This is a genomic window from Sphingobacterium sp. N143 (genome assembly GCF_030325625.1).
Lineage (GTDB): Bacteria > Bacteroidota > Bacteroidia > Sphingobacteriales > Sphingobacteriaceae > Sphingobacterium.
The window spans coordinates 1-230,686 of sequence record NZ_JACAIS010000003.1; the positions used below are offsets into that span (position 1 = coordinate 1).

A 230,686-nucleotide genomic window follows, 5' to 3' on the forward strand; every position below is an offset into this window, starting at 1 on the left:
AAATTAATAAATTTATAACGCAAAATACTCCTTAAGGAATTTGACCTATGTGTCTAATTTAGTTTGAAGACATACAAGCAGAGTTGATATTAATTCGTTGTTGCATTGTTTTGTTTGTTATTAAATGAACAGTTCTTGTTTGTGTGGAAAGTATCAACAGAAAGGCCAAAAAATATATACCGCTAAAAATCAAATCATTACAAAATAAAACGATTGTAAACATACACGATATAAAGTGATATTACCTTGATGATCACTATATTTAATGACACAACATCATCGGCTATGAAATAGAAATCCCTCCATCTACTGGTAGAATAATTCCCGTGGTCCATTTTGACTCCAAAATAGCGACCGCAACCGAAACAATATCGTCAACATTTCCACGGCGTTGTAATGGAATTTGTTTTTTTTCGCTTTCCTGAATGGTTAAAACAGTCTCATCATCATAACCAGCCGCTTTCAATATTCCGGTATTGGTAGGCCCTGGAGCAATGGCATTTACTTTGATACCAAGTGGCGCCAACTCAAGTGACCAGATTTTCGTTAACATATTCAGGCCTGCTTTTGCGGATCCATATGCGCTTAAATCAGCATATACTTTAATTCCATGACTACTAGTGATATTGAGAATATGTCCATTGGTCGCTGCTAAGAACTTTAAACATTTAGAAGCAAGCAAAGTGGGACCGATCAAATGGGCTTGGTACATAGCTTCCAATGAGGATTTTGAAATGTCCTTTAAACTTGTCAATTCCACGTGTCCTGCACTGTTGACCAGAATATCCAATAAACCATTCCAATCGTTTTCTATAAAGTTGACGAGATCCGCCAAATGATTTTCATTCGCACTGTCATATACTATAGTGCGGATACCAGGCATCGCTGCTTTTGCCGAATTTAGCTTATCTTTGCTTCTGCCGGTAATCAGGACATCCCATCCTTTTTCATAAAAGTGTTTGGCTATACCATAACCGATACCGGATGAACCTCCAGCAATTAGAATTTTATTATTCATATATTATATATTTATAAACGGTCAAAAATAAAACACAAAAACTTGAATAACAATAACTTACCACAAGGTTAGTAACTGAAAATATGGTTTGAATTATTGATTGAGAGCTTGTTAAAAAAAAATAAAATAAAAAAATGAGTTATAGCAGACGATCTACCATCAACTGTGAGAATAATCCTAATGTTGATTGTACCATCGAGGCGTCTTTGTCGATCCTTGGAGGTAAATGGAAACTAAAAATCTATAAAGCTTTGAGGGCTGGCCATCCCTTACGATTTAAAGAGATCAAAGATCGATTGGATCCTATATCGGACAAGACATTGACCGCACAACTTCGTGAAATGGAAGAAGATAAGCTTATCACTAGGGAAGTATTTCCTGTTGTACCTCCAAAGGTGGAGTACCAACTAACGGACTTGGGTAAATCGTTGGAAGAGATTTTTCTCGCCCTTGAAAAATGGGGTAAAATTTATATCAATCAACGATAACTTATTTTTCGCATCGTTTATTTCATTGATTAAGATATCCCCGGTCTACAATATCTTTTTCTCTGATGTCATAACAGAACGCCTAATTAAATATTAGTCATTTTGTTGTTAAGCCAGTTGGTATATTGGAAACTCTACCAGTTTCCAATATACCAACTGGCCATCATCTCCTTAATAACCAATTGGTGTCTTATGCCCCAGTAATTCACATGGTTGTATTTGATTGTCATCTATCGACCACACCCTCATGGGCCTTTGCGGAACCTGCAAAGGAAATTTACCCACCCTGAGGCTCGAAACAAAAAAATACTATTTTACTTTTTGCAGTTTGCAAAGTAAGGCGTCACGCACATTTACATAAAGTGAAAAAGACTGTTCCTTCTCATCTATTTTTCCAATCCTCGTTCCTGTAAAAAAATCTATAATCTCAAAATTCCCGCTGTCTAATCCAATTGTTTTTCGTTCAAATACCGCTTCAAATGGCTTCTCCTCATCAAAATTAAAAGCTGAAACAAGTAGGTCTTTATCTTTCAGGTAAAAACTAAGCTGTTGATCCATACACTCTCCAACTGATAATTTTAATGGCATAAAAGCTTTCGGAGCTGCAAAAAAATTTGTAACAGCTGAACTATTGAGATATTTCTTTGCTCTTTCAGAGGACAATTGGTCGCGATAATCTGAACCATCTCCTAGAATACTTCCCATCGTAATAAGCGAGATCAACCGTGTCTTTACCTCATTCTCATTTAAATCAGGGTGTTTTTGAAACTTACGCATAACTAGGTTGTCCATGTTTGTATAGGGCCATAATGTTCCTTGTACCCATCCCATATGGGAAGCCGTTATCATCGATGCAGCGGTACTTCCATAATGTGCAAAACCTGGCTGACCATCACGAAGGTGGGAATGGACATCCGTCGAAACAAATCGCGTATGTGCATATTGATGTGGAAACATTGGCGAAATAGCCATACTAATAAAAACATCATTTCCCATGATAGAATCAGCCAGATGCTTAAAGAGTTTCATACCGTAATTATAAGCCTGCATCCCACTCCTTACTTTGGGGTCATACCATTTTACAGCCTCTAAAGATCCCGCTGTCAAGAAATCAATCTTAATAAATTTGGCCCCAATAGCATGTGCTTTTTCTATTTGGTTGATCATCGACATCCTAGTTGCTGGATGTGTAGGATCCATAGGATACGCTCCCCATTCACCATCTTTAAATGGAATTGGGTGATTTTTGTCATCACGTAGAATAACCTCTCTCAGAGGAACCTTCGTACCAGGCAATAAGGCGTTCTCAATATTATTACTCCAGGTCCAAAGTGAAAATGGGCTACAGTAAAATCCTATTTCCTGTCCTGCACTCCGAGCATAATCCCCTATCTTTTTTAATACCTCAGTCGAATAAATTCCTTGATCATAAGAATCTATACTGATAACCGGCCTTCCTTCTTTATTCCATTGATCCATACCTTTTATAAAATCAATGGTCTGGTAAACACCTTTGGGCATCATTACGCCTTCATGTCCAAGTACTCCCTCTACACTAAAGCTATTCCAGTACATTGGTGCATTACCCTTCCATTGCAAACTGCCATTCATCTGTACCTCAGCTTTTCCAAAATTGATGTTAGATACACGAAAATCATTAGACGATTCAATAAAAATTAAAGGAGACCGTAACTCTTTAGCCAACATTGTGCCATGAGGCATAACATCATGCGTGCCGTCATTACCACCAAAATTTGCTGGCAATGAGGGATTATCTGGCCTAGCAGCTCCTCCAAATACAATAAAATTATCGAGTTCGCCTTTATTTTTCGCGGTTAAATAACGTATGCCCGTCTTCCAAAAATCATGTTCAAGACTTCCGACAACAAGACCTCTATAGGTATTTGCATCATAAATCATCGTGAGTTCATGGCTGACCCCATCCAGCACTTGTCCATCACCTGGCCAGATCTGAGGGAGTAATTTTCCCCAGTTATCGTTGTCAAAGGGTAGATCCACTAGCATGGGCTTGGCCCAAGAAAATATTGACTTGCCGCCAGAAGAACTCATTGTACACAACGGACTAATATTACGCGTTTCCAATATTTGCCCTTTTTTGCTTACTTCCAGGCCAACCTGTAGATGTTGTTTACCTTGATATACTTCAAATATTTGCCTTAGGGACAATCCATCGCCATCACTATGTGTGAAAATTAAACGTCTGCCACTACCCCAACTATTGCTGATCATTTGCTGGGAGATTTTATGTACGGCTAATGATGAGCTGGTTCTTAATCCTGAAGATAGGAGATCAACATACGCAATGGTGTTTTTTAAATTAACACCATTTTCATAGACATAATCGACCGTTCCGGTTTTCAAATTAAAAAGCAACTTTCCATTTGGGATCATCCACGATATTACATCGCTTTTAACGTCTACCGGCATCCTACAATACGCATTTACTGCACAAAGACAGAGTAGCATTAATACTATAATATTCTTTTTCATCTTTAGCTTTTTTTCCATCGGTTAAATGGATAGTTCTCTATTTTTATAAATTTATCAATCATATAATTTTTTCAATGATATTGCTATCATCCGGAAGAATTAATTACTCTTTCCTAAATGGGGTAATTTCGAGAATATGAACATAATTAGTTCCGCCCCAAGTTTCTAGAACCCTAAATCGGAGATACCTGAAGGGCTGGATTTCATTTGGAAATGTATAGTCATCTCCTTGCTCTGCAACTTTCCGATCTTCATCACTTACAGAGCCTACAGGAAGACCAGAAGGTTTTATAGTCATGAAGCCTGCAAGTTTTGTCCAGGATCCCCAGCTTCCATCACTTGACGGATTGTTGCTTCCCCATACTTCAAAGCGTTTGGGATTCCCGTAGTTATATAAACCTGAAAGGCGCTGCCAAACTTTCAAACGGGACAACTCATGCTCTTCGCCCATATCCAAAGTGAAAGAAAGTGGCAAATCCCTGCCCGGCGTGTGATATCCCGGTTCATCAAAGTTGTTGTCCCAAAGATTGGTAATTACCCATCCCCAATCAGGTCCGGCATCATTAGGAAGATTAAATTCGTGAAATTTCGTTTTATCAATAGCAATCGAACGCCGTATCTGCGGGTAAACTTCACTTGCCAATACAAAAATAGTGTCGATGCCATGGTCTTCGGCAAGATAACCGGACTTATAACTGACACTAGATCCAAACTTAAAATCTGGAAGCTCTATAGTATTTTGTTTTTGTGAAAGGCGAACCGTTTTCTCCCTCCCAGCATGATCAATGTAACTTATCTCTGTCACCACATTCAATGTATCAGGCGCATTAAAATGCAACTGGACCTTATTGTCTTCACTTATGCTATAAGGATTTTGTCTATTTGGGGATCTATTTAACAATAAGGACTGAAAATTTGTCCCATATACCCTTACATTCTGTATCTGCTGACCAATAGACGCATTTCCATCACGGTCATATGCGCGGATGGAAAAACTATACACATACTCTGTCAAATCAGGTATAACAACCTGAATGCTGTCTATCGGATTATGGGTATTGGCCTCTACCTGTACAGATTTATTGCCATTCTCCCAATTTACGATATAATAGGCAATGTTAGGGTCAGGACTTGGATTCCAAACCAATTTAGTCCTGAAGTGCCCTGCATAGTAACGCAGATTACGAGCTTGGCCTGGGTATATGATTTCTTTATTGTCCAAATAATTTTTATAATCATCGGCGTATTTATCACAGGACATTTGAACCAAAATGGTCACCAACATCACAAACGACAACAGTAATCTTTTCATGATTTAATTTTTAAGATTATTGATTAATGCCATAGAATGAAATTTCCATCGCATTTGTATAGCCCAATCCTCCCCAAGTCTGGTTGACAAGAAATCGTATATATTTGACGGGAGGTGCTGTACTAGGCATTCTAAAATTTATCCCAGCCGCGGCAAAAGCATTATCACTTGCATTTGCTTGGCTACCTGGTAATCCTGAAGGAGGGTCAGGATACATAAAATTCCCCATATTGACCCAATCACCTGCGATATCACCTGGAGATGAAATTCGTGGTAAATTCACATCTTTTGGCTGATCAACATTGGATCCCCATATTGTTATTGATTTGGGGTTTTGAAATGAATACATACCTGGCAATCTATTCCATAAGACAAAACGGCTGATTTTTGCAGAGGGGCCAATGCCGAAAGTTCCTACTGTCACGGGAGCGTCTTGGGTATGCCATCCAGGTTCGTTCAAACTTCCATCAAAAAAATACCGTAATTCCCACCCCGGCCAAAGTGGCGCATCAGAGGGTAAGCGATAAACAAAAAATTTACTCTTGTCCAACAAGGTTTCGAAAAGTGGTGTCAGTTTACTGTAACGAATCTCTGATTTATTACCAAATCGATCGGTAGTATATACACCAAATTCCTGTGGAACAGCTTCAAATCCGCGTAGTGAGACATCAACAATCCCGCCATTAATGTATTCAGGATCCTTTTCCTCAAACTTATTTTTACTCGGATCAAATGCCAGCAAATGCACTGATATTGGAGACTTATCCGGATTTGCTCCATAAAAGTTAGCACCTCCAAAATCTGCTGTTATATCGAGTCCCTCGTTTACCAAAATGTAATTGGGTGTTTTCGGCTTTACCTTTACGACAACCGGATCGGACATTATATTTGCTCGACTTACAGTATGGAGAGTGACATCATATTCACCCGCTTTGGCAAAACCTTCCACCAAAATTGTATCGGTATAAAAGCTAGTTTTTGATTCGCGCTCATATCCTTCACGAATGGGATACTTGGCCGATACATAAAGTATATTGGGCGATTGGGGGAGTTTGTAAATTATGCGTGCAGCACCATTGAGATTTTCTACACGTACATCTGTCACAATGCCGGGTTTGGTCTGATCTTCAGAGATCACCTCAACGGGTGATACACTTTTCTTACATGACCATATAGTAAGGAATGTTAGAATAATGAACATGCTGTATGCTATTATCCCGCTTCTTTTCAATATTTTATTTTTCATCTATTTAAATATTTTTTAAGTGCTCTGTCTCATCAATGTCAATGAGTCTCATTCACTCGGTTATCTTTTTCCTTTATGATCAAATTGATCATATCGTCTCCCCTATGATAGGATTGTGATTACCAATAAGGATTTTGTGTTAGATTCTCATTGACAATAACAGCCGTATTATTGATCGGCCATAAATAATCACGCAACCCAAAGACTGGGGTGATCACATTTACCGGCCTATAATAATTCACGGGGTTTTCTTCGTTAATATTCCAGCCTTGCAGTGGTCTGCTCAATACAGACTGTAATTCTTTCCATCTCCTTAGATCCCAACCACTCTGACCTTCAAATGCAAGTTCTATTCTCCTCTCCTGATGTATGATCTGACGCATGCCATCTTTGGATTGCACTTTGGTTGGGAGACGTGAAAAATTGGCCCAGGCCTGCCGAACAGGAGCTAAACCAGCACGCTCACGCACTTTATCAATGTAGGCATATACTTCCTCAGAAGGTGCTGCTCCTACCTCATTTAGCGATTCGGCATATAACAAATAAAGTCCCGCAAGGCGCATCATCGGCACTTTAAAATCTGCTGGAGTAAAAGTTTCGTCCATGACTGTCATATAATGCACCAGCTTTTTGGGCCAATATCCAGTGATATTACGAGCGTTTAGACTTTTGGGGCCCGCTATACCGGTAATACCTCGGGCCTGAACATAATATGCATTTTCTTCATCAGAAATCCCATTTCCAAACCATATTCCTCCGTCAAACCCAATAGAAGAATAAAAGCGCCTTTCCCGGTTAAAATGTGCACTCACCGTCTCATACCCCAAACGGATTACGTGCCGATTTTTGTCGTCTCCCGCTTTTAACGCAAGACGATTGGAATAATCCCAAGTTCGGTCCTCATTTATCGGAACCCCATTCTCTGTGTAGAAAATTTCTGTTGTTGAGATTGGCACCGCCCAATTGGATGGATAGCTATTAGACATGCCCACCGAGCGACCTGTCAATTTAGGCATCGTATATGCTTGGTAAGAAAAACCAAAATTTAATCCCCAGATCAATTCCGGACTTTCTTCCCAGCGCTGGGTAATTATATTCTGGAGGACTAAAATCTTTTTCAATTCATCAGACACATTACGAATATTGGAAGTCGGCAGATCCACAGACAGATGCAGTCCGACTTTTTCACATTCGGCAATAGCTTCACGGCACGCAACGACAGCTTTTTCCCATTTTTTACCCTCGTAAGATTGCGGAAATAGGAATCTTCCATCTTTATCTTTGAAATTTCTATAATCGGGATTACCGTTAAATAATGGGCTTGCAGCGGTTGCCAACATTTCAGCCTTGATCGACATGGCCATAAATTTTGTGATCCGGCCAAACTCCTGTACCTTATTTTCAATGGTAACCGGTAAATCAGGGATCGCCTCATCCATCAAAGAAATGACGTAGTCAAATGACTCGTCCAATGTTGCACGTTTTCTTTTAGTTTGTGCTATATCTACATCGACCGGATTATTCTCTTTGATCAAGACAACTGGACCATGTGTCCTCATGAGGTAATAATGATAGTATGCCTTTAAGAATTTAGTTTCAGCTATCCAGCGCTTTTTCTCGTCTTCCCTTAAGTCAATCGGCTTATCAATGTTTTCCAACATAATATTGCAACGTCGAATTGCTTTGTACATGTTATCCCATTCACCAAGCACCGGGTTACCGCTTGTCTGAATGCCTCGAATGAGGTTAAAGCCAGCCGAATTAAAATATTGTGTTTCAAGAATCGGGTAAACGATCTCTGCTGAAGTTGTAAAACCTGGATTATAGATAACATCCGAAAATTTCTGCATGGTTGAATAACAGCCGAAAAGATAATTTTCGGCTTCATTTCGATTGCGAAAAGCATAGTCCAAGGTACCCACATTGTCTGGTACGATATCTAAATACTTAGAACATGATGTCAACATTGAGGACATCGAAAGTGCCACAATTAAAACAGATAGATGTACTTTTTTCATAATATCTGAGATGATTTAAAAGTTAATATTAATCCCCATGTTGAAGACGCGCTGTAACGGATATGCAAAACCATTTCCACCTTGTTCTGGATCCCAAAGTTTAAATGAACTGAATGTATACAGGTTGAGCCCGCTGATATAAACTCTAAAGCTTTCCATTTTTAATTTCTGTGCGGCTTTAGAAGGCAGCGTGTAACCAATTTCTACTGATTTTAATCGAAGAAAACTAGCATCGCGCAACCACCAGCTACTAGTCTGTAAATTGTTGGCAATGGAAGTTACATTAGTACCGAGCCTTGGATACTGTGCATACAGATTCTGATTTTCCTCTGACCAGTGACTATCTGCAAACTCTTGCAATATTTGAGTGTTACCATAAATATACTTTTGTGGGCTCTGTACAAATGGACTTGTACGCCAAGGATCTATAAAAAGTGAGACACGGGTCTGCCCTTGAAAAAATGCTGAGAAATCAAAGCCCTTATATCCGGTGGAAAAACCAAATCCATACACGACTTCGGGAGTTGTTGGGTACCCCATGAATACCATATCCAAGTTATCAACAACACCATCACCGTTCATATCACGATACTTAATATCACCGCCCTGCGGCAAGATACCCTGGATTGTACTCCCCCATTCATCCTGTATTTTCATAGACTGGAGCGGAGAGCTCGCTGCCTCCTGATCATCAACAAAAAGACGTTCAGCGATATATCCGTATTGCCTACTTATGGGTTGCCCAATAAATTGACGCCATTTTTCGGCGTAATTGGGTTCCTCAAGATAACTGTATTTGTTTCTGGCAAAAGTAAAATTCCCACGAAACGAGGCCCATAGCCCATTACTAAAACTTTTGGAATAATCGGCCGAAAGGTCTATACCCTTGGAATCTACCTTTCCCAAATTTGTACTCACTGTAGACTCAAGCCCCTCGGTTGATGGAATATAACGATCCCTCAAAATATCATACCTGTGGTTTTTATAGACTTCTGCAATAATATTCAGACCTTTGAGTAAGTTAGCTTCAACTGCCAGGTTTGTCTGACGAGAAGTCTCCCAGGTAATGTTGTTATTTTGGTAACTACGGATAAATACACCTTTGCGTTCATATTGATTGGCGAATCCAAATTGGGCCCAATTAGGTCCATTTGCAAGCTCAACATCTGATAAGTAAAAGAAACGTTGATTTCCAATTGCATCATTTCCGACCAAGCCATGGCTCGCCCGAATTTTCAACTTATTGAACAGACCATCTTTATTCCAGAAATCTTCGTTTGACACAACCCAAGAAGCACCAATTGTCGGAAAGAAACCAAATCGATGCTCTTTAGAAAAGCGTTCAGATCCATTGTACCCGAAATTAAACTCTGTGAAATATCGGTTTTTATAGGAATAGGTCAAGCGACCCGCCAGCCCTATATTTCTAAACGGCAGTGAATACGGTAAAGTATACTGATCTGTTTTTGGATCCTTAGAACTTGAATAAACCGTTTCTTGCATAGTGCCTATCAAGCTTGAACTTATTCCATGTGCCCCGAAAGTACGGCTGTAATCCAAAGCTGTTTGCAGATACATAAATGTATTTGCATTGGGCTCTCCTCTGTTATAATTTAAATACTCTGTAGCAACATTATTACCCGTGGGCCTTGGGTTCAACCATAACAGACTATAAGTATTGCTTTGGTCATCGTATGTATTGATATTGTAATAGAATGGATTATATGCCAATTGAGAGTCAAAATAAGAATATCTATTTGTATTAAATAATCCCCTAAATTTCAACCCTTGGGTCAAAAATTGAAGATTTTGATTCAATTCGAATTGCGCTGAAAGTCTAGATTCGGAAGATCTTTTTTGACCGCGTAGTAGATGCGCGTATGGGTTGTTGTACAGAATACTATTGTCATTTGTACCGCCTGCAGTACCATTGTTTCCAAATAAAATATGTTTGGTGTTAATATTGGCTTCGTCTGGTTCGTAGAATGCAGGAAATAACACAGGGCTTGTATGCATTGCCACATTATACAAGTCTGAAGCAAAAGATCCATCAGCAGTAATTGGTCCTTTGTATTCACTAAAATTGCCAGAAAGACGGACAATCAATTCTGTCGTTTTCGTGAGGTTTACATTGACGTTAGATCGAAGCTGATAATTTTTAAAATTAACATTGTTCTTGTTATTGTTTCTTACGTCAGTCTTAAGTACACCATAATCCTGATTGTAACTACCAGCTATAAAATATCGGGCGACGTTTCCACCGCCGCTCACACTGATATTGTTGCGATGCGTCATTGCGTTTTTCTTAAATAGCATATCCAGCCAATCCACAGCCGGATAAACAAAGGGATTACTTCCCTCAGCACCGCTCATCGTTGCTGCTGTATTACTGATCTTAGTCGGAGTAAAAGGTAAGGGCAATGAAGGATCCCTGGTAAGCGATGCTTCGTTGTAAAGACGCATATAATTCAGAGGATCACTCAATTGTATAGTCCGTGCAGATTGCGATAAAGAGAGCTCCGAGCGGAAATTAATCTTCGCGCGACCTTCCTTTCCTTCTTTTGTACTGACTAAAATAACTCCGTTTGCTCCTCTTGCCCCATAAAGTGCAGTTGCACTTGCATCTTTGAGAATGACAAAACTGGCTATATCGTCTACATTAAGGCGTGCCAAATCATTTGTTGATAATTCAACGTTATCAATTAGAATCAAGGGTTCCGTACGGTATCCGAACGTCGTAACACCTCGAATAAAAAATTGCGAATTATCTTGTCCGGGTTGCCCGGAACGTTGGAAACCAATGACTCCGGCAATCTGGCCAGCAAGCGCATTGGTAAGGTTACTTGCTGGGATCTTGAGCTTCCCCGGTTCTACCGACGTTACCGATCCCACAACTGCTTCTTTTCGCTGTTTCTGACTAAAGGCCGTAACAACGACTTCATCAACCTCTCTGGCACTAGCTACCAGCATAACATTCACGGGGTTACGGTCCTTCACTTCCACAGTAACACTTGTGTAGCCAACAAAAGAAAATGTTAACGTTGATCCTACGTTTACCTCCAGAACAAAATTACCATTTTGATCCGTTCGGGTCTGTCTCCCGCCAGTTCCTTTGATACTGACACTGACACCTTCTATCTGTCTTCCTAACGTATCAGAGACGGATCCTGTCAGCGTAAATTTGTTTGTTTGCGCAAACAGATGCTGAGATTGCATCTGAAGAAACATAAGAAGACAAGTGCAACTCAAATAATAATAAATTGACTTCATAGTTTGTTAATTGGTTATTTCATTGGTACTAATTTCTTCCCATTAAGCTGCCTATGGCTGTTCACAATGCTTAGTAGAAAAGCTTAAAATTGGTTATTGTCATATTATCCCACATAGGAGATCAACACGATTCTGTAAAGTCAAAATTATCCAATTATACCTGTGCCTAGAATGAACGATCTGACGGTATTGATGGATTATTTTATCGCTTAGGCACATTTCATACATCTTTCTCGAAAAAATGCACAAAAAAAGGTCGAATAACTCGACCTTTTTTCATTTCCACGACAGTTTTTAATTATTGGTATCCGGGATTTTGATCTGATTCATTGATCTGATCGTTCTGTTTTATTTCTGATTCCGGAATTGGGTAACGATTGTGGAACTCCTTTATAGAACCGCTCTCCTTCGCCCAAGGATTGCGTTGCGAAACGTACTTCACTAGGTTTCCAGTTCGGATCAAATCCATCCTCCGCCATCCTTCAAACCCTAGTTCGCGCATCCGCTCATCCATGATCGACTCGCGCAATTGTTCCTTACCTAACCCCGTCCAGCTATATCCTTCGGGAATATTACCTTTAAATGCACGCTTCCTAACCGTATTGTTAATAAGCTGCACCGCTTCTTCTGTACGACCGAGTTCATTTAAGCATTCGGCCTTGCAAAGAAGAATGTCAGCCAGCCGGAGATAGTAAATCAACCCACCGGAGTACCAAAAATTCTGCTTTCCTTGCGTGCGTATATCTTCAAATTTTTTGGTATGCGGCTCCAGTTCATCCTGCTGTCCTGTCCAGGTAATTTTAGGTACTCTTCCATCAGGAAGTGTAAAATCATACCTTATACTACCCAGTTTACGCGTATCACCTGGCTCCCAAATTCCGCCCTTTGACTTATCATTATAATAATATGCCGTAGGCATAATAAGATCATATCCCCCGAAGTAACAATTACCATCTAAATCGGCTACAGCCCTCGACCCAGCGTGATGTTGCGCCATATTGTTATCCGGTGAAATATTGATAAATTGAAAAGCATAGATAGATTCACTATTATTTTGATTAGTCGTCGTGTTAAACAGATCTGAATAGTTTTCTATCAGCTGATATTTCGGAATAACTTGATCAAAGCAATCCATGGCCTTTTCAAAGTCACGGAGTCCGGTTGCAACCGGAGCGGATAAGTAAACTTTACCCAAAAGCGCCAAAGCAGCTCCTTTGGTGGGTATCTTTTTATCTGTTTGACTTTCAGCGAGATTTTTACTTGCAAATTCAAGGTCTTCAATAATAAGTTCAAACACATCTTTTTCAGGCTGGCGGGCCTCCCGCATTTGATTAAGGTCAATAATGGGGATAGGTCCCCATAGCATCACAAGTTCGAAGTTCAGCGTTGCTCTGATAAAGCGAGCTTGTGCCTGTAAGGATGGTGTTTTGGCGTAAAAGACAGCTTTTGCCGCAGCTGTTATTACTGGCCATCGTTTATTCCACTGTTCAGCCAAGGACGTATTTGCAGCATTTAAACCGGAGCTATAGGTATCCAATGATCCTTGGACACTACTTTCCCGCATTTGCTGACTTCCCTGTTTGGCTTCATCCGTCCCTAAATTGAACATAAATCCGCCCCGATCTTGTTTGGTATTACGCCACTGTGTATATAACCCAGAAAGCAGCAGTTTAATGTTTTCTTCGTCTCCATAAACCTGTTCCTCTGTCAGTGCTGTTTTGGGTGTTTCATTTAGCGAACAACCATTGAGTAACAAAGCCATCAAGGCTAATGATACTGATTTTATTATGTTATTATTCATCGAATTTCTTTATATAGTTATAATTACAATCCAACATTTAAACCAATGACAAATGTTCTTGCAGTTGGATACCAGTCACCATTTTCAGGGTCATATCCTTTATATTTGGTTATATTAAATAGATTATTTCCGGAAATATTCAATCTAAGGCTATTTAAGCCTACCGAGTTTAATAAGGCTTTCGGAAAATCATATGCTAAAGAAAGTGTAGCCAAACGCAAGAAAGAAGCGTTCTGTACTCCCCAAGATGTTTCACCACTACCAAATCGCAATGAATTGTCATAATTTGCTCTTGGAATAGTTGTACTTGGATTAGCTGCTGTCCAACGGTGTAACATATCCTTATGTGCAGCTCCATAACCTGTACCCGACATAAGCCCCTCGTAAAATCCGCTTAAGGCTTTGGCGCCATAACTATAAACAAAAACCGCATTCAAAGCAAAATTCTTGTATGCCCAATTAGACGAAAACCCACCATAGAATTTAGGATCTTTTTTGCCCACAATCACCCGATCATTTTGGTCGATAATTCCATTGCCTGCCAAACCTGCCCCTTGCTGATCTTTTGGTAAAATATCGCCAGGTTGCAACTTTTTACCCGGTAGATCTAAACTGTTGATATAAGGCATATCGGATTCCTGAATAATACGGTCAAACTCCAACATATAGATCGTATTTAAAGACTGTCCTAAGAAGAAGTTTCCTTCCCTTTGGATATCCGTGCCTGAAAATCCACCAAAATTATAAACGGCATCTACGTCACCAAACAATTTTGTGATCTTATTTTTATCAAAAGAAATATTTGCGCCTAAATTCCATCTGAAGTCCTTTTGGTTGAGTATTTTGGCATCTACTGTAAACTCCATCCCCTTATTTGTCATCTCACCAATATTAACTATGGCTGAATTATAGCCTGTTAATGTTGACAAAGACCTTCGCATCAATAAGTTAGAATTAACAATATTGAAGTATTCTGCGGTCAGATTAATCCTCTTGTCAAAAAATGAGGCATCAATGCCTACATTAAGCTGTTTTTGTTTTTCCCAGGTTAAATCTGTCGTACCCCGTTGACCGTTTGAATTAAAGATGACATTGCCAGATGTGTATGAAGGATAATATAAACTATAGAAAGCGTAGTCTGGAATGCGCTGATTTCCGACCTGTCCATACCCAAGACGTAGCTTAAGAAGATTGAAAGTAGCATTATCTTTTAAAAATGACTCCTGTGAAATATCCCAGGCTAGCGCTACCGATGGGAATAGCCCCCATTGCTTCCCTTTGGAAAATTTTGAAGAACCGTCATACCGGCCCGTGATCGTTGCGTAATACTTATTATCATAATTATAATTGAAGCGTGTTACATAGGACATAATCTTGGAAGTAATAAAATCGGATCCTAAGGAGAAATTTAACTTGTCATATGCTGCACCAAGATTATAGTATCCGAAATCATCTATTGGAAAATCACGGGCAGTCACGTTTGTATAATCACTGGAATTTTGGCTAAAATTGGTCGCAACCATTCCGTCAATATGGTGTACACCCAAATTCTTGCTGTAGGATATTGAATTATCCCATTGGAAATTATTGTTATGATTAAAATTGTGACTCGCTTTACCCCTGTAGGAATCTCTCTTAGCTTGCTGAATATCACTGGGGATATACTCATAATATTTACTCTGTAGTAAATCCATTGAAAAAGTTGACCGTATATTAAGTCCTGGAATGGGTGAAATATTCACATAGTTTGCTGATAGTAGCTTATTTCTGAGACGATCTTTATCTATTCGCATGGTGTTCAATGGATTTTCGAGATTTACGTCCCAATTATTACCCCAGGCCAAAATCAGCGAATCTTGGCTGATGGGTAAAAGTGGATTGGCATTTTGTGCAACCTGAAACACCTTTCCATCGACGTAATCATCCTTGGTGGCCGTAAAAGAAGTGTTGGTTCCGACTTTTAACCAGGGTTTTATCGTCCTTTCAACATTGAGACGGCCGGAATACCTTCTATAATTTGATGTTTTAACAAGACCTTGCTTATTATTGTAGCCAAAACTCAAATAAAAAGATCCCTTGTCGTTACCTCCGGAAAAAGCAAGCGAATGGTTGTTTTCAATGGCGGTACGTGTCACAGCATCAAGCCAATTGTAGGATCTTCCCTGACTGTAACTTTCTTTCTCGTAATCGGCAAACCATATTTTACCCGGGCCGAAAAGTTCTTGATCAATAAAATCCTTTCTACTTGAACCTGGATTATTTTTGTAGAATTTTCCGCCTACAGATTCGGCATTCTCAAGTGCATCAATTCGTAATTCATAGATATCCTTGGCTCCCAAAGTGAGATCTGTATTAGAAAAATTTTGAAAGCCAAACCAAGTATCGTAACTGATCTGTCCTTCTCCTTTGTTGCCTTTTTTCGTTGTTATGACAACAACGCCTTGTGCACCGCGCGAACCATAAAGTGCTGTGGAAGACGCATCCTTCAAGACATTCACAGAGGTCACATCATTTAAATTAAGCATATTAAAATCAGACTCCATAATAATCCCATCCACGACATAAATCGGATTTCCTCCATACTGCATTGAATTATTTCCCCTGATCTTTATACTGGCATCTCCGCCGGGTTGTGGATTATTCTGAATAAAGACCCCGGCAGCTTTTCCCTGTAAAGCTTCATTGACACTAGTTACTGGTCTTTCATTCAGCGCAGATTCCCCTAAACTTGCTACTGCGCCAGTAAGATCTTTTTGTTTCATAGAGGTTCCTACTACAACAACCTCTTCCAGCCCAATATTTGTAGACGCCAGCTTTATGTCAAGCAAGGATCTATTGGCTACAGAAACCTTCATTTCTTTGTACCCAACACTACTGAATAGTAAGGTTGCCTGTGCAGGTACGTCTATTGTAAAATTTCCATATCTGTCCGAGGAAGCTGCTAGTTCTCCTCCAACATGTCTTATGCTTACGTTTGGAATGGGGTTATCAAGACTGTCCTTGACAGTCCCCTTCACATTAATCACAGCCGCTTGCTGTCCGAGGACCTGCATGGTAAATGAAAAATATAACAGAATAGTTAATAATGTGCCAAGGAGACCCCAACTTGGTTTAATTTTGGTTTTAGTCATTTCATTTGGTTTTATAAATTCCTTAGTTATTCAGGTTGAAAGTTAGATTGTTTTTGAAAGCTGGAAATAGACTATATTATTGTTAAAATGGAATTATTGATTAGAAATTGAACAAGCTCATTCATTTTTTGTAGTAGGGACCTATTGTCTGCCATGATATCAAAATTATGGGTTCATCTACCAGCAAGAATTTTAGAAGAAAATTTTCAAAAACAAAAAAAAACCTTTATTTTCAAAAGCTATTTCAGATTGTTTTTATGGTTTAAGGGTCACCTATTAAACTTCGAAGAATTAGTAACCGAAAAGTACTCCATTATCCATCCAAAAATGATTTTTCTATAAATTAAAAGGCTTTGTAATCCAAAATATTGATATATGGAAAGTGTTGAAAAATTAGAAGGTTTTGAAGGTCAGGTTAGGATTGTAATACCTCCGCTGATCATTAAAGAAAATGTTAAATACCAGCAATTTAACTCGTTCTACCTAACGGATATAGGCTATTATCCCAAAGCTAAAAACCACTATTGTGACCGCCCAAACGGTTGCCCAGAACACATACTCTTACATTGCGTCGATGGACGCGGAGTCGTAAAAATTGATCAGAAAGAATATCTGTTAGAAGCAAATGAATTTATCTTGATCCCAGCAAATACACCCCATTTTTATCATGCAAACTTTAATATGCCCTGGACGATATATTGGATGCACTTCTATGGAAGCCATACCTCATTAATTATTGAAGAAATCTATAAAAAAGTTCAAAATGAACACAACAAATTGACTTTTGAGGGTGAATTGGTGAATATATTTAATCGCTATTGTAGATTGTTGCAAAAAGGATATAGTAAGGAAATTCTCAAATATATTTCTATGAGCCTTCCAAATTTCTTCAGTGGATACCTTTTTCCTGATTTATTCAAAAACATTGACAATACTGATACGGATGTTGTTGATAAATCAATTTTGTTTTTACAGGATAATATAGGCAATAGACTTGGTCTAAAAGAAATTGCGGACAATAGCAATCTATCTGTTTCTCATTTCAGTAAACTATTTAGAAATAGAACAGGATATTCGCCAATTGAGTACTTGAACCATCTAAAGATTCAAAAGGCGTGCTATCAGTTGCAGTTCTCCGAAAAAAGAGTTTCAATCATTTCATTCGAACTTGGATTTGAAGATCAATATTATTTTTCCAGGCTTTTTAAGGAGCATATGGGTGTTTCCCCCGTTCACTATCGAGATAGTTTAAAAACAGATAATAAAAAAATCCATTAACTAACTGCAATTATACATCTTAATATAAAATCAAGGCAATAACTTTAAAAGCTATTACGACTTAATGCTAATTCAAAAATGAGCAGTATGGTTTTTAAATTGTTAGTACCTTTTTTTAGAAGGTTACAGTTTTCAAATTGGGTTACCTCACGGTTCTATGATTTACATAAGGGTCCGAATTTCTTCCGTATTGCAAATTCTACCAGCAAGAAATGGGGTGAGGCAATTTTAGTCAAAAATTTCCCCATGCCAGCTGCTGTATATTAGACCAATACCAAATTATTAACTATTAATGATCATAATAAATCGTACTATGTCCAATCACAGAATCTTATGTTTTGGAGAATTGCTAATACGTCTTCAATCAGTATCTGAAGGCTTTTTTGAACAAAATAATCTAAAAATCTACCCAGGAGGATCTGAAGCCAACGTGGCTGCTGCTTTAGGGCAGCTCAAAATCCCTACCCGCTATATAACTGCTATGCCTAGAAATCCTATGACGCTAGAAATACAGCAAATTCTAATTGATTACGGGGTAGATACTTCCAAAATACTTTTTCAGGGAGATCGACTTGGAAGCTACATGCTTCTTTCAGCTAATGGTCTAAGCAATGGTGAAGTGATCTATGACCGTAAGTATTCATCTTTTAGTCAGATTCAAGTAGGTAGCATCGACTGGGACTCCGTATTTGATCATATCACCTGGTTCCATTTCACGGCCTTAACACCAGCATTAAACACTGCATTGGCCGAAGTCTGTCTTGAAGCCCTTAAAATTGCCAGCAAAAAAGGAATTATAATATCTATTGACCTTAACTATCGTAATAAACTGTGGCAATATGGAATGGACCCCATTGAAGTCATGCCAGAACTATTAAAATATGTAGACGTAATAATGGGTAATATTTGGGCTGCAAATAAGATGCTGGGTACATCCATAGAAGCACACTTTGACGACAAAACCACCAAAGAAGAATACTTTGCGCACGCACAAAAAGTTTCAAAAGAAATCTTTTACAATTATCCCCAATGTAAACATATTGCAAACACTTTCCGTTTTATGGAAAATGTGAACCACAACCTCTTTTATGCGACCTATCATACGCCCCTAGACAATTTTGTCTCCACAACTTACGAAACAAGATCACTCATTGACCGAATAGGTAGCGGAGATGCATTTATGGCCGGATTAATTGCAGCGATTGCTAGTGACCTAGAAGAACAGCAAATAATCGATTTTGCCACTAAAATTGGTTTCGATAAATTGTTCGTAAAAGGGGATTTCATTAAATTCTAAAAATCACAATATGCAACAAATACTAGATAAAATAACAGAAAGTCCAATTATTCCTGTTTTCTATGACAGGGATCCAGTGCGATGCCTTGATATTTTACAACAATGCTACGAGGGTGGTGTCCGGGTTTTTGAATTTGTAAACCGTGGTCCTAGGGCTTTGGAAAATTTCACTAAACTAAAATCCAATATAAAAGCGGATATGATTTTGGGAATGGGGACAATAAAATCTCCAGAAGAAGCGCGCATATTTTTGGATGGAGGTGCCGATTTTATAGTCAGTCCTATTATTGATCCCCATATTGCTGCTGTGAGCACAGAAAAAGGAAAACTATGGATCCCTGGGTGCATGACACCGACTGAAATAAACTTTGCTGCAGGATGTGGCGTTCCACTGATAAAACTTTTTCCCGGAGATGTATTAGGCCATGATTTCCTAAAAGCGGTAAAGCCCCTATTTCCAGATGTCCAGTTTATGGTCACCGGAGGTGTAAAGCTAGAACGATCAAATCTCAACAGTTGGTTCAAAAATGGCGCTTTCGCAGTTGGCGTAGGTTCTAGCTTATTTAATGTAGATAAAACACATCCTGACCTAACAATTGCAAGTCAATTACGCGATTCGTTTTCATTACTTCGCAAACAAGAATAAAAACGAGAGACTTAAAAGTCTCTCTTCACTTGTCTAATAATTGAGCGTGTGGATCAGATAGAAAGCTGATGAATAATGGTTTTGCTTGCCTCCTGGATAATTCCAACATCAACCGAAAATGAAATATAATCAACGCCCAGATCAAGCCATCTCTTGGCATCTTGGACCCTATCTGTGAAGACACCAGATTTAATATTTTTTGATTTACATTTTTCAATTACATATCGCATTTTTTCCAGTACAAGTGGATGATTGATCTGGCCACTCACACCAAGTGCCTGTGATAGATCATAAGGTCCTAGAAAAATCACATCAATGCCTTCAACGGAAATGATATCCTCAAAATTGGCTATGGCCTCTTGTCCTTCAAGCTGTAAAATCAAAAATTGCCTGTTTGCTTCCTGAAAATAATCAAATCGATCTTTATTCGAAAATTCTGCCGCACGCACAAATCGGCATACCCCGCGCATCCCTAAAGGTGAAAATTTAGCGTGCGATACAGCAGCACGCGCTTCCTCCGCAGTTGTTATCTGTGGCACCTGCACGCCTTTAGCACCGATATCCAATGCTTTACCTATATCAGTCGCATTGTTGTCTGCAACCCTGATTACCGGAAAGGTTCCCGAAACCTCAGCGGCACGGATAAGATTTTGTGCATTCAGTACCGTATTGGGGCCATGTTCCATATCGATGATAATAAAGTCGAAACCGGCATAGCCCATGGCCTCGATCATAGAAGGATCTGATGTCTTGGAGAAAGGCCCCAGTACCGATTCTCCTTTTTTAATTTTTTCTAAAAAACGCATAGTTTTATTTTTTACCATTCTGCAATTGAATTATCTCTGTACCTCCAGACAGGGTTATGCCAGTTATGACCAACCTTTTCCATTGTTTGCACATAATCTTCGTTGACCTCTATCCCTAGACCACTGCCCATCGGAATAGAAACCATTCCATCTTGATAATTAAAAATCTCCGGATTTTTAATATAGTCAAGTAAATCATTAGATTCATTATAATGAATCCCCAGACTCTGTTCCTGTATGGCGGCATTATAGCTCACTGCATCAATCTGGAGACAGGCCGCCAAAGCAATTGGTCCCAAGGGACAATGCGGAGCCAAGGCAACATCGTATGCTTCGGCCATTGCAGCAATCTTTCTACATTCTGTAATTCCACCTGCATGCGATAGATCCGGTTGAATAATATCCACAACACCAGATTCCAGTACCTTCTTAAAATCCCATCTCGAAAATAGACGCTCTCCCAGCGCAATGGGGATAGCCGTATTTTTTGCAAGCTCAACAATACCTTCAAAGTTTTCAGAGAGTAAAGGTTCTTCGATAAACAATGGATTAAATTCCTCTAACTTTTTCATCAGAATTTTAGCCATTGGCTTATGTACACGCCCATGAAAATCAATACCCACATTAATCGTATTACCAAAATATTCGCGGATAATCGACATACGCTCCAATAGATGATCAATTTCAACAAAGGAGTCTAAGTATTGCAGTTTGCCCGTACCGTTAATTTTCACCGTATGAAAGCCCCGATCAACGACTTTTTTGATCTCTTCAATAATAACCTGCGGTTCATCCCCGCCCACCCAAGAGTAGACATCCATTTTATCCCGGCATTTGCCACCTATGAGTTCGTGTACTGGTGCATTAAAATATTTTCCCTTTAGATCCCAGAGAGCCTGATCGATTCCGGAAATTGCACCCATCAAAATAGGGCCACCCCGGTAAAATCCTCCCCTATACATCGAGTTCCAGTGATCTTCAATAAAGCGTGGATCCTTATCCAGAAGCTGCTCCATCAATTCTTTAACGGCGGCTATAACAGTATCTGCCTTGCCCTCGATAATTGGTTCTCCCCAACCGACAATCCCCTGATCCGTCTCTATCTTTAAAAATAGCCATCTTGGTGGCACCTTATACAATCTGAATCCTGTGATTTTCATACTTAAAATTTATCCGAGTGATATAGTCTCGCGGTCAACCCTCCATCGATCAAAAAGTCACTCCCCGTAATATTCTTACTGCTATCTGTCACCAGAAAGAATACGAGTTCGGCAATATCTTCTGGTGTAGATATCTTACCTAAAGCATGCAGATCAAATATTTCCTTTTCGGTCGCTGTTGGATTTTCCTTTTCAGATAACCATCGTTGATAATGATCTGTATCCGTAAACCCTGGACAGACCGCATTCACCCGAATCCCGAATTTGCCCAGACTAATTGCCATACTTCTCGTCATGGCATTAACCCCTCCCTTAGCAGCTGCGTACAGTTCTGTATCGGGGAGCGTACGGTAGGCATGATTAGAAGAAATATTGACGATGCTTCCTCCGTCGAAATTTTTGATCATAGCGGCAGCAACATATTTACTACATAAAAAAACCCCTTTTAAATCTGTATCAATAACTTTATTCCAATCAGAGAGCGTCGCTTCCAAAATAGACTTGAAAATTGTAATACCCGCATTGTTGACCAAGACATCAATTTTGCCGGTAATACGAAGCACCTGTTCCACCATATTTTTGACACTTTCCTCATTACTGACATCAGTCTGTATATAACGGGCCCAGTATCCGATTTCTTTTAAATTATTTTCAAGGCTCCCCCCCTCATCATCATATTTTGTTGCCAAAATAACCTTCGCCCCTCTTTTTGCCATCAATTCGGCTATTCCTTTGCCGATACCATTTCCAGCACCGGTCACGACAACAACTTTATTATTGATATCTTGCATTCTATATTATAGTTTAGATAGAAAAATTTTAAACCTTATTATTTTTTGTTTCGGGAACTACTGTTATTAAGAAGAAAAAGTAAAACGCACATAATCCTGCAAAAGTCAAAAATGACTGAAAGGCGCTAAATTGGTCTATCATAATTGGGAAAATATAAGTAATTCCAAAACAGGCAGCCCAAAGAAATGCAGAGGCTATGGCCATTCCTTGCTCACGTATTTCCATTGGAAATATTTCCGAAATGATTACCCAGGTCACAGGAGCCAATGTAGCGGCATAAGTACCAATAAATAATAACACCATTACACTGGCCAGCGATTGGGGAATATAAGTTCCCTGAAAGGACAAACCTATAAACACAAGTAAAATTGACATCAGCCCAGCTCCAACAACCATCAGTTTTTTACGTCCTAATCTGTCAACCAGCCGAATCGCCAATAGTGTAAAAACAAGGTTTACTGATCCTATAAAGATCTGTATGATAAGTTGATTATTGACATTCATTCCAACTTTATCAAATATGATCGGCGCATAAAACAATACAGCATTCGCACCCGAAATCTGTTGGAATATGGCAACAACAACCGCAATGACCAACAACAAGAGATACGTCTTTTTTGAAAACATTAACAACACAGATTTTTTTATGTCCCTTGTTTGCTCAGGTTCCCGCAATGATTGTATCGCCTGAATTTCCTCATCAACATTACCATTTTCCATTATTTTTGTCAGTTCTTTCCTGCCTCTCCCCAGTTTACCTCTATATATCAACCATTTAGGGCTTTCTGGAAGAAAAAATGCACCGATAATAAAAAGTCCTGCGGGTAAACATCCGCTCATAAACATCAGACGCCAGTTGAGTTCGAGATGTGATAAAAAATAATTAGAATTGTAGGCCATCAATATACCGATTACAATGGCCATCTGGTTTAAAGTGACCATCTTTCCCCGAATTGGCTGAGGACTTATTTCTGCTATATATAAAGGTGACAGTATTGAAGCTCCCCCAACACTGATGCCAGCAACGATACGCCAAAGAATCAACTCCCCAACAGTATTTGCCATACCCATCAAAATCGAGGAAACAATAAAAACAATGGAAACTAACACAAGAGAATTCTTTCGACCTATGTGTTCGGTAATTTTTCCAAAACCGATCGAACCGACTGCACAACCTACATATAGGCAACTGGCCACCCAACCCAACTCCGCCGGCGAAAGGTTAAAAAAAGGTGTGATAAACGGAATCGTGCCAGAAAAGATGGCAATATCAAATCCAAAGAGTAGACCGCCCAACGATGCGATCAAACTATAAATAAAAATACTCTTGTATTTAGCTTCTATCATAATATTGGTTTTTCAATGCTGCTAAGTTAGCTTGTAACGCCATTTTATTAAATGTACTATACAAGCGTATTAATGGATTTTATTATTCTATTGGAAGTTTTCCTCAGCGGACTTACAGGATAATAATAATATAATCCATTTAAATGAAAATTAATTCTATCACAAGCTACTTCCTTTCTAGTAAATTTGTACAGTAATGACCAATAGCAAAATGCTACATTAATAAACCAGTAGTCATCAGAAATCAAATTATCAATTGAAGCTATAAAAAAAGCATTTACACATGAAAAGTTTTTTGATAAAAAACAAACGAAATATGCGTGTTGAGATATTGGACTGGGGGTGTAGAATTGTATCCATCCGCGTTCCTGACAGTAATGGAAAACTCATTGACACTGTATTAAAATATAATAACATAACTGATTATAAAAAGGATAAACATTATTTGGGCAGTACTGTCGGGCGATATGCTAATAGAATTGAAAACGGAAAGTTCAATTTGCACGATTCTGGGATCCAACTATCACAAAATGAATCAGGGAAGAATCATCTTCATGGTGGATTCATAGGTTTCGACAAAAAGTATTGGAACTTAACAAGCCACACAGAAAATAGTATTGAAATGCAGATACTCAGTCCTGCAGGTGATGAGGGATATCCAGGAAATCTTACTGTGGGTGTTCGCTATGAAGTTTCTGAGGATAATATATTGACCATAGATTATCATGCTAAGGCTGACGAAGCGACCCTTGTCAATATCACAAACCATAGTTACTTCAACCTCTCTGACAATAGAGATTCCATCGATAGCCATGAGGTACAAGTGAACGCTGAATACTATACACCTTTAAGTGATGGACATCTTCCTGTCCCTCCCTACAGGAAAAAAGTTAAAAATACGATTTACGACCTCACAGAGCTTCAACCTATAGATACACTGAAAGAAGAAATAGGAAATATAAACTATTGTATGGATCCCACCGATGAAATAAAGCAGGTAGCAATCATAAAAGATATTGAAAGCGGCCGTAGAATGACGATCTCCTCCGACTATCCGGGTATACAGGTTTATTTTGGGAACTACCTGTCCGGGGAATTTAAACCCTTTCAGGGAATGTGCTGTGAACCCCATTATTTCCCAAACTCTCCAAATATAAACACATATCCCTCAGCACTTTTACTACCTGGAGATCATTATGAACACTGCATAAAATATAGTTTTGAAAATTTCTAATTCAAATGGCATGAAAAAATACACGCTCTTATTAGTTGTAGTCCTATTTGCAGAAATAGTCAAGGGACAACAAACGCAACTTATGTTAAAAACAATGAAAGACATCATACTGGAAACAAAAGATTTGTCGTTGGCATTCACAGTTGAAGAAAACAGAGACCTCAATATGGTCTATCTAGGAAAAAAATTGCAGGATCATAATGAATATAGGCAATTGAATGGTCAGTACAAACAAGCTCATGATTATACCAACATGTACCAATCGGCCTACACCGCATCAGGCACAAGAAATCTTCTTGAACCTGCCATTAGTGTCGAGCATGCAGACGGGAACCAATCATTGGATCTAAAATTTGTGGATCAACAGTTAAAAACTATCGACAATAACCGAAAAGAACTTATCATTCAGCTCAAAGATGAGCTATATCCTTTCTATGTTGAACTTCATTATCTAACTAACTTTCAGGAGAATGTCATTGAACAGTGGGCAGTGATAAAACACAATGAGAAAAAAAATGTAAAGCTCATCAAATATGCTTCCGCCAATATTAATCTTAAAGGAGAAGACTACTATCTAAGAAGTTATCACGGTGACTGGATCGCTGAAATGCAACGTGAAGACGAAAAGCTTACCCACGGGATAAAGACTCTTGACAGTAAACTAGGCACAAGGACTAATCTATTTAGATCATCCTATTTTGCCTTAGGCCTCAATAACGCAATAACTGAAAATCAAGGAACTGTGCTTTTGGGCGGACTGGAGTGGAGTGGCAACTTTCGCGTGGACTTTGAAAAGGATCCACAGGATAATTTAAGGATACTGGCCGGCGTAAACAATTATGCATCCCATTATTCACTTGCCGCAGGCTCAAACTTTGTCACTCCTAAATTCAGTTTTACGGTATCTACAAATGGACTGGGGGAAGGAAGTAGAAATCTGCACGACTGGGCCAGGAAACAAAGGTTAATTGATGGCTATGGAGAAAGATATACCTTGCTGAATAACTGGGAAAGTACTTATTTTAATTTTGACGAGCAAAAAATATCCCATTTACTGGACAACACTAAAAAACTTGGTGTTGATCTTTTCTTATTAGATGATGGCTGGTTTGGTAATAAATACCCGAGAAATGCAGATACCTCAGCGCTTGGCGATTGGGAAGAAAATAAATCAAAGCTACCTAATGGACTGCTATCGATCGTTAAGGAAGCCAATGAAAAAGATGTCAAATTCGGTATTTGGGTGGAACCCGAAATGATTAGCCCAAAAAGTGAGCTGTATGAGAAAAAACCACAATGGGTAGTAAAACAGCCAAAAAGGGATGAATACTATTTTAGAAATCAGCTCGTGTTAGATCTATCCAATCCCGAAGTACAAGATTTTGTTTTCAATATCTTGGATAACCTTTTTCAAAAAAATCCAGGATTAGCCTACATAAAATGGGATTGCAACGCGGTGATCTATAATGCGTATTCATACTTCCAGAAAGATCAAAATAACTTTTATGTAGATTACACCAAAGGACTGTACCGTGTTTTGGATCGCTTCCGCGAAAAATATCCAACAGTCCCAATGATGCTTTGCTCAGGCGGAGGCGGCCGTATTGACTACGGATCCTTACAGTATTTTACAGAGTATTGGCCCAGTGATAACACGGATCCTTTTGACCGGATTTTTATGCAATATGAGAACTCTTTGTTCTTTCCCTCTATCGCAAGCGTAAATCATGTGACAACTTTCGGGAAACAAGATTTAAAATTCAAGATAGATGTTGCCATGATGGGAAAAATGGGATTCGATTTAAACTTGGAGGAGCTGTCTGCAGACGAACTGAGCTTTGCACAACAGGCCGTAAAAACTTATGATCAATATAAGCACATTATTTGGCATGGAGATCTATTTCGGCTTGCGGATCCAAGAAAAGACAATCATGCCAGCCTCGCTTATATCAGCAAAGACAAATCGCAAGCGCTGATGTTAAACTATCTTGTCCAATACAGCCAGATTTCCAGTACATCAGCTCCAATACGGTGGTTGGGCCTAGATCCAAATAAAAAGTATAAAATACAGGAAATCAACTTACATGGAACAAACAGTTGGATACCATCAGAACTTACCCTCTCAGGTGACTTCTTGATGAAAGTAGGCTTGAACCCCATACTGAACAACAATAGAAAAAGTGTAATACTGGCATTAAAAGCCATCAATTAAAAACGAATAAAAAAATCAAGTATGAAAGTGGAAAATATAATAGAATTACGCACCGTGCATAATGGTTCACTGACGTTGGGTGAGGGACCTATCTGGGACGAAAGAATCCAAACTTTATACTTCGTTGATATTCTTCAGAAAACACTATACCGCTGGAACTATGCTTCCAAAGAAACAAGGTTAAAAATATTTGAAGAATATATTAGCTGCATAGCTTTATCAGAAAATGATGGGTTGATCCTAATAGCACTTGAAAGTGGAGTTTTTAGTTATGAGCTAGACACGGAGTCACTTTCATTTATATGTAAGCCTGAATCGCAAAATAACTTTAGATATAATGATGGCCGTGTAGATTGGAACGGAAGCTGGCTACTTGGGAGCATGAACAATCTCAATAATGGTCCGGCTGCCCCCCTACTTCCCGATGCGACTCTCTATCAGGTCGAGGGAACAACCGTAACTTCTCTATTAAAAGGCGTAACTATTTCAAATGGAATCGCATTTCGCAAACCTTATATCTACTTTATCGATTCCAAAGTAAACTGCATCCGTAAGTTCGTTTATGAAAAGGGGCAATTTACATTGATCAAGGAGGTTTTTAAACTTGAAGACAAAACAACTTTGGACGGTATGTGCATCTCATCGGACAACAAGCTTTTTATTGCCAATTGGGCCGGATCTAAAATAATCGTCTTTGACCTTATAAAAGAACGTGTCATAAATATAATACCTTTACCTTGCCTCAACCCCACATCCTGTACTTTTGGCGGTCCTGAAATGAATGAGCTGTTTATCACTACCTCATCCATAAATGAGAACAATACAGCTATAGCGGGAGTTTATGTCATCACGCTAAATGAACATGGTCTTCCAGAAAATAAAATTAAACTAAAGAACCTAAAAAATGAAAATTAAAAAACGATTAAGTTATATCTTTTTTGCATTCATATCCCTCCCATTGGCTGCGATATGTCAAAAAGGGGATCCGAACTTGAGATTATGGTATAACCAGCCCGCTTCTCAGTGGGAAGAGTACCTACCCATGGGAAACGGTAAAATGGGCATGATGCCAAATGGAGGGATCCATAAAGAGAATATCACCTTGAACGATATCACTTTATGGTCTGGCTCGCCGCAGGATGCTAATAACTATCAGGCAAACGAACATTTGCAAGAAATTCGTTCATTGTTGCTTGCTGGCAAAAATGAAATCGCACAGGAGCTGATCAATAATCATTTTATATGTATGGGTCCAGGGTCCGGAGGAGGCCAATGGGGTTGCTTTCAGACGATGGGTGATTTAAATATCGACTATACCCTCAATAAAAATGTCAAACCCCTAAATTACAAACGTGAACTTGATATCCAGACAGCAAAGGCTTCGACATCATTTGTAATTGATGGGACAAAATACACCCGGGAATATTTTACAAGTTTCAATACCGATGCCGGGTATATACGCTTAAGTGCAGATAAAGCAAAAAGTATATCCGTCGAAATTAGCCTAAACCGACAGGAAAAAGCCTCATATCAGATACAGGGCAGCCAATTGACGATGTTTGGTCAGCTGGACAACGGTACAGACGGAAAGGGCATGAAATTTATTACGCGGGTATCGACCACAGTCAAAGGAGGCACTGTCTCTTACCTAAATGACCGAATCATAATTAAATCTGCGGACGAGGCCATAATTCAAGTGGTTACGGATACTGATTATAAACAAAATGACCATTTGACCAACAGCGAGCGCGTATTAAAAAAAGCGATATCGGCCAACTGGGATCAGGAATTAACTCTGCATAGGAAAAAATATGCAGCATTGTTTGACCGTTTAGCTTTATCATTTGGAGCCTTTAAGCAGCTACAAACCCCGACTAATGAAAGACTAAAAAACTACCAAAACAATCCGTCAGCAGACCCCGAACTGGCTGCATTATTTTTTCAATATGGACGATATCTCAGTATAAGCAGTACCAGATTAGGGTTGCTTCCTCCAAATTTACAGGGGCTTTGGGCCAACCAGATACGTACACCTTGGAATGGTGATTATCATCTTGATGTAAATGTACAAATGAACCACTGGCATCTTGGGCCAACCAATTTGAGTGAACTTGAGCTGCCTTTGGCTGATCTGGTAGCAGGCTTGACTAAAAACGGTGCGAAAACAGCCAAAGCATACTATAATGCTCCGGGATGGGTAGCACATGTTATAACCAATATCTGGGGCTATACCGAACCCGGTGAGGCAGCCTCCTGGGGAATTGCCAATGCAGGATCTGGGTGGCTTTGTAACAACCTATGGAATCATTTTGCATACACACAAGATCTTAATTATCTAAAAAGTATCTATCCTGTTTTACGTGGTGCAGCACAATTTTACAATGCAGCACTCATGTCCCATCCAACAAAAGGTTGGTTGGTGACCGGTCCATCGGTTTCGCCTGAAAATGCTTTTTATCTTCCAAATGGAACACATGCAAATGTTTGTATGGGACCTACCATAGATAACCAAATTACAAATGAGCTATTTAAAAATCTAATTACAGCGAATGAGCTTCTGGGATTGGAAGATTCATTCTGCGATACTTTACAACAAAAAATACTACTGCTCGCTCCAATTGCCCAAGTCAGTAAAGATGGCCGGATAATGGAATGGCTCGAAGATTATAAAGAAACAGATCCACAGCACAGACATATTTCCCATCTATATGGCTTATATCCAGCCAATCAAATTACAATTGACGGAACACCGGAACTTGCCGCTGCCGCAAAGAAAACCCTTGAAGTACGTGGTGACGATGGTCCAAGTTGGGCAATTGCGTACAAAATGATCTTTTGGGCAAAACTGAAAGACAGCGAAAGGGCTTATAAATTGTTCCGGCAATTGGTTATTCCTCGAACAGATACCCATATCAATTATGGTGCAGGTGGAGGTTCTTACACAAATCTATTAACAGCAGGGCCACCATTTCAGATCGATGGTAATTTTGGTGGCACCGCAGCAATAGCCGAAATGCTAATTCAAAATAATAAAGATTTTATAGAACTACTACCATCCCTACCCAAAGACTGGTCACATAAAGGCTACATCAGGGGTTTAAAAGCAAAGGGAGATTTAACAATAGACATGCAATGGCAAGACGGGCAAATCACAATGGCGAAAGTCTATAGCAAACAGAAAAAAACAATAAATGTAGTGTATAACGGAAAATTTCATAAACTAAACACCATTTTGTTAAAATGAAGGCTTCATCTCATGAAGATACCTTGAGCATTACCCTTATCGCTCGCGACCGGAGTAAGAAAAAAGTCCACTTCAAAATAACAGTCTCAATAAAGAGGAAATGGCCGTTTGAATAGTATTCAAACGGCCATAAAATCCTATATTATATTATGCTTTATTATCCTTTATAAACTTACATTGTACATCTCAAGTTCCTCCGGGCTTTGATCTCGTGATTTACCTATATTCCAATTGAGATAAGATTAGCGAGAGTAGGTAAACTTAAATCTATTTGTTAAAAGTTGCTCTTGAATAATTGATTATTTTTGTAGTTTTGTTGGACTACTTTACCCTGATCAAATATAGTCTATAACAACCACGATGCAATTTAACTTCAATTTTGATAGCAGCCCTTTCAAAACACTTATCTCGTTTCATAAGATTATACAATCTTTTGAGGAAACTGCGACGTCTGAAGTTGATTTTCAGGCGACCTACGCTAAATCTTTACTGGAAGAACTAAAAAAATATCCAGCCCTCACGGACGGGATTGAAAAAACGGCAGATTTACCACTATATGAACCTATAATCAGGATTCTTTTAGCAGATTTGTTTCCAAGGTCGCTAACGAAAAACGAGATCAAGGCAATTACCATACCCTTTTATTTATATACCTTCAACCATACTGAGCGTTTGCAAAACATCCTCAATGATGCCGGTGATCATTATGAATTCAGATTTAGGAATATCTCCGCAGACACCTACTACATTTTGAATTGTTGTATGATTATCAGCCAATATTATGGTATTAATTTGGATGCGATGAATGGGCCGATATTTTTGGATATTCCTGACAAAAATAATATTATGCATCATTATCGTGTGTTGTTTAATGCCGATTTTATGGATATTATTCCCACAGACGAGGCATCGCCTCTATCGATAGAAGATATTACACAGCTCATTGATAATTTTTCAGATATAGCCTTGTGGAAGTCGAAGTTTCCAGCCCAAAGCTGGATATTGAAAGGTTTTTCGATCATGACCCTATTTGATGCAACGACTGAAAATGCCATATCTAACTTTAAAAGCACCTTGTTGCGCGAAAGTTCGAACGTACAATTTGAAGAAATTCAGAACATTTTTAGATCTATTTATAAAATTGATAACCTTCGGATTGGAGTTACCTCCTTTGAAAAGGTACGGGAAGAATATAATCTAAAAATCGTCGAAAAACAGATGTATAGTCATTTCCTACATGATTCTACGATCGCTGAATGTGAAAAAATGCTGTGTAACGAGACACTCGAAAGCATACTGAGCCGCGACGAGTTTCTTGTAGTTCCGGACATCGACGCGTTAGCCGTGGAAAGTCCAAAGAAAGCATTTTTTATTAACAAACTTAAACAGCAAAATGTAAAGAGCTTTATCTTAGCACCCCTCAAACAGGATGACAGGGTGCTCGGGATATTGGAACTGACCTCATCTAAGGTTCGTGAATTGAATTCTGTCAATGCAGAAAAGCTCCATTTAATCTTACCTTTTATCAAAGACAAAGTATCTAAAGCATTTTCCGAAACCGAAAACAAGATTGAAGCGATCATCCAAAAAGAATATACTTCCATTCATCCAAGTGTCAAATGGCGGTTTCAGGAGGAGGCTGTCCATTTTCTAAATGACAAAGTATTTGGAAAAGATTATACCCTTCAAGAAATTGTCTTTGAAAATGTCTATCCGCTCTATGGTCAGATTGATGTCCAAGGGTCCTCAGAATCAAGAAATCTAGCTATAAAACAAGACCTCATCAATCAGACAACAGATTTGATTGGTTTATTCAGTAAGATAAACCAGACGCATAAATTACCGCTCTTTGAACAAAAAGTCTTTGACCTGGAAAGAAACCTAGCTACGTTGGACCAAAGCCTATCTACAGATACCGAGCAGACTATTCTTGACCATATTAATCTGGATGTACATCCTATTCTTGATAATTTTATAAAAAATCATAAGAATAGCATCATTGCTCCAGCTATCAAAGCCTATTTTGATCGCATAAACGATGCAATAGGTGGCTTTTATGAAGCGCGCCAAGATTACGACAATTCAATCACATTGATCAATAAAAGGCTTGTTGCTATCCTCGACGAAAAACAGACAGAAGCACAGGAATATTTCCCTCATTATTACGAACGTTATAAGACTGATGGAATTGAGCATAACATGTATATCGGAGCGTCTATTGCCCCAGACAAAAATTTTGAACTCTATTACCTCAAAAACCTGCGGCTATGGCAAATGCAGGTGATGTGTGAAATGGAGAAAAAGTTTAGAGATCTCCAGCCTAACTTGCCGAATCAATTGGAGGTCACCTCTCTAATTCTTGTTTTTGGCAATCCGATTTCTATCCGCTTCAAGATGGATGAAAAACAGTTTGATATCGACGGATCCTACAATGTACGTTATGAAATTGCAAAAAAACGAATTGACAAAGCAAAAATAAAAGGTACAAGTGAGCGCATTACCCAAAAAGGCAAGTTAGCAGTAGTCTATCTACATCTCCATGAAGAAATGGAATACCTTGGTTATATCAGTCTACTTCAACATAAAGGATTATTGAATGATGATATTGAAAAGTTTGATGTAGAGGATTTACAAGGGCTCGTTGGTCTCAAAGCCCTTCGGGTTGGATTTAAGGTGTAGCCAAGATTTCGGGCTACTCGCCCCTATCCCTTTTCAGATCAGGAGGCTATGGCAAGCTCCAGTCTATTCTACAATTCTCCTGTAGCCGAATATTCAATCGCTGGAAGCGGCGGTCAAGAAACTGGATCGGGCAATAGAAATCATCCACTTGCGTCAGATAATGTAGCAAGGCTCTTTCCGCAATGAACAGATAAATAAAGAGGGGCTAATGCAGTGGTGCAATTTTGAAAATTGAAGGTGCCCTTTATGTGGGGCACCTTCAGTGATATTATAGTTTCTGTTCTGTCAATCAAGATTATAAACTGTATGTAGCAACTGATTGTAGTCCCTTGGATAAAGCGTTATCTTGTAGACCTGGTATTGCGGAGCCTTCAACTCTAAAAGTAGTGATATCATTTATACCAATGAATCCCAATATATTACGAAGGTATTTTTCCGTAAAATCAAATTCTTTCATTGGACCTTCTGAATAAACTCCACCACTTGAAATAGCGAGAAATACTTTTTTATTCTTTACCAATCCCTCCACACCATTTTCAGTATAACGGAATGTAATTCCAGCTCGGACAACATGGTCAATCCAAGCTTTGAGCGATGAAGGTATGCTAAAATTGTACATAGGAACATCAATAACCACTATATCAGCTGACATGAGCTCTTTAATGGCATTATCAGAATGATACAATGCTTCACGAAGTGCTGGATTATCAGAGGGCGTAATAAATGAAGAAAAATGAACTTCGTTGAGATGGGGTAATTCATTTTTAGCCAGATTCATAACCGTCATATCCAGTTCAGGATAACTTAATCTTATTTTTTCAACAATCGCATTTCCCAATTGAAAGCTGATGGAGTCCTTACCCCTAAAACTTGTGACTAATCTTAAAATTTTCATTTGTTTTGTGCTTCAAAGTTTGCAATAAATACTATACATTTGTTATCTGTTACAAAAAGGATAGTACTTACAAAAAGAATAGTATATGGCAATACATACAGTAGAAAGTTGTGCAAAAGCCAAATTGGCTATCCGGGATACCTTGGATGTAGTAGGCGGCAAATGGAAGCTTGTCCTGATCTCTTTATTGCGAAGTGGCAAAAAAGGATTTAATGAGCTATCTAGGGAAGCTGGTATTTCACCGCGTATCCTCTCCAAAGAATTGCAAGAACTAGAAATAAATGGGCTGGTGTCCAGGCAGGTCCGCAATACCAAACCCATTACGGTACAATACGAGTTAACGGAATATAGCAATAGCTTAAGTGAGGTATTGATGGCGATGGAAAAATGGGGCCATCAACACAGATTGAAGATTGTATCCAGAAGTTAAACGTTACTATTCTGCCTTATCAATCAATTTTGATCCGTTTCATAATATCCTCAAATTCTATTCCATCTAAAAAAGCTACTACCTTGATTATTTTACCACCTTTCATATGCATATACCAGGAATAGGAAGAACGATAAGGTCTGCCATCCAATGCTACAGCCTCGCCATCCCATAATACAATCACCATATCTTTATCGGCAAAAATATTTCGAATGGTAGGTTTAATTTTGACTTTCAATTTTTTGTTGAGAGGTATAATCACTTGATCTAAAAATTCCTGTTTGGATGTATATGTTTTTGAGTAAGGTGTTGATCCGGCTATTTCCCACTTCATATCATCTGTCAGCAGATCAAAGAAATTTCCTATCCCATTATGCCAATGCTGAAATGCTTTGGCAATAATTTCCTTATTCTGAATTTCTTCATAGCTGTAATACTGTGCATTCACAGCCGTTGAAAATATGATCATCGTTAATAATGTTGTTAATTGTTTCATGACAAATTCGTTTTAGGTATTTTACTGATCAAAAGCAGACCTGACGCTTCCAGGTCTGCTTTTTTGATGGGCTAAATCTTATTTTCCCAGGCTTTCAATTGGTGATCTTTCAACATATCTTCGATTATTTTCGGAACGACATTTCTGAATTTACCTTCGTCTGCCGGAACAATCTCAATCATACGATCAATCATCTCGGTAGCATCTAGTTTTCCTTCAGGAGTAGCGAAGAAATCATCAAATCCTTTGCGTAGATCAGCTCTCTTTGTAAAGTTCACCTCATCATCCAACCAACGGAACGGGTTGTCGGCCATGGTTTCATTGTAGCCTGTATAATAAGCTCCGGGATTAATTGTCTGTATCCTGATTCCATAAGTTTTGAGTTCTTGCTGCATGGCCTCAGCAAAAGCTTCCAATGCATGTTTGGTGGATACATAAGTTCCCCAATTTTCTGGCGTAAACAATCCCCCCATTGAAGAGGTAAACACGACTTTACCTTTTTTTCCTGCTTTTACCCACTTCTGTACAACACCCTGTGTAAGTACCAATGGCAAGAAGACATTCACCTCATAGTTTTTTCGGACCAAATCCACAGGAATCTCCCACACCGGACCTGCCTATACCATTCCAGCATTGTTCCAAAGAATATCAAAGTCCCATTTTAAGGCTTGCTTGATGTCGTACTGATCTGTAAGATCCAGGCGTTCAACCCTGATTTTATCGGAAAGTCCCAAAGCAGCGACTTCTTCGCGAAGTGGAGTCACCTGTGATGATACATGTACGGTTGCAATAATATTGTGTCCGTTTTTAGCCATGCCCAGCGCTGCTCCTTTACCAAATCCTGAACCTGCTCCTGTAATTAAAATTGTTTTTGTTTCCATTTTGTTGATTTTTTATAAATGATTAATGATTTATTTAATTTTTATTTTTGATCAAAAATTCCAGCACCTGCAGTAGCAATCTCAAGGTCCTCCGGAACAGCCCCACCTGAGACTCCGATATAACCGATAATCTCATTGTTTTTAAAAATAGGAAGCCCTCCTGCAAACCCTACTAAACCATCATTAGTGGCTGTCATCCCATAAGCCCTAGCTTCCGGCTTGAGATATTCACCAACATTTGCGCTGCTCGTCCTAAAGAGGCAAGCTGTTTTTGCCTTCTTGATCGCAATGTCCATGGATCCCAGAAATGCATCATCCATTCTTTCAAATACTTTGAGATGGCCAGCTGTATCAAGTACTGCGATATTGGCGTTTACTTGCAGTTGTATTGCTTTGGCTATAGCCTGCTGTACAACTTGTTTTGATTCATTAAGATTGATTTCCATAATATTCGATGTTTATAATACTTTTATTTTCTTTTGATATCACAAAATTGCAACAGATCTAGAGGGATTCTTATAGGAAAAAAAAGCAGATTTTTATGAAAATCAAACCTTTTTGAATTTTTAACGGTTTTTCTATCTTTATACATGGAAAACATAATATCCTAATCATGAAAACCAGTTTGGATCTAAAGGAAATAAATCTATTAAGGGACTTCCCAGAGCTAACTCCAATCTATCGAGAAGCATTGGATACAAAACAGATTAAGATCTTCAACCGTGAAATTGAAGATTGCAGAAGTTACCTTTCCGCAAACCGAAGAGATTTCTATAAAATTTTGATGATTACTGCTGGTGACGGTATTTTTACTTTAGGACTGAATAGATACTTTATCAATAAGCCAACATTATTCTTCATTCATCCCAACGATATTATTTCCTGGCAGAAAACAACCGGAGAATCTGCAGGCTATTATCTGTTGTTTAAAAAGGATTTTATCAATGATCATCCAATATTAAAGTCTACGATAGAACGTCTTCCCCTTTTTAGCGACAAGACGAAGAGTGTGATTTCTGTTGAGGCTCAAGGACTGGAGAGCTTTGTGAGACTTTGGGAAAACATGTACAATGAACAGGGAAATGAACTGGGGTACGAAGCCATTCAGGCATATATTCAGCTATTGATGATCGACAGTGCCCGGATAGCACAATTTCCAGTGCCCGAAAGTACAAACGAGGACTATGGTCATATCCATCGTTTTTTTGGACTTCTGGAAGAAGAAATTTCGGGCATTAATTATGAAAATCCCATAAAACTGAGGACGGCACAAGAGTTTGCTGATACCATGAATCTCCATCCTAATTATTTAAATAGAATCCTGAAAAAAAGAACGGGACAAAATGTAAGCAAACATATTAAAGGACGGCTGCTGGATGAATGCAAAGCACTTCTTCTTCAGACCAGCTGGACCTTGGAACAGATCAGTTACGCTGTGGGTTTTTCAGATCAGCCAAACTTTAACTTCTTCTTTAAAAAACATACCGGACTTACTCCTAATTCATTTAGACGGAATGCCTGGCAATAGTCTATCCGTAATCTAAAAAGTTGTCCTTTATTGTGCTAGGCTCTTAAACTTTTAAGCCTAAAACATCGTTGAATATAAAAAAGGCCAGAGGTAGACTCCCCGGCAATACTGCGGCCTAGTTGCTCCAGTCTTTTAAATCAGCTACATGGGTTCAAGGCTGATCTGCCATCATGTTTTTCTTTAAATAGATAGATCAAAAGAATGGCGATCCGAAAGGCTTTCTGATTAAAACCAAGGCTATATAAGCTGTACTGTATGGCGTAGATACCGGAAAGTTGGTCTAGCTTGCGTATTATAAATAAAAAAGCTTCCCTCTTTTAAAAGGGAAGCCAGGCGCTAGAAACTCATCCTCACTTTAACTTGAGGGGAACGATGACAATTTTGCTATAACCTTCTTTTTCAAAGAGAACACCTAGGGTATTTTTATCCAAAAGCACCATATCGGAATACGCCGTATAATCTCCTTTTACACCTTCTGGTGCTTTTGCAACGACCTGACTGAAATACCATGTTTTACCTTGATCTTTACTTAAGCGAACGGTTAGGTTGTCTCTTCTATCTGTTGAGGCTGCATTGCAAACGGCTAAGACATATTTTCCTTTCTTTTGCCAGGAAAGCACAGAACCCTGATTGACCGGATCGGGTAGATTTTTATCATAATAGGATGTGTCCCAAGTGACACCACCATCATTGGAATAAGACACAATCCTCGATTTTACATTGCCTTGCTGATTGCGGGAATTCATGTACAGTCCAGTCCCGGATATTTGCGCGGCCATGGTCTCATTGGATCCTTCAAATTTTATGCTCGCACCGATCTTAAATGTCTTTCCGTGGTCGTCCGAATAATACGAATGCGCAAAATAGTCCTTGCCATTTTCCTTTGGATTGCCTTCGGAATGATTTGCCGGAATATATATTCGCCCCTTGTATTTACCGGAATCAAATTGTAATGCATGCCCTGGTGTATTTGCATAGGCTCGCCAGTCTTCCTTAAAGGTGTATTGTGCATTGACCGACGGTTGATTGGGCCGATGGGTCTCAAGCGTAATATTCTGTGGCTGAGACCAGGTTTTGCCGCCATCGGATGAACTTATTGACCAGCATTCTCGCAGGCCATTCCCTTTGCGGACTTCGCCCTCATGATTATTGCCTGTATTATAAAAAAGTAACAGGCGTCCCTTTGGATATGCCGGATCCAATAGATCAACTACTGGGGCCGGATTTCCGACCTGTAGATTATCATTATCAACGGCGACTTGCAGTGGTCCCCATGTCTTTCCATTGTCCTGACTAATTTTATAAACAATATCCACATTACCAAAATCGCCAGCATGGTCTACCCTACCTTCTGCAAAAGCGATCAATTGTCCGGTTTTGTCCTTTACAATGGCGGGTATGCGGTAGCTTTTGTAACCATCTTCGCCGGAAACAAATACATTCACTTCCTGGGCGTGGCTAATACCGGCCAATAGGGCTAATACCATAGTTGTACATAACTTCTTCATATCTATCTCAGTTTTATTTTTGTGCTTATTAAAAAATTGACCTGCATTTATTGCTCCTTTTCAACGGGAAGACAAGTAAACATCCATTTCAATGGATTTTGCCAGTCTTTCCCTTTTAATTTTCCCACAGGCAGTTTTACGACAATGGTATTCCAGCCCTTGTGCAATTGAACCATGGTAGGGCTTCTATAGCTATAGCCCTCATCAATCAATGGGATTTCCAGATTTCCTTTTTGCCCTGCATGCTGCCAATCTGGAGGAAGCACTTCTTGGGCATTGACCCAAAGTCTGCTCATTCGATCGTCCCAGGTTCCCAAATGTGGTGAATCACTGGCATATGAACGGGAAAGATCATTAAAGCCAATCCAAAAACTTTGGTTCCCTCCTTTTTCACTCCATACTTTGCTCACGGCATAGATGGTGCTGTTTTCGAGCGGCCGGTCAATCGCTCCTTTGACAACATCAGACCACCAATGGCGTAGCACGATGGTGCCTCCATAAAACTCTCCGATTTTTTTTAAAGCGGAAAAATTTCCATTCGCCTCATTGTTTAAGGTCATATCAAGATCGCCTTTATTTTCCAGAGGCCCGTATAATGTCCATTTTTGCTTACTTTGCTGGTGATAAGGAAAAATAAGATCTTTAAAATACAATCGCTTATGTTGAAGCAAACGCCCTTCAAATTCAGCAAATTCAGCTAATCCCTTTGCATCGGCCTTGATATTACTGCGCCATTCAAAATCTCCCCCTCCGAGCCAACTGCGTTCTGCAAATGTCAATAAAGCTGGGTAAACCGCATTCTGCTGAAATACATCACGTTCATGCTGTACTGCACGGTCCGGCCATGAACAGAGTGTCGCTCCCAATAGCTTTTCATGGCCCTTTGTCTGTCCCCCCAACTGCCGATAAAATAGTGTCGTGACTGTTTCCAAAGGATCCATATGATTGATATACAAGTGTTTTGAATCAATTACTTCAAAAGAGGAATCTTCCGTAATAGCCTGTGGTCCACCCATCCAGAGTTGGCGAATGGTCTGTGGCTGCAGATTACCGCCGGGCTCCCAGCCAATGGTCTTCATGCCTAAATCTTCTGTCCACTTTGTCATAAGCGGTAAAAATTGCTGATTGTGAATTTTCACCTCATCTCCGCCAATATGCAAATAGGGCAAACCTGGGAAAGTGTCCGCAAATTCCTTCACGAGTTCCTGGATGATCGCCACGCCACTATCGCTCTGCATATCGGTTTTAAAATATCGACGAAATGCTGCTGAGTGCCCGGGCATATCAATTTCGGGTACAAGCTGAATATGCCTATCGCGGCAATAGTGGATCAGCTCCTGCATATCTTCGACAGTATAATATTTTCCCGGCCAGCGCTCCATGTTGGAAGGATCGGTCAGGCCGGGATATGTCTTGCTGGCGAGCCGCCAAGCAATATCCTCCGTGAAATGAAAATGAAAAACATTCAGTTTATACTGTGCCATGATATCGATCTGCTCTTTAAGTACATCCATGGACTGAAAATTTCGTCCCACATCCACCAGGTAGCCACGCCAGCGATAAGAAGGATAATCGGTAATGGAGCAATATGGCAGCCGACCATCCTGGCCTCCTAGTTGCCGCAAAGTTTGTAAGGCGTAGAAAATACCGGTACTCGTGCGCGCGTCAATCCGTACGCCCTGCTTATCCACGACTATACGGTAAGCCGCTGAAGATGCCGATGGTAGATCTGATTGCTCATCGCAAACAATAGCGATATCACTGTTTTTTAGACTGTCATGTTCTATCTTAACTACGTTCCAATCTTTTAATAGGACGCTCAGCGTCTGTCTATCAAAATTGGACAGCTCTCCTTTGATCTGTATACGGACAAGGGGCTGAATATGATAACTCCCTGTTTCCCAAGCTACAGAACGGGGCATAGGAAGCAATGGTCTAATTGAATCTGACAGACAGCGTAAAGGACTGATTAGCATAATAACAATCAGCGTGAATAATAAGATGGGTGTAGCAGCTTCTAGTCGTCTCATAACCTTCTACCTAACGGAGTTAAATTCTTTTAATATTTGCATACAATACCACTCTTGGCGAGGGAGATGGAATGGACCTTTAAATAGATTTCCTTTTGCCGTTTGTGCAATCTTCCCGTCGCGATGAAGATAACCATACCATTCACCATTCAGTTTATCATGAAAATGATCATAGGCATATTGATTGATCTGCTGATGCCAACTTTTATATTTCTCCTTACCTGTCATCACATAAGCGAGCAATGTTGCTATAATCGTTTCATTCTGCGGCCACCAAAACTTCATATCTTGCCAATATTCTTGTACTGGTTTCCCATAAACGTCTCTAAAATATAGAATCCCGCCATATTCTTTATCCCAACCACGTTCCCACATATAATCGAGCATACGACAGCCAAGATCAATCAGTTGCGGATCGTTATCCCTATATTTTGCTTCATGCAGGATAAACCAAGCTCCTTCGATAGCATGCCCAGGATTGAGTGTACGGCCATCGATATGGTCAATGATCTCGCCCTTAGGACCAACTTGCTCCATCACACAGCGGATGTCATCTTTTACAAAATCGCGTTCAATCTGCGCAATAAAATCGCTGATAACGAAATCACAGCGCGGATCACCAATGGTGTCACGGATTTGCTGTGCTGTATTGATCATAATCATGGGAACACCGATGCCCTTCATTGGCCTGGTCTGTTCATATTTTGGGTCCACCAGTCTTTCTCCCTGTGCATAGGCCAGACAAACGCCAAACAGCTCGCGCGCTTCTGCGGCTATATCGGCATCATCTGTCGCCTTAGCATAGGCTGCAAAGGCAATTGCCGCAAATGTTTCCGAAAAGAAATAACGGCGCATACGAATTGGATTTCCAAGACGGTCTACATGAAAATACATTTTGCCATTTGCAGCAAAACAATGTTTCTTCAAAAATTCATAGCCTATCCGGGCTCCTTCCAGCCATTCTTCTTTTTGTTCAACCGTATTGTAAAGTGTAGCCAGCAGCCAGCATGCCCTTCCCTGGATCCATACCGCTTTATCTGTATCAATCAGGGCTCCATCATGATCACGCATGAAGAGGTAGCCGCCATGTTCTTGGTCAATCGATCGTGGAAACCAAAATGGTACAGTATCTTTTAAAAGCTGGTCTCTATAAAAGACTTCTAATTCGTTCAAGTAATCTGCATCTATGCTATTTATCTGTTTCATCTTTCTAATTTTTGCATCAATTCATTTCTATTTAGTTGATCGCCAAATCGAAGGTGGACACGGGTGTTCCAATTTCATTTTGAAGATTTGCCCTGCTGAAGGGTTCATATCCATACAGGATGCTGGTGACTTTGAAATCCGGCTTATTGATTTGGACAGTATTACCCGACAGGATATTTGCGCTTACATCGAAAATCCTGCCCTTAGGGTCCACCAGCTGAAAGCCTCTCACAGCTACATTCCCCGGGGTTTTTAATTTTGTACAGTGATCAAATGTCAATAACAGCTTATCACCTTGAAACGTATACCTGACCGGATCAGGATGGTCTGCATTCAATTCAGCTCCATACAAATGTTTACGCACTAAATTTGCCAAACGCCGTCCTACAACCATCTTCTCACGGGGGTGTACATCCAGAGAATCTCCTACATCGAGCGATACGGCCATATATGTACCTGCAATGCTTTTCTCTAATAAGCGCTGTGAGTTTCTAAAATCTCCCCATGAAGGCCGGTCTATACTGGAGAGCTGAACGAAGAAAAAAGGCAAATCTTGATGGAAACTCTTCCGCCAGGAAGAAACCAACGTTGTAAAAAGATGTTCGTGAAGTTCGATGTTATGGGCATTGCTCTCACCCTGATACCATAGGATACCTTTCAATCCGGTGCGCAACCATTTGCTGACACCTGCTTCAAAATTGTAGGCTGGCTGATAGGGATGGCGTTGATTTTTCACTTTCGAAATGGCCAGATTTTGACTGGCGCGCTCCCGGCAGAATTCCTGCAGGAAATCTGATTTTTGCCAATTATGAATATAAGAGGCCAGCAAATCATCGCTTTCTAATGATTTTCGGTCTATCCATGACTCTGTATTGGAGCCGCCAACTGAAAGGTCAATAATGCCAATGGGAATATGCTCTTCTTTGGCGATCTGTGCAGCAAATGAATAGGCTACTGCTGAGAATTGTGCTGCTTCATCCCCGCTAGCTTGCCTCCAGACGCCGCTGAAATACGCCAGATCGTTCACTTTTTTTAAGGTCACCGTATCCCATGCAACAGCATTGGTCTCCACGAGATTGTGACATTTAAAAAGGCGCAGATTAGGAAGGATACCTGCATTTTTGATCAATGAATCACTTTTTAGGGCTCCACGAAGTTGAAAAGCCATATTCGATTGCCCAGCAGCAAGGTATACATCCCCAAAAAGAATATTTTTCAACATGATCTTCTGCCTGCCCGAACTCACTAGGATGTCATAAGGTCCTCCGGCCTCCATTTTGGGCAACTTTATTTCCCAGGAGCCATCTAGATTGACATTGCTCTTATAGTGCTTCTTATTAAAGACAAGGCTGATCTCAGCGGTCGCAGTACCCTTGCCATGGATACTATTTTCCCAATTGCGCTGGAGCACCATATCTGAACCGATTGTTTCGGCCACTTGCAAATCTTGGGTGACAGGTACCAAAGCATTGGCGACCTGTTCAGCAATCAATGCTGCTCCCTGCCTATCGGGATGTAAATAGTCGTCAAAAAGATCAATCCGGTATTGCAGTGGGCTATTCAGATCGATCAGTCTAACTTGGTTGTTTTCTGCTATCTTGGGTATGAGCAGCTGAATTTGATCATACCAATCACGTGTCCCCGACAAGAAGCGCGGATGACCACTGAAAATAGGAGTCAACCGACAGATGTAAATCTGTACATTGGGATTGACGGATCGTATGGAATCTATCAAAGTCGCATAATCTGATGCAAAGAAATGCTTATAATTTGGCCAGTTCCGCGGATCGGTATCATTGAGCCCCAGATGTATAATGGCTATATCTGGTCTAAAATCCAGCGCCTTCCTGTATTCTTCAGTTTGATAATAGGGGTTATGACCCTTACGTAAGAGTGTAGCCCCTGAATGTCCAAAATTCCGTACTTCAAACCGCTGGCCCAGCAAGGCTTGAAGCTGGCCCGGATAAGAATCCTGGACAGGACTGGCGAGGCCATAACCAAAGGTGACGGAGTTACCGATACAGGCTACTTTTGTTCGGGATTGCCCAAAGGCAATCGAGATGGAAACCATCAAACATACAAGTAGACCTGCTTTTTTGGAGCTATAGTTACCCATCGTTCGGATTAAGGATTTTATTTTCATGATCTGTTTATTCAGAATATATAACCAATTACTTATCAGCTGTTTTTGGTTTGAGAAACAGGAGTTGCGAGAGTAACGCTAACAGTACCGCAGCCCCCAATAATGCAAAGCCTAATCCAAAATGGCCTTCATCCTTAAATTTGCCTAGCCACTGTGTGATAACAGCCCCAGCAAACACGCCTACCATATTCATAAATCCATATGCGGTGGCCCGCAATTTTTTGGGAACAACCTGACAGAGAATAGGCATATTGTTCGCATCGAAGATGCCAAAGCCAATACCAAAACAGACCGCTGCTCCCACAACTGAAGGTAAAGTCTGGCCTAATCCTAAAAACAATAAAGCCGGTATGGTCAGTCCAAGGCCAATTGCACTGATATAGATGCGGCCACGGATATGTTTTTGTACCCACTTGTCGCTGAGTATTCCTCCGGCAATAACCCCGATAAAGGAGGAAATCGCGATGGTGATCGTAGACAAGGGGCCTGCTTGGGCCATTGGAATATGCAGACTATCCGCAAATAGTGTTGGCAACCAATTTTTGATGGCCCAGCCGGGTAAACTCGGAGCCGCAAAATAAAACAACAGAATCCAGAACGCCACATTGGAAAATAGCAGCAATAGACTTTTGGGAAGAGACAATTGACCATCCGAACTGCGCTCTTCAATTGATGGCTCGTGTTTTTTCTCCACAAGCAAGACCGCAAGGAGGACTGCATAACATATGCCGATAATTCCAAACCAATGAAATGCAGTATGCCATCCTTTTGAAGCAGCCAACGTGGCACCAAAACCACCCAGGGCCTGACCTGTATAGAGCCCGGTCATATGTAGGCCAATGGCCAAGGATCGATTTTTTCCAGTATGATAATCGGCGATCAAGGAAAGGGCCGTCGGAATATATAGTGCTTCACTAAATCCCATAATTGCCCGCAAAACCAATAGTACTGAATAATCCTGCGCCATCCCCATGCCATAAGTTACGGCCGACCACACAAAAAGACTGCCTACGATCAGCCACTTTCGGTTGCTACGATCGGCAACGATACCTGCTATGGGGCTCATAATACCATAGATGTAAAGAAAAACGGCCATCAATACACCAAAAGTCTCAGCACTTTGCAATTGTGGAATATCGACCTGCATGGCTTCGCGCATGGTTGACAGCATCTGCCGGTCCATATAATTGAGGAGTGCTACTCCCCAAAGGAGGGCTACAACGAGCCAGGGGTAAAAAGGTTTATATCGTAAAGAAGAGATCATTTCAAGCTTTATCGGGTTTATATTGAGTTTTTTATGTCTTACTTTTTAAATCCTATTGCTCATTAAATGTAGCCACCAAGATCTGTGGGCTGCGAACGCCAGCCTTAATTTCGCCACTGGGCAGAATGATCAGATCATCCCAGACTACCGCGGTCGTGGTCACTGGTCCGTCCGAGGGTAGATCGTCCATCTGTTTCCATTCGCTCGATTTCAAATCATAACGCCATACTGCTCTGCCGAAACCGGGATGATTGATCTGCAGTTGATTTTTAGCATCAATGAGTTTCTGTCGCTGAGATGGATGTGATTCCTTTTTAGCATCAAAGATCAGCGCTTCCACCTGATGGAAGGTATTACCCTGGTCTGCACTCAACAACCATATTCCTTTGTCGGGCAATACACAAGCTGTTCCTGCCGCGGCGGGAAAGGGAATGTCCGCCCGTTTGGACCAGGTGCTACCGCCATCGCTTGAGCGCCATAATTCATGATACAACGTTGAGGGGCTATCCGGATAAGCTTTTCTTCCACCAAGTAGATAAAGATCGTGATTATCAGCCAACAATTGTACATGTGAAACTGCATAAGGTAATTTTCCCACAGAGGTCCATCCTTTTTCAAGATGCGCCAGATCCAATTGTAGCACTTGGTCGGATACAGTATCCTGCCCCTCACCACCGGCAACGAAAAGTTTATTGCCATGAACTACCGCCCCCATATTGGCCAGCGGAAATGGTAGGTCAGGAAAGTCTGACACCGCAATTTTCTTGGTATGGGCTTCATATTTAAACAGTCTACAGGCAGCAGTTTTTCCATCAGGAGTCTCTCCTCCGATAACCAGCAGACCATTGGGTAGGCTCAGGCTGGCAGCGTATGCAACTGCCTCAGCAAGGCTATCCTGGGCTGTCAAGCTCAGCCCCGCCCCTTCTTTTCTGTAAATAAAGACCTCTTTTTGGATCTTTTTCGCCCCACCTTCCCAAGGTGGTAAATCCGGAAAATTTGCCCCACCAGCAATCAGGAGACAATCGCCAGCAATACCAGCAATAGGCCCCGCGAGGCCAATATGTGCCTTTCCATGCTGCATGGATGGCAAGGTAATGGTCTTATGCCATGCCAATCGACCAACCTGTGCATTAACAGCACCTGTAAACAGTATTCCCACGATAATTCCCATCCAATGTTGTTTTGTCATATCTATTTATTCTTGAACCTCCTACAGTCACCCCTGTAATCTCCATCTCGCCATAAGCATACAGGATGCCCATAGCGCGATGGAAATCGATATTACTGTGCACAAAACGTCTGAAAACTCAGTTTGTTCACATCTTTCTGAAAGAGCTCAAATTGCTCCGCCGACATGTTTTTCACAGGTAGCCTAAACTCTCCACAATCAAGATCAATTAATTTCATATAAGCTTTCCCCACCGAAATACCACCATACTTCCCAAGCAATGTGATCATGTCGATAGATTGCTGCTGCAATGCATTCGCTTTTTCAAGATCTCCCCTTTCATAAGCATCTATGAGCGCAAGATACAAAGGTGCGGCGTAGTTATAGGTACTTCCAACAGCTCCTTTGGTACCTAAAACCAAGGCTGACAGCATATTCTCATCCCTTCCCCATAACATATCATACTTGTGATCGGCGTAATTCATACAGCTTAGAAAATCCATAAAGTCTTCGTGTGTGTATTTGATTCCCTTAAAATTGGGTATTATGCCATCCACCTTCTTCAACAAGTCGATCATCTGGAAATTTCCACCGGTCAATACAGGAATATGGTAATAATAGAAAGCCGTATTCGGAGCTGCACTTGCAATTTCGACACAGCACTTTGCCAGCTGATCCACGTTGGCAGGTTTAAAATATGATGGTGAGGTAAATGAAACGGCATCTACCCCGACTTGCTCAGCCTGCCTAGCCAGTTGTTGACATTCTTTGATGTTCGTTCCCCCTAAAAGCATCATGAGTGTAAATGCAGCATCCCCCTTTGTCAATGTGGCCCAGGCTGTCATCACTGCAACTTTTTCATCAAAAGTCAATGATACCCCTTCTCCTGTTGAGCCGCAGATAAAAGCACCAGTCACCCGATTGCGTTTTAACATGGCATAGTACTGCGGAATCAGCTCAAGATTCAATTCTCCGTTTTCATCAAAGGGTGTAAAAGGCGCCGCAATTAATCCTGAGATTTTTTGATTTAGCATGATAGTATATTTAATATGATTTTATTTTTCAAGAATAACTAAAACGAAGCATAACCCTTTGTTTGCACCAGCAGACGGTTATTTGTCAACGCATCTCTATTAATCGGCCATAAAAGACGAAATGATTCGGCTACTGGCAATGAAGTATATTTATAAACAAAGTTATCTCCCATTCTTCTCAAATCGTACCAATATTTGCCCTCGCCAATAAATTCCAATTTGCGTTCTTTCAAAATGGCCTCCATAGGATCGGCGTCCATGGTCTGATTTGGAAAGCCTAGCGTACCTTCGTTGTAATTACTGCCATATGCCCTCGCTCTAACCAAATTTATTTCTTCTTTGGGATCTTCACCGAGTATCACTTTAGCTTCAGCTAACAGCAAAAGTAAATCTGCATAGCGATAGATCGGAAAATCATTCGTAAATGCCCGGGATCCTGCATTTTGTTCTCCCTGATATTTTTTCAGGAAACAACCAGCCATGCTGAACTTTCCGGTAGCATCTTTTGAGTATGCCGCTTGAATGGATATATTTTTACGTTGATCCAAATCGCTATAGTCCCGATACGAACGGATGCGTGTCGGTGCACGTAGTATTCCGCCATAATTTTCGGCTGTTACGCTGAATTTTCTGTTGGAAAGCGAATCATAATAATTGGCGATAAGCCCCGATTGTGGAACAAAATCGGATATAAAACCTAAGGTAGCTTCATTTAACTGATGGCGGGTGACAAAAATCATTTCACTATTACCGCGATTGGTTGAAGAAAATAGACTGGAAAAATCTGGTTGCAGTGACAGTGTGAGATTTGACTTGATTTCCGATAAAGCATTTTTGGCTGTTAAAGCAGCATCTTTCCCCCCGCCTCTATGTGCATTCCAAAGATTCACCTCTGCTTTGAGCATTAATGTTGCTGCTTTTGACCAGTACGATTTGGTATTTTTTACAGAATAATCCGATCCGAAGGAAGTCAACGAGTTTTCAAGATCCGCAACAACGAGTGCCAGTACATCCGAAGCTGGTGAAGCTGCTTTGGCAAGGCTGGTAATATCAATGTTTCCAACAGGTTCTGTCTGCAGCACAGCATCCCCCCAGGAGCGATACAACTGAAAATAATAAAATGCCCGCATTCCGTAGGCAATCCCCAAATAATAACCTTTATTTTGAGCAGTCACGACATCAGTCGTATTCAGTTTACTGATTAACAAATTTATCTGATTAATATTCTCGTAAAACGAACCAAAGTTGCTCACCCCAGGGTTATCAAGATCCAAATTATGATTCCACATTCTTTCCAGCCCCTGGGGAGCTTCGCCTGTAAAAGATGATGTCGTTCCGGGGTCGTTTCCAAAGACCTCGCCCTGGTATTCACCCAAAAGGACAAATGCGCGTTCATGGCTCCTAAATCTGGCGTGTAAACCACTCACAAAAGAGTCAAACTGATCTGCTGTCTTCCAATAATTCCCGTCACTAATGGTACTTACAGGATTTAGCTCCAGATTTTTATTGCAAGAACTTAAAAGGCCCAGGCCCAATAGCGTTGCCAAGCTCAGCGTTTTTATATTGATTTTCATCATTTTCAAAGTTTAAGATTAAAAGGATAGTTGAACACCCAGGACATATGATCTTGGTGTAGGATAAGTCCCTAAATATATGCCTGTAACCAAATTATTCCCAGCTACCGGTGGCTCAGGTGATGGTCCCGAGAATTTTGTGATGTAAAACAGGTTAGATCCGGTAAAATAAATACGTGCATGTGAAAATACCCGCGATTTTTCCAGTAATGACTTGGGCATATCATACGAAAGGGTCAGCTCACGGAGGGCCAAATAATCCCCTTTTTCATAAAATCTCGAATTGTTGCTATTCAATACCGCATTGGCATTATTGCCACGTGTATAATTCTGTTTGGATCCGCCGACCTGATCAGCGAAATATACCTTTGGAATGTCCGTTACAGTATTGGAAGGTGACCAAGCCTGCTTTTGCAACTCAATATAATTGAACGTACCTTGATAATTACCTAAGGTCCTTGCGACAAGGTCATTATAAATAGTATGACCAAGCGCAAATTCCCAATTTGAAAAAAGACTCAGATTCTTATAACTTAAATTAGTCGTAAAACCACCCGTCCATTTCGGGTTAATATTGCCCATATAAACTTGGTCGCGTGAATCAATAATATCATTGCCATCCACATCCAGCCAGTTGACGTCTCCAGGTGTAATTCTTCCATTTTTTCCAGCAGGAAGGTTCGGCCCGGTAATTCCAGCGATATTATCTGTCCGATTTCCAGCAATTGCCATTACCTCAGCATCATCTTTAAATATCGACATCTGTCTGTAGGCGTAGATATCACCCAGGGCTTGCCCCTCTTGATACCCACCTACCCATCTTACCTGACCTGAAGCTGGATCAAATATCTGTAACCCGCCTTGACGGTTGTTCTCATTACCATTATTCGGTAATTCCAGTATCTTGTTTTTAACAAATGCGGCATTGGCCCCAATATTCAAATTAATCCCATCTGGATTTCTAAGTACACGGGCCTGAAGACCAAACTCCAATCCCTTGTTTTGCAAGGTACCTAAATTGGTATTTATGGATGAAAAACCTATATAACTAGGCAGCGTTAGATCTGTTAAAAGATTTTTAGTTTTTCTATCATAATAATCGAATAGTAAGGTCACGCGGTCTTGCCATAATCCCAGGTCCAAACCTATACCTGTAGTTTTACTCGTTTCCCAAACCAAATTTCCATTGACGGGCTGTGTATTTAGATAACCAGCTATCCCATTGTAATTGGTTTGCAAGGAATACGTCCCCTGGACTTCATATCGCCCCAGCCCGTTTATATTTCCATTTTCTCCATAGCTGAGTCTAGGCTTCAAGGTTGAAATATACTGTGCCAATTTGGTGTCTTTAAAAAATGCTTCTTGATGCACATTCCAACCAGCGGAAAGGCCTGGAAAAAAGCCCCACCGATGGCCATCTGCTAAACTCGACACACCATCCAGACGGTATACGGCATTTAACAAATATTTCCCATCATAATCATAAGCCAAGCGTCCCATGGAAGAAATAATTCTATATTCAGATTTGGAGGAGGTATTATCACCCGCTACGAAAACAGTCGATGCATTGACGGTCGGTATATCGTCTGTAGGCGCATTTTTCCCATACACTTGCATATAATCAGTTTTCGTGTTAAAATACTCTGCCCCCAACATGGCATTCAGGTTATGCTTCTCGCCGAATGTCTTGGTATAATTTAAAATACCGTTGAACTGTGTCTGAAAATCGCGATTGATATTGCGATAGGCATCCCTAGAAGTACTACCTATAGTCTCTGGATTGGAAAATACATTGGCATATGTTTGGGTAGATTTTTGAAAGAACTCGTTTAACACTTCTTTCATATAGGCATTTCCTGAAACTTTGAGATATAGACCAGGAATGATATCCCATTTTAGGGAACCATTTAGGACAATGCGATTCGTTTCATTGTTTCTTTCCATACGGCTCAACCAATACAATGGATTGCCGTCATTGATGCCATTACCAGGGTTAGGTCTTGTTTTGGCTTCATCAACCCAGGGATTAAATGTAGGCCAAATAGCCAAATTCCGATATAATGCACTTACTTCAGATCCACCAACCCCATATTGAGAAGCCGTTGACAGATTCACGGATGTAGTAACCTCCAGATTAGGTTTCAACTTATATGACCCATTGAGGTCGGCCGTATATCTTTTATACTTAGAGCCAACGATAATACCATTTTCATCATATGCATCAAATGCTGCGAAATATTTTCCACGATCGTTACCGCCGGATACATTCACATAGTGATCCTTTGTATAGGTATTCCGAAATAAGATATCCTCAATCTCGCCTGAATGGTCTTTATAGATTATTTGGCCACCATAGGGATCTTCGACCAGTTGCCAGCCTTTAGCTAATAATGGATCCAGGTCAGATGTGTAACGACGGATATCGAACGATGATAAATTGGCATTGTCAGTCAATAATCCCAATCCCCTGGCACCATTTGCTGTCTCAATCGTTTTACCCGCATTTAAATACCCCAAGCGTGTATAATAAATGTAGTCCCCGGCGTTCATGTAACGATATCCATCCCGACGCTGGTTAAAGCCTCCTGTGAATTTATAGGATATATTTGACACTCCCGACTTACCGGTTTTCGTTGTGATCAAAACGACACCATTATTTGCACGGGCTCCATATATGGCCGTTGCAGAAGCATCTTTTAGCAGTTCTATGGATTCAATATTATCCGAACTCACGTCATTCATATCGCGAATGACACCGTCTATTACCACCAATGGGGGGCTGGAACTTTTAATTGATGCCCCACCGCGCAATTTTAACATAGGTGCTGCACCGGGTGTACCCGATTTGTTCACCACCTGCAGTCCAGGTACAGTTCCCTGTAAGGCTGTAGCAACATTAGAACGGGGTGTATTTTGTAGAACAGTTTTATCCACCTTGGAGATGGAGCCAGTTACACTTCTCCTATTTTGCGTTCCATACCCCACTACCACAACCTCATCCATTTGCTCAACCCTGGACTCAAGTCTGATATCCAATTGATTTAATTGCCCAACTTTTACTTCATACGGCCTATATCCTGTAGACGTGATAATTAAAATAGTATTGGGATTGGTACTGATCGAGAACGTTCCATCAGCACTTGCCTGCAAAGATTGGTTGGATCCTTTGACCTTTACCGTGGCATTACTAAGTAATTCGCCAGTCTTTGCATCGCTAATTTTTCCTCGCACTGCATGGTCTTGTGCTTGAGCCAACAGCATATTGCCGGTCAATAAAGACAAGGTGAGAAGAGTTCGTAATTTTAGGTTTGAATACATATTGGTTTGTATTAAGTATTACATAATGACAAATATATAAAATATAGAATGTAAAAAACAAATATAAATTACATTATGTATAACATATTGTTGATTTTAATTAATTATCTTTGTCTTAACGCGCCTAATGCGCTATATGTAATATATATGGAATCGAAATCTTCGCTCATAGAACATCTGAATACAATTGATACCTCTTCATTAGTAGATCGTGCAGAAAAAGAAATCATCAACCTCTTTGTCAATCAAGGTTTAAAAGTTGGGGATGCATTACCTAAGGAAATTGAATTAGCTGAAACGCTTGGCGTTAGCCGTACAGTTGTTCGGGAGGCCATGCTAAGATTGCGTATGATAGGATTGATTGAATCAAAAAAACATCGCGGAGCTGTTCTTACAAGTCCTGATCTTATCAAACCGCTGCGCAAATCACTTTATCCAACCATCATGGAAAACAAGACTTTACAAGATCTATTTGAAATGCGTATGATTTTGGAAGTGGGTATGGCTGATATTCTATTCGAACATATACAGGAAAAAGATATTGAAGAATTGGAAGCGATCGTTGCAAAGGAACCATTGGATGCAGATAATACAATTTTTGACATTGAAACTGAAATTTCCTTTCACGGTAAACTTTATGAAATAACCGGCAACACGATCCTCAAAGACTTCCAGCATATGCTCTTACCTGTTTTTCAGTATGTTCATAGCAGTGGTCTATTGACCAGTTCTAGCGCATCAAAAAGTTTCATATCACACCGTGGATTAGTGGATATATTAAAGGTGGGGAATGCGGAAGTTTTTAGGAATGCTATGCGGAAGCATCTTGATAATCATTATCAAAGGCTCTTTTCGTATAAGAAATCGGCTGATGTAAGTCGGCAGTAAAAGCGTAAAATCAGCTCCCTTCCCCCCAAAAAAAACAACGATCAATTTTAAACAGAATGTACAATGAAACTAAAAACTCTCTTATTCGTATTGCTTGCACTGCCGCTATTTAAACCTGCTTCTGCACAGAAAAAACCTAACATTGTCATTATTATTTCGGATGATCATGCCTATCAGACCATTGGAGCCTATGGTTCACCATATGGCAAGACCCCACAGATTGATCGCATTGCTGCTCAAGGAGCCATATTTAAAAATGCTTTTGTCAACAATTCCATATGTGGTCCAGCGCGAGCCACTTTGTTGACCGGCAAGTACAGTCATAAAAATGGATTTAAGGATAATGAAACTTCTGCATTTGACTATAGCCAGGACCTTTTTGTCAAGCAGTTGCAAAATGTGGGCTACAATACCGCCTGGGTGGGTAAGATTCATTTGGGTGACAAATTACAGGGCTTCAATTACTACGATATTCTGGTTGGACAGGGAACCTATTTCAATCCGGATTTTATTAGCAAGCAGGGACGTAAACGTACCGAAGGTTACGTATCTGATATCGTCACCGAGAAAGCGATAAATTGGCTCGATACAGTCGATGCCAATAAACCTTTTTGCTTAGTCATCGGCCACAAGGCTACTCACCGGACATGGATGCCCGATCCAAAAGACTTTGGCACTTATGATACTGTCAATTTTACGTTACCCAAAACCTTCTACGACAATTACCAAAGTAGAGAAGCGGCAACCTTGCAAGAAATGTCAATTGATAAAGATATGCAGATGGGCTATGACCTTAAGATGTTCAAATCATTAGAAGATATGATGGCGGATGGCAATTTCAAACGGATGAACCAAGCTCAAAAAGATAGCTATATTGCCTATTACCGCCCAATTTACGAACAATTAAAACAAGGTAAATTGACAGGTAAACAGCTAGCCGAATGGAAATTCAAACGGTATATGATCGATTATCTTAATACGGCTCAATCAATGGACCGAAACATCGGTAAGGTATTAGATTATCTGGATCATAAATCCCTCAGCGAAAATACAATCGTTATTTATCTATCGGATCAAGGTTTTTATATGGGCGAACACGGCTGGTTTGACAAGCGCTGGATGTATGAGGAATCCTTTCGCACACCTATGGTCATGCGTTACCCAGCCTTATTACAGGCACATTCAACCATTGATGCTAAAATCGTTAATGCCGATATTGCACCTACCTTGCTTGAGCTTGCCTCAGTCAAGAAACCTAAAGATATGCAAGGAGAATCTTTTGTTCATGTACTGAAAAATAATAAAGAAGAACATCGCAAAGATTTATTTTATCATTACTTTGAAAATGGAGAACATGCCGTGAGTCCACATTTTGGGGTCCGAGATGACCGTTATAAATTGATCCGTTATTATAAACGCGTGGAAAATTGGGAACTTTTTGATCTTGAAAAAGATCCAAATGAGCTTCATAATGTATACAAGGATCCCTCTTACCGGAGCGTGGTCAACATGATGAAAAAGAAACTTGTCAATCAAATGCGCAAATTTGATGACAAAGAGGCAGAGGCTATTTATAAAGTCAATATAGACCATTAACAAACTGCGGGTATCCGATTTAATGGATACCCGCAGTCGTTTATAAGCAAACCACCACTCTTTTAACGGGGATAAGATGTCTCACAACTGCTTCAACAATTAGGGGTTAGCCCCCTGATTAGCAACCAAAGGCCAATTAGGATTTTGATAGATCATCGAACCACTCGGATTTCCATCCGTCGACGTTATGCTCAAATGACTTATAGCGATCGGTGACAAATAATGGGCACTTGTCCAGCTATAGCCATTTAAAACAAGATTATTAGCCGAAAGATTAATCCGATAGGGTCTTAAATATTGACTTTCCTGTGGTGAAGACACATTTGCGGTTTTCCCTGCAGTGCCTGGAACGATTAGAGTAGTATTTCCTCCTTGCTTATACCAGTCTTGCATAGGCCCCCAAAGCTTCATTCCCTCGATAATGTATGGATTACTTGTCAATTGATCCAGTGCTCGCCAACGCTTGAGATCATTAAATCTAAAACCCTCCGCAATCAGCTCCAAACGGCGCTCCCTTCTGATATTATAAAGGATTTTGTCGGAAAGTAATCGTCCTGCTGAATATGCAGCGAAGTCTCCTTTAGCTTCCTTTTGCATGTCCGTCGCATTCACAGTTATCATAAAATCGGTATTTACACCTGCTCTTTCTCGGATTTTTGTCCAGTAGCTAGTGGCTTTTGCGTCTATCATTCCCTTTGCAAGATAACTCGCTTCAATATAGTTTAGATAGGCTTCTACGGCACGAAATACAATCGAGCCTGTGGTACCCGTTTGCCCCTCAGCTTGGGAAAAAAGATAACTCATTCCTTTTTTTAAAGCGTAACCGGTCACATACCGTGTTTCTGCCAAGCCGATAATATCAGGTCGCGGCTCTGTCTGCACGCTACCTGTTGTTGAAGTCTGGTTGGTATAACTCAATTCTCCAGGGGCTTTCATAAATAGCTGTAGGCGATTATCCCGATTTTTTTTGACGAGGCTAATTGAATCATCACCTGCATACCCAGAGTTTGAAGCATAAATAGGCAACCCATTTTTCATTGTAAAATTTTCCACAAGACCTCTTGAATAACCAGAATTGCCACCATTACGATTCATGTAATGATTTACAGCATGTGTAATCCCTAAGGGTAGTGAGTAGCTCCGCCATAAAAGTACTTCGTTGTAACCATTTAGATTTTCGTCCCCAAACATTTTGAAATAGGGATTAGAAGATGAATTATAACCGTCGTCCTTTGTGTTTCCAACAAGCTCCACAGCATCAGCCACTTGAACTGCTGCCATCATCGATTGTTCTAAAAAATAACTGATCTCACTATCGATATTGATCGAAAAATTTGGATGTGATTTTGCACCCGGCCAGCCAGCTCCTCCAGGAACAAACGCTGTTCCTTTATGATATTTTAACCAAGAGCCTTCAAATAGCCCTACTCGCGATTTGAAAAGTAATGCGGCCTTTTTTGAAATACGATTTTTCCCGTCTGGGGCAACATCATTCAATAGCGTAATCGCGGAATCTAAATCTGAAAGGATAAATCTAACTACCATATTCCTAGGTTGACGAATTGAAGCAGCCCTCAGCTCTTCCATATGATCTTTCAGTGTATGTTTAACAATTGGAAAATCACCTAGTGACTGTACTTTATTGAAATATTCATACGCTCGCAAAAAATAGGCTTCACCCACGTAATGGTTTATATTTGCCGAATTTCCAGTTAATTTGCCATCCTTCCATTTGGGAAGTACTTGTTCGAGAAAATAGTTTAACTGCCTAATCTGAGTAAAATCCCACTCTCCCCCCGAACTTGGCACTCGCCATTCTCCGGGAACCCAACGTGTGGAATACCCCGAAGTCACCTGATTATCGGTACCGTTATCATTAGCAAAGATACCCAGTCCCCAACCAGCGTGTGATGGAAAGTTATACCGACCAACGGTATAGGCTGCTAAGTCTGCTTCAGTGTTTAAATATTCTTTTGGTGTCACATTAGACAAAGGCTCTCTGTCCAAATACTTATTGCAGGAATTCAGCGTTAGAATAAGTGTTAGCGACAACCCCCAAATGATTGTCGAAAAATAGTATGTCGTTTTCATCTCTATCTGTTTAAAAATTTATATTTAGTCCAAAAGAATACGTCGTTGAAAATGGATATGTTTTACCATCATTCCAGCCCCCAAGTCCAACAGTCTCCGGGTCAAAAACCTTAGCCATTTTGGTAAAAGTCAACAAATTCTCTCCTGATGCATAAACACGAATTTTTGAAAATCCTATTTTGTTCAATAGTTGGGGAGAAAACGTATAGCCCAGCTGAGCATTCTTTAAACGCAAATAAGCAGCGTTTTGTAAATATCTAGTTTGTGTTTGTTGGTTTTTCGAGGTATTAAAATAAGGTCTTGGTAAATACGAATCTTTATTAATACCCAAAACACCATTTTGTACCATAATAGAATTCTCATCACGATAGAAATCCATATTTTCTACAAATCCAGAAGATTGCCACATGCCACCATTCGCTCCCCAAAAATATGGGCCATTGGGCATGTAATCACGTTTTCCTACACCCTGCAAGAATATTCCCAGATCGAACCCTTTGTAATTAAGGCTTAAGTCAAAACTATAGCGATAACGTGGAGCCGAATTTCCTATGATTGTCAGATCCCCAGGATTTGCCAGCGTATTAGCTCCATTATTGACCTGGCCGTCTCCATTGAGATCAGCATACATAATATCACCAGCTTGCCAGTTTGTTCCAAAAGATTGTTTAGCGTTAGTAAGGTGGGCTGCCATTTCTTCTGCGCTCTGTGCTATTCCTAAAGTTTGGTACCCCCAGATTTCCCCATTCTTCCGCCCATCATACCAAGTACTCAACGTACCTGTTGGATTGGGATATTTGGTAACTGTCTGGCGATCATCGGAAAGCACCCCTCTCACGCTATAATTTAATTTACCGATATGATCTTTCCAATTTAGTTCAATTTCAAAGCCTTTGGAATTCATCTCGGCGTTGTTTAAGCGGGGTACAGCTGTGCCCAAAATGACAGGTAGCTCTGGTGCTGGCCCTATCATATCAAAGGTATTTCGACGATAGACTTCAAGAGATAAACCTAAGCGATTCGAAAGTGCTTGTACATCCAGGCCTATGTTCCAGCTGGATACGCGTTCCCAGGTCAATGTCGACGCAATAAGCCCGGGAGCACCAGCTGTATTGGATTTTTGTCCATTCAAAAGCCATATGCCACTGGCAATACTTACTGGCATTGTCGCATAAAAAGGATACCAATTGTCCGTATATTGATTTCCCAACTCGCCATAGGAACCACGCAATTTAAACATGGATACATGCTCCTTAATAGGCCAAAAGGATTCATTTGCTAGGTTCCATCCTACGGAAACGGACGGAAACAGATTCCATCGCAAATCTCTTGGAAAACGTGAAGAACCATCGTACCGACCATTAGCTTCAAAAAGATACTTATCTTTGTAACTATAGTTAAAACGTCCAAAAAATCCGGCGGTGGCCCAATGTTGATAACCACCCGATGCTCTCGGATTGGTGGTGGCGGTATTCAATGTCGGCACGTTATCTGTGATTAAATCACTCATGCTGCCATTAAGGTCCCTATATTTGTTCAGTTCTGAATTGAAACCACCTAAAATTTTAAAATGGTGATCATCGTTGATATCAATGGAATAATCCGAAAACAAATTGGTACTGAAATATTCATCTTTCCGATTGTACTCCGACACATTGGTATATCCTGCCGCATTGTATCCTACTGCAACGGGAAAAGGGTTTCCTTTGGCGTCATTTGAATAAGCTCTCAAGATTTCAGCATGATCATTTTGACTTGTAATGCGATAATTTACATTCCCGGTTATATTCCAGTTTTTGATTGGTTGATAATGCAATTGTAACTGTTGATAGAGAAAATCTTTCTGAAATTTTGAACGACCTCCTTGCTGCAGCTGCAAAATTTCACTAGGTTCGGCATAATTTCCATTAGGATCATATAACGGTATAGTGGGCCATCTTCGAGCTATATTATGATAATATAGATCATTCATATGACTTGCTTTTCCATAATCTTCCCGCACAAAACGTGTATTGGACATGAGATCCAATTTATCATTGATCTTGGCATTTATCTTAGTAGAGAAAGAATAGCGTTGGAAATTGTCCTTAGCAAATCGATTCAAACCCTTTTGATCCATATAATTTGCAGAACTATAAAAATTAAGTTTATCAGTACCACCATTCAAACTAAGTGTATGTTCATGGGAAGTTGTAAAATCTCGATAAAACTCTTTAAACCAATTGGTATTTCCATTGGAACCTGTGTAATATTGAAACCTATTATTCGCATCAGCTGTTGTTGTCGCCTCTATTTCTCCTTTTTGATAAGCTTCAATTCGGTCCAAAACTTCTTGTGAAAATTTTGCTCCCTCGCCATCGTTTGCTGCAACCTCATTGAAATAGTAAGCAAATGTTTTGGAATCTAACATCGTGGGTAGCCCTCGTGGCTTGCCTAATCTTATATTATTGCTATAATTTGCAGTTATCTTGCCTGATTTTCCAGACTTTGTCGTAATGAGAATAACACCAAAAGGTGCCCTCGACCCGTAAATAGCCGACGCAGCAGCATCTTTAAGTACCGTAATATTTTCAATATCCTGAGGATTCAAAGCATTCATATTACCTTCCATTCCATCAATCAAAACCAAAACTGATGAACTTGACCCCACACCTATCGTTCCAGCACCGCGAATATTGACACTTAGATTTTGATTTAGCTCGCCCCCCAATCCAGTAGTCTGTAAATTTAGCCCAGGGATCATTCCCTGTAAAGCTTGTCCAACATTCTGTACAGGCCTTGATTCCAACTCTTTGCCATCAATAGAAGAAACTGCACCAGTCAAATTTGCTTTCTTTTGTGTTCCATATCCCACAACTACGACTTCTTCCAAGGCCCTATCCTGCACTGACATCGTCAACAGTATTGGAGTGCGACTCGCATTTTGACTCACAGTAGCATATCCCACATAGGAAAAATCTAAAACGGATCTTTCATTCGCTACTTTTAAATTGAATGTGCCATCTTCTGCTGTCAATACAGAATTAGAGGTGCCTCTTTCTGTTACAGTCACACCTGCCATGGGTTCACCCAAGGCATTTAAGACTGTCCCTTTAACCGCTATTTTATCTAATTTTTGACCTGAAATAATTTTTGATGTATTTCGCTCCCTGGGTTTAACAATAATCGTCTTCCCTTCAATCACAAAATCTAGATCCTGTCCTGTCAAAGCTTTCTTCAACACCAATCGCAAGTCTAATTTCGAGCCCGAATAAGTGACCAATTTTTTGCTTTGTAGAATATCCGAATCATAGATGATCTGATATCCTGTTTGTCGGCGGATCTCTTTTAAGACTTCAGCTAGCGGTGCATTTTTTAAATTCAGATTTAGCTCTTGAGCCTTTACTAAAGAAAAATTTTGGAGGGCCATTAAAGCGAAAATAGTACCAATTCTTGATGATCGCTTGAGAAAAGTGAAGGCAGATTCATTTCCAACTAGCCAAAATTTGTTTTTTTTTAGGTGAAATTTTTTATTCATATTTTTAGGTTTATTGTAAATGGGGACTTTCCCCAATTCTACAATAAAGAGTCTTCCAAACTCAGTTACCCTAAAAACTATTTTGAAAAACTATTTTATGGCCTTCCAAATTGATATCCATATTGCCTGATTTTTTTATAAGATCTAAAATTTCAGAAAAAGGACGATCTCTTTTAAGAAATAATGTAAAATTCCGTTTTGGAACTTTATTGGCATCAAAATGAATGGGATAAATATTAGCAAGATCTGAAAGAATATAGCTTAAGCTTTTGTTTTCGTAATATAAGTTACCATCTTTCCAAGAGGTATAGTCTTCAGTTATAGCAATTGTTTTACTGATAGCCCCCTGCTCATTTAGCACGGCCCGCTCTCCAGGAGAAAGTGACGCATTTTTTCCAGATTTAGTACTTCTTAAAGCGATTCTTCCCTCTGTTAAAACAGCTTCTTCTACCTTTCCTCTCGACAAAACATTGAACTTAGTACCTAAAACGGAAATACGCTGACCTTCGGTCAGGACAACAAGTTTTTGCTTCTTTCCATACTGTTCCTTATGAGAAGCTTCAAAAAAAGCTTCTCCTTTTAGCTTCACGACCCTATTTTCTAAAAAATTTCCTTTATAACTCAATTCAGAGTTGGAATTGAGAAATACTGTTGTCCCATCTTTTAACAAAACCTTATAAAAGCCGCCAACACCAACACGCAAAACAACATCATCAAACTGAGAAACTGATGATTCTGTCTGTTCAATAATCAACATATTGTTTTTTTTGCTGACTTTGAAAGGTTTGTCTCCACTATTCCTCCATGCTGTAAGCGGAACAGGCTTTGATCCTGAAATTGTAATATCGCCAGCTGTAATATCGGCATAAATATGTTCCGCTTGTTTAGGCGAAAAATCATTAGAACGCAAATAAAAAATGATTAAACTAACGGAAATAGATAAAACAAAAAATAGGATGCTTCCATTCAACAAACGTTTTTTACGCTCCTTCGCACTAATAGTTGCTTGAATACGATCAAAAGTTTGTTTTTTTATATCTTCTCTATCGTTTAGGGACATATGCGTATAATACGGGTGAATTTAAAGGTTTTAATTGTTTGTAATACAAAATAACGAAAAGGTTAATATAATTATAAGGCTTTTCGTAATTTATTCAAGACTTTTGATATATGATATTCAACAGATTTAATACTTAGATTCATTTTTTTTGCGATTTGTTTGTAGGATAAATCATCTTCGCGGCTCATAATAAAAATTGCTCTCGTTTTGTTCGGAAGCCTTGCTATTAACTTATCAAGCTGATCGGAAAGCTCTTTATATAGAAGTTCATCATGATCATTAGATATATCTAACATCAGCTGTTCCTCCACTTCATTTAATCTACGCAGTTTTCCCAACAACTTAAAACATCTGTTTTTCGTACAAATGAACAAATAATCTTTAAGCGATGAATGAATGTCTAATCGATTATGCCGCGCCCATAATTCGGTAAAAACATCATGAATAACATCCTGAGCAAGATACTCCTCTTTCATTATTCGAAGCGCAAAATTATACAATCCATCCCAGTAAAAATTATAAACTAGGGAAAATGCTTGCATATCTCCTTCTTTTAGACATAGTAATATTTTGTGTTCTATTTGACTTTCCACTTGATTCGATTCCATATTGGTATTTAAATGTTCTAGGTTAGCAGAATGTTTTTAAGATTAATTGGTTAGATTAAGAATATGCTAACAGTATTATGTATTACATAAAGTACAATATTAAGACTTTTTTATAAATGTATGTCATGATATATAAATTTTTTAAATAAAAAAATCATCCCAATTTTGCTTTGACTAGAAATTATATTGCTCTTTTTATTACCTTGGTATATTGATATTTTTATTTCATTGAAGGATACCATGATAAAAACAAGAATGATATAAACATTTCAAAGATAATAGTATTCAAAAACCTATAAATTGATCACATTTGAACGATGACATAGTCATATTGCAAAAGTTATTACAGGGTAATCAAATTGCCCTGAGGGAACTGTATGACAAATATGCGCAAATGGTGTATCAGCTGGCTTTCCATATTTTAAAGGATGAGCAGATCGCTGAAGAGATTGTACAAGACACTTTCCTTCAATTGTGGGGTTCGAGAGAAAAAATAGATGCAGCGAGCAATATTCGGACATTTATTTATGTGATCAGTCGGAATAAATGTTTCAATAGGCTAAAACAACTTAAAAGATACCATAGCCTCTTCGAACCGCTACTTATCGAAGAATCTTATGACCACATTTCTGAACAAGACCCTTTGGCCGAAAAAGAGGTGACCGAAGCATTGGAACAATTGGTTCAAAAGCTACCAACGAAACAACAGCTTGTATTCCGCATGAGCCGGTTCGAAGGCTTGTCACATCAGGAAATAGCACAACAATTGTCCATTTCCACAAATACCGTAAAAAATCATCTCGTATCTTCCTTAAAGTTTATTAGGGAAGAGCTTAAACGGAACCCTGAGGACTCATCTTTCATCTATCCAGTATTATTTTTTGCTTTTTTTTTCATCGACTAGTCCTTTGCCCGGCTCAATATTGTTCTTACTATAAAGACCGATATCATGATGACCAATTCTGAGTTTGAAAACTTAGTTAAAAACTATCTCGAAAATAAGCTTAGCTCTGAACAAGAACAAAGGTTAGTTGACCTTCTGACCAATAATCCGAGTGCTGATTTTTTGGATAAATTTGACCAGTATTACCTTAAGCATGCTCAGGAAGTTCCTTTAGATCAAGACAAAAAGGACAAGATCTGGTCCAATATCCATACACATCTGGGGCAAGGAAGCCCTTCGGAAAAATATACCAAGAGCATAAATCTCTGGCATTCCTTCCTTCCTTATGCAGCTATTTTCATTGGTATTGTTTCTCTTGCGATGCTTCTCTTTACATTTACTCAAAAACATGCAGAACTCCACAACCATACCAACACAACGGTCAGTCAAATCTTTTTGAAAAAACATAGTGGCTTCATCTTCGCCGGCAACAATCCTAATGGCAATAACATTCCGTTGGAACACTCACAGTTTCAAACCTATGGGATTGCAAAAGATTCAGCTGGTACTCTTATCTTTCGGCAAGATAAACAGCAGGTTTTAGCACGTAACACGAAGTTGACTATTCAAACTCAAAAGGGACAAACACAAGCTCTTATTCTACCTGATGGTTCAAAAGTCTGGATCAATAGCAGTTCGCAGATTACCTTTCCAATCAACTTTAATACAAAAGAGCGTCAGGTACACTTAATCGGTGAAGGATATTTTGAAGTCGCTCATCGTAATCATCAGCCTTTCTCAGTACAAGGTTTACATTATAAGACTGAAGTATTGGGAACACATTTTAATGTCCAAAGTTATCCAAACAGCATAGAAAGGGTTTCTTTACTGGAAGGAAAAGTAAAGGTCAGCAGTCCAAAAAAAGCGATCCACTTGTCGCCAGGACAGCAAGCCTATGGTGAAACCGAAACACTTAAAAAGACCGATATAGATACGACAGATATCCTGGCCTGGCAACAGGGATATTTTAAATTCGAAAACGTTGATATTTATCAGTTGACCGAACAAATCCGAACTTGGTATGATGTTAAATTTGTTAAGATCACCGCACAAAGCAAAGATAGATTTTCTGGAACTTATCGACGGACAAATGACCTCAGTGATCTACTCAAAAATTTAGAAGAGGTATCCAATTTGAGATTCAATATAAAAGAAGGAGGCATCTATGTAACTAACCAATAAATAAACCTTAAATAAAAAACGGAAGTGCTCCAACACTTCCGCAGGTAGATAACGACCAACAAAACGAAAATTATTAATCAATTTATCCAGTTCAAATGTATAAAACTTCTTATTCATTTCGATATCCTATGACCAGGATTATCGTAAAAACAATGATTTTTATGAAACTGATTATCCTGTTTCTACTAGTAGCCACATTTCATGTCAGTGCAAATAGTTATGGGCAAAACATTTCACTACATGTCAAAGGAGAAAGCTTTAAATCTATTTTAGCGAAAATTAGGAAACAAAGTGGCAAAGACTTTCTCTATAACTCTCAACACATTGATGAAGGCAAAAAGATGACTCTTAATATCAGCAATAAGCCTTTAGCGGAAGCATTACGAATATTGTTAGCTGACCAAAAGTTGGTTTATAGCGTTCGAAATAATGCGATTTTAATTATTCCCAATCCTTCCGCAACAACGACGCAGGTAGAAAACAACATTTTTCAGGAGGATCTTCGGGGCAAATTAAAAGACCATACTGGAAAACCTATTGCAGGAGCCACTATTATGCTTGTTGGTACAGGGCAATCGGTGGCAACAGACGAAAATGGTGATTTTCAATTTGCCAAAACACCTCCAAATGGTGAGCTCCGCATTAACTTTATTGGATTTAAAGAAAAGATCATCTCTTTTCATCGGTCTCAACAGCTTGAAATCACTTTACAGCCTCAAATCAATGAAATGGAAGAAGTGGTCGTTGTTGGTTATGGTGTTCAAAAAAAATCAGATCTTACTGGTTCAATTTCTGCAGTTCAAGCAAAGGATTTCACTCAGGGGGCCAATATCAATGCTCTCCAGCTGATCAATGGTAAAGCGCCAGGTGTAACCATCAGTCAAACAAATTCAGCGCCAGGGGCCGGAACCAAAATACAGGTCAGAGGTGCAGGTTCCATCAATAGCAGCAATGATGCCTTGATTGTGGTAGATGGACTACCTGGAGTTGACCCAAGTAGCTTAAGTCCAGATGACATTGAGTCAATAGATATCTTAAAAGATGCCTCTGCAGCTGCTATCTATGGTACGCGCGCGGCAAGCGGTGTGGTGCTTATCACAACAAAAAAAGGAAAATCTGGTATAGCCGTAGCTAAATACGACAGTTATATCGGATTTCAAAATGTCGCGAAAAAATTGGATGTCCTCAACGGAAAGCAATACATGCAAGTTCTAAATGCCATCCGAAAAGATGGAAATAAAGATGCCATATTTACCGAAGAACAAATCAACAACATGGAAGAAGGTACGAATTGGCAAGATGAAATTTTTAGAAAAAATGCGGTTGTCCAAAATCATCAACTTAGCTTTTCGGGCGGTGGTGAAAAAAGTAATTTCTATACCGCACTAAATTATTTCAACCAAGATGGTTTAGTGAAAAACTCAGGCTACTCGAAGATAAATTTCAGAACAAATCTTGAATTTCGACCGAAGGATTATATAAAATTCAATATAAACGGTAATTATACTCGGGGTAATCAGCACGCAATTTATACATCCAATGGTGTCAATGAAGCTGCTGGTCCACTCAATAGTGCACTGCAGTTTGACCCCACACTCCCGGCTCATCTAAACGAAAATGGACGTTACTACCTCAATAATTTTATTGCATTGGATAACCCTCTAGCGTTAATCAATGGCAAAGAAAATAGAAATATCTCCAATACATTCTACGGATTGATTACGGCAGAAATTAAACCTTTTAAAGATTTTACGGCCACACTACGTCTCGGTGGCAGCACGGCCAACACAATGCATTCAAGCTATACTGATCGATCCACCATTAATGGTCTCGCCAATGGCGGATTGGGTTCAAAAAATGCTTCAAGTGGCCACCAATGGTTGGGTGAGTTTTTACTCAACTACACTAAGAAAATGGGGAAACATCAATTGGCATTTCTATTAGGGACAACTTTGGAAGAATTTCAAAGTGAAGGCGTAGGAGCCAGTTCAATGAAATTTTTGTCTGACGTCACTTCATACAATCTCTTACAGAGTGGAGACGGTGACAAAGGCGACAACGTGAGCTCAAGTAAAAGCCGGAATAGACTGAATGGTGTATTAGGACGTATCAATTATAATTTTAACGATCGTTATTATATTACCGCCTCGCTGCGTTCAGATGGTACCTCACGCTTTTCGGAGGAAAACAAATTTGCATTTTTTCCGTCCGGAGCTTTCGCCTGGAAATTAACGGATGAGGATTTTCTTTCTCACTTAAAAGAAAATGGGACAACGCTTAAACTGAGATTCGGATACGGACGATTAGGAAATCAAGGGATAGACAATTACCAAACAATCAACACCTTGGTAGCGTCAGGAAATGCGGTCTTTGGTGACAAGATTTATCAGGGTGTCGTGCCTGCAAGATTACCAAATAGAAACTTGCGTTGGGAATCGACAGAAGAAATAAATCTAGGATTAGATTTTGAACTTTTGCGTGGGCGAATTACAGGATCTATCGACGCTTATAAGCGTAACACCAAAGATCAGCTATTCAGCAAACCAATTTCATCTGTGGTTGGCTTTAGTAATTATATGGTCAATTTTGGAAATGTCGAAAACCGAGGTATAGATTTTCAGTTAAACAGCAAAAACATTATTCGCGATGAATGGCAATGGAATAGTTTATTTAATTTGGCCTTATTAAAAAATGAAGTCAAGGAATTACCTGACTTTATTCCCCAACTTATTACAGGATCTATTGCAAGTTTTATCTCCAACTATCAGCTTGTAGAACGTGGTCAACCGATGTTATCTTTCTATGGCTATGAAACGGAAGGAATTTTTCAGAACGATATGGAAATAAAAAATTCAGCCCAAGCCGGTGCAAAGCCCGGTCATATTCGCTTTAAGGATCAGAATCAGGACGGTAAAATAGACTTAAATGATAGGACAATTTTGGGAAAACCTTTTCCTTCTGTCAACCTGAGTCTTTCCAATACTTTCAGATATAAAAATGTTTCATTGGATTTCCTGCTTCAATATGTAGGTGGAATTAGCATGCTAGACGCTAATATTACTGAAACGCTCTATCCTACCAATGAGTATCGCAACAGGTTATCTGAATACTACCTGAACAGGTGGACACCTGAAAACCCAACCAATCAATACCCTAGTGGCGTGAACCCGACAGCCTATGGAGGTGATTATATTATCAATTCAATGACTGTAAGAGATGCATCGTTTTTAAGACTCAAAAACATTAATTTAAACTATGAGGTATTGAAAAATGGAAGATCAGTCAATCGTATAAATATTTTTCTGGCACTAGAGAACTTGGCAACCTGGACCAAATACAAGGGCTATGATCCCGATGCAAGTGCGACGGAGAAAAATGCAGTGTCCAAAGTAAGCTATAATAGCTATCCTTTAGCACGTACCATTCGATTGGGATTAAATCTTACACTCTAAATTTGACTAACATGACAACATTAAAACTCAAATATCTCATTATAATATTGCTTTCACTCGCTACGATGAGTTGTAATTCATTTTTGAAAGAAGAAGTCTATACAGAATACGATCCCAACAAATTTTTGGCCGATGAGACTGGTATCGACGCACTACTCACAGGAGCCTATGCGCAATCCCGCATCATCGCTTATGACCATCGCAATTATACCTATATGATGAATGAATTCAACACTGATATTGCCTTCGAGACTGGCGGTGGACTCGAAAAAGATGCCGCTCCATTTATCCAGTTCAATTGGTCTGTCAATAATAGTTTTTTGAATTCATTCTGGGAGAAAATGTATAAAGCGATAGCCAGTGCCAATTCGGTTATTATACTATCCAATCAGCTCAATGACTTAGATCCAACTAAACTCAACAAAATACAAGCTGAGGCCAGATTTATCCGCTCATCTTCATATTATTTCCTGTATAATTTATTCGGTCCTACACCTTTGATTGATATCCCCGTCGGGGCTAGCCCACAAGAAATCGAAGAAATTGGGAAAAATGCAAAAAGAGCTGATCGAGATGCCTTTGTCAGCTATATCATCAATGATCTTGAATTTGCCAAACAATATTTACCGATAACAGAAGGCATTATAGGTAGAGCTACAAAAGGTGCTGCTCTGGGTTATCTAATGAAAATTTATCTAAAAGAAAAGAACTGGCAAAAACTCGCTACAGTCACACAGGAAATTATAGATCTTCATCAATATGAACTATATAATAATTATCCGCGCCTCTTTGCCATTGAAGGCGAAAGCAACAAGGAATACATCTTTCGGGCTCCTTGTATTGCACAAGCAGGCTACCAAAATAACTACATGGCCCACGCTTTCCCCCCAAACTACCCTATCCTCAGCAATTGGGTCAATTTTGGCGCACAATTCCGTACCTACAGTGCGTTTTACAAAACCTTTGAGCCAAACGATAAAAGACGTGAACTTCTGATCCGAAGCTATACTGACATAGCTGGCAAGAATGTGGAATTGCTTGAAGATAACAATGGTAAAACTTTAAACGATGTACGAAGTTTCAAATATTGGCCAGACCCAAATGGTGTAGGCGAAAATATGGGTAACGACATCGTCTATATACGCTATGCTGATGTTCTTTTAAGTCGCGCTGAAGCACTTAACGAGCTAAATGGTCCCAATCAGGAAAGTATTAGCCTCATTAATCAGGTTCGTCAACGTGCCAATGCCAGTTTACTTAAATTAACAGATTATGATAGCAAATTACAGTTACGGGATTTTCTACTGGCAGAACGTGGGCGGGAGTTTTTTTCCGAAGGACTGCGTCGGGAAGATTTGATTCGACATGGTAAATTTATCCAATCAGCCAAAGAGCGAGGTTATGCGGCCAAAGAATACCAAGTCGTTTACCCTATCCCACTCCAACAAATTGATGCAAATCCAAATTTAGAACAAAATGATGGTTACTAAACGATACTACTATTTATTGCCATTTATCATTATGCTTGGACTCTACTGTTCATGCATACAGGCTCAAGTTGTCGCGCTTCCAAATAAACAGCAATTGGCATGGCAAAAAGCCGAACTTGGTATCATCTTTCATTATGATCTGCATGTCTTTGACCGGAAAGCATACCAACAACAATCCAATCGCATTGTTCCGGTTCCTGATATACACATCTTCCAGCCGCAACAACTGGATGTCGAACAATGGGTGCTGAGCGCAAAACACGCTGGGGCTAAATTTGCTCTCATTACCGCTACTCATGAGACTGGGTTTGCCCTCTATCCTTCAAAAGTTAACCCTTATAACACGAGCGTCTTGGGGTGGAACAACGGAAAAGAAGATCTTGTTGGTGATTTTATAAAAGCCTGTACCAAACATGGAATCAAGCCGGGAATTTACATAGGAATTCGCTGGAACGCTTACCTTGGCATTCACGATTTTAAAGCCGTCGGTACAGGACAGCAACAAATAGAACGACAAAAGTACTATAATAAGATGGTCGAAGGGATGGTACAAGAGCTATGCACATGGTATGGTCCATTGTTTGAGATCTGGTTTGATGGTGGAGCAAGTAGCCCTGAAAAAGGTGCCCCGAATGTGCTACCAATTGTAAAAAAATATCAACCCAATTGCCTTTTCTATCATAACGATGAACTTGCGGAAGCACGTTGGGGTGGTTCCGAATCTGGAACTGTCCATTATCCATGCTGGTCTAATTTTCCATTCCCTTATACCGGCGCGGGAGAGAGCTGTCCAAAGGTAATTTCTGCAAACGACTTCCTGTTATTAAAAACAGGCGATCCAGACGGGACCTACTTTATGCCAGCAATGGCCGACGCCCCACTACGTGGAGCAAATGGTCGCCACGAATGGTTTTGGGAGCCAAATGATGAAAATTCGGTATATTCTCTTCATCACCTTGTGGAGATGTATCAAAAATCTGTCGGCAGAAATGCAACATTGATCTTAGGGGTTACTCCCGATACCTTGGGACTTGTACCACAAATAGATCAGCAGCGATTAGAAGAGTTTGGGGATGAAATCAAACGTCAATATGGTACCCCACTAAGTGATCTAAATCCAAAAGAAGAGCTTATCCAATTTAAAAATGCAGTGCCTGTCACCCAATTAATCGTTGAAGAAAACCTTGAACAAGGACAACGCGTGCGTGCTTTTCATATTACAGGGAAAACGAAACAGGGCTGGCAAACACTATTTACCGGTTCGTCCATTGGTAACAAATGCATCATTCAATTGAAAGCTCCTACCACCTGTACACAAATTAAACTCACAATAGACAAAGCCATTGGCCAACCTATTATTCATACTTTTCGAGCTTATGATACTTTCTAAGAAAACCAGTAAATCTGTCCTTTTTGCAATTTTATTTGCAAATATGGGTCTACAGCAAGCACAGGCCCAAAACAAAACACAACCTGTCCCGACCACAGACCGCCCCAATATCATCGTGTTTTTTGTGGATGACCTTGGCTGGCAGGATATGTCTGAACCATTTTACAAGGTCAAGACCCCAATCAACGAAAAGTTTCATACCCCCTACTTGGAAACATTGGCCAAAGATGCCGTTAAGTTTACCAATGCGTATGCAACACCGGTGTGCACACCTTCCCGTGTGAGCTTTCTGACCGGATTAAATGCTGCACATCACCGTGTTACCAATTGGACACATCCCAAGGCTAACACGCCAACTGACAACAAAGATGAGCTGTTGAATCCGCCAGATTGGAATATCAACGGATTAAGTCCAGTGCCCAATGTGCCACATACGATATATGCGACTACATTTCCAAGTATTCTTAAAGACAATGGATACTACACCATTCATGTTGGTAAGGCACACTGGGGATCTACCGGAACACCGGGCGCCAGTCCTTTAAATTTGGGGTTTATGGTAAATATTGCAGGACACTCCGCAGGCCATCCGCAAAGCTATTACGGCGAAAATAATTACGGTAACCTTCCTGGCAAAGCGAGTTATCAGGCAGTCCCTGATCTGATGGAATATCACAGCACATCCACATTTCTGACCGAAGCCTTAACCCGGGAAGCACTCAAGGCACTTGAGGAGCCTATCCGCCGCAAGGAACCTTTTTTTCTTAATTTTTCCAATTATGCGGTGCATGTTCCGATCCAACCCGATCCACGTTTTGTCCAGAAATACCTCGACCGTGGCTTAGATTCCACCGAAGCAGCCTACGCTTCGCTGGTCGAAGGTTATGATAAAAGCATGGGAGATATCGTACAATTTCTCAAAGACAAAAACTTGTATGATAATACCGTCATTATTTTCTTAAGTGACAATGGCGGACTTAGCCTCAGCCCCATGCGTACGGGGCCAAACCATACGCAGAACCTACCATTAAAAGCTGGCAAAGGGTCGGTTTACGAAGGTGGTATCCGGGTTCCGCTCTTAATCAAGCGGACCAAGCAGCATCCTGTCCGTACAGAAACAACCCCTGTGATGGTTGAAGATCTTTTCCCAACGATACTCAGCTTGGCCAGGATAGACAACTATCAGCTCGCACAAGAAAAACCTGATGGGAAAAATCTATTGCCACTCATGGAAGGAAATAAATCCAGCGATTGGAGCAGCCGGCCATTGGTGTGGAATATTCCCAACAAGTGGACGGTACCCGACGGGCCTGGGATCAATTTCTTCTCAGCCGTAAGACAGGGAGAATACAAGTTACTTTATGACATGAAAAATGGAAAACTAGAGCTTTATAACTTACAAGAAGATATAGGCGAACTCAACAATATTGCGTCAAAAAGAAAAGGAAAAACCAAAGAGCTCAGCAAATTACTCTCGGATCAGCTCCGCATTTGGAAAGCACAGTTGCCTACTTACAAAACCACAGGCAAGCAAATCCCTTATCCGGATCAAATAGATTAAAACGTATACAAGTACCGATCATAATTTCGATTTTAAACAGTTGAACGTTTTACAGAGGAAGGAAGCTATTTTTTTCGCTTCCTTCTTTGTTTACTTTTAAATATCATACTAGCGCTTCAATCCTTAAATTTCAAATGGCTTCTTTCTATAATATCTTGTTATCATAATTCGCACAGATTAAGCGTGGACATCTGTTTAGATTAATATCATTATGCCATGTCTTCTCCAAAGCATTATTATGGCGTTACAGTCGACAATTTGAGCCGGCTTAAGTTTGTTATAAACTGTCTATCAGGTACCAACTCAGAATAACCCCTATAATAAATATCAGTACTGCGGTAATAGTAATCCCAAAAGAGCCTTGAGCAAAATTTTCATCTTCGATCTGCTTATTTACCTTACGAAATTTAAAGAAGGCCAATACAACTGTCAATGCACCAATGATCACAATAAATACACCTACGACACCTGAATACCCTTGATGCGAATGTGCAATTACTCCTGTTCTCAAAACTGACTCAATCTGACGAATAAAAAGTGAAAACTTAACAACTACAAATCCAAAGCCCATGATGCCCAAACTTGTTCGGATCCATGCCAAGAACGTTCTTTCGTTAGCGAGGTGGTCACTTACTTTCTTTTGCACAATATTATTTGACATATCAAAATAATTTATGTTCAGTAGCTAAGTTAAGGGAATTAAAAAAATTTGACTAATAAAATTTTGTAGTTCAGTTGTAAACTAAAAAACTGTCCGCCGGCAGACGCGGGATGCCGACAGGCTTGTTATTAAAACGATATGCGGCTTTTTGAAAGATCAATCATGAATAAAATCGTTATAAAACCTTCTAATCAATGATATGTTGTTTAAATTTTCCTATACGGGTTATAGATTCTCCAGCCATCTCTTGAACAGTATCCTCAATCATCTGGCACATACTGTTTAATGCCAGATCGTTTGCTTCCGTACCAAATGGTTCTTCAATCTCATCTGCTATTGCTTCAAAAGCAACAAAGGTATATGCGATGAACACCACAATAAAAGGCATAAACCACTCCAAACTATCAACTAGGCCAAAAGGCAACATGGAACAATAGATGTACACTGTACGATGAAGCAGGACCCTATAACTATAGGGTATCGGGGTCGAGACAATTCGTTCGCATCCTCCCAAGATATCTGAAAGCTTATCCAGGTTCTCATCAATGCGTGCCTGCAGAATTGGATCTATAGATTGATTCTCTCTTCCTCTTTCCACCCATTCACCCATTAATTTTATGATAATGGCTGGTTTATATTTTGCTTCTAGTACCTGAGAAAGGCTTTCCTCTGCCAGTCTCATTTTTATATCTGTGGTCGCATCCGTACCTCTGAGCTGGTGCTTTAATGCATAAATAAAGGCCGTTAACAGTCCGATAAATTCAGTGGCCCGCTCTTTATTCTTTACCCTTTCCAAGGTCATAACCTGACGTGTCAATGACCGTCCCGTATTCAATAAAGCTCCCCATAATTTTCTGCCTTCCCAAAATCTATCATAACTTGCATTATTACGAAATCCTAGAAAAAGTGCCAATACAAAGCCGAATAAGGTCAATGGTGCTGGGTTTAGCGGTATTTTAAAGGTTAATATGATACCATGAAAATAAACTACTCCCAAAGAGAATATGAAAAGGAGTAAAAGGCGGGGCAACAGCGCAGGCAATACAGACCCATGCCATACAAAAAGCATTCTGAACCAATTTTCTTTTTTTCTGACTATCATAAAAAGCTATTTAACCTATTGTGAAAACTATTTTTTTTGTATTTCCGACAATGAATTAGCTAGCACAAATGTAAGCATTTCATGCTACTTGTTAAGCTTATAAAGGATGATCAATGGACTGATATTTTATTCAAACAGATCTTCCTTGTTAAGACTGTTGATTGTATTTTTTCTTGTCCGCAGAAAAAAGATGAAATGAATAATCAAGAAGATTCCCCAAATAAGGGTGGTTACATGAACTACTTCTATTTTTTCATAAGGTGATTTAAATCCGAGAATAAACCATAATTCTGAAATAGTATTATGAATTAAATACGTCGTGAAATGAAACCTGAACCCTACATCGTAGATAGGTAAATATTCACTATCTTTTTTACCAAAATAGAATCCGTTGATGAACATTGCAACACCATATAAGACGGAGGATACAATGATGATCATTGGTGCTTTATTTTCTATTCCATAGCTCAAAAAATACCTGAATATTAATGCTAATACACTTGCTGCAAGAGCAAATTTTAAAAGAAAAGATGTGATTGTTTTCATAATTTATGGGTTTAAAAATTTTTTAATTTCTTCTGAATAGAATAAGCGGATGTTTCTAGTTACGAACTGGTTAAAAAGTTCATTACCCAAATCTGTTAGATAATAATATTTTCTTTCAGGCCCTTTAATTCCCTTACGTAATTCGTGTTTTAAGACATCGATATGTTCGTATTTTCTCAAAGCACGGTATAGGCTCTGTTCTTCACAGGTTATTGTCCCATTGGATTGTGTCTCCACAAATTCTTTAATCTCGTCAACATACTTTTTGCTTTCCCGAAGCGAAAGGAAAATCCATAATGTAAGCTGCCCCTTTTTGTAGGTGTCTTCCCAAGAAGATAAAAGCTCTTTTAATTTTTCTTCATTACTCATATTAACTCACTTGTATTATACAACTTGAATAGTATAAATATAATGATATTTTTTTGATTTCAAAATGGTTTGTGTTCCAAAAACAAATCTGGCTAAAAAAGAAATGCGGTATCTGATCAATCATGTGTCACTTCATAAAGCATTTACTGTTATAGGTCTTAGACCAAGACTCGCCGTGGAAATATGAAAACCGGATATTAAATTTTATATTAGTTCTAGAATAATCTTAGTTAAACTTTAATCCATGGAAGAAACTTTTACACACGTCAGGACGATGATCAGCATCATCCTAGGATTCAGTGTCGCCCAATTGCTAAAAAACGGAGTCAAGCTGATTGACCATAACAAAATCTTGACCCCTTACCCACTCCATCTCCTTTGGGTAGTATATTCTTTTCTACTCATTATCCATTTCTGGTGGTGGGAAGCCAGGTTGAAGGACGTGGTTAGCTGGAACTTTTTGGAATACCTGTTCCTCATCTTATATACTGCCATGTACTATGCACTGAGCGTCCTCATATTTCCCGATTCGATCAGTGAATATAAAGGGTTCAAAGACTATTTCTTTTCGCGGAAAAAATGGTTCTTCTCTTTCCTGATCGTTATCTTCATCACAGATTTTGCCGATACCTTATTAAAAGGAAGGGACTACTTCACTACCCTCCACTGGGAATATCCCCTACGCAATGCTGCGCATATCCTACTGTGTATTGCCGGCATCAGATATAGCAATATCCGATTCCAGTACCTTTTGGCAATCTTGTTCATTCTGTATGAATTTATCTATATCTGGCGCCACTATTTTGTATAAGGAGTGGTTGGCGATGTTGAAGGTATTTTAAGCCAAACATCGCCACGTATAATTGAAAGTATGGGCGGGATAGATCAGGCAATAAAACTGACAAAGGAAGTCTTTTCTTCCCTGACTGTTCGCTTTTGCTGAATGACATTAAAGAATCGTCTCACTCTTTATAGAGTAAGACGATCAACTAAAAAAATAAACAAAAAACGGAATATGATTAATTATGGCTTCTCCTCAATAAATTAAAGTACTTCAGCTTGCCACCGAGCATCGATAATTAAATGTTCCTGTTGCTAATTGACTTTTTTTACACTGAAATCTTTTAGAACAACATGTTCATTTGTTCGTATAACGAGTTGCGTAAAGGCCTTTTTGATGAAGAACAAAGCGCTCATAACTGTCATGCCGTTATCTGCAAACAATTCAATTGAATTCCGGTCCAGTAAAAAACGTAAGTCTGATCCTACGGCTTTGACGGTACGGGGAGCTACGGGATTAGTGATAAACTTATCACTGAAATTAGTTTCCCCTGCCTTTGAACGATCTATAAAATATTCATTTTTCTTTTTATCGAAACCGAATATTAAACGATCTCCATCTTCATTAGATAACTCCACTTTAAAATCTACCAAATTGTCGAGCGTAAAGGATGCATCAACCGTATTTCCCAGTTGGGCAAAAGCTTTACTTAGATCTGTTGTTTTATTTACTGGAATGTTCTTAGATTTCAATACTGACTTGCTGGTCTTGTCCAGTTCGGCAACCGGGGTCGATGTCAACATCCAGCCTGTCTCATTTTTGACTAAACCGAGTTCGCGCACAATGGTATTCCCACTACGCCAAGTTTCTGAAGGAACCTGGTTAGCATATTCCCAATTGCTCATCCAGCCAATCAATAGATTGCGTTCGCCTGTATTTGAAAAAGTGACTCCGGCATAATTGTCGGGGCCATAGTCCATCCAACGGATGTCTTTTTGGTCAGTGGTAAATGTATGTCCATCAAATGAACCTACAAAATACTGTGTTGCTGAACCTGTATTTGGTCCACCGGGATTAATGCTCACCAACAATACCCACTTCTCTCCCTCCTTGGTATTGAATCGTATCAGATCCGGACATTCCCATACACCTCCATGTGCGCCAATGCCCTTCCCGAATTCACTGAGTTTACCCCAAGCTTTCAGATCCTTTGAACCGTAAAATGTAATGCTCTGCTTAGTTGCCAAGGCCATGATCCACTGCCCTGTTTCTTTATGCCATGATACCTTTGGGTCCCTAAAATCCCAAACTCCGGGATTGGCGATTACAGGGTTGCCTTTGTATTTGATCCATGTCTTGCCTTTGTCCAAACTGTATGCAATGCTCTGTGTCTGATGTAACCCAGTCTTCTTTTTCTCGATTTCATGACTGTGATTGGTGTAAATTGCTACCAGTGCATCTTTCCCAAACCCCGCAGTATTACCCTTGTCAACAACGGCACTGCCTGAAAAAATAGTACCCAAACTATCTGGAAAAAGGGCTATCGGCAGCTCCTTCCAATGAATTAAATCGGTACTAATCGCATGGCCCCAGTGCATAGGTCCCCAAACAGGTTGATCTGGGTTATGCTGAAAAAACAGATGATATTCGCCATCAAGATATACCAGACCATTCGGATCGTTCATCCAACCGCTCTTGGGTGAGAAATGGTATGCGGGGCGATAATTCTCCAAATTGTTATTCTGCTGTTTTAGGACCTTTTTTCCTTTTTGTCCGTAAGTAAATAACGGCACAACCAATAAAATAAGTGCTAATCTTTTTATCATAATAATCGATTTAAATTTGTGTCATATTTCTTTATTGAGATTTTTCAATGTCCATTCCACTGATTTTCACAATTTCCCTATCGGACAATATAGTCCATATCCTACATTAATAGCCTGGATTTTGCTTGTACAAATATTTGCTCAGTCTAATCTGTTCTTCAGGAATTGGCAGATATTCATTTTTATCTGCAGTAAAATGAGCTACCGAATAATAAGGACGACGGGATTTTTCTGTACCATAATAAGTGTTCATAGCCTGATCTGCAATCCCCCAGCGTACCAGGTCAAAGAATCGGCCATTTTCCATAGCCAACTCTAGACGGCGCTCCCATCGTAAGGCTTTACGTGCATTTTCCTCACTCCAATAAATATTTTCACCATTTTTATAGATATCAATAAAGGTCTTATCTGTTGCATATCGAGTAAAAGTGATACTATTTTTTGCCCGGGTCCGAACCCGATTGATCAGCGGCAAAGCTTCCTGCGATCTATGCAGTTCAATCAGTGCTTCGGCGCGCATCAGCAACACATCTGCAAAGCGAAGAACAATACGGTTTTTCGTATTGGCATAAAACGGCACCATGGGTACAAAGCAGTCACAATCCGGATCCACATTCTCTTTTAACGAAGCATATACGGAATAGTCTGCAGGATTACGGTTCCAGCTTTCATCATATATTCGTTTTGCACTATACTTATAAGGCAGTCCCGGAATTGCTACGGTATGAAAAAGCCTGGGATCATACTTCTCCGAAGTATTAAACTTATTCAACGTATTATAGTTTTCCAATGGCACTCCTTTTCCAGTCGTTCGGAAAGCATTTACCAAGCTTTGGCTAGGCTTATTAAAATCACAACAGCCTAATCCCATTGGTACTGAAAGTACATCCGAAAAGTTCACACGTCCGAATTTTGTCCCATCATCTTTTGAAAACTGTATTGAAAAAAGTGCTTCTGTGCCATTCTCATATTGCCCAGGAAGAAAGTTAAATGCAAAGTCTGCTTCCAAAGCATGGCTTGACGAAAGCACAATATCCGTGTTTTGCAATACTTTTTCAAGGTCCTGCGCATTGATTCCCGTTACAAGATTTTTCTCCTCGCTATCTTGACGATAAGCTTTATAAAGATATGTTTTTCCCAAATAAGCGGCTGCAGCAATCTTGTTGGCGCGACCAATTTCAGGTTGTGCCGCTGGTAGATGGTCTACAGCATATTGGAAGTCATCCGCAATTTTTTGCCATAATGCATCGTTGCTCATACCCCGATTTGAAATAGTTTCATACCCATCAACAGGTACATTCTCATCAATATAGGGTACATATTTAAAAAGGATTTTTAGCATAAAGTAAAAATGCCCACGAAGAAAGCGTGCTTCAGCCAATTTTCCTTCTTTACCAGCAAAATCATCCATTCCCTGAATTGTTTTAATGGTCGTATTGGCACGTGAGATTGAAATATAAAGCTGGGACCAGAGTTTATTTATCTCCGGAATATTGGTCGTAATGTTATTTGAAACCTCCAAAAAATGAAAACTTTGGATGTCCTGTGGTCCGGACCCACCCTTATAGGCATCATCTGACCGCACTGTTCCGTAAGGCCACAGGCTAAATGGCACATCATAATGGTCATTACCCAAAGCCGCATATGTCGCCGTCAACAATTTCTCGGGCTCTTTTACTTGGTCGGAACTTAAAGCGCCCTGTGGTGTTTGATCCAAAAACTTGCTACATCCCGACAGAACTCCGGAGATCAATATTATTATCGCTATTTTGTTTAGTACTCTTTTCATTGGAATATTTTTTGAATATGCTTAAAACCCTATGTTTACACCAGCAGTCCATGTTGTTGGGATCGGATACCCCCAACCAACATTTTCAGGATCCACACCCGTAAAATTCGATGACTTGACAGTAAATAGGTTCTGTCCAGTGACATAAATACGAAGACGGCTCATACCTAACCGGGAAGCTGTTGCTGTAGGTAAAGTATAACCAAGTGACAGGTTTCGTAATTTCATATACGAACCATTCTCAATAAAGTAATTTGAAAGCCTTCCTTCGTCATTGTTGCTCGTTGTCTGCAATGCTGGGATCGTCGAAGTAGGATTCTGCGGTGTCCATGCATTGAGTAAGCGCAGACCTTTATTGGAATTTACATCATCCACGCTCCAGAAATCCGTTTGTTTTTTCAACCAGTTTTCTACGTCAATACCCTGTATACCCTGAAAATAGGCAGAGAGATCGAAGCCCCTGTATTTCAAGGCAATATTCAAGCTATATGAGAAGTCTGGATGCGGACTCCCTATCCAGGTACGGTCCATATCAGTTATCTGATTATCAGTATCATAAACATTTACATACCGTAAACGTCCAATTCCCTTACCCGTTTGGTTGACATGGGCATCCACCTCCGTCTGGTTCTGAAAAATACCGTCTGTAACGTATCCATAAAATGATCCAAGCGGGCGGCCGACAATATTATCTCCCTGACGACCACCATACGAGTTCTCCACAGCTTCAGGAAGATGGGTAACTTTGTTTTTATAAGCTGAAAATACCGCTGTCAGATCATATTCCAGGCCGAACGAAGTTTTTCGGCGATAACCGGCAGAAAGGTCCATACCTTTATTCTCCATAGAGGCACCATTTGCCCAACGATATCCGCCTTCACCAACGACAGCTATATATGCTGGATTAATCAACATATCTTTCGTTGCTTTGACATACCAATCTATGGAACCATAAAGACTTTGGTTAAATAATGAGAAGTCCAAGCCGATGTTGGTTTGCGTTGTAGTTTCCCATTTCAGATCATTATTTTCCGTTTGGGTTTTCCGATATCCAGAGGGCAATGTTCCGCTACCGGCTCCAGAAAGATCATAGGCCGTCCCATCGACAATATTCCATGTCGGATCGCCAACACCATATTCAGGAACAAACAGTGCATAGGTAGCAAGGTCACCTATCCCCTGATTTCCGGTCTGTCCCCAACCAACGCGAAGTTTCAGGTCCGAAATATAGTCTTTTGTACTCGCCATAAAGCTTTCTGAAGAAATCCGCCATCCCGCAGTTAAGGCTGGAAATGTAGCAAAACGGTTGTTTTTACCAAATCGGGATGAACCATCGTGTCTCATGGTAAATGATGCCAGGTAACGGTCATCGTAGGAATAATTTGCTTTTCCGAAATATGAAAGCAACGAAAATCCGGTTGCGGTACCACCAACAGATGCTACACCCGTACTCACTCCAGGCCACATATATTCAGGGGTTTCAATGACAAACGCATTATTTCCGGCTGTATAGGCATTGAATTTGATGTCGTTCTGACGGTTCATCTCAATGCCACCAAGAATATCAAAAGTATGCTTATCGATAACCTTGCGATATGTGGCCACATTGGACCAGGTCCACTTCATGCCATGTGATTGCTCCATGTTTACCCCGCTTCTATTGCTGTTCATAAATCCTGTACGATAAGATAATTCCATATTTCGTTTATAGAAATTACTGTAATCGATACCAAAGGTTGAACGGATATGAAGATCCTTTATGAGCTGTAGGTCAGCGTAAGCATTTCCAAATAATCGCCAGTAATTATATTTATTATTTCGGTTATCGTAAAGCAGCCGCATTGGATTATGGCGGTCATTCATTCCCAGTGAGGGTCCTCCCCACCCAATGCCGTCAACGGTATGGACAGGTATGATTGGTAAAGCTTTTAATGAAAGGTCCAGCACATCTCCAGGCACTTGAACTTCTCCGGTATTATTTACCGTAAAGTTTTCTCCAACAACCAATTTACCATCAAATAATTTGTAGTCGGCATTCATACGGGCTGAAATACGCTGAAAGTTGCTGTGTTCAAGTGTTCCATTATTGCGCAGGTACCCCATGGAGAAAAATGAACTTGATTTTTCAGTAGCTGAACTTAAGGTCGCATTGTAGGATTGAAGAAGGCCTGGTTTGGAAATCTCATTGAACCAATCGGTATCAGCAGAATACATCGTATGCCCCTTATCCAGATACTCGGAAATAATGATATTATTAAGTTGTGGAACCCCATCCGCATTATTGCTCCAATCAAATTGGTAGCCGATATTATTACCATTCGGATCTCCACCACTGTTGAGAGTCGCCTGCCATAAGGCTTGACCATATTGCTGCGCATTGAGCACTTTCATGCGATTATTAAAATGACTGCTGGTCAGGTAAGCATCCAATGTAAGCTTTGTTGATCCTATTTTTCCCTTTTTTGTTGTGATCACAATAACGCCATTGGCAGCACGTGATCCATAGATGCTTGCTGAAGAAGCATCTTTCAGTACTTGAATACTCTCAATATCATTCGGGTTGAGCTCATGCATACCACCCTGTGTGGGCATCCCATCTATGACATAAAGAGGATCCTGATTACTACTCAGTGAACTGATTCCGCGCATTCGTACAGTCGCAGAACCACTGGGGCTACCGTCAGCAGTTACCGTCATGCCCGATACACGACCTTGAAGGGCTTTCATCGGGTTATTTTCAGGCACTTTCATCATTTCGCTCACATTGACCACGCTAACGGCTCCGGTCAAATCCTTCTTCCGCTCAGTCTGATAGCCGGTCACGACGACCTCTTCGAGGCCCTGCTCAGTATTTATCAGCCGGATGTCCAGAAATTTTCTACCGCCGATAACTACGGTCTGCGTCTCATACCCTACGTAAGTAATTTCCAAGGTAGGGTTACTGCTCGTTGTTTGTAGCATGAATTCGCCTTTATCGTTGGTCTTGGTCGCCTGATTGGTACCTTTGATCAATAAGGATGCACCTACGATGGGCATAGATGTCCCACTATCCAAGATCCTCCCAGTCACCTCGACTTGCTGCGCAAAACTGGCAACAGAAAAGAGTACCGAAGCGGACAACAGTATAATTTTCTCTTTTGTAAACATAATAATTGGTTCGTTTAATAAATGGTATAATATTTTCTTTTTCCCCTATTTGAGATTTAGTTTTTGCAACAGGTTCAACCATTCAAACCTGTTAATAGTAGCTGCATCATAGTTGGGACAGGCGCCATTACTCTGCGTGACAAACCCGCTAAGTGTGGCAGCAAACTCCAATATTTCCTCTGGCAGTATTTCTCTATCGGCCTGACATCTCAGGAATAAAAACGCCGCCAGAAAAGAATCCCCGCTACCTATGGTGTCCTTTACTTCCACCTGAAGTGCCGGATAATGATAACTGAACTTCCCCGAGAAGGAATGATAAACTGCGCCAGCTGCACCATAAGTTACGATGAGCTCGGCTATATTAAATCGATCCATGATAACCTCCACCATCTCCTGATCCCTGGATCGTACATCTAGACCAAGCCATTCCGCAACTAGACCAAGTTCTTCCTCGTTCATTTTAACCAGATCCGCATAACCTAACAATTCAAAAATCCGTTCTTTGGAATAAAATGGCGCTCGCAGGTTAACATCTAACACCTTGTATCTGGCTACTTTCAAGAGTTCTTTTAAAGTCAGATAGCTGATATCATTTCGTGTAGATAAGCTACCGAACACAAAAAAGTCTGCATTTTCCACCGCTAGGATTTCCTTTTCTCCAAAGGCAATAAAATCCCAAGCGACAGGATAGACGATCTCATAGCGAACATCTCTTTTTTCATCGATATGTACTTCTACCGTAGATGTAGGCTGATCGCTATCCTGCTGAAACAATGCTGTCGGAACAGAAAGTTCCTTGCATAAAGCGATAATGTCAAAACCATCGGAATCAATGCCTACACGTGTCAGCATCTCGGTATAGATTCCTAACTTATTTAAATGATAGGCCACATTGAGTGGGGCCCCACCCAATTTTCTTCCAGTAGGTAAATTGTCCCATAAGATCTCACCAAAACAAACGCCTTTTAAATTCAATGTTTCAATATTCATTATATTATTATTTTATGAGCCCTCGAAGTATATGTAGACTCCTGTAAATTCCAATCAAATAAGCTTAATGTAATGGTATAGTGCCGTCCATATCTTCAAGCGATCTGCCTTTTGTCTCCGGCATCATTTTCCAGACATATACGAGCTGCAGCACCATGAATCCGGCAAAAATTAGGAATGTATACCCTCCCCCAAGCAATTCAGTAAGCGCGGGAAAGCAAAAAGTAATTATAGCGGCCATTATCCAATGGGTCAAACTACCTAATGTTTGTCCTTTAGCACGTACATCATTGGGAAATATCTCTGAAATAAAGACCCAGATTACCGCGCCTTGAGAAAAAGCAAAAAATGCAATAAACAGCATTAAATAAATAGTCACTTTTAGCCCTTCAACATTACCTAAAAAAAAAGCATGCGAGACAAGAGAAAGAGAAATGATCAAGCCAACTGAGCCGATAAACATTAGTTTCCGACGACCAACCTTGTCGATAAAGTTGATCGCGATAAGTGTAAAAATAAAATTTACCAATCCTATTCCAACGGTGGAAAGCAAAGAACTCTGTGCACCTAAACCAGCCATCTCAAATACCCGTGGGGCATAATAAATAATGGCGTTGATGCCTGAAACCTGATTGAATACCGCAAACAATACGGCAAGGATAACCGGGAATCGATTCTGCTTGGAAAATAAACGTCCCTTTTCCTTAGACCGTTCACGCGCGTTTAACATCTGCTCGATATCTGCTTCAGCTTGCTCACCACTCACTTTACGCATAATGGCTGTTGCTTCGACTCTTTTATTACGGTGCAATAACAACCAACGTGGACTTTCAGGTACAAAGAAAATAAGCAGGAAAAAGACCAACGACGGAACGGCCTGTACACCGAGCATCCAACGCCAGGATTCCGACCCGGTAGAACCGATCAAAAAATTGGAAAAGTAGGCTATTAAAATACCCAAAACCACATTGAACTGGAATAATCCGACCAACTTACCTCGCGACTTTGCTGGCGAAATTTCAGATATATAAATAGGTGCTGTTACAGATGAAACACCGACACCGATCCCTCCGAGAAAACGGAATAGTATAAATAAGTTCCAGTCTTGCGCCAATGCTGTGCCAATGGCAGAGAAAAAATAAAGTGCTGCTACCAAAAACAACGTATTCTTACGTCCCAATTGATCTGAAGGATATGCTCCCATCGCTGCGCCTATGACCGTTCCGAATAGCGCAATGGCCATAGTTAGACCATGCTGAAACCCATTGAGAGACCAGAATGACTGTACCGCTTTTTCAGCGCCAGAAATAACAGCTGTATCAAAACCGAAGAGAAATCCACCCAAGGCCACTACAAATGACCAGACTAAAACCGTGTTCTTGTTCATGTTAAATTTATAATTGATTGACTCAAAATTAACATGACAATCGCGAATGGCTTAATTTTCACTGAACAAAAAACATCAATTTTAGAACATGAGCAACAAAACACAAACAACTAATCATCAATAAGATATAAAATTATTTAAAATCAATGATTATAATATTCGTTCAAATAATACAGATTATGTTTCATTTATGGCTCAATCCCAAACTGTGTTTATTATACACTAAGAGGGTCCAGCCAAATCCCCAGACAACAAAAAGAAATAGATCTGGTAAAAAATCAAATAATAAAATGCTAAAAATAGGTTCAATCTAAATCATTGTTAGAAAAATATTATTATCTTCTACTCGAAACAGAAATCTATCAATAATAAGTAGCGGAAGTAATACATTCAATTTACCTCCGTTAGTAACCGAATTTTAAAGAATCAATCTTTTAGGAATGTTTAGATGGTATATCATTTTGATGGTAATTATGTTACCAATTTTTCAGGCATGTCAGTCAGGTGACCATACTGAAAAATATACCATTGCATTTTCTCAGTGCATTGGTAACGATTCTTGGCGACAAACGATGCTAGAGGAAATGAAAAGAGAACTTTCTTTTTATCCGAATGTCCAATTTATATACCGTGATGCCCAAGGCAACAATGAGAAGCAAATTGCACAGATTCGTGAGCTTTTAACAAGCAAAATCGACCTCTTAATCGTATCTCCAAATGAAGCAGAGCCTGTCACCCCCATTGTAGATTCTGTATTTCGATTAAAAATACCTGTTATCGTAACTGATAGAAAAACCTCATCTGGGCTTTATAATGCCTATGTGGGGGCAGATAATCTCGCAATAGGTAAATTAGCAGGACAATTTATTTCGGCGACGATACACGGGGAAGGTCAAATTGGTATTATAACCGGACTGCCTGGTACCTCTGCTTCAATTGAAAGAAAAAAAGGATTAATAAGAGGTATTGATAGTGCAGGTACAACACGTATAGACATTGAAATTAACAGTGACTGGACCAAAAATACAGCTTATGAACAGGCTAAGAAACAAATCGATCGACTAAAAAAACAAGATGCGATCTTTGCTTTCAATGATCAAATGGCTTTTGGAACGATTCAGGCGTTAAAGGAGGCTGGGATAAATAATAAAAAAGTCATTGGCGTCGATGCTTTGTCAGGAACAGGTAATGGTCTGGAAAACATTGCCAACGGAACGCTTTATGCATCCATGTTCTACCCTACAGGAGGTACAGAAGCTGTACGTACGGCAATATCTATTTTAGAACAGAAACCTTATATAAGGGAAAACATTCTAAAAACACTGGTCATCAACAAAGAAAATGCAAGCCTGATGATCCTTCAGTCTAATAAGATCAAAGAACAGCAAAAGGATATCGACAAAAGGCAGGACCTGATTGTCCGTCAATATAAAATCTATAATAGCCAGAAGACAACATTACGTATTGTTTTAACGAGCCTCATCATAACCGTAATCTTTGGAGCCATTTCAATAGTTGTGATCCGCAACAACCGTAAAAAAAATAAACTCCTTAATGAACAAAATCATGAAATTCTCAGTCAACAGGAGCAAATCATCGATATGAACCAACAGATCCGGAATGCTGCCGAGGAACAACGAAGATTTTTCACAAATGTATCCCATGAATTCAAAACGCCCCTAACCCTTATAATGGGGCCATTGGAAGAATTAGAAAAGGAAAAGATGCTGTCACCAACAGGGAAGGATCATCTTCTTTATATAAAGCGTAATACACAAAAATTGCAGGATCTAATCCGTGATCTTATCGATATTCATCGAATAGACAAATCCAAATTGAAACTACAGGCGGAAGCTATCCAAGTAAATAGTTTTATTCAACAAATCGTATCCAATTTTAAGCCATTTGCAAAAAAAAGAGGTATCTCACTTAGTTATGTGAACAAGACATCACACCAAGAAATCTGGGTTGATAAACACCTCATGGAACATGCTCTTTCAAATCTATTGTCCAATGCATTTAAATACACCCAAAAAGGTGGTGGAATAAACTTTGTTATCGAAGAAAATACTTTTGGAGACTATTTTCATATTAAGATCATTGATAATGGAGCAGGAATAGCTGCAAATGATATGGATCAAATATTTGACACTTTTTATCAGGGAGAGAACCATCAATTGGGATCAGGCATTGGCTTGGCCTATGTAAAACAGATCGTAGATCTTCATCATGGGCAGATAACCGCAAGCAGTAAAAAGGGGGCTGGTTCTGCTTTCACTTTGCGGCTTCCTGTCGGAGACCATCATTTGTCCACAGAAGAAAAGAAAAATGGGGAGCATACATCTTCCAACATTGATTATGAACAGATCATAATGCCCGAAAATATCGATGAATATGAAAGTGAGAATGTCTCTTTTTGCTCAGAAAGAGCTTCTACTATATTAATTGTTGAAGATCATGCTGAAATAAGAAGCTTTCTGAAAGAAATACTAGCACCGACCTACAATATTGTGTTTGCAACAAGTTATGCCGAAGCGCTAAAAAAATTGGAAAGCAATTATCCCGATTTGATCGTAAGTGATATTATGCTACCGGACGAAACAGGCATTGAACTACTTAAGTCAATCAAAAGCAGTCTGAGATTCAACCAGATTCCTGTCCTTTTGCTTAGCGCCGTCGACACAGAGGAAAGCAAGATCGAGGGAATGCGACACCTAGCTGATGGATACTTAACCAAGCCTTTCAAGGTGGATCACCTGAGGGCGGTCATTACCAATCTCATTGCTTCACGCCTGCTACTAAAAGAACACTATTTGAGCATTAACAGAACTAACAACAGTCAAATTGAATCACAACAACATACTGCACAGGACAAACGTTTTATTCAAAACCTGACGCTGATAATAGAAGGTCATCTTGGAAATAAGAATCTAAGTATTGAAGACATAGCCAAAGAATTAAAACTGTCCAGAGTCCAGCTTTACCGCAAAACTAAAGCTTTATTAAACTGTAGTGTCAATGATTTTCTACTACAGCGACGGTTGACCAAATCCCAGCATTTATTGCTCGAAGGCCTTCAAATCAACGAAGTCGCTGAGAAGGTCGGTTTTTCATCCGGAACATACTTTACAGCAGCTTTTAGAAAATACTTTGGAATAACTCCTTCAGTATACAGAAAAGACAAATTGAAAAAATAACAGTTGGATGCATTAGGTCCTGTCTTTTTTTATAACTATGTCGAATACAGCATAAGGATTTTTTCCTATTTACAACTCTTATAAAAAATAAAGGTGCCCTTTATGTGGGCACCTTTATTTTTTATAATTACTGTTTGGTCAATCAAGATTTACTATAAAGTTTCTCCAAGGAATGATCCATTTGCTACCAGAGCTTTGGCGAATACCGGTACAGTTGCTTCTCGGTTCCAGTCACGTTGCCATTCGCAGGAGAGTTGAGTTAGCGAGGTTAATTTCGCACCGGCTTGTTGCATTCGGCTTAATGCCGCATCATGTGCTTCCTTAGAAGTACCACCAACACAATCAACAGGGGCAAAAACATCATAACCTTCACTTAAGGCATCCAATGCCGGAAATGAAAGACAGGCCTCTGTCCATAGCGCACACATAACCAGCTTTTTACGCCCTGTTGCTTTAACAGCTTCCAAGAACTCGTAATCTTCCCATGCATTAATGGAAGTTCTGTCGTAAGAGGTCTCATCTGTAAGAACTTGTTTTAAAGCTTTTATTGTTTCTTTGTTTCTACCTGTGGCTACATTTACCGTTGATAGCACAATAGGAATGTTGAAACCTTTGGCCATCTCGGACAATGCACAGATGTTACGAACCAAATCATTTGTTCTCAGATTCTTTCAAACCACCCCCAAATGCTTCCAATATCAGGACAAAAGCTAAGCCTATTTAGTTTTAAAAGTTTGTGAATAATCTATTGGATAGCGTAGATCCTTTTCTAATAATACTAGATAGAACGAGCGACTTATTGCATTTTTATGCAATTTCACAATGAGATCCGCAAAACTTCCCATGAAACAAAAGAGACAATAACAAACTAACATTCAAAACATTAGGCATTAAAATAAATTCAAAGCACATATTTTCAAATTATTATGCATTTTGTTGCGTATTTAGTTTTTTATTGATATCCTTACATTAAAATTGAGAAAAGTCTATGTCAGCTTCATGTGAGAAGCTTCCATCCAGCTATAAACTTATTTAAACCACCTCTTTCGTTAGAACAGAATGCTTATAATCTATATGTCATGGAAATTAGAAAAATCAGTCCACTTATCTTTCTCTTCTTTTTGATTGCTCAATCTGCAATTTCACAGATAGTACCAGGTGCAGACCGAATACCCGAGTATCTTGACTACCTAAAGGGTAAAAGGATCGGGATGGTAGTCAACCCTACTTCACGTATTGGCCATAAATCAAGTGTCGACAGCCTCTTATCATTAGGAGTTAATATCGTTAAAGTATTTGGCCCTGAGCATGGTTTTCGTGGCGACGTAGGAGCCGGAGTCAAGGTAAAAGATGACGTTGATCCCACAACAGGCGTAAAAGTTGTTTCTCTTTACGGAAAAACGAATAAGCCAACAAGGAAAATGTTGGATGATGTTGACTTAATGATTTTTGACATACAAGATATTGGGGTAAGGTATTTCACGTATATCGCAACCATGCACAGGGTTATGGAGGCTTGTGCCGAGAATGGCAAGGAATTGCTCATATTGGACCGGCCGAATCCGAACGGTTACTTCATTGACGGCCCTATACTAAATATGGCGTATAAATCAGACATTGGCATGCACCCAGTACCAATTACACATGGCATGACTGTTGGTGAATATGCGCAGATGATCAATGGTGAAGGATGGCTAGCCAACGGTGTTAAATGCAAAATAAAGGTTATCCCGGTTGCCAATTACAGTCATGAGATGGAGTATATTCCACCTGTTCATATGTCGCCAAATATAAACACCTACCAGGCTGTTCTTTTATATCCGTCTACCTGCCTATTCGAAGGAACTGTATTAAGTGAAGGAAGGGGCACAAAGTTTCCGTTCACAGTAATAGGCGCACCTGATTTTAAAGGTATCTATAATTTCTCATTCACACCCAAAAGTATAAAGAACATGAGTGCAACACCAATTCACTTGGGTAAAGAATGCTTTGGACTGGACTTAAGAAACGTAGACTTGAAGGAAATCAGAAGTGCTGGAAAAATAGAGCTGTCATGGCTGATCGAGACCTACAACAAGTTTCCTGATAAAGCAATATTTTTCGATAACAAGCAGAGCAAAGAAATCGTAGTCTTTGATAAATTGGCAGGAGGCTCCTTGTTAAAGGAACAGATAATTGCTGGCATGAGCGAGGATGATATCCGCAAAAGCTGGAAACCTGGTCTTGCTAAGTATAAGCAGATGCGTGAAAAATATTTAATATATCAATAACTTAACGCACGTATTATACTGTTTCATAACTATTATCTGTGAAAGACTTCATTAAAAAACAACCTGGTCCTCCTCTTTCCGGGGATCGGGTTTTAGGGGCATCTTGGCACAGCGGATCACCTCAAGAGAAGCACAGCCATAGTCGACGACAACTTTTCCCTCGATCAGATAAATTCCGGTATCACGCAGCGGGTATTTTGCCAAGCTCTGCGGAAAATGTACGGTATCGAAAAATAGGCCTTCGGCATCGAAAAAGGTGCCGAACTTCATAAGCTCCCCCCGCTTCGTCTTGACAAATTTTTCGCAGACAAAGTCCCCTACCATACGGATGACCTTGCCCTCGTGCTGGGCCAGATCTTTGGCCAGCACATCGCCACGATAATCACTTCGGGCCAGGTCAAACATGCTTCCGGTAACACAAAAGCCCATCAGCTCCATCTCATCGTAATAATCTTCAAGGACATTCTCCTCCAGTGGTGGTAGCACTGGTTTTTTGGATGTTGTCTCAAACAGGACCTGTCCCACCTGCTTGGGCCTGTGTTTGTTCATCAGGAGATGGGCCTGCCACAACAAGGGTTTCTTGCCGTCTCCGGTAAAGCGCAATGCGCCTACACGTATCAGAATGATGATCTGCTCCAAGCCTGCCGAAGTACGCTGGATAAATTGCTCCAAACTCTGGTATTCACCATGCCGTTCGCGTTCTTCGACGATCCGTCGTGCGAGTTCGTTTTCCAGGTGCAGCAGGCAGTCAAAGCCCAGATAGATGTCTTTGCCATGAATCGAAGTGTTGAAAGCAGAGCGGTTGACACAGGGCTGGCAGATGTTGCCCCCTGCAATGCGAGCCTCGTTGACATACACCTTGCGGTTATAAAACCCACCGTAATTGTTGAGCACCGCAACCATAAACTCCAGCGGATAATAGGTCTTGAGGAAAAGGCTCTGATAGCTCTCAACCGCGTAGGATGCAGAGTGCGCCTTGTTAAAGGAATAGCCAGCAAAGCTTTCCATCTGCCGCCAGATCTCCCGGCTGACTTTTTCGTCGTATCCTTTGGCTTTGCAGTTGATGAAAAATTTGTCCTCAATCTCAATGAGATGGCCTTTATTCCTGTACTTACCCGACATCATCCGCCGCAGCACATCGGCATCGGACATATCGAGACCTCCATAGGCATTGGCAATTTTCATCACATCTTCCTGATAGACCATCACACCATAGGTCTCCTGCAACTGCTCCTGAAACACGGGATGTGGATAGGATACACTTGATGGATCGTGGTGCCGCTTGATAAATTCGCTCATCATGCCCGAACTGGCAACACCTGGCCTGATGATAGACGAAGCCGCCACAAGGGTCAGGTAATCGTCACAGCGCAACTTGGTCAATAACTGCCGCATAGCCGGGCTTTCGATATAGAAGCAGCCGATGCTATTGGCCGACTTGAGCTGTGCTGCGATATTGGGGTCATCGAAGAAGCGCTTGGGATTGCTGGTATCGATCAGCTCCCCCAAGTTTTCCCGGACAATGGTCCGGCAATCTTTGATATGCCCAATTCCCCGCTGGGACAGGATATCATATTTCTCAAAGCCGATATCTTCGGCCACATACATATCAAACTGCATGGTCGGCAGCCCTTTGGGTGGATTGTCCATGGCGGAGTAGCAGGTAAGCGGCTCTTCGGAGATCAGCACGCCTGAGGGGTGTATGGTCCGCTGATTGGGGAAGTCTGCCATACGGTTGTACACTGAAAGAATGGTATGTGTCACTTCGTTTTTATTGAGCATGTGCTCAGGTTCATGTATCAGGCGGTCGATCTCAGCCTTGGGAAGTCCGTATACTTTGCCCAGCTCACGCAGGATGCTCCGCGAGCGGAATGTGCTCATGGCTCCCATCAATGCGGTGTGGCCCACCTGGTACCGATTGAAGATATAGTCATACATGTCGTCCCGCTCATTCCAGCTGAAATCCACATCAAAATCAGGTGGGCTTTTACGCTTGGGGTTCAGGAACCGTTCAAAGGGAAGGTCCAATGCTATCGGGTCGACATCGGTAATACCCAGGCAATAGGCTACGGCGGAGTTGGCTCCCGACCCCCGTCCGACATAATGAAAATTGCGGCCCCGGGCGTACCGGCAGATATCATCGGTGATCAGAAAATAGCTTGAAAACTGCTGTTGCTCTATAATGTCGAGCTCGCGCTGGATGCGCTCTGCCGCCACCCGGTCATTCTTCCCGTAGCGATGCTGAAGGCCGTCCATGGTATATCTCACCAGCAGCTGCTTGTCATTATACCGATTCCCCGTGAATGTGGCCCTGTTCTTTACAGTCGAAAAATCAAAACTGAAAGAACACTGCCCCAGCAATTTATGTGTATTGACCAGTAGCTGTGGCAGATCTGCATAGAGGCCCATGAGTGTTTCTTTGGGCATAAAGACTTCATCATCCGGAGCAGCCTGCCCCTGCCCGAGCTGTGATATCAGCACATTATTGTCAATGGCCCGCAGCTGTCGGTGCAGGGTATAATCTGCTTTCTCGAAACTAACGGGGGCCAATATAACACAACGCTCCAGCAGCTGTCGGTCCAGGAGCTGGACTTTTGTCCGTTCGCCCGGCCGGATGCCGATATATTCAAAATCCTTCAGTGCGTAATCTTTCAATCTGGAAAATGAGTAGATTACGAATACATGTTCAAATTCGGGGGCACGCTCTTCGACGGACTTATGCTCCATATTGAGCTTCGTCCGGTAGTCATTGATCTCCTTAAACCCTTTTTCATTTTTCGCAATGGCCACAAAGCAGAGCTTATCCCCCTGACGGAACTCCATCCCTGTCAATAGGTTTAATCCCTCTTTGCGTCCTTCGCGGATAAAGTCGAGTGAGCCAGAACTATTATTGATATCGGTAAGCACTGCAGTATCGTACCCTCCGGCGACCATGCCAGCGATCAGGTCCTTAAGGCTCAATGTGCCATAGCGCAGGCTGAAGTTACTATGAAGATTTAATAGCATGTCTCCCTCTTTTCTGCTCCGGTATGGAAGCGCATATTGTTTGTATTATTGTTTTCCATCGATAAGTTGTATTTAACATCATTTTGATTGATTTTGACAACTGATCACGCTTTAAAATTACTAATATTTTTAGCAAAAAATAGCAAAACAAATCTGAGATAAAACATATCGCGCTGTGATACAGCATGATAATTTTAAACACAGAGCATTACTGATCGAATAATCATCGATCGTTTAATTGTAAAACGATAAAATGGAACATGATCCCCTGAAAGCTCCCATGGACTTACCCGGAAAGTACGAACAACAGACCTTGTGATGTCACTGTTATTCTTTGGTTAGCATCATCCGACTTTGCCATATATTGTGTACAACGGGGGGAATCAAAAATTGACTTACGCCAGCAGGCGTGGTAATTACTTATCACCACGCGCTGAATGTTTATTTTAATGCTGAAAGATTTGATCAAGGGAGGCGTTATCCGCTCGTTACAGATTGTTTCGCAGATAGTGTTGAAAGTTATCCTGAAACTGCAGGCCATTGCCTAGTCTATATTTACTTAATTTGTTATTTAAGGCCAGTCCCCAAAGGATAAATTCGGTCAGGAAATAACGATCTTCGGGTTTCGTCTGTGGCTGGTATTGCTGTATCAACGCACGGACAGGTGTCGCCTGATCCAATATGTGCTCATAATCGGCATCTGTGAGCTCATCGGATAGTTCGATGCCTTCCGATTCCGAAAACCAGCGGACAATGTCATCGTAAGGATAGCGCTCATTCTCCTTTTCGAGTTTCTCAATTTTGGGAAACAAGACCGAAAATAGGCTTTTTACTGCATTCTCGATCAATTGTACCGCAACAGTGGCTGCTCCCTCCTGCTCGCCTTCGTAAACGAGCTCGACCTTGCCGGTGATAGCAGGCACGATACCCATAAAATCACTCAGGCGCACGGCTGTCTCACTCGCCCCATTTCGGAGCATCCGCAATTCGGCAGTACTAAGTAAGTTCTGAAATGCTGTAATGCTCATCCGTGCGCTGACGCCGCTTTTTTCGTCCACATATTCGCTATTTCGGGCTTCAAAACTGATCTGCTCAATCAATTCTTGAGCCAGTTCTGGAATGTAGATTTGCTCTTTCTGTGCCGCTTCGAGGTTAGCCTCCTGGGCAGTAATTGCTTTCGCTATCTCAATTGATGTGGGGTAATGTGTCAGTATCTGCGATCCTATCCGATCCTTCAGCGGAGTCACAATACTTCCCCGGTTGGTGTAATCTTCTGGATTGGCCGTGAACACAAACTGTACGTCCAATGGTAGGCGCAACTTAAATCCACGGATCTGGATATCTCCCTCCTGCAATATATTGAAAAGTGCCACCTGAATGCGTGCCTGAAGATCGGGCAATTCATTGATGACAAATATCGAACGATTGGCCCGGGGAATCATGCCAAAATGGATCACGCGATCGTCGGCATAGCTCAACCTCAAATTGGCGGCTTTGATCGGATCTACATCACCGATCAGATCGGCGACGGTCACATCTGGTGTAGCAAGTTTCTCAGCAAAACGGTCACTTCGGTGCAGCCAGCCTATCGGCGTATCATCACCTTTTTCCTTCAATAACTCGAGCGCATAGCGTGATATGGGCTGATATGGATCATCATTGATCTCTGAACCCTCTACCAGAGGCACATATTCATCCAGCAGGTTGACCATAAGCCGGGCCAGGCGTGTCTTGGCCTGACCGCGGAGTCCCAGAAAATTGATGTTGTGCTTGGAGAGAATAGCTCTTTCAAGCTCGGGAATAACGGTGTCCTCGTAACCATGTACTCCGGTAAACACGGTTTCACCTTTACTTATTTTTGTAATCAGGTTCTGACGTAATTCTTCTTTTATTGTCTTAGGTTTGTAGCCTGATGCTTTCAGTGCACCGAATGTTGTAATCTTCGTGTAATCCATATGTTCTTATGATGAGCGCAAATGCTGCGCAAGATGTATCTTTCTTATCGCTAAACAAATTGTTTACCGTATCCTTTTTTTGCGATTTTCTTCGTAATCCTCAAAAATCATTTCGCCGAGGTCTCCAAGTCCTGTGTAGTAGGCCTTGCCCTGATTTGACGCCGTAAATTCGTCGACAAATTGCTGCAGATAAGGATCTGAAGTGATCATAAAGGTGGTGATCGGTATCCCCAGCTTACGGGCCTGTGCGGCCATGCTATAGCACTTGCTGGTGATAAAAGGGTCCAATCCCATCGGATTCTTATAATAGGTGCCATCCGGCATATTCAAACAGCTTGGCTTTCCGTCTGTAATCATAAATATTTGCTTGTTGGCATGTCGTTTCCGCCGGAGTATATCCATCGCCAACTGTAAACCAGCAACCGTATTGGTATGGAATGGCCCCACTTGCAGATATGGAAGGTCCTTTATCGCTATAGGCCAGGCATCGTTACCGAAGACAATGACGTCAAGGGAATCTTTGGGATAGCGCGTGAGGATGAGCTCTGACAAGGCCATGGCCACTTTCTTTGCCGGTGTGATCCTGTCTTCGCCGTACAGGATCATGCTATGACTGATATCGATCATCAACACCGTACTCATCTGCGACTTAAACTGTGTGTCCTCTACCACCAGGTCATTTTCGGATAAGGTAAACTCGCCTATCCCATGATTGATCTGTGCATTTTTCAGGCTCTCGGTCAATGCTATTTTCTCGAGACTATCTCCATATTGATAACTTCTAAAATCGCCCATATTTTCGTCGCTCCGCCCCTGATGATTGGTTTTATGATTGCCTGACTTCCCTTTTCGCATCTTTCCAAAAATCTGATCCAGGGCATGCTGCCGCAGGGCTTTTTCCAATTTTGAGGTAATATCTACACCACCATCGCCACCAAACTCCAATCGTTCCCTGATGTATCCTTTATTCTTCAGATCGGCAATGAAATCGTCTATGGTGTATTCTGGCGTAGTCAGTTTGTACTCTCGATCCAATTCACGCAACCAATCAATAGCTTCATCAAAATCGCCGGAAGTATGGGTGATCAACTCTTTGAAAATGGCAAATAATTTATCAAAAGGCGTTTGAAACGGCTCGTCGTATTGCTTAAAGAAAAAACCGCTATTTCGTTTCGTGCTTTCCATGCGTTCATTCTGCTTCGTATAAAGAAGCTCTTCGTCCATTAAATCGGAATCGCTTCATAACATGAATTTACGAAATATTAATTTTTATAACGAGCGATGCCCGTGTTTAATCATATCTTTTCATCAATTGACTTGCCTGATAAATATAATTCCTATCGATCGGATGACACAAACCGGCATCGATGTCTTTAAATTAAAGTTTCCATGCCTGTTGTCAAAACCTCTGCTATGGATCAATGTTTGAAATCCGACGTTTTCTTACCACTATACTGTTTAAAAAAACGGCTAAAATGTGCTGGATTCTCAAAGCCAAGTTCGTAGGCTATTTCTTTAGCGGTCTTTGTAGTAAAATGGAGATAACGCTTGGCTTCAAGTATGAGCCTATCCCGAATTAATTGTGATGGAGTCGGTTGTTTCAATAAGAAAAAGACATTGCTGAGTGTTTTTGGTGACTTATTGAGCTTTTCGGCATAAAAGCTGACTGCGTGTTCTGTTTTAAAATTTTGCTCAAGTAATAAAGAAAATCTACGAACGATATCCATTTTTTCGTCCGGAAACTGTTGATAGCTTTCATGTTGCTGTTTTGCCATTCTGGTTATCTTTATGATCATTCTTTTCAATAATGTACGCAGCATTTCTCCTTGAAAATTGTCATGTATTGCCAGTTCATTCGATAGATTTTTTTCCAGTTGAGACAGCTCCTCTACTTCTTCATCATTCATCTGGATAAACATCGGGTGTTTAATACCATAAAAGAGAAAACCAACACATCCGACCTCGACATCATGATCGATAATACAGTAAAATTCACGATTAAATTGCCAGGCCGTTATTGTTTCTGGATGCTGAAAGATAAAATGTTGATTGGAAACCAAAGGAAGAATACTATTAGCAGGCATAGTATACGGGATCATATCTATAAGCACCTCCTGTGCTTCGTCTTTGTTGTAAATAAAAGTATTAACGGGGTAAGGGTCTTGATAACTAAGCCCCTTACCCTTAAATGATTTATCTCCACTATGCATTATAAATTTTCCTGATGTCGCACTTTCGTTATATTCGTGTACCATCTTTGTCCTTATTTAATATAAAATAGAAAATCACCAGCAAATGTGCTTAGATCATTGTCCAGCCACCATATGCATGGCAACGGCAATCCGGTTCCAGCTGCCGATGGTAACAGTGACCAAGATGACCTGGGCGAGCTTCTGTTCGCCGAGTAGGGATAATGCATGTTCATAGGTCGCATCAGAAACACCTCCTTGATCGATTTGGGCGACTTCCTCCGCAAGCTTTAGGACTGCCTGTTCCATTTCGGTAAAGAATGGTGTCTCCCACCATGCAGCAAGTGCAAATAGACGCTGTGCTGTTTCCCCCAGTTCGAGTGCTGCTTGTGTATGCGCATTGATACAATAACCACAGCCATTTAGTTGTGAAACTCTCGTCCGTATAAGTTCCTGAAGTTTTGGTTCAAGCTCTAATGTGGATAGATATCTGTCGACAGTTCCCATTGCTTTATATAATTTTGGTTCTGCTTTTCCAATGTCCATTCTTAATTTTAACATCGTTTGAAATTTTATGTGTTATCAACTCTTACATTTAAATGTTTCCGTTAGCAAATGCTCTTTGCCCGTGGAAATTCATTTGGTACTTGTGTTACAGCATGCAGAATGTTGCTGATCGTTCTGTCCCCAATATGGACAATTAAATCAATAAGATTTTCTTTGGTATAGCCTGCTTCAAAAAAATGAGTGACCAATACTCCATCGCCGGGATGTCTATTTTCCGATAATTGCTTGGTAAGCTTTACCAGTGCATCCAATTTCTTGTCAAAACTGGCCTCACCTCTCCTGATTTCAAGTGTCTGCTCTTCAGTGAACCCTTTTAGTTTTGCGACCATGGTATGGGCACTCAGGCAATAGAAGCACTGATTGACTTCACTTACGACAAGGGTAGCTGCTTCAATTTCCTTACTTGTTAACGAAGTATTACTGCTTTCAAGATTGATGTACGCTTCAAGGGCATTTTCAGAATAGGCCAAGGTTGAATACAGATTTGGAACGGCACCATAAGCCTTTTTTAATCGGTCAAAAATCTGCTGATTTTTCGCAGACACTTCTTCTCTTTTTAAAACTTTGATTGTGTTTTCCATTTGAATGATTATTATATTAATTGTTTCTGTTATTGATATTCCAAAGGTAAGCAGGTAAACAGGCCTTAAAAGTACCTCTACTTCCCTTTAAATTATCTAAACTTCCCAACACCAAAAAATTATTGGTTAGCCTGAGCCCAACCTGAAGGATAGGTTAAATTTCATTGATCTTTTCTTTTAGTATGCATTCCAAACTTTTTGGCGATTACATTTGTTAAAAACATAAACAAATACTAACGAATTCATCAGCCCTACTAATTCATGAAAATGGTATGCTTAGGCCAAGAAAAGTTCTTGATCTATGTCAACTTATTTTAATGTTTAATACAAGAAATTAGATGGTATATTAAAACAGTGATAAACAACAAATAACACTTATTAAAGATGAAAAAAATAGCTATTAATGGATTTGGTCGTATCGGCCGGGCCGCTTTGAAAATTATTTTTGAAGCCCCGGACCTGGAAGTTGTTGGAATTAATGATCTGATGAGTATTGAAAATGCTGCTTATTTGCTCAAATATGATAGCAACTATGGAAAATATGAAAAAGATGTACGTATCGAAGGAGATGCGCTTGTTGTTGATGGAAAATCAGTTAAGTATACAAGCATTAGAGAAATAGAAAATTTGCCATGGCGAGAAGTTCAGGCTGAAGTGGTCATTGAAAGCACGGGTATATTTACCAATAAAAACGATGCGGAGAGACATTTATCAGCCGGAGCAAAGTTTGTCGTCATCTCAGGCCCTACCAAAGATACACCTACTGTCGTGCATGGCGTAAACACCGAAGATGGCAAGGTGTCTGTATTTTCATGTGCCAGCTGTACCACCAATAATATCAGCCCGATTATTGAAATACTGGGCAGAAAGCTCGGTATCAAAAAAGCGATCCTCAACACGACACACGCCTATACGGCCTCGCAGACTCTTGTCGACGCCCCTTCAAAAAAAGAACCCCGTATGGGAAGAGCAGCTGGCATTAACCTTGCTCCGGCAGCAACAGGGGCGGCGATAGCAACGACCAAAGCCTTACCGCAGTATGCCGGAAAATTTGATGGTATTGCAGTCAGGGTTCCGGTGCCAGTGGGATCGATTTCAGATATTACTTTTATTGCTGAAAGAGCTACATCGATCGAAGAAATCAATCAGATCTTGATTGAAGAATCCAAAACGGAAAGATACCGTCAGGTTTTGGCCGTAACAGATGAGCCACTCGTCTCTCACGATATCGTTAAAAGTACCTTTGCCGCAACAGTTGACCTCGAAATGACGCGGGTGGTCGATGGAGACCTGGTAAAGGTGATGGCTTGGTATGATAACGAATGGGGATTTACAAATCAGATGATTAGACAGATACAAACGATCTAGGCATTCACATTGTTTGAGTAGATACGTAGCCTTTTTAAGCAATATGTGTAAAATTACACCTATTGCTTATTTTTATCATTTAAGACATTCGCCTGAGGTACCCCTCTTCTAACAACGTAATGTTCCACTAACGCCAGTCCGAATAAGCGGTATGTATGCGATACCGAAAAGTCTGGAATTTCAGGTTCGTAACAGCAGGCAAGTAAAGGAATTATTTTTATCTTTATCGATAGATTATTACTTTCTATAAAGATAAATAACCTGAATATAACCACTGTTAATGACTGATCTAAAATGGAAAATAATGTACTGTACTTATTCGCTGCAATATTTATAATCGTTGGTACTGTGCTTAACAAAAAGAATGCGCGATATTTGCTAAGCGGATACAATACACTTTCCGAAGAGGAGAGAAATAAATTTAATCTCGCTGATTTCCTTACATTTTTCAAAAGATCCTTCATCATTTTAGGCGGCTCATACCTGATCGTGGGCCTGCTCATTTCTGTATTCATTGAAGACCCAATAGTTTTTACCATCTACAGCATCTTATATCCTTTAATCGGTATATTTTTGATTCTGTATACATCATCAAGATTTCATCATCAAAACAAGACATCATGGATCGTATTGGTAATGGGATCATTAATAATCATACCGATCATAATCAGTATCGGTATTGGTCTTTCAAAGATCAAAATTACTTTGGACGAATATAAAATAAATGTTTCGAGCCCCTATGGTGTAACCATTGATTATCATCAGATAAAATCCATCCATATCCAGAAAATGCCGCCCACCGTGCATAAGGTGAAGGGGTTTCAAATGGTTCAAGTTAAAAAGGGTATTTTTAAACTGGCTGACGGACAATCCATAACAGTCCTGAGCAATGGAAAGGATAGTTGTTTTAGGATAACAACTACCCAGAACACCTATATTATTGACTACGATGCTGATCTCAAAAAAAGATTATATAAAAAGATTTATCCCGCAAATATTGACATGGCCGAACGATTAATGAGTCAGTAATAGGAGTAACTATAGACGATTCTATATCCATACCATCTTTTAAATCTTTTAGCTTAAATTCATTAGATTCCTGAATTTATTTTAGTACAGATTAAAGCTACCACAACCCATAATGTCAAATGAAGAAAAAATTAAACTAACACACTCAAAACAATCCATCCACAAATTACCCCCTAACAAGCAATCGATTAGCTGATTTATTGATCTTAATACAATCATTAAATCTTATCAATACAAATCTGCAAACAACTCAATGTAAAACATTTGATACAATTAAAGAGCAAATAACATCGAAATAAGTTCTTTTTCACCGAGAGAATGCAATGACAGCACAAATAAATTAATATCCAATAAATAGCAACAACTGTCAACAAATATGATTTAATTAAATTATTAATAAAACACAATTAATTATTTAAAAATATATTTTAAATTTATAATATTACAATTTACTCTAAATACTGCCATTTACTTATTATAAATATTGTTTAAAAAAAATACAATGATTGATTTAAATATGGCGAAGCCGAAAAGCCAATAATAGAGTAGGAAAAACCAAACAAATAAACCAATGAATTTAGCAATTCATCCTTCGGTAGGCATTGCCCGGCTCGGGAACAGTCTTACTGATATCTGTTTATCACCTGTCACCATCGGAGGCCTCCCCTTTGATGCGGACATAAACAGAAACCCTTCGCAGCCCATCACAGATTTCAAAGATAAGCTGGGTCGTATTAAACGACAGGGCCAACCATTCACTGTTGTCACAGACACTGGCGAAGAAATCACTCTTGACCATCCAAATGTGACATCGATCGAATGGACAGTACATCTGGCAAACAAAAAAGCTGCTTGGTATCAATATAGTGAGTTACAGGGGAACTTATTATATGGCCCTCAGAACAGCTACCAGAATCAACAAATCTCTTTCAGAAACCCAGAAAAGAAAAGTGAACACGAAAGACAAACGCTGATTATAGATCCTGGACCAAGAACTATTTCAGGAAGAAAAAACTCAATAGGCTTCGATAAAACCAATGTTCCTGCGGGTTATCCAGCACAATACCCACCTGAAAAGGTTCAATTTGGGGTAGCTGTAACGACTTTGGGTGATCTCTTGACGGACAGTTCTGGTAGGCTGATCGTTTTGGGCGGCTATGGAAATGCTGGAGGAAACCTCCCTCTGACAAGCTATGGCGGGTCAAGTACCTGGCATGACGATATTTCTGACGGTGCTGTATATTGCACAGTTACATTTACCGATGGATCTTCGGTTTCATTAACAGCATGGGTCGTGGTCGGCTCACCTGATTTTGCACCTGAGATCGTGAATATTTCAACTTTGAGCGATACCATGTTTGATGTGGCAGTCAGGAATTTTGACCTCGTTCCGGATATGTACAGTAATGGAAACTATAACCCTAATTATCAAGCAAATTACCAAAGGGATATTTTACCCATCATCAACAGAATTGGAAGATATCAATGGGTGTCCAATGTGCAGTCAATGATGGCTTTCACAAGCAATATTTTTGACTTTACCGACAATTCAGAAGCTAATTGGCACAATAGGCAAAATTACCTCTCTTATTTTAGACGGAATGACGCTCAGCCCCCCGTTCCTCCTGCTTTACCGCAAGAACAATTATTTAAAGAAAATGGAACAGATATATTCCCGATGATGCCGCTAAACTCAGGAAGTAACTCCGTGAGCAATACGAACATTATGAAATTTCTGGCCTTAGATCAGACTCAGTTATTTTTGATGCAGCAATGGGCCAATGGTTATTTCGTCAATAATCCTGATTATGACAAATACCCGGTAGATTCGAGCGATATGGCAAGTGTCGGCAATTGCGTGGGTTTGCCGATGTGCCCCGGGATTGAAGTGACATGGAGTCTGCAGAACCCGATCATTTATGCTGCACCATATAGAATTTTACAATACGGGAATGAACAGCAATATGCCGCAAATGGATTAACGCCTTCGAGGGATGAATGTGAAGGTGGCGGCTGCGAACCGGGTGACCTGACCAAAAGAATGGCCTGTCCATGGCAAGCTGATTTCTTTCAGTGCACGATCCAACTGATCAATTTCACAGACCCTTCGACCAATAAAGCGGGATCACCGGCAGCTCCCCTGCCTCCAACCTATTACTCTTACTGGTGGCCGCCCCAAAGTCCATGGGATGTTCTGGTAGGTGAATTTACAGCGGACGGTCAGGCCGCAACGAATGTTCCTGCTGGTCAACAAATGAATTATGCCCGTGGAATAAACAGCTTTACACAGATGGTCTCATACTGGTATGCCCTGGGCTTCATCAGAGATATCAATTCGAACAGTACGGGCTTCCCATTCTTTGTCGAAACAGAAAGAAACAACGAAATATTTACTTACGACAATGTCCCTATTAGCCAGATAAGTGGGAACAAAGAGGATAATGAAACAACAATTCCTGTTTTCTATATTGAAGAAGATACACAGGTCATCAAGAAAAGAAGTGAAAAAGGACGACTACTGATGGAGCATTTGGAAGAAGTTGGATTCAAAAAGATTGAAGTTGCTGGTGAGCGTATGCCATTGCCACGTTCGGGAACCCGAAACAGAAGATAGGAGATGCAAAATTTGTTAGAAACGAATGTATTAATTGTCGGCGGAGGTCCTGCTGGGGCTTCTGCCGCTTTAAGTTTGCTTAAATATTCGAACTTAAATGTCATTATTGTAGAAGAATCGGATTTAGCGTCAGTAAAAGTCGGTGAACAGGTCAATTCAAGTATTTTTGGTTTATTGGAATATATGGGAATTGGAAGGGATGATTTTACCCAGGATAATTTTATACTGGGATACAGCAGCACGGCTGCCTGGGGAAGCGAAAGGATCTCGGTAAGGGACTCCATTTTTAATACTGAAACCGAAAGCTTCCAGTTAAACAGGGAAGAATTTGACTACACGCTATTGGAGAAAGTATCAGAAAAAGGAGGAATTATTTTTCCGAGGACAAAATGCCTCCAGTTTGACCAAAAGGATGATAACAGTTGGGACGTAGATTTAAAACATGACACAAAAGGACATTTTGCAGTACATGCAGACTACCTGATAGATGCGACGGGGAGGTCAGGTAGTGTCGGCAGAAAGCTAGGCCTTGAGTCCACACGATACGATGAATTGACAGCCATTGGAAAGTTTCTATACTGTAAAGAATCGCAGCATGTCAAACAGGATATTGTTATTGAATCTATTGAAGATGGATGGTGGTATTGCGCCACGTTGCCTAATCAGAAAATGACCTTAACCTTCTTTACAGACGCAAGTATCATCAAAGAAAAAAGGCTCGAAAAAATTGAAAACTGGAATGAGCTTTTGTCAAAAACAACTCATATCCAACATAAAATCACAGCAGCATACTCGGTAGGAAAACCATGGGTAAAGAATGCTTTTTCACAGGTGACGGACATTCTTTCTAGAAAGAACTTTTTGGCCGTCGGTGACGCCGTTGCATCTTTTGATCCCATCTCTTCTATGGGCATCGGGTTTGCCATCACTTCGGCCTGCAATGCTGCCAAAGCTATTATAGATGCAAATCTAGGATATGAAAAAACTTTTACAAGCTACCAAGAGAATATAAACGCGATTTATCATCAATACCTACAGACTAAAGCTTTTTTTTACCAGAAAGAACAACGCTGGAGCAATTCTGCTTTTTGGCGAAAAAGGATCTGACAAGATAGCATTACACCCAGATTATTTTATCTTACTGGTATCAACAGGCCAATCATCGGTACGAAATGGCGCGACCGGTAATCCAGCTTTGTTGAAGATATTCCCGATCCCTGTATTGCTAAACTGATAGCGAACAGCCACCGGTGTCTTGACCTGCTTGCTGGAAACAACGATCTGATGTCCTTTTATTTTGACCGCAGCGGGATAAAAGACTTTGTCGGCACCTGCTATAAACATTTCTTTGGGTGCATTGCCCTTGAGTATTAAGCCTTCCCCTGCATTGTCAAAATCTAGCTCAACCTGGTTTTTCTGTATAGTCAACGATTTAAAGATCGGACTTTTATAGGTTCCCCGATCTAAATTGTAGTTTTCAGCCAAAGCCAAATTTGCCAAGCGGAGCCCTACATCTTTTTTATTGGACGGGTGAATATTCAACGTATCTTCAACCAGGTCTGAAACCACGACCATACCGGTCTTTGCTGTCGCAAGGTTTTTAGTTTGTGCTTCCCGGAGCAATGCTCCTACATTGTACTTCGGATACTTGTTGGGCGCTATCTGTACAAAATAAAACGGGAAGTCCTTATTCCATGACTTACGCCAGGAGCTGATCAGGGTATCCATCAATACAGTATAGCTTGACGCAGTCTCTACATTGCTTTCTCCCTGATACCATAGGACACCAGCAATAGTATGATTAATCAACGGAGCAATCATTGCATTATAGGTATACCCAGGAGTGATGGGCCAGCCTGTTGATACTTTTTTCTTCATGGCGGCATCTTTCAAAACTGGATTGTTTGCCACCTGTTGGGCTGGAACCCATACCTCAGCTGGCGTCCCACCCCAATTACTGCTGATCAAACCTATAGGAACATTCAGCTCCTTGTTCAGCACTTTTCCAAAATAATAGGCGACGGCACTGAAACTTTTCAGGGTATTGCTGTCGCAAACCATCCAATTTCCTTCTAGGTTATCCTGAGGTGTCCGGGATGTTGCTTTGCTGGCCTGAAAGAATTTTATATTCAGCTTGTCGAGCAGCGGAAACTCTTCCTTCACACTGCTCAGGCCATGGTTATAGCTCCATTCCATATTTGACTGGCCACTGCATAACCACACTTCACCAATGAACACGTTGTCAAGGACAATTTTATTTTCACCTTCAAATACAATAGTATATGGACCGCCCGCTGCTGGTGTTTGAATATTAGCTTGCCAATTTGCATTTCCGTCAGTCTCCACTTCTGTTGTTTTATTGTCCCAGGAAGTGCTGATCTTTATCTTTTCCCTGGGTGAGCCCCATCCCCACAGCCTCGTACTTGATTTCTGCTGTAAAACCATATCACTTGCCAATATATTTGGTAAACGGATATGCGCATAGGAAGAAAGCGCAAAAAAAGAGAAGACCAGGAAAAAGAAATATTTATTCATCATGTTATGTTTATAATGTTATTGCGGTTCATCATTCGCATTGATTGGTTCTCTCACCTCCCCACAACTCATTGAATAACAAAAATATATCATATAGATTAACTTTGCAAGTATAGTTTATTTTCTTAAAAAAAGTACCAGGGAATAGACAATACTAATTAAAATCTGGCCAATTATCGGTACGGAAAGGTGCTACGGGCAATCCTCTTGCATTAAAAAGATTAGGCATAGATACGTTGGTAAATCCGAACCGCACCGCCTGAGGTTCTTTAACCTGATCTGAAAAAACGAGCAATTCCGAGCCTTGGAGTTTAAATTTGGCTGGATAAAATTTACGGTCTTTGCCAGCGATATAAAGATCAATAATTTCTTTACCACGAACCTCCAGTTTACCTTCGAGATTGGAAAAGGATATGGATATTTTGTCACCTTCAACCTTATATTCCTTTAGGGTCGGCGACTTGTAATCAACCAATGGCCGTGCATACATTTCTGCTAAAGCTAGATCTGCCAACCGGGATGCCACTTCTTTCTTTCGTGTAGGATGGATATTCTTTAGATCGTCAACGAGGTCTGTGGTGACCACCATGCCTGAGCGAGGTAACAAACAGGCCGTCTTCGCTTGTTGCTCCCGCAGTAGTGCAGCATTAGGTTTTTTATACTGCGAATAGGTATGGGGCGCAATTTGTACAAAATAAAATGGAAACTGATATCCCCAGGCTTCCCGCCAGGCACCTACCATTGTTCGGATGAGCTTATCATAACCAGCATAGGAAATGGTATTATCCTCGCCTTGGTACCATAATGCACCTGCCATCGTATATCCTGCAAAAGGAGCCAGCATGCTGTTCCAAAGTACTCCGGGTTGATAAGGTTTACGGGGGGCCAGCTTTTGATAAGCCGCATATGTCTTCAGCTCCTCATCGGACTCTACCTTTTCTTTTGGTGTCCAATATTCGGCAGCACTACCGCCCCAGCTGGCATTGATGATGCCTACTGGAACATGCAGTTCACGCGAAAGTTTTTCAGCAAAGAAATAACCAATTGCGGAGAAGTTTTCCAGTGTCTGTGGGCCACAGACAGTCCAGCTGTCAAAGATATTGTCCTGTGGTGTTTGGGAAGCGATATTGCTGACCTGCAGCAGCCTGATCTTTGGATTCGCTGAGCTTGGCAGGATGTCCAAAATCTCTTTGAGTTTATTGGCCCCCGACCATTGCATATTGGATTGGCCTGAACAGACCCAAACTTCACCAATCATCACATTTTTAAGTTCCAAGTGCTCCTGTTGGGAAACAAATTTTATGGTATGGGGTCCTCCAGCAGGAGGTGTTTCTACTTGTGTGCGCCAAGTCGCATCGCCAGTGACAACAGTTTCCAAAGTATCTTTGCGCCAGGAAGGTATGACCAATACTTTTTGTCCCGCTTTTGCCCATCCCCATATATTGACCATAGACTGGCGTTGCAGCACCATGTTGTCCGAGAAAAATGCTGGGACTCTCAACCGTTGACCAAAAACATCGGCCAATATCATCCAGCAGAAAATGATCATCAGTACTATTCTTTTCATCCGTTTAAATTATTGTTTTTAAATACCGCTGTGTTTGGAACATGGATATTTCATAATTGCTTTATTTTACGGGCTTATTATTTATTTTCACCACAAGCAGTAAAAGTGCTGCCACCAAAAGCCCTACTGCCACAACCTGGTAAGTAACGGCCAGACTCACATTAGCATCTTTCAATGCACCACCGATGTATACCATCAATCCTCCTACGATGGTACTCAAAAAATTCAGGAAACCATAAGCGGTGGCACTGTATCTACTGTCGGCAACTTGTCGTAGTAGAGGCATCAAGTTGGCATCGTTAAAACCTCGTGCCAACCCAAAAATCAGCATGCCAAGGATGGCCCAAGTAAAAACGGTGGTCCAAGCCATAAAAAATAAGAATGGTGCCCCAATGCAAAAGCCCAAGATGATCACATAAAGCCGGGCCCGTTCATTTTTACGCTGCCAGCGATCGGCCAATATCCCACCTATAATGACACCGGCAAAAGATCCAATCTGCATATAACCTGTAGCAGAAATGCCGGCCTCGCCCAAATCAAGGTGGAACTGTTCTTTCAGGAAAGTGGGTAGCCAGCCATTGATCAGCCAGTTTGCCATACCGAGCACGGCAAAATAAACCAAGATAATATAAAAAGAAGTTAGCTTAAAAAGAGAGGATAACACCTCTTTCAGCTTCACGCTTTCCACATTATTTGGTTCAGACTCCTGGGCTGGAAGAGCTGTAGAACGGTCATGTAAGGTATAAGCCAACACGATGGCATACAGTACGCCAAAGAGGCCAAAGACATGAAACCCCTGTCGCCAGCCCCAATACTCAGCAATATATCCCCCCAGCCCACCTAATGCCATACCTGTGTAGAGCCCGCACATGTGCAAGCCTGTGGCCAAAGAGCGCGTCCGACCGGTATGATAATCGCTGATCAATGCCAGTGCTGCAGGAATGTAACAGGCTTCACTCACCCCCATTAGTATGCGCGTGGCCAATAATTCGGGGAAAGAACGTGCATAGCCGGTCCATAAAGTAACTGCCGACCATATAAATACAGAGAAAAGAATAACTTTCCTTCGGGAGTAGCGATCGGCCATATAACCTCCAAATGGGCTTACTATACCATAACACCACAAAAAAACGGAGGTCAATAAGCCAAACTGTGCATCGTTCAAATGAAATTCACCGACAATAGGATCTCGCATTGAAGTGATCAGCAGGCGGTCAAAGTAATTTAAAAAAGCAACTACCCACAACAGCACGACGACGAGCCAGGCATATCGCATTGAATTCTTATTTATCATCATCTTTGGTTATAATATAGGTCTTAGGATTATTGATTTATAAGCTTATTGACTCAGGCATACAGTCAGTATACGTGATGTACGTATACCTGGCCGGACCTCCCCCATTGGAATAAAGATCATATTGCCGTACTGCACTGTACCTGTCGTAACGGGGCTCCATACGCTTGCTCCCGGATTGCTCGCCGCATCACCACCTTTATGGACAGGGATCTCTCCGGCATTTCCCCATTTTCTATCCATGATATGATAAGACAGAATTTTATTGGAAAACCCTGGATGCTCGTCCTCTAATGCGGCATTAGCCAACGAACCATCATCGCCACCAAAAATAAGCAAGCGACCCGATTTTTGATCGATAGCTGCAGGACTTGGGGCAGCAGCGACAGCATCTTGTAGGTCAGGCAGCCGTTGCCAGACACCATGTTGATCCAACAGATAGGCATCCTTTAAATACTTCCGGTGGCCATTGATCAGCTGTACGCCAGAGACGACAACCAAATTACCATCAGCATTGCCGGCTACGGCAAGCATACGTCCCGGCCCAGGTATTCCGGTCAATATCTCCCAGCCTTTATCTGGATCTTTCAGGTCCATCCGCCAGCATGTCGTTGTGGCCTCCTTGACATCCGGTGCCTGTATCCCTCCCAATATATACCAATAATCACCAATACGCACTGAAGCACAATTGGCTATCGGTGCAGGAAGGTCGGGTAGCTGGGTAAAGACTGCCCCGCCAGTTGAAACCTGTAACATATAGACATCTGTAAGATGGCCTGACTGATCACTCCCCCCAGCAATATATAACTTATCTTGGTATGAAGCATAGGCCCCATATCCCATTGGCTTAGGCAACATAAAGGATGCTTCTTGCGAATTTCCGTCCGCATCAAAGATAAAAATCCGGCGCGACCAGACCTTCTCTCCACCCTTCCAGGGAGGAGTCCCCGAAGGAAAATTGGCGCCACCCAAAGCGTATATCTTTCCACCCATATAACCGACGTAAGCGCCGGCATACCCCATTTTATCCACAACATGTCCAGTAGTGTCCCATACCATCACGGGCATTTTTGTCTGTGCTATTGCACTAAGATAATCCATAAATAAAAAAGAAAACAAAACAAGCTTAATGATACATTTCCACATAGTGCAAGAACTTCAATTTTTCCAACGCAGCCAACAGGAGCTGCTCATTCCTTTCATTCAACAAAGTCAATGGCAGGCGCGGGCGCCCCAGATCTAGCCCCATATGTTTCATAATTGCGCGCTGCACCGGAATCGGTCCGTATTTGACCAGGAGCTGTACCATCTCTACGGCTTTAAAATGCAGGTTACGGGCAGCTTCATGATCTCCTTGGCTAAATAACCGTATGACCTCCTGGTAGAGCGGTGCTGCATAATTATAAGTACTCCCAATGGCTCCCTCCGCACCCACAGCAAGTGCAGGCAATAACAATTCGTCATAACCGAAAAGTATATCAAATTTGCCCTCTTTATACTGTAGGCAGGCCTGGTATTCATGCAAAGTAGCCGCAGTATATTTAATTCCCTGAAATGTTGGGATCCTTTCCTCTGCCAGTTCCAGGAACCGCAGCATATCAATCTGTACCCCTGTTACAGTAGGTATATGGTAGTAATAAAAAGGGGTATTAGAAGCTGCGGCGGCAATTTCTGCCATTGCATCCACTAAATTTTCAACTGACGTGGGTTTAAAATAAAAGGCTGATACCGCAGAAATATAATCTGCACCAATACTTTCAGCATGTGCAGCCAATCGCTTCGCTTCGCCAATGGAGCTATGTCCAACATGCACAAAAGATAGTATCCTGCCCTGAATAGCTGCTATGTAGGCTTCGGCTATAGCCATTCGTTCATCTGTGGAAAGGCTCGGTCCTTCGCCATTTGTCCCACAGATAAATACCCCTTTTAGCCCTTGCTTTACGAGATGCTCAGTCAATGCAGGAATAGTACCGAGCTCGATATTTCCAAAAGCATCATAAGCGGCAAATGCAGCGGCAATTAAACCTTTTATTTTTTTCTTTTTTTCCATTTGATAGCGGTATTTTTAATTTTATAAAAGTTCTTTTAGTGGTATCCGCTGAAAGATAAGATCAGCTTGGCTACTTTCGTAGAATACGCCAATGGTATCTTCGTCCACAGATGTGATGCAGGAGTATCCCCGTCCCTTGCCTTCGTCGAGCAGTACTTTGGGCCGCCAAGAGCTTCCGTTGTCATCACTGCTCTTCAACGTGATAGCTGCACGTACAAATTTGGAAGCAGGATTACAGAATACGAGCAATGATTTTGCCTTCCCTCCAGATTGATAGTTATGCTTATGAATACTTGCCATACATGTGGGTTCAATCAAGGCCCGGTGTGAAGTCGGATGTTCGGTCCATGTCTCGCCCAGGTCTTGAGTCACTGCGATTGCGCGTCCGTTGTCATCTCCTTTGTGATCACTGTTATAATTTGACCGCATATTCAACATGATTTCACCATTGTCAAGTTGTACGGCCATGCACTCAGTGGTCGATTCTGCAAGTGCTGGATTAGAAGTTTTCCATGTCTTTCCCCCATCTTTACTATAGGTAATATTTGAGAACGCTTTACCGGTTTCGTCCCGTCCTTGACTCGGCACGACCAATGTCCCATCTTGGAGGGTAATGCCGTGTCCCGGGGCAGGAGCCCAAAGCCACCATTCTTTCTTTTTTATATTGGTCAGATTGATGGGCTTTGACCAGGTCAGGCCATTGTCCTCGCTTTTTACCATCAGGAACTGTGATGTTTGTTTGATACCAAATCCGGGCTGTGACCCTTTATTTTTCCACTGGTGATTGTGTATCTCCCGGCCATCCTTAACCCCGGGATACCATGTACCTGTTTCATCCAGTACCCCGTACATCCACAGTCCTGCAACATAGATCGTACCGGTACGTTCGTCAAGTAAGATATTGGCGTCTGATACACCATTAAACTTTTCGGGCAGCCCCCCATATGTTCCCATATCGATCGCGATCTCCATCGGTAACCAGCTATGCCCACCGTCAACACTACGTGATACGCCAATATCGATATCACCTTGCAGATCCCGGCCTTGGTCCCGACGGGCATCATATACAGTGATCAAGCTACCGTCTTTAGCCGTAATGATGCCCGGAATACGGCTAGTATGCACCCCTTCTCCGCCAGCACGATGTACCGCTATCGCTGGCCTATAGCTATTAAATTTGCCCGAAAGCGAAGATTTAAACGGCAGGCCAGGGAGTGAAACGCCTGAGACTGCAACCTGAAAAACTTTATCCAGCTCTTTAAAAGGACGAACTTTAGCAGTCAACCAAATATAATTGGTTCCTTTTTCGAGCTGTAAAGAGCCGGTAAGTTTTCCTGTTCCCCCCTGCCATTGTTCTGTTCCAACTAAATGAAGTCTGCCTGTCTTTCCATCTGCAATTAATGTTGAATCTGCTCCGGCGTACCAACAGCTTATACTATCAATGAACTCGTCTCCCATGTCATCAGTCTTTAGGACCAACTCAACATCGACTTGTCGGGATTTATCGGACGTAAATTCCAAACGTTTTAAGACATTAATTGACTGATCGGCCAGCACAGGCAAGGTATAATGTCTTTCAGTAATCTGAACTTGGGCTACTGAAGCCGAAGCCAGTATGATCAACAGGAATAAAATTGAAATTTGTTTATTTATAATCATGTTTTAGGTACTTATGTAGTACATATAATGGTAAAAAAACTTCAGAAGCGTCTAACGTTTCTGAAGGAATTCAAGATGGGGACGTAAATGTTCGTGCATAGCTTTCGAAAAAGATACGTGGTCACCATCCTTCAGGATCTGTACCAGGTCGCTGTGTGTAACCTCTGATTTAATACTATGATGACTTTTTTTCAATACAAAACCAAAAATTGGCAACAGCATGGTCTGAAAACGTTTTAAGGTCGTATTACCTGTAATTTCATACAGTTTTCCATGAAATGCAATTTCCTGGCTAATTCTGAAATCCTCCACGTCTTCCTCTTTATCACGTTTTACAATCCGCTCCAATTCGCTAATATCTTTTTTTGTCTTCCGCAAGTAGAGCAAATCAGCCATACCTAGCTCAAGCACCAGGCGCAATTCAAAAATATCTTTTAATGTATTTTCATCCATGAGCTGCGGGTTCAGGACGCGCTCGAATGAACCCAATATATCAGGAGAAGACAGGACCATCCCTCTTTTCTTCTTCGTTTCGATCAGTCCCAACATCCGCAATCTGCTCAAACCTTCCCGTAATACATTACGGCTCACATCAAGAGCTTCGGCAAGTTCCAACTCTGTAGGAAGTGTATCCCCCGTTTTGAGTTCCTTATTGGAAAGATATTCTCTTATGCGCAGTTCGACCATATCCGCTCGGGTATTTGTCGCTATAGGTTCTAGGTCATTTATCATACTGTACGTAATAATCTATTTTCATTATGTTCAACAAATTAACATAAAAAAGAACAGCTATGCAAACGAGTTTATTTATAGCCATTTGGCTGATGAATATTCGGATATCCATTTATTTAAGGTTTTATGATCAGTAATATCATGCTATAATATTGTTGTTATGTACTACATAACTAAATTAAAAAAAAAGATATATAAATCAAAATTTTATGCTGTTTAGCGTAAAAACCATATTAAAAATATCGCTGCGTTATCACTAAAGCTTACCGAAAAAAAACAGTGGAAGTGGTTATGAATAATTGTTTTAGCTTGGATTTTGATTGATAAAATCTGTTATATTATCACACTAAAAAATTTATATTTTATATCTCAAGGTCACAAAATAAACTATAAAGGTAAATGAAAATATCAGCCCAAAAACATTTATCCGATATTGAACAGAATTCTGACATTTAAGATCTGCCAGAACTCTGTCGATTTTCATGTTATAAACTAAAATTGTTCAAAAAGTTTTCCAATTCCTCGATAGGGACACCATTAGCAGATGAAACAACAGCATATCTATTTCCTTCTAAATATTGTATGCTTGTCAGTCCGTCATTTTCAAACATACTCCAATCAAATGAAACTAACCAACCTTTATAGTTCTTTACAGCAGACTTGCTACCTGGTTCTTCAAACTCCTTTAATCCTAAATAATTTAACAGGTTACCCTTCACCTGTTCAGCTCCAGGTCCTGCCCCATCAGTAATCATCAAGTAAATATTTTGGTCTCCTTTTACATAGTTTGCTGAAGCAAAAGAGCCCGTCTCTTCATCTTCAAATGCATCTAAATCGGTCAGTTTGAACCCATTGATCTCCTGGCTAAACTTTGCCTTAAAATCATTAACATGAATAGGTTTTATTTTTTTTAATTCCTTTGCTAGGTTTTCAACCTTCAAAGAATCAGCATTTGTCTGCACACGTCCAACAGTATGAACAGCGCGCTCGTGGCCAAAAACAGTGGTAAAAGTAGCCGCGCTGATCAGCATGGCTCCCAATACACTTATTCCCGAATAAGGAAATTTCATATCGATATAATTATTTTAATTTTATCTCCTCTCAGCAAAAAACAGACCAATTGATCATGGAAAAATAATCTCTAAAAAACTCTTACCTTTACCATAAAGCATGACGTAATTTGATTGATGACTTTTAAATTAACCTATAGAACTAGCCTGTTCCTCTCTTTTCGATACTGGTAATGGTGCGCAAATGGCCTTCATCAGCAATTCTGATCCATAGCGCTTCCGGATTTTATCCATGGCTTGTATCAGGCTGATTTCTTCCGCACTGTCACTAAAAAGATCGGTCTGGTATGCACCATGGATCAGGCCCGAGAACTTGATCCCGATCAAACGTATCAACATACGCCGGCTATACAGGTTTTTGAATAAGGTCAGCACCACATCCACAAGTCTTTTATCTGAATTGGTAAAAGCAACTTGCAGCTGTTGCGTATGTGTATCAAAGTTACTATAACGAATCTTCAGGGTCACACAACTGGTCAATTTCAAATCGTTACGAAGTTCAAAAGCCAGTGTATCAACCATACCGATCAAGGTCCTGCGTAAGGTGTCCATATCGATGGTATCTTGCCCGAAAGTCGTCTCCTTGGACATGGACTTCTGCTCACGAAAGGGAACAACCAGCGAGTTATCCTGTCCATTTGCTTTCTTCCAGATACTGACACCATTTGCACCAAGGACATTATATATGGTGGTTGCATCCATCCTTTGTAAGTCCCCAATCTTCGATATCCCCATATTCCGTAATAAAATATAAGACCTCTCACCTACCATTGGAATCTTACGGATGGACAATGGGGCAAGAAAACCTTTTTCCGTTCCATTATTAACATACAGCTCACCACAGGGTTTGGCCGTGCCCGTGGCAATTTTGGAAACAGTCTTATTGACCGAGAGACCAAAACTGATCGGAAGCCCCGTCTCTTTTATAATGCGCTGCCGAAGTTCCTGGGTCCATTTCCAACAACCGAAAAAACGATCCATTCCTGAAACATCAAGATAGTGTTCGTCAATACTTGCCTTTTCAACAATAGGAGTTTCTTCTTCAATAATGTGTGTAACAAGACTGGAATACCGGCTGTACATGTCATGATCACCCCGTACAACAATGGCTTCAGGACACATGCGTAATGCTAACCGCATGGGCATCGCAGAATGAACGCCAAATCTCCTAGCTTCATACGAACAAGAAGCCACCACCCCACGATCACTCTTACCACCGATGAGAATGGGTTTCCCGATCAACTTGCTATTTTGCAAACGCTCAACAGACACAAAAAATGCATCGAGATCACAATGTACTATACTCCTTTCCATGCTATTCAACGATCAAGTTGTTACGACTATCTATTCATATCTGGTAAACACGTTAATCAAAAATACTAATAATATTAGTAAAAAATCAACTTATGGCAGATAAAAAATATATAAACGACTAATAATGAACATGATAATTTAAAGCAACCTCATAAATAAAACCTCAGGTATCAAATCATTGAAAATGTACCCCAGATACAATAGATTAAAATTTAATTATATTTGTACCGATAAACACCCTACCGGTATCTGTTAAAAACATAGGCTGTCCACCCTGGATGGCCTTTTTTATATCCACCGAATCACATTGCAATTCTCACCGGTTCTATTCATACGGATGGGCTGAAAATGATTAACGGTGGAGATATTTGCCAATTTATTCATCAATCCACGTCTGACGATTCATATTTTGCAACAATTACATTTAATCTTTAACATTTTTTTACGTCATCATTTGCACCGGATTTGAAGTTTAATTACATTTGCTTTACGGATGCAAGGAAGATTTCATCAATATTTGTTCAACGTAGTAGGTACTATACTAATCAGTTTGGGTTGGTGCTTTGGCGTAACACAATATTATTCAACCTCCTATTCTTCTGTCGATCATCAACATGCTGTCAGTTCTTCTGATCAAGTTGTGGAAAACAGAGACCTTGGAACAGAAACCTTATATCAAGGTAAACATCATCCCCCTACTAAATTCCGTGCTTATTTCCCCGAAAACGACACTGAAAATGATGATACAGGAGAGAGTTCTGCTGGTTCCGACTTACTTTTCTTGTCTGGAAATGACTTTGGAAATTTAATTTCCTATTTCTCTGCCGAATTTCTGAATAAACGTGTGGCCATTTCCTTGGCTTACTTGGAGAACCTCAGCCCGAGTAAAAGTTCTCTATATATCCATTACGGAGTTTTTAGACTGTGATTTTAGACTAATTTTTATCATTTAAATGGCTTGGTTTTCAATATTTATTTTGGGAACCCGGGACATTATTGCCCAATTTTTTTAAAAATTATTATAAAAATATTATCATGGTCATGAAAAATCTCATGTACATAAACTTGTGCCTCATCATATTTTCCATAAGCTGTCAGTCGGAGAAAAAAGAAAAAACAGAAGCTGCAGTTTTCAATGTCACCACCCCTCTTGTAAAAGATACACTCGTCAATAAAGATTATGTGGCTCAGATTCGTTCTATTAATCACATCGAACTACGTGCGCAGGAAAAAGGCTATATCCAATCTATTTTTGTGGATGAGGGACAGTATGTGCAAAAAGGACAGTCACTATTTAAGATTATGCCCAATCTATATGAATCTGATGTTAATCGTGCCAAAGCTGAGCTTAGATACACAGAGATTGAATATCAAAACACCAAAAATCTTTCTGAAAAAGATATCGTAGCACCGCAGGAAACCGAAATGGCCAGAGCAAAATATGAAAAAGCCAAAGCCGAACTCGCCGCGATGAATACACACCTCCAATTTACGGACATCAAAGCTCCTTTCTCAGGCATTGTTGGCAAGCTGCATGTCCGCAAAGGAAGTCTTGTTGATGAGGGGGAATTGATCACTGAACTGTCAGACAACAGCAAAATGTGGGTATATTTCAATGTCCCCGAAGTCGAATACCTCAACCAAATGGATGCAAAGAGAGACAACACGCCGCTACATGTACGCCTCAAAATGGCCAATGGCAAGGAATTTAACCAGGATGGTATCGTAGAAACAATCGAATCCGATTTTAATAACGAAACAGGAAATATAGCCTACCGGGCCACATTCCCCAACCCCAAAGGGTTATTAAGATATGGACAGACCGGAAATATCATGATCACATCGCCTTATCAGGATGCGCTCATGATCCCACAGAAAGCCACATTTGAGGAACTTGAAAAGAAATATGTTTATGTCATAACAAAAGATAACAAAGTAAAAGCAAGAGAGATCAAAGTTGCTGCTGAACTACCTCATATCTATGTTGTCGCCTCTGGTCTGGGAAAAGATGAAAAGATTCTTCTGAATGGTCTCCGTATGGTACAGGAGAACCAAACAATAGCATCTAAATACCAAACACCAGAGAAGGTCATGTCAAATTTAGATTTATATGCAGAGTAATTAAAAAGCAGCCTTATGTTTAAAAAAGTAATACACCGACCGGTATTTGCCATCGTGATATCAGTCGTGATCCTATTTATCGGTGGCCTGGCAATCAAACAGCTTCCTACCGAACAGTTTCCTAAAATTGCACCAACGACGGTCGCGGTATCCATTGCCTATCCCGGGGCGAGCGCAGATGTGCTCGTCAAATCATCGTTGATCACATTGGAAAATGCGATCAATGGCGTTCAGGGAATGCGCTATATCGCCACAGATGCTACCAGTGCTGGAGAGGCTACTGTCAATGTCATCTTTGAACCCGGAACAGATCCCAATGATGCAGTCGTACTGGTAAAAACCAGAGTGGATCAGGTCATGCCCCTACTTCCTGAACTAGTCCAGAAAGAAGGTGTGATCGTCAATCCTATCCAGCCCAGTATGTTGATGTATGTGAATCTTTACAGCACCAACAAAAGCATGGACGAGAAGTTCCTGTACAATTATGCCATGGTGAATATCATTCCTGAAATCAACCGTATCCATGGTATTGCCAAATCACAGATTCTAGGAAGCCGAAAATATGCCATGCGTATCTGGCTGAATCCGGACCGCATGCGTGCCTATAGTTTATCTGTTGATGAAGTCATGGAATCCATTGGTGAACAGAGTATTATCGGCCGGCCGGGACGTCTTGGTCAAAGCTCCGGTATTGCTGCCCAGTCATTGGAATATGTATTGACCTATAAGGGACAATATAATACACCTGAAGAGTATGAAAATATTATCGTTAGGTCCAATACTGAAGGAGAAAATATCAAACTGAAAGACGTCGCCAAAGTCGAACTGGGCAGTGAGTTCTTTGATATTTACTCCAATTTAGATGGACATCCCTCAGCATCTATTGTGCTCAAGCAAAATTATGGTAGCAATGCCAATGATGTCATCAGGGATGTCAAGGCCAAACTGGATGAAATGAAGGGCAACTTCCCTCCCGGTATTGACTACAAGGTCAGCTACGATGTATCTCAATTTTTGGATGCTTCGATCGAACAGGTAATGCATACTTTACGGGATGCTTTTATCTTGGTGGCCATCGTCGTTTTTATTTTCTTAGGAGACTGGCGTTCTACCTTGATCCCTATCATTGCGGTGCCCGTATCCTTGATCGGAACATTTTTTGTCATCCAGCTTTTTGGTCTATCGATCAACCTGGTCACACTTTTTGCTTTGGTCCTGGCCATCGGAATTGTAGTCGACAACGCCATCGTTGTTATTGAAGCTGTCCATGCTAAAATGGAAGAAAACAATATTTCACCCTATCATGCGGTGAAAGAAGTAATGGCCGAGATTGCAGGTGCTATTATTGCCATCACAGCCGTCATGGTTGCAGTATTTATTCCGATTTCATTTATGACAGGGCCTGTCGGTACATTCTATCGTCAATTTTCAATTACCATGGCGAGTTCCATTGTCATATCGGCTGTTGTCGCCCTGACATTAACACCTGTATTGGCAGCCATGCTTCTCAAAAATAATCATGGCAAACCCAAACAAGTAAATATATTTACCAAATCACTGGATGCTTTTAATAATGCCTTCGATAAAGTGACCGGAAAATACGCTTCTTTCCTTCGGAAAATTGCTAGCAGAAGGGTGGTCACCTGGGGCATTCTGATGGCGTTCTGTGCTGGAATATTTGTCATCAACAAAACGCTTCCTGGAGGATTTATCCCAAGTGAGGACCAGGGAACCATTTATGCAATTATTCAGACACCTCCCGGATCAACTCTCGAGCAGACAAATAAAGTATCCCGAGAGCTGCAAAAAATATGTCAAGCGGTGGATGGTGTGGAGTCGGTATCATCGCTGGCAGGTTATGAAATCATGACCGAAGGCCGTGGTTCAAATGCTGGAACATGTCTGATCAACCTGAAGACCTGGGATGATCGTGAGCATTCCGTCAAAGAGATCATGGAAGAGCTCGAAGAGAAGTCAAAGGATTTAGGTGCCACAGTCGAATTTTTTGAACCTCCTGCGGTACCCGGATTTGGATCTTCCGGCGGTTTCTCCATGCGCCTGCTTGACCTCAACAGAACAACTGATTATCAGGATTTCGACAAAGTGAACAAAGCATTTATCGCCAATCTAAAAAAACGCAAAGAACTGACCGGCGTATTTACCTTTTTTGCGGCCAACTATCCACAATACGAACTGGTCTTTGATAATAATGCAGCCATGCAAAAAGGGGTGTCTATTGGTAAAGCCATGGACAACCTGAATATCCTTATTGGCAGTACCTATGAACAGGGCTTTATTCGATTTGGGCAGTTCTTTAAGGTATATGTGCAGTCATCCCCCGAATTTAGACGGCTTCCCTCGGATATCATGAACCTATATGTAAAAAATGATCATGATCAAATGGTCCCCTATTCTGCGTTTATGACATTAAAGAAAACACAGGGACCAAATGAGATCACCCGTTATAATATGTATAACTCCGCAGCCATCCGCGGCCTTCCAGCCAATGGATATACAACTGCTGATGCCATTCAGGCAATCAATGAGACCGCCCTCAGCACATTACCCCATGGTTATAAAGTAGCTTGGGAAGGATTGTCGTATGATGAAGCCCAGCGTGGAAATGAAGCAATCTACGTGTTTCTCGTGGTGCTGGTATTCGTCTATCTTGTTCTCGCTGCTCAATACGAAAGTTTTATTCTCCCCTTTTCGGTATTACTTTCCTTGCCTGTGGGTGTTTTTGGTTCATTCTTCCTATTGAAGGCCATGGGACTAGAAAACGATATTTATGCACAGGTAGGACTTATTATGATCATTGGTCTCTTGGGTAAAAATGCCGTGCTCATTGTCGAATTTGCAGTCAAACGTCGCCAGGCCGGTGACTCCATTTTAGAAGCCGCTATTGAAGGTTCAAGAGCACGTTTCAGGCCAATCTTGATGACTTCCTTTGCATTTATAGCAGGGCTTGTTCCCCTCGTCTTTGCGGGTGGTGCCGGTGCCATCGGAAACCATACCATAGGTGCATCTGCATTAGGGGGAATGCTTGTCGGGACAATTTTCGGCGTCATTGTCATTCCAGGGCTCTATTACATATTTGCCAAAGTGGCCGACGGGCGAAAAATGATCCAGGCCGAAGACGAATCACCATTAAGCGAAGATATGATCCATTATGAATAAGAATAAAATATATCAGTATACGGGCTATGCTCTTTTCCTGTTAAGTTTTGCAGCCTGTAAACCCATAGAGATACAACAGCGTATTGAAAATAGAAATGTGCCCGAAAAATATGGTAACGCAGACCGGGATTCTTCGAATACCGGAAAAATCAAATGGCAAGCTTATTTTTCGGACCCTAATTTATTGGCACTGATTGATCAGGCGCTTCAAAATAATCAGGAATTACATATAGTCCTTCAGGAAATTGAGATCTCCAAAAATGAGATCAGTGCGAAAAAAGGTGAATATTTGCCTGCTGTGGGTGTTAAAGTTGGAGCAGGTGTAGATAAAGTGAGCCGCTATACAAATATCGGTGCCATGGAAGCAACCACCGAAATCGAACCCGGTAAAGAAATGCCTGATCCGTTATTTGATTTTGGAATCGGCATCCAGGCAAAATGGGAAACGGATATTTGGGGAAAGCTTCACAATGCCACAAAAGCCCAGCTCCAAAGATACCTTGCTAGTGTAGAAGGAAAAAATTTCATGGTGACAAACCTCATTTCAGAAATTGCGGATTCCTACTACGAACTCCTTGCATTGGACAATGAATTGATGGTTATCAATCAGAACATCAAAATCCAGAACGATGCGCTGGATGTGGTAAAGGATCTCAAAAAATTTGCCCGGTCCAACAAGCTTGCCGTAAAAAGATTTCAGGCGCAGATCCTGAAAACCCAGGGTATGCAGTACGACATCAAACAGCAGATTACAGAAACAGAAAATAAAATCAATTACCTGGTCGGAAGATTTCCGCAACCCGTACCACGAAACAAGGATGCATTCGATCAACTTGTCCCACAAACGGTGCATACGGGTATCCCTTCAGACCTGTTGGAAAATCGGCCTGACATCAAGCAGGCGGAGTATGATCTCGCTGCTTCCAAACTGGATATCAAATCGGCAAAAGCACGATTCTATCCATCACTGGATATTGCTGCCGGAATAGGTTTTCAAGCATTTAATCCGACTTACCTCGTGAAGCCTGAATCTTTTCTCTCCTCTCTCGTAGGGGAACTTACAGCACCATTGATCAACAAAAAAGCGATCAAGGCTGCATACTACAATGCCAATGCAAGGCAAGTACAGGCGGTTTACCATTATGAACAGACGATCTTGGGTGCTTATATTGAAGTGGCAAACCAACTCTCCAAAATTAAGAACCTCGAAAGTAGTGTTGATATTAAAACCAAAGAAGTCGATGCCTTGAATGAATCCATCGGCATTTCCAACGACCTGTTTAAATATGCACGGGCTGATTATATGGAAGTGTTGCTCACGCAACGTGATGCTTTAGAGTCCAAATTCGAATTGGTCGAAAAGAAAGTGAACCAGCTTAAGGCCAGTGTAGCCATTTATCGGGCTTTAGGTGGCGGATGGAGTCATTAAAATATACGTTTAGTTTTTATTTTTACTCGTTGGGGGCTTGTCTTAGGATAAGCCCCTTTTTTATTCTTACTGTTATTCATCCCGTTTTTTATTCTTCCTTTTTCCCGGCTATTCAGTAAATTTACCATAAGCAATTAAAAATAAACCCATTATGAACAGATCTGTAAATAAAAAGGTCAATCTATTGATCTTATATGCCATTATCAGCTCCCTGGCTCTGATTGGTCTACTGAGCAAGTCTTTCTTCATCAAAGATACTACTGCCCAGCAGAATGAATTAACTGTAAAACGCCTGAATATTGTCGGTGAAGATGGAAGTTATCGCATGGTTTTCAGCAATGAAAAGCGTCAGCATTCTGGGCGCGTTGCCGGAGAAGATCTTCCTCCAAGAAAACGGCCGGCAGGAATTATTTTTTTTAATAATGAAGGTGATGAATGTGGCGGTCTCATCGCAGAAGTAGATCAAACAGAGAAAGGAAAAAATGCCTACATGTCCTTTACCATGGATAATTATCATGATGATCAAGCCTTACAGATTATTAACGATGAGTATTATGAGGATGGAACGACTTCCATACACCGAGGTGTTGTACTGAATGAATATCCTGAAAATTCAAACCTGATGGATAGGTACCATAAACTATTGGAAGCAGATAAGATTACTGATCAAAAACAACGTGATCTTCAAAAACAAATGATCCTGGATAATAAAAGTGCCAAAAGAAGGCTTTTTATCGGAAGGGGGAAAGATAAAAATACAGGATTATTCCTTTATGATCAGCTGGGGAAACTTAAAATGAAAATTTTCATTGACGTTCAGGGAAATCCACGGATGCAGATCCTTGATCAAAATGGAAACGATAAGGATATACTGTCATTTCAAAAGTGAGAACACAGAGCAAATAACAACTAGCTCCATCCACTCCTACGCCAACAAATTAATTTTTCGAGCTTAGGTGGATGGGGCTATGCACTTCTATTTCAAAAATGAGATTTTCCAGGCATCATCCTCGAATAATCGCATTAAAATGTAGGTGGTGCTGCGTTTAGATCTGCTTCCAAAAATTCCTCAATCATCGGAACGATCCAGTCCATTCTGTACATCATACCGATATGGGTGGTGCCTGGCAGAATAGCAAGACGTGATTTGGGCAGACCATGAATATCTCCCATTTTCCCACCACCCATGGCCTTAAACAGTGCCACAGCATGTTCGTAGCGTATACCATCTGCATCACCAATCGCCATAAACAAAGGTGCTTTGATATTTTTCACTTCTTTGGACCAGTCATAAGGCTTTAAATCTATATGCATTACTTTTTTCACAAATTCAGGAAAATGGGCTGGGTCATTACCAAGACTGTCATATTGCTTGACGATTTCAGAATCTTTAAACATGTCCGCATTGATGGATGAAAAGCTGGCTTCAACATCAGGCCACCATCCATCATGTGCATAACTGCCAGATAATATCACTAACCTACGCAGCTGCTCAGGATGGCGCACGGCAAACTGAAAAGCAATCCCCCCCCCATACTATAGCCTAAGACATCTGCGCTGTCTATCTTAAGATGTTTCAATAAACCAGATACATCATCCGCCATCCCCTCATAACTGATCTCCCGGTCTATATCTCTGGTACGTCCATGGCCCTGCATTTCTGCAACAATCACTTTCCGTCCGGCAAATAAAGGAATGATATTCGCCCAGTTTAATGGAATGGTCATAAAAGACCCATGCAGCAACACAATAGGCTTTCCTTCACCATATACTTCATAATACATTTTAAGTCCATTTACAGGGGCATAACCTACCTCTGTTGGCTTGGCTTTCTTTGCTGTCAGGGTATCTTCCACTTGACTGGCTTTGTTCGTTTGCTTTTGCACTGACTGCTGACAGGATACCAAGATACCCAAAAGCCCACTCACGATAGCTGTTATTGTTGTCTTCATTTTCATATCGATTTATTTTGTTATTGGTATAAGCAAATATACCGACATCATGCCCCTGCATGCATAGTGGGTATCCGACAATTCAAGGGGGCAATAGCGACAATTCCTTTCAGTTGAAAAGGTTTGAAAGCTTTACCGCTCCATCACGGTCAATGAAAAATAATGTCTACTGACATAAAATATTTCAGGTAAAAAATAGAAATCAGTACAGCCTTATGTAATATTTCCTTAAATTGTCTCCTGTATTTAATAAGACTGGACGGTATGGATATACTAGAATTGGACGCCGCATATTGGGATGAGCGTTATAAAAATCGTCAAACAGGATGGGATATTGGTTACGCCTCCCCGCCTATTATCAACTATGCCGAAGCTTCAATCCCTAAGCATGCCTCCATCTTAATTCCAGGTTGTGGAAATGCCCACGAGGCAAAGGCACTTTTGGCACTCGGCTTCAAGCATATCACCCTATTGGATATCGCGCCAACTTTGGTTGAAAACGTCAGGCAGGAACTGGGTGAGCATGCTCCTATTCAAGTCATCTGCCAGGACTTTTTTCAACATAACCAGCAGTACGATTATATCCTGGAGCAAACTTTCTTCTGCGCATTGCATCCAACACTACGGCAAAAATACGTACAACAGATGGCAGCCCTGCTTCATCCAAATGGCATTCTTGCCGGCCTATTATTCAATAAAGAATTTACACAACAAGGTCCTCCCTTTGGGGGAAACAAGACAATCTATCAGCAGCTCTTCCACAGCGATTTTAATATTTTGCAAATGATCGATTGCCCAAACAGTATCCCCCCAAGACAGGGTAATGAGCTCTTCTTTGCATTAAAAAAGAAATAGCTGGCCCTATTTCCCGGGCATTACCTTATAGGTTGGATCTTCGATGATATTGACGATGGCAATTCCCTCGGCATTTTTGAGTAGCGAACGGCAGTCTTCACTAAGATGCCAGAGCTCTATTTTCTTTTCCTGTGTGGCATAGCGCTCTGTAATTTTATTGAGTGCGTCAACAGCAGACATATCAACTATCCGGCTTTCTTTAAAATCCAAAATCACACGCTCAGGATCTTCCGATACATCAAACTTATCGAGGAAGTTGGCCGTGGACCCAAAAAAAAGAGGGCCATATATTTCGTAATGTTTAACACCATCCGCATCGATATATTTTCTGGCCCGTATGCGTTTTGCATTGTCCCACGCAAAAACAAGTGCTGAGATCACCACACCGACCAATACTGCCAAGGCCAGATTGTGCAGCAATACGGTAATAACCGCAACAAGGATACCAACAAAAATATCCGACTTTGGAAATTTATTGATCACACGAAAGCTCACCCACTGAAAGGTACCGATAGCGACCATCATCATCACACCTACCAGTGCTGCCATCGGAATTTGTTCGATAAAAGGGGCACCGACTAAGATAATCACAAGAATGGTCATGGCTCCGATAAATGAAGATAACCGGGTCCTGGCGCCCGCGTTCAAATTGACCAGCGTCTGTGCGACCATCGCACATCCACCCATACCACCAAAAAAACCGTTGATCGTATTGGCAACACCTTGAGCCATGGATTCACGATTGGCATTTCCCTTGCTGGAGGTAATTTCATCCACCATATTAAGGGTCAATAACGATTCTACCAAACCCACACCAGCCATAACCAAAGAATAGGGAAATATCAACTGCAATGTTTCCATGTTCCAGGGGACATTAGGTATTGTTAAATGTGGTAAAGATCCACTTACAGACGCAATATCCACGACTTTTTTCGTCTCGATACCAAGCCCCGATACCAAACCAAAAACCACCAGAATGGCAACTAATGAAGCAGGTACAGCTTTGGTCAGTCGGGGGAAGCCAATCACGATAAGCATCGTCAATAAAGTCAGCCCCCCCATGATATATAAAGTCGAACCAGACATCCATACCGGTGCTCCCGCTGTATTTGTTTTAAACTGAACGACCTGAGCCATAAAGATGATAATGGCCAAACCATTCAAAAAGCCGTACATAACAGGCTGTGGAATTAGACGCACAAATTTCCCCCACTTAAAAAGACCAACTAAAAATTGAAGGATTCCCGCCAAAACTACCGCCGCAAAAAGATAGGCTATACCATGGCTTGCCGCCAGGGCCATCAGTACAACAACCGTCGCCCCCGCACCCCCTGACACCATCCCTGGTCTTCCTCCCAAAATGGAGGTGACAAGCCCCATTAAAAATGCAGCATAAAGTCCGGTCAATGGAGGTAACCCTGCCAAAATAGCGAATGAAAGCGATTCAGGGATCATAGTCATCGCCACAGTCAGTCCGGCGAATAGCTCGTTTTTAAAATTGACTGATTTTATATTAAAAAACGTATAGGTATTGTTCATTTTAAAAATCACTTGAACAGATGTAAAGTGATGCAAAGGTAATAATCCATAGACGATATCAGCAATAGTTTACATCTTAAAAGAATGTATTGGCCGCATATTTCAGTAACATTTTTATCGACAGGTAAAGAGCATCAGTTTCAACGAAGCCATTGGCGCTGACTGATCACGTTCCCTGTAACAAAAAAGGCTTAACCCTGCGGTTAAGCCTTTTTTGTTAATTCGTCCAGTACTTCTTCAATGCTTCTTTCAGACGTGGGTCATAGCCATAAATATCCGGATAGGAAACCAATTTACCACCATCATCCAACCAAGTGGTATAATAAGTCAGGTACACTGGCATTTGCCTTTTCAGTGTTACCCAACGCGATTTTGAAATCGAGTCCGTTGTAATTTCTTTTGCTATTTTCTCTGCCTGCTTTTCATTATTGACAAGATAGGAAGCTAGCTCAACGGGTTTTTCGACACGCACACAACCATGGCTTACAGCACGATTGGTCTGTCCGAACATATGTTTTGCAGGTGTGTCGTGAAGGTAGATCGAATAAGGGTTGTCAAATAGAAATTTCACGTTCCCTAGGGAATTATCTGAACCGGGATTCTGCTTAAAGCGAAATTTCTCCACCGAATCCGCATTCCAGTTCACCGTTGCCGGATCGACCTGCTTGCCTTTGTAATAGGCCACCATATTACGCGAAGCCAGATAATTGGGATTATTTCTTACGCTGGCCAAAAGTTCTTTCTTAACAATACTACTTGGAATATGCCAGACCGGATTGACTTGCATGGCATCCAGCATACCCTGCATGACCGGTGTTTCATGGTTTTCACCTTTTTTGGAATAGGCTGGATTATCCGTCGCCCCCACACAGACATTCATCAATTGGCTTGTTTTGCCTTCCTCCATGATATGTAAACGCTGTTCAGGAATATTCACAAAGACATACCTCGCTGGAAAAGATTCCCCCATCCAGCGTAATTTTTCAAGCACCATCAATACCTGGCTTCTTTGGATGCTGTTCAAGTCTTCATTTTCCAAAAGCCCCTGAAACTTAACATAGTACTGATTTTTTGGCTGAATAGCCGCCAATGCCGGGCCCATTTTTATGCTATCCAACAGATGCACAACCTTGTCATAATTCATCCGTTTTTGAGGAACAAAGTACCGGCCATACAAACGTTTAGGATTGATCACGCCATATTTCATGCTGCTGACATAAGCAACCAGGCCATCTGACCCCAATAGATCCAGTTTCGCTAAAAGAGGGTAAGCTTCCGCGACATCCTTAGGCTTCAATCTCCGCAGGGAGAACAAGGTTTCCTTGATAGCAGCAGTATGAAAATAACTCGTTCGTATACCATGCTCTTCACTACGCTCAAAGTAACTCAACATCGTATCAATGCTTCCATCAAATAAATGTTCAGCAATTAAAGTCATGCCGGCAGTAGAATCAGACAATTCTTTCATCCAGCTTGGATTATGCAGCTGCGATTTTTGTTTACTATAGATTTCTTTGAAAACATTCACATAAACCGCGGTATCAAATTTCTGATATGATTTATGTTCAAAACCTTTTGCGAGAACATCACCATATGTTGGTGGATTATCCTTACAAGAAAAAAATACAACTGAAACAAACGAAATAAAAACTAAAAAACGTGACATACGACAAATAATGAAAAAGAAATGGCTTCGCAATAATGAAGCCATTTTCTGATACAAAGATAAATAATTCTTATGGTGAAACGAATCTCACTTGTCATCAAATCACTACAGAATCAGTTACTATATTTTTCCAGGAAATCTTCCAGCAGTTCAACCATGTCTGTATTGCCCAGAAAAGCAGCCGAACGCTGGTGTAAAGTTTTTGGTTCGATATCCAAGATCCGTTGATACCCGTTGGAGGCCTTGCCCCCAGCCTGCTCAATGATAAAAGCAATTGGATTACATTCGTACATCAACCTTAATTTTCCATTTGGGTGAGCAGATGTAGTGGGATAAAGGAATATCCCCCCTTTCAATAAATTACGGTGTATATCAGCGACCATAGAACCAATATAACGCGAAGCATATGGACGTTGGGTTGCCAGATCCTCCATCTGGCAGTATTTAATATACTGTTTAACTCCATTTGGAAATTTGGAATAGTTCCCTTCGTTGATCGAATAGATATGACCAGCATCGGGAATTTTCATATCCGGATGTGACAAACAAAACTCACCTATGGATGGATCCAGCGTAAAACCGTTGACGCCTTTTCCCGTGGTATAAACCAGCATGGTAGAGCTTCCATAAATGACATATCCCGCAGCAACTTGTTTGGTCCCGTACTGTAAAATATCATTACTATTGCAGGATACACCTGTTTCAGAAATACGTCGATAAATCGAAAAAATGGTCCCAACAGACACATTCACATCAATATTACTGGAACCATCCAGGGGGTCTATACATACAATATACTTGGCATTCTTCGAAACCCCCGATTGGATATAAACTGGGTTCTCATGTTCTTCAGAAGCAACAACACAACATTCCCCTCCGCTCTGAAGAGCGTTGATAAATTGCTCATCAGCATACACGTCCAACTTCTTCTGTCCTTCGCCCTGCACATTGGTTTGTCCGGCATCACCTAAAATATCAACCAGTCCCGCCTTGTTGACTTCCCTATTGACAATCTTAGCTGCAATTCCGATATCGCGTAAAAGCCTGGACAGCTCTCCTTTGGCATAAGGAAAGTCGGCTTGTTTTTCAATAATAAATTGACCTAGTGTTGTTATACCACTCATAATAAATTGTTTATTGGATATTTGTTGCACAAAGCTAAAAAAGTAAAACAAATTTTAGCAAAATCAATTTCCTGATAAACTAAATTTTAGCAAACTAAATACGCAATCGATTGCGCAATTCGTTAAAAACTTAGTTCTGCTAAAACGATTATCAGGCTAAAAAAAATAATAAAGTACACCAGCAAGTAAATATATTTTAAAGATGTGCAATTAAAAAAAAACCAAAAAATGCTAAGTATTTGGTAATTTTGGCTAAATAAATGAATAGCATGCAACGACTTATACAGCTTATCGAGAAGGAAAAATTAGGTAACCAGCCAATCACACAACATACATTGATCATCGATGACAAACAAATTGTCCATGGCGCCCTTTTCTTGGTAAAAACCGAACGAAAAACGTTTAAAATTATGGTTCCGGCCCCTTTCCATGAAGAACTGCTCAACAAAAAAACAAGCATCCAAATGCTTATCAAACATCCCGAAGCGATGCTGCTCTCTTAGCGTCGCTCTTTGCAAACTTAAGCCGCAATCGATATTCCTGTATTCCGTTGCTAAACAAAATAAGCGTCTACTTTGTTATGCATTATGGTACCCTGCTCATGGTGTATCCACCTGGTTTATCCCATTTGCATGATGAACACAATCTTATCATGAAATATTACAAGAAAACATCATAAATGCATAACATTCACCGGGATATAACCCTTAATTTTATGATACACAAAAACGCTATGCAACACCAATATAAACTTTCCGGAATGTCCTGCGAGGGCTGTAGAACCACCATTGAAAACAAACTAAATGAACAACAGGGCATTCAGGCCAAAGTCAGTCTGGATCCACCACTACTGACAATACTGTCAGAAAAACATATCCCCATACAGCATTTACAGGCAATATTGTCCAAAGCGGGCAATTATCAGCTTAGTGAAATGCACGAAGAGTCTCCTTCAGTCCCCTCTCATCATGGACATGCTCAACAACGCAGCCCAGGCAAATATATCTGTCCAATGCATTGTGAAGGTGAAAAGACATACGATCAGCCCGGTCGCTGTCCGGTATGTGGCATGCACCTCGTTCCTATGGCCGATATTGATCCCAAAAAAAACGAAGCTCACCATCCTGAGCAGACATCAAACAAGCAGCAACATGCCAGTATGGATCACAAGCACATGGATCATAGCCAGCATACAGACAAGCCTGTTCATCAGGCAGAAACTATTGGGGCAGCGCAAAACATGAATGCAAATTCTACAGGAAAGTACTATTGCCCGATGCATTGTGAAGGCGATAAACTTTATGACAAGGCCGGAAACTGCCCGGTCTGTGGGATGAATCTGGAAAAAATCCCGGAGATAAATACAGCCATACAGTACAGCTGTCCCATGCACCCTGAGGTTGTTCAGGACCATCCGGGAAGCTGTCCCATCTGTGGAATGGACCTGGTTCCCATCGCTAGTGGAAACCCTAGGGCGGATGATGATAATTATCGGGATCTCCGCATGAAACTCTGGCTGTCCATTTTGTTCACAGTGCCCATATTTGTGCTTTCCATGGGTGAAATGCTCCCGGGTAACCCAATAGGTAAAATTGTCCCACCGCATTGGTCCGGCTGGATACAACTTATCCTATCCCTCCCCGTTGTATTCTATACCTGCTGGTCATTTTTCCAACGCGGATGGATATCCTTCAAAACCTGGCACCTCAATATGTTCAGCTTAATAGCCCTTGGCGCTGGAGCTGCTTTCATCTACAGTCTGGTAGGCTTATTTTTTCCGCAGATTTTTCCGGAAGACCTAAAAAATCACCATGGCTACATTGCCTTATACTTTGAATCTGTTACAGTAATCTTAACCTTGGTACTCTTGGGACAGGTCATGGAGGCTAAAGCTCATTCCAGAACCAACTCAGCTATTAAAGAACTGATCAAGCTAAGTCCATCCGAGGCCACCCGGGTTGAAAATGGAGTAGACAAAAAAATTGGTATCGAACAGATTCAGATCGGCGATATCTTGAAAGTGAAGCCCGGAGATAAAATTCCAGTAGATGGCCAAATTACCTCAGGCAATACGCATATTGATGAATCCATGCTGACCGGCGAACCGCTTCCTGTGGAAAAACAAGAAGGTGACAATATCAGCTCGGGGACAATCAATGGTGATCGTAGTTTCCTGATGAAAGCAGAACGTATAGGATCCGATACCTTATTGGCCCAAATTATCCAAATGGTAAATGACGCAAGCAGAAGCAAGGCGCCAATCCAACGTCTTACGGATAAAGTTTCTGAAGTATTTGTCCCGATCGTTATAATTATTGCAGTACTGACTTTCTTCGCCTGGTGGTTATGGGGCCCTGCCCCCTCACTAGCCTTTGGATTCGCCAATGCCCTGGCTGTACTTATTGTAGCATGTCCCTGTGCTCTGGGGCTCGCAACGCCAATGTCAGTAATGGTGGGAGTAGGCAAAGGTGCTAAAAATGGTATCCTCATCAAAGATGCCAGTGCATTGGAAAAAATGAATCAAGTAGACGTTATCCTGACCGACAAAACAGGCACCATCACCGAAGGGAAACCAACGGTAGACGAAGTTTATGCTACCCCTTTCAGTAACCACAAGGAGATCTTGTCACTCGCCGCATCATTAAACAACAATAGCACACATCCGCTCGGACATGCCCTAATCGAAAAGGCAAAACAGGAAACAACCCGGCTAGATTATCCGGTTGTTGATTTCGAAAATATTGCCGGCCAGGGTATTCAAGGAAAAATAGACCATCAACTCATTGCCCTCGGCAATCAGTTACTGATGAAATCACTGGCTGTTTCCATACCTGAGGACATACAGACAAAAGTTGAAACAGCTCAATCCAAGGGCAAAACAGTCTCCTACTTATCCAAAGGAAATCAATTACTGGGCTATTTCAGTATTTCGGACCAAATAAAAACCTCCTCCAGACAAGCGATACAATACTTGCTCCAGCGCCAGGTCGACGTCATGATGCTCACAGGCGACAATATGCATACAGCAAAATCTGTTGCTGATCAGGTCGGTATCAAACATTTCAAGGCCAACACCCTGCCTAAAGATAAATTACAGGAAATCCATTCCCTGCAACAAAAAAGCCATACTGTTGCAATGGCAGGCGACGGCATCAATGATGCTCCAGCATTGGCCCAGGCTGACATCGGCATCGCCATGGGAACAGGAACAGATGTCGCCATACAAAGCGCCTCTTTGACTTTACTGAAAGGAGACTTAAGGGGAATTGCTAAAGCTAAAATCCTCAGCCATAAATTGCTCCGTAACATCAAAGAGAATCTAGGTTTTGCATTTATCTATAATATCTTAGGCATCCCCCTGGCTGCAGGTGTGTTATACCCATCATTTGGTATCCTATTATCGCCAATGATCGCAGCAGCAGCCATGAGCTTTAGTTCCGTTTCTGTGATTCTAAATTCCTTACGACTAAACCGGGCTACAATTGATATCGATGATAAATAAACAAAAACCAAACACAGGTGATCGGCAAAAGTAGATATTACCTATATTCGCTGTAAATAATGACAACTTATTTCATGTCGGTATGCGCAATATTCTTTTAATAATTCTATCTGTTATTGTCACGCTCATCTGCGTCAAAAATCAGCAGATTGTCCATCTAAATCTTTTTGTGGAGACCAAAATTACACTATGGAAATTACTGTTAACATTTTTTGTCATAGGAATTATATTTACTTCTCTGCTGAAATTTGGTAGAGGAAGACCACAGGAAGAAAATCCAGCTGATTTTGATCAATTAGAAGAAGAGGAACATGATCCTAAGTCCCGTTTGTCTGATGAAGATCGAGATTTCCTATCGTAGTCATAAAAAATAAATCACTAAAAATGAAGGTTTAAACGATCAAAAGGCATTTTTATCTGCTAAATAGTTGCGAGAAATATAGAATTAGCCTATCTTTGCATCACTTCAAACAAGGAACAATAGTTCAGAAAAAAGAAGGAAGATTCCGTAGCTCAGCTGGTAGAGCAATACACTTTTAATGTATGGGTCCTGGGTTCGAATCCCAGCGGGATCACAAAAGAAAAGCTAATCGAAAGATTGGCTTTTTTTGTTTAACAGCATCCGGATTCGAAAGAAGCGTCGGCCGGGTTCGATCCGATGGAGGCTCAGGGATGTGCGCGGGAGCCATGGGGCTGAGCCAACTATCTCGTTCAGGGATAAGCTGAGGGCATGCGGGACTGAACAATATGCTTAGAGAAAGCACTGGCCGAATATTACCTTTCTGAAATGCCATCCTGTTTTTTTATTGGTTATACCATTAAGATAACAGTAAATTCCTGCAAGGACATATAATCTATAAGAATAATCCACCTATAATCAAATGATTATAGATACAATCTGTATAATTATAAACCTACATTTAACCTACATAATACCTACAACAATGACACATAATCAGGCTGTAATGACCTAAACCTATCTTTTTTTATTTTTCTACTAAGGTTTTCAGGTTAGGCTGCGTATCTATCTTAAATTATAAACTATGCGGCTCACAGATGATATCAAACCCCTGATTTTAAAATTCATTCAAGAAAGTTTATCTGCGGATGAACAGGACACCTTAAGATCATGGTTGGATGAATCGGCCGAACATCGGGCCTTTGTTGATGACCTGCTGCAAAAAGAAGAATTGATGCGGGATTTACAGCATTGGATCTCACTGCAAGAATCCGATACTACAGATTGGTCAGATCGGCTAAAGTCCAGGACACTCACAGCAATCCATGCGCAGGAAAAGCCAGGTTACATCAGGAAAATCAAAAGGCTCCTACCCTATGCTGCCGCATGCTGTATTGCCCTTTCCGGCCTGACTTATATGCTCGTCAAAAAACAGCGCTCCGCACCCCAAAACCTGATTGCTTTACAGGATATCGAAGTGCCGTCCAATCAGGTCGAAATAAGGCTTTCGAATGGAAAAGTAATTCAAGTATCAAGCGAAAAAGGAGGCCTGATATCTGCTGACGGTTTACGTTATGCCGATGGTACTATGATACAATCAACTGCCTCCCAATCGGATCTGACAGCAACAATACATACGCCCGCGGGCACTATACTTCCGATTACATTGGCAGATGGGTCAGAGGTTACGCTCAATGCAAAAACAACCTTGAAGTATCCGCTGCACTTTGCAAATAACGAACGACGTGTTGAAATTGAAGGTGAGGTATTTTTCAAAATCGCTAAAAACAAAGAAGTCCCATTTCGTGTAAAATCCAGGGATCAATTGATCGAAGTCACCGGAACAGCATTCAATGTGAACACCCGTACAGCTAAGAACAGCAGTCAGACAACACTTGTCGAAGGCGCGATCAATTTGTCGGCCAACGGAAAGAAACTACGGCTCAAGCCCAATCAGCAAGCTAATTTAGCTGCTGGTCAATTGTCTCAAAAAACCGTTGATCCGTACAATTACATAGCCTGGCTTGACAATAAATTCTATTTCAATGAGACAGAGCTCAGTACTGCTCTACAGCTTATTGGACAATGGTACGATCTACAAATTGTGTATAAGCACCCCGTAAAAGAGACCCTTTTATATGGAGAGATCCAGCGTACCAGAAGCCTTGCCGCCGTACTCAAAATATTGGAACGTAGCAATATCAAATTCGAATTGATCCAGGAAAATGGTATACGCAAGCTCTACGTTTCTAACTAACCTATTATCGATAACCAATTAAAAAAAATAACGATGAGAAAACCAACTTGACAAAACAAGGTGAGAGACTAAAAAAGCCGAATAATGCTGCTAACATTAATCGGCCATATCTTAGCGATCTCCATCTTTGACCGATTGACCCAATCAGTTTAGTAATAGATTATATCCCTAATTCAACAAATTTATGAATTTTAAATTTCTTGTTCATAGAAATCGACTCACTATGAACATACCAAAGCAATGGAAAACCAAAATGAAGCTTAGTGCCTTTTTCACCCTTGCATGTGTTGTCAAGCTTTCTGCAGCTAGTTACGCACAATCCATCACTATTAACGCCAAAAAGATGTCCTTGGTGCAGGTCTTGCGTAGCATCCAAAAACAGAGTGGCGTCCCTTTTCTATTGAACGGCAAAGAACTTGCTGAAATAAAAATCGAAGCTCAGGTCCGCAATATGCCCTTGGAAAAAGCTATCCAGGTGCTTTTAAAAGATCAACCTGTACAATGGAGCTTCAAGGACAATATGCTTGTCGTGACCACATCAAAAACAAACTATCCAACCTATGATCTTCCAAACAACTACGCGCTAATTCAGCAAACCCGGACAATAAAAGGAAATGTTCGTGATAACAAAGGTACAGTTCTTCAAGGGGCGACAATACTGGTAAAAGGCACAACAAAAGCGACAACCACGGACGCTAACGGAAATTTTCAGATCGAAGCCAACAACAATGCAGTACTGGTGGTTAAAATGATCGGTTATCAAGCCAAAGAAATCTCCTCAGCCAACCAACTTTACCTGAACATCGCGTTAAGTCAACATATTGATGCCTTGGAAGAAGTCGTTGTCGTTGGTTACGGAACCACAAAAAAGAAAGAATTAATTGGCTCTGTTTCTCAGGTGGATGGAAAACAATTGGCAAAACGGAGTGTACCGCAGCTTGCCCAAGCACTCACAGGTCAGATGCCCGGTGTGACAGTCATCCAGCGATCTGGTCAGCCAGGGGCTGCCAACAATACCATACAAATCCGAGGTGTTGGATCCTTTGGCGCCAATACTGATGCACTGATCTTAGTCGACGGAATACCGACGAGTTCTTTTAACGATATTGATCCGAATGACGTTGCTTCGATCTCCGTCTTAAAGGATGCCTCCTCGGCCGCAATATACGGTGCCAGAGCTGCAAATGGTGTTATTTTAGTGACCACCAAAACTGGTGCGGCGGGAGGAAAATTAACTGTAAACTACAATGGTTATTACGGTATCCAAAAACCTACAGCCTTTCCAGAATTTGTGAATTCCTGGGAGTATGCAGCACTGCTAAACGAAACTACGAGTGGTGGCGGGGGTTACACGCCAGAAGAGATTCAGAAATTTAAAGATGGATCGGATCCGGACAACTACCCTAATGCCAATTACATGGCTAGCTCCTTTAAATCCCAAACTGCACAAACGGGGCATAATTTAAATATATCCAATACGACAGATAAAATTCAATATACATTATCTGCTGGTTACCTGAACCAAAAAGGGATTGTCATCAAAAACAATTTTGACAAGTACAATGTTCGGCTCAACCTTGTTTCAAACCTAAACGACAAGCTCAAGTTGACAACGCGGGTATCTGCTATTCAAACTGATACCGATGAACCAGCAGCGCCTGCGACACTGGATTTTTCCCGTATGACCGATATTATCTCTCAGGTAATACGCTATCCCGCGATTTATCCCATCCGCCTCGGCAATGGCGACTGGGGCCCCGGAAATAATCTAAAAGGGACACCGGTATCCTTTCTGGAAAGCGCATCTTTCTATAAAGAAAAAGTATCCAATATGTCCGGAAATGCACGGCTCGACTGGAAACCGATAACCGACCTTACCCTCTCCGCTATTGGAGGTTATACACAGACCAACGGACGCACCAAACTTTTTAGAGCATCTCAGCGCATCAACAGCAGCATTACATTGGGACCTTCCAGCCTGAATCAAACAGCCCCTTATGATACCTATAAAACTTTTCAGGCTTTAGCAGATTATACGAAGACAACCGGGGAGCATTCATTCAAAGTACTGGGTGGTTATTCTTTCGAAAAAGGGTATAGCGAAGGGCTCAGCGCTTATCGGCAAAATTTTCCGGGCAATGATCTTACCGAGTTAAATGTAGGTTCGCCAGACGGGCAACAGAACACAGGCACAGCCGCTGAGTGGGCACTGGAATCACTATTTGCACGCGTACAATATAATTACGCAAAAAAATATCTTGTCGAGGGTGTTGTTCGATATGACGGATCCTCCCGTTTTCCAACAGATAAAAAATACGCTACTTTCCCTTCAATAGCATTAGGTTGGTTGCTGAGCGAAGAATCGTTTATAAAGGACCATTATAGTTGGATCGATGAATTGAAAATCAAAGGTTCTTACGGTATCCTTGGAAATCAGAATATTGGAAATTACCCGTACCAAAATATTTTAAATACAGGTTATAATTATCCGTTTGGAAATGCAATCTCCCCGGGAGTCGCGCGGACAACCATCGTCGATCCTACCCTGCGCTGGGAATCCACCCGAACAGCTGATGCGGGCCTTGAAATTGCTTTATTCAAAAATTTGCTTACTTTCAGCGGCACATACTACAATCGCTATACTTATGATATTCTGGTAAGCCCAAGTTCAAGTGTCTCCAACGTCCTTGGATTTGATGTTGGTTTACAAAATTCGGGAAAACTTAGGAACACCGGTTGGGAATTTACACTGGGACACCAAAAGAAACTAAACGATTTTTCTTACAATGTAAACCTGAATTTCTCAACCCTTAGGAATAGAGTTATCGATTTGGGCGTCGGAAATATCAACCAGCCCAATGGACTAGTCGGCAATGGCTCGTCCCTATTTATTGGCTACCCAATTCAGGCTTACTACGGCTATCAAGTGGACGGTCTATTTATCGATGCCGCCGATATAGCCAATTGGGCCAATCAAACAAGCATCAACCCCAAGCCACAGCCCGGTGATATCCGTTACAAAGATATCAGCGGCCCCGACGGAATACCTGATGGCAAGGTAGACGCGACATATGACCGAAGCGTTATTGGATCACGCATCCCCAAATATACATACGGCATGAACATCGGAATTAACTATAAGGGATTTGATCTTGGCGTACTGCTCCAAGGAGTGAGCGGTGTAAAGGGTTTATTGGACAATTACGCTGGATTTGCACTGACACAGAACGGCAATATTCAACGCTGGCAGGCAGATGGCCGATGGACCGCAGCCAATCCGGATCGAAATGCCATATACCCAAGAATTGAACAGTTACCAAATACTGGGACTCCAAATACCTTGCTATCGGATTATTGGTTATTGGATGCAAGCTATTTACGGCTAAAGAATTTGCAATTGGGCTACGCCATTCCTAAGGGCATCCTTACTAAATGGAAATTGTCTGGCCTGCGGATCTACGCAAATGCAGAGAACCTATTTACGGCAAGCAATTACCGGAAAGGTTGGGATCCTGAAATCAATTCAAGTGGAGCCTACTACCCGATTATGCGCAACTTCACATTCGGCGTTAATCTTAGTTTCTAACCAATCAATACAAAAACATGATACGTATAACATATAAACATATAAAACTGGCTTTATGCATTGTTTTCGCATCTAGCCTAACCACCAGCTGCAAAAAACAGCTGGAGACCAATCCATTGGATAAGTTTGCAAACGAAACTTTTTGGACAAACGAAACCAATGCTAGGTTGGCGCTGACCGGCCTATACAAAGCTGAAATCCAGATGAACTCCCTCGCCGAATTCAGTCCCACAGATTGGTGGTCCTACAGCGGTCTTCTTTACCTGGAATTTGCTTCGGACAATGCCTACGATCGACGTGGAGATAATTCTGTTTTCAATAAGCTATCCGACGGCACGTTAACGAGTAACAACGGTATACTAGGTAATTATTGGACTCTATCCTATAAGAGAATTGCCCGAGCGAATTTCTTTCTTGAAAATATTGATAAAGCACCAATTTCAGCAGACCTTCTAACCCGGTTTAAAGCCGAAGCCCGGTTTATTCGTGCCTGCCAATACTTCTACCTATCGCAATACTGGGGCGATGCTCCTTTGGTGACAAAAACCTTGACACCCAATGAGGCGAATCAGGTTTCTAAAGCAAAAAAACAGGAATTGGTTACTTTTGTTGAACGCGAATTGACAGAAGCCGCAAACGACCTTCCTAGCTATGGTACATTAACAGCTGCTGAAAGGGGCCGCGCGAGCAAACAGGCGGCACTTGCTTTTCTGGGACGAATCCAACTGTCAGAAAAATCCTACGCCGAGGCCATCAAAAGCTACGAGCAGATCATCAATGCCAATGAAAACAGTATAGATCCCAATTATGCAGGTCTTTTTAACGGGGGGAATGAATCCAGTAAAGAGATAATTTTTGCCACACAGTACTTAGTTGATCTTGCAGGAAACGGTATGTTTCAGCATAATTTCCCGGCAATTGCGGGCGGCTGGCACTTACATTGTCCACTGGGTAGCCTTGTAGAAAGCTATGGCTTCAGCGACGGAACGGCTTTTTCCTACGATGATGCGCGCTATGATGCACAAAACATCAGCGAAAACCGTGATCCAAGACTGGGGTTCACCGTGATCACAAATGGCGATCGCTTCAAAAATTTAAAATATACCACGCACCCCGACTCCACATTGTCTATCGATCAGCTGACCACAACAAAACAGGCGACACGTACAGGCTACGGTTTACGCAAGTTTAATGACGAAGGTTTTAGCGGGAATTTACAGAACTCTGGCGCCGATGTTCCCATTGTCCGCTATGCAGAGGTGTTACTCAGCTACCTCGAAGCCAAACTCGAAAATGGAGATCCCATTACCAGCGACCTCTTGGACAAAACAATTAATACAGTCAGGCGACGTAGCAGTGTCAATATGCCTGCCGTTAATGTACAAAGCACCGCAGCTTTACGCGCAACGCTACGCAATGAAAGACGCGTTGAACTCGCATTGGAGGGCCTTCGCTATTGGGACCTATTGCGCTGGGGCATCGCAAAAGAGGTGCTTAAAGGTGATTTTTATGGTGCTCCTTTTCCAAATGCCAAGAATATCCGGATAAAAACAGGGGGGCAAAAAGATGCCTATAGCCGCTGGTATGTTACCACGAAGTCCTTTAGGGCCGGACAAGATGAGCACTGGCCAGTTCCACAGAGCGAAATAAATATCAATCCAAATTTAAAATAGTATATTGGGTACTGTCGACATCCGACAATACCTTTTAAATATCCGTCTATAACACGTTATAAAATGAAAAAGACCTTATCCCTTTCCATCCTACTTTCTGCAGGCCTGGTGATTATGCTGCCAAAGGCTTCTCTTTCTCAAAAAATAAGCAAACCTAATGTGATCTATATCTATGCAGACGACCTTGGTTTTGGAGATCTAAGCAGTTATGGTGCACAGCAAATCGAGACCCCAAACTTGGATAAGTTAGCCAAGAGTGGTACACGATTTACCAATGCGCATAGTTCTTCAGCGACTTGTACGCCTTCACGTTTTGCCCTGATGACCGGCACTTACCCCTGGCGTCAGGACGGGACTGGCGTCCTTCCCGGAGATGCCAAGCTGATCGTTCCAACGGATAAAATCACCCTGCCCAAAGTTTTTAAAAACGCGGGTTACACAACGGCCATCGTTGGCAAATGGCACATGGGGCTTGGTAACCAGGTAAAAAAAGACTGGAATGCAGCCATCAAACCAGGCCCGAATGATGTTGGTTTTGACTATTCTTTTATCTTTCCCGCCACTGCAGATCGCGTACCGACTGTATTTCTTGAAAATGGTCAGGTGATGGCTGCCGAAGCCAGTGATCCGATTCTGGTGGACTATGACAAAAAAGTTGGCAACGATCCCACGGGTAAGGAACATCCCGAATTACTCAAAATGCAATCCTCACCCGGACAAGGGCACAATCAGACCATTGTCAACGGAATTGGACGAATTGGTTATATGAGCGGAGGAAAACGTGCCAGATGGGTAGATGAAGAAGTATCCACCACATTTCTCCATAAAGCCCAAGATTTTATTTCACAGCATCAGGATAAACCTTTTTTTCTGTATTTCTGCCTAACAGAACCTCATGTACCACGTATGCCCGCCACACAGTTTAAAGGCAAAAGTAAACTGGGCTATCGCGGTGATGCCATTCTACAGCTTGATTGGACCGTCGGACAGATTCAGCAACAGCTCCAGTTATTGGGCCTCGACAAGAATACCATTGTTATTTTCAGCAGCGACAATGGCCCTGTACTTGATGATGGTTATGTGGATGGAGCGGTTGCCCAGCAAAATGGGCATCAAGCCGCTGGTCCACTCAGGGGTGGTAAATACAGTATTTTCGAAGGCGGAACACGGGTTCCATTTATTGTCAGTGGACAGGGTGTAGCCCAGGGAAAAGTTTCCGATGCACTGATCAGTCAGATCGACCTGCTCGCGACAAGTGCTCAGCTTGTCGGTGTCAACCTCCGCCCTGGTGAAGCAAAAGATAGCGAACCCCTTTTAAAAGCGTTGACCGGACAGGAGAATAAAGGTCGGGCCTCCATGGTTCAACATGCATATACCCTGGCTATTGTAAAGGACAACTGGAAATATATCGCGCCGAGTAAGGGCACCCCCTACATGAAGTTGACGGACACGGAGACCGGAAACCTGCCCGAAGATCAGTTGTATGATCTCAAAAATGATATTGGAGAGAAAAACAATGTCGCCGACCGATATCCTGAAAAAGTGGCCGAACTCAAGCAATTATTAGAAGCAGAACGTAAAAAATGAAAAGAATAACCGCACTTATCCTCATCCTCTTTGGATGGGGATACCTTTTTGCTCAGCAAAATTTTCCTGCGGGTCAAAAAGGACATGCTAAAAAACTCCCCAATATCATCTTTTTCTATGCGGATGATTTGGGTTATGCCGAGACTGAACCCTATGGGCAGCAACTCATCAAAACACCCAACCTACAAAAATTGGCACGGGAAGGGCTCCGTTTTATCAATCATTATACAAGTACACCCGTATGTGCCCCCGCACGTTGTATGCTTCTGACGGGTAAACATGCCGGGCAATCCTATATCCGGGGGAACTATGAACTGGGCGGTTTTGCGGATAGCTTGGAAGGCGGACAGATGCCACTGCCCGAAGGAACCTATACCATGGCACATATGTTCAAAAAAGCAGGTTATCGTACAGCTGCCATCGGAAAATGGGGTCTTGGGATGTACAACTCCACAGGAAGTCCAAACAAACAGGGCTTTGATTATTTCTTTGGCTACCTGGACCAGAAACAGGCGCACAATTATTATCCAAGTCACCTTTGGGAAAATGAAGAAAAATATCCCCTCCAAAACAAAGAAAAATTTGTCCATACACCACTCGATTCTACCCTAGCCACGGCAAAAGATTTTGAACAATTTGGTGGTCAGCAATATGCTCCGGAGCTCATGACGGAAAAGGCCCTCGCCTTTATCGATAAGAACCAGCATACCCCTTTTTTCTTATATCTTCCCTATACACTGCCTCATTTGTCCTTGCAGGTACCACAACCCTATATAGACCAGTATAAAGACCTTTTTGGTGACCGCCCCTATTATGGGCAGGATGGCTATACAGCAACCACACATCCCCGGGCCACTTACGCCGGTATGATTACCTACCTCGATGAGCAGGTCGGAAAAATCATGGCGCACATTAAATCATTGGGAATGGATGAAAACACCATCGTTCTCTTTTCAAGCGATAACGGGACCGGTTTTAATGGCGGAATAGACTATCGGTTCTTTAACAGTGTTGACTCACTCCGAGGGTTAAAGATGGACGTGTTTGAAGGTGGCATCAAAGTTCCACTGATCGTCAGATGGCCCAGACAGATCAAAGCCAATACTGAAACAGATCTTATCTCCGCACAGTATGACCTGATGGCAACCTTTGCCCAACTGATCCAACAGGATCCTGGAAATACCAATGGCCTTTCTTTGCTCCCTACCTGGCTAGGTCAAAAAGATCAAAAAAAACATCAGTACCTCTATTTCGAATATCCTGAAAAAGGTGGACAAGTTGCCATACGTAAAGGGCAGTGGAAAGCTGTCAAGCTTGGTCTGAAAAAAAATCCCAAAGCAGCATGGCAGCTGTACGACCTGGCGGCCGATCCTTGGGAGCAGGAAAACCTTGCGGACAAGCACCCGCAATTATTAAAGCACTTTGATGACATTGTCACGGTGGAACATAGGCCTGCCCATATTCAAGAATGGGAAATAATAGACAATAAGATGCAAAAAAAGTAACACGATATTCTATCTTTGTAATTGGATGCGAAAAAACTTGGCCTGTTGTTCTAAAAAGCACAACAAGCCAAGTTTTTTATGTAATTTAGTTGTGAGAATCCGTATTGGGAGTCTGACACTGCCATCTACCTATTAGAATGACAGCAAATACCGGTAACCAACAGCATGCTTCAGATAGATCTGCATATTAGCGCATTAAAAGAAGGGAATGAAACAGCTTTATGCTTCTTTATGGATCATTTTGGCCATGCACTCCGTTATTTTGCTTTTTCCTACCTCCGAAGTAAAACCGATGCTGAAGAAATTGTATCCGATATATTTATTAAATTATGGAACAATAGGCAGAAAGTTGAAAGCTATGAAAGCCTCAAAGCATTTCTCTATATTGCGACAAAGAATGCCTGTATTGACCTGAAAAGGTCTACCCGCTTCAAAATGCAGACCGAAGAACTGGATATTCTTCAACACATGTCTATTGCCGAAGATGATATTCTCAAAAAAATATTCCGTACCGAACTGACCGAATTACTGCTCTCCGAAATCAATATGCTGCCCAAACAACAAGCAGCAATATGCAAACTAAGCTTCTTAGAGGGACGGACCACTGCCGAAATCTGCGAAACCCTGAATACAAGTCCTTCCAATATCTATTATGCACGCTCCAAAGCCCTTCTTGCTTTAAAAGAACGATTCAAGTCAAAGAATTTTGAATACCTTTTTTTGATTTCAATGGCAGCACTACAGCTGTTCAAACCCTAATCTATTTAGACGAACGGAAAAGGTAAAATAAAAAACCTCATTACCAAATAGTTACCGAAGATATATAAAAGAAATACGTTTAATAAAAAAAAGCTTAGCATACGGTCGGGCGACCTGCTAAGCTTTTATAAATACCTCTTTGTAAGAGGCAATCAACCTAAACCTATGACAAAGATAGTGCTTCAAATGAAATAAACAAAAATTTTGTCATATTTTTTTTCAACTCCCATAAATTTGTTTTAACACTAGGATCACAGAAAGAATAGTAAGTGTACAATATACACTACAATCTTTTTGCAATTTTTACAGTCGGGTTTCTAAAATTACTCTGCCAGCATAGTTCCAAACACAGTATTTAACCAACACATTACTTATATTGATATCAAAATTTACTGTCATACCGGCGTATAATTTATATAAGGAAAAGAGGGTTTACTTTTATAATTTAGTACCTTTGGGCTAATCAAAATTTTAACACCATGTTTACTGGAATCATAGAAACTTTAGGGAAAATAGAAGATATTGAATTTGAAAAAAGCAACATCCATTTTTATGTAAGTTCCCCTATTTCGAATGAGCTGAAAATAGATCAAAGTGTAAGCCATAATGGTGTATGTTTGACAGTTGTTGGTCTGAACGATCATATTCACAAGGTAACAGCTATTGATGAAACCTTACAAAAGACCAATCTCGCTCAATTAAAAATCGGTGATTTGGTTAACCTAGAGCGTTGTACATTGGCAGGTGGAAGATTTGACGGACATATTGTGCAGGGCCATGTGGATCAGACGGCCATCTGCGTCCAAAAGAAAGATGAAAATGGAAGTTATGTTTTTACATTTCAATACGACTCCTCCAAACAGAATATCACAGTTGAAAAAGGATCCATTACAGTGAATGGAATAAGCTTGACCGTGGTGGATTCACAGGATGATCAATTTTCCGTAGCAATCATTCCATACACACTTGAACACACCAATCTCCAACAGGTCGAAGTAGGTACAACGGTCAACCTAGAATTTGATATCATTGGCAAATACGTCACAAAAATTATGGCTATGAGAGCTTAATATAGTAAACTTTACAGGTTTTATTCCAATATCCGCATCGTTAGAAACAGCAGTAGCATATCTATCCATACGGATATTGGATATTTTATAAACAAACTTATTCCAGGTAATGGCCTTGTCGGATCAGCAAAGCTCTATACTTGTTAAATACACTTGATTTAGAGACAAAGCCCATATACTTATTTTCTTCGCCAAGAACGGGCAATATCCAGGTGTCATCTTTGTTCATCTTGCCCATCACCACTTCCATGTTCTCGTTTATTCTGACCGTATCGTTCGGTTTCTGTGCTAGTTTTTCAAATGCGGTGTCCCGTCCTTCCACTTCACCCAATAAAACAGAAAATAGAAATTCACTGTAGAGAATGCCCATAAATTTGCCTTCATAATTGACTACCGGAAAAATATTGCGCTTACTATGAATAATATCGGACTGTCGGCTTTTAGGCGTTTCATCGGGACGCAAAATCACAAAATTGGTTTCCAGCACATATTTAATCCGCATCATGCTCAAAACAGACCGATCCTTATCCTCATAAGAAATCAGATCTCCGGATTCGGCCAATACCTTGGTATAGATCGAATGTTTGAGCACAGCACGGTTGATCAGGTAAGAAATTGAACATACCAACATCAATGGTACCATCAGTGTATAACCTCCGGTTACTTCCGCAATTAAGAAAATACCGGTTAATGGAGCATGCATGATGCCACTCAGGGCTCCGGCCATTCCGGCAACAACAAAGTTGGGCACATTGAGTTCGGCAATGCCAGTTAAGTTGATACCGTAGGAAAACGCAAATCCCAATAAACCACCCATGACTAAACTAGGACCAAATACGCCGCCATTACCACCACCATTTAATGTAAATAATGCTGCAAAAGATTTACCAAATAAGGTAAGAACGGTATACCCTAGTACCATTACGCCAATGTCTTTATAATCAGCAAACAGACTATTCTTGACAATCGCATTAAACTGCCCATTGAGAATCTGCTGTATCGTGATATATCCTTCCCCATAAAGCGCAGGAAATATAAAAATCATCAGGCCCAGCGCTACCCCACTTACCCATACCTTATTATAGGGATTTTTGATCTTGGCAAACCATTTGCCCACAGCGGTGGACACACGTGCAAAATAAACGGTATATAATCCCACTAATACAGCCATTAGCAAGTAAAATAAAAGGGAAGACACTTGCCAGTTTGAATTAAAGGTGCTAAACAAGGGCTCGCTATACAGGATCCGGGATACGACAGAGGCCAGGGCAGAGGAAATCAATAATGGGATAAATACCGGGATCGAAAACTCTGGCAGTAATATTTCAATTGCAAAAATCATCCCCGCCAGTGGGCTATTAAATGCTCCTGAAATCCCCGCTGCTGCCCCACAGGCCAGTAACATGGTCACCTCTTTATATTGTAATCCAAAAAAACGGGCCATATTGGACCCTATGGAAGACCCTCCAAGTGCCACTGGAGCCTCCAAACCACAAGATCCACCAAACCCAACCGTAATGGCTGAAGTGACCACCTGCGAATAAATATTGCTTGGATCCAAACGGCTCCCCTTTCGGCTAATGGCATAGATAATCGGCGTGATTCCATGCTCCATTTTTTTCCCTTTTAAAAACTTGCGCACAAAAAATACACTCAGCAGGATACCGATCAAGGGGAAGATTAAGTATACCGAGTATTTCACTTTCCAATCTACATCATCCTGTATGGTGGTCGCAATAAAATGAGTTAGTCGCTTTAATACAGAAGCCATGATACCACCGACAATTCCAACCAAAAAAGCCAAGAGAATAATAAAGTTTCTATTTGAAACCTTCTTCATTCGCCATTGATTGATCTGATCGATCTTCTTAAAAAAACGTTCGTTGAGATTTGCCATATCTTCTTACTGAAAGCTCAATACTTCCTTTTTCTTTTTTGTTTTGAACTTATCCGGTACAACGGATAGTATTTCTTTTTCCAACGCTTGAATCGCATGCCGCTTTACATAATTTTGCGTGGTGACTAAGGAAATTTCACGTACAGGTTCAGGCGATTTGAAATAACGTATCTTATCAAGCTGCTCATCCGCATAATCCCAAATGGATAGCTCCGGCAAAATTGTTATTCCATCATTGATGTCCACCATCCTTTTCAATGTTTCCACGCTACCTGTGTTATATTCGAAGCGGCCCGAAAGATCCTGATTATGTTTATGATGGCAAATGTTCAGTACCTGACCACGCATACAGTGCCCCTCATTGAGCAACCACAGCTTATCATCAGCAATATCATCTCCATGCAGTACTTTCTTGGAAAACAATGGGCTATTTTTCGAGATATATGCGACAAAATTCTCGTAGAATAACGGAGATTCCAAGATTCCCGGGTCATTCAAAGGAGTTGAAAGCACCCCACAATCCAATAGACCTACTTTCAATTCATGGACGATCCGTTCGGTGGTATATTCCCAGATCTGTAACTGTAGTTTGGGGTATTTCTCCATAAAGGATGTCAGGACATTAGGCAATAAATAGGGCGCAATTGTTGGGATTACCCCGACTTTCAGCGTACCTTCAATTTCGCCTTTCTTATCCTGCACAATCTCATTAATCTTTCTGCTTTCTGTTAACACCAGACGAGCCTGAAGAATAATTTTCTCTCCAATTTCTGTTGGAACAACTGGTTGACGGCTTCGATCAAAGATTTTGGCGCCTAAGGATTCTTCAAGTTTTTGTATTTGCATACTCAGGGTCGGTTGTGTCACAAAACATTTTTCAGCAGCAGCGACAAAACTGCGATATGTATCGACAGCAATAATATATTCCAGTTGGATTAAGGTCATGTTAACATCTTTAAAGCGCAAAATTACGAATACTCCGGTAAACCGGTGGCAAATCTGCAATATTTAACGCAGCGATCAATATTTCAGCCTAATTATTATACAATAAATACCTTGCCAAAAAGTCTGATTTATCCCCTATTATTACATTAGTTTACATAAAAGTCCCATTCATCGGAAAGCTTTTCTTAAATTTGAAATTTTACGATAGTTGACATATTTAAAACCATATGAAGTTTATCAATAGTACAACAGTTGCGCTAGCACTATTTTTATCCACTGTGAACGTCTCCAATAGTAAGGCCAATCCTGACGAGGGCATGTACCCGCTGAGTGAACTAAGCAGAGCTGGATTAAAAAAAGCTGGATTAAAGATCAGTGAAAAGGATATATATAATCCCGGTCAGGTGGGATTGGTAGATGCTCTGGTCCAAGTCAGTGGCTGCACAGGCTCCTTTGTTTCCAACCAGGGATTGATTATTACCAATCACCATTGTGCTTTTTCCGCTGTGCAGCTGGCGAGCACGGCAATCAACAATTACCTTAAAAATGGTTTTGTCGCACAAAATCAAGCGCAGGAAATTGAGGCTAAAGGATTGAAAATAAGGATTACAGACTCTTACGAAGATGTTTCCGCTAAGATCCTAAATGCGGTTGCCAACATCAGTGATCCTGTAGAACGCATCAACACGATCAAGCGCAAACAGCAAGAATTGGTGAAACAAGCTGAAAAGGAAGACCCGAGCATCAAAGCCGAAGTATCAGAGATGTTTATTGGAAAAAGCTATGTGCTGTTCCGCTATAAAACCATCGAAGATGTCCGCCTAGTCTATATTCCACGTCAAAATATCGGCGAATTTGGTGGTGAAACCGACAATTGGGTATGGCCACGTCATACCGGAGACTACTCTTTCCTCCGGGCCTATGTCAACAAAGACGGAAAGTCTGCACCATATTCCCAGGACAATGTCCCTTATCAGCCCAAAAAGCACCTGAAAGTCAATCCCAATGGGGTCAATGAAAATGACTTCACCTTTATCTTGGGATACCCTGGAAAAACATTCAGACACCGCCCCGCTCAATATATCAAGTATCAGCAGGACTATCTATTGCCGTATGTTTCCAACCTTTATGATTTCCAGAATAAGCAAATGGAAGAAGCTGGTAAAGATAATACGGATATCGCATTATCCTTGGCTACACGGATAAAGCGCAATGCCAATGTGCTTAAAAACTATCGCGGCAAACTTAAGGGTCTCCGGGGAATCGATCTGCTTACCACAAAAAAACAGGAAGACGAAGCCTTAGCCACATTTATTTTAAGTAAACCGGAACTTAAAGACAAGTATGGTAACCTATTAAATGACATCGCTGCTTATTATCAAGTGAGTGACCAAGATGCATTCAAAGAACTCTGGTTCAACAACATCTATAACAGTACCAGCTTACTAAAGGTGGCCCGCGATCTCCAGGTATTAAAAATAGCCTTGATGAAGGAAAAATCTACACCTGCGGCAAAGCAGCTCTTTGACAATAATGTCGCTCAACTTAAAGCCAGCCTCAAGGAAATTTATAAAAGCTACAACAAACAGGCTGATCAACGTATCCTTGGAAAAATGCTGAGTGATGCCGCTGCATTTCAGGGGAAAAATCAGATCGCATCCATCCAACAACTTCAGTTGAACAACGAAACGGCACAACACTATGCCACACAGATCATCAATAACAGCAAATTAGCTGATCAGGACTATGTATTAAATACTGTCTTGGCAGATGCCCATACACTCCAGCAGTTTGACGACAAATTATTAGATTTCCAAAACAGTCTGGATCAGGATATTGTTGTCTTCGCTGCTGAGCAACAGCGACGAGAAGGCGTACTAAATAAATTGATGGGCGATTATGTTGCTGTCAAAGAAATCTTTCAAGCCAAAAATTTCATTCCTGATGCTAATTCGACGTTGCGATTAACCTACGGCCACATCAAAGGTTACACACCTGCTGATGCTACTTACATGAAACCGTTTACGACGATCGAAGGAATTATCCAGAAAGGTAACCTTGGTCTGCCCGAATTCGATTACCCAAAAGAAATAAAGACGGCTTACCTGAATAAAAACTTTGGCCCCTATCTCAAAAAAGATTTAGGCTCCGTACCTGTCAATATACTCTATGATATGGACACCACAGGTGGAAATTCTGGCTCACCGATCATGAATGCAAACGGGGAATTAATTGGAGTCAACTTTGACCGTGCCTACGATGCCACAATCAATGATTTCGCTTGGAACGAAAGTTATAGCCGTTCCATCGGCGTAGACATCCGCTATGTCCTTTGGGTAGCAGACAAAATTGATAATGCACAATTTATCCTAAAAGAAATGGGCATTTAATACTGAACATTTCTACGGTCCGCATCCAGCAAAAAGGCAGCTGTAGCAATTGCTACAGCTGCCTTTTTTATAAATTTCCGCCATATACGGGATTGCTTTTTATGCTACAATAAGGGTTGGAGTGCATCTTTCAACCTGCCCAGGCCTTCTTCCAGGATTCTTCTTGGGCAGGCGATATTTAGCCGGATAAACTGGTCAGACTGCTTGCCATACATCGCACCGACATTCACCTGGAGATGGGCGTCCTGCAGCAACAATTGCCCAAGCTCCCGGCTTGAGCAATTCAAGGCTGTACAATCTACCCAGGCAAGATAAGTCCCTTCCAAGGCAGTGAGTCCCAAAGCGGGTAAATGTGTAGCCAGGTAATGTTTTAAATAACTATAGTTGTCATGTATATAAGACAGGGCTTGCTGCAGCCACTCCTCACCTTCTTGGTAGGCAGTAATCAGTCCTGTTATCGCAAAGGGACTGATACTGGAAATTTCATTGACTAAAAAAGCTTCCTGTACTTTCTTATTTAGATCGGGGTCTGCTGCAATGACTGTCGCCACCTGCAGTCCAGCCAGGTTAAAGGTCTTACTGGGAGCAATACAGGTAATGGAATTGGCCAGGAATTCCGGGCTGATGGTCCCAAAAGGTATATGTTTGTATCCTTCAAACACCAAGTCACAATGAATTTCATCAGAGACAACCTTAACACCATGTTTCAAGCAAATCCCACCAAGACGTTCCAGCTCTGCTCTGGTCCATACCCTTCCTGCCGGATTATGTGGACTGCATAAGATAAAGAGCTTCACTTTGGCATCACTTGCTTTGGCTTCAAAATCATCGAAATCGATCGTGTACTTCCCATCCTTATAAATCAAATCATTGGAAACCACCTCGCATTGATTACGTTCTATAGACGAAAAAAAACAGTGGTAAACAGGTTCCTGTATCAATACTTTATCGCCTGCCACGGTAAAAGCCTTAATGATGGCTGACAATGCCGGTACTACCCCCAGAACGGGCAGTAACCATTTAGGCTGCAGATCAAACCCATGTCTTCGTTTTGACCAGGCTATCACCGCTTGATAAAAAGTATCCGGAACCTTCGCATAACCATATATGCCATGTGCAACACGCTGCATGAGCGCATCAACAATAGGTTGTGCGGCAGGAAAGTCCATGTCAGCAACCCACAAAGGGATTAAATCCTTCAGCTCCTGTTGGTTCCATTTTACCGAATCAGTGCCCTGTCTGGGAATAATTTTGTCGAAATTATAGATCATAAAGCAAGTTAATTAAAATCCAAGACCATTTCCAATAAAACCATTGGGAATTTCTCCCCAGCCAAAAGCTCCTGTTCCCCCAAACTGAACTTTTTCATGTTCTCCCCCGACCTGTATAACAACAATGTTCTCGTAAAATAGACAGAGACAAAAACAAAGAGAAAGAGTATCTTTACAGAAAACACAGCACGATGTCTGACAACAATTTTTCAATAAAAGATAGATTGCGCAGTTTTCGTTACGCCTGGAATGGCTTGAAGATTGCCTGGAAAGAAGAACATAATTTCAGAGTGCACCTGATGGCAGCATGCTTAGCTATTGTATGCGGTTTCCTGTTAACGGTAAGTCATTATGAATGGTTGGCCATTATTTTTTCCATCGGTTTTGTTTTTGTCTGTGAACTGTTGAATACAGCATTGGAAAATCTCGCCGATTTTGTTTGTCCCGAACGTCATCCCCGTATAAAAAGAGTTAAAGATATTGCCGCCGCCGCCGTTATGCTCAGCAGCATCACTGCACTTCTGATCGGGGCAATCATCTTTATCCCTAAGATCATTTCCTATTTCACTCCATCAGTCTCTCACATTTTCTAGTACAAATTTTTCGTCATAAACCAGCTTATCGGGCTCAACAAAAGACATTTTCCCACCCTTTTCTTCCACCGGTCCATATCCTTCAATCGCCCGGTCTTGAGCTAATTTAAAAGCAACCTGCCGGACAGACTGCAAGCCCTCTGATGAAAAAGTATAATCGGCCAATAGAACACTGTCTTTCAGTACGCCAGCAATTCGGCCCGTATTCCGGTCTTTTTCTTTCCAGGCATAGGTCAGATCCCCCTCTACTTTGCCCGCTTTCACTTCGATTGTTAATGATATCGTATCCCCATTTTTCAGGTATTGATAGCTTTTCTCCCCCTCAAGCATATAGCTGCTGTCCGTAGTGACATCATCACCGACCGTACTTTCTTTTGCTGCGGTTGTCACTGAGGCCTGTTTTTTCTCGCCCTGATTGCAGGCGGTCACACCGATCAATGCCAATATTCCGAGATTAAGTATTTTCATCTGTCCAATTTTTGTTTGTATAATGAATAGCAATCAGCAAAGCTTATTGTTTTAAAATAACTAACATTTAATATTTAAAGCTAAAAAAAACAAAAAGTCGCTAAATATTGTTTATAAGTTTAGATAACGGTAATATATTAAAAATAAACAATTTAGTAACAATAAAATTATCCGGCCTTTATTGCAATGCTAATTTTTATTAGTAAATTGTACACTATAAAATTCAAGAATTCTTAACCAATATTAGTATGAAAGATGTAAGCTTTAAGAAATTTGACAGTGGGTCTACCTCACTCACAAAATTATCCATTGAGACTGACTTGGCTATTATTGTTAAAGAGACTGTGTCTGTTTCCACGGAATCCAAACTGGAAAAACTTCGCCGCTGTAAAGAAGAATTACTGAAGAGCCTATGGTTTGTTCAGCGTCAATGCTGATCGATAGGCAGCTTTTGCAATCAGCACCAACTACCTAACGACTCAATTATTATTTCAAGGTATTATTCTCCAACAAAGCAGTCTCTCCAAACCACAAATTTGGAGAGACTGCTTTGTTAGGGTATGTTGTTTTTATTTATTACCCGCGCAGATTGTTATTACCGCCAGGCTATATTATAATGATTTTAAATGTTTATAATTGGATTTAATGGTATCCCACACTTCTTCAAAATTCCCCGAAAGCATCAGTTTTGCCATACTTTCGGTCATACCTTTCATCTGGCTGAACGATATCTTTGGTGGCATGGCCAAGGCATTGGGATTGGTATAAATATCCACCAGTACAGGTTCATCCGTGATGGCAAGTGCCTTGCTAATAACTTCATCGGTCTCCTCGGGCTGGGTTAGGGTAAATGCCCGGATTCCCATGGCCTGGGCAACCATTGCAAAGTCCGGATTAACCATATTCGTTTCCTGGTCTTTAAGTCCAGACACCTGCATTTCTAGCTTCACCATACCCAGTGCACGGTTGTTAAAGACAAACAGCTTAATCGGCAAGTTATATTGCTTTATTGTCGCCAGATCTCCCAACAGCATAGAGAGTCCCCCATCGCCACAAAAAGCGATGATCTGCCGGTCAGGGCAGGTCAGCGCTGCCCCAATGGCCATAGGCATGGCGTTTGCCATTGATCCATGATTAAAAGACCCCAGCATCTTACGGTCCCGGCGCTGATTGATATACCGTGCCCCCCAAACACAGGACATTCCGGTATCAACCAAAAAAATAGCATCATCACTGGCCTTATGATCAATGGTATGGGCGACAAACTCTGGTTGAATAGCATATTCACTGCCAGCGTCATTGACATAAATCATCAGATCTTCTTTTACTTTTTCATATGCATCAAGCTGTTTGTGCAGAAAACTTGCATCTGTCCGGGCTTCTACAAATGGTAACACGCTTTTTAAGGTATGTTCAATATCACCAACCAGACCGTAATCCACCATCGACCGCCTTCCCAACTTCTCGCCATCAATATCAATCTGTACAATAGTTTTGTCGGTCGGTATAAAATCTTTATATGGAAAATCGGTCCCCAGTAACAGGATGAGATCGGACTGATGCATGCTCTGAAATGCAGAAGCTGTGCCCAATAATCCAGTCATGCCTATTTCGTTGGGATTATCCCGCTGGATATCGAGTTTTGCCTTAAAGGAATAGCCCACGGGGGCATAAATCTTCTGGGAGAGTTCTACGATTTGCTTTTGTGCATTCTTTGCCCCCACACCGCAAAATAAAGTCACTTTGTTGGCTTCATTAATATATTGTGCCAAATGTCCGATCTCCATTTCTGAAGGCCGTATTTGAGGCTGTGTAAAAAATACTTTAGAAGAAGTATTCATCTTGACGGCTTCCATTTCTGAGACATCACCTGGCAAGCCGATCACGGCTACATCACGCTTTGATATCGCCTGCTGGATTGCATTTTGAACCATACGCTGCACTTGTTCCGGTCGGGTGATCATCTGGTTATAACAGGAACAGTCATCAAAGAGTTTGACCGGGTTTGTTTCCTGAAAGTAATCGGTACCAAATTCATAAGTAGCACAGGTGGAAGCTATCACCAGCATGGGGACACGTGTTTTATGCGCCTCATAAACTCCATTGATCAAATGCACATGCCCAGGCCCACTGCTCCCGGCACAACAGGCTATCCCATGCAAATCTGCTTCAGCGGTGGCGGCAAACGCACCGACTTCCTCATGCCGGACATGGATCCATTGCATTGTCCCCTCCTCGTGAACCGCCTCGTTGAAAAAATTCAAACTGTCTCCTGTTACTGCATAAATACGCTTGATTCCCGCATCCTTTAAAATACCTACAATCTGGTGTGCTACATTTTTCATATTTATCATGATGGTTTTAAGTAGTCGATACTGCGACAACATCCTGATCATGTCATCGCTTCTTTATAACAACAATGATGTGCAGCAATGGTTTTGATTTTAAAGATTCAGCACTTTCCGTGACACCTTGTACAGGATCAGCGTTTTGTGGTCCCACCAACAGCAGAACTTACCCGAAGAGAAGAGTAGAATAAAAAAAGCTATACCTGGTGACATGGTATAGCTTTTCTATGCATCAATTGCATTTATTATTTATTTAAGCTGCTTGGACAGCTCATTCACAAAGGCTTTTGCATCATTCAGATCCTTGTTCCAGTCTGCATAACGCTTGGCGGTATTCAACTTAGCTATTTTTGCATTGAGCTTTGTCAAGTTAGCCTGATCATTTGCAGCTGTTAACTTTGTTTTAAGAATCCCTACTTTGGTATAATCCTGGATGCCTTCCAACATGCGTTCATAACGGATGGAGCTTCTTCCCTGCGGATAGACAATATAAGTATCTCCTGCTGGCCATGTGCGGAACCTGGAATCCCTTAATGGATCTTCTACCCATGAATTGAATGCCCAGCGTAAGGCGCCATCAAACCCCGCTGCCAATGCATACCAAGCCATGTAAGTAGATTCTGCTGGCTCCGAAAATGTAAATTGATTCGGAAATTCGTCTGAACAACAGACATAAAATGTCGTGATATATCCCTTTTTACGTCTATCGATCAAATCCTTATGATCAAATGGATCCCCTGCTGCAACACTGATGTCCGTGCTTTTGTGATAGCGTTGGTAGCTTTTATGATTATCGGCAAAGGCAACCCCAAATTCAGGGGCCACACGTTCCAATAATGCCACTGCTGGATCCATTTCTTCGCGGGCCCGTTCATCCATGGCAATATTGGTAATTTTCAACCATCCCTTGCTGCTGACATGCTTGCTGAAATCCTTCAGGAAAGGCGTCCATAATTCTTCAAATACAGGTGTTCCGGGCTTGGCAACGACGTTGACCTGTTCGTTCTTGCGCTCATCGAAATAATGAACCTCATTGTTCCAGGGCAGTAGTGAGTAACAGTTGATCTGTTTATTGATTCCCAGATCCATCATAAACTGAACCCATTTGTCAAAAACGGTATAATCATAGGTCCAGGTTCCGTCTTTTCCTTTCTTCCAAGTGATCATATCTGCATAAGGGTCGTAAGTCTGTACATTCCAGGCATCCTTATTCAGCGTGGTGGTAATGACCTTTTGTCCAGCTGCTGCCAGCTGTTTCATTGTTGGTTTCAATGCTTCAAAATGCTCATCGCTCCACATTTTAACCTGATTGACACGGGCTACAGCTGATGGATGTTGCCATTGGTCCAGGTGGTAAGTCCACTGTGAGGATGGGGGCAATACATGGTTCTGTACATGGACAGTAAGTTGCAACTGCCCTTGTACTTGGCCATTCTGTTGGACAGAGATAACCGTTTTATAAGCTCCTGCGGCTGCTTCGGCCGGCACTTTCACCGTAATCCATACGGGGCGTACTTTCTTTGCTTCAAGATCATAGCTTTTTAGATCGTCGAGCATATCGGCCGACAGGGATGCTTTAAAGTCTTCAGGCTTACGATGTCCACAGCCACTCGCAAACTCATCCGTCATGACATAACGCACAAACCGGGCCTGTACCGCGTCAGCCCCCATGGATGTACCCGCCTCTGTCTTAAGCTCTCCAGGTGTGACCACCACATCGGCCAGTTGCGCATTTGTCCAGAGAAGTATCTGTGCCGAAACCTGCTCGCCTTTCCAGGCTTCCAGGGTGGCATGCTGCTGTACAGTCAAGTTGGGGTTTACCGATTTTGGATAACGTTTGTCGATCGATACAAAGGAGGCATGCAAACCTGCCTTAACATTGGACCAATCGGAAAGCGTATCCTTCGTCGGATCAGCCAGCTCAGTGAAAGTCGTTCCAAGATCATAGCGTTGCTGGGAATAACCTTGCTGACTGCCGCAAAATAACATGCATGCAAGTGCAAGAGTAGAATAAATAGTAGTTTTAGGCATAACAGTTGTAATTATCAAAATTTTAGGAAGTCGCTTGCAGCCTATAGACACATATCGTGCTGCAGGTTTTGAAGCCTATAAGCATAAGCAACAAAAAAAGCAAACAAGTTCTGTTTGCCTTAAAAATACTAAATTTTTGTTTATCTCTACTTAACTTTGTTCAAAAATTTCAGAAAGTGAACGATATAACTCGGGATGGTTCAATTTAAATTTCTCAGGATTTTCAAAAAAATACTCAGATGCCACAGCAAAAAATTCTGCCGGACTAGTCATGCCATAGGCATCAATATCCGATTTATTCGCTTTTATTTTATTGATTTCTTCCCGGATCAAATTCATAAATGGAATGACTCCCGTTTTATCCAATAAGTTTTCGGGGATACCATCAACAGTACCATCAGTTTTGTCAATAAGATGCACAAATTCATGGATTGCTGTGTTGTGACCATCACCTGCATTTTTGAATCCATATGCTAATGCTGACTTGGATAGGATCATTTGGCCGTTCATCGCCCCTTCCCCTACCATTCCCATGATATTCCGGTCTGCATGCCCCTCAAATTGATAGGTTGAATTAAATTGGGAAGGATACACCATGATATTGGTCAGGTTAGGATAGGTCCAGTTCTTAAACGCAAAGATGGGAATAATGGCACTCGCAGCAATCATCATATAATCTTTCAGCTCGATCTCCACGCCGACGCCTTCAATTTTCACTGTATCCAGGAATTTCAGACAGCGCATTTCAAACTCTTGTTTGTCCTGGCCGGACAACTGACGATAATAAGCAACTTCCTCTTCCAGGATCTCCTTACCTTGATCGCTCAGGACCCGTTTGATCGTCTTGCTATTTTTGGCGGTACGATTTAACAGGTAATAAACAACGTAAATGGTAACTGGTATGAGCAGTATAATAAAAACCTTTCCTAACATATTATTTTATCTTTATCCAACGCGGATCTCTGGCTTGCAAATTACGTAAAAAGCCTTTAAAATGGGATGTTCCAAATAAGATTAATATTTTTTGCTGCGGTGCATCTGCGACAAGGGAAGCGAGGTTTTCCTCTCTTTTCCGCATGACAAATTCTTTATCGAATCTATTCTTGAGCGAGGCCTTTATGGGTTTACATCCATAAGGTTCATTCAACGGTGTATCATAATCACAGGGCTCCAGTTTTATCTCCCCATACAGATATTCAAAATCGTCAAGCAGTCTATTTTTAGGAATGTCAGCCTTGACTGCCGTTTCATAATTGACCAAGAAGAAAGAATAGTCCGGCTGACTGATGATGCGTTGCCCCAATTTTCTGTACATCGGGGCCCTCAGAATCCGGCTCGTGTCTCCCGGTGTCTCGATACACTGCTGCAGCCCCAGCCTGTTGCCCGTCAATTTCCTGAACTTTCGGTCATATAAATCTCGCTCGGCAGCACTGTCCACTTGATAAGCGATACTTTCATAAAAAACAACATACCCAGCTTTTTGAAGAGAATCTACAGCATGCTGTATCTGATCGTAATATACACGGGTCCCCAAGTGACGCATCGGGATATAGAGCACGCTTCGTGCTCCGTTACGGAGTTCAAACTTCCTGGAGGCATCACGGAGCACTCCCGTGCTCTGCACCAACAATGAGGTATCGCAGCCACTAAAAGTTATTACGGCGAAAAAAAGGAAGATAATTTGTCTCAACTGCATACTATTTATTGTTATTACTTGCTTTCAAACAGCAAGACACGGTTACAGCCCCCCGCTTACTGTTGGCTTTATAGCCTCGGCCATGGAGTGGTCATATACCTATGATGTTTTATTAAAATAACATGCAATAATAACAATATATTATCTTCCTTGTTCAATAAATTTAAACCGTCGCCAATCCAATTGTAGTCCCATTCGGAATAACGGCGTTTTTCTTGATGACGACGATACCATCACAAACGGTATAGGTCTGATGATTGGCATTCAACAAATGTGGTCCGCCATTGATCCGCACATCATTTCCGATACGGCAGTTCTTATCCAGAATCGCATTTTCAATATAACAGCGTTCACCCACGCCCACCACAGGTATATTTTTTCTCTTCGCCTCATCCATATCGGTAAAATCCTCGTAATAATCCGATCCCATCATATAGGTTCCACGGATCACTGAACCAATCCCGATACGGGACCGCACCCCGATCACCGAACGGTCCACCTTATCTGCTTGTATAATACACCCATCCGAAATAACGGAATTGATCAGGGTAGTTCCTGAAATCTTGGATGGAGGCAACATACGTGGCCGTGTGAATACTGTATTTTTATCAAATAAGTTAAAAGCAGGAATATTATCTGTCAGTCCGATATTGGCCTCATAGAATGAGCCTATCGTACCGATGTCGGTCCAATACCCTTCATATTGATAGCTGAGAACATTGACCTGTTCAATCGCATCTGGAATAATCTCTTTTCCAAAGTCCATCCCCTTATTTTCTTCCAATAAGCGTTTCAGCACGCCTTTAGTAAATACATAAATTCCCATTGATGCGAGATATTCTCGCCCTTGCGCTTTTAAATGATCATTGACTTCAGAATTCCAGTCTGCCAATTGTTCACTATTGGGCTTCTCAATAAAGGAGTGGATATGATTATTCTCATCCGACTTAAGGATACCAAAGCCCGTTGCATCCTTGGCATTTACAGGAATGGTGGCAACGCTTAAATCGCCCTCATTTTGCACGTGAAAGTCAACTAATGCATCAAAGTCCATTTGATAAAGTTGGTCTCCAGATAAAATCAGCACATATTCATAGTCAATACTCGCCAGTTTGCGGAATGACCTGCGAACAGCATCCGCTGTGCCCTCAAACCACTTATCACCATCATTGGTCTGTTCAGCAGCCAAAATATCGACAAAGCCTTTGCTAAAAATGCTGAAGTTGTAGGTATTCTTTATATGCGAATTTAGCGACGATGAATTGAACTGTGTCAATACAAAAATCTTATTAAAACCCGAATTGAGGCAATTCGAGATTGGAATATCCACCAAACGATATTTCCCGGCAATGGGAACTGCCGGTTTAGACCTTTGGTCGGTCAGCGGGTACAGACGGGAACCCCTTCCTCCGCCCAAGACAATAGCTACTACATTGTGACGTGACATATCAAACTAAATTAATTGGTTGTATAGACTAATATATTTCGCTGCGGATTTGTCCCAAGAAAAATCCAGATTCATTATTCTGTGCTGATTACCTTCAAACTCCGTTTTATTTTCATAAAATTGGAGACTCCGACCAATCGCTGACCTGATGTCAGTAATATCCAACGTCTCAAAACCTACCCCATAACCATCTTTCTGCAGATCAATAACGGTATCTTTCAGGCCACCAACCTGATGTACAATCGGTAAGGTACCGTATTTCATGGCATAAAGCTGATTAAGTCCACATGGTTCAACACGAGAGGGCATCAAGAGAAAATCAGCACTGGCATAGAGCCAATGCGCAAGCTTCTCATCATAACCAAAAAACACATCAAAATTTTCGATTCCATGGTCTATAAGCGCTTTTATCGCTGACTGGATGGCCGGATCTCCGGCGCCCAATATAAATATACTCAATCGGTTCGGATCATTTGCCGTCAGGCTAGAAACGATATCCGGCAATAAATCAGCCCCTTTCTCTGTCGCAAAACGACCGATAAAGACAAGCAAGGGAAGGTCAGGATCAATTTTGTACTGTTGCGCCAAGGCCCTCTTATTTTTCAGTTTACCCTCAAAAGCATTTGCAGGTCCATAATTCCCGGCCAGTGTATAATCTGTTTGTGGGTCCCAGATTTCCCAGTCTATTCCATTGACAATGCCCCATGATTTATTCCGCTCATCATAAAACAGCTGCTGCAGTCCATTGGCTTCTACATAAAGTTCTTCCAGGTATCCTTCAGATACAGTTGTATAAGCATCACAGCATTTGATCAATACCGCAAGCGGATTGATGACACCGTCCCAGTCCAACAAGCCCCATTTCCAGCTATCAAAACCAGGCAATAAAATCGCTTTACTCCAATGGGTCCAGCCCTGATACTGACCGTTGTGAACCGTGGCCACGGTTTTGACATCTGCCAGAAAATTATATTCATTACTATATTTCATCAGAAAAGGCATCAGGCCTACATGATGATCGTGGCAATGGACAAGGTCAGGAATGATCATTTCCTGCTTAAACCAATGCAGTATAGCATGTTGAAATGCGATAAACTGCTCCCCCTCATCTGGATAGCAATAGACTTCCTGCCGATCTAATTTACCCGGTATTTTGATGAGATAAAGGTCAAAACCGAGTGTATTGTTTTCTTCATGATATACGCTATAGTTCAATAATTCGGATCCCTGGTAAAAAGTTCCTTCATGAATGACGCTAAACTTGTGATCTCTGACAAATGGCCGGTCATACCAGGGCATAATGACTCCGGCATCCACCCCCAGTTTGGTCTGATATTTTGGCAGGGCCCCAACCACGTCGGCCAGGCCACCAACCTTGGCCACAGGATAGCATTCGACACTTAAATGAAATACTTTCATCAGAATAGGTTATTGTTCATTATTTAATATTATTTGTTCATTATCAACACGCATGCATCTTGCGGCAGCTACTTTTTGACATTTCTACCTTTTTCTTCCTAGAATATATCCGCCCAATGGTGGAAGATGCAATTGTGCAGATTGCGTTTGGTTCATCCAATAAAGCGGTTCACTACGGATGAGCGGACTGCTTACCCCAGAACCAAAATATTGATGATCGTCCGCATTCAGAATTACATCCCACTCACCCGCGTAGGGTAGTCCAATGCGAAAATGCTCACGGACAACAGGAGTTAAATTAAGCACCACCACCGTGTCCTCCCAAGCGTCGAATCCTTTACGCCAGTACACCAGGATTGAATTTTCACGGTCCCCAGCCTCTATCCATTCAAATCCTGAAGCATCAAAGGCTTTTTGATAAAGGCTAGGCTGCGTCCGATACACGGCATTCAGATCGGCGATAAATCTTTTCACGCCTTGATGCGGCGCAAAGTCCAACAGGTGCCAATCCAATGACTGGTTGACATTCCATTCCGAAGTTTGCCCGAACTCGCCCCCCATAAATAACAATTTTGTTCCTGAAAAGGTATACATGAACAGATATAACGTTCGGAGGTTTGCAAACTTCTGCCATTCATCCCCGGGCATCTTATATATCAGGGGCTTCTTCCCATAAACCACCTCATCATGAGACAGGGGTAGCATAAAATTCTCATGGAAAGCATATACAGTGGCAAATGTCAATCGGTCATGATGATACTTTCTATTGACCGGATCCTCTTTAAAGTAGTCCAATGTATCATGCATCCATCCCATCATCCATTTCATGCCAAATCCCAATCCTCCCGTATAGGTAGGTCTGCTCACACCCGGCCAGGAAGTGGACTCTTCGGCAATGGTCTGCACATCCGGGAAATAGCTGTATACCGCTTCATTAAGTTCTTTCAAGAACTGCACAGCTTCAAGATTTTCGTTGCCACCAAATTCATTTGCAATCCATTCCCCATCCTTTCTGCTATAATCCAGATATAACATGGAGGCCACCGCATCAACCCGGAGTCCATCAATATGAAAACGGTCCAACCAATAAAAAGCATTGCTGATCAAAAAAGAACGGACTTCGTTACGGCCATAATTGAATATGTAAGATTGCCAGTCCGGATGAAAACCTTTGCGTGGGTCCTCATGCTCATACAGACTCGTTCCGTCGAAACGATAAAGGCCATGCGCATCGCCTGGAAAGTGCGAAGGCACCCAATCCAGTAATACGCCAATGCCCGCAGCATGGAGGGCTTCGATCAGGTACATCAAATCCTGGGCAGACCCATAACGTGAGCTTGCGGCAAAATATCCAGTTATCTGATACCCCCAAGAAGGATAGTAAGGATGTTCCATCAATGGCATAAATTCGACATGGGTGAAGTTCATCTCTTTGACATAGGACACCAGCTGCGAGGCAATCTCCCTATAGCTCAGTAGGGTTTCAGGACTTTCCGGATCCCTGGACCAGGATCCCAAATGTACTTCATAGACTGACCAGGGTTGATCCAGTCTATTTTTCAGCGCACGTTCCTTCATCCAGGCAGCATCTTGCCATTCATACCAGGTAGAATGAACGATGGACGCTGTCTTTGGAGCCACTTCCCATTGAAAGGCAAAAGGATCCCCCTTCTCGAGTATTTCGCCCGATGCTGCAAGAATACAATATTTATAAGTTTCACCATTGGCAAGCCCTGGGATAAACCCTTCCCAAATGCCACTTCCATCCCAACGGACATTTAAGGAATGGCTCCCTTTGTCCCAGAAGTTAAAATCCCCGGTTACGGCAACAGATTTTGCATTTGGAGCCCAAACCGCAAAATAAACACCTTTTTCACCACGGACTTCCAGTTCGTGTGAACCAAATTTCTCATACAATTTGAAGTGCTTGCCCGATTGGAATAGCGCAACATCAAATTCAGTAAAAAGACTATGCGGAATTACTTGATTGCCCATGTTTAGCCTTCAATCAATATGTTGTCAAATTCACGTGCGACATTTACCCAATATCGCCCCTGTTCATCTTGTTGTATTCTCGTCTCGACACCATCTGTCTTCACTTTTTTGACAGCGAACGGTAGTCCTATTAATTGCAATTTATACTCCTCATAACGCTCCGTAAACAGTCCATCCCTGGTCTGTTTGATAGAAAGCGAATCTTTCAGCCCTGAAACTGTAAAGCATTTTTCCAAATAGATATCCTGCTCATAAGCAAAGGTATCTCCATGATCAGAATAAACATAGGAACGCTGCACTCCTTCTGAAAAGTAAACATTGAGCTGAAGCTCTTCAATCTTCTTTTCACCAGTATATTGCATCACAGGATATTCGGGAATAACTGCCCCACCACGAATGAACATGGGCATTTCATCCAGTGGTGTATTTATTGTATGTTCCTTTCCGCCAACATAAATGTCATTCGTAAAATAATAATACCAGTTACCCTCAGGAAGATAGACGATCTTACTTTTCTGTCCCGGTTGTAGTACTGGTGACACGAGTATCTTGTCCCCAAAGCAGAACTCTTCTTCGCGTTGCCAGTTGGTGGCAATATGCTGTTCAACCATGGAAATAGGTCGTAATATGGGGTAACCATACTTTGTCTGCTCCCAGAAACAGGTATAAATATAAGGCAGGAGTTTATAGCGCAGTTCAATGAATTTTTTATTGATCTTTTCCCACTCTTCACCAAAACTCCAGGGTTCACGGTCACGGGTATCACCTGCAGAATGGACCCGCATAAATGGAGAGAAAACACCAAATTGCATCCATCGGGTAAACAGTTCACCATCAGGTTCACCGGTAAATCCGCCGATATCCGTTCCGCAGAAAGACATTCCGGAAGTAGATAGACGTTGCAACTGCAAGGTACCTAATTTAAGATGTTCCCAGCTGGCCAGATTGTCGCCAGTCCAAACCGAGGAATAACGTTGTGTCCCTGCATATGCAGCCCTGGTAATGGTAAAAGGTCTTTTATTTTTATATAATTTCTTCAGACCATCATAGGTGGCTCTTACCATCTGCATGCCATAGATATTATGTGCTTTACGATGTGATCCACGGTGCCCGTCAAACTGGTGCCTGACGTCATCCGGAAACGTTCCCCGTCCAAAAACAGCAGGTTCGTTCATATCATTCCAAAATCCAGCGACACCATCCTCCACTAAACCCTGGTACAATGTACCCCACCATTGACGCACCTCCGGATTTGTAAAATCCGGAAACTGACAACGCCCTGGCCACACGAAGCCCTCCATAAAATAATCATCTCCCCGGCGGCAGAAATACTTATTTTCCTTTCCTTCTCTAAAGACCCAGTAATTTTCATCCACTTTAATGCCCGGGTCGATCATCACGACAGTCTTAAAACCTTCATTGGCCAAGTCACTGATCATCTTTTTGGGGTTTGGAAAATATTGCTTGTTCCAGGTAAAACAGCGGTACCCTTCCATGTAATCTATATCCAGGTAAATGGCATCACAAGGAATCTGTCTTTTTCTGAATTCATCAGCAACTTTGCGGACATTGGCCTCGGGGTAATAGCTCCAACGACATTGGTGATAGCCGATAGCCCATAATGGCGGCAAATAGTGTGTACCAGTCAATGTATGGTACCTTCGGATGACATCCAGTATATGCGGTCCATGGATGTAATAGTACTGCAATTCGCCTCCTTCAGACCAGAAACTGGTTTTCCCCGGATCTTCGGCAGCAAAGTCAAAATAGGTCTTAAAGGTGTTGTCAAAGAAAATACCGTAAGCTTCGCCATCTTTCAGGCCAATATAGAAAGGTATCGTTTTATAAAGCGGATCCTGATCATAAGCAAAAGCATAGGTATCTGAATTCCAATTTTTGAGGCGTTTGCCCCTCAGGTTCAATTTAGTCGCCTTATCCCCCAGCCCGTAAAAAGCCTCATTCTCAAAAGCCACCTTCGTGCTGTACACATAGTATCCTCCAAAATCTGGATTCTCCTCCCAGTGCATGGGCGCCAAATCGGCATTAAATAAGTTTCCTGCCCGGTCTAAAAAGGAAATCAAAAAATTCTGTTTACTGATCCGGCAGGAAATGGTGTTGGTATGCACCAGATAATGGTCGGTTTCTTCTTTGCATTCGTGTATGCTCACACGGTGATCTTTTTTGGCCAGGGCATAAGAGAAATCCTCCAGGAATGTTCCATGCGGTGCCAGGCGGACACGAACAATCTCATCCGTCACGATCTTGATCTCAACTTTGGCCTTGCCATCTGAAAAAAAGTATGATTTATCGTTTTGATTGTGTGCAACAACAGCTTCAAGGTATTTTTTTTCAATTTTAGGCAAATCCAGTACTGGATTATTCACATGATGCATACTTTCCAAAGTAGCATCTTTTTCTTCCTGAGGTAGTGTGGTCTGATTTAGGTTATCGTCTTCAAGCATAGCTGTCATACATTAAAAGTTTCGAAGGTTTAATTCCTCTTTAAGTTATGAAATATATCTTGTGTCAACAACAAAACACAAAAAAAATCCTCCCCAATTTTATGGGCAGGATTTTCAATATCATCAATGCGATACAATGATTATTTGATAAAATGAGCACGGAGCATCCAAGCCATTTTTTCATGTTTTTCCAATAGACCAACCAAAAAATCTTCAGTACCATTATCCGCTGTGCCTTCGACTACAGCAATATCTCCACGAATCGACATCGCAATAGCTTCGTGATCAGCAAGCAATTCCTTATAATAAGATTGACTATCTGTTTTCTCGGAGGTCGATTCTGTCAACCGTGTTAATTTCAGATATTTATCTAATGTACCCACAGCATAGTGCCCTAAAGTCCGAACACGTTCCGCTACTTCATCAATAACTTCAGCCAGCTCATCATATTGTGATTCTAAAAACAAATGAGCGGCATGAAAATCAGGCCCTTCCACATTCCAATGCGCATTTCGAGTCTTCATATAGACAATGTGTTCATCTGCCAGCAGGACATTGAGCAATTTCGCAACTTTTTTTAAGTCTGCATCTTTAATTCCAATTGAAGTTTTCATATGTGTTTAATTCGTTAACGATATGTTTTAATTGCTTAGTTAAATTTAACCAAAAAAAGCAGCCTATCAAAAAAAACAGCATTTAAAATGTCATTTAAATAGCATAATAACCGTATTTTTGTGCACACGATATATTAGGAGAACAGTGGGCATTATGGACAACAGCACTTATTTTCATGCATTCAAGACGGACATCACGCAGATCGATCTTCCCCTGCGTTTTACCTTTCCATTTTGCTACGAACCCCACCCCCTTGCGGTAATTGCCGCCCAAGAATTACAGTCTTATATCGAGCACCAGACCGACTGGACACATAACTTCGGTCTGGAACAAAATGCGGCCGGTCAAGCCATCGGCAAGATGTTCGGTGTACTTGTGGTCAAAAACCAGTACAACCAACTGGGCTACCTGGCTGCTGTATCAGGGAAACTCGCGGGCAGCAACAAACACCGCTACTTTGTCCCCCCGATTTTTGATATGCTCGAAGAAAACAGTTTCTTTTTGACTGAAGAAGTCCACTTAAATGCACTCAACAAAGAAATTGAACGGCTCGAAAATAGTCCGGGGCTAACACAGACCCAAACGGATCTTCAGCTATTAACGGACACATGGAATACCGAGCTCGAGCTGCTTAAATCAAAATTAAGAGGGCAAAAAAAAGCACGCAAAGAAACCCGGACAAGATTACGGCCCATTTTATCTGATGAAGAATATGAGTTGCTCATGGAAGATATGCGTAGCCAGAGTCTGAAAGACAAGCAACAATTGCAGCGGTTTCAATATGAGATGCAGCTGGCACTGGCATCCAAAAACCTGAAACAACAACAGTACCTGGAGGAAATCGCCCTGCTCAAAGAGGAACGCAAAATGAGATCGGGCAATCTTCAAAAGCAATTGTTCGAACAGTATAACTTCCTCAATGCACATGGGCTGTACAAAAATGTGGTTGGTATTTTTCATGATTTTGATCAAAGTACCCCACCGGCAGGATCCGGGGAATGCGCAGCCCCCAAGCTCTTGCAATACGCCTACAATAATCATTTGACTCCCCTGGCACTAGCTGAATTCTGGTGGGGGTGTTCACCCTCCTCAGAAATACGCAGACATGGAAATTATTATCCTGCCTGCCGCAAAAAATGTGAGCCAATCCTCGGTTATATGCTTCAAGGATTAAGCGTTGATGAAAATCCAATGCAACAGGAGACCACATTGGACATGGAGCTTCCCCAAATTTATGAAGACGATGATATCATTGTCTTCAACAAACCCGCTGAATTCCTCTCTGTACCAGGAATATATATCAAAGATTCTGTCTATCAACGTGTTCTTCAGCGATATCCCAAAGCCGGACCGATCATTATCCACCGGTTGGATATGTCCACTTCAGGCCTATTGATCGTGGCCAAAAATAAAGAAGCACATCGGTTCATCCAGGACCAATTTATAAAACATACCATTGAGAAAGAATATATTGCCCTGCTCGATGGGATCCTTGAACAGGAATCCGGATTAATTGACCTCCCCCTTCGTGTGGATCTCGACGACCGCCCCCGGCAAATGGTCTGCTATACCTATGGCAAACCGGCACAGACCAAATGGGAAAAAATAAACATTGAAGGCAACAAAACCCGCATACGTTTTTATCCATTGACAGGCCGAACACATCAGCTCCGGATGCATGCCGTGCATCCCAAAGGCCTGAACATGCCTATCCTCGGCGATGATCTCTATGGTAAAAAGGCGAATAGATTACATTTACATGCAGCATCGATCAAATTTGTACATCCAGGTTCTAAGCGGGAAATGACCTTTCAAATCGATCCTGATTTTTAAAAGGATTGACTATATCGTTACAAAAGTCAAGTTAGAAAGAACTGGAAAATCATCGCGAAGTCAAAATGTAGCTGTCAAATTATTGACCTAAATCAATAATTCAACACAAACAATTGAAAAACAATGTTTTAAAAAAACAAACAAAGAACACAATCCGCTTTATTACATTACAATAAAATTTTAATTATTCTTAATTTTTTGTTTCCTTTGTTCACTGATTTTTTGATTTTAATACTTATAAAGTCAAAAATAAAGTAAGAACAACAAAAACAATTTTGAATTTTCAAGATTATAGCAATATAATGGAAGCTAGAATAAACACAAAAACCTTTATAACAAAGCTCTTTATTACGATAGCACTATTGTTGTCAGCCTCTTTGATATTTGCCCAGACCAAAACGGTTACGGGTACCGTGAAAGATGCAAAGACAAAGGCACCTATTCCTTATGCCACTGTAGCAGTCGTGGGAGCCCCTGCTTCCCCAGGTACTTCTACATCTACAGATGCAAATGGTGAATTTAAACTTGTATTTCCAACATCTTATGTAAAGATCAGAGCAAGTTATGTCGGTTATGACAGCAAAGATGCCTTTGTGACCAATGATGATGTACAGACAAAAGAAATTTTGATGGATACACAGGACAATATGTTGGAGGAAGTCGTCGTCAAAGCTAAAAAGAAAAAATATAGCAATAAGGACAACCCTGCTGTTGCCTTGATTCGCAAAGTAATCGAGAACAAGGAAAAAAATCGACTTTCAGGACAGCAATATGCTGAGTTTGACCAATACGAAAAGATGTCTCTGGGTTTGAGCAATCTTTCCGAGAAATTTGTCAACAAAAAGATTTTTAAAAACTATCAATTTCTTTTCGAAACGGATGATTCTGCCAAAACGGCCAACAAGTATGTTTTGCCGGCCTTTATTGAGGAAAAGATGTCCAAGGTTTACTATCGTAAAGACCCAAGTAAAACCAAACAATATATACTGGGAGATCAGCGGGCACAGTTTGATCCCAAGTTTATTGATAATGATGGTCTGGCCGCTTACTTCAACAAGCTATACGAACAGGTGGATATTTATGACAACAATATTTCATTGGTTACCAATCAATTCTTAAGTCCCATTGCGAATTCGTCACCCACATTCTACAAGTTTTTTATTACAGATACGATTAAAACCGCACAACCCTGGCTGGTTGAGCTCAGTTTTGTTCCCCGGAATAAAGCTGACATGTTGTTCAAAGGTCAGTTATACGTCACCTTAGATGGCAATTATGCCGTTCAAGGAGCCAATATGACTGTCGCTGATGATATCAATTTGAATTTTGTTCGTGATCTGCAGGTTCAACTTAAATTTGAGAAGGACAGCAAAAACAGGTTCTATTTAAAAACCAGCACGCTGGGCATTGACTTCTCCTTGACGGACAAAGGCATGGGAATCCGGGGTAGCCGGACTGTGGATTACAATAACTATAAAGTTGGTATCCAACAACCGGATAGCATATATGAGGGACCTGCTACGGTCATTGCCTATAATGTCGAGAATAAAAAAGAAACAAAATCTTTATTTGAGACACAACGTCCATTGGCTCTTGCGCAAAATGAATTGAACATCTACCACAACATCGACACCTTACAGAAGATCCCTTCGTTCCGGACGTTCATGGATATCGCAGCCTTGGTTCTTTCGGGATACAAACAGGCTGGCCCAGTGGAAATAGGCCCTGTCAACACGTTCTACAGCTTCAACCCAGTTGAAGGATTCCGTTTACGCCTGGGAGGCCGTACCACAGAAGCCCTGAGCAAACGTTTCTACGCGGAGACTTATGCCGCTTACGGCTTTAAGGATCAAAAATGGAAATATTTTGTCAGTGGAACGTATGCATTCAACAACAAATCGGTGTATTCATTTCCGATGCATTACATCCGGGCTTCCTATAAAAAGGATACCAAAATCCCGGGACAGAAACTGGAATTCGTTCAGGAAGATAACTTCTTGTTATCCTTTAAACGTGGTGACAATGACCGCTATATTTATGAAACAAACTACGGTCTGGAATATAAAAAGGAATTTTTGAATCATCTTTCTATTGGCGGAGCTTTTAATATTAACAAACAAAGCCCGGCCGGTAGTTTGACGTATCAAATGTTGGACGACAATGGACAAAATAAACTGTTCAACGAGCTTAACACAACGGAGCTGTCAGTTAACTTAAGATATGCCCCACATGAAGAATTTTACCAAGGCAAGATCTATCGGACTCCAATATTTAATCAATACCCTATATTTACCCTCAATTATACTGCCGGGGTAAAGGGGCTTGCAAAAGGTGAATACAACTATCATAGTTTTAATGCCGGTATCTTCAAACGCTTTTATTTAAGTCAATTTGGCTATGCGGACGTGACTGCAGAAGGAAATTATATCGCAGGTAAGGAAATACCTTTTCCTTTCTTGACCATCCATCGTGCAAACCAGACTTATGCCTATCAGTTGAACTCATACAATCTGATGAATTTCCTTGAGTTTGTCAGTGATCATAATGCCTCATTAAATGTGCAGTATTACATGAATGGATTCCTATTGAATAAAATTCCATTGATCAAAAAGCTAAAGCTACGCGAGGTCTTCAGTTTCAAAGGCGTATATGGCGGTCTTCGTAAAGAAAACAACCCCGACGACCCAAATTATGGCTCTAAAGTATTTACCTGGCAGCGTAATGCCGAGGGAATGCAAAGTTCCTATACTTTTGGTTCAGACCCCTACATGGAAGCCAGTATCGGTCTTTCCAATATTTTTAAAATTTTGCGCGTAGATTACGTAAAGCGCCTCAACTATCTCGATCATGTCGATGCACCGGCCTGGGGTATCCGTGCCCGTGTCAAATTTGACTTTTAATAGTTTTCCATAAATTTTAGTCTAATAACAAAAGGCCGTGTCTCAGACTGATTGACACGGCTTTTTTATGCGCCTTAATCAACGGCCTTCTTGATCCGGATCTTCGCCAGGATTTCGTTCGGCAACGATTTGGAAGAGCCCAGATAAAAACAAAAAATCCCCCTTGCAAACAACAAGGAGGACAAAATTAGCATATGACGATGGTTAGTTTTTCTTTTTAAAAGCATCCAGCCCAGCCTGTAAAAATGCTTTATATTGTTCAATATCATAATTTGCCCCACTTTGCGGAACCAGGACATTGCCGTTAGGGTCCACAATAACATAAAGTGGCTGGGAATTGCTATTGAATGTAGCCGCTTGAAAATCGCTGTTTTTCTTACCGATTGAATTTATCTTTTTGCCGCTATACGCTGAAACAAACTGTTCGTTTGCTGGCAGCTCGGTCTTATCATCAACAAACAATTCTGCCATCACGAATTCTTCCTTTAATAATTTCGCAACCGAAGGATCTGTCCAGACGTTGGCCTCCATTTTACGGCAATTTACACAGTTCCAGCCGGTAAAATCGATCAAAACAGGTTTCTGAAGCTCTTTTGCGGTTTCCAGTGCCTGATCATAATCATAATAAGGATCAAAACCTTTCGGTGTTCCCCGCTCATGAAATATTTCCGCATACTTTTTGATTTTTCCATCTGTATGGCCTGTAGCCCCAGCACTGACGCCTGCAGACAGGTCAAAGTCCTGCGTTGCTGAAGGCGGTAAGAAGGCTGAAATGGATTTTAAAGGTGCCCCCCACAAACCGGGGATCATATACACGACAAAGGAAAAGACCACGATAGCCAGGAGTGTCCTTGGGACAGATAGAAACTTGAGCTCGCTATCATGTGAAAATCTGATCTTGCCGATCAGGTATAATCCCATCAGACCAAAAACAGCAATCCACAAAGAAAGAAAGACTTCCCTATCGAGCCAGTTCCAATGATAGGCCAGGTCAACATTCGACAAAAATTTCAAGGCCAGCGCCAACTCCAAAAATCCCAGTACCACCTTCACGCTATTCAGCCATCCACCAGATTTAGGTAAGGACTTGAGCATGGATGGGAACATCGCAAATAAGCCAAAAGGAATAGCCAGGGCGATGGAAAACCCCAGCATACCTACTGCCGGCCCCAAACGTTCGCCTTTTGATGCCGCTTCCACCAATAATGTACCGATGATAGGCCCTGTACAAGAGAAAGATACCAAAGAAAGACTAAATGCCATGAAGAAAAGGCCTACAAGTCCCCCCTTGTCTGATTTAGCATCCATTTTATTGACAAAAGAACTCGGTAAAGTTATTTCAAATGCACCAAAGAATGACGCAGCAAATCCGATCAGCAATAGGAAGAAAATAAAATTGAATATTCCATTTGTCGACAGTGCATTCAGCGCATCTGAGCCAAATGCAATAGTAATGATCATCCCCAAAGCCACATAGATCACTATAATAAACAATCCATACAATAAGGCTTTACTGATCCCACTCGCACGGCTTCCCGATTGCTTGGTAAAAAAGCTTACCGTAAGCGGGAGCATCGGAAAGATACAGGGCATCAACAGGGCCGCGAAACCACCCACTAACCCGGCAATAAAAATGCTCCAAAGCGATTGTTTACCATCTTCCGGAGCTGCCGGCACTGCTAGGGCAGTTGCTACGCTGGTTTTGCTTGAATCTGTCAGCGCTGTACTTGTATCCGGAGATTCTTCAAAAGACAGCGAATCTGGACTGATTCCACCATCGGTAAATTCAATCCCCTCCAATTGATCTGTTGTGTCAGCTTGTGCAAGCAATACCATGGGGGCAATCAACAAGAACAGCCAGGTAAATAATTTAAAAATAATTTTCATCCGTTTAAATTTGTTTATTCATTAGTCGATATTGTCTTTAAGGCATTCCTGCTGCCTTCGGCGATTTCAGTTTTGATGAAACTATCCGATGTGATCATTCCACGGGCTGACCAAATACATCACGATGGTTTCATAGCTGTTTTTCTTAGGTATAATTTGGTATTTAAGTCAACGAAACCCGAGGAGTCTAAACTCCCCGAGTTAACTATAAACATATGAAACTAAATCTTTTTTATGCGCCAAAGACCGGATTGGGCAATCTGCATATGGGTTGAAAACCAGAAAATTCAACATCCACGGCAAGATAACCAACTTGCACTGGTTCTTCTTTTACCAGATCAGTACTTAAATATTTCTTATTGTCATCACATAATAAGGTTACGACAATGGCATCGTCACCTAGCTCCTGTTGTAACTTAATTGCACCGATCACATTGGCACCCGAGGAAATTCCGACTGCAAGTCCCAGCTGTCGGGACAATTTCTGCGCCATCAAAATAGAATCGCCGTCATTGGCACATACCACAGTATCTAGCTCATTTAGATCAACAATGGCAGGAATAAATTCATCCGAGATCCCTTGAATACGATGCGAACCTACTTTATGCCCTGTTGTCAATGTTGGGCTCTCCGCTGGTTCCAAAGGATGTATCCGAACGGCTGGATTCACTTTCCGTAGGCTCCGGCCAACTCCCATGACAGTACCACCGGTCCCTACCCCCGCAACAAAAGCATCAGCAACCAAGCCCTGCTCTTCCAGCTGCTTCACAATCTCATAGCCCGTTGTCTTTTCGTGGGCCTCGGCATTATATTGGTTTTCGAACTGTCTTGGCAGAAAAACGCCACCCTTTGCTGCAAGCTCCTCACTTAAACGTATACTTCCCAGAAACCCACCTTCATCTTTGCTAATCAACTGAATATCGGCACCCATGCTCCGAATAATATCTGTCCGTTCCTTGCTCAACCAGTTCGGCATAATAATCTTTACCTGATGCCCCAAAGCCTTGCCTATCGCGGAGAAAGCTATACCTGTATTTCCACTGGTGGCTTCTATAATAAGATCTGTCGGCTTAATTTGGCAGTTCATATAGGCTTTATATAAAATGTATAAAGCCATCCTATCCTTGATGCTCCCTGTCAGATTATAATGTTCACATTTAACAAATATTCGCCCCGGCTTGCCTTTATACGTATATTGCAATTCCAACATAGGGGTATTCCCCACCAACCGCCACAAATGCTTAAATCTCTTGTCCAATGCAGGTGATAAACATGCACTTAATAATTCTTGTTCAGCCATTTTATATAAATGATTATTCTGTTGCAAAATTGACCAAATACAAGATATTATTCAACAGATGAAGCTAATTTCAAGAAAAATTAAGACAAAAAACACATAACACAATAAAATATACAATTAAACATTGTATTTTTACTACTGCACCGAAAATATTCAAATTATGGACTTGGATGAAATTGATTTAAAATTATTACGACTGTTACAGCAAGATGCCTCCTTAAGCAACAAAGAACTATCTTTTGAGCTCAACAAGTCAATAGCTGCAGTACATGAGCGTGTTAGGAAGCTGAAACGATTAGGATATATCAAAAAGACTGTTGCCATCCTGGACCGGCATAAAATTGGAATAGGCCTTATCTCCTTTTCCCAGGTTTTCTTAAAGGCCCATACCTTTGAAGTATTGAACGAGTTTGAAAAAGAAGTCGCAAAATTTCCAGAAGTCATGGAATGCTACCAAATGGCAGGTTCCTATGATTTTATGCTGCGCATTGCAACCAAGGACATGGATGCTTATCATGTTTTTTTGAGGCACCGCTTGGCCGTATTGCCACAAGTGAACACGGTGCAGACCTACTTTGTCTTGTCAGAGACCAAGAGTGAGACCGCATATCCCCTCTAATTGGTCATGCATGAGCAACACTGGATAAAAAATGAAAGCCCTGGCCTGTAGAGACAGGCCAGGGCTTTAAACGCCAGGCTTGATTAATCAAAAAGCAAGGTCCCGGTTACATTCCAGCTACTGAAACTTGTTCCTTCAGGTGCTCCCTGTGGAATCTGTACCCGCATTGTATGATCACCGGCTTTTAAATCGCCGAGATCAATGTAAATCGGTGGTGTAACCGTTCCGGGACACCAATTGGAACGGCTCAGGTCTGAAGATGACAAACCTGTTGCAAAATTGCCTGAAGCTGGATTGGATAAACGATAGGACCCACAGTCATTACGCCAAGGTGTATATTTAAAGTGTATAGCACCATTTAGAAAGATACGATTTTCTTTGGGCACAAACTCATCACCATTTCCCCAGCCGCCATGCCCGGTCGTGATGTACCGCAATTGCACGTTTTTAGCATCCTGGTCCAAATGAAATGACAGCTCCAGCCCTTTGTCCTGATCAAACATGGAACCGTACTCCTGTCCCCCCATTTCCATCACATTGGTTGTTGTAAAAAGTGGCAGTGTCTTTTTTAGGTTGCCCCCTTCCTCCGGATCAAAGCCCGGATGGATCGTCAGCTCCACACTCACCTCGTGACCATTCTTGTCATAATTCCCAATAAAGGTACCCATATATACTTCCTGATCACTTAACATGCCCGCCAATTCAGAAACATCCTGACGATAAATCACGGAATCTTGCCAAACCTTATCCTTTAACTTCAGATAGTTAAACTGGTGAACACCAAATGGTGTAAAGAAGCGCATCAATTCAACGATGGGTTCAAATCCGTCTGTTCGTACCACCCCTTGATATGTCTTTCCATTGCCATTATCATATTGTGGAAGCGTCGCCATGCCTTGCTTCATCCCATCCAGAAAACTTTGCTTTTTATTAACCGGAATAATAAAAACAGATCCTGTACGGTCATATGCATCTCCCTTGGACTGTTCAACAAGTTGGACAAATACCTGGTCTCTGGACTTGATTCTGGGGATCTTGATCTTTTTGACGAGAACTGTTCCATTGGCAAAACGCAAGATAGAATCTGATTTGGCATCGTCCGAAAAACGGATTCTTTCCTTCCGAAAAACAGGTATCTGCGTAAAACGGTTTTTCCAGATCAGATCTTTGTAAGAAAGCTCGTCATATCGTTTTTCGTTCCCCTTTAATTTCAGCTGATCCGGGATGGCTTTCACACGCTCAACTTGAGTTGCAAAGGTTCGGGTATTGCCATTTCTTACCATTTCTAACACGAGGCCGAGGTTCTGTCCCAATTCAGTTGGGGCTCCTTTTACCCCCAATTGCGCTGTATACCAAAGCTCTATCTTATTCGAGTTAATCGTTGTTTCGACCTTTTTACAAGGATAGCCCAGAATAGTTTTTAATTCGTTGGTTGCTTTAAACTGTTGTTTCGAAAGTGCCGAAGAATCACCGGTCAAGATAAGAGAACCATTTTTCAGCTTAGCAAGCTTCAATAATAAGGTATTGCTGCCCGATCGTTCCACCATCACCCGCTCAAAAGGAGGTAACAATTGGCCGTTCATATCTTTCTCTGAACTCACATAGCTCTCCTGATCATTGGTATACAGCAGCACACCATTCTGATTGGCAGCTGTGTTCCCATTGAAACTTTGCTGGTAATGAACAACATAGTTCGTTCGTTTCTGAGCATAGGAAGATAATGAAAGACATAAAACTGAGATAAAAAGGATATTTTTCTTCATATAACGCATATTGGTTCAGCCACAAAAATAAGAAAGGCTTTAGGAATTCCTAAAGCCTTTCTTATTTTAAGCTAAAACGTTTATTTTATCAGCCAGATATCGAGCAGGTAGAAGGCGGCAAAAATCACCGAAGCATAACCATTTGTGGTCATAAAATCACGGTTTACACGGCTTAAATTTGTTGCAGAAAACAGCGTATGTTGATAAATCAACAATGCAGCATAAAAAGCCACACCCAAATAATAGATCCAGCCCACAGGCAATAGAAATGCCGGAATCAGTACAAATATAAAAGACAACACATGCAGACATTCGGATACACGCATGGCGCCTTTTGTCCCTAGCCACACCGGTATCGAGTTGAGGTTATTAGCCCGGTCGAACGCCTCATCCTGCAGCGCATAAATAATATCAAAGCCACTGACCCAAGTCAATACAGCAAATCCATACAGGACAGGAACAGTCGCAAATTGACCTGTAATGACCATATAAGCACCGATCGGAGCCAAACCAAGCCCCGCCCCCAATACCAAATGGCATAATGGCGTAATCCGCTTGGTATAGGAATAGAAAAGCACAACAAAGAGTGCGATGGGTGACAACATAAAACACAGGGAATTGATAAAATAGGTCGCCAAAACAAAAATTACACAGTTGATAACCGTAAAAATCAAGGCATTCCCTGCAGAAATCCTGCCCGCAGGAATATCACGCATGGCCGTGCGCGGATTAATCGCATCAATATCCCTATCCAAATAACGGTTAAAAGCCATTGCTGCATTCCGGGCAGTCACCATGCATAATAACATCAGGAGCAATAATTTCCACGAGAAAGAATATTCAGTGGTATGCAGCGCCAAAAAGAAACCAATAAAAGCAAATGGCAGCGCAAATACACTGTGCGCAAATAGAACCAAAGAAAGGTACTTTTTCATTCAAATAAATTATATAAGCTGGTATATTTCAAAACGATATAAGTCCATAAGCAAGTTCAAAACAGCTCTGGGCAATGGTAGGTCTGAGTTATACACTTCATGAAATCTGATTCATCTATCCGGAATTAGAACGGTTGATCCACATCTGATTCTGGTGGTACAAATCGGGTATTGACATCATCAATAGCTTCCAGAATAGGTTCATGCCCCATTTTCTTCTCTGCTGATGTCAGGAAAACTGGCGGCACCTCTTCAAACCACTGTAGCAAGGATTTTTTGAACTTAGCGATATTTGCATCGGATTTTACAGCTGATTGTTTGTCTGCTTTGGTAAAGACCAGCATAAAGGGCAAACCACACTCCCCTAACCAATAGCAAAAATCAAGGTCAATTTTCTGCGGTTCGTGACGGCTATCAATCAGTACAAACACACACTGTAGGTTATCTCTATGGGTAAGATATCTTCGAATGAATTTTTCCCATTCATGACGGCTCGTTTTGGAGGCTTTTGCAAATCCATAACCGGGCAGGTCGACCAGGTACCAGCTGTCATCAATCATAAAATGATTGATCAACTGGGTCTTACCAGGCTTCTGAGAGGTCTTGGCAAGTCCTTTCTTGTTGGTCATCGCATTGATTAAAGAAGATTTACCTACATTAGAACGACCAATAAAGGCATATTCGGGCAAATTTGGTGCAGGCAATTTATCAACTCTGGTGTTACTACACACGAATTCGGCTTTTTTTACTTCCATAGAGACAAAGGTACATTAAATGAATCCGTTTGGCAAGGTTGCCAGATTCTATTCCACAAAAAACTTAGTTTAACCTGTAACATTTTAGGACATTGGCGTACTAATAGTCCATATAAACTATTGTATCTTTGATAGGGAACAACAGGTTCACGCTTTCTCAAAGAACGATTTAATTAAACCTTAAAAATGATGTTACTCGAAATCAATCATGTCACCAAGGATTACGCCAATCACCGAGCTTTGGACGATGTTTCAATCCAGGTTCCAAAAGGCAAAATTTTTGGATTGCTGGGACCAAATGGTGCGGGCAAAACATCCCTGATCCGTATAATAAACCAGATTACTGCGCCCGATTCTGGGGAAATCCGATTTAATGGTTCGCCCTTGGGGCCACAACATATTGCACAGATTGGCTACCTCCCGGAAGAACGGGGCTTATACAAAAAGATGAAAATTGGCGACCAAATGCTGTACTTGGCCCAACTGAAGGGCTTATCCAAAACAGAAGCACGCCAGCGGATACAGGAATGGTGCGAAAGGTTGGGCATTGTCTCCTGGTTGGACAAAAAGATTGAAGACCTCAGCAAGGGGATGCAGCAAAAAGTGCAATTTGTCGCTACCGTGATCCACCGGCCTCAATTGATCATCCTGGATGAACCATTTTCAGGCTTTGACCCCGTAAATGCCAATATTATTCGCGAACAGATCCTGAGGCTGAATGCCGAAGGTGCAACCATCATTTTTTCTACACATCGCATGGAAACCGTAGAAGAGCTTTGCGATAACATCGCCCTCATACACCGGTCAAAGAAAATCCTCGATGGACCAGTCCAGGCCATTAAGCAGCAATATAGAAATCAGACCTATAGCCTGGAATTTAGCTCGCATGAGGAAAACCTCGACATATCCAACCAGCACTTATATCAGCTAGTCGAATCTACCCGGTCGGACAACACCTATAGAACTACAATCCAGCTAAACGATAGTATTGACATCAATCAAGTATTAACCTATCTTTTGCCCAAGGTCCAGCTAAATCAGTTGATTGAAATCGTGCCTTCGATGGCCGATATTTTCATACAGAAAGTTACCGACGTTTCACCCTTACCTCAAGATCATGCATAAAATATTACTTATCATCCAACGGGAGTACCTTTCTCGTGTCAAGAAAAAGTCGTTTATTGTCATGACTTTTGCTGTTCCCCTGTTTTTCTTTGCTTTATATGCCGGCATGTTCTACCTGACCAAAAAGAGCTTTAAAGATGCCCACATGGAAGTCTTTATCGTTGACCAGCAGGGAGACTTTGGCGCTAACCTAAAGAGTAATAAAAATATCACCTATAAAAGCAGCTCCTTGAGCCTTGAGGAACAAAAGAAACGACTGACCCGGGAGCAGGACAAACAGTCTATCCTATTGATCCCCAAGAATATCCTTTCCACCCAGCGGGCAGAACTAATCACTACAGGCAAGACCAGTTTTGTGGTACAGGAGATCATCAGTGGACAACTGGAAGAAATCATCCGTGAAAAAGAATACATGGCCAAAGGTATAGACTTAAACATGATCCAGTCCATTAAACCCAAGGTAGAGATTGATGCCAAGGAGATTACAGTCGATGGCGAAGAAAGGAACAGCAACACGGCCATTGCCATGGGCATTGGCGTGGGGCTCGCGATCCTGGTGTACCTATCCCTTTTTCTGTATGGTGCACAGGTGATGCGTGGGATCATTGAAGAGAAAAGTAACCGCATCATTGAAGTGATTATCTCTTCGGTCAAACCCTTCCAGCTCATGATGGGTAAAATTGTGGGAATTGGTATGGTTGGACTCACACAATTTATCATGTGGCTCATCCTTACACTCGGATTATTTGTTATGGCCACCACACTGTTTATCAACCCACAGGATATGCAAGAAGTGGCAGCAACCCAACCTGGGGGCAGCAATTTGGGCACCGTATCCAAAGCCATGGGTAATAGTGAGTCGGCCTCCATCCTGGCATCTATCCAAAGCTTCAACTTTAGCGAAGTTATTGTCTTTTTCTTTTTGTTTTTTATCGCGGGTTATCTGCTCTACAGTGCCATTTTCGCCGCTGCCGGTTCGGCCGTGGATAATGAAACCGAAGCAAATCAGTTTTCCATGCCGATTACAATGCCCTTGCTATTGACTTATATCCTTTCCTTTGGTGTCATCATCAATGATCCCAATGGCCCAATTGCCACATGGTTGAGCTTTATCCCATTTACATCCCCGATCGCCATGCTTGTGCGCATTCCTTTTGGAGTTCCCCTCTGGCAGATACTGACCTCCCTGGCTTTACTCATCCTGACCTTCTTGTTCATTACTTGGGTCGCTGCACGGATCTATCGGGTAGGGATATTGATTTATGGAAAGAAAGCTAGCTTGAAAGAGATTATTAAATGGTTCAATTATAAAAATTAGCCCATAAAATGATCAAATCCACTGAATGATACCATACCCAGGATCATACAAGGCCCGACTGCTTTACAATCGGGCCTTGCATGATCCTCCGGGCTTATCACAAGCCTGCCAAAGATAGATACTAGTATCGAATATGGAATCTTTTTAATACAAAGTGCCAGAGCCAAATTGGGCCTATCATCAAAAACTGCAGAAACTGCTTACCTGTGATCTCCTTTTTTTCTTTGCCTTTGCCCAAGTACAAGGCTACGATAGAAAGCAGCGCAATAGCCAGGCATACCCATAGCACAGCCGGGCCACCATTTTTCTGTACATATTCCAGTTGAACGATAAAATAGCTCATCGCACCTATTGAAAACAGTATGGCATAAGACAAGGTGGCAGATAGCTTCAGATAAAGATAGATCACAATGGCGATGAAGAAAGAGCCCCAATTCAAAAAGGTATGCCAGTTGAGCTTGACCAAGAAATCAAATTGTGGAAATGGAATCATCCAGATACATCCCATCACACCAAAAAATAAAAGTGGTAAAAAGATCACTTGAATAATACGGTTGGTCGGGTCTTGGAAATTGGCATCAAGTTCCTCAAAATATCGATCTACAGGACGCTGTGGCTCCGTCTCCTGGGCTTTCTTCTTTAGTTGTTTCATTCGGCAAATTTAACAAATATTGATCATGACTGATCGATATGAGGGGATAATATTCTTCATTTTTAATCTTCTTGTTGTCATTATATGCTAAACCAAACTATCTTTTGGTTACAGGGATCTAATGGAGTTCTTCAATAAGTAAGATCAGCTGTACTGGCTGGACAACTGCGCGCGTTGGCTCCCTGTTAGCATAACTAAAAAGGCTCCGGAACAATCTCCCGGAGCCTTTTACAACAATATGATTTCGCCTATTTAGCGTAAGAAACGGATCTGGTCTCCCGGATAACCGTGACTTTAATCTGTCCCGGATAGGTCATTTCAGTCTGTATACGATTGGAAATATCTGCAGCCAATATTTCTGACTGCGCATCAGATACTTTCTCACTCTCCACGATGACACGTAATTCACGTCCTGCCTGTATCGCAAATGTTTTCTCGACACCAGGATAAGATAAAGCCAAGTCTTCGAGTTCTTTCAGGCGTTTAATATAACTTTCAACCACTTCACGACGGGCACCCGGACGGGCACCTGAGATGGCGTCACAAGCCTGTACGATCGGAGAGATCAATGCTGTCATCTCAATTTCATCGTGGTGCGCACCAATGGCATTACAAACATCAGGATGTTCTTTATATTTTTCGGCCAATTGCATTCCCAGAATAGCGTGCGGCAGTTCTGGATTATCATCGGGCACCTTACCGATATCATGCAATAAACCAGCACGTTTAGCATGCTTAACATTCAAGCCTAATTCAGCAGCCATCGTCGCAGCAAAATTAGCCACTTCACGAGAGTGCTGTAGCAGGTTCTGACCATAGGACGAACGATATCGCATACGTCCAACCATGCGGATCAATTCAGGATGTAAACCATGGATTCCTAAGTCAATAGCCGTACGTTCACCGATCTCAACAATCTCATCTTCGATCTGTGTACGGGTTTTGGCTACGACCTCCTCAATCCGTGCCGGGTGGATACGGCCATCTGTGACCAAACGGTGCAGTGCCAAACGTGCGATCTCACGGCGCACAGGATCGAAACCCGAAAGGATGATGGCTTCAGGGGTGTCATCTACAATGATCTCAACACCTGTGGCAGCTTCCAGTGCACGAATGTTACGACCTTCACGCCCTATAATACGGCCTTTAATTTCATCATTTTCAATATTGAAAATAGAAACAGTATTTTCTATCGCTGATTCCGTAGCCGTGCGCTGAATGGTCTGGATGACAACCTTTTTAGCCTCTTTGGTCGCGGTGAGCTTTGCTTCATCCACAATATCCTTGATTTGGATCATGGCCTGCGAACGGGCTTCCTCACGCAATGAATCCACCAACTGGTTTTTGGCCTCATCCGCTGTAACACCGGCAATGCTCTCCAATTGTTTGATCTGCTGTAATTTTAAGGTTTCAACCTCTTCAGATTTCTTTTCATTCAGCTCAACCAATTTATCCAGCTGCTTTTTCTTCGCTTCCACATCTTGCTTATCGCGGTTGATGTTTTCCAGCTTCTGGTTAATGGATTGTTCTTTCTGTCTCAACGTATTCTCCTTTTGGTTGATGGTGTTGTTACGTTGATTGACTTCCTTTTCATGTTCAGATTTTAATTGAAGGAACTTTTCTTTGGCCTCTAATAGGCGCTTCTTTTTAATGTGTTCTCCTTCCTGCTCTGCATCTTTCAGTATGCTATTCACCTTATCTTTGGCTTCCTGCTCTTGTTTTTTGAATAATAGAACCAATAGATAACGACCTATAGCTACACCAACAATCAGAGAAATTATGATATAAATTGCGACGTCCATGTATGTATAATTGTATAATATATGTTGTTTTTATTAATTATTAAATTTCAATAGATAAAGACCTTTTTCATCGCTTCAAAACATCCCTATGATGATTTTCCACTCAAAAAAAAACCGCAATTAAATTTAAACAGGTCTCATGTATTATTAAACTTCGTGATTACATAATTAGGCTTAGATTATGACCCAGATGGCTTTCGCAAAATGGCCTCTATCTTTTTGTGCCTGTAATATTGAAGCGTTAAGTTTAAAATAGTGACAACCCGAATTTAATTGCGGCAAATTCGTCGTTTTAAGCTCTAAATATAAAGAACGTAAATTTATTTATTAAAGAAATCCGTCAACAACTGATCAAGTTCCTGTACTGAATTTTCAAGCCCTACCTCGTGGTTTTGGGATTGCCGCTCCGCGTTTAACATACGCGTAGCAAATTGCAGCACACACATGGACAACAAATCCTGCTTATCTCTCACAGTATAGTTTTCCTGTAATTCCTTTACTTTTTCATTTATCAATTTCGCAGCATGTCGAATCACTTCTTCCTCCGCACTTTCAACACGAAGGGGGTAAACACGATCTGCGATATTTATTTTTATGGAAATCTCTCCCATTTCTTTGAGCTTTTTAACGTTGTATTAGTTTGAATGCAATACCTGCAATACCCAACTACTTCAACAAACTAATACACTTGTCTATTTCCCGCACAAAATCGTTAATTTTTTGTTTTGTGTCAAGTATTTTTTCATTAATTGCTTCCTTATCCGTTTCTGAATCTAAAGTACGGGCGACCGCCAATGCTTTAACTTTCTCTTCCAATTGCTTGCTTTTATCATTGCTTGCATCGAAAGCCACTTTTAAGGATTGCACCTCTAATTTAAGCAAATCATTTTCTTCTTGCAAGACTTCGCACATTTGAATTAAGTTTTTCGTTTTCTCAACGATCAGATTCATTTGTGAAGACAATGTTGCCATAATATAAAGTGAATATTATCAATTAATGTTGTTTCTCTAGTTAACCACGCACTTCTGCATTTAGTTCCTTCTCAAAATTAACAATTAATTTTTGAACTATCGCATCAATTTGTTTATCGGTCAGTGTTTTTTCTTCGTCCTGTAAGATAAAGCTCAGAGCATAAGACTTTTTCCCAGCTGGAATTTTATCACCTTTATACACGTCAAATACATTTACGTCCTTTAAAAGCTTACGTTCGGTCTTCTGCGCAACAAACTTTAACTTGTCAAAACTTACCTGTTCGTCGATCAGCAATGATAAATCACGTCGTACTGCCGGGAACTTTGAAACTTCTTTATATTGAATGCTATTCTTACGGATGATCTTCATCAAGACATCCCAATCGAAATCTGCAAAGAAGACTTGACCTTCTACATCTGTTTTCTTCAAATCAGCGGTAGCGACAGCTCCAAATGAAACCAGGCATTTCTGCCCCTTCATATAATTCAGGCCATAAGCATAATGCTTGTCAGCAGCATCTTGTAGCTGAATACCATCAATTTTCAGGCGTTTGATAATCGTATCGACGGCTGCTTTGAGGTTGTAGAAGTTGACATTGCCTTTTTTGCTGTTCCATTGTTCAGTTTCTTCCTTGCCGGCTATCGCAAAAGCAAAATGCTGAGTTTCTTTATAACCCTCGCCGTCAAGCGCATAGGTTTTACCAAATTCAAAAAATTTCAGATCAAAATTTCTTCGCTTCTGATTGTACTCAATGGCATTCAATACCGAGAACAGCATATTCTGACGCATGGTATCTAGGTCCGAGCTTAATGGATTGAACAGTTTCACTGCCGTTTCAGGTTCATCCGCATAATCAAGCTTTGTCAATGAATTGGACAAAATCTCACGAAATCCATTCGCGATCAACAAGTCGGCCAATTGATTTAACACCACTTCTTTATCCGGTTTTTCTACCGTATTCAGGGAGGCTTTGATTTGAGATTTCAATGCAATGTTGTTGTAGCCATAGATCCGTAATACCTCTTCCACCACATCCACTTCACGGGTTACATCGACACGGTAGGCAGGGACAAGGACATCCAGCCCCTCAGTTGTCTCTGAAGCAACCTCAATACCCAACGCAACAATAATGGCTTTAATTTCCTCGTTTGGAATGACCTGTCCAATTAAACGCACCACATTCGCATAACTTACGTGGAATGAAAATGGTTTGATTTCCACAGGGTACTCATCTTTTATAGTAGAAGAGATCGTTCCACCGGCGATTTCCTGAATCAATAAAGCAGCCCGCTTCAAGGCTTCAACAGTAATATGAGGATCAGTACCTCGTTCAAAGCGGAATGAAGCGTCTGTTTTCAGGCCATGTCTTTTGGAAGTCTTTCGTACAGACACTGCATTGAAATAAGCCGATTCCAAAAACACATTGGTTGTTTCTGCGGAGACACCTGAATGCGCACCACCAAAAACACCGGCAATACACATGGGCTTGTCCGTATCTGCAATCACTAAATCCTCGGCAGACAGAGCGCGTTCCACACCATCTAGCGTAATGAACTTCTCTCCTTCTTTGGCTAAGCGGACAAGGACTTTATCACCGGTAATTTTATCCGCATCAAAGGCATGCAAGGGCTGTCCTAAATCATGGAGGATATAATTGGTAATATCAACAATATTATTGATCGGGCGTACGCCAATAATCGATAATTTTTCTTTTAGCCAGTCTGGTGATTCAGCAACTTTCACACCAGTGATATTAATTCCACTATAACGTGGGCATGCTGACACATTTTCAACCACAACAGCTGTCCCCACCGCTTCCCCAGCTTTGAATGCCGAAACATCGGTCTTCAATAAGGTACTCCGGAAATAGGCGGCAATATCTCTAGCAACGCCCAGATGCGAAGCTGCATCGGCACGGTTTGGGGTAAGTCCGATCTCATAGCGGTAATCATCCTGGATATTGAAATGCTCCTTCACAAGTGTACCTACCGCAACATCTGCCGGCAACTCAACGATGCCTGCATGTGATGTTCCCAAACCGATTTCATCCTCTCCACATAACATCCCTTCGGAGACTTCACCACGGATTTTAGATTTGGTAATTTTAAATGGCTCGCCGGTCATGGGATGGCAAGTTGTTCCTACCGTTGCGACAATTACTTTTAAGCCGGCGCGACAATTGGGTGCACCACAGACAATATGTAATAACTCAGCAGCACCAATATCTACCGTTGTTACTTTCAGCTTATCGGCATTGGGATGCTGCTCACAGGTCTTCACCTCACCAACAACCAACCCCGCTAAGCCTCCCGGAATACTTTGTACAACATCCAGAGCCTCTACCTCTAATCCCGTATTTGTCAAGATCAAAGATAGTTCTGCCGGTGTTGAATCTATATTAACATGTTGTTTTAACCAATTATATGAAATATTCATCTCGAATCTGATTTGATGCACAAACTTAGATAAATTTGAGTTTATATCCAACGTCAATTTACCGAATATGCCAGGAAAGGCTGCATTTGACGCTCGGCGTTTAATCTCCCCAAAGAGTCTCTTGAACGCCTACCTGGCCATTCGGTCCGCATCAGCTTTTCCCAAAAAAAACTGGGGTCATAGCGATCACAGAACGTATCGCACTATCATCCAATGTATTGTTCTAAACGAACGAGCACAGCTGTTGTATTTCATTTTCTGAAGCTGCCGCGTTTGACCTTACTTTGGCAACGATAGGGCAACCGGTTGGCTTCGGTTGGCAACAGCTAAGGAACAACTTAAGGACAAGGTTGGGATTGATGCGCCTGTTGTTCGGCTGTTGTTTGTTTTTTGTTCGGTTTTTGTTTGGCACATTGCCAAAGCCTAACCAAAGTCCAACCAAAGCCTAGCCGAAGCCGTACCGGAGAAGTCTTGAGGTTGTACCGAAGCAGGACCGAGCCATTCCCAAGGCAAGTACGAGGCGTTCCCGAGCATTGTTGGGACTTGAGGGGAGTTTAGGGGAGTTAAAGGGACTTGTAATCGCACAAATTTGCAAAAAAACCTTTACTAAATGACAAGGATGTTGACCATTTTTATGGCTGACCATCAGAACCTTTTTTTTAATCAAAATTCAATCATTTCCATAAAAATTATACGTAACTTTGTGCTTTAATTTGAAGAACGTTCAAAACAAACATTTATAATGATTCATTTCTTTGAGAACCCATCGAACACTGTATATGGTGTTCAAAGCGTAAACTCTTTATCACAAGAAGACATTACTAAACTCAACTGGCTATTCGGCAACGCCAAAAAACTTGACGACCTAACCCTTAACCATTACTTTGTAGGCCCTCGTGCTGCGATGGTGACTCCCTGGAGCACCAATGCGGTAGAAATCACACAGAATATGGGTATCGAGGGCATTGTTCGCATCGAGGAATTCCAACCGGTACCGGCAGATTTCAATGATTTTGACCCGATGATTTCGCAAAAATTCAGTGTGTTGACACAAGATATGTATACGGTCAATATCACACCTGAACCTATTTTGGAAGTCGAAGACATTGATGCATACAACAAATCTGAGGGGCTGGCTTTAAATCCTGAAGAAGTCGAGTACTTAAACAACCTCGCTTCCAAACTGGGCCGTCGACTGACAGACTCTGAAGTGTTTGCTTTTTCACAGGCCAATTCTGAACACTGCAGGCATAAAATTTTCAATGGTACCTTTATCATTGATGGTGAAGAACAACCTACCTCCCTTTTTAAATTAATCAAGAAAACTTCTGAAACCAATCCGAACGAGATTATTTCAGCTTATAAAGATAATGTTGCCTTTATTAAAGGTCCGCGCGTAACACAGTTTGCACCGAAGTCGGCAGACAAACCGGATTTTTATGAAGAGAAATCTTTTGAATCGGTATTATCCGTAAAAGCTGAAACCCATAATTTTCCAACTACGGTAGAACCTTTTTCTGGTGCTGCCACAGGATCTGGTGGTGAAATCCGCGATCGTATGGCGGGTGGCCAGGGCGCCATTCCTTTGGCTGGTACGGCTGTTTATATGACTGCTTACTCGAGGCTGGAACAAAACAAGTTAAATCTTCAGGCTGGAACAGTGACCGAACCGGCCAAAGAGCTGATCAACAACCGTCCTTGGGAAAAAGCAATGAACGAACGTCAATGGTTATACCAAACACCGGTAGATATCCTTATTAAGGCTTCGAATGGTGCGTCGGACTTCGGAAATAAATTCGGTCAACCTTTGATCACTGGATCGGTCCTGACTTTCGAGCATGAAGAAGATGGCCGCAAGCTTGGCTATGATAAAGTGATCATGCAGGCAGGTGGTGTTGGCTATGGAAAGTTAGATCAGGCAAAAAAACATACGCCAAAAACTGGCGACAAGATTGTCATCCTTGGCGGTGAAAATTATCGCATCGGAATGGGGGGTGCTGCTGTATCTTCAGCAGATACAGGTGCCTTTGGATCGGGCATTGAATTGAATGCCATTCAACGTTCAAACCCTGAAATGCAGAAACGGGCTGCCAACGCCGTACGTGGCCTGGTTGAATCGGACCATAATCCGATTGTTTCCATTCACGACCATGGCGCCGGTGGACACTTAAACTGTCTGTCGGAACTGGTGGAGGAAACAGGGGGACTCATCGACCTGGATGCTCTTCCTGTGGGTGACCCTACCCTGTCAGCGAAAGAAATCATTGGAAATGAATCCCAGGAACGCATGGGCCTGGTCATTGCCGAAAATGATATTGAAACCCTTAAACGTGTTGCTGATCGTGAACGTGCTCCGATGTACACCGTTGGTGATGTCACTGGTGATCACCGTTTTACATTCAAATCAAAAAGCAATGGTGATCAACCCATGGATTATGCCCTGGAAGATTTCTTCGGTTCATCGCCTAAAACGTTCATGCGGGACAAAACCGTTGTACGTAAGTATGCAGATCTTGCTTATGACCCCGCAAATATCCCAAGTTATTTAAATCAGGTATTGCAATTAGAAGCTGTGGCTTCAAAAGACTGGCTGACCAATAAAGTTGACCGCTGTGTGGGGGGCCGTGTTGCCAAACAACAGTGTGCCGGACCATTACAGTTACCATTAAACAATGTCGGTGTCATGGCACTTGACTATAAAGGAAAAGAGGGTATTGCAACATCCATCGGCCACTCCCCTGTTGCCGCATTGATTGATCCTGCTGCTGCGAGCAGAACAGCTATCGCGGAATCACTGTCCAATATTGTCTTTGCCCCTATCAAAAATGGTCTTGCTGGTATTTCTTTATCAGCCAACTGGATGTGGGCAGCCAACAATGAAGGTGAAGATGCTAGACTATACCAAGCGGTTAAAGCCTGTTCGGATTTTGCCATTGCATTAGGAATCAATATCCCTACCGGAAAAGATTCTTTGTCCATGAAGCAAAAATATCCAAATGGTGAGCATGTCATTGCTCCTGGGACATTGATCATCTCAGCGGCAGGAAATTGTACCGATATCAGCAAAGTAATCGAACCGGTACTCAATAAAAACGCAGGTTCGGTTTACTACATTAATCTATCAAAAGACAGATTCAAATTAGGCGGTTCGTCATTCGCCCAGATCGTCAATAAGCTGGGGACCGAAGCGCCTACGATTCAAGATGCTGCTTATTTCAAAACAGCATTCAATACCGTCCAGCAATTAATTAACGAAGGACAGATCGAAGCTGGTCATGATATCGGGTCAGGTGGTCTAATCACGACTTTATTGGAGATGACCTTCGCTGATGTGAATTTAGCGGCAAACTATGATCTCTCGGCCTTAAATGAGTCTGATACTGTAAAAGCGTTCTTCAACGAGAATATCGCACTTGTGCTTCAGGCAAAAGATGATGCGATCTTCGAAGCAACCGTAAAAGAAGCGGGTGTAGAAGCTGTAAAAATCGGTCAGGTGATTGAAGGTGATACCGTGACCATCACAAATCAAACGGAATCATTCAGCTTTCATGTAGCCGAGACACGTGATGTATGGTCAACCACTTCATTCTTATTGGATTCAAAACAATCGAAAAATGGAACGGCACAGCAACGTTTCGATAATTATAAAAACCAGCCACTGACATTTGTGTTCCCGGAACAGTTCAATGGTAAGAAACCTGTGATCGACGGCAGTAAAGCAAGGCCGAAAGCTGCGATCCTGCGTGAAAAGGGATCCAACTCAGAGCGTGAAATGGCAAATGCCATGTTTCTGGCTGGTTTTGATGTGAAAGATGTCCATATGACAGATCTGATTTCTGGCCGTGAGACATTGGAAGACATTCAATTTATCGGCGCTGTGGGCGGCTTCTCCAACTCAGATGTATTGGGTTCAGCAAAAGGCTGGGCCGGAGCTTTCCTTTACAATGAAAAAGCGAAAAAAGCGCTCGCAGATTTCTTTGCAAGACCTGATACCCTCTCGGTGGGGATCTGTAACGGCTGTCAATTGTTTATGGAACTTGAGATGATCAATCCAGAGCATGAAGTCCATGGCAAAATGCTCCACAATACCTCAGGCAAACATGAGTCGAACTTCGTCTCGGTAAAAATTCAGGAAAACAACTCCGTGATGTTGTCCACCCTTGCGGGAAGTACATTGGGCGTCTGGATTTCTCATGGTGAAGGAAAATTCAGTCTACCCTATGCAGAGCAACAATACAATATCGTTGCCAAATATGGCTATGAACACTATCCGCACAATCCAAATGGCTCAGACTACAATACGGCCATGATCTGTGATAAGACTGGTCGCCATCTGGCTACCATGCCGCATATTGAACGTTCTGTTTTCCAATGGCATTGGGCAAATTATCCTAAAGGCCGTCAGGATGAAGTTTCCCCTTGGCTGGAAGCCTTCGTCAACGCACGCACATGGATTGACAATCAAAGCAAATAATAGATTATTATCTAAAAACCTCCTTCCTAAATTAGGAAGGAGGTTTTTTTAACCCATCACGTTATATAAATGGCTGGAATTTGATCTCGAAAGGAATGATAACAGAAGTTACATCCATCTTTAGTACCCTGGGAGGTTTTAAGTGAAAGTGAAAAGCAGAAAGATCGGGACACCATTTTAAGAATCAAAGCACTGTTACAGGGCTGAACAATAAGCCAGTCCTAAAAATGAGGGGTGCAGCTCAGACCGTAAAGATCCCCGAACGCGATGCAGTCGGGGATCTTATTTTTAGGGGCCGCTTTAAACAGCACCTCTTTTAGATATCCCGTTTATACCCTGGTTTGTTCATCATCTTGTCAAGAGAGTATTTCCCTGATCCCATGACCATAAAAAAGATCAACAAAAAGAGCACGACTATAGAAAGCCATAATTCGGAATTCAGATAACTAAATCCATTTGTAATATTAACAAAGAAAACTGCTCCAACGAGTACCGGAAACAAAAGTAAGGAAGCCAGCCGTGTTTGAAAACCCAAAATGAGGAATAATCCGCCAACCAAATGGGTAAAGACCACATAATGAACAGCGCCCCATATGGACAGGTGAAAACTGCTCTGTTCGATCATATGCAGAACTACCTCCCTATCATTGACAAAGCTTATGCCTTTGGCAAAAATCACTATACCCAAAGCAATTCTTAGATAGTCGATCCATTGTGGATGATGTACATCGCCCCAATGTTCAATTCTGTGTATCAGGTTCATAATATACCTCCTTTTTATAGATGGTTATAGTCTTATAACAGCTGAAATATAAAAAAGTTGTAGCAAAACCAATTTTAATCATCAGGACCTTACAAATGCTTTTCTTTCAACGATGAATCAACCTATTAGCATACGAATTACAAATTCCCAACATGCTGTCGTCAGCAGGCCAATGATAATACTGAAACCGATCACTAAGTTGACGAGTTTGGTATTTAAATGATACTGCTCCGCAATGATCCCTGAGGTAACCAAGGTTGGCATGGCTGCTTCAAAAATACTAATTCTGGCGGCGGGCCCCTTTACCCCTAGCAGCAGCGCAAACAGTAACACCAATGCCGGGGCCAGAATCAATTTATAAATCATGGCCGTGCTGATCTGTGCCGCTTGTTGCCGCCAGCCATTAAACTTCAGTTGAAGACCTATGGAAAATAAGGCCAATGGCCCCACGGTAGCAACTAATTTATCAAAAAAAGGTTCTGCCATGCTGAGGTCAACGAACGGAGACAATCCCAATGCCAGAATACAACCGATCAATGGTGGAAAACTGATCAGTTTCCCAAACATAAATCGTACACTTATGGATTCTCCCTCATGAAGGTTGGCTTTGAGCGCATTAATGATGCCCACGGTGGAGAGCAGAATAAAAGTGGTTTGATCGCAAATAATGGCAATCGGCAACTGTTCTTCACCAAAATACGCCATAATCAAGGGAAAGCCAATAAAAGAAGTATTGCTATATCCGGCAGCCAATTCAAGGCTGCTTCGGGAACGCTGCTTATATGATTTTCTTTTGCAATATAGTTCCATAAACAACCAGCTCCCTGCCCAGACCAACACTGCTGAGAAAATAGGAAACAGCAGTTGTGAAGACCATTCAATTTTGGGCAGATACTTAAATGACACTGCTGGCAGGGCAAAATAAAGAATCCAGGTATTAATCCCCTTATGCGCTTCTGCATGAATTAAATTTGTCCTTCGAAGCAGCATTCCCGCAGCAATGCAAAGCACAATCATTATAAAATTCACCATGTTTTTTCAACAGTTTTGTACGACACAAAGGTGCAATAGTGGTCTTATGAATAACATGTATAAATACATTATTTTTATGTACATTTAATGATAAAAGAATAGACTGTCATGCGAAAAAAACAATTTTCCCCTTTACAGATCAATGAATTTGTTGAAGACACTTTTCATCTGCCCATGCACGAACAGAATTATTATGAACTTGTTTATATCAGATCCGGCAAAGGCACTCATGTGATCAACAAATTTGAACTTGATTACACGCATGGCGATGTTTTTCTGGTCAGCCCTGCAGATAAGCATTACTTTAAGATTGAAGAAAGGACACATTTTCTATTTATCCTTTTTACAGACACTTATTTCTTGCAGCATCGACGTCATCAAAAACGTTATGACTGGATCATGGAACTGATGAACGATAAAGGGTTAAAGGAGGGTAAATTATTGATGGGAGAGCATTATCGATTGATCTATTCCCATATCATGGAAGCGGTTAGATTGTACAGTAATGCCACAGTTAATCGAAGCTCACCAGGCTTGTTTGACCTACTTATCGCCATCTTTAGTTTATATAAGGAAATTTCTGAAACACAGCGTCAATCTTCTGCTCAGGAAGGTCCTATTGACAGGTCTATCTTGGTGTATATTCATCAGCATATTTTTAGGCCTGAGGACCTTCAAGTAAAAAAGCTCTCACAGCAGTTTAACATTTCACCTTCCTATTTCGGGATCTATTTCAAGAAAAATTTTGGCACGAGCCTGAGAGCATATATCAACACCTATCGCATTGAATTAATTGAAAATAGGCTCAAAAGCTCAGCTTATACGCTTAAACAGATCGCCGCAGAACTAGGTTTTATCGATGAAAGCCACCTTTCTCATTTTTATAAACGTGTAAAAGGGTACAGTCCATTAGCCTATCGGCGAAATGTAACGCAATCCCCCCTGCCCTAATTTACCTTGGGCGGAAGTACACTGAAAAATTTCAATCCCTCCCCTTCAAATTGCTTATATAGGACAATCAATACATCGTTCTTTAACGAGGAGGCATTAGCGGCAAAGTCGACCCAACAGAACACACTTAAATAAATCATTTCTTCACTTATGTCCTGTACACTGATTCCGCTCTCCCGTTCTTTTACAAAATAAGGGCTTTTAGCCATCGCATCATTGATCCACTGTTTGGCTTTATCCAAATCTGCCTTTCGGTCGATATGGAGCACAAAACTTGTTCTACTATATTCCTGGGACAAGGTCCAGTTGACCAATCTGCCCGATAATAGGTCTCCGTTGGGAATAATGACATCTGCACCATCTGCTGTTTTGAGGACACTTGCACGAATGCCGATCTCTTTGACCCGGCCCTTTTTATCTGCAAATTCTATCTGATCACCAACACGAAAAGGTTTATCAAAAACGAGGATGATACCCGACACAAAATTATTGATGATATTTTGCATGCCCAGGCCAATACCAACACTCAATGCGCCAATCACTACAGTAAGCTTGTCCAGACTCATTCCCAAGGCTGAAACAGCCATGAAAAAGCCGATCAGGATAATGGCAAGCCGGAACAAAGGGAACAGTGTCATCTTTTGATTATAGGCCTGATTTAGACGACCGTCCTTCCCGCCCAAAACAATTAAACTGATATTCTTCTGGAACCAATTGGCAACCAATAAAAGTAGGATCGCAATAGTCAGGTTGCCAAAAGTAAAAGAGATACTCCCCATACGGTGTACCTTCGCAAAGAATATTTCACTTTTATTCAATAACCATTCGATGAACTGCAAGTTATTGGCCAGTACGATGATAGCCAGGAGCACAGCAATAATCCGAAGGATTTCCGTGAGAATGCCCAAGGTACGCTGCTCATTGAAGCGCATCCAAAATCCCGAAACCAACCGGTCCTTTTTAAACTGATTACGAACATCAACCTTAATCATCTCTGAGAAATACTGCAATGTAAAGGCTTGTACCAAACCCACCGCACAGGCAATGCTGAAGCTGCGTGAGTGCTCAACATGTCCGATTACATTCAGCGTAATTGCCGTAATATTCAATATGGCAAAAATAACATAGATAAAACCGTTAATATAACCGGGACTATTGGAATTCTTAATACGTTGTTTGGTATATGTAACCAATCCCAATGCCACGAGATTAAAAACAATACAAATGATACGAAAAAATAGATCATCGCTGACAACCATATTAACAAAAACATCCAACAGATAGAAGACGATCAGAATCAGCGCAATCTTCCTCTGCTGGCCAGTCATCTTATGTCTTAATAAAAACATAAAGATCAATAGTATGATCAACTGGGATGCCTGTAAAATAAAACTTGGCGTCACAAAATGTACAAAGGGCAATAATGTCAGGAGAAAGATAATGGTCTTTCCGACAATGGCATCAATGGCTAACTTACTTTCCGGATCATGTCGCCTAATGATATAAGCGACCCTTGCAATCCAATAGCAGTAGGCTAAGCCAAGTATAGCCAATAGGATGTGGCTGGCCCGGCCGGTATGACTGACATACTTGTCAATCGATTTGTTATTGCTGTAATTGCTCCGGATATTATTCAAAATGACATCTTTTGAAATACTTGTGGCATTGGCTTTCCAGATTGAGCTCTTGCCTGACACTGAATCGGTTTTCTTGGTTGCATTTTTTGCGTCCAGCGCCAGCTCGAACCGACTGAGGTGCTGTTGGTTCTTCGTGATAAGCTCATCGATACGCTGATCGATCTGCGTTAAAGAATCCATTTTTGAAGTCAGTTTCAGTTCTGCATTATGGAGATATTGATATGCCCGGCCATGATTGTTGGCACTGATTGCATAACGGTTTACAATGTTCCTGATCTGATTTTGGGTACTGTTTAAACTGCTGGTATAATTACTTATGCTCCCTTTGATGGATTTCAGCTGTGTGACCTCATCGTGGATAGCATTTTTTATGATCTCAATGGAATCTTTTGCTGCATTTGTTGCTGTATAGGCACTGGATTTCTCATTGAGCTGTGCAACAAATTCCGCCATGGAAGCAGTGCGGATATTGGACAAAAACGCCAGGTTTACTTTCTTTAGATCATTTCGCAAGGAATCATTTCCCACACGTGTAGAATCCGGTCCCAACCTTCTATGCAAACCACTATGCGGTTGTATCGAACGGGGTAAATTGACCTGAGCCGAATCTTGTCCAACAGCATTTAAATAAAATGCCAGCAGGCCAGCCATAACAATAAAATGTTTAATGATGCCCAATTTCATACTTTTAATTTTACTATCCGCTTTCACCACGTTATATGATCAGTATTATCTCATCCACTTTTTGTATCAAGGAAATAATAATCTTGGACAAAAATAGCTCATCTATCGCTAAAATCGTATAGTATCTGCTAATTTAAGTTCTTCCAATCGGTTGACCTTATCATCCCGGTAAAATAAATTCATGGTCTCAAAAGGGATTAATTTTAGATCTTTGTTGACGATATGTACACAGGATTTTTTTACCGCCCTGACATCGAAATCATAAGCGTCCATAAAGTTCATGATAATTATGCGAAAAAGGTTATCATAGTTTAGGTCAGGTGCACAAACATCTGGTAAACAACAGAGTAACTGATTCACTTTTGGTTTTACTTTATCCACCGAAATGCCCGTGCTGAAGATATCCAACAATTGCATCTGAACGCCTGTATCTTGTTCATAGACAATGGTATTCCGGGATTGGTTGTTCAATAGCACTGCCGGATCAATATGCCGTGTCAATGGAATCCTTTCATCAGCAATTTTAAGTACATAGCCCATGGCCAAAGAATCTGGGTTGCAGGGCACCGGAATAATATCATGCGGGCTCAATAGCGGAAACTGGTTAAGAATTTCCTGGCGCACCTCGGTCAGGGTCATTTTGTGCTGTTGGGATTCTGCTGTATTTCTGCCTGCAATCTCTACCGGCTGGAAAGTAACACCACGAACACAGGGCTGACTTAAGGCATAATCGAGGATCTCGCCGATTTCATCATCATTTGTTCCTTTCTCCAGCACGACAACCAAAGTTGTACTGAGATTCAGCGCATTTAATTTCTCCAGGGCTTTCTTGCGTACATCACTGAGGTCCTTTCCCCTGAATTTTTCAAGTACGGATGGACGGAAGGAGTCAAATTGGAGGTAAATCTCAAATTCGGGCGCATAGGTGGCAAGTTGCTCTGCAAATCCCGGGTCATTGGCGATGCGAATACCATTGGTATTGAGCATCAAATGTTTAATGGGTTTGGTCTTGGCAATATCCAGGATGCTAAAAAATTCGGGATGGATCGTGGGTTCACCGCCACTGATCTGAACGACATCGGGTTCACCTTCACTTTCAACGATCTTGTCAAACATGCGTTCAATTTCCTCCAGTGAACGGTGCCTGCCATAATGTGGGGACGACATGGCATAACAGGTCGGACAGGTCAGGTTACAGCGGTCAGTGACCTCAACAATGGATAAGCAGCTGTGCTGTTCATGATCCACACACAAGCCACAATCATAAGGACAGCCATAGTGGACTTCCTTATCGAATTTCAGCGGTGTTTCTGAAGCCTTATTATAATTTCGAATATTTTTATAATAGGCTACATCCGTTGCAATCAGTGTTTTGAAAAAACCATGGTCGGGACAATTCTTGGTCATAAAGACCTGATCTTCCTCAATAATAATTTTTGCTCCTATGCGCGACAGGCAGGTCGGACATAGACTGATGGTGTAATCGTAGTACGTATAGTTTCTTACTGGCATTTTTGCTGCGATTTAACTCAAAACAATTCCACAGGCGATACCACCGGCAATAAGCGCCGCTATACCGCCCAAAAGCACCTTTAACCATGGATTGACATTAAATCTTGACTCTTTATTGCCAGCTTTAATAATCGAACCAATAATGATGACTAGCAGCGCAATTCCGATCACGACAGCCCCAATAAAAAGTAGAGCTAGCCCCAACATCGCTGTATTTTCTGAGCCTGAGCCAAATGATCCTTCAAGTAAATACATCATCTATATTTTTTTTCTAAATGCTCATTATTCAATAAATAAATATAATAAATTATTACGATGATACAGGTAATTTGTATGGTACTCAGCTCAAAAAGAACCGTTGCCCGTGGTTTGATAAAATCCAATAAGAACCGAAAGCTGAAATAACTGAGCATAAAAAGCTGAAATAATACGCCGTTCTGAAAAACAAATTTCCGTCGGAATATGTGGAGGGCCGTAAATAGTACCATCAGGAAGGCAATCTCATAGAGGGCCACAGGATGCCTTTTATATCCATCCCCCAGGTACATTCCCATGGGGCAATCGGTCGGCAGGCCATAAGTTTGCTCATAGATACCCGTAAAAAAACAGCCGATCCGCCCGATCATAATCGCAACAATCAGCGGAAACACCATACGATCGCCGGTACTTTCTTTCTTGCCAATAATCTTTTTCATTAGCTCAACAGCCACCAGTCCACCTGCTAGACCACCTACGATCGTATTGTTCAGCCAGATATAACGCCATTTATTCATTGCAGTGATCAGTTCAACCGGTCGTTCCAAGGAACCGATCACATGCGAACCGAGGAAAGCTCCCAAACCTGCAGCGATGACAATCAGCAAGGTATTGCTATGGCCTAAACTCTCCGTATCTTTCCATTTCAAAAATTGATAATAACGCATACCAATAAACATGCCCAGCCCTTCCATGAAGGGGTGCAGCAGAAACGATTTTCCGAATAGATCTAAGGTAACTGGAAATTCTACAGCAATAAGCATAGACAAGTATACAAAAGACATTTATAATATCAGCATGGGAAGATAAGACAAAAGGCCAGTTTTGGAATAAACTGGCCTTTTGTTCGTGCCCTAACACTGGGCAGCCGTAAAAATTACAACTGATCGCTATAAACAAAACGGATTTCTTCTCTCAGGTTATACCGCGATGCCATTACTTCACCGTAGGCACCGGCTGAGCGGATGGCGATTAGATCACCCCGTTTTGAAACTGGAAGTGGTACCTCTTTTCCAAAACAATCCGAAGATTCGCAGATTGGCCCAACCACATCATAATTGATGGGTTCATCGGACGCTGCAGCACTGATATTCTCTATTTTATGATATGCCTGATAAAGTGCGGGACGCATCAATTCAGTCATTCCGGCATCCAGTACCAAAAAGTTCTTTTTTACACCATTTTTGACGTACAGAACACGGCTGATCAGATTTCCACATTGCGCGACCAAGGCTCTTCCTAATTCAAAATGTACTTCCTGATTTGGTTTTCTTTCCAAAAACCGGTCGAAAATATCAAAATAGGCTTCAAAATCCGGGATTGTATTACCATCCGGATTTTTATAATCAATCCCAAGGCCACCACCGACATTGAGTACGCGGATTTGCGTTCCACGCTCCTCAAACCAATTTTTCCATTCATTGACCTTTACACAGAGACTTTTGAACACAGTCATATCCGTGATTTGTGACCCCACATGAAAATGAAGTCCCACTAGCTCAATAAAGTCACATTTTTTGAGAACGGAAGCGCACTTCTCCAGGTCAGCATTCGGAATACCAAACTTGTTCTCATCGAGTCCCGTGGTAATGTAATGATGGGTATGTGCATCTACATTTGGATTAATCCGCAAAGCAACATTGGCTTTCACTCCATGTTTTGAAGCAAGCTCATTGATGACTTCCAGCTCCTGAATCGATTCTACATTAAATGCGAATATATGATGATCCAGCGCGTAACTGATTTCCTTATCAGATTTTCCAACACCAGCAAAGGTGATATTCTGTGGATCGAACCCGCATTCAATAGCCTTTTTCACCTCATTGCCGCTTACACAGTCAGCTCCAAATCCGATCCGTTGTACTGCTTTGAGTACCGCATCGTTGAAGTTGGCCTTTAATGCATAATGCACATGAAATCCACGCTTTTGGGCAGCGACATGTGCTGCTTCCAACGTTTTAGCGAGCACATCCATATCGTAATAATAAAACGGCGTTTCTTTCTCTGCAAATTTCGCCGCGATACCTGTATTTATCATATAAAACCTACCTTCTTAAAATAAACGATTATGCAATGAACGCAAGGCCTCTGTTTTATGATCCGAATTCAGTAGAATGGACACATTAAAGTCTGAACCACCATAGGAAATCATACGAACTGGCAGGTGCTTTACAGCATCCAGCACACGTGCGGCATAACCATGACTGTTCAGGCCAAAATCACCCACCACGCATACAATCGTTTGTTCTCCATCTACGGTCACCGAGCCAAAGTCTTCCACTTCTTTAATGATATCAGTTAGGTTAGTGGTATCGTCAATGGTCAGTGAAACTGCCACTTCGGAAGTGGTAATCATATCAATCGGTGTTTTATAACGCTCAAAGATCTCAAAAACACGGCGTAAAAAGCCATAAGCAAGCAACATCCGTGAAGAGTGAATATGGATTGCCGTGATGCCATCCTTTGCAGCAATTGCTCTGATACACCCTTTCTGTGCACCATCTTTGCTGATCAACGTTCCTTTTGCATTCGGCTCCATCGTGTTCAACAATCGCACGGGAACATTGTATTTCTGGGCCGGGAATACGGACTGCGGATGCAATATCTTCGCACCGAAATAAGCCAATTCTGCCGCTTCATCAAAACTGAGGTGCGCAATTGGTGCTGTACCTTTGACCACGCGCGGATCATTATTGTGCATACCGTCGATATCTGTCCAGATCTGTACTTCTTCAGCCCGGATGGCGGCACCGATCAGCGAAGCTGTATAATCAGATCCACCACGACGAAGGTTGTCAATTTCACCAAATGAATTTCTACAGATGAACCCCTGGGTAATAAATAAAGTGTTTTCTGGCGTTTGAGCAAGGATATGGCTTAATTTTTCACCGATATAATCAACCATTGGTTCATTGTCTTCATCAATTTTCATGAAGTCCAAAGCTGGCAACAGAACAGATTTTACGCCAATCTCACTTAGGTAAAAATGCCAGAGAGCTGTAGACATCAATTCACCTTGTGCCAAGATAATTTTCTCTTCAATCGGTGTAAACAGCTCGTTTGCCAGACTGGAGATTAAATTGAAATGATAATCAATTAATTCCTTACCATGGTTATAACCCGCTTCAGTATTAAAAAGTTCCTTAATAAGGTCTTCGTACTTATCCTTGTGCTTCTTGATCAAATCCTTCGCCTCGTCCTTCTTACCTGCTGTGTAAGCCTGACCAATTTCTACCAAAGCATTTGTCGTTCCAGCGACCGCGGACAACACGACGATCTGACGCTCCGAAGGGTTTACAATATCCAACAACCCTTTGATACGTGCTGCACTTCCTACTGAAGTACCACCAAATTTTAAAACTTTCATACTAAAGTTACAATTATTAAATTTCTGTGCGCCAATATAGGCAATTCATGAATTTATATTAAAAAAAAATGCGGCACAAAATCACGAAAGTTTTGTGCCGCATATATTATTCTATGCGGAAGAATCACTTCTTCAAATTTTCAATTAACAGACCGGCCAATTCTTCGCCGATTCTTTCCTGTGCTTCATTAGTAGCTGCACCGATGTGCGGTGTCAAAGAAATTTTAGGATGTTTTAAAATTTCTTCGCGAGGTGTAGGTTCGTTGTCAAATACATCTAGTCCTGCAAAAGCTACTTTGCCAGAATCCAATGCCTTTACTAACTCCAATTCATCGATAACACCACCTCTAGATGCATTTACTAAGCCTACACCGTCTTTCAACAGCGGAAATTCAGCAGCACCGATAGCTGGCTTGTCCAAAAATGGAACATGCAAAGAAATGAAATCCGAGGTTTTCAATAAGCTGTCCATTTCAACTTGTTTTATAGGTACTTCAACTTGAATACCACCAGAAAGTTCGATCGTCAATGCTTTAGGTCCTTCAAATAAGTCTGTATAGATCACATCCATCCCCAAACCGATAGCGATTTTGGCGACTTCACGACCAATACGACCAAAACCAACGATCCCAATTGTCTTACCCCGAAGTTCAGTACCGGCACCATAAGCCTTTTTCAGCGCACCAAACTTGCTATTACCCTCCACGGGCATTTTTCTGTTAGCGTCGTATAAAAACCGTACCCCGTTCAGGAGATGTGCAAAAACCAGCTCTGCAACAGATAAAGATGAAGCAGCTGGTGTGTTCACAACAGCAATACCTTTCGAACGTGCGTATTCCACGTCGATATTGTCCATTCCTACCCCACCACGGCCAATTACTTTTAAATTAGGGCAACCGTCGATCAAAGCCTGACGCACTTTCGTTGCACTACGCACGGTAATTGCATCATATGCAAGTAGTTTTTCTGCTAATTCCTCTTGTGGTATATGATTTGTATCTACAGTATGACCTGCATCTTCCAACATTTTCTTTCCCATTGGGTCGATACCGTCATTTGCTAATATTTTCATTGCTATAAATCTAAATTATTATTTATGTGTATCTTCAAATTCTTTCATTGCATCAATCAACGCATTGACACTGCTTAAAGGCAATGCATTGTAAATCGACGCTCTGAAGCCACCCACTGAACGGTGCCCTTTGATACCAATCAAATTACGTTCTTTTGCCAAAGCCAGAAATTCTGCTTCCAATTCAGGAGTATCCATCACGAAAGTCACATTCATCCGGGAGCGGTCTTCCACAGCAGCAGTCCCCCTGAAGAAAGGGTTACGGTCAATTTCATCGTATAATGCACGCGCTTTGATGGTATTCTCCTGCTCCAGTACAGGCACGCCACCTTTTGCTTTCAACCAGCGTAGATTCAACATGGAAACAAAAATAGAATACACTGGTGGCGTATTATACATCGATCCGCCATTGATATGCAGTTGGTAATCCAACATAGAAGGCAGGACACGTCCTGATTTACCTAGGATATCATCTTTGACAATCACCAACGTTACTCCAGCCGGGCCCATATTTTTTTGTGCTCCAGCATAGATCAGGTCATAATCTGCTACATTGATCTCACGGGAGAAAATATCAGAAGACATGTCCACAACAACCGGTAGGGTAGTTTCTGGCTTTTCAAAAACCTCAGTACCATAAATCGTGTTATTGGCAGTATAATGAAAATATGCTGCGTCCGAAGGAATTTCATATCCTTTAGGAATGTAAGAATAATTTTTATCAATCGATGAAGCTACAACATCAATAGCACCAAATTTTTTAGCTTCTTTCAATGCTTTTGTAGCCCATACCCCTGTATCTAAATAAGCAGCTTTACCACCTTCAGGTAAAAGGTTCAATGGCGCCATTGCAAATTGCAAGCTCGCTCCCCCCTGTAAAAAAAGAATCGAATACCCTTGCGGTACCACCAATAATTCACGGACTAACTGTGTTGCCTCATCGATCACTGCTTCAAACTCTTTGGAACGGTGAGAGATCTCTAAGATTGACAAACCTGTGTTGTTAAAATCAATTACAGCTTCTGAGGCTTGTTGAAATACTTCCTTTGGCAGAATACATGGACCTGCTCCAAAATTATGTTTCATTGATGTTATTTTTGTTTGATCGCTCATTCAGAACCCTAGTTAAGCAATCTGTTGTTTTAAAAATCAAAGGTAAAATAAAATTATATATTTTTCAACTAATCTGTTTTTTTATTGAAAATTTACAAAATTCTGAATGATTTCAATAAAAAGATTACACATACCAAGGTTCTTTTTTTATCAAAAATACTATAAAAGAAGCACTTTCCAGGCCATATCTAACTGATTATCTTGCAAATACTCTTTTGATTTTAGCTGAAGGTGAATATTTCTTGTAGTTGGGTCTCCGATAAATGCATTTAATAATTCATAAATTTCGGGCAGGCTGGAGACATCGTCAACTTCCTCTGGCGTAGGTAAACGGTCGACCTGTGCCAATTTAATTTTATCATTTTCGGTAAAAACGCTCGAATCTTTTACAAAAGCGGGAAGCTGATCATAGTTCATAAAAAAGCAGAAATTTGAATCAAATTTCTGCTTAATATCCCAAAAAAGAAAAAATCTTACAATTTTTCAATGATCTTATCAGCAAATTCACTGGTTTTCACCAGTGTTGCCTCTTCCATTAGATTGTAAAAATCAACCGTAACGGTTTTACGCAAAATAGTTTCACCCAGGGCTTTTACAATTGCTGCGGCAGCTTCTGTCCAGCCCAGGTATTCAAACATCATCACGCCACTCAAGATGACAGATGATGGATTCATTGTATTTGTATTCGCAAATCGTGGGGCAGTACCATGCGTGGCCTCAAAAACAGCATGTCCTGTTTTAAAATTGATGTTTGCCCCCGGTGCAATACCTATTCCGCCGACCATGGCTGCCAAAGCATCCGAAATATAATCTCCATTCAGATTTAAGGTAGCTACGACTGAAAAGTCCTTTGGATTGAGCAGTATCTGTTGTAAAAAATTATCTGCAATAATATCTTTGATCAATATTTTACCTTCAGCAAGCGCATCTTTTTGTTCTTGATTAGCAGCTTCCTCTCCCCGCTCCGCCTTGGTCCGCTCCCATTGTCCCCAGGTGTAAGTCTCATGACTAAATTCAGTTTCGGCCACATCGTATGCCCATTGTTTAAAAGCGCCCTCAGTGAACTTCATAATATTTCCCTTATGTACGATGGTAACAGAAGGAAGGGAATAATCAATGGCATGCACGATTGCTGCACGAATCAACCGTTTGGAGCCTTCTTCAGAAACCAATTTAACACCGACCCCGGTCGTGTTCGAAAAATCGTAGCTGATCGCTAATTCGTCTTTCAGAAAATCCTGCAGTTTATTTGCCTCTGCGCTACCAGCCTGAAATTCAATCCCCGCATAGATATCTTCCGTATTTTCCCTAAAAACAACCATATCAACATACTCAGGATGCTTGACCGGCGAAGGCACTCCCTTAAACCATTTTGTTGGACGCTGGCAGACGTACAAGTCCAGATCCTTTCTCAAAGCAACATTTAATGAACGAATGCCACCTCCTACTGGCGTAGTCAATGGTCCCTTGATCCCCACTAAATATTCTTTGAGTATATCCAGTGTCGCTTTGGGCAGCCACTCACCTGTTTCATTAAAGGCTTTTTCTCCAGCCAAAACTTCTTTCCAGATAATCTTCCGTTCCCCCTTGTAGGTCTTTTCTATTGCCTTGTCAAATACACGTACGGCAGCACGCCATAGGTCTGGACCTATGCCGTCGCCTATGATAAAAGGAATAACTGGAACATTTGGAACCTCAAGCGTCCCGCGATCGGACAATGTAATTTTATTTGACATAATCTGCTATTTTAGTGGATATGGTTATCCTTTATTAAACATATTTCCGATCTCTTTACTGATCTTCCTAAATATTGGAGCGGCCTCAACCTCTTCATACTCGTCAATATGTGGATTCTCCACTCTACTAGGAAACACCAGAACAAGATTTTCGTTTGCATAAATTCGATCTAATTTTTTGGCAATGCCATCCAGGGAATCTCGATAAGAGACTCCTCCATTTCTGGCAGATACGAAAATAAACATCCCATCTTCTTCTTTAAACGCTTTCAAGCCCTGCAAACTATCCCATTCATTATAATTCTTGAAGGTAACGGGCACGGAGTTTTTTATTTCAACAAGATATTCCTCAATAGCAGTTTTCGAACGGCTGTTAACGACAAACGTTATTGAAATGGAGAGTTCCTGTGCTAATTTAGCTATTTTTTCCAGCCAATACTCAAAACCAAACTCAGCTTCACACATCGGGGGAGCAAACACGACGATGGACTTATTGGAAATAAAAGGTTTCTTAAAATGACAGAGCATGACACTCGCTGAAGTCCGATTCAGAATGCTCTCGGTTTTCTCACCGACGAATTTATCCATAAAATTGGCTGCACTTGGCCATCCCAACACAATACAGTTAGCTGAAACTTCTTTTGCCGACCTTGCAACACCACTGGCAATATTTAAGTCTATAGTAGCACTAATACTTACATCAGTCTCATTACCAGAAGCATAACGAACCATATTATCTAGATTTTTGCGCGCTTTGGACATATTCAACTGTGCTTGCTCATTATCTTTCACGACAGAAACAATGGTAACTGGATAGGTACACTTTTTACTTTTAATATAGGTGGAAAAATCCAGGATAGGTTCCATATTGTCCATATTGGCAATGGATATCAATATATTGTCATCTTTTTCCAGCACTGTATCTGTATGCGCCTCATCCTGTTCACCGTCCATCACCACTTTTCGGGAAGCGTTACCTGTAACTACAGTGGCGACAATACAAGTGACTAGAATCAGTAAAATCGTACCATTCAATACATTTTCATCGATGAGACCACTTTTGTGACCTACCATGATCACCGCCAACGTAGCTGCAGCATGGGCACTACTGAGGCCGAAAATTAAGTTACGCTGTCCGCGACTGTATTTAAACGTCTTCTGGGTTAGCCAGGCTGCCACGTATTTCCCCACAATGGCAACAACGGTCAACGTTCCGGCAATGATTAACGCTTGTGGCCCTTTGAGGATCACACTGATATCGACAATCATCCCAACAGATATTAGGAAAAAGGGAATAAAAATAGCATTCCCGATAAATTCGATTCGGTTCATCAAGGCTGAAGAATGCGGAATCAGCTTATTCAGGGCCAGCCCGGCAACAAAGGCCCCAATGATAGGTTCTAATCCGGCAATCTCAGCTAAGAAGGCCGCAAAAAACACCACAGAAAGGACAAAAATATAATTTGAGGTCTTTTCACTTCCCAACCTTTCAAAAAACCATTTTGCAATCCGCGGGATGATACCGAACATAATAAAGAGGAAAATGGCAAAGGATATAGCTAAAGTGGCCCAAAACTCATTACCAATATTTCCCTGGGACACCCCCGTAATAACAGCTAATATGATGAGGACCGCCGTATCAGTCAAAATAGTCCCACCAATCGTAATAGCCACAGCTTCCATCTTGGAAATACCATAACTATTTACAATGGGATAAGACACCAGCGTATGGGTGGCAAACATACTGGATATGAGCAAGCTGGGCAACACATCATATCCCAGCAAAAGGTGACAGACAGGATATCCAATGCTAATGGGCACGATAAATGTAAAGAAACCGAATAACAGGCTTTTATTCTTGGTTTTTTTGAACTCGTTCATATCCAGCTCTAAACCAGCGATAAACATAATATAAAGCAGACCTATAGTGGAGAACAAATTAATTGCAGAGTTCTTTTCCAGCCAATTCAATCCATGCGGCCCAATAATAACGCCGGAAATAATCAATCCAATGATCCCTGGCACCTTGATCGGCCTGAGAATAATAGGAGATAGTAAAATAATAAAGAGTACTAAAGAAAAAATAAGTACAGGATTTTGCAATGGCGCTTCAAATGCCTGGGAAATATGCTCAAAAGTTTTATTCATATGTGCTTGTATGCTATCGGTAAATGTAAGTGCTTATTTTTATTAGAAAACCCAAAAAAGTTAACAGCACTAAAAATACAATTTTTCCAGCAAAAGGATAGCTAAAAAAAAGCTACTTAAAAGAAATTGCTTTAATCGGACTAATTTTGGTAATTAACATGGAAGGAATGAACAAGGAAATCATTCCGATAAAAACCACGGCCAAGTTGACCAGAACAACATCAGACCAATAAAGTTTGACAGCCACATATGAAATATAATAAGTCTGCTCGTCAAGTTTAAAAAAGTGTGTATAATCTTGGAAAAAGTAAAAACCTAATCCAATTAGATTCCCAATCAGCAGGCCGAGGCCGATGAGGTATAATGCACTGTACATAAATACACGTCTGATCCCTGCATTATGATATCCTAATGCTTTTAGAATACCGATCATTGAAGTGCGTTCCAGAATTGTGATCAGTAAAGCCGAGATCATATTGATGATGGCTACTACTGTCATTAAGATAAAAATAATTTTTGTATTCATATCCAGAAGCTCCAGCCATTGAAAGATATCCGGCACCTGGTCCTTAATATTGATGGCTTGCATGTCAATGGGCAGCATATCTTCTATCTCACCTGTGATCCGCTCGAGTTGATTAAAATCTTTAATCCGGATTTCGTATCCGCCGACTTCATTGTCGTCGAGGTTACTGAGTTTCCGAATAATATTTAAGGAACCGATCACATATACCTTATCCAATTCTTCCGAACCTGTATTAAATATGCCTTTAATGACAAATTTACGCTTACGTATGGGATCCTGAACAAAATACATGATAAAGTCATCTCCCACCTTTAGCATCAACCGATCTGCCAAGTATTTGGATACCAAAATCTGATTATCCGCATTTTCAGATTTAAAGTTTATGGTCTCCCCATCAATGAGCATACTTTTGAGGTGTTGTTGATCATAAAGCGAATCAACACCTTTTAATACGACTCCTTCAACCTCATTATTCACATTAATAATCCCTGCTTTTGTCGCGAATGAGTTGATAGAATAGACTTCGGGTATTGCCTGTATAGATTTATTGAGTTGGGGAGTAAGTGAAATCGGTGAATTTTCATAAGACTGGTTCAGGTCATAACGTAAAACCAGTACATCGGCAAAGAATCCACGTTGTTTACTGATAATCTCCCCCTTAAATCCCCGCAAAACAGCAATCGATATGATAATGGCAGCAATTGCCAACGCAATTGCCCCGATCGTAACCCGAACAATCAATTTCGAAAAGGTCCGTTTACCAGAAAATGCGATCCGACTTGCTAAAAAATAAGGAAAATTCAAGCTTTCAATATATTTATGTAACTTCGCAAAGTTATAAAAATTTGTTATTTACAAAACTAAAATAGCAAATAAGTAGCTGCTTTTCGGATGACAGGCCGTCATTTGGATGGTTATTGGTTTCAAGGATTTTTAACAAAAACTGTACATAATTATGCGTATTATTTTCATGGGAACTCCGGACTTTGCTGTAGCGTCACTGGAAGCTCTTATTCGTGCTGGCGAACAAGTTGTCGCTGTGGTAACAGCACCGGATAAACCAGCAGGACGTGGGCAAAAAATACATGAATCGGCCGTTAAAATATTCGCAACACAACAGCATATTCCAGTTCTTCAGCCGGTCAAACTCCGGGACAAAACATTTCTCGATCAACTTAGCAGCTATCAGGCTGATCTTCAGGTCGTCGTAGCTTTTCGGATGCTTCCAGAGGTCGTTTGGAACATGCCAAAGCATGGAACCATTAATGTTCATGCCTCTTTATTACCCCAGTACAGAGGAGCTGCCCCAATAAATCATGCCATCATCAATGGAGAAACTGAATCTGGGGTCACCACATTTTTATTGCAACACGAAATAGATACCGGAAATATCCTGCTGTCCGCAAAGGTTGCAATCAAAGAGACTGACACCGCAGGCGACCTGCACGATAACCTGATGCAGCTCGGCGCACTGACCTTGCTTGAAACGATCAGACAACTGAAAGAAGGCACACTCCAGCCCAAAAATCAGGACGATATCGTTCCGGTCATGCATCTGAAACATGCACCAAAAATTTTTAAAGAGGACTGTAAAATTAACTGGGATCAACCGGTAGATGCTGTTTATAATTTTATACGTGGGCTCAGCCCCTTTCCAACAGCCTATACCTTACTGGATGGCAAGGTGTTGAAAATCTATTCAACGGCAAGAGAATATACGCCCACTCCTGCTGCACCGGGCACAATAGCTACGGATAAGAAAAGCTATCTAAAATTTGCAGCTCAAGATGGGTATATTACGGTCAATGAACTCCAACTTGAAGGTAAAAAGAAAATGAATGTGGTAGACTTCTTAAAAGGCTATCGGTTTTAATTTTTTTCATCTTCACCGTCGTCATATTGCAGTAAGTCACCGGGCTGGCAATTTAGTGCTTTACATATCGCTTCAAGTGTATCTAATCGTAATGCTTTTGCCTTTTGATTTTTTATGATTGAAAGATTAGAAAGCGTTATTCCCACGCGGTCACTCAATTGGTTAAGTGACATTTTTTTCTCTTTCATTATTTTATCCAAGTGAATTAAAATTGGCATAATATAATTTTTATTCTTTTAAATTTATTTAATGTCTCTAGTAAAACAAAACATATATCTTTTTGTTTTATCATAAAATTATCATTTTAAAATAAATTGAAGGAATGCGTTTTGCGTAACATATTGGATATAATAAAAGAATTGTTTAATAACTGAAAAAAAATAAAACCTTATAGCTCTTTAAATATCAAACAGTTGAATATCACAGTAACGATTAAGAAAGAAAAACAATATGAAGTGGAATAGTTTTTGATAGCACAAAAAGAAGGCTTACAAAACCATAACTCATTATAGATGAGCGGATAGATTATCCATTTTCCATTAATAATTCAAAAATTTTTCGTATTTTCGCAAACATTTCTTAGAGAGGAGAATTAATAAAAATTAATGAGACAGCTCAAAATTACACAATCTATTACCAATCGTGAGTCACAGTCTTTGGACAAATACTTACACGAAATTGGTAAAGTAGACTTAATTACAGCAGAAGAAGAAGTAGAATTAGCACAGCGTATCCGGGAAGGTGATCAAGTTGCCTTGGAAAAATTGACTAAAACCAACCTTCGTTTCGTAGTATCAGTAGCAAAACAATATCAAAATCAAGGTTTGACCTTAGGTGATTTAATCAATGAAGGTAACCTGGGCTTAATTAAAGCAGCAAAACGTTTTGACGAAACAAAGGGGTTTAAATTTATTTCTTATGCCGTTTGGTGGATTCGCCAATCTATTCTTCAAGCCATTGCTGAACAATCACGTATCGTACGTTTGCCGTTGAACCAAGTTGGTTCTTTGAGCAAAATCAGTAAAGCTTTCTCAAAACTAGAACAAGAATACGAACGGGAACCATCTCCGGAAGAACTGGCAGATATCCTCGAAACCACTGTAGATAAAGTTTCGGATACCTTAAGTAATTCTGGACGTCATGTATCCATGGATGCTCCTTTTGTTCAGGGTGAAGAAAACACCCTTTTGGATGTATTGGAAAACCATGACCCGGACACGGATAGTTCTTTGATTGATGAATCTCTATCGGAAGAAATCAAACGATCATTGGCAACTTTAACAGAAAGAGAACGTGAAATCATTGTTCTTTTCTTTGGATTAGGTTCCAATCACCAATTGTCGTTGGAAGAAATCGGTGAGAAATTCAACTTGACACGTGAGCGCGTCCGTCAGATCAAAGACAAGGCTCTTCAACGTTTGAGACACACTTCAAGAAGCAAAATCTTAAAATCTTATTTAGGTTAAAAGAGATATTTATTGAATTTTTTTGGCAATCCCAATCAGAAATGGTTGGGATTTTTTTTTACAAGAAGGGCCATTCGCTTTCATCGAACGGCCCTTCCTGCTGTGTTTATCTGCCTGATCTCAGGCTCCCTTTTAGATCCTGGAATCTACATTTTCACTACTTTGAATCTGGCATAAGTATAAATTCAAAAAGCCTGTCACGTTTCAGATATCTATTAGCCACATCTTGTACAGATTTGGCCGTCACCTTATTTAAGTTTTCCACCCGACGGGTATATCTATTGATATCCAAGTCATTTTGATAAGAACTGGAAATGTAATTCAACCAGTAGCCATTTTCACGTAAGCTTAGTTCATTCTGCCTTTTTTGTTCCGCCACAAATTTTTCAATATCCACTTTGTCGGCACCTTGATCCTGTATCTTTTTCACTTCCTCCAGAGCAGAACTGATCAACGGATCAGCTTTATCAACTGCCGAACCAAAACCGATCGAAAAAGCATAACGTGCTTTAGGTAATTTACTGAAGCTGGCGCGGGCACCAACACCGTAAACACCACCTTCTTTCTCTCGCAGTCGCTCAAGCAATTTAATTGTCAATACACTTTCTAAAGCTTCCATATTGACATTCTCACTTTCACTATAGCTATAGTCTCCGTAATAAGCCAATTGGGTACTTGCTTTTTCTTCCTTGCCTTTATGAACCACCAGACGCTCCCCTTTAGTCGGTTCCAGAATATTTAAGTCTTTATAATTCTCTCCTCGTTTGACCGCGGGCAGGGAGGCAAGATAGGTCTCAATAAACGGTTTAATCTGCGCTTCATCAAATGATCCTACAATCGTAAACACAAAATCTGAAGCATCTGCAAACCGCTCTTTATAAATCGCCAATGCGCGGTCACGGTCAATTTTTGAAAGTGTTTCCACAGTAGGGTTCTGGCGGCGGACATTGTTCCCATAGAGCACTTCCTTCACTTTATCTGAAAAAACATTATTTGGATTGCTCAATCTATTTTCCAACGATCCTTTTGCTCTTGTCATTGTACTTTGGAAAACATCAGTATCTAAGCGAGGCTCTGTAAAATAGCCATAAATCAGCTCAAAAGCATTTTTCAATCCCTCTTTGTCCGTGCTTCCCGAAAGCCCCTCATAGCGTTCAGAAATATAAGGTGAGATCGACACCTCCTTTCCGGCAAGATATTTCGTCAGCTCCACATTGCTCATTTGCCCGACACCACTCGCATCGACCAATGAGGATGCATTTGAAGCGGAGAAATAATCTGCATCGGGGTATAGCGAGGTTCCCCCTGGGCTATAGGCCATTATCTGGATCTCGTCATTTTTAAAGTCTGTAGGTTTTAAAATAACCTTCACCCCATTGCTCAATACCCATTCTTTCGCCTGGACAGCTGTGATATCCTTTGAAGACACAATGGTACCTTTGGTAGGTTGTTTGGAAAGCAAAGGCAGATTAGAGACTTTGTCCTCGTAAGCAGTAACCGGGCTGTCTTCGACCGCTTTTATCCATCCCAAAACGGGTTGTTCTGTAGGCAAGTTTGCCTTTTCCTTTTCTGGCCCCATAATCAAGATATCACGATTTAAGTCGGTATAATATTTTTTAATCAGACCATTCACCTCTTCTAATTTCAGGGTCGGCAACAATTGTTTTGTTAACTGATAGGCATCTTCATTGCTCAATGCCGGTTCATTGTCAATGAAATGGTTCAAATAACGATTGACATAACTATCTGATTTCTTTTTATCGCGCTCAATATAGGACATTTCATTCCCTTTTTTCATATCTGCCAGCGCACGGTCCATTTCCGTTTGTGTAAAACCGTATTTTTGGATACGTTCAAACTCAGTGAGCATCGCTTTAAATCCAGACTCCAGCTCGCCTGGTTTAGGCACAACTAGCAATGAAAAGGTATTTAAGTTGGATACAAAATCACTGATGCTCCCTCCTGCCTGCATAAAAGGCGGATTCGGCTGTTGCATCATTTCCGAAAAGCGCCCCGCAATCATCTGGTTGAAAATACTTTTGAGCAATTCATTGCGATAATCCCCTACCGTAACTACCTTTTCTTTCTCATTTTTGATCAAGATCTGTGCAACGGTATAAGGCAATTCGGGATCTGAAAGGGTCAAAAATTGATTTTTATTCAATAAATCGACCCTATACTCTTTGCGTGGCAGTACCTTTTTAGGCATTGTCATGTCCGAAAATAATACCTTCACTTTCTCCTCAATGGCTTTGGGATCGATATCACCTACAACAATGAGTGCCTGTAAATCCGGGCGGTACCAATCCTGATGAAACTTTCGTATTTCGGTATACGGAAAAGTTTTTAAAACTTCCTCGGTACCAATAGGCAAACGTTTTGAATAAAGTGATCCGTTAAGCAGCATGGGGAAATACTGATCTTGCAATCGCTGTTGCACCCCTCTTCCACCACGTTTCTCTTCCAGGATAACACCCCTTTCTTTATCAATTTCCTCACCATCCAATAACGCATCCTGTGCCCAATCACGCATGACCTGTAATCCATTTTTCAATAGCTCCGGGTCATCTGAAGGGATGGGTAACTGATAAACTGTTTGATCAAAACTAGTATATGCATTCAGGTCAGAGCCAAATCGAACACCAGCCTTTTGCAAATAATTGACCAGTTCATTTTTAGGGAAATGCTTCAAACCATTAAAGTTCATATGTTCCAAAAAGTGAGCTAAACCAAGTTGTTTTTCATTTTCCAGAATAGAGCCAGCCTTCATACCCAAATACATGGTAACGCGCCCCTTGGGCTCTGTATTTTTGCGGATAAAATAGGTGAATCCATTTTTTAGTTTACCGGTGACAACTTCATTGTCGAAAGGCAATTTTTGATTTAAGGACAAACTATCCTGTACCAGAATAGCTCTGGCTTCAGCAGTCAAGCTGGATGGCATCTTTGCATGCACAACATAGAAAGTCGCTGGCAGTAAAAAGGCCAGTGCAAGTGGTTTAATGAATTTCATAAAAATGATCTCTTTTTTTTAGTCAGTTATTTTTTTGCTAATTGTCTATATTAGGGTAAACGGAACTGGAGACCGATTGTCCCGATAAATAGTAAAAACAGATAAATAATATTAATATTCCCATATGGAATGGTACATCTTATTGCTGTTGCCCATGATTTATAGAAATACGCTTAAAAATATAGAATATCTTTCGAAAAGAATAATAGTTAATTGTAATTTTGTTGCAAATGGATTTTGTCAGCTGGAATTTAACAAAAAAAGAATTTGAACAATTTCTAAAGTTCGAACGTGGTTTGAGTACCAATTCGATCGCTGCTTATTTAAATGATGTGGTCAAATTTCAGATCTACTGTGAGGACAATAACCTTGCCCTGGATAAAATTGTTAGAAAAGATATTCAGAATTTTTTGGCCTGGTTGCAGGAATTCAATATTTCACCATATACACAGTCCAGGCTGATCTCAGGCTTAAAGACTTTTTTCGGATTCCTGATCATTGAACACAACCTAGACCATAATCCTACCGATCTCCTACAGGCTCCCCGCTTGTCACGAAAATTACCCAGCGTACTGAGTATCCATGAAATTGATCAACTGATCAGTGCCATTGACCTTTCAACGGCTGAAGGAGAAAGAAATAAAACGATCATTGAAGTTCTATACGGCTGTGGCCTCCGGGTTTCTGAACTTGTCAGTCTGAAGATTTCAAATCTGTTCCTTGACGTAGAGTTTATCAAGGTAGAGGGCAAAGGCAGCAAAGAACGCCTTATCCCCATTGGTCAACAGGCGATAAAACATCTCAAAATCTATCTGGAAGATATTAGACCTCATATCAATATCAAAGCAGGAAATGAGGATATTGTTTTTCTGAATAGAAGAGGAACCGCCTTGTCCCGGGTGATGATCTTCTTAATTATCAAAGAATTGGCTCAAAAAATAGGTTTACAAAAAACCATCAGCCCACATACGTTCAGACATAGTTTTGCCTCCCACCTGGTAGAAGGAGGTGCCGATCTGAGGGCAGTGCAGGATATGCTGGGACACGAAAGTATTACCACTACTGAAATATATACACACATTGACAGAGATTATCTCCATTCCGTCATCACCCAATACCATCCAAGATCTTAATATTAATTTCGGACAATACATCCTATCTTGAATGCTTGGCTGCTGAATAATGCAACTTTGTTTATTTTAATTTGCAATATGATGCAACTTTGTTGTATTTTTGCAGCGTCAACAACATGATGAATGAAAACAACAGCAATAGCTATAGGAATATCTTTCGCTTTAACGTCATTGTCTGTATCCGCACAACAGAGACGGGTAGAGACAATATGGATAAAGGGTAAAATACTCGATGCGCAAAGTACTGCGCCAGTACATGGTGCAAATATCCATTATCAAGGGCATCGCCAAACAATTATATCTGGTCTAAATGGTACATTCAGTATAAAAGACCAAATCGCTCTACCCTTAACAATCGTTACCACTTCAGTAGGTTATGAACCCGACACAACCACAATCCATGACCTTAAGCCATTTGTAATCCGGTTAAGACCCGAAGTACGGCATTTGCAGGAAGCTGAGGTCATGGGACGCATCAATACTCCACAAGTTTCCCGCAGGCTGGATGCAGCGACACTAAAAGACAATCAATACAAATCGCTTGCAGAAGTACTGCTGGACATTGCCGGAGTTGGTATGTTGAGCACCGGCACAACGATCAACAAGCCTATTGTCAATGGCCTCTACGGTAACAGACTGGCCATCATGAATAACGGAATCAAACTGGAAAGCCAGCAATGGGGTTCCGATCATGCACCTGAAATAGACGTATTTTCATCTCATTCCCTGACAGTCGCCAAAGGAGCCGAGAGTCTACGTTACGGTGCCGAAGCACTTGGGGGAGCCATTTTAATCTCACCAAAAAGCTGGAGTCAGATCCATGGATTTCAGGGCAACCTGAGCCAGATCATCCAATCCAATGGCCGTGGGTTTCAGACCGCAGCCGACTTGGAAGGTCTTACAGGAATTAACAATCTAAAATTCCGCTTCAATACCAACTATGCAAAAAGTGGCAATAGGCGGGCTCCCGATTATTATCTCAATAATACAGGACAGGAACTTTTTAATTTCAATATAGCATTGGGCTACCAGATCAAAGATGCACTACTTGAATTGAGTTACAAAAATTATGATAACCGCTCTGGCATCCTATCTTCCACTCATATTGGTGATGTACAATCCTTTCAGGAACGAATTGCCTATGGCCGTCCCTATCCAGTGGAAGACCTCGGTTTTTCATACCATATTGATGCACCTCGTCAGCAAGTAAAGCATCAGATCCTTCAACTTGGTTATGAACAGAAATTGAACGATCATGCATCTCTGTCGGCAAAATATGCGTTCCAGATCAACCACCGACAGGAATATGATAAACGGAGAGCCGGACGGTCAGCTATCCCGAGCATGGATTTAGAACTTTTAACGGGTTCGCTGGATCTTTCTTATATCCACAAAATGGAACATAGTCAACTAACACTGGGTACACAGGTCGAGAATCAAGTAAATAACAACATACCCGGTACATTCAATACACCTTTGATCCCGAATTACGATTCCTTCACGCTCGGTGCTTATGGAATCTATCAGTGGAATAGAAATCAGTGGTTGTATGAACTTGGAGCACGATTTGATCACAAGACATTCAATGCCCTGGGCTATGACTTTTTTGGCCAGCAATACGGAAGAAATGATCGATTCAATAATTTTTCCGGCAATATAGGAGCTTCTTATATCTTGGACAATCACATCAATTTTAAATCCAACCTGGGCCTGGCCTGGCGAGCACCTTCAGCACAGGAGCTATACAGTCAAAATATCCATCAGAGCACAGCAAGATACGAAAAAGGAAATGCTAACTTAAATTCAGAGCAAGGGTTTAAATGGACAAATTCAATCAATATACAGGAAAACAAAAACTTCCTGAATATCGATATCTATGCGAATTATATCAACAACTATATTTATGCAAGGCCCAATGGTGAGTTTATCCAAAACCTGGCTGGTACCTTTCCTATCTGGCAGTTTGTTCAGAATAAGGTTATATTGGGCGGTATTGATATCCAGGGTAAATATCAATTAAATTCTACCTTAAGCTATCTGGCCAATGCTTCCTATATCTATGCGCGTAACATTGATGAAGATGCTTATTTACCTTTGATCCCACCATTAAGTTACCGGCACAGGATCGTTTTTGACCGGGTATACGAACAATCTTGGATCAATGCCTTACAGGTTGCCCTCATCCAGGAAATCAACGCCAGACAGTTTGCGACAACGACCAAATACGAAATGGCTCCCGCGCCGCATGCCTACCAATTGTTGCACACCTATGTTAAAATGGACCATAAGTTCAAAAAACACAGCCTTTCGGGCAAACTTGAAGTAAATAATCTTCTGAATACAACCTATAAATCTTATACTGATCTGTTTCGCTATTACGCACATGGATTGGGAAGAAATATTCAATTATCCATAAACTATTCATTCTAATCATTAACAACATGAGAAAAACGCAAGCTATCTTTTTATTTGTTGCCACATTTGCGGTGCTATTTACATCTTGTAAAAAAGATGACCCTGTTCACGAACATGACAATGAAGAAATCCAAAGCATTAAATTTACCTTTACGGATGAAAACAGCAAGGAGCAGGTCGAGTTATCTGTCAATGCAACCGACAGTAAAGAAAAGGAGCTTATCCTGAAAAAGGGTGGTGACTATAAATTATTGATCAATATGTACGACTTTGAGGGGCATGAGGTAACACAGGAAATTAAGGACGATGCCGAAGATCATCAGTTCTTTTTCGTTGGCCCAACGAGCGATCAGGTTAAATTCACCTACCTCGATGCGCAGATTGGTTTAGCGTCAAGATGGGAGATTAAACAACAGGCACCGGCCAAGCCCATGAACGTTGTTTTGATGCATGGCCTTAATAAACAAAAAGTTAGTCCTGAAAACTGGAATAGCATCAATTATGAAAGTCTGGGCGGTGGAACGAAAGACATCAATGTGAACGTAATTCTTACACTAAAAGATTAAATTTTATGGCAAAGATTATTTGTAAGATCTAGAAAATAGTATATCTTTGCCACACGTCCCCGTAGTTCAATGGATAGAATTACAGATTCCGGTTCTGTCGATATGAGTTCGAATCTCGTCGGGGACACTTTCCTATTTAACACATAAAAAAAGACTATTCATGAATAGTCTTTTTTTTTACAACATCCCCGATTATCTGCCTATAGCTTGCAAACTTATTTAGCGGTTATTTGCATTTTTTTGTAACAATTTATGCTGGGATGCTGTAAAGACATTTCGAAAAATAATGTTGATCTCATTGTCTTTAGCGGCTCCAGCAATACCAGTGTAAGGATATACCTTGGTGATATTCGTAACTATTTCCGCCACAAAATTGCGGCTTTCAGTTGCTATGCGCTCAAAAAGAGATGAATTATCGCCTTTATCGTACAGATTTTTCCAGGAATGTTCCGCCAGTGCCATTATGGTCTTCCTTTTGTCTAAATAATTTTGTTGAAGCGTATCCAATATCTTAAAGGCAGCTTTACTTTCCACAGGATCCCATTTACTTTCATTGGACCTGACAATAAATAATTTCTCAACTAGATCGATAAACCGATGATACATTCCCATAAAATTCACCAGTAGGGTCAATTCGGCAAAGGGCATGAATGGATATTGATACAAATATTCCCCACGGGTTGTTCTGGATGCATCAATCGAAAAAGATTGGTTTTCATAAGCAAAAACGTCATTCAGGGAAAAAGAATGCGATGCCGTCGCCTCCAGCCCAAATGTATCCCAATCGTAATGAATAAGTACATCATCACGGTTAACAAAGAAGGATTTCACAAGTGGATTTCCATCCTTATCAAAAACTGGCTGGCCAGCTTCTTGAATGCGGGCATTCAAGGTAAAATGGGTCAGATGCGGGGCGCCTGTAGCATATTTCCAGATTCCCTTTAGCCGATATCCAGTTCCTTCACGTTCAGCGACACCAGACACTTGTCCACTCCCCCCAAAGCATACTTCTTTAGCAGCAAAAATATCATCTCCAACAGTAGTATCGATAAATCCCACGAAGAGATTGGCTCCTGCGCAAAGGGTCGTCGTCCAAGCAAATCCACCATCCCAATAGGCCAAGTCTTCCAATAAAACAAGTCCCTCAACCAGATTCAGCTCCAATCCACCTAATGATTTAGGAACCCAGATCTTAAACCATTTTTTACGGTAAATCAATTCCAGCTGTTCATCAGATAAGGTTTTCTTTTGGATCCCCTTATATTGATTGTCTTTCAAAATCGCCATATCATTATCATTCAGTTGCATATCTTTCTTCATCTCGTAATATTCTCCGCCAATTAAAATATCCGCTAAAAGCCATAATAAATAAAAACAATGTCAAACCCGCATAAAGAAATAGTCCTTTGTGCATGAGTAATGGGATCGCCATCAGATTGCTGACGTTCAACAACATCCAATTTTCAATTTTTCGCTTTGCCAATAGCCACATTCCAGCCCAAGCTGTACAGGACACCAATGAGTCCCAAAGTGGCACATCTGAATCCGTTAAATGCACCAATCCAAAATAAAATAACAAGAAGCCAGCGAGACAGATAAAACCAACAATCCGCCAATCTTTATCTGTACAGCGCGATATCTGTACAACAGGACCACGGCTATATTGCCAATAAATCCAGCCATAAATGCTCATGATCAAATAATATACATGCAACAATATCTCAGCATACAATTTTGCATGGAATAACACATAGACAGATATGATAATTCCGATAATCCCAAACAAGTAATGGATCGATTTATTTAGCCGGGAAAACCAAACCTGCAAAACACCAAAAAACACCCCCAGCCATTCGGCAGTGGCGGTCTGTTGCATTTGTTTTGAAATTGCTTCTAAAATGGTGAGGTCAGTCATTCAAAAGTGTTTATTCTATTGTTCAATTATTACCAAAACACTTATGAGAGGAAAACGGAGATTTCTCTTGGAATCAATTCCCTACGCCAGCATTATCTGGATCAGGTATATAAAAGCGATTGTAAAAGGAAATACAATCGCTTTTATTGGGTATCATCTCAGCCAAAATAATCAAAGATTATTTTTAGCACCCCATAAGTATATTTTTATTAAACGGGTTAATCGATGTCGATCAACTTCAATGCTTTATGCGTACGCATCCGAGTTTCTCTGCAAAGTCCAGCGTCGTCATTTAATGATTTTCCATGGGATGGAATCATTTCACGCAGCTTTTTCCGATACTCATCTGATTTTGCACGTTCAGGGAAACATTTTTTCAAGAGGCTGATCATAATAGCGACGGAAGTTGATGCGCCTGGGGAAGCCCCTAATAATGCTGCTATGGAACCATCTGCACTTGACACGACTTCAGTACCAAATTCTAATATCCCACCTTTCTTTTCATCTTTTTTGATAACCTGAACACGTTGTCCTGCTTTTTCAATAACCCAATCTTCTAATTTTGCTGTGGGCATAAATTGTTTTAAAGACTCCAATTTGTCTTTTGGCGATTTCATGACTTCAGTAATCAAGTATTTGGTCAAAGGCAAATTATCAAGCCCGGCCGATAACATTGGACGGATATTGGACAATTTGATAGATGCAGGTAAATCGAAATAGGATCCTTGTTTCAAAAATTTTGTTGAAAAACCAGCATAAGGTCCAAAAAGTAAAGCCTGTTTACCATCAATATAGCGTGTATCCAAATGTGGTACAGACATCGGGGGAGCCCCTACGGATGCTTTTCCATAGACTTTGGCATGATGTGTATTGATAATATCCTCATTGACACATCTCAACCATTGTCCTCCTACTGGAAAACCACCATATCCTTTTGCTTCTGGAATACCCGATTTTTCCAGTAGCAACAAAGAGTGCCCACCGGCGCCGATAAATACAAATTTTGCTTTTATTTCTCTTTTCGCACCAGTTTTCAGATCTTTTACTTCAACTTCCCATCGACCATCATCTTCACGGTCAATATCGATCACTTCGTGATGTAAGGAAATCTTGATATTTTCTTTGGTAGCAAGGTTATTAATCAAATCGCGTGTAAGCGAACCAAAATTCACATCAGTACCCAAATCCATTTTTGTTGCCGCAATTTTCTCATTTGCATCACGGCCTTCCATCATTAATGGAATCCATGATTTCAACAATTCAGGATCTTCTGTATAATCCATTCCTTTAAACAAGTTCTGGGTTGTTAATGTTTCCCATCTTGTTTTTAAGAACTTCACGTCTTTTTCACCAAAAACTGCACTCATATGCGGAATGCTACGGATAAAATTCTCCGGTTGAGTGATAATCCCCTTGTCCACTAAGTAAGACCAAAATTGCTTGGAAACTTCAAATTGCTCCGCAATCTTCACTGCTTTATCAATCTTTACCGAACCGTCTTTCTGTTCTGGTGTATAATTTAATTCGCACAGCGCGGAGTGTCCTGTACCAGCATTATTCCATGCGTCAGAGCTTTCTGCCGCCACAACATCCAAACGCTCAAGAATTTCAATATTAACGTCTGGGCTCAATTCATTAATTAGAGTACCCAAAGTAGCACTCATAATACCGGCGCCGATCAGAACAACGTCAACTTCTGTATTTGATTTTTTGCTCATGTTTTTGTGATTGATGCAAATTTAATATAGTTTTTGATAAACCCCCAAGTCTTTTGTCAAAAAACTGTACTTTTTAGAAACACTTATTCAAAAATACCATTGATTTATTAAAATAATCCTAAGTGTTCATCCAATGTCTTCGTGTTTGTCCTTCATGCAACATCTTTTAATTTAAATACAATGTATAGGAATAAACAGGAGAAACAGGGCTTATGTTTTTTGCTTTTTAGCTCCGTTATTTACCGAAAGATTTTGTGTTATAATATAGTTTTAACATTTTTGCAGAACATCGACGAATAACATTATACTCAATATATGAAAATACTTGAAGGAAAAATTGCTTTGATCACAGGTGCATCCAAAGGAATTGGAAGAAAGATTGCTGAAGTTTTTGCACAGCATGGTGCCAATGTTGCTTTCACTTACCTTTCGTCCGTAGAAAAAGGGCAAGCTTTGGAACAGGAGCTTCAGGCCTACGGCACAAAAGTAATTGGATATCGCTCAGATGCTTCAAAATTTGAAGAGGCAGAACAGCTGATTAATGCTATTGTGGCTGATTTTGGCAGCTTGGATATTGTGGTCAACAATGCCGGCATTACTAAAGATGGCTTATTAATGCGTATGACCGAAGAAAATTGGGATGATGTCCTAAACGTCAACTTGAAGTCTGTATTTAACGTTACTAAAGCTGCTTCAAAAATAATGATGAAAAACCGCAAAGGTTCTTTTATCAATATGTCTTCAGTCGTCGGGGTACAGGGAAATGCTGGTCAGGCCAATTATGCGGCTTCCAAAGCTGGTATTATAGGTTTCACTAAATCTGTTGCTAAAGAATTGGGCTCACGTAATATCCGTGCAAACGTGGTTGCCCCAGGCTTTATTCGTACTGAAATGACCGATGTTTTAGATCCTAAGGTTGTCGCAGGCTGGGAAGCTGGTATTCCGTTAAAACGTGCCGGCGAACCCGAAGATGTTGCCAATGCATGTCTGTATTTAGCTTCTGATTTATCGGCATATGTCACTGGTCAGGTTCTTCCTGTTGATGGTGGCATGTTGTAGCTGATACAACATAAAACGACTAAAAATGGTTTCTGGTTTCACTCAAGTTAGACACCATTTTTAGTTCAATATTAGCACGTGCCAACTAGCTCTCCCCCTTTCCTTGTGCAGGTATGCCCAGATCCTGTTTTTTTTAACTAATTTTGTCAATCAATATTTAAATGCCATGACGAATTGGACGGATTTTTTTGAGATTCAAACAGAGGAAGACTTTAATCTCCATTGCTTAGAAACTTATCAGTTCCAACTCCAGCATTGTCAGGTATATCGGGATTACGTCACCTTATTGGGCCGCAGAAAGAATGATGTCCAACATTACAGCGAGATTCCTTTCATGCCGATCGAATTTTTCAAGACACAACAGATCCTCACTGCAGGAATGCAACCGCAAATCGTATTTTCCAGTTCGGGCACAACTGGTATGGTCACCTCTAAGCATTTTGTTGCCGATGTGACCATCTACGAACGCACATTTCGAAACATATTCGAAACATTTTATGGTCCACTTCACGATATTGCCATTCTTGCTCTGTTGCCCTCTTACCTCGAAAGAACAGGATCATCCCTGATCTATATGATTGATGACCTCATGAAACAGAGCAAGCAGGCTGAAAGTAATTATTTCCTTTATAATCATCAAGAATTGTATCAAACACTTCTCCAACTTAAAAATAAAGGAACCAAAACCATCCTTTTCGGTGTTACTTATGCCCTTCTCGATTTTATTGAAAAATACAGTTTCGAGTTTCCGGACCTCATTATTATGGAAACTGGAGGAATGAAAGGAAAACGTAAAGAAATGGTCAAGGAAGAGATCCATCAGCTTCTTGAAGATGCCTTTGCGGTGAGTGGCATACATTCTGAATACGGTATGACAGAATTACTCTCGCAAGGATATTCATCGGGTAAAGGGATCTTTCGGCTTCCAAAATGGATGAACATATTAATCAGAGATACCAATGATCCACTAAGCTTGATCTCATCAAACAAGACTGGAGGAATTAATGTCATCGATTTGGCCAATCGTTATTCCTGCTCGTTCATCGCTACGCAGGACTTAGGTCGGGTACATCAGGATGGGTCGTTTGAAATACTGGGCCGTTTTGATCAAAGTGATATCCGTGGTTGTAACTTGCTCGTCCAATAAAAGCATTAGAAAGCAGTTGGTGTACAGCACAAAAGAAATGATACAATCAAATAAGGGCTTATGAGCAGATGCTCATAGGCCCTTATTATGATTTATAACAACAGATCTGAGTTTAAATAGATTTTATCGTAAGCTAGGATCTTCAAAAGTATTTCCGGAATTCATATCACCCGAGTCATAGCCTTTCTTAAACCAGGCCATTCGTTGTTCAGATGTACCATGTGTAAACGATTCAGGAACGGCATATCCCTGTGCTTCGGTCTGCAGCTTATCATCACCAACAGCTTCTGCAGCTTTCATCCCGTCCATAATATCGTTATAATCAATTTTGATATCTGTATATTCATTGAGATAATGCGCCCATACACCTGCATAAAAATCGGCCTGTAACTCAGTCATAACCGAAATTTTATTATTTTCCCGCTCACTTAATTTTCCACGGGCCTGATTGGTCTTCGGCAATAAGCCCACCAGCTGTTGAATATGATGTCCCACCTCATGGGCAATGACATAAGCCATCGCAAATTCGCCTTTTGCACCAAACTTTTCGGAAAGTTCACGGCTAAAGCTCAGGTCCAAATAAATCTTTTGGTCTCCTGGACAGTAAAACGGTCCATATGAAGCTTGCCCCATACCACATCCATCTGTCTGTGTCCCACCATCATAAAACACCAGGGTTGTCGGCGTATAAGTTTCTTGCATCTGTTCCTTGAATAACTTGCCCCAGACATCTTCTGTGCTCTGGAGCACGGTCAACGAAAATTCAGTCAATCTTTTTTCTTCAGGATTCAACTCACGTGGTTGCCCAGACTGCTCAGTCGGTGTCCCCATGTTTTGTGCCTGCTGCAACAATTGCATGGGATCTCCGCCCATCAAAAAACCGATTACCAATACAATAATACCTCCAATACCCCCCAAGGCAATCTTTCCACCTCCAGACATCCCTCTACGATCCTCAAAATTGCCACTTTGTTTACCTCCTTGCCATTTCATAATACGTATCTTTTATTCCAGTTAATAATTTTATTATTTACCGTTGAATACAAATTCAATACCAATATCGCCTTGCTTTCAAAATTATTTTCAACAGCACAGCCTTTATTCACTGCAGGGCAAATTATGGTCTTATATCCCTTATTCTCCTACCCTAAATAGCAAATCCTCATCAGATCAAAATAATTGCCCCCAAGCTGACAAGCCAATCAGAAAGTCTACTGGTCCTATCGCTTTTCTGCTTTAAATCCCGTCATTAACCACGAAGCGGTACCATACATTAGCGAGCAAACCGCAGTACAGTAACTTTCTAAAAAAAACATATCCATTAGATACACAATAAAATAGTGATATTTATATACAAAACTCATTCACATACATTCGATAATAATTGCATCTAAAAACAAATTTATCTAAGTTTGGGCTTTTATTGAAACTAACATGAAATTAGAAGAACAATTATTAGCTCGAGCTGGGGGAAAATGTGAATTGACAGGTTTGGAAACCAATTTAACGGCTTATATTTTACCTCCAGAGACCACTTCCACATCGGAAAACACTTTGCTGATTTCAGAAACTTTAGTTCAGCAGCTTAACAAGACTGAGCAGCTTAATCCGGACGACTGGAAATTTCTTCCCAATGCGATGTGGTCCGAGAATCCCGCTATACAGATCGTATGCTGTCGTATGCTGAACCGCTTGAAAAATGAAGGCTGGGCTTCAGAAGCCTTAGATATCCTTTATCTTGATGATGAGACCTTGGCCGAGGCAAAGAAAACAGGTGATCATGAAAATGATGGTTATGTATCATTCCATGAGGATAGTATCGGCCAACGTTTATTGGAAGGAGATACCGTCGTACTCACTAAAACATTGGACGTAAAGGGTTCTTCATTAAAAGCAACATTAGGTACTGTTGTTAAAAATATTCGTTTAGTAGCCGACAATATCGAACAGATAGAAGGAAAAATTGAAGGTCAGACAATCGTTATTTTAACCAAATACCTCCGTAAACAAAACTAGAGATATCCTATTCATATTGACAGACTTAAACGGGTATGTTTAAGTCTGTCATATCAACTGTGACGGTTCGTTTAATTAGGATAATTGCGCATAAATTCAAATCGATAGTTAGGATGCTGTTTTAGACTATCGATCAGGTCAGATAAGAGCTTCTGCCCTTTTTTGGTTTGATACATATTATCATGCGTCAAAAGCACTACGTTATTTTTGGTATACGAGGTACCTTTATGGAGGAGATTTTTTATCTGAGTATATAACTGGTTTACCGTCAAGTCGGGTTTTCCCGTCACACCATTAATCTTCCATTCGCAATCCCAGCCCATAATTTTGTAACCATTCTGATGTAAGAGTTCAGCTGTGGAAGCTCCACTTTCCAGATCAATTCTTTTACGATCGCCCACGTACCAGATATTTCTGCCTGGTAATCGGACTATTTTATGTTCCAGACCCAATGACTGTTCGGCATGTTCAAAATCTTCAAATGCTGCCTGTGGATCTGCATAAAATGTGCTGTATTTATTGTGGGCATGCCAAAAGCTGTGGTTATAACAATCGACCAAAGGATTACTTTTATAACGTTCTGTATAACCATGTAGTTTCTTGCTCATTTTATCATGCTCGCCAATCAAAAAAGCACTGATCCGCACATCTTTAGCTGTGGCAATAGAGTCAAGATACTGACTGCCATTGAGTGGGCCATCATCAAAAGTAAGGTAAATATAACGTGGCGAGACAGAATCTGTCAGCAGCACTGTGGTATCCTTGGCTCCATGATAGGTTATACTCTCTTCCATCTTGGTGATGGAATCTTTACGCAATGAATCTACCTTACTAATCGAATCCTGCACAATAATGAGGCTGTCTCTCTTGTGCTGTGCCATGTCGACCGAATCCAGCCGTTTCACTTTATTGCCTTCGATTCGATCACAGGAATGCAATCCCAGCATCACTATCCCCACACAAACGGACATGATGTCCCAATTACCCACTTTCTTCATTACAAAAATTAACTTATATTCTACAGGTTTTCAGCGCAATACACAGCATTTTTTTATGGAAAGCAATCCAAAGCACCACTAGCGCAAAAATAAGATAATTTTCATTAATCAGCGCGTAATATTTTTTAATTTATATCCAAAAAAAAGGAATCTACTGGTGGTAAATTCCTTTTTGATATGTTAAATGATAAATCGAAATACGGGATTAATGTCCATGTCTTCCACCATGGCCGTGACTGTTACCATGACCACGTCCATGTCCACCACGACCATGTCCTCTTCCCTTATCATGATGCCCTCTGCTGTTCCATGAAGAGTGCCCATGGCTCCGTCTGCGGTCGCTGGCAAACGAATATCCACTATGACCATGGTGACGGTCACGAATGGCGACTTGCCTTCCACGTGAATGTCCATATCGACTTCTATAACGATCATGGTGACGCCAAGGTGTACGGTCGTTGATTACCACTTTATGTGCTCTGTAAAAATCATAATGACGATATCTTCTCGGTAACCTTGACCTTCTTATCCATCCACCATTATCATAATAGACATACACCCTTGCCGGAACGTCATAATACATATTATACTCAGGAATATAATAATAACGAGCATAATCATAACCTGCAGGTCCCCAGCTCGGTTGGCTTCCGATATTCACACTAACACTGATCTGCGCCTTGGCAGAACCGACGGTAAAAAGTGCCGCAACAATCGCAACCGTGTAAAACAATTTTTTCATAAGTAGCTCCTCCCTATAGTTTTGTAATTTCTTCTTTACTCTACGACAACAAACTGTATGCAAAAGATTAAAGGTTAAATGTTAATTTTTGTTAACAAAATGATAATCAACTCATAATAAACAAGTTAATTATACGACTGTTGGTAAGCGCAAACCAAACTTTTTATCCGTCAAATTGTTCACTCTTTAATACCTCAATTGAATCATCATGAATCAGCATAATATAGGCATATTGGTAGGCAGTTTAAGAAAAGGCTCGTACAACAAAAACATCGCACAATTCATCCTTGATCAAAATCCGACAAGTTTTTGCTATAAGATTATTGAGATTGGTGACCTTCCTTTATATAATCAGGACTTTGATGATGAAGGGCCTACCCCGGAAACATATATACGTTTTCGCAAAGAAATAGCATCCTTAGATGCTGTTCTTTTCATTAGTCCTGAATATAATCGATCTGTTCCCGCTGTGTTGAAAAATGCCATTGATGTAGGATCCCGACCTTATGGCAAAAATCAGTGGGATGGAAAGCCTGCTGCCATATTAACATCCTCAACAGGGGTTTATGGTGGTTTTGGGGCCAACCATCATCTTCGGCAGTCCCTTGTTTTTGTCAATATCCACCCCATGCAGCAGCCCGAAGCTTATTTGGGCAATATCAAAGACTCTGTTGGAACGGATGGAAAAATAGCATCTCAAAAAACAATTGAATTCTTACTCAGTTTCAAAAATGCGTTTGAATAATGGGTAATACGTATCTCATGATAAAGGGGAGCTGTTAAAGCTCCCCTTTATCATGAATATCTTTCAGCTCTTGCTTTTACCTAAAGCTGATCTTCGTTTGAGTCGTAATTCCAGGTCAATAACTTATCTTGTAAAATTCGGGATATTTTGTTGAAATAACGTTTTTGCTTATACCCCATCACCCATTGAACACCGTGTACAGCATTTGTACAGAAAATCTCATCTGCCCTTTTCATAATTTCGGGGCTTATTTGTGCCTCTACAACTTCAATTCCTTCTGCTTTGGCAATATCCATGACCACACGGCGCATGATGCCTTCGATACAGCCTTCAGAGAGCGCTGGTGTATAAAGTACTTTCTCATAATATACAAAGATATTGGACGTCAGGGATTCACAGAGATGGCCTTCCTGATTTAAGATCAGCACATCGTCAAAAGCCATCTTCTTCTTGTAAATACCTGCCAGCACGTAGATCTGAGAGTTTAGGGACTTTAATTTTGAGAGATCACTATAGGGTTTCTTAAACTCATTGTATAACCCCACAATCAGACCGACTTTTTTATCTCTGAGATTAGGTTCCAAGCGTTGGACCTGCAATACAAAGCCGGGTTTATTTGTGGTGGGACTGTACAAT

General features: G+C 41.1%; 165 protein-coding genes, 2 tRNA genes and 1 pseudogene (1 of these 168 cut by a window edge). 63 read left to right on the forward strand and 105 right to left on the reverse strand.

What is annotated here, in order from left to right; all coding sequences use genetic code 11:
- Positions 1-283 precede the first annotated feature (283 nt).
- A complete protein-coding gene (locus HX021_RS06430; protein WP_286589324.1) occupies positions 284-1,018 on the reverse strand; it encodes an SDR family NAD(P)-dependent oxidoreductase in 735 nt (244 codons plus the stop codon).
- A gap of 134 nt (positions 1,019-1,152) precedes the next feature.
- Here HX021_RS06430 and HX021_RS06435 point away from each other — a divergent pair, with 134 nt between their 5' ends.
- On the forward strand, positions 1,153-1,506 hold the full coding sequence (locus HX021_RS06435) for a winged helix-turn-helix transcriptional regulator (protein ID WP_286589325.1): 354 nt from the start codon (positions 1,153-1,155) through the stop codon (positions 1,504-1,506).
- 309 nt (positions 1,507-1,815) lie between these two features.
- Here the strand turns inward: HX021_RS06435 and HX021_RS06440 are convergent, their stop codons facing one another.
- From HX021_RS06440 to HX021_RS06470, 7 genes are all read right to left on the reverse strand, one after another.
- Complete coding sequence (locus HX021_RS06440) at positions 1,816-4,017, reverse strand: hypothetical protein (RefSeq protein ID WP_286589326.1); 2,202 nt, start codon at positions 4,015-4,017, stop codon at positions 1,816-1,818.
- 103 nt (positions 4,018-4,120) lie between these two features.
- Positions 4,121-5,329, reverse strand: a complete 1,209-nt coding sequence (locus tag HX021_RS06445; RefSeq protein WP_286589327.1) for a DUF4998 domain-containing protein — start codon at positions 5,327-5,329, stop codon at positions 4,121-4,123.
- Between the two features lie 16 nt (positions 5,330-5,345).
- Complete coding sequence (locus HX021_RS06450; protein WP_286589328.1) at positions 5,346-6,575, reverse strand: DUF4959 domain-containing protein; 1,230 nt, start codon at positions 6,573-6,575, stop codon at positions 5,346-5,348.
- 119 nt (positions 6,576-6,694) lie between these two features.
- Complete coding sequence (locus tag HX021_RS06455; protein WP_286589329.1) at positions 6,695-8,593, reverse strand: RagB/SusD family nutrient uptake outer membrane protein; 1,899 nt, start codon at positions 8,591-8,593, stop codon at positions 6,695-6,697.
- A gap of 15 nt (positions 8,594-8,608) precedes the next feature.
- Positions 8,609-11,809, reverse strand: coding sequence for a SusC/RagA family TonB-linked outer membrane protein (locus HX021_RS06460; protein WP_286589330.1), 3,201 nt, complete (start codon positions 11,807-11,809; stop codon positions 8,609-8,611).
- 352 nt (positions 11,810-12,161) lie between these two features.
- Positions 12,162-13,664 carry a RagB/SusD family nutrient uptake outer membrane protein gene (locus HX021_RS06465; RefSeq protein ID WP_286589331.1) on the reverse strand — a complete coding sequence of 501 codons (1,503 nt, stop codon included), beginning with the start codon at positions 13,662-13,664 and terminating at the stop codon, positions 12,162-12,164.
- Positions 13,665-13,687: 23 nt separating this feature from the next.
- A complete protein-coding gene (locus tag HX021_RS06470) occupies positions 13,688-16,795 on the reverse strand; it encodes a SusC/RagA family TonB-linked outer membrane protein (protein ID WP_286589332.1) in 3,108 nt (1,035 codons plus the stop codon).
- A 375-nt stretch (positions 16,796-17,170) separates the two neighbouring features.
- Here HX021_RS06470 and HX021_RS06475 point away from each other — a divergent pair, with 375 nt between their 5' ends.
- The 3 genes from HX021_RS06475 to HX021_RS06485 all read left to right on the forward strand — a co-directional run bounded on the left by HX021_RS06475 (position 17,171) and on the right by HX021_RS06485 (position 20,016).
- Positions 17,171-18,073 (forward strand): AraC family transcriptional regulator, encoded by a 903-nt coding sequence (locus tag HX021_RS06475; RefSeq protein WP_286589333.1) that lies wholly within the window; start codon positions 17,171-17,173, stop codon positions 18,071-18,073.
- Positions 18,074-18,386: 313 nt separating this feature from the next.
- Complete coding sequence (locus HX021_RS06480; protein ID WP_286589334.1) at positions 18,387-19,370, forward strand: sugar kinase; 984 nt, start codon at positions 18,387-18,389, stop codon at positions 19,368-19,370.
- A 10-nt stretch (positions 19,371-19,380) separates the two neighbouring features.
- Positions 19,381-20,016, forward strand: coding sequence for a bifunctional 4-hydroxy-2-oxoglutarate aldolase/2-dehydro-3-deoxy-phosphogluconate aldolase (locus HX021_RS06485; protein ID WP_286589335.1), 636 nt, complete (start codon positions 19,381-19,383; stop codon positions 20,014-20,016).
- A gap of 53 nt (positions 20,017-20,069) precedes the next feature.
- Here HX021_RS06485 and HX021_RS06490 read toward each other — a convergent pair whose 3' ends face one another.
- The 4 genes from HX021_RS06490 to HX021_RS06505 are packed head-to-tail and all read right to left on the reverse strand — an operon-like array spanning position 20,070 to position 24,121.
- The gene (locus HX021_RS06490) at positions 20,070-20,822 is read right to left on the reverse strand and encodes an HpcH/HpaI aldolase family protein (protein ID WP_286589336.1); all 753 of its coding nucleotides are present in this window, start codon (positions 20,820-20,822) and stop codon (positions 20,070-20,072) included.
- Between the two features lie 11 nt (positions 20,823-20,833).
- Positions 20,834-21,982 (reverse strand): galactonate dehydratase, encoded by a 1,149-nt coding sequence (gene dgoD / locus HX021_RS06495; protein WP_286589337.1) that lies wholly within the window; start codon positions 21,980-21,982, stop codon positions 20,834-20,836.
- A gap of 2 nt (positions 21,983-21,984) precedes the next feature.
- Entirely contained in the window at positions 21,985-22,773 is a 789-nt protein-coding gene (locus HX021_RS06500; protein WP_286589338.1) for an SDR family NAD(P)-dependent oxidoreductase, read from the reverse strand.
- Between the two features lie 28 nt (positions 22,774-22,801).
- Positions 22,802-24,121: a sugar porter family MFS transporter gene (locus HX021_RS06505; RefSeq protein ID WP_286589340.1), complete on the reverse strand. Its 1,320-nt coding sequence runs from the start codon at positions 24,119-24,121 to the stop codon at positions 22,802-22,804.
- Positions 24,122-24,404: 283 nt separating this feature from the next.
- Between HX021_RS06505 and HX021_RS06510 the strand changes: the two genes are divergently transcribed.
- The 5 genes from HX021_RS06510 to HX021_RS06530 all read left to right on the forward strand — a co-directional run bounded on the left by HX021_RS06510 (position 24,405) and on the right by HX021_RS06530 (position 33,490).
- Positions 24,405-25,355, forward strand: a complete 951-nt coding sequence (locus HX021_RS06510; protein ID WP_286589341.1) for an aldose epimerase family protein — start codon at positions 24,405-24,407, stop codon at positions 25,353-25,355.
- Positions 25,356-25,365: 10 nt separating this feature from the next.
- A complete protein-coding gene (locus HX021_RS06515) occupies positions 25,366-27,567 on the forward strand; it encodes an alpha-galactosidase (protein WP_286589342.1) in 2,202 nt (733 codons plus the stop codon).
- Between the two features lie 21 nt (positions 27,568-27,588).
- Entirely contained in the window at positions 27,589-28,482 is an 894-nt protein-coding gene (locus HX021_RS06520; RefSeq protein WP_286589343.1) for an SMP-30/gluconolactonase/LRE family protein, read from the forward strand.
- Positions 28,472-30,811 (forward strand): glycoside hydrolase family 95 protein, encoded by a 2,340-nt coding sequence (locus HX021_RS06525; RefSeq protein ID WP_286589344.1) that lies wholly within the window; start codon positions 28,472-28,474, stop codon positions 30,809-30,811. Before HX021_RS06520 ends, HX021_RS06525 begins: the two co-directional genes overlap by 11 nt.
- Positions 30,812-31,171: 360 nt before the next feature.
- A complete protein-coding gene (locus tag HX021_RS06530) occupies positions 31,172-33,490 on the forward strand; it encodes a GAF domain-containing protein (protein WP_286589345.1) in 2,319 nt (772 codons plus the stop codon).
- Between the two features lie 295 nt (positions 33,491-33,785).
- Here HX021_RS06530 and HX021_RS06535 read toward each other — a convergent pair whose 3' ends face one another.
- On the reverse strand, positions 33,786-34,385 hold the full coding sequence (locus HX021_RS06535; protein WP_286589346.1) for an FMN-dependent NADH-azoreductase: 600 nt from the start codon (positions 34,383-34,385) through the stop codon (positions 33,786-33,788).
- Positions 34,386-34,470: 85 nt separating this feature from the next.
- Between HX021_RS06535 and HX021_RS06540 the strand changes: the two genes are divergently transcribed.
- Positions 34,471-34,815 (forward strand): winged helix-turn-helix transcriptional regulator, encoded by a 345-nt coding sequence (locus HX021_RS06540; protein WP_286589347.1) that lies wholly within the window; start codon positions 34,471-34,473, stop codon positions 34,813-34,815.
- A 19-nt stretch (positions 34,816-34,834) separates the two neighbouring features.
- Here the strand turns inward: HX021_RS06540 and HX021_RS06545 are convergent, their stop codons facing one another.
- From HX021_RS06545 to HX021_RS06555, 3 genes and pseudogenes are all read right to left on the reverse strand, one after another.
- Positions 34,835-35,311, reverse strand: coding sequence for a nuclear transport factor 2 family protein (locus HX021_RS06545; protein ID WP_286589348.1), 477 nt, complete (start codon positions 35,309-35,311; stop codon positions 34,835-34,837).
- Positions 35,312-35,382: 71 nt separating this feature from the next.
- Positions 35,383-36,192: pseudogene (locus tag HX021_RS06550) on the reverse strand (SDR family oxidoreductase).
- 41 nt (positions 36,193-36,233) lie between these two features.
- A complete protein-coding gene (locus HX021_RS06555; RefSeq protein ID WP_286589349.1) occupies positions 36,234-36,638 on the reverse strand; it encodes a GlcG/HbpS family heme-binding protein in 405 nt (134 codons plus the stop codon).
- A 167-nt stretch (positions 36,639-36,805) separates the two neighbouring features.
- Between HX021_RS06555 and HX021_RS06560 the strand changes: the two genes are divergently transcribed.
- Entirely contained in the window at positions 36,806-37,720 is a 915-nt protein-coding gene (locus HX021_RS06560; RefSeq protein ID WP_286589350.1) for a helix-turn-helix domain-containing protein, read from the forward strand.
- 350 nt (positions 37,721-38,070) lie between these two features.
- Here HX021_RS06560 and HX021_RS06565 read toward each other — a convergent pair whose 3' ends face one another.
- The 9 genes from HX021_RS06565 to HX021_RS06605 form a co-directional block, all read right to left on the reverse strand.
- A complete protein-coding gene (locus tag HX021_RS06565; RefSeq protein ID WP_286589351.1) occupies positions 38,071-39,228 on the reverse strand; it encodes a sialidase family protein in 1,158 nt (385 codons plus the stop codon).
- Positions 39,229-39,275: 47 nt separating this feature from the next.
- Complete coding sequence (locus tag HX021_RS06570) at positions 39,276-41,258, reverse strand: family 20 glycosylhydrolase (protein WP_286589352.1); 1,983 nt, start codon at positions 41,256-41,258, stop codon at positions 39,276-39,278.
- 6 nt (positions 41,259-41,264) lie between these two features.
- On the reverse strand, positions 41,265-42,464 hold the full coding sequence (locus HX021_RS06575) for an AGE family epimerase/isomerase (protein WP_286589353.1): 1,200 nt from the start codon (positions 42,462-42,464) through the stop codon (positions 41,265-41,267).
- 31 nt (positions 42,465-42,495) lie between these two features.
- On the reverse strand, positions 42,496-44,607 hold the full coding sequence (locus HX021_RS06580) for a GDSL-type esterase/lipase family protein (protein WP_286589354.1): 2,112 nt from the start codon (positions 44,605-44,607) through the stop codon (positions 42,496-42,498).
- A 28-nt stretch (positions 44,608-44,635) separates the two neighbouring features.
- Positions 44,636-45,871 (reverse strand): MFS transporter, encoded by a 1,236-nt coding sequence (locus HX021_RS06585; RefSeq protein WP_286589355.1) that lies wholly within the window; start codon positions 45,869-45,871, stop codon positions 44,636-44,638.
- Positions 45,872-45,923: 52 nt separating this feature from the next.
- A complete protein-coding gene (locus HX021_RS06590; protein WP_286589356.1) occupies positions 45,924-47,060 on the reverse strand; it encodes a hypothetical protein in 1,137 nt (378 codons plus the stop codon).
- A gap of 92 nt (positions 47,061-47,152) precedes the next feature.
- Positions 47,153-48,073 (reverse strand): dihydrodipicolinate synthase family protein, encoded by a 921-nt coding sequence (locus HX021_RS06595; RefSeq protein ID WP_286589357.1) that lies wholly within the window; start codon positions 48,071-48,073, stop codon positions 47,153-47,155.
- Positions 48,074-48,111: 38 nt separating this feature from the next.
- Positions 48,112-49,650 carry a SusD family outer membrane lipoprotein NanU gene (nanU, locus tag HX021_RS06600; RefSeq protein WP_286589358.1) on the reverse strand — a complete coding sequence of 513 codons (1,539 nt, stop codon included), beginning with the start codon at positions 49,648-49,650 and terminating at the stop codon, positions 48,112-48,114.
- 15 nt (positions 49,651-49,665) lie between these two features.
- Positions 49,666-52,965, reverse strand: a complete 3,300-nt coding sequence (locus tag HX021_RS06605; protein WP_286589359.1) for a SusC/RagA family TonB-linked outer membrane protein — start codon at positions 52,963-52,965, stop codon at positions 49,666-49,668.
- Between the two features lie 147 nt (positions 52,966-53,112).
- On the opposite strand from HX021_RS06605, the gene HX021_RS06610 reads away from it, so the two are divergent.
- Positions 53,113-53,853, forward strand: a complete 741-nt coding sequence (locus tag HX021_RS06610; RefSeq protein ID WP_286589360.1) for a FadR/GntR family transcriptional regulator — start codon at positions 53,113-53,115, stop codon at positions 53,851-53,853.
- Positions 53,854-53,916: 63 nt separating this feature from the next.
- Positions 53,917-55,449 carry a sulfatase family protein gene (locus HX021_RS06615; RefSeq protein ID WP_286589361.1) on the forward strand — a complete coding sequence of 511 codons (1,533 nt, stop codon included), beginning with the start codon at positions 53,917-53,919 and terminating at the stop codon, positions 55,447-55,449.
- A gap of 99 nt (positions 55,450-55,548) precedes the next feature.
- Here HX021_RS06615 and HX021_RS06620 read toward each other — a convergent pair whose 3' ends face one another.
- From HX021_RS06620 to HX021_RS06635, 4 genes are all read right to left on the reverse strand, one after another.
- Positions 55,549-57,540, reverse strand: coding sequence for a RagB/SusD family nutrient uptake outer membrane protein (locus HX021_RS06620; RefSeq protein ID WP_286589362.1), 1,992 nt, complete (start codon positions 57,538-57,540; stop codon positions 55,549-55,551).
- A gap of 10 nt (positions 57,541-57,550) precedes the next feature.
- Positions 57,551-61,057: a TonB-dependent receptor gene (locus HX021_RS06625; RefSeq protein WP_286589363.1), complete on the reverse strand. Its 3,507-nt coding sequence runs from the start codon at positions 61,055-61,057 to the stop codon at positions 57,551-57,553.
- Between the two features lie 70 nt (positions 61,058-61,127).
- Positions 61,128-62,117, reverse strand: a complete 990-nt coding sequence (locus HX021_RS06630; protein WP_286589364.1) for a FecR family protein — start codon at positions 62,115-62,117, stop codon at positions 61,128-61,130.
- A gap of 71 nt (positions 62,118-62,188) precedes the next feature.
- Positions 62,189-62,725: an RNA polymerase sigma-70 factor gene (locus tag HX021_RS06635; protein ID WP_286589365.1), complete on the reverse strand. Its 537-nt coding sequence runs from the start codon at positions 62,723-62,725 to the stop codon at positions 62,189-62,191.
- A gap of 310 nt (positions 62,726-63,035) precedes the next feature.
- On the opposite strand from HX021_RS06635, the gene HX021_RS06640 reads away from it, so the two are divergent.
- The 6 genes from HX021_RS06640 (at position 63,036) to HX021_RS06665 (ending at position 72,743) form a co-directional block, all read left to right on the forward strand.
- Complete coding sequence (locus HX021_RS06640) at positions 63,036-63,629, forward strand: RNA polymerase sigma factor (RefSeq protein WP_286589366.1); 594 nt, start codon at positions 63,036-63,038, stop codon at positions 63,627-63,629.
- Positions 63,630-63,674: 45 nt separating this feature from the next.
- Positions 63,675-64,850, forward strand: coding sequence for a FecR family protein (locus HX021_RS06645; RefSeq protein ID WP_286589367.1), 1,176 nt, complete (start codon positions 63,675-63,677; stop codon positions 64,848-64,850).
- Between the two features lie 161 nt (positions 64,851-65,011).
- The gene (locus HX021_RS06650; protein WP_286589368.1) at positions 65,012-68,302 is read left to right on the forward strand and encodes a TonB-dependent receptor; all 3,291 of its coding nucleotides are present in this window, start codon (positions 65,012-65,014) and stop codon (positions 68,300-68,302) included.
- 11 nt (positions 68,303-68,313) lie between these two features.
- Complete coding sequence (locus HX021_RS06655) at positions 68,314-69,792, forward strand: RagB/SusD family nutrient uptake outer membrane protein (protein ID WP_286589369.1); 1,479 nt, start codon at positions 68,314-68,316, stop codon at positions 69,790-69,792.
- The gene (locus HX021_RS06660) at positions 69,779-71,182 is read left to right on the forward strand and encodes an alpha-L-fucosidase (protein WP_286589370.1); all 1,404 of its coding nucleotides are present in this window, start codon (positions 69,779-69,781) and stop codon (positions 71,180-71,182) included. Before HX021_RS06655 ends, HX021_RS06660 begins: the two co-directional genes overlap by 14 nt.
- Entirely contained in the window at positions 71,169-72,743 is a 1,575-nt protein-coding gene (locus HX021_RS06665) for a sulfatase (RefSeq protein WP_286589371.1), read from the forward strand. Before HX021_RS06660 ends, HX021_RS06665 begins: the two co-directional genes overlap by 14 nt.
- A 277-nt stretch (positions 72,744-73,020) precedes the next feature.
- Here HX021_RS06665 and HX021_RS06670 read toward each other — a convergent pair whose 3' ends face one another.
- From HX021_RS06670 to HX021_RS06685, 4 genes are all read right to left on the reverse strand, one after another.
- Positions 73,021-73,404, reverse strand: a complete 384-nt coding sequence (locus HX021_RS06670; RefSeq protein WP_286589372.1) for a YidH family protein — start codon at positions 73,402-73,404, stop codon at positions 73,021-73,023.
- 187 nt (positions 73,405-73,591) lie between these two features.
- Positions 73,592-74,506, reverse strand: coding sequence for a bestrophin family protein (locus HX021_RS06675; protein WP_286589373.1), 915 nt, complete (start codon positions 74,504-74,506; stop codon positions 73,592-73,594).
- A gap of 126 nt (positions 74,507-74,632) precedes the next feature.
- Positions 74,633-75,052 carry a hypothetical protein gene (locus HX021_RS06680; RefSeq protein ID WP_286589374.1) on the reverse strand — a complete coding sequence of 140 codons (420 nt, stop codon included), beginning with the start codon at positions 75,050-75,052 and terminating at the stop codon, positions 74,633-74,635.
- A gap of 3 nt (positions 75,053-75,055) precedes the next feature.
- Complete coding sequence (locus HX021_RS06685; protein ID WP_286589375.1) at positions 75,056-75,421, reverse strand: PadR family transcriptional regulator; 366 nt, start codon at positions 75,419-75,421, stop codon at positions 75,056-75,058.
- A 244-nt stretch (positions 75,422-75,665) separates the two neighbouring features.
- Here HX021_RS06685 and HX021_RS06690 point away from each other — a divergent pair, with 244 nt between their 5' ends.
- Complete coding sequence (locus tag HX021_RS06690; RefSeq protein WP_286589376.1) at positions 75,666-76,232, forward strand: hypothetical protein; 567 nt, start codon at positions 75,666-75,668, stop codon at positions 76,230-76,232.
- A gap of 284 nt (positions 76,233-76,516) precedes the next feature.
- Here HX021_RS06690 and HX021_RS06695 read toward each other — a convergent pair whose 3' ends face one another.
- The 5 genes from HX021_RS06695 to HX021_RS06715 all read right to left on the reverse strand — a co-directional run bounded on the left by HX021_RS06695 (position 76,517) and on the right by HX021_RS06715 (position 85,341).
- A complete protein-coding gene (locus HX021_RS06695; RefSeq protein ID WP_286589377.1) occupies positions 76,517-78,028 on the reverse strand; it encodes a glycoside hydrolase family 32 protein in 1,512 nt (503 codons plus the stop codon).
- A 106-nt stretch (positions 78,029-78,134) separates the two neighbouring features.
- On the reverse strand, positions 78,135-79,817 hold the full coding sequence (locus tag HX021_RS06700) for a RagB/SusD family nutrient uptake outer membrane protein (RefSeq protein ID WP_286589378.1): 1,683 nt from the start codon (positions 79,815-79,817) through the stop codon (positions 78,135-78,137).
- Positions 79,818-79,838: 21 nt separating this feature from the next.
- Positions 79,839-82,964: a SusC/RagA family TonB-linked outer membrane protein gene (locus HX021_RS06705; protein WP_286589379.1), complete on the reverse strand. Its 3,126-nt coding sequence runs from the start codon at positions 82,962-82,964 to the stop codon at positions 79,839-79,841.
- Positions 82,965-83,009: 45 nt separating this feature from the next.
- Positions 83,010-83,954, reverse strand: coding sequence for a carbohydrate kinase family protein (locus HX021_RS06710; protein WP_286589380.1), 945 nt, complete (start codon positions 83,952-83,954; stop codon positions 83,010-83,012).
- A 64-nt stretch (positions 83,955-84,018) separates the two neighbouring features.
- Positions 84,019-85,341: a sugar porter family MFS transporter gene (locus tag HX021_RS06715; RefSeq protein WP_286589381.1), complete on the reverse strand. Its 1,323-nt coding sequence runs from the start codon at positions 85,339-85,341 to the stop codon at positions 84,019-84,021.
- 473 nt (positions 85,342-85,814) lie between these two features.
- Between HX021_RS06715 and HX021_RS06720 the strand changes: the two genes are divergently transcribed.
- Positions 85,815-88,538, forward strand: coding sequence for a substrate-binding domain-containing protein (locus tag HX021_RS06720; RefSeq protein ID WP_286589382.1), 2,724 nt, complete (start codon positions 85,815-85,817; stop codon positions 88,536-88,538).
- Positions 88,539-88,690: 152 nt separating this feature from the next.
- Here the strand turns inward: HX021_RS06720 and HX021_RS06725 are convergent, their stop codons facing one another.
- The gene (locus tag HX021_RS06725; protein WP_286589383.1) at positions 88,691-89,188 is read right to left on the reverse strand and encodes an isochorismatase family protein; all 498 of its coding nucleotides are present in this window, start codon (positions 89,186-89,188) and stop codon (positions 88,691-88,693) included.
- A gap of 429 nt (positions 89,189-89,617) precedes the next feature.
- On the opposite strand from HX021_RS06725, the gene HX021_RS06730 reads away from it, so the two are divergent.
- Entirely contained in the window at positions 89,618-90,808 is a 1,191-nt protein-coding gene (locus HX021_RS06730; RefSeq protein ID WP_286589384.1) for an exo-beta-N-acetylmuramidase NamZ family protein, read from the forward strand.
- Between the two features lie 51 nt (positions 90,809-90,859).
- On the opposite strand, the gene HX021_RS06735 is transcribed toward HX021_RS06730, so the two are convergent.
- From HX021_RS06735 to HX021_RS06760, 6 genes are all read right to left on the reverse strand, one after another.
- On the reverse strand, positions 90,860-93,814 hold the full coding sequence (locus HX021_RS06735) for a DNA polymerase III subunit alpha (protein ID WP_286589385.1): 2,955 nt from the start codon (positions 93,812-93,814) through the stop codon (positions 90,860-90,862).
- A 488-nt stretch (positions 93,815-94,302) separates the two neighbouring features.
- Positions 94,303-95,769: a sigma 54-interacting transcriptional regulator gene (locus HX021_RS06740; RefSeq protein ID WP_286589386.1), complete on the reverse strand. Its 1,467-nt coding sequence runs from the start codon at positions 95,767-95,769 to the stop codon at positions 94,303-94,305.
- Between the two features lie 63 nt (positions 95,770-95,832).
- A complete protein-coding gene (locus HX021_RS06745; RefSeq protein WP_286589387.1) occupies positions 95,833-96,993 on the reverse strand; it encodes a vWA domain-containing protein in 1,161 nt (386 codons plus the stop codon).
- 194 nt (positions 96,994-97,187) lie between these two features.
- Positions 97,188-98,024, reverse strand: a complete 837-nt coding sequence (locus HX021_RS06750; RefSeq protein ID WP_286589388.1) for a helix-turn-helix domain-containing protein — start codon at positions 98,022-98,024, stop codon at positions 97,188-97,190.
- Between the two features lie 51 nt (positions 98,025-98,075).
- Complete coding sequence (locus tag HX021_RS06755) at positions 98,076-98,519, reverse strand: carboxymuconolactone decarboxylase family protein (RefSeq protein WP_286589389.1); 444 nt, start codon at positions 98,517-98,519, stop codon at positions 98,076-98,078.
- A gap of 47 nt (positions 98,520-98,566) precedes the next feature.
- Positions 98,567-99,106 carry a carboxymuconolactone decarboxylase family protein gene (locus HX021_RS06760; protein ID WP_286589390.1) on the reverse strand — a complete coding sequence of 180 codons (540 nt, stop codon included), beginning with the start codon at positions 99,104-99,106 and terminating at the stop codon, positions 98,567-98,569.
- A gap of 384 nt (positions 99,107-99,490) precedes the next feature.
- On the opposite strand from HX021_RS06760, the gene HX021_RS06765 reads away from it, so the two are divergent.
- The 4 genes from HX021_RS06765 (at position 99,491) to lodB (ending at position 105,224) form a co-directional block, all read left to right on the forward strand.
- The gene (locus HX021_RS06765; protein ID WP_286589391.1) at positions 99,491-100,474 is read left to right on the forward strand and encodes a type I glyceraldehyde-3-phosphate dehydrogenase; all 984 of its coding nucleotides are present in this window, start codon (positions 99,491-99,493) and stop codon (positions 100,472-100,474) included.
- 294 nt (positions 100,475-100,768) lie between these two features.
- On the forward strand, positions 100,769-101,503 hold the full coding sequence (locus HX021_RS06770) for a DUF3784 domain-containing protein (protein WP_286589392.1): 735 nt from the start codon (positions 100,769-100,771) through the stop codon (positions 101,501-101,503).
- Between the two features lie 571 nt (positions 101,504-102,074).
- Positions 102,075-104,117: a CTQ-dependent lysine 6-oxidase LodA gene (lodA, locus tag HX021_RS06775; protein WP_286589393.1), complete on the forward strand. Its 2,043-nt coding sequence runs from the start codon at positions 102,075-102,077 to the stop codon at positions 104,115-104,117.
- A 3-nt stretch (positions 104,118-104,120) separates the two neighbouring features.
- A complete protein-coding gene (gene lodB / locus HX021_RS06780) occupies positions 104,121-105,224 on the forward strand; it encodes a lysine-epsilon-oxidase maturase LodB (RefSeq protein ID WP_286589394.1) in 1,104 nt (367 codons plus the stop codon).
- A gap of 21 nt (positions 105,225-105,245) precedes the next feature.
- Here lodB and HX021_RS06785 read toward each other — a convergent pair whose 3' ends face one another.
- From HX021_RS06785 to dinB, 9 genes are all read right to left on the reverse strand, one after another.
- Positions 105,246-106,655 (reverse strand): sialate O-acetylesterase, encoded by a 1,410-nt coding sequence (locus HX021_RS06785; RefSeq protein WP_286589395.1) that lies wholly within the window; start codon positions 106,653-106,655, stop codon positions 105,246-105,248.
- Positions 106,656-106,806: 151 nt separating this feature from the next.
- Entirely contained in the window at positions 106,807-108,219 is a 1,413-nt protein-coding gene (locus tag HX021_RS06790) for a sialate O-acetylesterase (RefSeq protein WP_286589396.1), read from the reverse strand.
- Between the two features lie 61 nt (positions 108,220-108,280).
- Positions 108,281-109,516: an MFS transporter gene (locus HX021_RS06795; protein WP_286589397.1), complete on the reverse strand. Its 1,236-nt coding sequence runs from the start codon at positions 109,514-109,516 to the stop codon at positions 108,281-108,283.
- Positions 109,517-109,558: 42 nt separating this feature from the next.
- A complete protein-coding gene (locus tag HX021_RS06800) occupies positions 109,559-110,614 on the reverse strand; it encodes a galactose oxidase (protein WP_286589398.1) in 1,056 nt (351 codons plus the stop codon).
- A gap of 25 nt (positions 110,615-110,639) precedes the next feature.
- Positions 110,640-111,563 (reverse strand): dihydrodipicolinate synthase family protein, encoded by a 924-nt coding sequence (locus HX021_RS06805; protein WP_286589399.1) that lies wholly within the window; start codon positions 111,561-111,563, stop codon positions 110,640-110,642.
- A 21-nt stretch (positions 111,564-111,584) separates the two neighbouring features.
- On the reverse strand, positions 111,585-113,222 hold the full coding sequence (locus HX021_RS06810; protein WP_286589400.1) for a sialidase family protein: 1,638 nt from the start codon (positions 113,220-113,222) through the stop codon (positions 111,585-111,587).
- Between the two features lie 51 nt (positions 113,223-113,273).
- Positions 113,274-113,954 (reverse strand): FadR/GntR family transcriptional regulator, encoded by a 681-nt coding sequence (locus tag HX021_RS06815; protein ID WP_286589401.1) that lies wholly within the window; start codon positions 113,952-113,954, stop codon positions 113,274-113,276.
- Positions 113,955-114,439: 485 nt separating this feature from the next.
- Complete coding sequence (locus HX021_RS06820; protein ID WP_286589402.1) at positions 114,440-115,024, reverse strand: hypothetical protein; 585 nt, start codon at positions 115,022-115,024, stop codon at positions 114,440-114,442.
- Positions 115,025-115,153: 129 nt separating this feature from the next.
- Positions 115,154-116,338 carry a DNA polymerase IV gene (gene dinB, locus HX021_RS06825; RefSeq protein ID WP_286589403.1) on the reverse strand — a complete coding sequence of 395 codons (1,185 nt, stop codon included), beginning with the start codon at positions 116,336-116,338 and terminating at the stop codon, positions 115,154-115,156.
- 493 nt (positions 116,339-116,831) lie between these two features.
- Between dinB and HX021_RS06830 the strand changes: the two genes are divergently transcribed.
- From HX021_RS06830 to HX021_RS06850, 5 genes are all read left to right on the forward strand, one after another.
- Positions 116,832-117,266, forward strand: coding sequence for a hypothetical protein (locus tag HX021_RS06830; protein WP_286589404.1), 435 nt, complete (start codon positions 116,832-116,834; stop codon positions 117,264-117,266).
- 113 nt (positions 117,267-117,379) lie between these two features.
- Positions 117,380-118,459: an efflux RND transporter periplasmic adaptor subunit gene (locus HX021_RS06835; protein ID WP_286589405.1), complete on the forward strand. Its 1,080-nt coding sequence runs from the start codon at positions 117,380-117,382 to the stop codon at positions 118,457-118,459.
- Positions 118,460-118,474: 15 nt separating this feature from the next.
- Complete coding sequence (locus tag HX021_RS06840) at positions 118,475-121,636, forward strand: efflux RND transporter permease subunit (RefSeq protein WP_286589406.1); 3,162 nt, start codon at positions 118,475-118,477, stop codon at positions 121,634-121,636.
- Positions 121,629-123,065: a TolC family protein gene (locus HX021_RS06845; RefSeq protein ID WP_286589407.1), complete on the forward strand. Its 1,437-nt coding sequence runs from the start codon at positions 121,629-121,631 to the stop codon at positions 123,063-123,065. The genes HX021_RS06840 and HX021_RS06845 overlap by 8 nt, the downstream gene beginning before the upstream one ends.
- A gap of 151 nt (positions 123,066-123,216) precedes the next feature.
- Positions 123,217-123,954: a hypothetical protein gene (locus HX021_RS06850; RefSeq protein WP_286589408.1), complete on the forward strand. Its 738-nt coding sequence runs from the start codon at positions 123,217-123,219 to the stop codon at positions 123,952-123,954.
- Positions 123,955-124,088: 134 nt separating this feature from the next.
- On the opposite strand, the gene HX021_RS06855 is transcribed toward HX021_RS06850, so the two are convergent.
- Both HX021_RS06855 and HX021_RS06860 read right to left on the reverse strand, forming a co-directional pair.
- Positions 124,089-124,571 carry an alpha/beta fold hydrolase gene (locus tag HX021_RS06855; RefSeq protein WP_286589409.1) on the reverse strand — a complete coding sequence of 161 codons (483 nt, stop codon included), beginning with the start codon at positions 124,569-124,571 and terminating at the stop codon, positions 124,089-124,091.
- Positions 124,541-125,017 carry an alpha/beta fold hydrolase gene (locus HX021_RS06860; protein WP_286589410.1) on the reverse strand — a complete coding sequence of 159 codons (477 nt, stop codon included), beginning with the start codon at positions 125,015-125,017 and terminating at the stop codon, positions 124,541-124,543. The genes HX021_RS06855 and HX021_RS06860 overlap by 31 nt, the downstream gene beginning before the upstream one ends.
- Before the next feature lie 264 nt (positions 125,018-125,281).
- On the opposite strand from HX021_RS06860, the gene HX021_RS06865 reads away from it, so the two are divergent.
- Entirely contained in the window at positions 125,282-125,872 is a 591-nt protein-coding gene (locus HX021_RS06865; protein ID WP_286589411.1) for a methyltransferase, read from the forward strand.
- A gap of 6 nt (positions 125,873-125,878) precedes the next feature.
- On the opposite strand, the gene HX021_RS06870 is transcribed toward HX021_RS06865, so the two are convergent.
- The 3 genes from HX021_RS06870 to fbp form a co-directional block, all read right to left on the reverse strand.
- Positions 125,879-127,411: a SulP family inorganic anion transporter gene (locus HX021_RS06870; protein ID WP_286589412.1), complete on the reverse strand. Its 1,533-nt coding sequence runs from the start codon at positions 127,409-127,411 to the stop codon at positions 125,879-125,881.
- Positions 127,412-127,628: 217 nt separating this feature from the next.
- Entirely contained in the window at positions 127,629-129,077 is a 1,449-nt protein-coding gene (locus HX021_RS06875) for a L,D-transpeptidase family protein (RefSeq protein WP_286589413.1), read from the reverse strand.
- A gap of 113 nt (positions 129,078-129,190) precedes the next feature.
- A complete protein-coding gene (gene fbp, locus HX021_RS06880) occupies positions 129,191-130,201 on the reverse strand; it encodes a class 1 fructose-bisphosphatase (RefSeq protein WP_286589414.1) in 1,011 nt (336 codons plus the stop codon).
- A gap of 269 nt (positions 130,202-130,470) precedes the next feature.
- Here fbp and HX021_RS06885 point away from each other — a divergent pair, with 269 nt between their 5' ends.
- The 11 genes from HX021_RS06885 to HX021_RS06935 all read left to right on the forward strand — a co-directional run bounded on the left by HX021_RS06885 (position 130,471) and on the right by HX021_RS06935 (position 146,099).
- On the forward strand, positions 130,471-130,704 hold the full coding sequence (locus HX021_RS06885) for a hypothetical protein (protein ID WP_286589415.1): 234 nt from the start codon (positions 130,471-130,473) through the stop codon (positions 130,702-130,704).
- A gap of 212 nt (positions 130,705-130,916) precedes the next feature.
- Positions 130,917-133,703, forward strand: a complete 2,787-nt coding sequence (locus HX021_RS06890) for a heavy metal translocating P-type ATPase (RefSeq protein WP_286589416.1) — start codon at positions 130,917-130,919, stop codon at positions 133,701-133,703.
- 82 nt (positions 133,704-133,785) lie between these two features.
- Positions 133,786-134,064: a hypothetical protein gene (locus tag HX021_RS06895; protein WP_286589417.1), complete on the forward strand. Its 279-nt coding sequence runs from the start codon at positions 133,786-133,788 to the stop codon at positions 134,062-134,064.
- Positions 134,065-134,205: 141 nt separating this feature from the next.
- Positions 134,206-134,278 (forward strand) — tRNA-Lys (locus HX021_RS06900).
- Positions 134,279-134,746: 468 nt separating this feature from the next.
- A complete protein-coding gene (locus tag HX021_RS06905) occupies positions 134,747-135,919 on the forward strand; it encodes a FecR family protein (protein WP_286589418.1) in 1,173 nt (390 codons plus the stop codon).
- A gap of 223 nt (positions 135,920-136,142) precedes the next feature.
- Positions 136,143-139,505 carry a SusC/RagA family TonB-linked outer membrane protein gene (locus tag HX021_RS06910; protein ID WP_286589419.1) on the forward strand — a complete coding sequence of 1,121 codons (3,363 nt, stop codon included), beginning with the start codon at positions 136,143-136,145 and terminating at the stop codon, positions 139,503-139,505.
- Positions 139,506-139,522: 17 nt separating this feature from the next.
- Positions 139,523-141,178: a RagB/SusD family nutrient uptake outer membrane protein gene (locus HX021_RS06915; RefSeq protein ID WP_286589420.1), complete on the forward strand. Its 1,656-nt coding sequence runs from the start codon at positions 139,523-139,525 to the stop codon at positions 141,176-141,178.
- 63 nt (positions 141,179-141,241) lie between these two features.
- Positions 141,242-142,765: a sulfatase family protein gene (locus HX021_RS06920; protein ID WP_286589421.1), complete on the forward strand. Its 1,524-nt coding sequence runs from the start codon at positions 141,242-141,244 to the stop codon at positions 142,763-142,765.
- The gene (locus HX021_RS06925; RefSeq protein ID WP_286589422.1) at positions 142,762-144,270 is read left to right on the forward strand and encodes an arylsulfatase; all 1,509 of its coding nucleotides are present in this window, start codon (positions 142,762-142,764) and stop codon (positions 144,268-144,270) included. Before HX021_RS06920 ends, HX021_RS06925 begins: the two co-directional genes overlap by 4 nt.
- A gap of 165 nt (positions 144,271-144,435) precedes the next feature.
- Positions 144,436-145,029: an RNA polymerase sigma factor gene (locus tag HX021_RS06930; RefSeq protein ID WP_286589423.1), complete on the forward strand. Its 594-nt coding sequence runs from the start codon at positions 144,436-144,438 to the stop codon at positions 145,027-145,029.
- A gap of 479 nt (positions 145,030-145,508) precedes the next feature.
- A complete protein-coding gene (locus tag HX021_RS06935; protein WP_286589424.1) occupies positions 145,509-146,099 on the forward strand; it encodes a riboflavin synthase in 591 nt (196 codons plus the stop codon).
- Positions 146,100-146,196: 97 nt separating this feature from the next.
- Here HX021_RS06935 and HX021_RS06940 read toward each other — a convergent pair whose 3' ends face one another.
- Together HX021_RS06940 and HX021_RS06945 are read right to left on the reverse strand one after the other, a co-directional pair.
- A complete protein-coding gene (locus HX021_RS06940; protein WP_286589426.1) occupies positions 146,197-147,996 on the reverse strand; it encodes a chloride channel protein in 1,800 nt (599 codons plus the stop codon).
- 6 nt (positions 147,997-148,002) lie between these two features.
- On the reverse strand, positions 148,003-148,941 hold the full coding sequence (locus HX021_RS06945; RefSeq protein WP_286589427.1) for a hydrogen peroxide-inducible genes activator: 939 nt from the start codon (positions 148,939-148,941) through the stop codon (positions 148,003-148,005).
- Between the two features lie 227 nt (positions 148,942-149,168).
- On the opposite strand from HX021_RS06945, the gene HX021_RS06950 reads away from it, so the two are divergent.
- Entirely contained in the window at positions 149,169-151,331 is a 2,163-nt protein-coding gene (locus HX021_RS06950; RefSeq protein ID WP_286589428.1) for a S46 family peptidase, read from the forward strand.
- Between the two features lie 104 nt (positions 151,332-151,435).
- Here HX021_RS06950 and HX021_RS06955 read toward each other — a convergent pair whose 3' ends face one another.
- Positions 151,436-152,602 (reverse strand): MalY/PatB family protein, encoded by a 1,167-nt coding sequence (locus HX021_RS06955; protein ID WP_286589429.1) that lies wholly within the window; start codon positions 152,600-152,602, stop codon positions 151,436-151,438.
- Between the two features lie 191 nt (positions 152,603-152,793).
- On the opposite strand from HX021_RS06955, the gene HX021_RS06960 reads away from it, so the two are divergent.
- A complete protein-coding gene (locus HX021_RS06960) occupies positions 152,794-153,195 on the forward strand; it encodes a diacylglycerol kinase (RefSeq protein ID WP_286589430.1) in 402 nt (133 codons plus the stop codon).
- Here the strand turns inward: HX021_RS06960 and HX021_RS06965 are convergent.
- Positions 153,175-153,663, reverse strand: coding sequence for a hypothetical protein (locus HX021_RS06965; protein WP_286589431.1), 489 nt, complete (start codon positions 153,661-153,663; stop codon positions 153,175-153,177). The genes HX021_RS06960 and HX021_RS06965 overlap by 21 nt on opposite strands.
- A 248-nt stretch (positions 153,664-153,911) precedes the next feature.
- On the opposite strand from HX021_RS06965, the gene HX021_RS06970 reads away from it, so the two are divergent.
- Positions 153,912-154,100 (forward strand): hypothetical protein, encoded by a 189-nt coding sequence (locus HX021_RS06970; protein ID WP_286589432.1) that lies wholly within the window; start codon positions 153,912-153,914, stop codon positions 154,098-154,100.
- 174 nt (positions 154,101-154,274) lie between these two features.
- Here the strand turns inward: HX021_RS06970 and HX021_RS06975 are convergent, their stop codons facing one another.
- The 9 genes from HX021_RS06975 to HX021_RS07015 all read right to left on the reverse strand — a co-directional run bounded on the left by HX021_RS06975 (position 154,275) and on the right by HX021_RS07015 (position 167,675).
- Positions 154,275-156,008 carry a thiamine pyrophosphate-dependent enzyme gene (locus HX021_RS06975; protein WP_286589433.1) on the reverse strand — a complete coding sequence of 578 codons (1,734 nt, stop codon included), beginning with the start codon at positions 156,006-156,008 and terminating at the stop codon, positions 154,275-154,277.
- A 252-nt stretch (positions 156,009-156,260) separates the two neighbouring features.
- Entirely contained in the window at positions 156,261-158,042 is a 1,782-nt protein-coding gene (locus HX021_RS06980) for a DUF4091 domain-containing protein (RefSeq protein WP_286589434.1), read from the reverse strand.
- 150 nt (positions 158,043-158,192) lie between these two features.
- The gene (locus HX021_RS06985) at positions 158,193-158,975 is read right to left on the reverse strand and encodes a M90 family metallopeptidase (protein ID WP_286589435.1); all 783 of its coding nucleotides are present in this window, start codon (positions 158,973-158,975) and stop codon (positions 158,193-158,195) included.
- A gap of 1 nt (position 158,976) precedes the next feature.
- Positions 158,977-159,738, reverse strand: coding sequence for a hypothetical protein (locus HX021_RS06990; RefSeq protein ID WP_286589436.1), 762 nt, complete (start codon positions 159,736-159,738; stop codon positions 158,977-158,979).
- A gap of 163 nt (positions 159,739-159,901) precedes the next feature.
- A complete protein-coding gene (locus HX021_RS06995) occupies positions 159,902-161,185 on the reverse strand; it encodes a glucose-1-phosphate adenylyltransferase (RefSeq protein WP_286589437.1) in 1,284 nt (427 codons plus the stop codon).
- 6 nt (positions 161,186-161,191) lie between these two features.
- Positions 161,192-162,604, reverse strand: a complete 1,413-nt coding sequence (locus HX021_RS07000) for a glycogen synthase (protein WP_353621022.1) — start codon at positions 162,602-162,604, stop codon at positions 161,192-161,194.
- Between the two features lie 84 nt (positions 162,605-162,688).
- A complete protein-coding gene (glgB, locus tag HX021_RS07005) occupies positions 162,689-164,599 on the reverse strand; it encodes a 1,4-alpha-glucan branching protein GlgB (RefSeq protein WP_286589438.1) in 1,911 nt (636 codons plus the stop codon).
- A 2-nt stretch (positions 164,600-164,601) separates the two neighbouring features.
- Positions 164,602-167,061: a glycoside hydrolase family 31 protein gene (locus tag HX021_RS07010; protein ID WP_286589849.1), complete on the reverse strand. Its 2,460-nt coding sequence runs from the start codon at positions 167,059-167,061 to the stop codon at positions 164,602-164,604.
- A 140-nt stretch (positions 167,062-167,201) separates the two neighbouring features.
- Entirely contained in the window at positions 167,202-167,675 is a 474-nt protein-coding gene (locus HX021_RS07015; protein ID WP_286589439.1) for a Dps family protein, read from the reverse strand.
- Positions 167,676-167,829: 154 nt separating this feature from the next.
- Here HX021_RS07015 and HX021_RS07020 point away from each other — a divergent pair, with 154 nt between their 5' ends.
- Positions 167,830-169,509 carry an RluA family pseudouridine synthase gene (locus tag HX021_RS07020; RefSeq protein WP_286589440.1) on the forward strand — a complete coding sequence of 560 codons (1,680 nt, stop codon included), beginning with the start codon at positions 167,830-167,832 and terminating at the stop codon, positions 169,507-169,509.
- Between the two features lie 302 nt (positions 169,510-169,811).
- On the forward strand, positions 169,812-172,409 hold the full coding sequence (locus HX021_RS07025) for a DUF5686 and carboxypeptidase-like regulatory domain-containing protein (protein WP_286589441.1): 2,598 nt from the start codon (positions 169,812-169,814) through the stop codon (positions 172,407-172,409).
- A gap of 204 nt (positions 172,410-172,613) precedes the next feature.
- On the opposite strand, the gene HX021_RS07030 is transcribed toward HX021_RS07025, so the two are convergent.
- Both HX021_RS07030 and HX021_RS07035 read right to left on the reverse strand, forming a co-directional pair.
- A complete protein-coding gene (locus HX021_RS07030; RefSeq protein WP_286589442.1) occupies positions 172,614-174,296 on the reverse strand; it encodes a protein-disulfide reductase DsbD family protein in 1,683 nt (560 codons plus the stop codon).
- Positions 174,297-174,528: 232 nt separating this feature from the next.
- Positions 174,529-175,596, reverse strand: a complete 1,068-nt coding sequence (locus HX021_RS07035) for a PLP-dependent cysteine synthase family protein (RefSeq protein WP_286589443.1) — start codon at positions 175,594-175,596, stop codon at positions 174,529-174,531.
- Between the two features lie 160 nt (positions 175,597-175,756).
- Between HX021_RS07035 and HX021_RS07040 the strand changes: the two genes are divergently transcribed.
- Positions 175,757-176,215: an Lrp/AsnC family transcriptional regulator gene (locus HX021_RS07040; protein WP_502958996.1), complete on the forward strand. Its 459-nt coding sequence runs from the start codon at positions 175,757-175,759 to the stop codon at positions 176,213-176,215.
- Between the two features lie 83 nt (positions 176,216-176,298).
- Here HX021_RS07040 and HX021_RS07045 read toward each other — a convergent pair whose 3' ends face one another.
- From HX021_RS07045 to yihA, 3 genes are all read right to left on the reverse strand, one after another.
- A complete protein-coding gene (locus HX021_RS07045; protein WP_286589444.1) occupies positions 176,299-177,978 on the reverse strand; it encodes a PNGase F N-terminal domain-containing protein in 1,680 nt (559 codons plus the stop codon).
- An 80-nt stretch (positions 177,979-178,058) separates the two neighbouring features.
- Entirely contained in the window at positions 178,059-178,913 is an 855-nt protein-coding gene (locus HX021_RS07050) for a UbiA-like polyprenyltransferase (RefSeq protein WP_286589445.1), read from the reverse strand.
- A gap of 125 nt (positions 178,914-179,038) precedes the next feature.
- Positions 179,039-179,668, reverse strand: coding sequence for a ribosome biogenesis GTP-binding protein YihA/YsxC (gene yihA, locus HX021_RS07055; RefSeq protein ID WP_286589446.1), 630 nt, complete (start codon positions 179,666-179,668; stop codon positions 179,039-179,041).
- A 186-nt stretch (positions 179,669-179,854) separates the two neighbouring features.
- On the opposite strand from yihA, the gene HX021_RS07060 reads away from it, so the two are divergent.
- Together HX021_RS07060 and HX021_RS07065 are read left to right on the forward strand one after the other, a co-directional pair.
- Positions 179,855-180,793 (forward strand): ABC transporter ATP-binding protein, encoded by a 939-nt coding sequence (locus HX021_RS07060; RefSeq protein WP_286589447.1) that lies wholly within the window; start codon positions 179,855-179,857, stop codon positions 180,791-180,793.
- Positions 180,786-182,111, forward strand: a complete 1,326-nt coding sequence (locus HX021_RS07065) for an ABC transporter permease (protein ID WP_286589448.1) — start codon at positions 180,786-180,788, stop codon at positions 182,109-182,111. The genes HX021_RS07060 and HX021_RS07065 overlap by 8 nt, the downstream gene beginning before the upstream one ends.
- A gap of 121 nt (positions 182,112-182,232) precedes the next feature.
- On the opposite strand, the gene HX021_RS07070 is transcribed toward HX021_RS07065, so the two are convergent.
- From HX021_RS07070 to pheT, 5 genes are all read right to left on the reverse strand, one after another.
- Entirely contained in the window at positions 182,233-182,763 is a 531-nt protein-coding gene (locus HX021_RS07070) for an Mpo1-like protein (protein ID WP_286589449.1), read from the reverse strand.
- A gap of 248 nt (positions 182,764-183,011) precedes the next feature.
- On the reverse strand, positions 183,012-184,565 hold the full coding sequence (gene rny / locus HX021_RS07075; protein WP_286589450.1) for a ribonuclease Y: 1,554 nt from the start codon (positions 184,563-184,565) through the stop codon (positions 183,012-183,014).
- A 320-nt stretch (positions 184,566-184,885) separates the two neighbouring features.
- Complete coding sequence (locus HX021_RS07080; protein WP_077432704.1) at positions 184,886-185,176, reverse strand: cell division protein ZapA; 291 nt, start codon at positions 185,174-185,176, stop codon at positions 184,886-184,888.
- A gap of 55 nt (positions 185,177-185,231) precedes the next feature.
- The gene (locus HX021_RS07085; RefSeq protein WP_077432703.1) at positions 185,232-185,537 is read right to left on the reverse strand and encodes a hypothetical protein; all 306 of its coding nucleotides are present in this window, start codon (positions 185,535-185,537) and stop codon (positions 185,232-185,234) included.
- 40 nt (positions 185,538-185,577) lie between these two features.
- Positions 185,578-187,974: a phenylalanine--tRNA ligase subunit beta gene (pheT, locus tag HX021_RS07090; RefSeq protein ID WP_286589451.1), complete on the reverse strand. Its 2,397-nt coding sequence runs from the start codon at positions 187,972-187,974 to the stop codon at positions 185,578-185,580.
- 742 nt (positions 187,975-188,716) lie between these two features.
- On the opposite strand from pheT, the gene purL reads away from it, so the two are divergent.
- Entirely contained in the window at positions 188,717-192,448 is a 3,732-nt protein-coding gene (gene purL / locus HX021_RS07095; RefSeq protein ID WP_286589452.1) for a phosphoribosylformylglycinamidine synthase, read from the forward strand.
- A 316-nt stretch (positions 192,449-192,764) separates the two neighbouring features.
- Here purL and HX021_RS07100 read toward each other — a convergent pair whose 3' ends face one another.
- Together HX021_RS07100 and HX021_RS07105 are read right to left on the reverse strand one after the other, a co-directional pair.
- The gene (locus HX021_RS07100) at positions 192,765-193,211 is read right to left on the reverse strand and encodes a DoxX family protein (RefSeq protein ID WP_286589453.1); all 447 of its coding nucleotides are present in this window, start codon (positions 193,209-193,211) and stop codon (positions 192,765-192,767) included.
- Positions 193,212-193,328: 117 nt separating this feature from the next.
- Complete coding sequence (locus tag HX021_RS07105) at positions 193,329-194,243, reverse strand: AEC family transporter (RefSeq protein ID WP_286589454.1); 915 nt, start codon at positions 194,241-194,243, stop codon at positions 193,329-193,331.
- Between the two features lie 108 nt (positions 194,244-194,351).
- Here HX021_RS07105 and HX021_RS07110 point away from each other — a divergent pair, with 108 nt between their 5' ends.
- The gene (locus HX021_RS07110; protein WP_286589455.1) at positions 194,352-195,194 is read left to right on the forward strand and encodes a helix-turn-helix domain-containing protein; all 843 of its coding nucleotides are present in this window, start codon (positions 194,352-194,354) and stop codon (positions 195,192-195,194) included.
- Here the strand turns inward: HX021_RS07110 and HX021_RS07115 are convergent.
- The 12 genes from HX021_RS07115 to HX021_RS07170 all read right to left on the reverse strand — a co-directional run bounded on the left by HX021_RS07115 (position 195,191) and on the right by HX021_RS07170 (position 210,048).
- The gene (locus HX021_RS07115) at positions 195,191-197,515 is read right to left on the reverse strand and encodes a mechanosensitive ion channel family protein (protein WP_286589456.1); all 2,325 of its coding nucleotides are present in this window, start codon (positions 197,513-197,515) and stop codon (positions 195,191-195,193) included. The two genes, HX021_RS07110 and HX021_RS07115, sit on opposite strands and share 4 nt — an antisense overlap.
- Positions 197,516-197,623: 108 nt before the next feature.
- On the reverse strand, positions 197,624-199,027 hold the full coding sequence (locus tag HX021_RS07120; RefSeq protein WP_286589457.1) for a radical SAM protein: 1,404 nt from the start codon (positions 199,025-199,027) through the stop codon (positions 197,624-197,626).
- A gap of 12 nt (positions 199,028-199,039) precedes the next feature.
- Positions 199,040-199,285: a hypothetical protein gene (locus HX021_RS07125; protein ID WP_286589458.1), complete on the reverse strand. Its 246-nt coding sequence runs from the start codon at positions 199,283-199,285 to the stop codon at positions 199,040-199,042.
- Entirely contained in the window at positions 199,282-200,046 is a 765-nt protein-coding gene (locus tag HX021_RS07130; protein ID WP_286589459.1) for a prolipoprotein diacylglyceryl transferase, read from the reverse strand. The genes HX021_RS07125 and HX021_RS07130 overlap by 4 nt, the downstream gene beginning before the upstream one ends.
- 113 nt (positions 200,047-200,159) lie before the next feature.
- Positions 200,160-201,320 (reverse strand): diaminopimelate decarboxylase, encoded by a 1,161-nt coding sequence (gene lysA, locus HX021_RS07135; protein WP_286589460.1) that lies wholly within the window; start codon positions 201,318-201,320, stop codon positions 200,160-200,162.
- A gap of 15 nt (positions 201,321-201,335) precedes the next feature.
- Entirely contained in the window at positions 201,336-202,649 is a 1,314-nt protein-coding gene (locus tag HX021_RS07140) for an aspartate kinase (protein WP_286589461.1), read from the reverse strand.
- A 124-nt stretch (positions 202,650-202,773) separates the two neighbouring features.
- Positions 202,774-203,721, reverse strand: a complete 948-nt coding sequence (locus HX021_RS07145) for a D-2-hydroxyacid dehydrogenase (RefSeq protein ID WP_286589462.1) — start codon at positions 203,719-203,721, stop codon at positions 202,774-202,776.
- A gap of 18 nt (positions 203,722-203,739) precedes the next feature.
- Entirely contained in the window at positions 203,740-204,807 is a 1,068-nt protein-coding gene (gene serC, locus HX021_RS07150; RefSeq protein WP_286589463.1) for a 3-phosphoserine/phosphohydroxythreonine transaminase, read from the reverse strand.
- 186 nt (positions 204,808-204,993) lie between these two features.
- On the reverse strand, positions 204,994-205,251 hold the full coding sequence (locus HX021_RS07155; RefSeq protein ID WP_286589464.1) for a hypothetical protein: 258 nt from the start codon (positions 205,249-205,251) through the stop codon (positions 204,994-204,996).
- 56 nt (positions 205,252-205,307) lie between these two features.
- Positions 205,308-206,570 (reverse strand): NADP-dependent isocitrate dehydrogenase, encoded by a 1,263-nt coding sequence (gene icd / locus HX021_RS07160; protein WP_286589465.1) that lies wholly within the window; start codon positions 206,568-206,570, stop codon positions 205,308-205,310.
- 24 nt (positions 206,571-206,594) lie between these two features.
- Complete coding sequence (locus tag HX021_RS07165) at positions 206,595-208,718, reverse strand: cation:proton antiporter (RefSeq protein ID WP_286589466.1); 2,124 nt, start codon at positions 208,716-208,718, stop codon at positions 206,595-206,597.
- A 112-nt stretch (positions 208,719-208,830) separates the two neighbouring features.
- On the reverse strand, positions 208,831-210,048 hold the full coding sequence (locus HX021_RS07170; RefSeq protein ID WP_286589467.1) for an ABC transporter permease: 1,218 nt from the start codon (positions 210,046-210,048) through the stop codon (positions 208,831-208,833).
- A gap of 151 nt (positions 210,049-210,199) precedes the next feature.
- Between HX021_RS07170 and fmt the strand changes: the two genes are divergently transcribed.
- A complete protein-coding gene (gene fmt, locus HX021_RS07175) occupies positions 210,200-211,117 on the forward strand; it encodes a methionyl-tRNA formyltransferase (protein WP_286589468.1) in 918 nt (305 codons plus the stop codon).
- Here the strand turns inward: fmt and HX021_RS07180 are convergent.
- Positions 211,114-211,335 (reverse strand): helix-turn-helix domain-containing protein, encoded by a 222-nt coding sequence (locus HX021_RS07180; RefSeq protein WP_286589469.1) that lies wholly within the window; start codon positions 211,333-211,335, stop codon positions 211,114-211,116. The genes fmt and HX021_RS07180 overlap by 4 nt on opposite strands.
- Positions 211,336-211,722: 387 nt before the next feature.
- On the opposite strand from HX021_RS07180, the gene HX021_RS07185 reads away from it, so the two are divergent.
- A complete protein-coding gene (locus HX021_RS07185; RefSeq protein WP_028068906.1) occupies positions 211,723-212,583 on the forward strand; it encodes a sigma-70 family RNA polymerase sigma factor in 861 nt (286 codons plus the stop codon).
- 157 nt (positions 212,584-212,740) lie between these two features.
- On the opposite strand, the gene HX021_RS07190 is transcribed toward HX021_RS07185, so the two are convergent.
- The gene (locus HX021_RS07190; protein WP_286589470.1) at positions 212,741-215,596 is read right to left on the reverse strand and encodes a M16 family metallopeptidase; all 2,856 of its coding nucleotides are present in this window, start codon (positions 215,594-215,596) and stop codon (positions 212,741-212,743) included.
- 230 nt (positions 215,597-215,826) lie between these two features.
- Here HX021_RS07190 and xerD point away from each other — a divergent pair, with 230 nt between their 5' ends.
- The 4 genes from xerD to HX021_RS07210 all read left to right on the forward strand — a co-directional run bounded on the left by xerD (position 215,827) and on the right by HX021_RS07210 (position 219,837).
- Complete coding sequence (gene xerD, locus HX021_RS07195; RefSeq protein WP_286589471.1) at positions 215,827-216,729, forward strand: site-specific tyrosine recombinase XerD; 903 nt, start codon at positions 215,827-215,829, stop codon at positions 216,727-216,729.
- 123 nt (positions 216,730-216,852) lie between these two features.
- Entirely contained in the window at positions 216,853-219,159 is a 2,307-nt protein-coding gene (locus tag HX021_RS07200; protein ID WP_286589472.1) for a TonB-dependent receptor, read from the forward strand.
- Between the two features lie 11 nt (positions 219,160-219,170).
- Positions 219,171-219,710, forward strand: coding sequence for a hypothetical protein (locus HX021_RS07205; RefSeq protein WP_286589473.1), 540 nt, complete (start codon positions 219,171-219,173; stop codon positions 219,708-219,710).
- A 55-nt stretch (positions 219,711-219,765) separates the two neighbouring features.
- Positions 219,766-219,837 (forward strand) — tRNA-Arg (locus HX021_RS07210).
- Between the two features lie 92 nt (positions 219,838-219,929).
- On the opposite strand, the gene HX021_RS07215 is transcribed toward HX021_RS07210, so the two are convergent.
- From HX021_RS07215 to HX021_RS07225, 3 genes are all read right to left on the reverse strand, one after another.
- Positions 219,930-221,030, reverse strand: a complete 1,101-nt coding sequence (locus HX021_RS07215) for an acyl-CoA dehydrogenase family protein (protein WP_286589474.1) — start codon at positions 221,028-221,030, stop codon at positions 219,930-219,932.
- Complete coding sequence (pnuC, locus tag HX021_RS07220) at positions 221,005-221,625, reverse strand: nicotinamide riboside transporter PnuC (protein ID WP_286589475.1); 621 nt, start codon at positions 221,623-221,625, stop codon at positions 221,005-221,007. The genes HX021_RS07215 and pnuC overlap by 26 nt, the downstream gene beginning before the upstream one ends.
- A gap of 218 nt (positions 221,626-221,843) precedes the next feature.
- Positions 221,844-223,343, reverse strand: a complete 1,500-nt coding sequence (locus tag HX021_RS07225; RefSeq protein ID WP_286589476.1) for a malate:quinone oxidoreductase — start codon at positions 223,341-223,343, stop codon at positions 221,844-221,846.
- A gap of 315 nt (positions 223,344-223,658) precedes the next feature.
- Here HX021_RS07225 and fabG point away from each other — a divergent pair, with 315 nt between their 5' ends.
- Together fabG and HX021_RS07235 are read left to right on the forward strand one after the other, a co-directional pair.
- Positions 223,659-224,402, forward strand: a complete 744-nt coding sequence (gene fabG, locus HX021_RS07230; protein ID WP_286589477.1) for a 3-oxoacyl-[acyl-carrier-protein] reductase — start codon at positions 223,659-223,661, stop codon at positions 224,400-224,402.
- 166 nt (positions 224,403-224,568) lie between these two features.
- The gene (locus tag HX021_RS07235) at positions 224,569-225,549 is read left to right on the forward strand and encodes a LuxE/PaaK family acyltransferase (protein ID WP_286589478.1); all 981 of its coding nucleotides are present in this window, start codon (positions 224,569-224,571) and stop codon (positions 225,547-225,549) included.
- A gap of 123 nt (positions 225,550-225,672) precedes the next feature.
- On the opposite strand, the gene ypfJ is transcribed toward HX021_RS07235, so the two are convergent.
- Positions 225,673-226,542, reverse strand: a complete 870-nt coding sequence (gene ypfJ, locus HX021_RS07240) for a KPN_02809 family neutral zinc metallopeptidase (RefSeq protein ID WP_286589479.1) — start codon at positions 226,540-226,542, stop codon at positions 225,673-225,675.
- Between the two features lie 441 nt (positions 226,543-226,983).
- Here ypfJ and HX021_RS07245 point away from each other — a divergent pair, with 441 nt between their 5' ends.
- Positions 226,984-227,565, forward strand: coding sequence for a PhnA domain-containing protein (locus HX021_RS07245; RefSeq protein WP_286589480.1), 582 nt, complete (start codon positions 226,984-226,986; stop codon positions 227,563-227,565).
- A 71-nt stretch (positions 227,566-227,636) separates the two neighbouring features.
- On the opposite strand, the gene HX021_RS07250 is transcribed toward HX021_RS07245, so the two are convergent.
- A complete protein-coding gene (locus HX021_RS07250) occupies positions 227,637-228,563 on the reverse strand; it encodes a polysaccharide deacetylase family protein (protein WP_286589481.1) in 927 nt (308 codons plus the stop codon).
- 205 nt (positions 228,564-228,768) lie between these two features.
- Positions 228,769-229,305: a hypothetical protein gene (locus HX021_RS07255; RefSeq protein WP_286589482.1), complete on the reverse strand. Its 537-nt coding sequence runs from the start codon at positions 229,303-229,305 to the stop codon at positions 228,769-228,771.
- Between the two features lie 208 nt (positions 229,306-229,513).
- Here HX021_RS07255 and HX021_RS07260 point away from each other — a divergent pair, with 208 nt between their 5' ends.
- A complete protein-coding gene (locus HX021_RS07260; protein WP_286589483.1) occupies positions 229,514-230,050 on the forward strand; it encodes an NADPH-dependent FMN reductase in 537 nt (178 codons plus the stop codon).
- 80 nt (positions 230,051-230,130) lie between these two features.
- Here HX021_RS07260 and HX021_RS07265 read toward each other — a convergent pair whose 3' ends face one another.
- A protein-coding gene (locus tag HX021_RS07265) for an aminotransferase class IV (RefSeq protein ID WP_286589484.1) crosses the window boundary here: on the reverse strand, positions 230,131-230,686 show its 3' portion. The gene runs 311 nt beyond the window's last position; 556 of the gene's 867 nt are visible here — the last part of the coding sequence; the start codon falls outside the window, past its right edge — the gene reads right to left on this strand; it ends in the stop codon at positions 230,131-230,133.

Excerpts from the sequence above, each read along its gene's own strand:
- HX021_RS07155 (WP_286589464.1), bottom strand. The coding sequence starts at position 205,251 with ATGAACTATGATCAGCTTCCCGCTTTTGTAAAAGATTCGAGCGTTTTT.
- HX021_RS06590 (WP_286589356.1), bottom strand. The coding sequence starts at position 47,060 with ATGACAAAACAACATTGGATGGGAATTATCGTGGGAATACTGTTTACA.
- HX021_RS06835 (WP_286589405.1), top strand. The coding sequence starts at position 117,380 with ATGAAAAATCTCATGTACATAAACTTGTGCCTCATCATATTTTCCATA.
- HX021_RS06805 (WP_286589399.1), bottom strand. The coding sequence starts at position 111,563 with ATGGAAAAAAAGAAAAAAATAAAAGGTTTAATTGCCGCTGCATTTGCC.
- HX021_RS06925 (WP_286589422.1), top strand. The coding sequence starts at position 142,762 with ATGAAAAGAATAACCGCACTTATCCTCATCCTCTTTGGATGGGGATAC.
- HX021_RS06905 (WP_286589418.1), top strand. The coding sequence starts at position 134,747 with ATGCGGCTCACAGATGATATCAAACCCCTGATTTTAAAATTCATTCAA.
- HX021_RS06555 (WP_286589349.1), bottom strand. The coding sequence starts at position 36,638 with ATGGAAATCAATCTTAATGAATCAAAACAAGTTGTACAGCAGGCTATA.
- HX021_RS06995 (WP_286589437.1), bottom strand. The coding sequence starts at position 161,185 with ATGTCACGTCACAATGTAGTAGCTATTGTCTTGGGCGGAGGAAGGGGT.
- HX021_RS06525 (WP_286589344.1), top strand. The coding sequence starts at position 28,472 with ATGAAAATTAAAAAACGATTAAGTTATATCTTTTTTGCATTCATATCC.
- HX021_RS06665 (WP_286589371.1), top strand. The coding sequence starts at position 71,169 with ATGATACTTTCTAAGAAAACCAGTAAATCTGTCCTTTTTGCAATTTTA.
- HX021_RS07030 (WP_286589442.1), bottom strand. The coding sequence starts at position 174,296 with ATGAAAATTATTTTTAAATTATTTACCTGGCTGTTCTTGTTGATTGCC.
- HX021_RS07260 (WP_286589483.1), top strand. The coding sequence starts at position 229,514 with ATGAATCAGCATAATATAGGCATATTGGTAGGCAGTTTAAGAAAAGGC.
- HX021_RS06715 (WP_286589381.1), bottom strand. The coding sequence starts at position 85,341 with ATGAACAAGAACACGGTTTTAGTCTGGTCATTTGTAGTGGCCTTGGGT.
- HX021_RS06630 (WP_286589364.1), bottom strand. The coding sequence starts at position 62,117 with ATGTCCCTAAACGATAGAGAAGATATAAAAAAACAAACTTTTGATCGT.
- HX021_RS06510 (WP_286589341.1), top strand. The coding sequence starts at position 24,405 with ATGAAAAGTTTTTTGATAAAAAACAAACGAAATATGCGTGTTGAGATA.
- HX021_RS06695 (WP_286589377.1), bottom strand. The coding sequence starts at position 78,028 with ATGATAAAAAGATTAGCACTTATTTTATTGGTTGTGCCGTTATTTACT.
- HX021_RS06800 (WP_286589398.1), bottom strand. The coding sequence starts at position 110,614 with ATGGATTATCTTAGTGCAATAGCACAGACAAAAATGCCCGTGATGGTA.
- HX021_RS07205 (WP_286589473.1), top strand. The coding sequence starts at position 219,171 with ATGAGAAAAACGCAAGCTATCTTTTTATTTGTTGCCACATTTGCGGTG.
- HX021_RS06535 (WP_286589346.1), bottom strand. The coding sequence starts at position 34,385 with ATGAAAATTTTAAGATTAGTCACAAGTTTTAGGGGTAAGGACTCCATC.
- serC (WP_286589463.1), bottom strand. The coding sequence starts at position 204,807 with ATGAAACATAATTTTGGAGCAGGTCCATGTATTCTGCCAAAGGAAGTA.
- HX021_RS06485 (WP_286589335.1), top strand. The coding sequence starts at position 19,381 with ATGCAACAAATACTAGATAAAATAACAGAAAGTCCAATTATTCCTGTT.
- HX021_RS06790 (WP_286589396.1), bottom strand. The coding sequence starts at position 108,219 with ATGAAAAGAATAGTACTGATGATCATTTTCTGCTGGATGATATTGGCC.
- HX021_RS07015 (WP_286589439.1), bottom strand. The coding sequence starts at position 167,675 with ATGAAAACTTCAATTGGAATTAAAGATGCAGACTTAAAAAAAGTTGCG.
- HX021_RS06910 (WP_286589419.1), top strand. The coding sequence starts at position 136,143 with ATGAACATACCAAAGCAATGGAAAACCAAAATGAAGCTTAGTGCCTTT.
- HX021_RS06625 (WP_286589363.1), bottom strand. The coding sequence starts at position 61,057 with ATGAATAAAAAATTTCACCTAAAAAAAAACAAATTTTGGCTAGTTGGA.
- HX021_RS06785 (WP_286589395.1), bottom strand. The coding sequence starts at position 106,655 with ATGATGAATAAATATTTCTTTTTCCTGGTCTTCTCTTTTTTTGCGCTT.
- HX021_RS06540 (WP_286589347.1), top strand. The coding sequence starts at position 34,471 with ATGGCAATACATACAGTAGAAAGTTGTGCAAAAGCCAAATTGGCTATC.
- HX021_RS07130 (WP_286589459.1), bottom strand. The coding sequence starts at position 200,046 with ATGCTTATTGCTGTAGAATTTCCAGTTACCTTAGATCTATTCGGAAAA.
- HX021_RS06740 (WP_286589386.1), bottom strand. The coding sequence starts at position 95,769 with ATGGATTACACGAAGATTACAACATTCGGTGCACTGAAAGCATCAGGC.
- HX021_RS06595 (WP_286589357.1), bottom strand. The coding sequence starts at position 48,073 with ATGCTAAATCAAAAAATCTCAGGATTAATTGCGGCGCCTTTTACACCC.
- HX021_RS06460 (WP_286589330.1), bottom strand. The coding sequence starts at position 11,809 with ATGCAATCTCAGCATCTGTTTGCGCAAACAAACAAATTTACGCTGACA.
- HX021_RS07035 (WP_286589443.1), bottom strand. The coding sequence starts at position 175,596 with ATGGCTGAACAAGAATTATTAAGTGCATGTTTATCACCTGCATTGGAC.
- HX021_RS07050 (WP_286589445.1), bottom strand. The coding sequence starts at position 178,913 with ATGAAAAAGTACCTTTCTTTGGTTCTATTTGCGCACAGTGTATTTGCG.
- HX021_RS06515 (WP_286589342.1), top strand. The coding sequence starts at position 25,366 with ATGAAAAAATACACGCTCTTATTAGTTGTAGTCCTATTTGCAGAAATA.
- HX021_RS07110 (WP_286589455.1), top strand. The coding sequence starts at position 194,352 with ATGCGAAAAAAACAATTTTCCCCTTTACAGATCAATGAATTTGTTGAA.
- HX021_RS06860 (WP_286589410.1), bottom strand. The coding sequence starts at position 125,017 with ATGAAGACAACAATAACAGCTATCGTGAGTGGGCTTTTGGGTATCTTG.
- HX021_RS06960 (WP_286589430.1), top strand. The coding sequence starts at position 152,794 with ATGTCTGACAACAATTTTTCAATAAAAGATAGATTGCGCAGTTTTCGT.
- HX021_RS07180 (WP_286589469.1), bottom strand. The coding sequence starts at position 211,335 with ATGCCAATTTTAATTCACTTGGATAAAATAATGAAAGAGAAAAAAATG.
- HX021_RS06870 (WP_286589412.1), bottom strand. The coding sequence starts at position 127,411 with ATGAACAATACCTATACGTTTTTTAATATAAAATCAGTCAATTTTAAA.
- HX021_RS07185 (WP_028068906.1), top strand. The coding sequence starts at position 211,723 with ATGAGACAGCTCAAAATTACACAATCTATTACCAATCGTGAGTCACAG.
- HX021_RS06450 (WP_286589328.1), bottom strand. The coding sequence starts at position 6,575 with ATGAAAAATAAAATATTGAAAAGAAGCGGGATAATAGCATACAGCATG.
- HX021_RS07165 (WP_286589466.1), bottom strand. The coding sequence starts at position 208,718 with ATGAATAAAACTTTTGAGCATATTTCCCAGGCATTTGAAGCGCCATTG.
- HX021_RS07020 (WP_286589440.1), top strand. The coding sequence starts at position 167,830 with ATGGACAACAGCACTTATTTTCATGCATTCAAGACGGACATCACGCAG.
- HX021_RS06585 (WP_286589355.1), bottom strand. The coding sequence starts at position 45,871 with ATGATCTCTTCTTTACGATATAAACCTTTTTACCCCTGGCTCGTTGTA.
- HX021_RS06850 (WP_286589408.1), top strand. The coding sequence starts at position 123,217 with ATGAACAGATCTGTAAATAAAAAGGTCAATCTATTGATCTTATATGCC.
- HX021_RS06635 (WP_286589365.1), bottom strand. The coding sequence starts at position 62,725 with ATGGAATCGAATCAAGTGGAAAGTCAAATAGAACACAAAATATTACTA.
- HX021_RS07255 (WP_286589482.1), bottom strand. The coding sequence starts at position 229,305 with ATGAAAAAATTGTTTTACACGGTTGCGATTGTTGCGGCACTTTTTACC.
- HX021_RS06730 (WP_286589384.1), top strand. The coding sequence starts at position 89,618 with ATGGAAATTAGAAAAATCAGTCCACTTATCTTTCTCTTCTTTTTGATT.
- HX021_RS06580 (WP_286589354.1), bottom strand. The coding sequence starts at position 44,607 with ATGAAAATAAAATCCTTAATCCGAACGATGGGTAACTATAGCTCCAAA.
- HX021_RS06645 (WP_286589367.1), top strand. The coding sequence starts at position 63,675 with ATGATGACCAATTCTGAGTTTGAAAACTTAGTTAAAAACTATCTCGAA.
- HX021_RS06475 (WP_286589333.1), top strand. The coding sequence starts at position 17,171 with ATGGAAAGTGTTGAAAAATTAGAAGGTTTTGAAGGTCAGGTTAGGATT.
- pnuC (WP_286589475.1), bottom strand. The coding sequence starts at position 221,625 with ATGACTGACCTCACCATTTTAGAAGCAATTTCAAAACAAATGCAACAG.
- nanU (WP_286589358.1), bottom strand. The coding sequence starts at position 49,650 with ATGATGAAAATCAATATAAAAACGCTGAGCTTGGCAACGCTATTGGGC.
- fmt (WP_286589468.1), top strand. The coding sequence starts at position 210,200 with ATGCGTATTATTTTCATGGGAACTCCGGACTTTGCTGTAGCGTCACTG.
- HX021_RS06670 (WP_286589372.1), bottom strand. The coding sequence starts at position 73,404 with ATGTCAAATAATATTGTGCAAAAGAAAGTAAGTGACCACCTCGCTAAC.
- fbp (WP_286589414.1), bottom strand. The coding sequence starts at position 130,201 with ATGAGTGGTATAACAACACTAGGTCAATTTATTATTGAAAAACAAGCC.
- HX021_RS07060 (WP_286589447.1), top strand. The coding sequence starts at position 179,855 with ATGATGTTACTCGAAATCAATCATGTCACCAAGGATTACGCCAATCAC.
- HX021_RS06770 (WP_286589392.1), top strand. The coding sequence starts at position 100,769 with ATGGAAAATAATGTACTGTACTTATTCGCTGCAATATTTATAATCGTT.
- HX021_RS06885 (WP_286589415.1), top strand. The coding sequence starts at position 130,471 with ATGCAACGACTTATACAGCTTATCGAGAAGGAAAAATTAGGTAACCAG.
- HX021_RS07065 (WP_286589448.1), top strand. The coding sequence starts at position 180,786 with ATGCATAAAATATTACTTATCATCCAACGGGAGTACCTTTCTCGTGTC.
- ypfJ (WP_286589479.1), bottom strand. The coding sequence starts at position 226,542 with ATGAAATGGCAAGGAGGTAAACAAAGTGGCAATTTTGAGGATCGTAGA.
- lysA (WP_286589460.1), bottom strand. The coding sequence starts at position 201,320 with ATGATAAATACAGGTATCGCGGCGAAATTTGCAGAGAAAGAAACGCCG.
- HX021_RS06795 (WP_286589397.1), bottom strand. The coding sequence starts at position 109,516 with ATGATGATAAATAAGAATTCAATGCGATATGCCTGGCTCGTCGTCGTG.
- HX021_RS07000 (WP_353621022.1), bottom strand. The coding sequence starts at position 162,604 with ATGAAAGTATTTCATTTAAGTGTCGAATGCTATCCTGTGGCCAAGGTT.
- HX021_RS06710 (WP_286589380.1), bottom strand. The coding sequence starts at position 83,954 with ATGAATATTGAAACATTGAATTTAAAAGGCGTTTGTTTTGGTGAGATC.
- HX021_RS06455 (WP_286589329.1), bottom strand. The coding sequence starts at position 8,593 with ATGAAAAAAGTACATCTATCTGTTTTAATTGTGGCACTTTCGATGTCC.
- HX021_RS07040 (WP_502958996.1), top strand. The coding sequence starts at position 175,757 with ATGGACTTGGATGAAATTGATTTAAAATTATTACGACTGTTACAGCAA.
- HX021_RS06605 (WP_286589359.1), bottom strand. The coding sequence starts at position 52,965 with ATGTATTCAAACCTAAAATTACGAACTCTTCTCACCTTGTCTTTATTG.
- HX021_RS06750 (WP_286589388.1), bottom strand. The coding sequence starts at position 98,024 with ATGGTACACGAATATAACGAAAGTGCGACATCAGGAAAATTTATAATG.
- HX021_RS06705 (WP_286589379.1), bottom strand. The coding sequence starts at position 82,964 with ATGTTTACAAAAGAGAAAATTATACTGTTGTCCGCTTCGGTACTCTTT.
- HX021_RS06950 (WP_286589428.1), top strand. The coding sequence starts at position 149,169 with ATGAAGTTTATCAATAGTACAACAGTTGCGCTAGCACTATTTTTATCC.
- HX021_RS07120 (WP_286589457.1), bottom strand. The coding sequence starts at position 199,027 with ATGCCAGTAAGAAACTATACGTACTACGATTACACCATCAGTCTATGT.
- HX021_RS06755 (WP_286589389.1), bottom strand. The coding sequence starts at position 98,519 with ATGTTAAAATTAAGAATGGACATTGGAAAAGCAGAACCAAAATTATAT.
- HX021_RS06955 (WP_286589429.1), bottom strand. The coding sequence starts at position 152,602 with ATGATCTATAATTTCGACAAAATTATTCCCAGACAGGGCACTGATTCG.
- HX021_RS06810 (WP_286589400.1), bottom strand. The coding sequence starts at position 113,222 with ATGATTATAAATAAACAAATTTCAATTTTATTCCTGTTGATCATACTG.
- pheT (WP_286589451.1), bottom strand. The coding sequence starts at position 187,974 with ATGAATATTTCATATAATTGGTTAAAACAACATGTTAATATAGATTCA.
- HX021_RS06815 (WP_286589401.1), bottom strand. The coding sequence starts at position 113,954 with ATGATAAATGACCTAGAACCTATAGCGACAAATACCCGAGCGGATATG.
- HX021_RS06720 (WP_286589382.1), top strand. The coding sequence starts at position 85,815 with ATGTTACCAATTTTTCAGGCATGTCAGTCAGGTGACCATACTGAAAAA.
- HX021_RS06445 (WP_286589327.1), bottom strand. The coding sequence starts at position 5,329 with ATGAAAAGATTACTGTTGTCGTTTGTGATGTTGGTGACCATTTTGGTT.
- lodA (WP_286589393.1), top strand. The coding sequence starts at position 102,075 with ATGAATTTAGCAATTCATCCTTCGGTAGGCATTGCCCGGCTCGGGAAC.
- HX021_RS06440 (WP_286589326.1), bottom strand. The coding sequence starts at position 4,017 with ATGAAAAAGAATATTATAGTATTAATGCTACTCTGTCTTTGTGCAGTA.
- HX021_RS06465 (WP_286589331.1), bottom strand. The coding sequence starts at position 13,664 with ATGAATAATAACATAATAAAATCAGTATCATTAGCCTTGATGGCTTTG.
- HX021_RS06930 (WP_286589423.1), top strand. The coding sequence starts at position 144,436 with ATGCTTCAGATAGATCTGCATATTAGCGCATTAAAAGAAGGGAATGAA.
- HX021_RS06505 (WP_286589340.1), bottom strand. The coding sequence starts at position 24,121 with ATGATAGAAGCTAAATACAAGAGTATTTTTATTTATAGTTTGATCGCA.
- HX021_RS06945 (WP_286589427.1), bottom strand. The coding sequence starts at position 148,941 with ATGACCTTAATCCAACTGGAATATATTATTGCTGTCGATACATATCGC.
- HX021_RS06985 (WP_286589435.1), bottom strand. The coding sequence starts at position 158,975 with ATGTTAGGAAAGGTTTTTATTATACTGCTCATACCAGTTACCATTTAC.
- fabG (WP_286589477.1), top strand. The coding sequence starts at position 223,659 with ATGAAAATACTTGAAGGAAAAATTGCTTTGATCACAGGTGCATCCAAA.
- HX021_RS06490 (WP_286589336.1), bottom strand. The coding sequence starts at position 20,822 with ATGCGTTTTTTAGAAAAAATTAAAAAAGGAGAATCGGTACTGGGGCCT.
- HX021_RS07245 (WP_286589480.1), top strand. The coding sequence starts at position 226,984 with ATGAAATTAGAAGAACAATTATTAGCTCGAGCTGGGGGAAAATGTGAA.
- HX021_RS07100 (WP_286589453.1), bottom strand. The coding sequence starts at position 193,211 with ATGAACCTGATACACAGAATTGAACATTGGGGCGATGTACATCATCCA.
- HX021_RS06680 (WP_286589374.1), bottom strand. The coding sequence starts at position 75,052 with ATGAAAACAATCACATCTTTTCTTTTAAAATTTGCTCTTGCAGCAAGT.
- HX021_RS07085 (WP_077432703.1), bottom strand. The coding sequence starts at position 185,537 with ATGGCAACATTGTCTTCACAAATGAATCTGATCGTTGAGAAAACGAAA.
- HX021_RS06830 (WP_286589404.1), top strand. The coding sequence starts at position 116,832 with ATGCAAGGAAGATTTCATCAATATTTGTTCAACGTAGTAGGTACTATA.
- HX021_RS07070 (WP_286589449.1), bottom strand. The coding sequence starts at position 182,763 with ATGAAACAACTAAAGAAGAAAGCCCAGGAGACGGAGCCACAGCGTCCT.
- HX021_RS06935 (WP_286589424.1), top strand. The coding sequence starts at position 145,509 with ATGTTTACTGGAATCATAGAAACTTTAGGGAAAATAGAAGATATTGAA.
- HX021_RS06565 (WP_286589351.1), bottom strand. The coding sequence starts at position 39,228 with ATGAAGAAGTTATGTACAACTATGGTATTAGCCCTATTGGCCGGTATT.
- HX021_RS06610 (WP_286589360.1), top strand. The coding sequence starts at position 53,113 with ATGGAATCGAAATCTTCGCTCATAGAACATCTGAATACAATTGATACC.
- HX021_RS06975 (WP_286589433.1), bottom strand. The coding sequence starts at position 156,008 with ATGAAAAATGTAGCACACCAGATTGTAGGTATTTTAAAGGATGCGGGA.
- HX021_RS06575 (WP_286589353.1), bottom strand. The coding sequence starts at position 42,464 with ATGAAACAGATAAATAGCATAGATGCAGATTACTTGAACGAATTAGAA.
- HX021_RS06920 (WP_286589421.1), top strand. The coding sequence starts at position 141,242 with ATGAAAAAGACCTTATCCCTTTCCATCCTACTTTCTGCAGGCCTGGTG.
- HX021_RS07025 (WP_286589441.1), top strand. The coding sequence starts at position 169,812 with ATGGAAGCTAGAATAAACACAAAAACCTTTATAACAAAGCTCTTTATT.
- HX021_RS07225 (WP_286589476.1), bottom strand. The coding sequence starts at position 223,343 with ATGAGCAAAAAATCAAATACAGAAGTTGACGTTGTTCTGATCGGCGCC.
- HX021_RS06895 (WP_286589417.1), top strand. The coding sequence starts at position 133,786 with ATGCGCAATATTCTTTTAATAATTCTATCTGTTATTGTCACGCTCATC.
- HX021_RS06765 (WP_286589391.1), top strand. The coding sequence starts at position 99,491 with ATGAAAAAAATAGCTATTAATGGATTTGGTCGTATCGGCCGGGCCGCT.
- icd (WP_286589465.1), bottom strand. The coding sequence starts at position 206,570 with ATGTCAAATAAAATTACATTGTCCGATCGCGGGACGCTTGAGGTTCCA.
- rny (WP_286589450.1), bottom strand. The coding sequence starts at position 184,565 with ATGGACGTCGCAATTTATATCATAATTTCTCTGATTGTTGGTGTAGCT.
- HX021_RS06820 (WP_286589402.1), bottom strand. The coding sequence starts at position 115,024 with ATGAAATTTCCTTATTCGGGAATAAGTGTATTGGGAGCCATGCTGATC.
- HX021_RS06530 (WP_286589345.1), top strand. The coding sequence starts at position 31,172 with ATGCAATTTAACTTCAATTTTGATAGCAGCCCTTTCAAAACACTTATC.
- xerD (WP_286589471.1), top strand. The coding sequence starts at position 215,827 with ATGGATTTTGTCAGCTGGAATTTAACAAAAAAAGAATTTGAACAATTT.
- HX021_RS06700 (WP_286589378.1), bottom strand. The coding sequence starts at position 79,817 with ATGAAAAGAGTACTAAACAAAATAGCGATAATAATATTGATCTCCGGA.
- HX021_RS07145 (WP_286589462.1), bottom strand. The coding sequence starts at position 203,721 with ATGAAAATATTAGCAAATGACGGTATCGACCCAATGGGAAAGAAAATG.
- HX021_RS06615 (WP_286589361.1), top strand. The coding sequence starts at position 53,917 with ATGAAACTAAAAACTCTCTTATTCGTATTGCTTGCACTGCCGCTATTT.
- HX021_RS07200 (WP_286589472.1), top strand. The coding sequence starts at position 216,853 with ATGAAAACAACAGCAATAGCTATAGGAATATCTTTCGCTTTAACGTCA.
- HX021_RS06980 (WP_286589434.1), bottom strand. The coding sequence starts at position 158,042 with ATGCCTAAAACTACTATTTATTCTACTCTTGCACTTGCATGCATGTTA.
- HX021_RS07140 (WP_286589461.1), bottom strand. The coding sequence starts at position 202,649 with ATGAAAGTTTTAAAATTTGGTGGTACTTCAGTAGGAAGTGCAGCACGT.
- HX021_RS06990 (WP_286589436.1), bottom strand. The coding sequence starts at position 159,738 with ATGCAGTTGAGACAAATTATCTTCCTTTTTTTCGCCGTAATAACTTTT.
- HX021_RS06735 (WP_286589385.1), bottom strand. The coding sequence starts at position 93,814 with ATGCTATTAAATCTTCATAGTAACTTCAGCCTGCGCTATGGCACATTG.
- yihA (WP_286589446.1), bottom strand. The coding sequence starts at position 179,668 with ATGGAAGTAAAAAAAGCCGAATTCGTGTGTAGTAACACCAGAGTTGAT.
- HX021_RS06430 (WP_286589324.1), bottom strand. The coding sequence starts at position 1,018 with ATGAATAATAAAATTCTAATTGCTGGAGGTTCATCCGGTATCGGTTAT.
- HX021_RS06570 (WP_286589352.1), bottom strand. The coding sequence starts at position 41,258 with ATGAGACGACTAGAAGCTGCTACACCCATCTTATTATTCACGCTGATT.
- HX021_RS06435 (WP_286589325.1), top strand. The coding sequence starts at position 1,153 with ATGAGTTATAGCAGACGATCTACCATCAACTGTGAGAATAATCCTAAT.
- HX021_RS07190 (WP_286589470.1), bottom strand. The coding sequence starts at position 215,596 with ATGAAATTCATTAAACCACTTGCACTGGCCTTTTTACTGCCAGCGACT.
- HX021_RS06560 (WP_286589350.1), top strand. The coding sequence starts at position 36,806 with ATGAAAACCAGTTTGGATCTAAAGGAAATAAATCTATTAAGGGACTTC.
- HX021_RS07010 (WP_286589849.1), bottom strand. The coding sequence starts at position 167,061 with ATGCTTGAAGACGATAACCTAAATCAGACCACACTACCTCAGGAAGAA.
- HX021_RS06940 (WP_286589426.1), bottom strand. The coding sequence starts at position 147,996 with ATGGCAAATCTCAACGAACGTTTTTTTAAGAAGATCGATCAGATCAAT.
- HX021_RS06845 (WP_286589407.1), top strand. The coding sequence starts at position 121,629 with ATGAATAAGAATAAAATATATCAGTATACGGGCTATGCTCTTTTCCTG.
- HX021_RS07105 (WP_286589454.1), bottom strand. The coding sequence starts at position 194,243 with ATGGTGAATTTTATAATGATTGTGCTTTGCATTGCTGCGGGAATGCTG.
- HX021_RS06520 (WP_286589343.1), top strand. The coding sequence starts at position 27,589 with ATGAAAGTGGAAAATATAATAGAATTACGCACCGTGCATAATGGTTCA.
- HX021_RS06500 (WP_286589338.1), bottom strand. The coding sequence starts at position 22,773 with ATGCAAGATATCAATAATAAAGTTGTTGTCGTGACCGGTGCTGGAAAT.
- HX021_RS06745 (WP_286589387.1), bottom strand. The coding sequence starts at position 96,993 with ATGGACGAAGAGCTTCTTTATACGAAGCAGAATGAACGCATGGAAAGC.
- HX021_RS06650 (WP_286589368.1), top strand. The coding sequence starts at position 65,012 with ATGAAACTGATTATCCTGTTTCTACTAGTAGCCACATTTCATGTCAGT.
- HX021_RS06890 (WP_286589416.1), top strand. The coding sequence starts at position 130,917 with ATGATACACAAAAACGCTATGCAACACCAATATAAACTTTCCGGAATG.
- HX021_RS07250 (WP_286589481.1), bottom strand. The coding sequence starts at position 228,563 with ATGAAGAAAGTGGGTAATTGGGACATCATGTCCGTTTGTGTGGGGATA.
- glgB (WP_286589438.1), bottom strand. The coding sequence starts at position 164,599 with ATGGGCAATCAAGTAATTCCGCATAGTCTTTTTACTGAATTTGATGTT.
- dgoD (WP_286589337.1), bottom strand. The coding sequence starts at position 21,982 with ATGAAAATCACAGGATTCAGATTGTATAAGGTGCCACCAAGATGGCTA.
- HX021_RS07045 (WP_286589444.1), bottom strand. The coding sequence starts at position 177,978 with ATGAAGAAAAATATCCTTTTTATCTCAGTTTTATGTCTTTCATTATCT.
- HX021_RS07080 (WP_077432704.1), bottom strand. The coding sequence starts at position 185,176 with ATGGGAGAGATTTCCATAAAAATAAATATCGCAGATCGTGTTTACCCC.
- HX021_RS06480 (WP_286589334.1), top strand. The coding sequence starts at position 18,387 with ATGTCCAATCACAGAATCTTATGTTTTGGAGAATTGCTAATACGTCTT.
- HX021_RS07125 (WP_286589458.1), bottom strand. The coding sequence starts at position 199,285 with ATGATGTATTTACTTGAAGGATCATTTGGCTCAGGCTCAGAAAATACA.
- HX021_RS06915 (WP_286589420.1), top strand. The coding sequence starts at position 139,523 with ATGATACGTATAACATATAAACATATAAAACTGGCTTTATGCATTGTT.
- HX021_RS06655 (WP_286589369.1), top strand. The coding sequence starts at position 68,314 with ATGACAACATTAAAACTCAAATATCTCATTATAATATTGCTTTCACTC.
- HX021_RS06620 (WP_286589362.1), bottom strand. The coding sequence starts at position 57,540 with ATGAAAACGACATACTATTTTTCGACAATCATTTGGGGGTTGTCGCTA.
- HX021_RS06840 (WP_286589406.1), top strand. The coding sequence starts at position 118,475 with ATGTTTAAAAAAGTAATACACCGACCGGTATTTGCCATCGTGATATCA.
- HX021_RS06690 (WP_286589376.1), top strand. The coding sequence starts at position 75,666 with ATGGAAGAAACTTTTACACACGTCAGGACGATGATCAGCATCATCCTA.
- HX021_RS06470 (WP_286589332.1), bottom strand. The coding sequence starts at position 16,795 with ATGACTAAAACCAAAATTAAACCAAGTTGGGGTCTCCTTGGCACATTA.
- purL (WP_286589452.1), top strand. The coding sequence starts at position 188,717 with ATGATTCATTTCTTTGAGAACCCATCGAACACTGTATATGGTGTTCAA.
- HX021_RS06965 (WP_286589431.1), bottom strand. The coding sequence starts at position 153,663 with ATGAAAATACTTAATCTCGGAATATTGGCATTGATCGGTGTGACCGCC.
- lodB (WP_286589394.1), top strand. The coding sequence starts at position 104,121 with ATGCAAAATTTGTTAGAAACGAATGTATTAATTGTCGGCGGAGGTCCT.
- HX021_RS06865 (WP_286589411.1), top strand. The coding sequence starts at position 125,282 with ATGGATATACTAGAATTGGACGCCGCATATTGGGATGAGCGTTATAAA.
- HX021_RS07215 (WP_286589474.1), bottom strand. The coding sequence starts at position 221,030 with ATGAAGAAAGATATGCAACTGAATGATAATGATATGGCGATTTTGAAA.
- HX021_RS06685 (WP_286589375.1), bottom strand. The coding sequence starts at position 75,421 with ATGAGTAATGAAGAAAAATTAAAAGAGCTTTTATCTTCTTGGGAAGAC.
- dinB (WP_286589403.1), bottom strand. The coding sequence starts at position 116,338 with ATGGAAAGGAGTATAGTACATTGTGATCTCGATGCATTTTTTGTGTCT.
- HX021_RS07235 (WP_286589478.1), top strand. The coding sequence starts at position 224,569 with ATGACGAATTGGACGGATTTTTTTGAGATTCAAACAGAGGAAGACTTT.
- HX021_RS06970 (WP_286589432.1), top strand. The coding sequence starts at position 153,912 with ATGAAAGATGTAAGCTTTAAGAAATTTGACAGTGGGTCTACCTCACTC.
- HX021_RS06675 (WP_286589373.1), bottom strand. The coding sequence starts at position 74,506 with ATGATAGTCAGAAAAAAAGAAAATTGGTTCAGAATGCTTTTTGTATGG.
- HX021_RS06875 (WP_286589413.1), bottom strand. The coding sequence starts at position 129,077 with ATGTCACGTTTTTTAGTTTTTATTTCGTTTGTTTCAGTTGTATTTTTT.
- HX021_RS06660 (WP_286589370.1), top strand. The coding sequence starts at position 69,779 with ATGATGGTTACTAAACGATACTACTATTTATTGCCATTTATCATTATG.
- HX021_RS06545 (WP_286589348.1), bottom strand. The coding sequence starts at position 35,311 with ATGAAACAATTAACAACATTATTAACGATGATCATATTTTCAACGGCT.
- HX021_RS07115 (WP_286589456.1), bottom strand. The coding sequence starts at position 197,515 with ATGAAATTGGGCATCATTAAACATTTTATTGTTATGGCTGGCCTGCTG.
- HX021_RS06760 (WP_286589390.1), bottom strand. The coding sequence starts at position 99,106 with ATGGAAAACACAATCAAAGTTTTAAAAAGAGAAGAAGTGTCTGCGAAA.